The following is a 199,515-nucleotide window of genomic DNA, read 5'->3' as shown; positions in this document are numbered from 1 at the left end:
GCGCGGACAGCGCGGACAGCGCGGACAGCGCGGACAGCGCGGACAGCGCGGACAGCGCGGACAGATGAGAGAGGATCAGCGGGGACTCTGTGGTTCGTCTGCCGCAGGATCTCCCCAGGCGGCGAAGATTGCAGCATCCTCCAGCCAAGCGCGGTCGCCGTACGCGGGTTCACCGTCATCGTGCACCTGCTCCGGCGGGACACCCCAGTACGACGGGACGAAACCGCCTCCACCATCAACCGAAGCACCGTGATCGTCTGCGTGTACATCACGCACGCCGTACCCACGCCCGGTCGCCGGCAACTCACCCCAGATGGCAAGAGTCGCGGCCTCCCGCGCCGACAAGGCCGCATCCTCGCCCTCAGGCGCTGCACGCCCATCACCACCATCGCCCAACAATCCGCCATCACCCGCCAACCCGTCATCACCCGCCAACCCATCACCACCCGGCGGCTCGTCATCGCGCGGCAGCCCGTCACCACCCGGCAACCAGTCATCACTCGCCAATCCGTCACCACCCGGCGCCTCGTCATCACCCAGCAACCCGTTATCACCCGGGGGCTTGTCATCACCCGGCAACCAGTCATCACTCGCCAATCCGTCACCACCCGGCGCCTCGTCATCACCCAGCAACCCGTTATCACCCGGGGGCTTGTCATCACCCGGCAAGTCGCCGTTGCCCGGCGAGCCGTTGTCACTCGACTGTCGGACGTCGCCGGATGCATCGTCATCGTGTGGGAACCCGACGCCCCATGACCCGCTGTCTCTCGGCAGCCCGCCATCGCTTGACGCGACGCGGTCAACCGATGAACGACCGTGGAAGAACGAGTCGCCGTGTGGCGAGCTGCTGTCCGTTAGCAGTGGACCGGCTGACAGAAGCACGCTTCCGGGCACGGTCTCGTCGTCCGGCGCAGCTCCATCAGGCAGAGCTCCGTTGTCAGGCAGAGCTTCGTTGTCGGACAGAGCTCGGCTGTCCCGCAGGACCGCGTTGTCGGGCAGAGCTCCGTTGTCAGGCAGAGCTTCGTTGGCACGCAGGACCTCGTTGACGGGCAGGGCTCTGTTGTCAGGGAGGGCTTCGTTGTCGGGCAGGGCTCTGGTGTCGGGTAGGGATTGGTTGTTCGTGTGGGTGGGCGTTCGGGGTGCGTGGTCGTTTTCGGGCGTGGGGGTGATTGGGGTGGCTGGTTGGAGGGATGGGTGGGGTTGGCGGCGTGGGGTTGGTTTGTGGGTTGGGTCTGCCCAGGGTGGGCGGGATACCTGGGGTTTGCCGTTGGTGATCTTGATGGTCCAGTCGCCGGCGTGGAGGTCGGCGTGGTGGCGGCGGCAGAGGAGTACGAGGTTGGTCACCTTTGTGTCGCCGCCGTCGAGCCAGGACTGCAGGTGGTGGGCGTCGCACATGATGGGTGGGGCTGCGCAGATGACGCAGCCATTGTCGCGGGCGTTCAGAGCTCGACGCATGGCTCTGGTGACCAAGCGTTCGGAACGGCCGACGTCCAAGGGTTCGGAGTTGGTACCGAGTACGAGCGGGATGATCTTTGCGTCGCAGGCAATGCGGCGGATGGTGGCCGCGGAGAGACCGTCGCCGTACACCATGGTGCCGATCGCGTCCGCCGTTGCCGACTTCAGGTCCTGCAGGTCGATCGTCACTGTGATCGTCGCCTTCGCGCCGAACCCGGGAACCCAGTTGGAGGTGGGGGTGGACTCGGCGGGGGCGGCGGCTTTCGTGCTGGGCGCCGCGCCGGGTGACACGCTCAGCGCTTCGGGGTGGTCGGCGTCGGCATCCGATGTGTACGGGCGCGTGCTCGTACCGAATGGGCTGGTCGTCGGGTCGGCGCTTGAAGTGTTCGAGGTTGCCGTGGGGGCGTTTGATGTGGCTGCGGTGGGGGTTGGGGAGTTCTTGGTTGTGGAAGTCGCGTCCAGGGTGGTGGCGGCGATTGTCAGGGCTGTGGTCAGGGCATCGGCTTGGCGCTTTTCGCGGGAGCGGGGGTCTGGTTCGCCGTCGGTGGTTTTGTGGGGGCGGGCGCCGGCATGGATCAGGGCGCGGAGGAGCTCGGCATTTTCGTTGGCCAGGTAGCCGCGGAACTTTACGCCGCGGTCGGCTGAGTTGAGGGTGAGGGATTCGCGGGCGTACGCCTTGTGTTCTTCGGGTTCGGGGCCGTCTGTGTCGAGGATGTCGCGGATGCGCTGGGCGGCTTTGCGGAGCTCGGCGGGTGAGAGGTGGCGGGCCAGGCCGACCAGCTCGCGTTCGGCCACGTCGAGGTTTTCGATGGGTACGGTCGAGGGGACGCGTTCCAGGGCGGAGACGATCGCTTCTGCTTGCGCTGGGCGTAGGTATTGCGGCGTCGCCGCATCCGCGTCTGGCTCGGCTGAGTACGGATCGTGTGGCGGGGTTGGAGTTGTGTCAGGGAGGGCAGTGGAGACGGAGTTGTATTTGGGGAGGGCTTGGGCCAGGCGCACGTCTCGGCGGGCTTCGGCGCGGTCTTGGCGGTAGCGGAACGACAGTAGTTGGACGGTGTCGTGGGCTCCTAGTTCTTGCGCGTACCCGATGGATTCCAGGCCGGCGATCAGGTGGAGGCGGCGGGTATGGATGCGGGCCAGCTCAGCGTCCAGCGTGTCGAGAGCGGACAGCATTTCACTGCCGCTCATCGTGCACACTGGGCGCTCGCTGACCTCTTCCATGCACCAACTCTAGGCAGCGCCACCGACAGTTTCAAGCTGGATTCCCTTGAAAATAAGGGAAAATAGTTATCCACAGATTTCGCAGACTTTATCGTTGCCTTAGGCCCCTTATCGGCTGGAGCTCAGCGTTGATGGACGAAGTGGGTGGTGGCTTGGGATGCAGCGGAGAAGTCAGTTCACGGTCCTTTCGAGTTGCCGGTCTGACCCGCGGTTTCGCTACAGTGCCGCACAGGACAGGCGCTCGGCGGATCGTCGGCGCGTCTCGCGGTCAGGTGAGAGGGATGCTCTTCATGCGGGAAATCAGGTTCAGCCGTGCCGTCGCTGCTGTGGCGGGCGTCGTGGCTGTCGTCTGGGCTAGTTCGTGCTCTGCGGGGGCGCCTGAAGTGAAGCCGATCGAGAAGCCGACGATCAGTCTGCCGAGCACACCGGCGTCGGGCAGTCCCAGCGGCCGGCCGGCCTCGTCGGAGCCGATCCGTCCGAGCCGGACTCCGGGAGCCTGGACCCCGTCGCCGCGCCCGCGGACCGGAAACCTCGATCTCTCGGCGATGCGGGACTGCGCCGCGCTGGACCGGGTCCCTGTTACCAAGTGGCAGGTGAAGCCGGGGAAGCCGGTCGCGGAGTACCTCGAGGGGACCCGCACCTTGACCTGCACCTGGGCGTACAAACAACCGCCGTATTCGCTCTCCGTCATCGTGTACCAGAAGAGCGTGTACGGAAGCTACATCTTCAGCGACACTGAGCCGCGGGAGATCAAGGTCGGCGGATTTCCTGCCTGGTCCGGCGCGCGGATGCAGGTGCGGCCGACCTGCGAGGTCGTGATCGATATCCACGACGGGCAGCGCGCGGTCGTCGACTACAACGTCACCGGTCCGGTCGACGGCAGGACCGTGAACTGCGATTTCATGCCTGGGATCGCGACGGACCTGATCGCGGCGCTGCGCTGAGCCGGACGGATTCCGCCTGACCGGGCCGGAAGTCAGCCCTTCGGTATAAAAGCGCTCGCTTCGTCAGGCGTTCCTCGCCGGGCCCCGGTCCGCGCAGCAGTCGTGCGGGCCGAGTAGTGACGATGCAATCGTCCATCTTGCCCCGACGATTGGCGCAGCTCGGACTACGTTGTGGCGATTACATGGCGCAGGTCGCCCGCCTTGCTCGGCGTCGAGAGCGTCGAGAGCGTCGAGAGCGTCGAGAGCGGACGGTAGTTTGCTGCTGCTCATCGCGCACGCTCAGTTGTCCACGGGTTTCTGATGAACAGTTGTTGCCCTGGGCAGATTTATCGGCGAGGACCGAGCGTCTGGTGGAAGAAGTGGGCGGCGGCTTGGGCTACGGCGTGCCAGACCGGGCTGTCGTACGGCGCGTTCGGGTCGGGGAGGAGGTTGTGGTGGCCGCCGATGATCGGCAGGAGACGGGCATTTGCGCGGGGTGACGCGGCGCGGTGGGGCCCGGCGGCGCGGTGCGGTGAGTCCGGGGAGTCCGGGGAGTCCGGGGAGTGCGGTGAGTCCGGGGAGTCCGGGGAGTCCGGGGAGTCCGGGGAGTCCGGGGAGTCCGGGGAGTGCGGTGAGCCGGCGCCGGGAGATGTGTCGGCGGAGTGGGGTGAGTTTGGGGAGTGCGGGGAGGCGAGGGAGGTGGTGGGTGGGGTCGGTTGGTTGGTGAGTGCGTGGTGGAGGCGTACGGCTTGCTCGTACGGGACTGTTTCGTCGGCGGTGCCGTGGATGATGAGGAAGGGCGGGGCGTTGGGGGTTACGTGAGCTAGGGGGCTGGCGGCGCGTAGGCGTTCGGGGTCGGTGCTGCCGACCAGGGCGGTTACGGGTGAGGGGCGGTCGATTCGCATGGCGCCGCCTGGGCGGGTGAGGTCGGTTGGGGCGCTGATGATGACGACCGCCTGAACGTCGGCTCGAAGCTGAGCTTGAGCGGTGGATGCACGCCTGTCTTCAAGGGCGTTCTGTACGGGCGCCTGGGTGTCGCCCGCCGGTGGGAGATGTTCGGCGAACCTGGCGTCGTACGAGGAGTGGGCCTCGCGCGAACGGTCGAGGTCGTCGGAGGGACGGGCGTCGCACGAGGGGTGGGAATCCCTTGTGGGGTGTGGTTGTGGGGGTGTTGGGATGGGTGGGGACAGGGCGGTCAGGGCTGCTAGGTGGCCGGCGGCGGAGTGGCCCCAGAGGGCGATTTTGGTGGGGTTGATTGGGAGGTTGAGGGGGTTGGTTCGGAGCCAGGTCAGGGCGGATCGGATGTCTTCCAGTTGGGCGGGGAAGATGGCTTGGGTGCTGGTGCGTACGGAGATGGCGACTGTTATGAAGCCGGCGTTCGCCAGGGCGGGGTTCGCGAACGGGAGTTGGGCGGCGTAGCGGTCGCCGGGGCCCCAGGCGGGGCAGCCGTCGATGCGTACGACGGTTGGGGTGGGGGTTTGCGGTAGCGGGGACGGGGCAACCACGTCCAAGTGCAGGTCGATGCCGCCGGGGCTTGCGTAGCGGATGTTCATCAGGCGGGTCAATTGGCGGGGCATGGTCGGCTCCTTGGTTCAGGTTGCTTGAACCGTGGCAGGAGGATGCCGGGGTGGGCCAGAGCAGGTGGCGCGGCAAATCAAGTGGCGCGGAACGGCAAGTGGTGAGGCGGGGCAGGTGCGCGGCAGGTGGCGGTGCAGGCGGGGCGGGTGCGGCAGGTGGTAGTGCAGGGGGCAGGGTGGGGTTTAGGGGGTGATGATGGTTACCCCGGGTGGGGTGGTGGTGGTGGAGAGGGCGCCGAGGGCTGCTGGGGTTTGGGGTAGGGGGATGGTGCGGGTGACCAGCTGGGCTGGGTTCAGGTTGCCGGAGGCTACCAAGGCGAGCATTTCGGGGTAGGCGTGGGCGGGCATGCCGTGGCTGCCCAGCCAGGTGAGTTCTTGGGCGATCAGGCGGCCGGCGTTGAGGGTGATGGCTGATGGGAGCAGGCCGATTTGGATGTGGCGGCCGCGGGGGCGGAGGGACTGGAGGGCTTGCTGGGCTATTTCGTTGGAGCCCAGGGCGTCGATGGTGACGTGTGCGCCGCCGAAGTCGTTGATTGCGGCAACGACCGGATCGGCGGCGGCAGTCGGTGTGGCAGTCGGTGTGGCAGTCGGTGTGGCAGTCGGGGCGGCGCGAACCGGGCTGACAGTGGCTGCGGCGGGCGCGGTGGGCGCGGTGGGCGCGGGAGGTGGGGTGGGGGTTTGGAGGGTGTGGGTGGCGCCGTGGGTTGCGGCCAGGGTCAGGGCGGCTGGGTTGGGGTCGATGGCTATTACTTCGGCGCCCAGGGCGGCGGCGATCATGATGGCGGAGAGGCCTACGCCGCCGCAGCCGAAGATGGCTACGCGTTCGCCTGCCTTGACCTGGGCTACCTGGTGGACCGCGCGGAAGGACGTTGCGAAGCGGCAGCCCAGGCCCGCGGCGGTTGCGAAGGTCATGTCGTCGGGGAGGCGGACCAGGTTGACCGACGCGTACGGGACCGCGACGTACTCGGCGAACGAGCCCCAATAGTTGAAACCAGGTTGTAGCTGGTTCGGGCAGACCTGCTGGTTGCCCTCCAAACACTGCTCACACTGGCCACAGGCACAGATGAATGGCGTGGTGACCCGATCGCCGACGGCCCACCCGGTCACCCCGGCGCCGACAGCGGCGATGGTGCCTGCGAACTCGTGCCCGGGGACATGCGGCAGCACGATGTCCGAGTCGTGCCCCATCCACCCGTGCCAGTCGCTGCGGCACAAGCCGGTCGCCTCGACCCGAAGTACTACCGAGCCAGCGTCCACAGTTGGTTCCGGCATGTCACGGACCTCCGGCAGTACGCCGTACTCCGACACCACCACTGCTCTCATCGCAGCAGCTTAATCAGCCGACACAGAACTCGTTCCCTTCGGGATCGAGCATGACGATGTGGCCGAGTTCCGGGCCGTAGAACTCCTCGCGCACCTGCACGGCGCCGAGCCCAACCAGCTCGGCCGCCTTCGAACGCATTCGCCCGGCGGACAAAGCGTCGCGCGGACCGGGCCCGGCGACGCGGAGATCGAGGTGCAGGCGGTTCTTCGCGGTCTTCGGTTCCGGTACGTGCAGGAAGCCGATCGCGGGGCCGAGGTCGTCGGGGTCCACGATCGACGCGCCGTGCTCGTCGTTCTCGTAGCCCGGTTCGAGGATGTACCCCAGCGCCGCGGCCCAGAACTCAGCCAGCCGCGGCGGATCGGCAGCGTCTGCGCCGATTGTCCACATGGTCGCCATACCGGCGACAGTAGCCCTGGTTCCGGACGAACTGCGACCGGAACCAGGGCCTGAACCCCCTAAAACTAAAGAGATCAGCCGCCGGCGACGGCAGGGATGATCGAGACCTGCCCGCCGTCCTTGATCTCTGTCTGCAGGCCGGAGGCGAATCGGACGTCGTCGTCGTTCACGTACACGTTCACGAAGCGGCGCAGTTCGCCCGACTCGTCCAGTACGCGGCCCTTGATGCCCGGGTACGACGTGTCCAGCGAGTCCAGCACCTCCAGCAGCGTGGCGCCCTCGGCGGACACCTCGGAGACGCCCTGGGTGTACGGACGGAGGATGGTCGGGACGCGCACACTCACACTCACTGCAGGCCTGCCTTCACGAAGGCGTCGTACGACGCGGGGATGGTCACCTTGGGGCCGACCCGGTCGGCCACGGCGTCGAGCGTCTTCAGCCCGTCGCCGGAGTTGATGATCACGGTCTCGGCCTCGGGGTCGAGCTGTCCGGTCGCGATCAGCTTCTTCAGCGTCGCCACCGTCACGCCGCCGGCCGTCTCGGCGAAGATGCCTTCGGTACGGGCCAGCAGCTGGATGCCCTCGACGACCTCTTCGTCGCTGACGTCCTCGATCGCGCCACCGGTCCGCCGGGCGACGTCCAGCACGTACGGACCATCGGCCGGGTTGCCGATCGCCAGCGACTTGGCGATCGTGTCCGGCTTGACCGGCTTCACCACGTCATGCCCGTCACGGAACGCCTGCGCCACCGGAGAGCAGCCGGTCGCCTGCGCGCCGTACACCTTGTAATCGGTGGCGTCGACCAGCCCGAGCTTGCCGAGCTCGGTGAAGCCCTTGTCGATCTTGGTCAGCTGCGAACCCGACGCGACCGGAACGACGATCTGCTGCGGCAGCCGCCAGCCGAGCTGCTCGGCGATCTCGAAGGCCAGCGTCTTGGAGCCTTCGGAGTAGTACGGGCGGACGTTGACGTTGACGAACGCCCAGCCCTCTTCCTCACCGGCGATCTCGGACGCCAGCTTGTTCACGTCGTCGTAGTTGCCCTCGACGGCGACCAGCGTGCCGCCGTACACGGCCGTGGTGATCACCTTCGGGCGCTCGAGGTCGTGCGGGATGAACACGACCGAGCGGATCCCGGCCCGGGCGGCGGCCGCGGCGACGGCGTTGGCCAGGTTGCCGGTGGAGGGGCAGGCGAAGACCTTCATGCCCAGCTCGCGGGTCGCGCTCAGCGCGGAGGCGACAACCCGGTCCTTGAAGGAGTGCGTCGGGTTGCCCGAGTCGTCCTTCACCCACAGCTTGCGCAGGCCCAGCTCACGGGCGAGGTTCTGGGCGTCGACGAGGCGGGTGTACCCCGGCTCGGTGTTCGGGAAGCTGGCCACGTCCACCGGGACGGGCAGCAGCGGCTGGTACCGCCAGATGTTCTTGGGTCCGGCCTCGATCTGCTCGCGGGTGATCGCCGGGTACTCGTACCCGACTTCGAGCGGACCGAAGCACTCCATACAGGCGTAGAACGGGCCGAGCGGCGATTTCGCCCCGCAGGCGCGACAGCTCAGGTGCGTACCGTTGCCGAAGGCACCGTCCCGGATCGGGTGGGCGGTGGTCAGGCTCATGAGTGAGGTTCCCCTCTCATCTTCCCCGGCACCGGATCTCGGTGGCAGGACGGATTTGGCACCGTTCCACCGCGAAACGCCCCGGACGGGGGCTCGACGGGGAGGGTTGCCGGGACTTCAACGGGCCGTTTCCCTCAGTCCCTCTGGATGAGCTGCCCCCGAGATTACCCAATCGGGTCCATATTGTGTCCTGCGTTCCCGCCATGTGAGACAAGCGATCTCAGCTCAGCGGAGCCGGTGGGTGGCTCCCGGGGTGTGCGTCGGCAGCGATTTGCGCGGTCCGAAGCGGGGATGGCCGATCCCCGCGAGCTCGAGCAGCCGCTGCACCCGGAAGCGATGACCGCGGTACGGCTCGATCAGCTCGGCGGTCCCGTCGTCGTCCAGTTCCTCCCCGATCAGCGCGTACGAAACGTTCCGCGAAACGTGATAGTCCGCGAACGAAAACGCATCCGCATCACCGTGCGCGCGCTGCCGTACCTCAGCCCCTGTCCACACGCCGACTCCGGGCAGCGACCTGAGACGCCGCTCGATCTCCTCGGAATCGGTCAGCTCCAGCGTCCGCTCCAGCGCCTTCGCCCGGGTCGCCGCGGTCGTCACGACACGAGACCGCCGCCCCTCGACGCCCGCCCGCAGCCATTGCCAGGACGGAATCAGCCGCCACTCCTCCGGCGCCGGCGGCACCATCAGCTGCCGCCCGTCCGGTGGCTTCGGCCCCGGCGCAGGCTCACCGTACTCACGCAGCAGCAGCCGCCACGCCCGGAACGCCTCCTTGCCCGTGACGACCTGCTCGATCCCCGCCGCCGCCATCGCCTCGAACACCGCCCGCGACCGCGGCACCCGGACATGGGGGAACCGCCGCGCCGCATCCACCAGCGCCCGATGCTCCGGCAGCGGCACGAACCCGTCCCAGCTGTCCCGCTCGCCCAGCAACTCCGGCACGCCGTCCAGCGCCCAGGCCGCGCCCGGCCCCCACGCCTCGGCCTCGACCTCGCCGCCGCGCGCCCGCAACCGCAACGTCACCGGCCCGTCCGGAGTCCGCGTGGCGCGCCACACCGTCCGCAGTCCGGCATCGAACACGTACGCCGGATCGCCAGGCCCCTTCCGCAGCCCACCGATCACCGAATGCGGATCGACCGCCCGCCCAGGCCGCCAGACCCGCACCACCGAACTCACCCCCCAAGTCTTACCGCACCCCACCGACAGAACCCATACTGATCCGCATGACCGCCTGGCAGTGGGTGAAGGTGATCGGCAACTTCGTCAATCTGTCCACCCTGACCGGCCTGCTCGCCGGCCTGCTCGGCCGGGCGACGTTCACCCGGGGACCACGCGGCCTGATCTTCGCGAACGGGTACAAACTCGGCTTCCCGATCGCGGGCGCGTTCACGATCGGGAACGTCGTACTCAGCAAGCACGACCGCGCGTACTTCGACAACCCCGCGCTGGTACGGCACGAAGAAAGGCACTCCTGGCAGTACTTCTGCCTGATCGGCCTGCCGATGCTGCCCTTGTACGTGATCGGTGTCGTCGTCTCGTTCCTGCTCACCGGCGATCCGGCTTCGCGAAACCCGTTCGAGCGCCTGGCGAATCTCAAGGACGGCGGGTACGTCGAACGTCCGGTTCAGCCGATCGGCAAAACCGTCACGCAGGCGTTCAGCGGGCGGCGATCGCGTCCGAAAGAGCAGTGAGTACGGTCACCGCGCCACTCGGGTCGTCCACCACCACGTCGGCGGCGTCGATCAGTTCGGTCGCGTTCGAGGAGCGGGTCGCGAGCAGCACAGCGCGTACGCCGGTCGCGCGCTGCTCCTGGATCGCCCGGAACGCGGCGAGATCGCCCAGATCGTCCCCGGCGTACAGGATCGACCTTGCACCGGTCGACTCGAGCAGGTGCCGGATCGCGACGCCCTTGTCGATCCCGGGCGGCCGCAGCTCCAGTACGAGATTGCCCGGCTCCAGCCGCAGCTCGGTCTCCTCGGCCAGCGCGGTCAGCGGCCCGCGCAGCAGCTCGAGCGCTCCGGTCGGGTCGTCCAGCCGACGGGTGTGTACGGCCAGTGAACTGTTCTTGTCCTCGACGAACGCATCCGGTACCCCGGCGTCGCTCAGCAGCCCCGGCAACCGGTCCCGTGCTGTCGCGACACCAGCCGGCACCGGGTCGCTGGTGACCTTTCCGGTCGCCGCGTCCCAGCGCTCCAGCCCGTAGTGCCCGAGCACGACCAGCCGCCCGAGCCCCGGGTACCCACTCACACCGGACAGCTCGGTTGCGACCAGCGCCGGGCGGCCGGTGACGATCGCCACCTGGTTGACGGACCGTGCCAACCGGGCCAGGGCGTCCAGCGCGCCGTCGACCGGGCGGGAGCGCGCCGGGTCCTCGACGAGCGGCGAGAGCACGCCGTCGAAGTCGGACGAGATGACCGCGGACGCCGGGTCGGCGACGATGGCTTCCCAGCCGTCCCGGCCGGCTTCGGTCTGCAGAACCGGAGTGCTCATCCTGGGTAGTCCGAGGTGAGGATCACGGTCAGGCGGTCCTTCTTCATGTTGTCCAGCGCGCCCTTGGTCCGGCCGACGCCCAGGTCGTGGGCGAGCTGGTTGGCGGCGTCGAGCATGCCCGGCGGGTAGTACACGGTGCTCTCGGCGACCTTGCCGTGCCAGTTGTCCGGCGAACCGGACACCGTCCAGCCGGCCTGCCGCGCGCGGTTCGCGACCGAGTCGGCCAGGCCCTTGCGCGGGGTGTTGTTGTAGACCTCGATCGCCGGCCGCTCCTCGGCCGGGATCGTCACCGGCTGGCTCGGCCGCGGCGGCTGAGTGGTCTGAGCAGGGGGCTCGGACGTCGGCGGCTCACTCGGCGGCGCCGCGGGTGGCACAGTGGACTGCTCGGTCGGCGGCGCAGCCGGTGTGGACGGCTTCCCGGACGGCCGGGGCACACTCGCCCCAACAGTCGACGGCCCAGCGGACGGCTTGGCCGAGGGCTCAGTGGGCTTCCCGGCCGTTTTCGGCGTACTGGCGGCGGCCGGCTTCTCGTCGGCGTTGCTGTTGTTCCCCCTGGTCCCGAACAGCACCAGCAGACCGGCAACGATCGCGACGACGGCGGCCACGGCGACCAGCGACGACAGCACCTGCCCCTGTTCGCCACGGGTGCGGCGCGACAGGCGTACGGACGCCGGCCACGCCCGGAGGCGGGACATGCTCAGACCTCGATACCCAGTCGGCGTGCGGAGCGGGCGCGCTGCCGGGCGGCGCGGAGGCGGCGCAGGCGCTTGACCAGCAATGGGTCGTGCACGAGGGCCTCGGGCCGGTCGATCAGCGCGTTCAGGACCTGGTAGTACCGGGTCGCGGACATCTGGAACTGGTCCCGGATCGCCTGCTCCTTGGCCCCGGCGTACTTCCACCAATGCCGTTCGAAGGCAAGGATCTGGCCGTCCCGCTCACTGAGCCCCTCGACGACCGGCGGCGCAGCTTCGGCGGGGCCGGAAGAGCTGGCGTTGGCGCTGTCCATCTGCTGCTGACTCCTGTGCGGTCGGTGATCGTCCGTCCGCCTGCCACTGTACGTGCTGAACAACAGCAATGTCATTCACCCGTGACACGACACGAAGCGTGTCGGACGCGGGCGGCCGGACCGGACCAACTCTGGCAGGATCTTTGGGGTGAGCTCAACTTCTTCGAGCCGGGGTGATGGGGTGGGGAAGGAATCCGGCGCCACGGCGCTGGTGAACCAGCTGCAGGCGCGGATGCGGACGGTCGACCCGCTCATCAACGCCATCTGCACCCCCAACCCCAACGCCCTCACCGAAGCCGCCCGCCTCGACACGGAGCGTGACGAGGGACGCGTACGTGGACCGCTCCACGGCGTGCCTGTCCTGGTCAAGGACAACATCGACACCGCCGACCTGCCCACCACGGCCGGATCGCTGGCGCTCGCCGATCAGCCTCCGCCGCCCGAAGACGCTCCGCTCGTACGGCGCCTGCGCGACGCCGGCTGCGTGATCCTCGGCAAGACCAATCTGAGCGAGTGGGCCAACTTCCGCGGCTCGGCCTCGTCATCCGGCTGGAGCGCGTACGGCGGGCTGACGCGCAACCCGTACGCCCTGAACCGGTCCGCCGGTGGCTCGTCGAGCGGCTCCGGCGCCGCGGTGGCGGCCGGGCTCGCCGACTACGCGATCGGTACGGAGACCAACGGCTCGATCGTCTGCCCAGCCGCACTGAACGGTGTGGTCGGGATCAAACCCACCGTCGGCCTGATCCCCCAGCAGGGCATCGTCCCGATCTCGCACTCCCAAGACACCGCCGGCCCGATGACCCGTACGGTCGAGCAGGCCGCCGCGCTGTTGACAGTCCTCTCCGGCAGCAGCACGGAGTACGCGGACAACTGCCGCGGCACCGACCTCAGCAACGTACGCATCGGTGTCCCGCGCGGACCGCTCTGGGGCTACTCAACCGGCTTGGACCAGGTCAGCGAGCGCGCGCTCGGGCTGCTCAGCAGCTGCGGAGCAACCATCGTCGACCACCTGTCGTTGCCCACACCCGGCGGCGACGAGGACCAGCTCCAGGTGCTCGCCCACGAGCTCAAGGTGGACCTGGAGGCGTACCTGGCCACCCGCGCGCCGGGCGGACCGCGCACGCTGGACGAGCTGATTGCGTTCAACAACGACCACGCGGACGTCGAGCTGCGATGGTTCGGCCAGGAGCTGTTCGAGCGCGCCGCGGCGACGGAGGGCCTGAGCTCACCCGTGTACGTCGCCGCGCGCCTGACCGCGCTCCGCGCCGGGCGGGACGGGATCGACAACCTGCTCCGCGACAACCAGCTCGACGCGATCGTCAGCCCGGCGTACTCACCGGCCTGGTCGATCGATTTGGTGAACGGCGATCACGTTCTCGGCAGCTCGTCGTCGCACGCCGCGCTGGCCGGGTATCCACTCATCTCGGTGCCGTCCGGAACGGTCTCCGGACTGCCCGTCGGCCTCACCTTCGGCGGCACGGCCCGAAGTGAGGTCACGCTCATTCGCTTGGCTCACGCCTTCGAAACGGCGAGAATCGGTGCGGACGGACCGTTCCCGACCCCGGAGTTCACCCAGTGGGCATAGATCGTGTCAGATGGGGCATCGTTGCTACCGGCAACATCTCGACCCAGTTCACGCACGATCTGGGGTTGCTGCCCGACGACGCCGTCGCCACCGCGGTCGCGTCGCGGAGCCAGGACAGTGCCGATCGGTTCGCCGCCGAGCATGGCATCCCGAACGCGTACGACGACTACCGGAAGCTGATCGACTCCGGCCAGGTGGATGTCATCTACATCGGTACGCCACATCCGCAGCACTACGCGATCGCGCGGACAGCGCTGCAGGCCGGCGTCGCCGTACTGTGCGAAAAGCCCGTGACCCTCACCGCCAAACAGGCCCGCGATCTGATCGCGGTCGCCACCGAGCACCGCACCTTGTTCGCCGAGGCGATGTGGATGCGGACCAACCCGGTGATCCAGGCGCTGTTCGAGGACCTGAACCGCGGCGTGATCGGCGAGCCCCAGCAGGTGGTCGCGGACTTCGCCTTCCACAAGCCTGAGTTGCCCGCTCGCCTGCTCGATCCGGCGCTCGGTGGCGGCTCGCTGATGGACGGCGGCATCTACCCGATGACGTTCGCGTACATGGCGCTCGGCCGCCCGGCGGAAGTGAAGGCAGTCGGCGCGCTGAACGACGACGGTGTCGATCTCAACGTGGCAATGGCCTGGCGGCACGACAGTGGCGCGGTCGCGGCGCTGACCTGCGGCCTGCGTTCGCAGAACCCGTGGGTCGCGTCGATCAGCGGCCCGGAGGGCAGCCTGCAGCTCCCGCACCGCTTCCACCATCCTGACCACTACCTGCGCACGACTGCTTCCGGAACGGAGCGGATCGACGTCAGTACGCATGGGCGTGGGTACCACTATGAGGCAAGCGCGGTGAGTCAGGCGCTGCGTTCGGGGCTGATCGAGGTACCGGCTCTACCCCATCTCGGCACCGTCGAGATTCTCGGCCTGCTCGACGAAACCCGGAGACAGATCGGGGTCCGCTACCCCGGTGACGACGACGACCTGAGTGGATGACGCTGAAAATGCCGAACGGTAGGAGTTCCTTCGTAGTGGTGGCCAACCGGCTGCCGGTCGACCGACTCGAGATGCCCGACGGCAGCACCGCGTGGCGCCGTAGCCCCGGTGGCCTGGTGACCGCGCTGGCGCCGGTGATGCAGTCCCACCAGGGCGCCTGGATCGGCTGGACCGGCAGCGCGGACGAGAAGCTGGACCCGTTCGACAACGACGGGATGCACCTGGTCCCGGTGATGCTCACGGCCGAGGACGTGCAGCTGTACTACGAGGGGTTCTCGAACGCGACGCTGTGGCCGCTGTACCACGACGTGATCGTGGCGCCGGAGTTCCACCGGGAGTGGTGGGAGTCGTACGTCGCGGTGAACCGCCGGTTCGCGGAGGCGGCCGCGGAAGCTGCCGACGACAATGCGGTCGTCTGGGTGCACGACTACCAGTTGCAGCTGGTCCCGGCGATGCTGCGGCGGCTGCGTCCGGATGTACGGATCGGGTTCTTCCTGCACATCCCCTTCCCGCCGACCGAGCTGTTCGCGCAGATGCCGTGGCGCCGGCAGATCCTGGACGGGTTGATGGGTGCGGACCTGGTCGGTTTCCAGCGGCCCGGCGCCGCCTCGAACTTCGCCCGGCTGGCCCGGAACCGGATGGGCCTGCGGACCCGCGGCGACCGGATCCACTTGCCCGACGACCGGATCGTCCGGGCGAAGGCGTTCCCGATCTCGATCGACGTCGGCGAACTCGAACAGCTGGCCCGCCAGCCGGAGACCACCGCCCGCGCGGCCGAGCTGCGGCAGGAAGTCGGCAACCCACAGCACGTCCTGCTCGGCGTGGACCGGCTGGACTACACGAAGGGCATCCGGCAACGGATGCGGGCGTTCGGCGAGCTGCTGGACGAGAAGCGGGTGTCGGTGGACGACGCCGTCTTCATCCAGGTCGCCACACCCTCCCGGGAGCGCGTCGAGCAGTACCGGGTGCTCCGCGACGAGATCGAGCTGCTGGTCGGCCGGATCAACGGCGAGCACGGCAAGATCGGTACGCCGGCCATCAACTACCTGCACACGTCCTACTCGCGGACCGAGATGGCGGCGCTGTTCCGGGCAGCCGATGTGGCAGTGGTGACGCCGTTGCGGGACGGCATGAACCTGGTCGCGAAGGAGTACGTCGCCTGCCGGTACGACGACACGGGCGCGCTCGTACTGAGTGAATTCGCCGGTGCGGCGGATGAGTTCCGGCAAGCTTTCCTTGTGAACCCGCACGACATCAACGGTATGAAGGACACCATCGTCGACGCGATGAACACCGACGACCGCCAGCTCGGCCGCCGGATGAAGGCGATGCGCAAGCACCTCGCCGCGCACGACGTGAACATCTGGGCGCAGACCTTCCTGCGGGCACTGCATGACGAAGACTGACGGCCGGGTCCTCGCCCTGGACCTCGGTACGTCGTCCGCGCGGGCCCTCGTCCTGTCCGAAGCCGACGCGGCCCCGATCCCCGGTGCGCTCGCCCGGCACAAGATCTCCCCTACGTACGGTCACGACGGCTCCGCGACGCTCGATCTGCACCAGTACGTCGAAGGGCTGCTCGGCTGCCTGGACGAACTGCAGCAGAACGGCCATCTGGACGAGATCGGCGCGATCGTGCTGTCCTCGCAATGGCACTCGATCGTTGCCCTGGACAACAAGGGCGGCGCGCTCACGCCGGTGATCACCTGGGCCGACACCCGCACCGTCGACCTTGACCTAGGCACTTCCTTCGACGAGCGAGCCTTCCACGCCCGGACCGGCGCCTGGCTGCACCGGCTCTACTGGACCCGGCGGATTCCCTGGCTGCTCGCCGCCGGCTCGCCCGCCGCCTTCGCCGGGTTGCCCGATCTCGTCCTGGAGCGGCTGACCGGCGAACGCGTCGCCTCGGTCTCGATCGCGTCCGGCACCGGGACCCTCGACCTCGCGACCGGGGCGTACGACGACGAGGCGCTCGAGATCGCCGGGGTGAAACCCGATCGGCTGCCGTCGATCGTCGCGAGCGGCTGGACCGGGACGATCTCGGCCGAGTACGCCCGGCGCTGGCCTGGTCTGGTCGGCGTACCGGTGCATCCGCCGACCGGTGATGGCGCGGCGTCGAACGTCGGCACCGGCGGGTACGACATCGGCACAGCCGCGGTGACAGTAGGGACCTCGGCCGCCGTACGCGTCGTACACCCGATCGACGACGCACCGGAGCTGCCGTGGGAGCTGTGGCGCTACCGGGTCGATGATCAGCGTGCCGTGACCGGCATGGCGTTCTCCGCTGCTGGGAACCTGCACGCGTGGCTGACCGGCCTGCTGCAGCTGGAGTCCGACGAGCCGGCCGGCGTCGAGATCGGCGCGTCGCACGCGATCGCCATCCCGTTCATGGCCGGCACCCGGCCGCCCGCGACCGTCCCCGGCGGCTCGGGCGTATACTTCGGCCTGTCCTTCGACGACACCGCGGCGGACCTGCTCGCCGCGTCACTCCAAGGCGCGTCGCTGGAGATCGACCGCGGTTTGCGGCAGCTGGACGCCTTGTTCGGCCGGAAGCTGGATGTGGTTCTCGGCGGCGGCGGGATCGACGCGTCGGAGTGGTGGCGTCGCTGCCTGACGGCCACGTTCGACCGGCCGACCACAGTCTGCGCCGAGCCTGAGGTCGGCGCCCGCGGCGCAGCGGCAGTCGCGCTCGGCCTGTCGCCGTCGCCCGGCGGCGAGCACCTCACGCCGGTGCCGGCGGAGGCCGAGCGAGTCGCAGCGCTCCGGCAGCGGTACGAGACGCTCCGCGAACTCGCTGTTCAGGCCTCAGCTGTGTAGTACCGCGGCTGCGGTAGGGCCCGGATACGGCCGCAGGACGACGCGCGGCGGCGCAGGGTCACGTACTGTGAATGGCATGGACGCGGTGTCACAGCGGTGGCGGGGCCTGCGAGTGCCGCCACTACTGGTGGACGGCGTACTGGCCCTTGCGATCATGGTCATCACCGGCATCACGCTGGGACACCGGCTGCACGGACAGGTCGCACTGACGCTGTCCGGCACCGTGCTGATTACCGCCGGCGGGGTGTTCATGATGCTGCGCCGCCCGTTCCCCCTGACGTCACTCGCGCTGACCAGTGCGGTCGGGATCACGTACACGATCACGCAGCAGGCCAAGAGCCCGATCGGGCTGTTCATGGCCTGCTCGGCGTACATGGTCGTGATGCGGACCGAGCGGCGTACGCGCGCGGTGGCGATCGTCTCCGTGATGGCGGTCACCGTTGTCGCAGCAGCCGGGTACGCCGGTGGCGAACTGTTCGCGAACCTGATGAACGGGATCGTGGTGCTGTTCGGCGCGGCGATCGGCGAAGCGACGCGGTACCGGCGGGCGTACCTGCGTGAGCTGGAGGAACGTGCGCTACGGGCCGAGCAGTCCCGTGACGAGGAGGCGCACCGCCGGGTCACGGAGGAGCGGCTGCGCATCGCCCACGAACTCCATGACGTGATCGCCCACCACATCGCACTGATCAACGTACAGTCCGGCGTCGCGGCGCATGTGCTTCGTACCCAACCGGCTGAAGCGGAGCACGCGCTCGCACTGGTCCGTACGGGCGGCCGCACTGTCCTACAAGAGCTGACCGTACTGCTGGGCGTACTGCGGCGCTCTGGTTCGCCACTACCGACCGCACCGACTCCATCGCTGCAGGACCTGGATGCACTGATCAAGTCCTTCGCTGCAGCTGGGGTGCAGGTGAAGTGGGATCGGCCGGAAGCACTTGGTGCGCTGCCGGATGTCATCGAGCTCACCGCGTACCGCGTCATCCAGGAGTCACTGACCAACGTGCTGAAACACGCCCCTGGTGCCACGGCTCAGGTCACCATCACCCGTCGGCCCGGCTCTCTCAGTCTGTCCGTCGTTGACACCGGACGCGCTGCTACCGCCACCGTCGCTCATATAGGTGCGGGCCACGGACTGGTTGGCATGCGGGAGCGGGTTGCCGCTGTTGGCGGCCGGTTGACGACCGGACCGGAGCCGGCCGGTGGGTTCGCGGTCCGTGCAGTTTTGCCTTTGGAGACAGGAGTGATGAGTGACGATCAGGGTGTTGCTGGCGGACGACCAGACGCTGATCCGGAGCGGGTTCCGGGTGCTGGTGAGCTCGGCGCCGGACCTGCTGGTCGTCGCTGAGGCGTCGAACGGGCGGGAGGCGGTCGAGCTGGCCCGCAGCGAGCGGGCCGACGTGGTGTTGATGGACATCCGGATGCCGGAGCTGGACGGGCTCGCGGCGACCCGCTTGATCACCGCGGACGAGGCGCTGGCCGGGGTGAAGGTACTGGTCCTGACCACGTTCGAGGTGGACGAGTACGTCTTCGAGGCGATCCGGGCCGGTGCCAGCGGGTTCCTCGGCAAGAGCGTCGAACCGGCCGAGCTGATCGATGCGATCCGGGTGGTTGCCCGCGGCGACGCGCTGCTGTCGCCGAAGGCCGTGCGTGGGCTGATCAACCGCTTCCTGGCCGAACCCACACCCAGCCGGCCGACCGGTCCCACGGTGCTGGACGTACTCACCGAGCGCGAACGCGAGATCGTCGGCCTGGTCGCGCTCGGCCTGTCCAACGACGAGATCGCGGAGCGGCTCGTGCTGTCGCCGTCCACCGCGAAGACGCATGTCAACCGGGCGATGATGAAACTCGACTGCCGCGACCGCGCGCAGCTCGTGGTACTCGCGTACCAGACCGGCCTGGTACGACCGGGCGTACCGCAGTCGCAGTAGCCGGGTACGGCGATCGCGGTACGGACAGGTGTCCGCGATCGGGCGACGCGGAGGACGGTGTCGCGCCGGGAGTATCGAAAGCATGGCTACCTACCTCTACCGGCTCGGCCGCTTCGCCTTCCGCAGGCGCCGGCTGGTCGTCCTGATCTGGCTCGGGCTGCTGGCAGCCGGCGTCACCGGCGCGGTCACCCTCTCCGGGCCGACCGCCGCCGGCTTCTCGATCCCCGGCACCGAATCACAGCGCGCCGCCGACCTGCTGCACGACCGCTTCCCCCAGGCCGGCGCCGACTCCGCGACCGCCCGGATCGTCTTCCAGGCGCCGGCCGGCCAGAAGCTCGCCGACAACCCACAGGTGAAGCAGACGCTGGCCCGGATCGCCGCCACGCCACAGGTCGCCCACGTCGTCGACCCGTTCACCGCGAAGGCGATCTCACCGGACGGCCGCACCGGGTACGCCCAGGTGGCGTACACCGTCCGCGCCGCCGAGGTCGCACCCGAGGCCAACGACGCGGTGGAGGCCGCGATCGCGCCGGCGCGGGCCTCCGGCCTCACCGTCGAGTACGGCGGGGAGGCGCTGCAGCCGAGTGGCGCGCAACACCTGACCGAGGTGATCGGCATCGGCGTCGCCGCGGTCGTGCTGCTGCTCACCTTCGGCTCGCTCGTCGCGGCCGGCCTGCCGTTGCTGTCGGCAATCATCGGGGTGGGGATCGGCGTCACCGCGATCACGGCCCTCAGCGGCTTCGTCGACATCGGCTCCGGGACGTCGATCCTGGCGCTGATGATCGGCCTCGCGGTCTCGATCGACTACTCGCTGTTCATCATGTCGCGGTACCGGCACGAGCTGAGCACCGGTCTCGAACCCGAGGAGGCGACCGGGCGGGCTGTCGGCACGGCCGGGTCCGCGGTGGTGTTCGCGGGGCTGACCGTGGTGATCGCGCTGGGCGGGCTGTTCGTCGTCGGCATCCCGTTCCTCACCCAGATGGGCCTGGCGGCCGCGTTCACGGTGATCATCGCGGTCGGGATCGCCCTGACGCTGCTACCCGCCCTGCTCGGGTTCGCCGGGCCCAAGGTCTTCTCCGGGCGGCTGGCCCGGCTGCGGAGCCGGCGCGGGACGGCCGCGCGGACGGCTGGAGGACTGGCGGCTGTGCCGGACGGGCTGCCTGCTCAGGAAGCTGAGCGGGTCACCGTCGGGCGGCGGTGGGTGCGGTTCGTGACCAAGCGCCCGCTGGTGGTCCTGCTCGTCACCGTGATCGGCCTCGGCATCGTGGCCATCCCGGCGACCGATCTCAAGCTCGGCCTGCCGAATGACAGCACCGCGGCGCCCGACTCCACCCAGCGCAAGGCGTACGACCTGCTGTCCGAAGGCTTCGGCCCCGGCTTCAACGGCCCGCTGATCGTCGTCGTCGACGCCGGCAAGGCCGCCAGCCCGACGAGCGCGGCCGCCAACACCGCGGCCGCGATCCGGGACCTGCCGGACGTCAAGGTGGTCTCACCGCCGCGTTTCAACCCGGCCGGGAACACCGCGATCTTGACGGTCATCCCGGGCAGCGGCCCGAGTAGCACGCAGACGAGCGACCTGGTGAAGTCGATCCGCACTTTGCCGCGGCACGACGGCGCCGAGGTAGCGGTCACTGGCGCGACCGCGATCGGCATCGACATCTCGGACAAGCTCGGCAGCGCGCTCGTACCGTACCTGACCCTGATCGTCGGGCTGGCGTTCCTGCTGCTGACGCTGGTGTTCCGGTCGCTGCTCGTCCCGTTGAAGGCGACTCTCGGGTTCCTGCTCAGCGTGGCGGCGACCTTCGGCGCGCTGGTGGCGGTATTCCAGTGGGGCTGGCTGTCCGGCCTCTTCGGGATCACCGGGCAGACCGGGCCGGTGATCAGCATGCTGCCGATCTTCCTGATCGGAGTGGTGTTCGGGCTGGCGATGGACTACCAGATCTTCCTGGTCACCCGGATGCGCGAGGAACACGTCCACGGCGCGGCACCGAAGGCCGCTGTGGTCGACGGGTTCGCGCACAGTGCCCAGGTGGTGACGGCGGCCGCGATCATCATGATCGCGGTGTTCTCCGGGTTCATCCTGTCCGATCAGACCCTGATCCGGGAGATGGGCTTCGGACTCGCGCTGGCGGTGCTGATCGATGCGTTCGTGGTCCGGATGACGGTCGTCCCGGCGGTGATGGCACTGCTCGGGAAGCGCGCCTGGTCCCTGCCCCGGTGGCTGGACCGGATCCTGCCGCGCGTCGACGTGGAAGGTGACTCGCTGCGTACGCAACCGCCGGCTCCGCCGCGGGAGCCGGAGCTGGTTTCCGGCGGCCGTGATGACGGCCACTGACAAAGGTGCCGTTGCCGCCGGATGATGACCCGCATGTGGCGGCAACTGATGAAGTCGAAGGTGCACCGGGCGACGGTGACGCAGGCCGATCTGAACTACGTCGGCTCGTGCACGCTGGATGCCGAGCTGATGGCGGCGGCCGATCTGTTGCCCGGTGAGAAGGTGGACATCGTCGACATCACCAACGGTCACCGGTTGTCCACGTACCTGATCGAAGGCCCGCGTGGATCGGGCGTCGTCGGCATCAACGGCGCGGCGGCACACCTGATCCACCCGGGCGATCTGGTCATCCTGATCGCGTACGGGCTGTTCGACCCGGCCGAGGCAAAGGTTTTCGAGCCGAGCGTAGTCTTCGTGGACGAGCACAATGCGATCACCCGCATCGGCTCGGACCCCGCCGAGGCACTGCCCGACACGGACACCCTCCGCGGAGACCAACTGCACACCCAGGGTTGAAACGAGGACTGGTCGAGGATGACCGACACCACCGCGGACACCACCGCTTCTGCCACCGACGCTGCCGACGTTGCTGTTCAGGCCGGCGCTGTTGAGACGGGCGCTGTTGAGACGGGCGCTGCTGAGACCGGCGCCGAGAGTTCCGCGCCGAAGACGGCTTCGCATGACAACGAGCCGAGTCCGAAGTTGCGGGCGTTCATGAACGCAGGCTGGGCCGACTCCGAGCGGCACGACCTGGGCCTGGCCGACGTCGGCGGCTGGGCGGCGAAGCGGCGGGACGCGTTGTCGCAGGCGTTCCCGGGCGAGCGGCTCGTCATCCCGGCCGGCACCTACAAGGTCCGGTCCAACGACACCGACTACGTCTTCCGCCCGCACACCGACTACGTGTGGCTGACCGGCAACCAGACCTCCGACGCCGTCCTGGTCCTGGAGCCGAACGGCACCACCGGCCACGACCCGGTGCTGTACTTCCGCCCGCGCGCCGACCGCAGCCAGGGCGAGGAGTTCTGGCGCGACCGGATGTACGGCGAGCTGTGGGCCGGCCGCCGTCCGTCGCTGACCGAGACCGCGAAGGAATTCGGCATCGAGACCCGGCACGTCGACCAGCTGGCCGACGCGTTGAAGGGCGACGTACCCACCCGGGTCCGCCGCGCCGAGGACCAGTCGATCGCGTCGCTGCTGAGCGGCGCCAAGACCGACGATCTGAAGGACAACGAGCTCGCCGCGACGCTGTCCGAGCTGCGGCTGGTCAAGGACGCGTACGAGCTCGAGCAGCTTCGGGACGCGGTCGCGATCACGCACCGCGGATTCTCCGACGTGCTGGCCGAGATGGACCAGGTCCGGAAGTACGGCGAGCGCTGGATCGAAGGTACGTTCTGGCGGCGCGCCCGGGCCGAAGGAAACGACGTCGGGTACACGTCGATCGCCGCGGCCGGACCGCACGCGACCACACTGCACTGGATCGAGAACGACGGCACGGTCGACGACGGCACGCTGATGCTGCTCGACATGGGCGTGGAGAACCGGCAGCTCTACACCGCCGACATCACGCGTACGCTGCCGGTGAACGGTGAGTTCACGCCCCGCCAGCGCGACCTGTACCAGCTGGTCCTGGACGCGCAGAACGCCGGCATCGCGGCGCTCACGCCCGGGGCAGCGTTCCGTGCCGGGCATGAGGCGGCGATGGAAGTCATCGTGCACGGCCTGGACGCGATGGAGCTGCTGCCGGTGCCGGCCGCGGAAGCACTGGACCCGGAGAGCCGCCTGTACCAGCGGTACACCCTGCACGGCGTGAGCCACATGCTCGGCCTGGACGTCCACGACTGCGCCTCGGCCCGCAACGAAACCTACCGCCAGGGCACGGTGCAGCCCGGCTACGTCCTCACAGTCGAGCCCGGCCTCTACTTCCAGTCCGACGACCTCACCGTCCCCGAAGACCTCCGCGGCATCGGCATCCGCATCGAAGACGACATCCTGATCACCGAAACCGGCCCCGAAAGCCTCTCCAAAGCCATGCCCCGCACCATCGAAGAAATCCAAACCTGGATGGCGCCCTAACCCCACCACCCCCACCCCACAACCACGCGCGCGGTGATGCACGGCTCAACCGCCCGCGCCCGGTGCGACCGCCGGCGCCCGGTGCGAGCGGCAGTGCCCGGTGCGAGCGGCAGTGCACGACGACCACCCGCATCCGGTGCAGGCAGCAGTGCACCGCGCAACCACCCGCGCCCCGTGCAGGCGGCAGTCCACGGCACAACCACCCGCGCCCCGTGCGAGCGGCAGTGCACCGCACAACCACCCGCGCCCCGTGCGAGCGGCAGTGCCCGGTGCGACCACCCGCGCCCCGTGCGAGCGGCAGTGCCCGGCGCAACCACCCGCGCCCGGTACGAGCGGCAGTGCGCGGTGCGACCACCCGCGTCCGGTACGAGCGACAGTGCCAGGTGCAACCACCCGCGCCCGGTGCAGGCAGCAGTGCGCGGTGCAACCACCCGCGGCCGGTGCGAGCGGCAGTGCGCGGTGTGACCGCCAGCGTCCGGTGGAGATAGCGGTGGGTGATGCAACCGCCGGTAGTGGGCGGTGTGGCCCGGGCCGGCCGCCCACCACCGGCGGCCCTTCCCGGTGACTGGTCGGGACGGCTGGACTGGTGTGGGCGGTGGGGCTCGATGGGGTGCGTACGTCGGGCTTATGAGTTGAGGCGGATGGCTACCGGGGTGCCGAGGTGGGGGCGGGGGCCGCCGCTGGGGGCGAAGCCGTCGCCGTCCTGCCAGTTCCAATGGATCGTCACCGGTGCGAGTGACGGACAGCAGGCGGGGTCGCCGGCCGCGTAATGCGTGTACCGGATCGTGAAAGCCCCAGCACCACTGCCGGCCAGCCGCTGTACCCCGGTGGTCTCGGTGTCCCCGTCCCACCCGACGAACTTGTTGCCGTGGAAGAAGAACACAACTTGTCCGCCACCATCTGCGGCACCTGAGCGCGTACCGACAACCGCGGTGAGCTTCCCGGCACCACCATCCGAAACAGTCGCCCGCACCCCGCTCGGCACAAAATGCACGGCCGGCTGCTTCACTTCCACCGTCCGAGCCATCGCAGCACGAACCACCGCACCTGACACCCCACCCGCACCCGCCGACGCCGCCGGCGAAGTCGGCCGCGCAGAAGTAGTCGGCCGTGCCGGAGCAGTCGGTCGCGCGGGAACAGTCGCCGGAGCTCCCGTCGGCGTCACCGAATCACTCGGCAACCCGATCGGGTCCGTCCCCTGCCACCCCGCCGAAGCCCCCGAACTCGCCGGCACCGACGCCGGCGGCACAATCTGCCCAGGCGTCAACTGTCCACCCGTCGGCTGCCCCGCCGTGGTCTGCCCCGGCGTGGTGTTCCCGCCCGCCGGGGACTGAGCCACCCCCGAACCACCGGCCGAGCACCCCGCCAGCGCACCGGTCACAGTCATGGTCACCGTCACGGCAACCAACCCCAGCGCCTTCCGAACACCTGCCATCGTCAAACCCCTCGGTCGCTACCTCGCCTTGCCAGCAAAGTAGCGACCGATCAGCTCACCACAGTCACTCTCCGGCACCACACCCGCCGGCGCCACACTCTCCGGCGCCACGCTCTCCGGCACCGCACTCGCCGGCGCCACGCTCTCCGGCACCACACCCACCGGCCTCACACCCACCGGCACCGCGCTCACCGGCACCGCGCCGCCGGCGCTGCGCCCGCCGGCACCGCCACTCATCGGCACCGCACCCGCCGGCGCCACACTCTCCGGCACCGCGCTCACCGGCGCCACGCTCACCGGCACCACGCTCACCGGCACCACGCTCACCGGCACCACGCTCACCGGCACCGCGCCCGCCGGGTGGCGGGCGGCGGCGCGCGACCAGCGGGCCTTAGCTTTTGGAGTTACCAGATGCGGACGCGGTCGTCGGGGGCTAGCCACATGGCGTCTTCGGGGGTGGTGCTGAAGGTGGTGTGGAACTCGTCGATGTTCTTCACCACCGCGTTGCAGCGGAACTCCGGTGGGGAGTGTGGGTCGATGGTCAGGCGGCGGGCGGCTTCCTCCGGGCGGGTCTTGGTGGCCCAGGCGTGCGCCCAGGCGGCGAAGAAGCGTTCGCTGCCGGTGCGTCCGTCGATCGTCTCGTCCTCGGCACCGTCCAGCGACAGCTGATAGGCCACGTACGCGATCGACAACCCACCCAGGTCGCCGATGTTCTCGCCGAGGGTGAGCTTGCCGTTCACCTTCTGGCCAGGGGTTTCGGCCGGCTCCAGCAGGTCGTACTGCGCGACCAGCTTGTCGGTGCGCTGTTCGAACGCGGCCCGGTCCTGGTCGGTCCACCAGTCGTTCAGGTTGCCGTCGCCGTCGTACCGCGAACCCTGGTCGTCGAAGCCATGCCCGATCTCGTGCCCGATCACCGCGCCGATCGCGCCGTAGTTGGTGGCATCGTCGGCGGCCAGATCGAAGAACGGCGGCTGCAGGATGCCGGCCGGGAAGACGATCTCGTTCATCCGGGGGTTGTAGTACGCGTTCACGGTCTGCGGCGTCATCCGCCATTCGTTCCGGTCGACCGGCTTGCCGAGCTTCGCCAGGTCGCGCTCGGTCTCGACCGCGACCGAGCGGCGGACGTTGCCGAACAGGTCACCCGGGTCGACCTCGAGCGCCGAGTAGTCCTTCCACTCGTCCGGGTACCCGATCTTCGGCACGAAGGTGCCGAGCTTCTCCAGCGCCCGCTGCCGGGTGTCCGGACCCATCCAGTCCAGCGCCTCGATCCGCTGCCGGTACGCGGCGACCAGGTTCTGCACCAGGTCGACCATCCGGGCCTTGGCGTCCGGCGGGAAGTGCTCGGCAACGTACAGCTTGCCGAGGGCCTCGCCGAGCGCCTGCTCGACCGAGCCGACCGCGCGCTTCCACCGGTCGCGCAGCTCCGGCGCACCGGTCAGGGTCTTGCCGTAGAAGGCGAAGTTCTCGTCGACGAAGGCCTGGCTCAGCAGCGGGGCGGCGCTGTGCACGACCCGCCAGGTCAGCCACTCCTGCCACCGGCTCGGCTCGATCTCCTGCAGCGCGGCCGCGGCGGCAGTCAGGAAGTCCGGCTCGCGGACGACGACATCCGCGAACGCACTCTCCGGCACGCCCGCGCCGGCCAGCCAGGTCTTCCACTCCAGCCCGGGCGTCAGCTCCTCGAGGCCAGCTCGGTCCAGCTTGTTGTACGTCAGCTGGACGTCACGGTCCTTCACCCGGTCCCAGTGCGCGCCCGCGAGCCGGGTCTCCAGCTCCAGGATGCGCGCCGCGGCACCGGCCGGATCGGCCGCGCCGGCCAGCTCCAGCATCTTCGCCACATGCGCCACGAAGGCCGTCCGCAGCTCGGCGAAGTTGTCCTCGCGGTAGTACGACTCGTCGGGCAGGCTGAGGCCGCCCTGGGTCAGATACACGATGTTCTCGTCGGACTTCTTCGCGTCGGCGTCGACCCAGTAGTGGAAGACGCCCGGCACGCCCTGCAGCTCCAGCTGCCCGAGCACCCCGGCCAGCGCGGACGCGTCGGTGGCGCTCCGGACGAGCGCGAGCTGATCGGCGATCGGGGCCGCGCCCAGCCGCTCGATCGTCTCGGTGTCCATGAAGCTGGTGTAGAGGTCGGCGATCTTCCGCGGCTCGCTGCCGGCCGGATGCCCGGCCGCGACCGTCTTCTCGACGATCGCGCGGACGTCCTGCTCGGCGGTGTCCCAGAGCGCGTGGAACGCGCCGTGGATCGCCTTGTCCGCGGGAATCTCGTGCTCCGCCAGCCACGCCCCGTTCACGAACCGGTACAGGTCGTCCTGCGGCCGCACCGCGCCGGCCGCTCCCGCGCCGTCGATTCCTGCTGTCATCCTGACCCCTTGCTCCGTGTCGAGTTGCTGCCAGCGAACATACCCGGTTCGCCACGGCCAGGCCCGGACTTATCCACAGCCACTCGCACGTCCCCCAGGAGCCCAATCAGCCGGCCTGGCGTACGCCCCCGCGTGCCGCCGCCTTGAGCCGGCTCCCGCAGGACAGCCGCACCGAGTACCCGGCCGGAATCGACAACGGCTCACCGGTCTGCGGATTGCGCCCGGTCCGCGGCGCGCGCAGCACCCGCTCGATGCTGAGCAGCCCGGTCAGCGACACCTTCTCGCCGCGCTGGATCGCGTCGGTGACGACGTCGCCGAGTGCGTCCAGCACCCGCTCGGCCTGGTTCCGCGGGATGCCCGCCTGCTCCGCCACGCCACTGATCAGTTCGTTCCGGTTCACGAATGCTCCTCCGACTCGGTTCACGGTTCCGAGCATCTTAAACGAAATGATTGTCGTTTGCGAGAAGCCGGTCTCAGAGTCCGTCCCGGTCGTGCCAGTGGTACTGCCAGCGGGCATCGATGGCGTCGTCGGAGCGCTGGTACCGGATGTCGGTCGACAACCGCATCTCGGTGGACACGTTGTCCAGTGCGGCGTGGATGGTGTGGGCGGTGTGGATGACGACGTCCCCAGCTGAGTAGTTCGCCACCAGCCAGTTGGCGTCGTACTCGGTCGCCAGCGCGGGCAGGTCGGCGGTCATGGAAGCCGCAGGCCGTTTCAGCCGGCCGGCAGCTTCGTCCGCGAGCACTCGGTGGTGACTGCCCTCCAAGTACGCCAGTCCGCCGCGGCTGACCGGACAGTCGCCCAGTGGAATCCACGCCGACAACACCTGGTCACTCCCCTCCCGCAGGTACACCAGGTCGTAGTGCGCCTGGGTCGCCGTACCGATGCCGTTCTCACCGGGCGCCGTCTGCCGGATGATCTTCCGCCGATGCAGGAACGGTTCACCACCCAGGAACCACCCGAACCAGTCCTTCAAAGCCGGTTGCGCACAGAAGGCGGCGTACTCCGGCCCCGGCACGATCTCCTCGAACAGCACCTTCCGGTACGAGGCCCGATCCGTCGCAGCACCCGTCAACCGGAAGTAGTACTCGCGAAACTGCTCAACCACCGCCGCATCCAGCAGCCCGGTCAAGTACAAGTACCCGTCCCGCATCAGCCGCGCCCGTAGTACGTCGCGATCCGATCGCTCCAGTTCCGGTACGACCTGCAGTACGCCCAACCGTTCTTCGTCGAGCACGTATCCGTTGGAAGTCAGCACAGCACCCATGACACCCGCGTACGCCACTGAACGGAATGGACACCGCGCCACACTTCTTGGACTCTTGTACGGTGCCGAACTGGTCGATCTACCTGACCCCAGGTGCTTTCGAGCGCGAACTTGGACTCTTCTGCCTGGGCGCCGGCGAACAGACACACGGCGCCACACCAGCCCCGGAACGCGCTCTCGGCTGCCATGCACTCGTCTGGCTCAAAGAAGGACGCGGCCACCTACTCCACGGACCAGACCGCCAGTTGTACGAAGTACGCGCACCGGCACTGCTGACACTCTTCCCCGGCGTACTACACGGCTACCGCCCCGCCACCCGCTGGCGCCAGGCGTGGACGCTCTTCAGCGGCCCCGCAACCGATGCACTCACCGCACTTGGCCAACTCGACGTCAACCAACCAGTCCGCCAGTACAGCGACTCCCGCCCGCTCGACCGTGCTTTCGCGAAGCTCCTGCGCCTCAGCGGACAGCACAACCCCGTACAACTCACCGGAGCCCTCTATGACCTCATCGGTGAAGCCGGAACGACACCCGCCGATGGAGTGGCAGTACAGCTCGCCGAACTGGCCTGTACGCCAATGAGCATTCAGGACTACGCCAGAGCGCTCGGACTGACCGTGCGAGAGCTACGCGAGGCAGTACGCCGTACCACAGGTTCAACTCCGCAAGAACTGATCCTGAGTACGAGACTCAGCTATGCAAAGGTTCTGCTCGCCGAGGAGGATCTTTCCGTCGCCACGGTCGCCCGGCGGGTCGGGTACGACGATCCGGCGTACTTCAGCCGCCTGTTCGCCACCAGGGTTGGGATGTCACCGGTCGCGTTCCGGCGATCTGGTTCGCTCTCCGGGCCGATTTCCTCCCTTTGAGGGAGGCGCCGGCTACTTTCGGACGTGTAAAACCATTCAGTGGGGTGACGTGTCCGGTGCCCGGCACCGATACGGTCGTGGCATGAGTGAAACGCAGCCCATCGACCCGCGATACGCGGACCGGTCGCCACGGCCTTCGGCGCGGAAGCCGAAGAAGCGGCGCAACTGGTTCCTCCGGACCGTCGGACTGATCGTCCTGCTGTTCGTCCTCATGCTGATCGCGGTCCCGCTGTACGCGTGGAGCCGGATCGACAAGATCGAGGCGATGCCGACCGGCACCCGGCCGGCCGAGACGCCGGGGACGACGTACCTGATGGTCGGGTCGGACGCCCGGGAGAACCTCAGCCGCGCGGAGCGGGCCCGGCTGCACACCGGCGGCGACGCCGGACCGGCCCGGACCGACTCGATCATGCTCATGCACGTCCCGAAGTCCGGCCCGACCGTGCTGATCAGCATCCCGCGGGACAGCGCGGTGAACATCCCCGGCGTGTCCGGCCGGCAGAAGATCAACGCGGCGTTCAACAAGAGCCCGGCGCTGCTGATCGAGACGATCGAGAACACCACCGGGCTGCGGATCGACCACTACGTCGAGGTCGGCTTCGGCGGCTTCGCGTCCGTGATCGACAGCATCGGCGGGATCAACATGTGCCTGCCGAAGCCGATGAACGACAAGCTGGCGCACATCAATCTGCCGGCCGGCTGCCAGAACCTGGACGGCGTCAACGCACTCGGCTACGTGCGGTCCCGGCACGCGGACGGCCAGAACGACTTCGGCCGGGTCCAGCGGCAGCGGGAGATGGTCGGCGCGATCGCCAAGAAGGCCAGCTCGCCATCCACCTTCCTGAACCCGTTCCGCTACTACAGCGTCGCCACCAAGGGCGTGGACGCGCTGACCGTCGACAAGGACATGAGCCTGTTCGACTTCATCCGGTTCGCCCGGGGCATGCGAGCGATCTCCGGCAGCGGTGGCGTCACCCTGACTGTCCCGATCAGCAACGACAACTACCACCTCGGCGGCGGCCGCGGCGTAGCCGTCAAGTGGGACACCGCCAAGGCGAAGGCCCTCTTCGACGCGATCAAGGCCGACAACACGTCCGGTCTGAAGAGCAGCTAGTCCAGGAGGTACGGGAGAGTCCGATGAAGCTGGAGGACCTGGCGAACCTGCGGTTCACCTACGACGCCGTGGGTTCGACCCGGTACGACAAGACGCCGGAGGGGTACCACCGGCTCGAGCACCGCGAGCTACTCGGTGCCGGGGACGAGGTGTTCCAGCGGGCCAGTGACGGGCTGATGCAGTGGCGCATGCACCGTGGCGCCGGGCTGCCGGTGCGCGCGACCGACACACCACCGCGCATCGGCACCAACGCACTGGCCCGCATGACCGCCGGCCTCCTGCTCAACCGGCTGCGTACGCTGTCGCCATTGAGCCTGCTGGGTCTGCCAGTGCCCTGTCGCGTCGTCTGGACAGTCGACGAACCAGACCGCATCGGCTTCGCGTACGGAACGCTGCAAGGTCATCCAGCTTCCGGTGAGGAGTCATTCGCCGTCACCCGCGACACCGACGGCGTACACATCACCATCCGCGCGTACAGCCGCGCAGGCACTTGGTACACCCGCCTGGGCGGTCCACTCACCCGCCAAGTGCAGCAGTACACCGCACGCCAGTACGCGAATGCACTCCGTCGCCTGGCATGCTGTGGCGGGTGACTGCTAAGGGTTTGGCTGAGTTGGTGGCTCCGGACTGGGCCGAGGCGTTGAGCCCGGTTGAAACGACCGTCGCGCGGATGGGTGACTTCCTCCGCAGCGAGCTTGCAGCCGGACGTTCGTACCTACCTGCCGGTGAGAACGTCTTGCGCGCCTTCCAGCGGCCGCTGGCCCAGGTGAAGGTGCTAGTGGTCGGCCAGGACCCGTACCCGACGCCGGGACACCCAGTAGGACTGAGCTTCTCGGTGGCTCCTGATGTACGGCCGATCCCGCGCAGCCTGGCCAACATCTACCGCGAGCTGATGGCCGACGTCGGCGTACCGGCGCCGTCGAACGGTGACCTGACGCCCTGGTCGGACCAGGGCGTACTGATGCTCAACCGAGTGCTGACCGTGCAGCCGGGCAAGTCCGGCGCGCACCGGGGCAAGGGCTGGGAGTCCGTCACCGAGCAGGCCATCCGCGCGCTGGTGGAGCGGGGCGGGCCGCTGGTCGCCATTCTCTGGGGCCGCGACGCCCAGACCCTCAAGCCGATGCTGGGCAGCACTCCGTACGTCGAGAGCGCCCACCCGAGCCCCATGTCCGCGGACCGCGGCTTCTTCGGCTCCCGCCCGTTCAGCCGGGTGAACGCCCTCCTGGAGCAGCAGGGCGCCACACCGGTCGACTGGCGCCTCCCCTAACCCACCCCCGCCGCACACAGCCGCTCACGGCAGGTCCTGGGTTCTTGTTCGAATGATCTATTGCAGGATCGTTCAACAATTCTTATGGTGAACGGAACATCTCTCCCCGTAGCTACACCGTTCCGTCCCCGGGAGGAACCATGTGGGTTCTGCTCGCCATCGCGGTGGTGGTCGTCGGCTTCGCACTGCGGATCAACTCGATGCTGGTCGTGACCGCGGCCGGCATCGTGGCCGGACTGATCGGCGGGCTGTCGCCGGTCAAGATCCTGAACGCGTTCGGTGACGGCTTCGCCGGCAGCCGGTCCGTCACCGTCTTCATTGTCACGCTGCCCGTGATCGGGCTGATCGAGCGCTACGGCCTGCAGCATCAGGCCCGCAAGCTGATCAGCAAGCTCGCAGTCGTCACCACCGGCCGCCTGCTTGCCGTGTACCTGCTCATCCGGCAGGGCACCGCGGCCCTCGGCCTCACCAGCATCGGCGGTCCCGCGCAGGCGGTCCGCCCACTCATCCACCCGATGGCCGCCGGCGCCGCGGAACGCCGTTACGGCAAGCTCCCAGACAAGGTCCAGGAGAAGATCAAGGCGTTCGCCGCCAGCGCCGACACGGTCGGGTTGTTCTTCGGCGAGGACATCTTCGTCGCGATCGGCTCGATCCTGCTGATCACCGGCTTCGTCGACGCCACCTACGGCCTGCACCTGGAGGCCATCGACATTGCGGTCTGGGCGATCCCGACCGGCATCTGCGCCCTGCTCATCCACGGCACTCGCCTGCTCCTGCTGGACCGGAAGCTCGACAAGCTGGCCGGCGAGCTCAAGGCCGAGAAGGAGACCGCGCGATGATCAAGGTCGAGTGGTTCTACTGGCTGTGCGGGCTCTTCTTCGTCGTGATCGCGCTGCAGGTGCTCAACGATCGCAGCAACCCGAAACGGCTCGGCAGTGCCGCGTACTGGGGCATCCTCGGGGTCTCATTCGGCTACGGCACCTTCGTGGTGAACAAGCAGGCTCCGTCCTGGCTGCTCGGCATCGCGGTCATCGGTCTCGCCGTTCTGGCCGGTTCAGGCTTCCCCGGCAAGGGCGCGGAGCGTACGACCACGCCGGCCGAGCGCGTACACCTCGCCGACCGCTTCGGCAACAAGCTGTTCTTGCCCGCGCTGGTGATCCCGGTCGTCGCGGCGCTGTTCGGCGCGTGGCTGGCCAACGTGAAGCTCGGCGACGGCAGCCTGCTGCTGCAGTCCGGTTCGGCGACCATCATCGGCCTCGGCGTCGCGTCGATCCTCGCGCTGATCGTGGGCATGACGCTGCTCAGGCCCCAGACCGGGGCGGTGGGGTGGGGAAAGAATCCAATGCAGTCACCTGCCATTCCGATGCACGAAGGACGGCGGCTGCTGGAGCACATCGGCTGGACCGCGATCCTGCCGCAAATGCTGGCCACCCTTGGGTTGTTGTTCAACGCGTCCGGCGTCGGCAAGGCGGTCGGCCGAGTCACCGATCACCTCGTACCCAAAGGCTCGCTGATCGCGGCGGTCGCGCTGTACTGCATCGGCATGGCTGTCTTCACCATCATCATGGGCAACGCGTTCGCCGCGTTCCCGGTGATGACAGCCGCAGTAGGTTGGCCGCTGTTGGTGCAGCAGTTCGACGGCACTCCGGCTGTGGTGTTCGCGATCGGCATGCTGGCCGGCTTCTGCGGCACGCTGTGTACGCCGATGGCAGCCAACTTCAATCTGGTACCTGCGGCGCTGTTGCAGATGAAGGACCAGTACGGGCCGATCAAAGCGCAGATCCCGACCGCTGTCCCGCTACTGGGCTGCAACATCGTCCTGATGTACTTCTTCGCGTTCTAAGGAGACCCATGGAGTACGCAGCCTGGGCGAGCATCGCCTGCGAGGTCCTCGACACGCAGTACCCGTACGGCAGCGCGCACGCGTCAAGAGGTCCGGAGGACGTCGATGTGACCCCGGAGCGGCTGCACCCTGCCTTCCACGGCTCGTACGACTGGCACTCCAGTGCACACATGCAGTGGTCGCTGGTCCGGCTGCTCACGCTAGTGCCGGACCAGCGCCCGATCGACCTCCTCAACCAGCGGCTCACCCCGGACGCGATCGCTGTCGAAGCCGCGTACCTACGCGAGCGCCCTGCGTACGAGCGGCCGTACGGCTGGGCGTGGGCCGCCATGCTGGTTGCGGCCGCCCGCGACACCCAATGGGCGCCGGCGCTCCAGCCGTTAGGTGAGGTGATCGCGGATCTGGTGCTGGCATGGCTACCGAAGCAGGCGTACCCGGTGCGGCACGGCGCTCATCTCAACTCGGCGTTCGCGCTCGCACTGCTCCACGAGGCGTACGGCGAGCTCGGCCGGGCTGATGTGGTGCAAGCGGTTCGAGCGCGCTCAATCGAGTGGTACGGCGCCGACACCGCGTACGACACCCGCTTCGAGCCATCCGGCACAGACTTCCTGTCACCGGCTCTGTCTGAAGCGGAATTGATGCGACGCGTGCTACCGGCCACAGAGTTCGCCAGCTGGCTAACGGCGTTTCTCCCAGGCCTGGGCAAGGAACAGCACCTGCACCTGCTAGAGGTGCCAGTGACGGATGACTCGGGTGACGGGCAGTTGGCGCATCTAGGTGGGCTGGCGTTGTCGCGCGCCTGGCAGCTCCGGACGATCGCACCGGCGCTCCCGGACGTGGCCGACGTACTGCGTGCCGGTGCGGACCGTCAGGTCGAGGCAGTACTGCCCACTGTCACCGGCGGGGACTTCATGTCGACGCACTGGCTGGTGTCGTTCGCACTGCTGGCTGACCAGGCTGACCCGACTTAGTACCCGTCCAACTCGTCCACAGCTGCGCGTACCGCCCACCACGCGCCAGCAGCTCCGCATGCGTACCTGACTCGACCACCCGCCCGTGGTCCATGACAACGACCCGGTCCGCCTGCTCCGCTTGGGTCAGTCGGTGCGCGACGATCAGCGTCGTACGCCCTGCTGTAGCAGCCGCACTCGCCCGCTCCAGCTCACGCGCACCCGCACTGCCCGCTTCAGCAGTCGCCTCATCCAGTACGGCAACAGGCGGGTCCGCGAGTACGAGCCGAGCGAACGCCAACTGCTGTGCCTGCGCACCGGTCAGCTGATGCCCGTTCTCACCCACAACTGTTTCCAGACCGTCCGGCAAAGCACGCACCCACGACAGTGCGCCAACTCGCTCCAGCGCGCTCTCGACCTCCGCATCAGTGGCATCGGCGCGCGCGAGGCGTACATCATCGACCAGCGGTCCAGAGAACACATGCACTTCCTGACTGAGCAGTGCTACCTGCCGCTCCCCCAGCTCCACTCCGCCGAGTCGCACCGCACCCGCAGACGGCCGCAGTACGCCGGCCGCGATCGCTGCCAGCGTGGTCTTCCCCGCACCACTCGCACCGACCAGTGCGACCCGCTCTCCCGGCTCCAGCCGCAGTGAAACGTCAGTGAGAACCTCTGGCCCGTCGTAGCGGTGACTGATCTGCTGCAGCTCGAGCGACGAGTCCCGCGGAGTCGCACGGGCAGGAGCCGGTTCCGGTTCGATCTCCAGTACGCCGGCCAACCGCGCCATGCCCGCGGCAGCAGTCTGGATCTGGTCGAACTCCATCAGCACGACGTTGACCGGGTTGAACAACCGGTGGAAGTACAACGCCGCCGCTGTCACCGCACCAATGCTGACCGAGTCCGCCCGGACCAGGAAGAACCCGGTCACCAGGATCGCCGTCAGCCCAGTGAACTCGGCGTGGTTGATCCGCGCCGAGAAGGAGCTGAACAGCCGGAAGACCCGGATCGAGATGTCCCGCGCGACCCCGGAAGCTTCGTCGATCTTGCGCAGCTGCCGATTCTCCAACCGGTACGCGCGGACGGTGGCACTGCCTCGCAAGGACGCGATGATCGCCTCGGAGCGTTCGCCCATCGCGACACGTTCCTGCTTGTAGTACGGGGCCGATCGGCGCAGGTACCAGCGCAGTGCGAGGAAGTACATCGGCACGGCGAGCAACCCGGCCAGACCGAGCCGCCAGTCGAGCGCGAACATGCCGCCCACTGTCAGCAGGATCGTCAACGCCGCTCCCAGCACGGACGGGCCCACCTCGGTCAGTGCAGACGCCACGGACGCCACGTCGTCACCGACCCGAGAGAGCAGGTCACCGGTCCGTACCTTCTCCAGCGTCGGCGCCGGCAACTGCAGCACCCGATCCAGTACGCGCTCCCGGATCCGCGCCAGTACGGTCTCACCAACCCGCGCCACCAGCGTGACACCAAGTGCAGTCAGTACACCGCCCAGCGCGGCAGCGAGTCCGATCATCAGCACGACGCGTACGATCGCGTGCTTGTCGCCACCGCCCGCGATGGCATCCACCAATGCACCGAGCGCCCATGGCGCCACCAGGCCGGCCACACTGGCTCCAGTGATCACCAGGGCCGCCAGCAAGGACAGCCACGGCCGCTTGCGGAGCTCTTGCCACAGTACGGACCACGTCGCGCGCGGACCCGCAACAGGAAGCAGATTCATCGCAGCACCGCCTCCTGGTACACCGGATCGGTCTCGGCCAGTTCGGAGTGGATGCCCTCAGCAACCACTGCACCACCCGCGATCACGACGACCCGATCCATCTTGCCCAGCAGCGCGGGACTGCTCGTCAGTACCAATGTGGTCAGCCCGGCGCGCTCCGCGGCCAGCCCCTCCGCCAACAGCTCCTCGGTCACTGCATCCACGGCCGTACTCGGATCATGCAGCACGAGCAGCGGCGGTTCGGCCAACAGTGCACGGGCCAGACCAAGCCGTTGCCGCTGCCCACCGGACAGCGACTGACCCCGGTCGGCCAGCGGCCGATCCAGCTCATCCAGCAGATCAGCAGCACCCGCGGCGACCATCACCCGTTCCAGAGCTGGTGACTCCACCAGCAGGTTGCTGCGCAGCGTCCCCTCGAACAGGTCCGTCTCATGCCGCTCCAGCAGCACAGTCCGCCTCAGCAGCTCAACATCCAGGTCTTCAAGCACGGTGCCACCAACCAGTACCGACCCGGTGTGCTCAGGTGCCCGCCCACCCACGACAGCCAGCAGCGCATCCGCATCCCGCGGGTCGTAGCAGAGCACCCCAACTGACTCACCCGGCCGGACAGCCAGACTCAGCGACGCCAGCGTCCCGTGCGAAACCTCTTCCAACACAAGCGGCGGCTGTTCCGCGTCGACAGCGGTAGAGGTGCCCGTGACCATCAGCGGCGGCGCAGAGAGCACGCCGGCGAGCCGTTCCGCCGAAGCACGTGACCGCGCGATCACCTGGCTGGCGTACCCAAGCGTCGCCACCGGTTCCGCCACGAATTGCGCCAGCCCGACCACGGTGATCAGTTCGCCGATCGTGATCCGCCCGTTCAACGCAAACCACCCGGACACACCAGCCACCGCAGCCAGCAGGAATCCGCTCAGTGCGGTCGTCACACCGTCCTGCAGACCGTTCGTCGATGCAGCACGCAGGGTGGCCCGCAGCGTGGCCTGACTGGATCGCCGGTACCGCTCAGCCGCATTGTGCTGCGCTCCGATCCCCCGCAGCGTCCGCAGTCCACTGACCAGGTCGGTCGCCAGTGCAGTCGTCTGAGCAACCGCCTCCTGCTGACTGGACGTACGCCGGGTCAGCAGCGGTGACAGCGCCTGAATGCCCAGCACCAGCAGCGGTACGCCGATGAGCACCCCAAGCCCCAGCGGTACGTCGACCAGGAGCAAGGACACCGACGACACGACCAGCGCAGTACACGCGGCCGCGCCCATCGACACGCCCCGCATCACCAGCGCGGCCTTCTCCGCATCGGAGGTCGCGATCGACAACAACTCACCCGACCGGAGCCCGGTCCGATGACCACGGGGGTCCAGTACGCGCTGTGCGATCTCCAGCCGGAGCAGGTGCGTCTCGTACTCGATCGCACGAACCACCTGTCGCGCCCCGGTCTTCCAGGCGTTCGACAGCACGGCGAAGAGCACGACCAGCATCAGTACGCACCACAGCAGCGGCTGGACCTGCCCGGTCGCGACCGCGCGATCCACGAAGAGACCGATCGCCACCGGGACCGCCGCCTCGGTCGCCTGGTGCAGCGACAGCGCCAGTACGCCCGCGATCATGCGGCCCCGATGCCGCCGGACAGCCCGCCTCAACAGCTCCCCAGTCGCCATAGTTAGGCAACCCTAACTTACGCGCGGCGATTGACACCCGGGCCGGTCCACCGTACGGTCTCGCGTTAATAGGAAACTTTCCTAACAGTTCGCGAGATCAGCGCGGCGAGTACCCGCGAGCGGCGAAGGGAGGCAGGGTTGGCTCATGGCAACGACACCCGGAACGCCGCGCCTGCTGCGCGCGATGAACGACCGCGCCGCCCTGGATCTGCTGCTCAGCCAGGGCCCGCTCTCCCGCACCACCCTGGGCAACCTGACCGGGCTGTCCAAGCCGACCGCGTCCCAGCTGCTGGCCCGGCTGGAAGCGGCCGGCCTGGTCCGCCCGAGCGGCACCACCGAGGGGCGGCCCGGCCCGAACGCGCAGCTGTACGAGATCAACGGCGGCATCGCGCATGTCGCCGGGCTGGACGTGACGCCGGCCCGGATCCGGGCCGCCGTCGCGGACCTGACCGGCAACGTGATCGGCCACTACGAGCTGGCCACGCCGGGCCGCAGCGCCAAGGGCACCGTCGACCGGGTCCTGAAGGCGATCGACGGTGCGGCCGGCGAGGCGGGCCTGGACCGCCAACGGCTGCACCGGGTCTCGATCGGTACGCCGGGTGGGTTCGACCCGACCACCGGCCGGCTGCGGTACGCGACCCACCTGCCCGGCTGGCACGCGCCGCATCTGCTCGACGAACTGGCGGCCGCGCTCGCCGTACCGCTCGAGGTCGAGAACGACGTGAACCTGGCCGCGATCGCCGAGCAGCGGATCGGGCACGCCGTCGGCAGCGACAACTTCGTGCTGCTCTGGGGCGAGGAAGGCATCGGCGCCGCGATCGTGATCAACGGCCGGCTGCATCGTGGCGCGACCGGCGGCGCGGGTGAGGTCGCCTTCATGCCGCTGCCCGGTACGCCCCTGGTCCGCGACGTCGGCCGGAACAACGCCGGCGGTTTCCAGGAGCTCGCCGGTGGCGAACCGGTCCTGGAACTGGCCCGCGCACACGGCCTGAAGGCGCGTACGCCCGAGGCCGCGATCGTCGCCGCGCTGCAGACCGAGGGCGCCGGCGACACCGTCCTCGCCGAGTTCGCGCACCGCCTCGCGGTCGGTCTGGCCGCGATCGTCGCGGTCGTCGACCCGGAGCTGATCGTGCTCGCCGGCGGCGTCATCACCGCCGGTGGCGAACGCCTGCGCGGTCTCGTCCAGGACGAGCTCGCCGATCTGTCCGTCCCCCGGCCGCGGTTGCTGATGACCGCGATCAGCACCGACCCGGTGCTCTCCGGAGCACTGCAGTCCGCCCTCAGCACCACCCGAGACGAAGTCTTCGACACCGCAGGTCCACCGATCACCTAGGAGAACGAACGGATGCACTCCCTGACCCGTGCCGTCATCGGCACCGCCGCGGTCGCCCTCTTGGCGACGGCCTGCACCGGTACCTCGAACGCACCGCAGGCCACCGACGATGCCACCAAAGACGTCACCATCACCTTCTGGCACGGGTGGAGTGCCCCAAGCGAAACCGCGGCGATCGCGGCAGGAGTGAAGGCCTTCGAGACCAAGCATCCGAACATCCACGTCAAGGTCGTCGGGAACATCAACGACGACAAGATCAAGCAGGCGCTCCGGGCCGGCGGCGCGAACGCCCCGGACGTGGTGTCCTCGTTCACCACCGACAATGTCGGTACGTTCTGCGCGTCCAATGTCTTCAGTGACCTGAAACCGTTCCTGGACAAATCCGGGATCGAGCTGGACAAGACGTTCCCGAAGCCGTTGCAGGACTACACGCAGTTCCAGGGAAAACGCTGCACTCTGCCCTTGCTGAACGACGCGTACGGCCTGTACTACAACAAGGATGCGTTCAAGGCCGCCGGGATCACCGCGCCGCCGAAGACGTTGTCCGAATTCGACGCGGTCGCGAAGAAGCTGACCAAGCCCAAGGGCGACACGTACGGTCAGCTCGGCTTCATGCCGAACTTCCACGGGTACGAATCGACCACCTCGCACTTCGCGGCGCTCTGGAATCCGACGTACTTCACGCCCGACGGCAAATCCAATCTGGCCAAGGACCCGGCCTTCGGCAGCATGCTGACATGGCAGAAGGGCCTGGTCGATCAGCTCGGCGGATTCGCGAAGCTGGAGAAGTACCGCGCGACTTTCGGCGACGAGTTCGGCGCGAAGAACCCGTTCCACACCGGCCAGGTCGCGATGACGATGGACGGCGAGTGGCGACTGGGCATGGCCCGCGACGCCGGCGTGAAGCTCGATATCGGCGTCGCGCCGTTCCCCGTACCGGATGAGCAGGCGGACAGCTATGGCAAGGGTTACCTGTCCGGCACCGTCATCGGGATTGCCAGCACCAGCCAGAAGCAGAACGCGGCCTGGGAGCTGGTGAAGTTCATGACCACTGACACCGACGCGGTGGTCAGCTTCGCGAATGCCATCCACAACGTGCCGTCGACGCTGGAAGCGCTCAAGTCGCCCAAACTCTCCGCTGACCTGAAGCCGTTCCTCGGAATTGCCCAGCACCCGAAGAGCAGCACCACACCTGCCAGCCCGAACGGTGGCGCGTACCAATTGACGCTGCAGGACTTCGGTTACGCCTACGAGGCGGGCAAGGTCACTGACCTGACCGCCGGGTTGGCGAAGACCGACGCGCAGATCGACAAAGACCTGGCGCAGGCGAAATGACTCTCCGGCAGAAACACCGCCGGGAGACGCTGCGCAACCTCGCCTTTCTGTCACCGTGGCTGATCGGGGTCAGCGTCTTCTTCCTGTACCCGTTGGTGTCGACCGTCTACTTCAGCTTCATGAAGTACGACGGATTCACCCCACCGAAATGGACCGGTCTGAAGAACTGGCAGTACGTCTTCACCGACTACCCGTTCTTTTGGCCCGCACTGCGGAACACGCTCTGGCTGGTTGTCGTGATGGTGACGCTCCGGGTGCTGTTCGGTCTTGGCATCGGCCTGCTGATTACGAAGGTGAAGACCGGCGCGGGGTTCTTCCGTACCGCGTTCTACCTGCCGTACCTGGCTCCGCCGGTCGCCGCGACGATGGCGTTCGCGTTCCTGCTCAACCCGGGCACCGGCCCGGTGAACAACATCCTCGGCAGCATCGGACTGCCACAACCAGGCTGGTTCAACGACCCCAGCTGGTCGAAGCCGGCGCTGACCATGCTGGCGTTGTGGGGCATCGGCGACCTGATGGTGATCTTCATGGCGTCACTGCTCGACGTACCGCAGGAGCAGTACGAGGCGGCGTCGCTGGACGGAGCAGGTGCCTGGCAGCGGTTCCGGTTCGTGACACTGCCGAACATCTCACCGATCGTCCTGTTCGCCGTCGTCACCGGTGTCATCCAGACCATGCAGTACTACACGCAGCCGCTGGTCGCCGGGAAAGTCGCGAGTGGAGTGATCGGCGGCGCGGGACAGCAGTTCGAGCCCGGCTACCCGGAGAAGTCCACGCTGACCCTGCCGCAACTGGTGTACCACCTGGGCTTCCAGCGCTTCGACACCGGCGGCGCGTCCGTGATCGCGCTGGTGCTGTTCGTCCTGGCGATGGTGTTCACCGGGTTTCTGATGCGTTCGATGAGTGAAAGGAGTACGGCATGACCGCGACAGCTATCACCTCCGCTGTCCCGTTGACCTCGGCCGCCCGCACAGCACGCCGTACGCGCTTCCTCCAGTGGGTTGGAGTACATGCACTCGCTATCGCGGCAGCGCTGTTCTTCGTACTCCCCTTTGTGTTCATCTTCCTCACCGCACTGATGAGTGACCAGCAGGCACTCACCCGCAACCTGTGGCCGGACAGCTGGCACTGGGAGAACCTGCGTACGGTCTGGGAGACACCGGGCTTCCTGACGTGGTGGAAGAACACCCTGATGTACGCGGTACTCGGCACCGCGCTCACGTTGATTTCGAGCATCCCGGTGGCGTACGCGCTGGCCCGGTTCTCGTTTCGCGGCCGGAACGTCGTACTGATGCTGGTGATCGCCACGATGATGCTGCCGCCACAAGTGGTGATCGTGCCGATGTACCTGTTCTGGGCGAAGCAACTGCACTTGTCCGGGACACTCTGGCCACTGATCATCCCGATGGCCTTTACCGACGCGTTCTCGGTGTTCCTGCTCCGCCAGTTCCTGCTGACGATTCCCAAGGACTACGTCGACGCCGCGAAGGTGGACGGCTGCGGGGACTTCACTGCACTGCTCCGGATCATCCTGCCGATGGCTAAGCCGGCTATCGCGGCAGTAGCGCTGTTCCAGTTCTTCTACTGCTGGAACGACTACTTCGGGCCGCAGATCTACGCCAGTGAGAACCCGGCGGCCTGGACGCTGAGCTACGGCCTGGAGTCCTTCAAGGGCGCGCACCACACGAACTGGAACCTCACCATGGCAGCCACGCTGCTGGTGATGGCACCGGTGATCATCCTCTTCTTCTTCGCACAAAAGGCCTTCATCGAGGGCGTCACACTTACAGGGGTCAAAGGATGAAACTCACGGTCGTCGGCGGCGGTTCCACGTACACGCCCGAGCTGGTCGACGGGTTCGCCCGGTTGCGGGACACCTTGCCGGTGTCGGAGCTGGTGCTGGTCGACCCGGTGCCTGACCGGTTGGAGCTGGTTGGCGGACTGGCGCGGCGGATCTTCGCCAAGCAAGGCCATGCGGGCCGGGTGATCACCACCTCCGATCTAGACGCTGGGATCGACGGTGCGGACGCCGTACTGCTCCAGTTGCGCGTCGGCGGACAGGCAGCACGCAACGAGGACGAGACGTGGCCGCTGGAGTGCGGCTGTGTCGGCCAGGAGACTACGGGCGCAGGTGGTCTCGCGAAAGCACTGCGGACAGTGCCGGTGGTCCTGGACATTGCGGAGCGAGTACGGCGCACCAACCCGAACGCGTGGATCATCGACTTCACCAACCCGGTTGGCATCGTGACCCGGGCACTGCTGTCACACGGCCACAAGGCAGTGGGGTTGTGCAACGTGGCGATCGGCTTCCAGCGCCGGTTCGCGGCGATGCTGGGCGTACGGCCCGAGGAAGTGTCGCTGGACCACATCGGACTGAACCACCTCACCTGGGAGCGAGCAGTCCGGGTCAATGGCGAGGACCTGCTGCCGAAGCTGCTCACTGAGCATCTGACCGAGGTGTCAGACGACCTGGTACTACCACCGGACCTAGTACGCCAGCTCGGCGTCGTACCGTCCTACTACTTGCGCTACTACTACGCGCACGACGCCGTAGTGCAGGAACTGCTCACCAAGCCGTCACGGGCTGCTGAGGTCGCTGCACTCGAGAAAGAGCTGCTGGCCATGTACGCCGATCCACAGCTCGACGAGAAGCCCGCACTGCTCGAACAACGCGGTGGCGCGTACTACTCGGAAGCAGCTGTCGCACTGGCGTCCTCACTGCTCAACAACACTGGCGACGTACAAGTAGTGAACACATTGAACAACGGCACACTCCCGTTCCTTGCGGACGATGCAGTCATCGAAGTACCGGCGACTGTCAGCGCGGACGGTGCAACACCAGAGCCGGTAGCACCTCTGGAACCGTTGTACGCCGGCCTGGTCGCGCATGTGACCGCGTACGAAGAACTAGCACTGGAGGCGGCGATCAAGGGCGGCTCGGAGCGGGTGTTCAAGGCGCTACTGGCGCATCCACTCGTTGGGCAGATCTCCCTGGCGCAGGAGCTGACGGACAAGCTGCTCGCGCACAACAAGGCGTACCTGTCGTGGACGCGCTAGTACCGGGCGGCGTGCTCGCCTTCGACGCCGGCAACAGCAAGACCGACGTCGCACTGGTCGCCGCGGACGGCACAGTGCTCGGTACGGCACGAGGTGGCGGGTTCGAACCGCAGAAGCTCGGTCCGGAGGCCGCAGTGGATGGACTGGCGCTACTAGTACATGCAGCCGCGGCGCAGGCCGGATTGCGAGTTGGAGAGGCGCCGCTGGTACAGCAGCTCTCCGCTTGTCTGGCGAACGCTGATCTACCGGTCGAGGTGGAAGAGCTGACCAGTGTGTTCGAGCGGCGCGGCTGGGCGGAGTCCGTGTACGTCACCAACGACACGTTCGCGCTACTGCGGTCCGGAGTGGATGAACCGCGCGGTGTTGCAGTGGTCTGCGGCGCGGGCATCAACTGCTCCGGCATGCTGCCCGACGGACGTACGGCTCGGTTCACTGCACTAGGGACGCTGACCGGCGATTGGGGCGGCGGTGCACAGCTGGCTGAGGAGGCGTTCTGGTCAGCGTCCCGCGCGGAGGACGGGCGAGGTCCGGCGACCGCACTGCTCACTGCACTCCCGCTGCACTACGGGAAGCCGTCTCTCAGCGCGGTGATCGAGGCACTCCACTTCGGTGAGCTGTCAGCCGAACAGCAGCTGGAGGCAGCGCCGGTGCTCTTCCAGGTCGCGGCTGCTGGTGACGCCGTTGCCCTTGGCATCATTCAGCACCAGGCCGAAGAGATCGTTGCGATGGCAGTCAGTGCACTCCGCCGACTCGACCTGCTCGGCGAACGCGTCACTGTGGTGCTGGGCGGTGGCGTACTCACCGCGGGCCACTCTGTCCTACTGGACCGCGTCACCCGGCTGCTGTCCGAGTACGCACCAAAAGCAGTGCCTCGGGTAGTAGACGTACCTCCTGTTGTAGGTGCTGCTCTCCTGGGCCTGGACCATACAGCTGCGGGCTCCGCGGCCCAGGAGCGACTGCGAGCCGCCTTCGCACCTCCACCGGCCGCCTGACGCGTCAGCCGGCCCGGCGCACCCGGGCCGGCTTTGTATTGCGACCGTGTTTCAGCCCGAACTCTCGCCGACCAGGTGGCGTCCCACGAGTAGCACCACATTTACTCGGGAGGTCGATGATGATTCGCAAGATTATGGGTCTCGGCGCCACCACCGCACTCGCGGTCACCGGACCGCTGGTACTCACGGGCGCCGCGCCGGCCAACGCCAGCGCTGCTACAGCGACCACGTGCAACCGCATGGCACCGGTGACGAACGTGTCGGCAGTGGCGTACGCCGATCGGCTCGTACGCGCATGGGGTAGCGGCAACACCGCAGCGGCCAACTGCTACGCGTCGACCAGTACGTCACGCGCGCTGTTCGGCCAGGCCTCGCCTGGTGGCATCCACTGGCGTCGCACTGGCGTTGAAGGCGCCGCGGGGACGATCTACGTCACGTACCACGACGATGCACGCGGCGGGAACCTGACAGTCGGCGTGAGGAACGTTGGACTGCGGTCAGCCGGTGGCTGGCACGCCGCGTACACAGCCCGGTTCAGCAACGAGCCGAAGGCGTGGAACGCGGTGCAGTGGTCCGACAACCTGGTCCGCGCCTGGGGCCGTGGCGACGCGAAGTGGACGGCGTACTACGCGACGCCCGCTGCTGTCCGCGAGCTGCAGCGCGTACCCGCGACCGGTGGCGCGCACTGGACGCGGACCGGCTCCGAAGGCGCAGCTGGTACGACGTACGTGACCTACCGGAACGATGTCACCCGGCACACGCTGGTGATCGGGGTATCGAACGTGGGGCTGTCCCAGGGCGATGCGCACGCCGCGTACACCGTCCGGTACCACTGACCGACTTGAGCGGATCCTGTTTCGATGTAATCATGATTACATGAGTACGAAGAACGAGCAGGAGAAGGTGCGGGGCTGGCTGACCGGGCGGTTGCCGGGCGACTGGTTCGAGGGTGAGACCGAGCTGTCGATCGACCGGGACGAGATCCTGATCGTCGGCCGGATTCCCGCACCGAAGCAGGACAAGGATGTCAGCGCCGCCGAGCGCTCCGCGGCCGAAGCCGGCCGGATCAAGCAGTTCCGTGAGGACACCCGCGAGCACCGGATCGAGATCGCCCGCGAGCTCGAGCACGCCGCCCGGCGGAAGGTCGCCTGGGGAGTCACCTGCGGTGAGACCACCACGGTCTTCACCTCACTGTCCGCCCCCGTGATGACCCGCCTGCGCCAGCCCGAGCGCCAGGTCCTGGACACGCTGGTGGACGCCGGGGTGGCCCGGTCCCGCAGCGACGCCCTCGGCTGGTGCGTGAAGCTGGTCGCCCAGCACAGCGAAACCTGGCTGGCCGACCTGCGCGAGGCGATGACCAAGGTCGAGGACGTCCGCCGCGCCGGACCGGACAGCACCCCGGACAAAGCCGCCAAGCCCGAGAAGACGGACAAGGCGGAGAAGCCTGGCAAGTCGAAGTAGAACAGGCGACGGGCGGCAACCCGATCGGGGTGCCGCCCGCCTTGAGGAGAAACGACTACTTGGTTATCGGCTCCTAGCTACTGGCCCTGCTGCCAGTTGCCGTTCTGCTGGCTGCCGTTGGACCAGGTCCCGGAGCTGTGCGCCGGGTGCTGCTCGGGCTGAGTCGGCTGGGTCGGCTGGGTCGGCTGCTGGTAGCCGCTCTCGTAGTTCCCTTGGTAACCGCCCTGCGCCGGGTACTCAGCCGTACCGTTCGAGCCGGTCGCCGTCGAAGCGGTTCCGTTGGAACCAGTTGCCGACTTGTTCATCGTCTCGCGGGAGAACACGTTGTTCAGCGCCCGGCCGGCCATCTCCCGGCCCCCGAGGCCGAAAGCAAGACCGAGTGCAAGCGCGGCGCCCGCCAGGACGATCAGCAGCGTGTTGCCGGTCAGCTGAACCGCGACACCGAGCTGGGTCAGCGCGGCGAAGGCGGCGTACACCAGGATCGCGTACCGGCCGACCTTGGCCAGCGTCTCGTTACCGGTGGCACCGCGGATGATCGCGGCCAGGAAGTTCGCGAACAGCGCGGCCAGGCAGACGATCACGATCGCCGCGAAGATCCGCGGGATGTACGCCAGCATGTCGCTCATGAACGTGGAGATCTCCGGCACGCCGAGCGCGGAGGCGAACATCGTGAAGCTGATCAGGAAGACGAACCAGAACACGACCTTGCCCAGCATCGCCGACGCGGTCAGCCCCGTGCCGGACCGTTGCAGCACGCCGGAGACACCGGCCCGTTCCATCCACTGGTCGAACCCGACCCGGCCGAGCAGTTTGCCGACGAGTTTCCCGAGCACCTTGGCGACGAAGTAGCCGATGACCAGGATGACCAGTCCACCCAGCAGATTCGGGATGAACGACAAAAGCTTGCTGAAGGCATCTTCGAAGGGTTGGGTGAAATTGATAGCTAACGCTGACATCGGAAGACCTTTCCGGACTGGGCCCGCATCCGCTGCCGCGCAGGACTGCACACGACCCCGGCACACGGGCGGATGCAGTGGTGTCCAGTATGACCCGTACCCTCCGATGCCGGAGGCAAACAACCGGTGACGGCGAGGCGCACTCCGAAAGGTGTTTGCATAAGGCAATCACCGTCTCGGGTGTTCACTGATTACCCCACCCACTGAACCGATTCACCCGTTTGCGATGCTGGGCCTCGTGAACGACAACACCGCCACCGGTCCCACCCACCCGCCTGTCAACGATCTGGACATCCACCGCACCATTGCCGACGATCTGGACATCCGCCGCGCCACCGCCGCCGACGTGGCCGGGATCGTCGCGATGATCGCCGACGACCAGCTCGGCGCCACCCGCGAGTCGACCGACGACCTGACCCCGTACCTGGCGGCCTTCAACCGCATCGACACCGACCCGAACCAGCTGCTGGTAGTTGCCGAGCGCAACAACGAACTGGTCGGCACCCTCCAGCTGACGATCATCCCCGGCCTCTCCCGCCGCGGCTCGTCCCGCGGCCTGATCGAAGCCGTCCGGGTAGCCACCACCGCCCGCGGCGAAGGCCTGGGCACCACCCTGATCCGCTGGGCCATCGAAGAATCCCGCACCCGCGGCTGCACCCTGGTCCAACTCACCTCGGACAAATCCCGCACCAAGGCCCACAACTTCTACACCAACCTAGGCTTCGAAAACACCCACGAAGGCTTCAAACTCAAACTCAACTGACGCGTTTCGCGGGGGCTTTGAAGGTGTTGCAGGTGTTGGGGTCGGTGGTGTCGAAGGCTCGGGTGGTCCAGTAGGCGTGGTTCCGGCGGGAGCCGTGGTCCTTCGTCGCCAGCGGGTGCTTCAGGCTGTACGCGACCATGCCCGCCTTGTTCGTCAGGTCCGCCCGCGGCAGCAGGCACCGCACCGCCGGCACCTTCCCAGCCGCGTACAGCTTGTTGTTCAGCACCCCATCACTCAGATCAATGTCCACCGGCTCCGACGAGGTAGTCACACCAGCACGGCGGCACCGACCAGGACCGCCGCAACCCGCCGCCCCATCAACTGACCTTGGCAGCAGGCGCGCTGAACGTGTTGCAGGACCCGGGGTTGGCAGACTTGAAACCGGCTTCGATCCAGAGCCAGTTGTTCTTGTACGAGCCTTGCGTCCGTGCTCCCTTGTCATCGCCCACGAGCTTGACCTGCTCTTCCCAGGCCTCATATTTCGCACCTGTCAGACCGAGTGACTTCCGGTTCGCTCCGACGAACACACCGCCAAGGCAGCCCGCCTGCAACTGCCTCCGCCGGTTCCACTCGAGGCGCTCGGATGGGGACTTCGCCCAGCCCTCACGAGACAGTTCTGCCGTCATGATCTGAGTCAGATGCTGAATGTGGTGACCGTAAATCGTGGATACGGCTTCGAGCATCCACATCCTGGTACCGAGCGCGTCATCGCGATAGTTCTCCACATCCGTCTGCCAGTCGATGCTGATCGCCAGCTCGCTCTCGCAATAGAACACACCAGCGAGATCTCGCGTACAACCGGACTTCGACCCCCGAACCTGCTGCACCAACGACACCGGCTGGAAGTCGTACCCCGCCTTCTTGACGATCGGCGACCAAGCCCGGTCCAAGCAGGACAGGATCGTGCGGTAGTACTGAAGAACCGCAGCTCGCGTGCTGGGCTTGCTCGAGGACTCCTTGCAGTTCACGGAGGCCATGGTGCCCACCTTGTACAGCTCGTTCTTCTGCAGGCGGACCAGGTCGGGGATGCCGGGGACTGTGACGGTGACGGTGGGGTCGGGGAGGGTGGGGATGGGGGCTTGCGATTTGCGTACGGACGGTTGTGCGAGTGGGTTGTCGACGCGGCTGCCGTACGAGTCGATGAGTTTGACGCCGGCGAACGTTGCGCCGGTGAGCATGACCAGTACCAGCGCGGTGAGGGCGCCGACCACCTTGCGGGAGTGCTGGCGCGGGGGTTTCACCGGCGGTGGCGTGGCACTGTACTGAGCGCCGGCGCGGGCCCGGTCCGCGGGCCAGGCGGTGGATCGCGGTGCGTCCGCCTGCCAAGCGGTCGACCGCGACTGGTCGGTCTGCCAGGGGGTGGATCGTGACGGGGTTGACTGCCAGTCGGTGGATCGGGATGGGGTTGACTGCCAGTCGGTGGATCGGGTGCCTGGGCGGGAGGCGGTGGTGGCCCAGCCGGTGGGGCGGGAGCCGCCGACGCGGCGGGTGCCGGTGAGCGGGGCCCGCGGGGCGTCGGTCAGCGGGGCGGCCGGCGGACCGGTGTACTCGCTGGTTGTACCGGGCTCAGTTGGCAGTGGACGCGCTTTGCGCCGGACCGGCGCATCCTCCACCGCCACCGACCGCGCCCGCCCAAGCGCACCCGCCTGCCCACCACTCAACACCAACGGCTGCGACCCAGCCACCGACCCCGCGCCACCGCCAACCGCAGCAGCACCAGCACCAACCGCAGCAGCACCGGCACCAGCGCCACCCGCAGCAGCAGCACCAGCACCAGTACCACCGCCAACCGCAGCACCACCGGCACCGGCACCAGGCCCGGGCACAGCACTAGCACCAGCATCTGCCGGCACCGGCACCAGCGGCTCATCCCCAGCACGATCCTCAGCCACCGACCACTCCCATCACGCTCAGCTCCATCCACCCCAACCCCCGCACACTCCACCCCAACCCCGCCAGGCTCCACATCATCCGGCCCAGTCCCCTGCGGCTCGGCTTCACGTGGCTCAGCTGACCTTTGCGGGTGCGGCGGTGAAAGTGTTGCAGGATGCGGGGTTGGTGGTGGTGAAACCCTGGTTGATCCACGCCGCCAGGCTCTTGCTCGAGCCGTGGTCGCGGACCTTGTCCTTGGCGTGTTCGTCGCCGCCGCGCTCGATCAGACCGTTCCACTGGTTCAGCAGTTCGCCCTGGAGCGGGAAGCTGGCCCGGGCCGCGCCGAAGAACACCCCGCCCAGGCAGTACGCCTGCAGCGCCGCGCGCCGGTCCTGTTCCAGCTTGGCCGCCTTGTTCGCCGCGGTGTCACCGAGGTTGTCCGACGCCGCCGCCATCCCGGCCAGGTTCTGGACATGGACGCCGTACACGAACCCGAACGACTGCGCCATCTGCGCGCGGATCGCGGCCTTGTGCTTCGGGTAGTCCTCGACCACGTTCTGCCAAGGCATCGTCGCGCTGCCACCCTCCTCGTCCTGGCAGTAGAGCGCGAGGTCTTTCTGGACGCCGCACGCCGTCTCCTCGCCCTCGTCGAAGATGATCAGCCGCGGCGACCGGAACTCGAACCCGGCCTTGGTCACGATCGGCTCCCAGGCCTTGTCCATGCACGCGGTCAGCGCCTGGTAGTACGAGCGGACGTTCTCCTTGGACGTCGGCCGGAACGCCGGCTCCTGGCATTTCACCACCGGCATCTTCCCGGCCGCGTACAGCGGGTTCTTGGCCACGATGTCCGCGTCCGGGGTGCCCTTGGCGGCCGGCTCGTTGATCTTCGGCGCGTCGCTGGAGCGGACCGACGGCGTACCGAGCGGGCCGGCGATCGATCCGTCGTAGTTCGCCAGCATCTTGACGCCGAAGGTGACGCCACCGCCGACGAGCAGCAGCGCGGCCACGACCATCATCACGACCAGGCCCTTGGACCGCTTCTTCGGGTCGAACGGGATCGGCTCCGGGTGGAACACCTCGCGGTACGCGGCCGCGGCCCGATCATCGGCCGGCGGAGGGCCGAGCCGGGTACCGGACAGGGTTGTCCGGCGCGGGTCGATCCGCGTGCCGGTCAGCTGCGGCGGCGTCGGCGGGGCGTCCCCACCCAGCCGCGGCGTCGGCGCACTCAAGGGAGCCGAACCAGGCGTGCTCAGCGGAGCCGAGCCACCGGGGCTGCTCGCCTGCTGCGCCCCAGTGGTGCCCTGCTCACCTTCCCCTCCCGGGAGGAAGTGCCCAGGCTTGGGTGCCGGCTTGTCCGCCATGACTTTCCCGTTTCTCCCCAGTACCGGTCGGTCGCCGGTCCCACCCATCCACCAGAAAGGCCGGTACACCCCCAGTGCCGGCCGAGCCAGATATTACGGCCTGGACCAGCATCCGAAAACCGGGTTGCAGCTATTGACACCGTTTCGCGACCGCTCAGCGGCGCCCGACCGCGAGGAAGTGGTAGCTGGCGGCCTGCAACCTGGCGTCGGATTCGGTCTGCCGAGCCAGCAGCACCGCGGCCGGAAGCAGCGAATCAACCGACTCCGGCGCAGCGTTCTGCAGCACATTCCCGGCCGGCCCTTCCACCCCGAACACCTCGACCGCGTCGAGCCCGGCCGCGGTCAGCTCTCCGCCCAGCTCATCCACATGATGGAAGTACGCGACGGTAAATCCATGCAGCCCATCGTTCTTCCCCGACGCGAACGCCTCCAGAAACAGCGGCAAGCTCTCCGCGGTCAAGCTGCCATTACTGCCACACTCGATCAGCCCTCCAAACCGGTTGATCCCGGCAGCAACCACCACTCCACCCGGCCGCGTTACCCGAACCGCCTCAGCCAACGCCTGCGCCCGATCGGCAGCTTCCACCAGGTGATACAGCGGCCCCAGCAGCAGCGTCACATCCACACTCGCATCCGCCTGCCGCAGCGCTCGCGCATCCCCCACCTCCGCGCCGAACGTACCGACCGCAGCCGCCTTCTCCACATGCTCCACCACCGGATCCACCAACGTCACCCGGCACCCATCCGCCGCCAACCACCGCGCATGCACACCGGTAGCCCCACCCACATCCAGTACGTCGGCGCCGGCCGGAATCCACCGGCGCAACAACTCCTGCGTACGCACGAACTCCAGCCGCCCGTGCCCCAGCCGGACGAGCCGGTCGTCCTCGACGTACCGATCCCGATAGAAGCCCCGAATCAACGGATCAAGTTCCACCATCCACCCACCATCCCGCACCAAATTCCTCAGCGCACCGGGTTTCCGGCACCTTAGGCTGGCATGCTGGGGGCATGAGCTGGGCTGTCTATGCGGTGCGTGGGCCAGGGGGCGTTCGGCGCCTCGACGATATGCCGGTTGATTACCAGGCGCCTTCGGTCGGGACGGCGGCCGACGTGGTGGCCACGGTGCGGGAAGTGGTACCGGAAGTGGACACCAGCCGGCCGTCCTGGCTGGCGTTGCGGAGTCCCGAGTACGACGTCGAGATGACGATCGGCAAGGGGGTCGAGGTCCGTGACATCACCTTCTACCTGAACGACGGGCCGCGGTCGATCCCGATTGTGATGGAGATCAGCCGGCGGCTCGGGGTGACGCCGTACGACACCGAGTCGGGCGACTTCCTGACCGAGGAGTCGCGGCCGCCGGTACCGCCGCCGATGACGCCGGACGAGATCAAGATGAACAAGCCCAAGTGGTGGAAGTTCGGCCGCAAGTAACCCGGGCCGGGTTGCTCGGCCGCTGCTGCGCGGCGTACGATCAGGACGATCGTACAGGACGATCGCCCTGGAGGATTTCGAATGGCTCCGACCGCGCAACATGGCCAGGAAGTACGGCAGCGGTTGCTGGCCGCTGCGGCGGAGTTGATCCCGGAGCGCGGATGGACCGCGGTGAGTACGCGCGTCCTGGCCGATCGCGCCGGCGTCACCCCGAGCGTGGTGCACTACCACTTCAGCTCGATCCAGGACGTCCTCGCCGAGGCCGCCGTCACCGCGATGAGCCAGGTGCTCGCGGCAACCGACGAGCTGTTCACGGCCGCGATCACGCCCGAAGCCGGTGTCGATGCGATGCTGGCCTCGGTCGAGCAGTACGACGGTACGGACCCGATGTCCTTGCTGTTCACCGAGACGTACCTGGCCGCGACCCGCGACGAACAGTTGCGGGAGCGGATCGCCACCCTGGTCACGGACTTCCGGACCCGGGTCACCGACTGGCTGACGATCCATCAGGTCGCCGAGCCGGCCGCGACCGCCGCGGTCCTCGCGGCGACCATCGACGGGCTGCTGCTGCACCGGAGCCTGGTGCCGGAGTCGCCTGCCCTGACCACAGTTCTCCGAAGGCTGGTGAGGTGAGATGTACGCGATCATCTGTGGTGCCGGAATCACCGGGCTCGCGCTGGCGAACCGGTTGTCGACGCTCGGCCACGACGTGACCGTTCTTGAGCGCAGTCCCGCGCCGCGCCGGCAGGGGTACATGATCGACTTCTTCGGTCCCGGGTACGACGCGATCCGCGCGATGGGCCTGCTGCCGGCGCTGGAGCAGGTCGCGTATCACGTGGACGAGGCAGTCTTCGTCGACGAACACGGCCGGCGGCGCGGCGCGATCGGCATCAGCGAGTTCGCCTCGGGCGACCTGGCCAGCGTGATGCGGCCGGACCTCGAACAGGTCCTGCGCGAGAACCTCCCCGCCGGCGTGGACCTCCGGTACGGCGCGACGCTCACCGCGGTGACGCCGCAAACGGACGGCGTACGGGTCGGGCTGGCGGATGGTTCGTCCTTGGACGCGGAGGTGCTGATCGGTGCCGACGGCATCCATTCCGCGGTCCGCCGGTTGGTGTTCGGGCCGGAGGATTCGTACCTGCGGTTCCTCGGCTTCCACACTGCTGCGTACAGCTTCGACGCGCCGGGGATTCATGACGAGGTCGGCGGACGGTTCTGCATGACCGACACGATGGGCTGCCAGTTCGGGTTCTATGCGTTGCGGGACGGGCGGGTGGCGTCGTTCTCGGTCCACCGGACGTCCGATCCGGCCGTCCCGAGCGATCTCCGCGCGGGGATCAGGTCGGCGTACGCGGGGCTCGGCTGGGTCGTACCGGAGGCGCTGGCGCACTGCCCGGGCGACGAGGACATCTACTACGACCAGGTCGCGCAGATCGTGATGCCGCGGTGGAGTTCCGGCCGGGTCGTACTGGCGGGTGATGCTTGCGGCGCGGTGTCGCTGCTTGCCGGGCAAGGTGCATCGCTGGGAATCGCGGGCGCGTACGTGCTTGCGGACAAACTCACCCACGCACCGACGATCGACGCCGCTCTACGTGAGTACGAGCAGGTGTGGCGCCCGGTCGTCGAGGAAAAACAAAAGACCGGCCGCTCGGCAGCACGATGGTTCCTCCCTCGCACGCGCACCGAACTGGTCGCCCGCCGGCTACTACTCCGCATCCTCCGAGTACCAGGCCTACGCAGCCTCCTACCAGCCGCCTTGGCCGGCAAACCCACCACCCTCATCCACGACCTCCAGCCGGTCCACTAGCTCGATTCTCGGCAGCTGGACAGTACGTATATGTCCACTGCCGCTCGATCCGGCCGGTGGTACCGCCTGCGGGGTGGGGCAGTGGACGTATACGTACTGTCCAGCTGCAGGTCGAGGTTCAGCCCCAGGTCAGGGGGTCCAGGAGGCGGTGGAAGTGTAGGCGGCGGGGGTCTGGGGTGGGGAGGCCGTATGCCTGCAGGAAGGGGGCTGGGTCGGTGGACCATTCGTCGTGGAGTTGGGTGGTGGTGAGGGCGAGGTCGGCGTAGCGGTCGGCGAGGCCGAGGCGGCCGAGGTCGATCAGGCCGGTGACTTCGAGGGTTTCGGGGTCGAAGAAGATGTTCGGGAGACAGGCGTCGCCGTGACAGACGACCGGTTCCAGGTCCTCCTCGATATAGGGGCGCTCGGCCACCACTTGCGCGAGGAGTTCGCTGGGTTCGAGCAGGCGCCATTCGTCGGTGAGGAAGTCCGGGTTCACCGCACCCCGGCGGACCACGTCGGTCGCGGTAGCAACAACCGACTCCAGCGACCGCTCGAACGGACAGTCGGTCAGGGAATGCAGGTACCGGAACACCCGCCCAAGACTCTCCATCGCCCGCTCGTAGGACTCCGGCGGCAGAGCATCACCAGGCACACCAGGAACTGCAGAAGTAATCAAACACGCCCCGCCGGAGGAGGCGAGGGCGCCGCCCGCAGACGCTCCGCGCCAGGGAGGTGGTGTTGCACCGGTTGACGGCGGGGCCGACTCGCCGTGTGACGAAAGCGCAGAGCCGCCCTCCGAGGGCATCGGCGACTCCAGCCAGTCCACGACTGTTGCTCCGGGCAACCCGGTGCCGGCTAGCCAGGTGATTCGGTCTCGTTCGGCGGACAGGTCGGCTACTCCGGAGGGGGCGCAGCACTTGGCGTACAGGTTGTCTCGGCGGTAGACGGTGGTGTCGGACTCGCCGACGTCGACGACTGTCCAGTTGTCACCCGGTGGCTTGTGCAATTCGGTTCCTGGTGTGTTCGAGGATCGCGGTGACAGGCCGGCCGGTGACCAGCTCGCCGTCCGCGACGAAACCCTCTTCACGCCCGGTCAGGTCCTGGATCAACCGCGACCGCCACAGTGAGCGAAGGTCCGGCCGCGAGGAGACCAGGTTGTGCAGCTCCCCCGGATCCGCCTCGAGGTCGAACAGTTGCTCAACCCCGCGCGCCGACCCCCACACGTACTTGATCTTCCCGTCGGTCACCCACTGTAGAGACTGATCAAAATGCAGATGCTCACCATGCAACCACTCCCGCACCGGCCCACCGCCCGACCCTCGCAGGTACGGCGCCAGCGACCGCCCATCAACCGACGAAGGCACCGGCACCCCGGCCAGATCCAGCAGCGTCGGCATCAAATCCCGCAGCTCCACGACATGATCGACCACCTCACCCCGCGATGCACCACCAGCGGAAGGACGATCCGCGACGATGAAAGGCACCCGCGCCGACCCTTCGTACGGCACCGACTTCCGGAACATCCGGTGGTCGCCCATCATCTCGCCATGGTCGGACGTGAACGCGATGATCGTGTCGTCGTACACCCCGAAATCGACCAGCGCTTCCCTGATCCGGTTGATCTGCAAATCGATCTGCGCCATCAACCCGTAATACCCGGCCCGGGCCCGATGCACGACCCGATCCGGCAGATCCCCGATCGACGCCTGATAATCCCCGTCCTGCCGGAACTCGTCCCAATCGCCTTCCCAGTCCCCCAGCTCCCGGGAGTACGGCGGGAGCGCGTTGTACTGGTCGTACGCCCACGCCGGCGGATCGTACGGCGGGTGCGGCCGGTGAAACGACAAGAATAAAAAGAACGGCCGCGACGGATCCCGCCGGTACAACCATTCGATCGTCTGGGTACCGATCCACGACGTCGGATGCAATTCCTCGGCTTTGTCCCACGGCCGCGCGACCACGGAATTGCAGTTCACCCCATGATCGAAATACTCGGCATCCGGCGAAACCCCCGGCTGCCGCCGCAACCACGGCACATAATCGTCGAAGAACCCGAACTGCTGCCGATGCGTACGCCGCGCATGATGCAAAAACCCGTCATGCAAGACAACATCGTCGAATCCCAGCCGCGCCCGCTCCGGCCAGACATGCATCTTCCCGATCGCCTGCGTGTGATACCCGGCCCGCCGGAACTCACCTTGCACAGTCACCGGATGCGCGGCGTCGAACGGCACCCCATCCGTGTACCCGACCCGCCCGTGCCGCTCCTGCGACTGCCCAGTGAACAACGCGACCCGCGCCGGTACGCACGTAGGCGTTGCCGAGTACCCGCGGCTGAACCGCACCCCGTTCCGCGCCAGCTCGTCCAGATGCGGCGTCTCGACGTACGGGTGCCCGGCGCACGACATCGCGTCGCCCCGCCACTCGTCTACGCAAATCAGGACGACGTTCGGTGCGCTCAAGAAGACTCCCGGACCAGTAGTTGCCAAGGAAAGTCGAAGACTTCGCCCGGCGCGCCCTCCCGGTCGGTCAGCCGGCCGACGATGATCCGGGCCAGCGCGTCGTTGAAGTCCACCGGCCCGACCGTAGACAACGACGGGTCGAGCCGCTCCCCCTCCGGCGTGTTGCCGACGCCGATGATGGCCAGCTCCCGCGGTACGTCGATCCGCAGCCGGTGCGCCGCCCGGACCGCGGCGATCGCGGCGAAGTCCGTTGTGCAGTAGATCGCGGTCGGCCGGTCCGGCCGGGTCAGCAGCGCCATCGCCGCCCGGTACGCGCCCTCCGGATGCTGCTCGAAGATCTCGATGTCCTCGTTCCGCACCGGCCGGCCGGCGGCGCGGAGGGTGTTCACGTACGCGTCGAAGCGGGCGAAACCGTTGGTCCGGGAAGTCAGCGCACCGATGCGCTCATGCCGTTCGAGCAGATGCTCCACGGCGAGATGACAGCGCGGCTCCGCGCCGGACCGGATCACGTCGAAACCCTGTGGCTCGAGGGTTTCGCTGAACGCCACGATCTGCACGCCCTGCGCCGCGAACGCTTCCAGCTCGGCGATCTGGTCCGGCTCCGGTTTGATGCTGTCGATGAAGATCACATCCGGCGTCCGGTTCGCCAGGACCGTACGCCAGTCGCCGTCCGCGACGATCAGCGCGGTCTTGCCGAGCGGCGACACGGCCGTACTGACCGTGGCCGCGACTGCCTGCGACCACGGGTCGGCGAGGTAACTGAGCGACAGCAGCACCAGATCGGACTTCCCGGTCCGGATCGCCCGTGCCGCGTCGTTCCGCCGGTAGCCGAGCCGGGAGGCAGCCTCCCGGACCCGGTCCGCGGTGGAGTCCTTGATGGTGTGACTGCGATGCCGGCCGGACAGCACGTACGACACGGTCGCGACCGAGACGCCGGCCTCCTTCGCCACCATCCGCAACGTCGGCCGCTCGGCCGCCTGTGAGGACATGAACAGATTCTCGCAGATCAGCCCTTGACCGCACCGGTGATGACACCCTTGGTGAAGTGCCGTTGCAGGAACGGGTACACCATCGCGATCGGTACCAGCGCGACGACCACGACGGCCATCTGCAGGGACTGCGGTTGCGGCAGCGGTTCCACCCCGAGCTGGTCCGCCGACAACGACTTGCCCTGCAGGACGTACGTCCGCAGGATCACCTGCACCGGCCACTTGGACGTGTCGTTCAGGTACAGCAGCGCGTTGAAGAACGCGTTCCAGAACCCGACCGCGTAGAACAGCCCGACCACCGCGATCACCGCCTTGGACAGCGGCATGATGATCTGCCGGAGGATGGTGAAGTCACTCGCGCCGTCGATCCGCGCACTCTCCAGCAACTCACCCGGCACGTTCATGAAGAACGTCCGCAGCACGACGAAGTTGAACGCACCCAGCGCCCCGGGCAGGATCAGCGACCACAAGCTGTCCAGCAGGCCGAGCTGCTTCACCACCAGGAACATCGGGATGATGCCCGGCGCGAACAGCAGTGTGAACAGCACCATCAGCAGCACCGGCCGCCCGAACAGCACCGGGCGCGACGTCGCGTACGCCAAGGCGATCGTCACCGCGAGCGCGATCGCCGTACCGACCAGCGTGACGAAAACGCTGACCATGATCGCCCGTCCCATCAGGCCACCACTGAAGAGCGTCTGGTACGCCTTCAAAGTCGGATGCGACGGCCACAGCACGTACCCACCGGCGTCGATGATGTCCTTGTCGCTGGCCAGCGACGTCGAGATCACGACCAGGATCGGTACCACGATCACCAGCGCGAACCCGCCGAGGATCACGCCCTTGATCGCCTGGTACCCCGGCGACGGATTCTCTTTCCATACGGGTCTCATGAGCGCCTCTGGAAGATTCCCGGCTCACCGAGCCGGTGAGCGAGCGAGTTCGCGCCCCACAGCAGCAGCGCGCCGACCACACCCTTGGCCAGTCCGGCCGCGGCACCGCTGCTCCAGTCGCCGCCGACCACACCCGCGTAGTACGTGAATGTGTCGAGCACTTCCGCGGCGCCCGGTCCGACCGAGTCGCGTTGCAGGATGAACTGCTCGAACCCGACGCTGAGGATGTCACCGATCCGCAGGATCAGCAGCAGCACGATGACCGTACGCAGTGACGGCAGGGTGATGTGCCACATCCGCCGCCAGCGCCCCGCGCCGTCCGCCGCGGCCGCCTCGTACAGCGAGACGTCCACGGTGGTCAGCGCGGCCAGAAAGATGATCATCGCCCAGCCCGCGTCCTTCCAGATCAGCTGCGCGACCACGAGCAGCGGGAAGGTGTCCGGGTTGGTCATGAACGGGATCGGGTCCAGCCCGGCGTGCCGGAGCAGGTTGTTGATGAACCCGGCGCCGCCCAGGGACTGCTGGAACAGCGTCACCACCAGCACCCAGGACAGGAAGTGCGGCAGGTACGCGATCGTCTGGAACCATCTGCGCAGCCGGTTGCTGACCAGCGAGTCGACGATCAGCGCCAGCCCGATCGGCACCGGGAAGAACAGCAGCAACTGAACTCCGGCGAGCAGCAACGTGTTCCGGAGCGCGTCCCAGAAGTCCGGGTTGTCGTACAGGCTGAGGAAGTTCTGCAGGCCGTTCCACTCGCTGTGCATGATGCCGAGGTACGGCTGGAAGTCCTGGAACGCGACCACGTTGCCCAGCACCGGCAGGTAGAAGAACAGCAGCAGGAACACCACGCCGGGGATCATCAGCAGCACCATCTGCCAGTCCCGCCGCCATTTGGCGGCGAGCGGCAGACCGCTGCTCACCTGCTTCTTCGAAGCGGATCGTTTCAGCATCACTCAGGACCCGGTGACCGGAACGCTCGACGGCAGCACGGCGGCGAACTCGTCGCGCATCTTGTCACCGCCACCGGACTTCCACCGCTTCAGCGCGGCGTCGTACGCGTCCATCTTCTGCCGGCCGGTGACGATGTCGATGATGGTGTCCCGGAACGCCGAGGTGATCTTCGGGCCGAGCTTGCTGCTGGTGTCGGAGTACGTGCCCGCGGTCGGGTTCCGCATCGCGTACTTCAGCAGTTCCTGCTCGGTCGCGTAGATCTTCTTGGTGTCGTCCGGGAAGGCCGGGTTGAAGATCACGCTCTCCGGCGCGTTCATGATCTGCAGCGCGCTGACCAGACCCGGCGCCTGCTGCGTACCCGCCTTGGTCAGCACCGGGTTCTTGTTCGCGTCCAGCTGGTACTGCTGTCCTTGCACGCCGAAGTTCTTGACCAGGTACTCCTTGGTCCCGAACGGCGCGGACAGGTAGTCCATGAGCGCGAGCAGTTCGCGGATCCGGCCCTCGTCGGTCTTCTTGAACGGGGTGAACCCGACAGTGCCGTAGCCCATGTCGTACACCGGCTTGGCCTTGCCGTCGTGGCCGAACGGGATCATCGTGTCCACGAACAGGGTCGGGTCGAGGTTGCGGAAATCGGCGGTCGCGCGCGGGCCGACCACCACCTGCGCGGCGATCTGGCCGTTCACGGTCTTCGGGGTGGCGTCGGCCAGGTTCAGGTCCGGGTAGAAGACCTTCGCGGCCCAGAGCTTGGCGGCGTACTCGACCGCGGCCCGGTAGTTGTCGGTCTCGTACAGGTGGGTGAGCGACCGGTCCTGGTTGACCCGCCAGGTGTTCGGCGCACCGAACCACTCACCGAACATGTGCAGCATGTTGACGATGGCCGGCTCGAGCGCGTAGTTCGTGCCGTTGCTGAGCTCCTTGCACTTGGCAAAGAACTCGTCGGCGGTCTTGCACTGCAGGCCGCCGACCTTCGCCCAGGTCTTCGGGTTGCCCATCATCACCTGGCCGAACGGCGTGGACGGGATCGGGGCGCCCCAGATCTTGCCGTTCACCACCGCAGTCCGCCAGGAGGCCGGCTTCAGCGCGGCCAGGTTCGGGTACTCCAGCACCGCGTCACCGGACAGGTACTTGGTCAGGTCCTGGAACTTCGCCTCCAGCATCGGCCCGATGTTCGGGATGCCCTGGTTCGGCGGCAGCCACATCAGGTCCGGCAGCGAGTCGCTGGCGAGCAGCGTGGCGAACTTCTCCGGGTAGCCCGGGTCGGTCCCGATGGTGAGCCGCAACTCGGCGCCGAGCGCCTGGTTCAGCGCCTGCCACATCGGGTTGCTGCCCATCGGCGGCGGCGGCGTCGCGAACGTCTCGGTCAGCGCGGTGACCGCGTTCTTCAGCGGCGGCGCCTTCACGCTGGCGACCGCGTCCGCCGGGAACTTCAGGAAGCCGGGCTCCAGGCCGGACTCGGCCCCGGGCAGGTCCGGGCGCAGTCCCTCGAACGGTTTGTACGTCGGCAGCTTGAGGTCGCTCGACGCCTTCGCACCTCCGCTCGACGCACCGCCGTCACCACAGGCCGCGAGGGTCGAACCGGCTACCGCCGCACCGGTTACCTGCAGAAACCGCCGCCGACTGATCATAGCTGCTCCAAGTTTCGAAGAAGTGCTCACTAACACTCACTTAAACGTTAACCCGGACGGTAAACCGAGGCTGGCCCCTGGCGCAAGACGCAACCCGCAAAAGAGCCGGCGACCGCGGGACTCGAGAACCCGCGGCCGCCGGCCGTCTTGTCACCTCAGCGTTCGATCAGCACCGCACGATCAGCCCGGTCAGCGCGGTACACGTCCGGCTCGCCTTGTCGTTCGTTGCCACCGGGTCACTCGGTGAGCTGGCCGTACGCTGCGCCGTACCCGTCAGCGCACCGACCGTGAGCAGTCCGGTGTCGGCAGTGATCGTCCGGGTCGTACTCGCACCACTCGCCAGCGAGGCGATGTCACAGTTCACCGACCTGGACGTACCCACCCGCGTACACGTCGTGCCCGCGTAGGTGAGCCCAGCCGGGTACGCGCCCACCACCCGAATCCCGGTCGCGTCGGCCGGACCGTTGTTCTGCACGGTGATCGTGTACGTGATCCGCGCCGTGACCGCGCTCCGGACAGCGGCCGTCATCGAGACCGCGAGGTCCGCGGCCGGCGGCGTGTTCGGGGTGATCGTGATCGTCGGCCCGGAGAAGATCTCGAACGCGTAGTTGTCGGCCAGGAACTGGTGCCGCAGGATGAACGGCTCGGACTTCGGGTTGTCCTTCACCCGCAGGGTCCACACCACCGTCCGGCTCTCCCCGGCCGGTACGTCACCGAACGAGGCGCGGAAATGCGCTCCCTCGGCAACGAAACAGTTCGCACCCGTACAGCTGACCAGCTCCAGCCAGTCGGTCAGCGTCTGATCCTTCGCGTACAGCGCCGCCTTGGCGCCCTCGAAGGTGAAGTCCGCGACGTTGGTCACGGTCTGCGTGACCGTGAACGTCTCCCCCGGACTCAAGGTCGTCTGACTGACCTGCACCGTGGTGCTCGGCGGATCGTCCGCCGACGCCGCCACCGGTACGGCCAGCGACGCCCCCACGATTCCCGTGATCAGTGCAGCACGAAGCAACTTCCAGGCATGCACGGCAAGCCCCCCATCCCCATGAGAATTCATCCCCATTACAGCTGCCCCCACAGCCCGCCGACGGCGGTGCCAGCAGTATCCAAGCCCGCGCGTGGGTGGTCAACCGCTCGCCCACCGACACGAATTCGTAATCAACCTTTCCCGGCGCCACGGTGTCTCAGGTGTTGTGCCGCTCAGACGGGGCGGGCACCGATCAAGGGGGAAACACAGCATGAAGCGGTTCGGGATGATCACCGGAATGGCAGCACTGGCCGGCGCGGGTGCGCTGATGGTCGGCGGGGCGGTGCCGAGTCAGGCAGCGGTTGCCTCCAGCAACAGTGTGAGCAGCAGCTCCGCGGTGACCTACAAGACCCGGTACTTCAGCCACTCCAGCGAGGGTTACCACGCCAGCGCGGTGCTGCCGTCGACCTGGCGGTCGGTTGTCCTCGGCACCTGGCAGACGCGGTTCGATGACACCAAGCAGAACCGGATGATCCGGTTCAACATCTCGTACAACCCGAACATCAGCACCGTCACCGCGCTGAACCGGAAGATCGCGGCGCTGAAGAAGGGCACCCGCGGCCTGCACATCGTCGGTACGTCCACGGTGACGATGAAATCCACCACCGGACAGGGCCCGATGCGCGTGAGCACGGTCGTCTACACCTACCGCAGCGGCAAGGACACCCGCTGGGTCGCGACCCGGTACGTGGGCGTGGCCGGTACCACGACTGCCGACTCCGAGATCTCCACCGCCGGTTCGACCCGCGACGCGAAGCTGCTCGGCACCGTACTCAACAAGGCCACCGTTTCACTCACGCTGGCCGGCTGAAGTCCCGATACCGGCCGTGCTTTCGCGGACCACAAGGCTGAACGGAGCCTCGAGCCGGACCGGTTCGGTGCCCGGGCGCTGATCGCGCAGGGCTTGCAGTGACAATCGGGCGATCGCGACCCGATCGGGGGCGACCGTGGTCAGGGTGGGGAGCGTGGCCAGGTCGTAGGGGATGTCGTCGAAGCCGACGACGGCGACATCCTCGGGAACGCGCAGCCCGCGGAGGACGAGGGCGCGGATCGCACCCATCGCCAGCCAGTCGGTGGCGGTGAAGATCGCGTCCGGCGCGGGGTGGCCGGCGTCGAGCCAGTCGCCGAGGGTCCGCTCGGCGTCCTGGCCACGCAGGCCACCGGTCGGCAGGACCAGGTCCTCGTCGACCCCGAGGCCGGCGGCGGTCAGCGCGTCGCGGTAGCCGTTGATCCGCTCGTCGTCCATGCCGGGGCCGGGCGCCAGCGCCATCACCTGCCGCCGGCCCAGCGACAGCAGATGGTCCGTAGCTACCCGGCCGGCCTCACGGTTGTCGATGCCGACGTGGTCGGCGTTCAGTTGCGCGGCGGCCTTCTCACCGAGCAGTACGAGCGGCAGCGCCGGGTCCCGTTCCTGAATGTCCTCGGCGGTGAGACCGAGCGGACTCATCACGATCCCGTCCAGCCGGGCCGGATGCCGCTCGGTCAGCAACGCAAGCTCGGCCTCCCTGCGGCCACCGGTCTGGTGGAACTGCACGATCCACCCGAACGCCTCGGCCTCGTCCAGCATCCGCGCGGCCAGCGACGCGAAGTACGGCCGATCCAGCTGCGGTACGGCGAACGCGATCACGCCGCTCCGCCCCTGCGCGAGGTTTCGCGCCGCGATGTTCGGCCGGTACCCGAGCTTGTCGATCGCCGCCAGCACCCGCTGCCGAGTCTCTTCCCGGACATGCTCCGCCCCGTTGACCACATTGGACACGGTCTTCATCGAAACCCCAGCGGCCTCGGCTACATCGGTCAAACGGGGTCTCATGCTCTAGATCTTGTCATTTGAGGCCGGTGTGGGCCATTCCAGCGAGGATGCGGCGTTGGAAGACGATGAACACCACGACCACCGGCACCAGCGTCACCACGCTCATCGCGAACAGGGCGCCCCACTGCGAGCTGCCGGTGGCGTCCAGGAAACCGCGCAGGGCGATCGGAACGGTCAGCTTCGTCCGGGTGGACAGGTAGATCAGCTGTCCGAAGAAGTTGTTCCAGGTCCAGATGAACGAGAAGATCGCCGTCGTCACCAGCGCCGGGGACAGCAGCGGCAGGATGATCCGCCGGTAGATCCCCCACGCCCCACAGCCGTCGATCCGCGCCGCGTCGTCCAGTTCGACCGGGATCGACCGGATGAACTGCACCATCAGGAACACGAAGAACGCGTCCGTGGCCAGGAAACTCGGCACGATCATCGGCCAGAACGTGTCGATCCAGTCCAGGCTCCGGAAGATCGAGTACTGCGCGATCAGCGTCACGTGCGCCGGCAGCATGATCGTCGCCAGCATCAACCCGAAGAGCGCCTTCCGGCCGACGAACACCAGCCGCGCGAACGCGTACGCGGTCAGGGAACACGTCAGCACATTGCCGATCACCACCGCCGCGCAGATGATCAGCGAGTTCATCAGGTACACGCCGAAACTGGTCCCGGTCGACGACCAGCCGAGCGCGTAGTTGCCGAGGGTCGGATGCTCCGGGATCAGACCGGGCCGGGAGAAGATCTCGGTGTTCGGCCGCAGTGAGGCGCTGATCATCCAGAGCAGCGGATAAAGCATGATCAGCGCGCCCGCGATCAGGCCGGCGTGGGCGAGTACGCGTTTCATCGGCGGGCCCCTTCGTCTCCGTAGAACACCCAGCGGCGGCCGAGGACGAAGTTCAGTCCGGTGAAGACCGCGATGATCAGCAGCAGGATCCAGGCCATCGCGGCGGCGTACCCCATCCGGAAGTTGCCGAACGCCTGCTGGTACAGGTAGAGCGTGTAGAATAGCGTCGAGTCGGACGGTCCACCTTTGCCGCCGCTGATCACGAACGCGGGCGTGAACGCCTGGAACGCACCGATGATCTGCAAGACCAGGTTGAAGAACACCACCGGCGACAGCAACGGCAGCGTGACCCGCCAAAATCGTTGCCATCGGCCCGCACCGTCGACCTCGGCGGCCTCCAGTACCTCGTCCGGGATCTGCCGCAGTCCGGCCAGGAAGATCACCATCGGCGCACCGAACTGCCAAACCCGGAGCACGATCAGGGTCCACAACGCCGTACCGGGCTCGGAGATCCAGCCCCGGCCGTGAATCCCGAACACGCCGAGGATGTCGTTGAGCAGACCGTCGCTGCCGAAGATCTGCTGCCAGAGCAGGGCGATCGCGACACTCCCACCGAGCAGGCTGGGTACGTAGTACAGCGCCCGGTACACCGCGAGCCCGCGCAAACCTTTGTTGAGCAGTACGGCGACCGCCAGCGCGAACGCCATCTCCAACGGCACCGACACCGCGACGTAGATGAACGTCACCTTCAACGACTGCAGGTACCTCGAGTCCTGGAAGAGATCTGTGTAGTTCTGCAGGCCCTTCCATTCGGGCGTGTTCAGCAGCGCGTAGTCCGTGAACGAGTAGTACAGCGACAGCAGCATCGGTCCGATGGTCAGCCCGACCACGCCGATGAACCAGGGCAGCAGGAACAAGTACGCCGGCCCGCTGCGCCGCAGTCGCGTACCGAGCGAATCACTCACTGGCCGAGGGTCTTTCCGGCCAGGTCGACGAACTCGGTCGCACCGGACGCGGGCGTCGCCTTGCCGAAGCCGATGTTCTCGGCGATGCGGCCGAAGCCGGTCAGCAGCTCGCCGTACCCTTTCGGCCACGGTTTCGGCGACGGACCGACCTTCCCGGCCAGCTCTTCGACGTACTTGATCGCCCGCGCACCGGCCGACCCGGCGTCGGCCGACACCAGGTCGCGGGCCTTCTTCGACGGCGGTACGCCGAGCAGGATGCCGATCGCCTTGATCGCCTTCTCGTCGTTCAGCAGGAACCCGATCAGCTTCGCCGCGTCCTCCGGATGCTTGCTCGCGGCCGACACGCACCACAGGTCGAGGCCCTTGACGAACTGACCCTTCAGATCACCCGCCGTACCCTGCGGCACCGGCAGCACGCTCAATGGACTCTTCACCAGCGGCTGGTAGAACGTCACCTGCTGGACCCAGCCGAACTGCACCGGAGCCTTGCCCTTGGCAATCAACGACTTCTCGATGGCGGTCGTCTCGGCGCTGACATTCTGCGCCGGCGTCGCCTTCGCGGCCCGGAGATCGGCCCAGTACTGGAACCACTCCTGCACGGTGTCCTTGCTGGTGGCAAGCTTTCCGCCATCGTCGGCGAACAACTCGGTACCGTGCTGACGGGCCCACACCTCGAACAACTGGAAGTTCCCGGCCTGGTCGCTGGAGCCGTACGATCCCTGCACTGCACCCGCGTACCCCTTGGCGAACTCGGCGAACTTGTCCCACGTCCAGCCCTGCGCCGGCACGCTGCCACCGGCCTGCTTGACCGCGGCCTCGTCGACGTACATCGAATAGCTGATCGAGCTTTGACCGATGCCGAAGTTCTTGCCATCGGCAACGCCACTGCTCGCCACGTCCTTGTCCAGACCGGACGTGTCGATCCCCAACGAACCAAGGTCCTTCAGCGCACTCCGCCCGGCGTAGTCACTGAAGTAGCTCATCGACATCCGCAGTACGTCGGGCGCGTTGTTGCCGGAGGTCTGCGTGGCCAGCTTGTCCCAGTAGTCGTCGAACGGCGCGCTCTCCGCGGTGTACTCGGCGCCGCCACTCGCCTTCCAGGCGTTGAGGGCGTTGTTGAGCGCCTTGGTCACCGGGTCGGGCCCGTACCAGGAGACCCGCATCGGCCCGGACTTGCCGCCGGAACAACCGGGGAGCATCGTCGCGGCAGCGGTGGCGGCGCCGAGGCCCAACAGGGTCCGGCGGGTGAACTTGGTCATCAGTGGTTCTCCCTGGTTGTGGCGGCCCAGCGCCAGTTGTGGGCCTGGCGAAGCGGTACGTAGTTGCCCTTCGGGAGGTCGTCGGTGAGCCGCGCCTGCCAGCGGGCCAGCTGGTGCAGCAACCGGGCCCGGACAGCCAGGTGACGCACGTCGTCGAAACGGTTGTCGAGCTCGGCCGGGTCGGCCTCCAGGTCGTAGAGCTCACCCGCGAGATCCGCGTGCACGACGAGCTTCCAGCGGCCACTGCGCAACAGCCGGGCCGCGCCGGATTGGGTGACGGTGTTCAGTTCGTCGAACGTCGGGCCGTCGTAGTCGAAATGCAGCGGCGGGCGATCGGTCACGTCGTACGCGCGGCCGCCGTAGCCCTGCTCGGCGATGATGCTGCCGAACTCCTCCGCCGGAGCGTCCGCGCCGTGGGCGAGCGGGAGCAGGCTGCGACCTTGAACACCGGCCGGGATCGGCTGGCCGACGGCCTCGCAGATGGTCGGGAGTACGTCGACGATCGAGACCGGCTCGTCGCGTTGCTGCACGGCGATACCGTCACCGGTCACGATCAGCGGGATGCGCATCAGGAACTCGGACAGCCCGGCACCCTTGCGCTGCAGGCCGTACTCACCGACGTAATCGCCATGATCGGCCAGCACGATCGTCAACCGCGGCCGGTCGCGCTGGGCGAGACCGTCATGCAGGCGGCGGATCTGATCGTCGAGCAAGCGCAGCATGCCGAGATAGTTGGCGGTGTAGCGACGCCAGTTGTCGTCGTACCCGGGGCGTTTCTCTTCCTGGAGCGTCCGCAGCCACGCGTACGCGCCGCCCTTGGCCTCGGCTGCTTCCGGACCGGTACGGCGATCCGGGACGTCCTCGGGTTTGACGAGGTCGAAGTACGGCCGCGGGACCTGGTACGGGTTGTGCGGCTCCGGATACGAAACCCAGAACAGGCCGGGTTGATCGGGATCGGCCGCCTCGACCGCAAGGATGGCGTCGGAGGTGATCCGGTACGGCAGCTGGCACTTCAGGTCGTACGGCGTCGGCTCATCGGCCACGCCATGATCGAGACGGTCGAGCCAGGCGTCGAACTCCGCCTCGCCGGCGTTGTGCTCGGGGCCTTGGGTGTGGAAGTACGGGCCCGCGTACGTGTCGAAGTCGGCCGCTGCTCTGTGCATATGCGGTTTGCCCGCGAAGTGCAGCTGGTAGCCGGCGGTCCGCAGTACATCGACCAGGTCCTCGGCGTACCGGGCGTACTCCGCGGTGCTGTTCTGCCTGACTTCATGTGCGCTGGGGAACCGGCCGGTCAGCAGACTGGTCCGCGCCGGAACGCACGCCGGAGCGGCCGTGTACGCCTGCCGGAAGTCCGTGCCGGCGGCCGCGAGCCCGTCGACGAACGGCATCGTGTCCACCGGATACCCGCTCCGCCGAGTCAGCCCCACCCGCTGCTGATCGGTCATCACCACCACGATGTCGGGACGCATCGCCCTGCTTTCCACTCGATTTACAGCGCTGTAATGCAGCGCTGTAAACCTTGCAGCAGCCGAGTCCCCCCGTCAAGCCCCGGCTGCCCGTCTCAGGGGTTGACCCCTGAGCTGGTGGGTTTGGCCACGAAATTCTCGGGGGCCAAGCCACCGTCCGAGGGGCTGACCCCTGAGGGGGCGGGCGCGGGTTCCCAGGTGAAGCCGTCCGGGTCGGTGAAGTTTCCGGCGTCCGCGGTCAGGGCGAGCCGGTGCGAGCCGGTTCCGTCGGCGGGTACGCCGGCGTCCTTGGCCAGCGCCTTGCGCCCGTACAGCGCCAGCTTCAGCGGACCGGTGGTGTCGAACTCGACGTACTTGCGCCCGAAGCTCTTCGCCACCGTCAGCCCGTGCTCGACGTAGAACTTCTTGCTCACGGCAACATCCGCGCAGCCGAGCAGCAGCACCACCGAATCGATCGCCCGGGTCGCCGGGCCGGTGTCCTTCTTCTCCGACGTCGCGATCTTCCAGATCGTGCCGTCCGGCGCCTGCAGCGTGCCGCCGTACCCCCAGAACGACTTGGTGACCGGCTTGATCACCGTCGCCCCGGCGGCGATCGCGCTCTCGAACAAGCTGGTCACCGTACTCGGCTGACCCACCGTCAGCGACAAGGTGAATCCCCGGAAACCGGACGTTGCCGCACCGGACTCCCGTACCCGCACCTGCTCGGCCAGCCCGAAGGCCTCTGCCAGGAACCGCTCGGCCGCTGTCTTGTCGGCCACTTCCAGAACCACACCATGAAGAGTTGTCATGCCTTCAAGGTAGGTAGCCGCGGCACCCAGCCGCTTCTCGATTCCTGACCGCTTCAGCAGGCCGGCCGGATCAGTAGGCCGATCAGCAGGACAGGGTGGCGAATCCGTACCCGCGCGCCGCCAGCTTGGTCAGCGCCTGGTCCACCCCCGCGACCGTCTGCGACCGGTTACCGCCGCCGTCATGCATCAGGATGATCGCGCCCGGCCGCGCACCGGCCACGATCCGGTTGGCGATCGTCGCGGCGCCCGGCCGCTTCCAGTCGTTGGTGTCGACGTCCCACAGCACCTGCTGCATCCCGTCCCGCTTGATCTCCGCCTTCACCCGCGGATTGGTCGCGCCGTACGGCGGCCGGAAGCACTTGGTCTGCATCCCGTTCGCCACCTGGTGGTGCAACTGCGCGGGCGACAGCTTGGTCAGCTTCGGGTGCGAGATCGAGTGGTTACCGATCGCGTTACCGGCCGCACGCACCTCGTCGACCAGGTCCGGATGCGCATCGGCGTGCTCCGCGAGCTCGAAGAACGTCGCGTGCGCGTTGTGCTTCGCCAGCACCGCAAGCACCTGCGGCGTCCACACCGGGTCCGGCCCGTCGTCGAAGGTCAGGTAAACGACCTTCCCCTTCGCCTGTTCAACGGACTTGGTAGTCGCCGCCGTACTCGGCGTGTTCGAGCTGGACGGGCTTGCCGAAGGCGTCACCTTCACCGAATGCGGTGCCTGCGCCGCACTGGCCTTCGTACCGCCCCCCGACACCGCCGCATGCAGACTCCAGATCGCCACCGCAGCCCCGATCGCAAGCACAATCGGCAACCTGACCTTCGTCCACATCTCCGAACCCCCAAGCTCGTCCCAGCAGCGCCTCTACAACCACACAAGACGCCCCGACCCCCAGGAAAGTTGACCCTTTCGGGCACTGTCGCCGACCTCACAGCCGCACGCAGCGTGGAAACCCGCTAACTGGCAGCCAGCGCTTCGGTTGGTGGCAGCCTGGCCGCGCGGACCGCCGGATAGAACCCGGCAAGACAACCGATCACCAACGTCGCGCCGACCCCACCCGCCATCGCCCAGACCGGCACCACCGTCGGCCAGTGCTGATAACTCGCGTACCCGGCGGTGACCGCGATCCCCAAGGCAACGCCGCCGGTTCCACCGAGCGCGGACAGTAACAACGACTCGCACAGGAACTGCCCGCGAATCTGACCGCGCGTCGCACCCAGTGCACGCCGGAGACCGATCTCGGCCCGTCGTTCCAGCACCGAGATCACCATGGTGTTGGCAACCCCAACGCCGCCGACCAGCAACGCCACGGCGCCCAGTCCGAGCAGCAGACCGGACAGCGCTTCGTCCGTTGCCTGCTTCGCTTCCAGAGCGTCTGAGGGCCGAGACACCTCGACCTCGTTCGGGTTCTCCGGATTTGCCGTCGCGCCGAGCACCTGCTGGACGTCCTCGACCTTCGCGTCCGCCGCCCGCGTGTAGATGGTGGTCGGATACCCGTCGAACGCCAGTTCGCTCTTCGCGACCGGCCACCCGACCAGGGCCGCCGAGTCCAGTTCGGGCGCCAACTCGTTCGCGGCCATCACACCGGCCACGCTGAACCACCGATCACCGAGCCAGACCAGTACGCCCGCGTTCACGTCGTACACGCCGAACTCCTGCGCCGCCTTCGCACCAAGGACGACCGCCGGGTAGTGCTCCAAGGCTTCGTCGAGCCATCGCCCCTGCACGAGGTCGATACCGATAGTGCCCGGGAGGTCGATCCGGGCCGCGTACACAGAGATGCCACCGGTCTGCACGGCCGGGACGTGATCGTTGCGGTAGACCTTCGCCGCGGTCTTGCCGATCGCCGACACCGATTCGACGCCGTCGATGCCCCGGACCATCGGCACCGACTGCTCCGGGAGATGCGCCGCACTGCCGCTGAACGTCTGACCGGGCGTCAGCGTCAGCAGGTTGGTACCGAGCGCGGCGAGTTTGCGATTGAGCTCCTCCTGGCTGGACGTGGAGATCCCGACGACACCGATCATCGCGGCAATCCCGATCGCGATGCCCAGCGCCGACAAGAACACCCGCAACGGCCGCGTACGCAGCCCGGAACCACCGGTACGAAGCGCGTCCACCGGACTCAACCGGGCCGGCTTGGGACGCGGCAGGGTTTGCGTCGTCATGCGGTCACCCGCAGATCCGAGTCGTACTCGATCCGGCCGTCCTTGAGCCGCACCTGGCGGGGCAGCGACGCCGCGATGTCCCGATCATGGGTGATCACGACCACTGTCGTCCCGGCGTCGTGCAGCTCGCGCAGCAGCTCCATCACGACCGCGCCGGAGCGAGAGTCGAGCGCACCGGTCGGTTCGTCGGCCAGCAAGAGCGGCGGCGCGCCGACCACTGCGCGGGCGATCGCCACCCGCTGCTGTTCGCCACCGGACAGTTGGTGCGGCTCGTTGGACATCCGGTGGCCCAGTCCGACTTGCTGCAAGGCCTCCCGGGCGCGACGGCGGCGTGCGCGCAGCGGCAGCCCGCGATACAAGATCCCGTCCGCGACCGCATCCAGCGCGGGTACGCCCGGAGCCAGATGGAACGACTGGAAGACGAATCCGATCACGGCGGCGCGCAACGCGGACAGTTCCCGGTCGGACAGGTCGTTCACGTCGTGACCGTCGATCCGGACCGTACCGGAGGTTGGGCGCGCCAACGTTCCGATGATGTTCAGCATCGTCGACTTGCCGGAACCGGACGGGCCGACGATCGCCAGCAGCTCGCGCCGCTGGACCACGAGGCGCGCGTCGGCGAGGGCGGCAGTTTCGCCGTAGCGCTTGGACACGCCGGTCAGTTCCACAATCGGTGGCCTCATTCCGGAATCCCCACCTTCAGGCCTTTGGTGATCCCGGCACCGGAGATCTCGACCAGACCGTCCGCGAACATACCGAGCTTCACCGGCTTGTACTCCACGCCGCTTCCGGTCACCGCCTGCACCGCGTACCCACCACCCTCGCGCGCCACCAGGGCGTTGACGGGTACGGCGAGGATGTTCCGGCGACTCTCCGCCGCGACCGTGACGTTCACCGGAGCGGCCTGGTACCGGCCGAGCTTCTTCTGATCGGCGACTGTCAGCGTGACCGGCAGGGTGACCGTGCTGCTGTCGCCCGAAGCGCCAGACTTTGCGGTGGCCGTGGTGCCGATCGAAGCAACGACTGCCTCCACCTCGGTCCCGTCGGGCAGCTCGACGATCGCCTTGGCGCCGACCTTGATCAGGTCCTCGTACTGGGTCTCCAGCTCGACGGTGACGACCCGCCCGGTACCGGTCCAGGTCAGGACCGCGCCGCCGGCAGGCGTACCGAGGATTCCGTTGACGACGGCAACCCTTTTGGGGCCTGAGGCAACTACCACTTCGCCGGGTGCGATGGTTCCGGTTTCCTTGCGGCCGAGGGCTTCCTGCCAGGCGCGTACGGCGGTTGCCGTCCGCGCCGTGTACTCGTGATCCACCGTGAAGCCGGTGTAGCCCAAGGCGCTGAGGTTCTGTTCGAGCATGGTGACGTCCGGACCTTCCGACCCGACGGTCAGCGTGCGATAGAGCGGCGTCGCACCGTACAGGAGTGGCACCTTCTTCGCGTCCACGCTGTAAACGGGCTCACCGCGAGTGAGTACCTGACCCGCCGCGGGGAGCCAGGTGAGGGTGCCCGCAGCCTGGCCGGCCACCTGTACGGGTGTGGTGCCGCCGTACCCGAGCGAACCGTCCACGGTCTCGGTGCGCGTCAGGGTCGTCTGCTTGACCTCCGCCGTACTGGACGGGGTGGACGCGGTTGCCGAGGAAGTGCTTCCGCTGCCGGTGCCGAGTACGCCGGTAGCAGCGACCGCGCCCGCAGCGCCGACCGCGCCGAGGGCCAGCACGATCACCGTGGTGCGGACGAAAGGCCGGCGTCTCACTTGCCGCCTCCGCTTTGCATCGTCAGGTTTCCGGCCGGGCGCTTGTCCTCACAGGCCTCCAGCGCGGAGTCCAGTGGCCCGCCCGGCTCGTTCGGCACGTTGGTCATGTCGATGACCGTGACCTTGCCGTCGATCTCGGGGTCCGGGAACTGCGGAACCCCGTGGTCCCGCACGCATTTCGCCCACACCCGCGACTTCACCAGGTCGGCCGGCTGACCGCCGGCCGACTCGTTGTCGATCTGCGGGATCAAGTCCTTGCAGGCCTCCTGCGCCTTCTTGAACGACGCCGACGACGGATCGACGCCGGAGTCCTTGCCCAGCACCTGACTGCCGTTGTCACTCGGGTCCGGGAAGTTCTTCACGCCGTTCTCACGCATGCACTTGGCGAACTCGAGTCCGCGATCCTTCGTACTGCTCGGGCTCGCACTACTCGATCCCGTCGCCTCGGGTGAACTGTTTCCGCAGCCCACCAGCAGCACACCGCTCAGTACGGCGGCGGCCAGCGCGGCGGTCCGTACGTACGCCCTTGCGGTTGTTCTGCCCATCGTCGTCACTCCCAGGTCAGGCCGGCGCCCTGCACGCCGATCACTCGCGGACCTTGGCCACCGGCGATTGCGAGAGAAATGAACAGCGAGGCAAAACCGCGGCTGCTGGTGGTCGAAGACGAGCCGAATCTCCTCGAAGTCCTGGCCGGCAGTCTCCGTTACGCGGGTTTCGACACCGCGACCGCGACGACCGGGCAAGCGGCGCTGGCCGAGGCCAAGCGGCACCGGCCGGACGCGATCGTCCTGGACGTGATGCTGCCGGACCTGGACGGGTTCGAGGTGTTGCGCCAGCTGCGGACCAGCACCACCGCGCCGGTCCTGTTCCTGACCGCGCGGGACGCCACCGACGACAAGATCCGCGGCCTGACCATCGGCGGCGACGACTACATCACCAAGCCGTTCAGCCTCGACGAGGTGATCGCGCGGATTCATGTCGTGCTGCGCCGGCAGTACGTCGCGGTCGCGAGTCCCCGGCTGGTCTTCGCCGACCTCGAACTCGACCCGGAGACGTACGAGGTGTGGCGGGCCGGCAAGTCGATCGCGCTGTCGCCGACCGAGTTCAAACTGCTCCGCTACTTCATGACGAATCCCGGCCGGGTGCTGTCCAAGGCGCAGATCCTCGATCACGTCTGGAACTACGACTTCCGCGGCGACAGCGGGATCGTGGAGACGTACATCCACGCCCTGCGCCGGAAGATCGGTGAGCCCGGCAGCCGGCTGATCCACAACCTGCGCGGCGTCGGGTACGTGCTGCGGACCGACCGGTGAATCGGCGGCCGCTCGCCCGGCTGCCGTTGCGCGTACGCCTCGTGGCGGCCGTCGTCCTGCTGGTCGCCGTCGCCCTGGTCGCGATCAGTGCGATCGGAGTGGCTGTCCTCCGTGGACAGTTGGTGGATCGGCTGGACGACCAACTGTCGGCGGTCGTCAACTGCTATCCGGATGTGCCGCTGGCCAAGAATCCGGGCGAGCCACCGACCGACGGTGCCTGCGGCGGGCGCGGCCTGTACCGGGTCCAGCAGCGTGACGCCAACGGGACGGTGGTGAACGATCATGGCCAAGCGACCGGGGGCCCGGAGGTGCCGGCGGATGCTGCGTGGCTCAAAGCGCATACCGGTACGCCGGTGACCGTGGCGGCGCTCGATGCCGATGCCAGCTGGAGGGTCCTGGTGAAGCCGCTGCCCGAGAACTCCGGCTGGGTGGTGGTCGCGGCCGCGACGGGTGAGCTGGACTCGACGATTTCCGAACTGATCCGCATTGACCTGATCGTCGGTGCGCTTGGCCTGTTAATGCTGTCGATCGTCAGCGTGGTGCTGATCCGGGCCGGCCTGCGACCACTCGCCGAGGTCGAGCAGACCGCGGCCGCCATCGCTGCCGGTGACCTGTCCCAGCGCGTCCCCGACCATCCACCGCAAACCGAGCTCGGCCGCCTTTGCCGGGCGCTGAACACCATGCTGCACCAGATCGAGGAGGCGTTCGAGGCGCGAGCTCAATCGGTGGCGACCGCCCGGCGATCGGAGGAGCGGATGCGGCGGTTCGTCGCCGATGCCGGACATGACCTGCGGACACCACTGGCCGTGATCCGCGCCTGGGCCGACCACGCGCACACCGGCCCGCCCCGCGACCGCGCCGACCTGGAACGAATCCTCGCCACCGTCGGCACCGAAGCCACTCGCGTCAGCACCTTGGTGGATGACCTGCTCCTGCTCGCCCGCCTGGACCAGCAACGCGCCCTGGCCCGTCAACCGGTAGACGTACTCGCGCTGGCCATCGACGCCGTCCGCGACGCCCAGTTGCTGGCTCCCGACCGCGAGATCACCCTGGCAGCCGACCACAGCACCGCGTACCTGGTCTCCGGCGACGACCTCCGCCTCCGCCAGGCCCTCACCAACCTGACCACCAACGCCCTCACCCACACTCCGGCCGGCACCCCCATCACCCTCACCCTCAGCCCTGGAAGCCTGCACGACGCCCCCGCCCTCATCCTTGACGTCACAGACCAGGGTCCGGGCTTGACCCCCGAGCAAGCCGACCGGGTCTTCGAACGCTTCTACCGCACCGACGCCGCCCGAACCTCCACCGGCGGCTCCGGCCTCGGCCTGTCCATCGCCGACGCCCTGATCACCGCCCACGAAGGCACGCTCACCCTCCACCCCACCCCCGGAACCGGCGCCACCTTCCGCATCACCCTCCCCCTCAGTTCGCCTGGTGGTGGATTGGGCCGGTGAGGGTGGAGAGCGGCTTCCCGGCGCCGCCCCAGGTGGTGGCGATGATCTCGGCAGCAATGCTGATCGCGGTTTCCTCCGGTGTGCGGGCGCCCAGATCCAAGCCGATCGGACTGGACAACCGGCTCAGCTCAAGGTCGGTCAACCCAGCCTCCTGCAAGCGTTTCAGGCGGTCGTCGTGCGTACGCCGAGAACCCATCGCGCCGATGTACGCGACCTCGGGCAGGCGTAGTGCGATCTCCAGCAGTGGTACGTCGAACTTCGGGTCATGGGTGAGTACACAGATCACGGTCCGCCCATCGATCCGCCCGGCAGCCGACTCTGCCGCGAGGTAGCGGTGCGGCCAGTCGACAACCACCTCGTCGGCTGATGGGAATCGGGTGGCCGTGGCGAACACACCACGGGCATCGCAGACCGTCACCCGGTACCCAAGAAACGACCCGACCCGCGCCACCGCGGCAGCGAAGTCGATCGCGCCGAACACCAGCATTCGCGGCACCGGCGCGTACGACGAAACGAACACCCGCATCCCGGCACCCCGCCGCTGCCCGTCCGGCCCGTACTCGAGCGTCTCCGACCGACCGTTCGCCAGCAAGCCGCGTACGTCATCAACGACCGCGTCATCCATCCGGTCCGAACCGAGCGTCCCGGTGATCGCGGCACCTTCCGGCCGTACGACGATCCGCCGCCCGACCCGCGCCGCATCCGGATGCGCCACCACCGTCGCCACCGCGACCGGCCGCCCCGCCTCGATGTCGGCCGCGACTTCACCCAGCTCCGGGTACGACGTGCGATCCACGCGCTCCACGAACACATCCAGGATCCCGCCGCACGTCAGCCCGACCGCGAACGCCGACTCGTCACTCACGCCGTACCGCTGCAGCACGGGTTCACCCGACGCGACGACCTCCTCACCGAGCTGATACACCGCGCCCTCGACGCACCCACCGGACACGCTGCCGACCGCCTCGCTGTCAGGCCCGACGAGCATGGCCGCACCCGGCAGCCGCGGCGCCGACTTGAACGTCGCCACGACGGTTGCCATCGCCACCGGTTGGTCGGCGTTCCACCACTCCAGCAGCCGGTTCAGCACCTCACGCATCGCGGATCACTCCCTCAAACGGCTTCGGTCGCGCATAATGGCTGCTGTTCGGCGTGGTTCCTTCGCCTCTGCGAGGGTGCGCCGCCCTCGGCCGGGGCGCGGGATCGGAAGCGCGGGCCGGGAGGAACTGTTCGAGGTTGCATCCATGACCAACTCCGCGGCCGTCCCGGTTCGCACCAGCCTGTGGCGGCTGCCCGCCGTCCGGCAGCTGGCCGTCCTGACCACGCTCGGTTTCTCGAGCTTCTTCCTGACCCTCGCGTCGCTGCCCTCGTACGCGGTTCGCGGCGGCACCGGTGCCGGATCGGCCGGCGCGGTGACAGCCGTCATGCTCGGCTGCACGGTCGCCGTCCAGGCGGTCGTCCCGTGGCTCGAACGCCGCCTGGGTACGCCGGTCCTGCTCGTGATCGGCCTGATCGCGCTCGGCTCCCCCGCGCCCCTCTACCTGCTCAGCGACAGCCTCGGCTGGCTGGCCGCGATCTCGGCCGTACGCGGCATCGGCTTCGCGATCCTGACCGTGATCGGCGCCCTGCTCAGTACGTCGGTCGCACCGGCCGATCGACGCGGCGAAGCGATCGGCGTGTACGGGCTGTGCATCGCGGTCCCCAACCTGATCGCCATCCCGGCCGGTGCCGCGCTGACCTCGTCCGGCCGGTTCGGGTGGGTCGCCGTACTGGCCGCCGCGCCCTTGCTGGCGATCCCGTTCGTGCTGCGACTCCGGCGCCGCCAAGACGACTCTCCGCACACCAAGACCGCCGCCGGACCGGCCGTACGCTCCGCGAGCGGGCCGGCCATCGTGCTCCTGGTCGTGATGCTCTCCGGCGGCGGCCTGCTGACGTTCCTGCCGATCGCCCGCCCGGACGGCTCGCTCGCCACGATCGCCCTGCTCGTACTCGGAGTGTGCAGCACCGTCAGCCGCTGGCGGATAGGACACATCCATGACCGATTCGGCGGTCGAGGTTTGCAGCCGACGATGATTGCCGCCGGCATCGTTGGCCTGGCCCTCGTTGCCATCGCACTGCAGGGCCACGGACGTACGGCCGCGCTGCTGGCCGGCGTCGCGCTCTTCGGCATCGGGTACGGCGCGACGCAGAGCCTCACCCAGATCGCCGTGTTCGAGCGCACGCCGCCGGAGCAGGCGGTGACCGCGAGCGCGGTGTGGAACACGGCCTTCGATGCCGGCACCGGAATCGGTGCCTACGGCATCGGCTTGCTTGCCGCAACCAGCCTGGAGCTGCCCGGCACCTACCTGCTCTGCGCCGCCCTGCTGGTCCTGACCATCCCGCTTACCAGGCGCCATTAGAACGGTACGTCCGTAGTGGTGACTGTTTGTGCCACCAACTGCCCGCGGTGCCAGACGAGTCGATCGCCTGGCGCCCGGGCGATGGCATCGTCCAGATCCCCGGCGCCCAGCGCAACCACATCAGCCGGCGCACCGGCAACCAAACCGCCCGCGGGCAGACCCATCACGGCGCGTGCCTCGGACCCGACCATGCCGGCCGCGTCCATCGGCTGCTGATGGCCCGCGGTCACCAGCAGCGACGCGATCTCCAACGGATCGCAACGACCCACCAAGTTGAACGGGTCACGGACATTGTCCGACCCGGCCGCGACCCGGACCCCGGCGGCGCGCAGCGCGTCGATCGCAGTCAGCCCACGGGGCTTTGCGCTCAGTACGTCCCGACCTTGCAGGAACAGGTTCGTCATCGGCAGCGTCACCACCGACATCCCGGCCGCGGCAACGGCGGCAGCGATCTCCTTGGCCTGCGGATCAGGCAGCCCACCAAGCGAGACACAGTGCGCCGCCACCACCCGCGTACCGCTCTCGAGGGCCCGTGCCGCGACCCGGTCCAGCGTCACCGAAGCAAGCGATTCGTCGACATGCAGATCCAGCTCGACGCCGCGATCGAGCGCGACCTCGAGACAGGTCTCCAGCGCCAGCTCCGGATCGTCCTCCAAGAACGGATTCCCGCCAAGATGGTCGGCGCCCGCATCGAGCGCCCGGTGCAGCAACGCCCGATGCCCGGCCGCGCCACCGTCCGGTACGCCGGCATGCGCGACGATCTGCAGCTCCACATACGCCGACACCCGCTCACGTACTTTCGCCAGCGCCTCGATCGCGGTCACCCCGGACAACCGCCCAGCACCGATCTGGCAGCGTACGGCCGTGGTGCCGGCGGCAACGAACAAGCGCAGCGCCCGCATCGCGCGGACGGCGATCGCGTCACCCCGCTGGGTCGACGCGACCGCCGAGTACGACGTCATCGCGCCGAGCAGATCACCGGTCCGGTTGGCGGCCAGTTCGGCCGTGAACGCCTTGTCCAGATGGACATGCGGCTCGGCGAAGGCCGGCAGGACCAGCCGGCCTTCCAACTCGACCACCGCTTCACCAGGGCGCGGGGTCAACGTACCGAGCTCGTCGATCAGACCGCCGGCAATCCGGAGGTCCACCGGGAGACCGTCGGCGCCACGGCCGCCGCGCAACAGTTCGGTCATCCCTTCACGCCGCCTCCCGCGATCTGGGTCAGGTACCGCTGCAGGAACGCGAAGATGATCACCACCGGGATCGTCATCACCACCCCGCCCGCGAGCAACTGACCCCAGTCGGTCGTGTACTGCCCGATCAGCGAGTTCAGACCGACCGACAACGTCCGGTTCTCGTCGCTGTCGATGAACGTGTTCGCGTACAGGAACTCGTCCCACACATTCACCACGCAGAACGCCCCGGCCGCCGCCGCACCGGGCAGCGCGGGCGGCAAGGCCACTCGCCACAGCGCGGTGAACATGTTGCACCCGTCGATCAGCGCCGCTTCCTCGACCTCGATCGGTACGGTCAGGAAGTAGTTGCGCATCATCCAGATACAGAACGGCAGCGCCAGCGTCACGTACACGATGGTCAGCCCGGTCCGGCTGTTCAGCATGTCCAGCTCACGGAGGATCTTGTACAGCGGGACCGCCATCAGGACGGCCGGGAACATCTGCATGTTCACCACCGACAACAGCAGCAGCCGGTTGCCCGCGAACTTGAACCTGGCCAGCGCATACCCGGCCAGGATCGCGATCAGCAAGGACAGCGCCGTCGTCACGACCGCGACCACCAGGCTGTTCACCAGGTACACCGGGAAGTTGCTGGTCCGGAACAGGTTCGTGTAGTTCTCGGTGTAGAGCGTCCCGGGCAGGAAGCTCTTCACCACCCCGTTCAGTTCCGACGGCTGTTTCAGGCTGGACAGGACCGCGTACAGGAACGGCCCGACGAAAACCACCAGGGCCACCAGCATCCCGCCGTACAGCCCCAGCCTCCCGAGCCTGCGTTGGGTGGTCACAGTTTGCGCCCCTTCCGTCCCTCGACGCTGAAGAAGTACGCCGTACTGACGATGAACAACCCGGCGAAGAGCACCACGGCGACCGCTGCCGCGCTGCCGAAGTCGAATTCGGTGAACGCCTTGCGATAGGCGAACGTCGTCAGCGTTTCGGTCGCACCGATCGGGCCGCCCTGGGTGAACAGCCAGATTCCGTTGAAGTTGTTCACCGAGTAGCCGACCGTGAGCAGGCTCGCCAGCGTCAGCGAAGTGCGGATGCCCGGGATGACGACGTGCAGCAGCCGTCCCCACAGACCGGCCCCGTCGATCATCGCGGCCTCGTGCAGCTCCTCCGGGATCGCCTGCAGCCCGGCCAGCAGGATCACCGCGACGAACGGCGTCCACTTCCAGACGCTGAGCAGGATCACGACCGGCATCGCCGTCGCCTGGTTCGCCAGCCACAGCACCGGCTCCTGAGTCAGGCCGGTACTCATCAGGAACTGGTTCAGCGGACCGGACGTCGGGTCCAGCAGGTACCGCCAGATGACCGCGACGACCACCGACGGCACCACCCACGGGATGATCACCACGCTGCGGAACAGGGCGCGGCCGGCCAGCTTCTGGTGCATCAGCAACGCGAGCCCGAAGCCGAGCGTCAGCTGCAGCACCAGGTTCGCGAGCGCCCACAGGCCGGTGTGGCCGAGCGCGGTCCAGAACGCGCCGTTGCCGAAGATGGCGCGATAGTTGGCCAGCCCGGTGAACCGGTCGGCGGACGGGTCCGTCGGCACACTGTGCTTGAGACTCGTCCACATCGCGTCGAGCACCGGGTAGCCAAGGATTCCGGCCAGCGCCAGCAGCGCCGGCAGGAGGTAGAGAAACGGTGACAGAGCGGTCAGACGCTGTCGCAAAGGTCGCACCGATGCGGCAGCCGGCGACGGCCCTGCCGGAGTGTGCTTGACCTCGGTCAGAGTCATCGGTCCTCTATTTCTTGGTCAGCTTCGCGGTCGAGTCGGTCGCGGCCGCCTTCAGCGCGTCGGCCGGGGCCTTCTTCTTCTGGATCACCGAGTCCCACGCGTCGGCCATCACCCCCCACTCGATCGCACCCCAGTTCGGCACCGGCGGGCGGGACACAGCGGTAGCGGCCTGCTGGACGAACACTGCGCGGGCCGGGTCCTTGCCGGCGAAGTCCGAGCCGGTGATGTCGGTACGGGCCGGGATCCGCTTGTAGCCCTCCTCCAGCACCTTCTCCTGCTCCGCCGAGGTCAGCCAGGAGGTGAACTTCCAGGCCAGGTCGGCGTTCTTCGCCGCCTTCGTCACCGCGACCGCGTTGCCACCGAGGACAGTGGAGCTCTGCACCTTCTTGGGCATCGGCGCGACGCCGTACTCGAGCTTCGGGTTGCCCTTGGCCAGCGGCGCGATGCCGAAGTCACCCATCGGCATCATCGCGACCGTCTCGGTCATGAACGGCTGCAGGAACTGGTCCCACGAGTCGGTCACCCCGAGGAAGGTCGGCGGGACGACGTTGTCCTTCAGGTACAGGTCGGCGTAGAACTGCCACGCCTCCAGGCCCTCCGGGCTGTCGAACGTCGCCTTGGTGAAGTCGGGGGTGGTGACCTGGCCACCGTTCTGCCACAACCACGGCCAGTACAGGTACGAGCCGTAGCCCTTCGCACCCAGCATGTAGCCGTACTTGCCGCCGCCGGTCAGCTCCTTGGCAGCGGAACGCAGCTCGTCCCAGGTGGTCGGCGGCGCACTGATGCCGGCCTTCTCGAACATCTTCTTGTTGTAGAACAGCGCGACGTTCGAGGTGTCGTACGGGACCGCGTAGATCTTGCCCTCGGAGGTCGCGGCGGCGATGTTGCCGGGGAAGAACTGGCTCTTGATCGGGGTGACCCGGTCGGTCAGGTCGGCCAGCAGCTTGGCCGCGGCCAGCTGCGCGACCTGGGAGACGTCGACGATCACCAGGTCCGGGCCGCCACCGCCGCTGAGCGTGGTGGTGATCTTGTTGATCAGGTCGTTGGCCGCGAAGCCCTGGACCGTGACCTTGACATCGTTCTTGGAACCGAAATCGTCGGCCGCCTTGCTCAGGGCCGATTCGCCACCGGGGACGAACGTCGTCGACGCCCAGATGGTCAGAGTGCCGTTCTTGCCGGAGCCACCGGACCCGCCGGAACCGCAGCCGGCCATGGCCGTGGCCAGGCCGATACTGCCGGCACCGATCAGGAACCCTCGGCGGCTGGCCTTCGCCTGCAGGAGTCCGGGGAGCCTGCCTTCGACGCGTGGACGCATCTTTCAGCCTTCCTCATTCAGGTCGCGAGTCGTGCGACCGGTCGGTCTTTCACTGCTGTGGGTGATGGCCGTAAGGGGGCGCCGCCGGCCGGGGAACGTCAGTTCTGCTGCCAGTTCCAGTCGGACCGCACCTCCTTGCCGGTGCGTTCCGCGATGCCGCGAGTCGCCTTCCAGGCCCGCTCGGTCAACTCGGCCAGGTCGGCCTTGACCAGCTCGCCGTCGCGGACGACGAGTTCGCCGTCCACCAGCACGTCGCGTACCTGCGGGCCCGAACCGCGATGGACCAGCGCATGCACCGGATCGACGAGTGGCGCGAGGCGTACGTCGTCAGCGGCGACTGTGATCAAACCAGGGTCGCCGTCGCCGATCGCCGCGGACCCGTCGGTGGTTCCCATCCGCCAGGCGGATTCGGTGGTCAGCGCGCCCGGACGGGCGGCGGCCGATCCCTGGGCGTACACGGCCTGCCGCATTTCGGTGAACAGGTCGGTCATGCCGTCGATCCCAAGGCACACCCGGACCCCGGCGTCACGCATCGCCAGGACCGGCGCGAAGCCCTTCGCGAGTTTCAGGTGATTCGACGGGCAGTACACGACGGATACCGAGTTCTGCGCGAGCAGCTCGATCTCCGCGTCGTTGACCTGCACGCAGTGGACGAGGACCGTACCGGGTCGCAGGAAGCCGATGCTGTGCAGGAACTCGATCGGCCGCAGGCCAGTCTCGGCCTGGCAACGCTCGACCTCGTCCCGCGTCTCGGCGATGTGGGTGTAGAGCCTGAGCCCAGTACGCTCCGCGGCCGCGACGGACGCCCGGTAGTCGTCCACGGAGGTCTGCCGCAGCGACACCGGCGCCAAGTACAGCCGTTCGGCGGGTACGACGTCGTCCGCGGCGGCCACTGCCCGGTCAAGATCGATCGCGGTACTCACGCCGTACGCGATCTGCCCGCGCAACCCGGCTTCCGCGTGCCCTTCGACGACTGCCCGCAGCATCGCTTCGTCATGCAGCGGGTAGACGTGATCGACAGCGGAGACCACCCCGGAGAGCACCTGCCGGGCGGACGCGAGTGCCGTGAGCGCGCGGTAGTCCTCGGCGGTCGCGGCCGTTCCGGCGAGCCGGCCGGCCTCGATCAGGTCGGCCAGCGCGCTGGTGTCGGAGCGCCGCGTGAACGGCAGCAGCGAGCGCAGGTGGTCGTGCCCGTTCACCAGGCCGGGCAGCACCACCTTTCCCGCCACCGAAAGGTCCGCCGGGAGGTTCAGGTCGTTGGCTTCGGCAACGGTCCCGTCCCGGACCGCGGTTACCACCAGCCGTCCCGTGCTGCTGCCAGCAGGCCGTCCTTGCCCGCGCCGTCCAGTCCGAGGTCGGCCAGGGTCCGGCCGACCTTCCAGAAGTCGGTCTCGGTCGCGATCCCGGCGAGCTGGATCAGGCTGTCGATCGTCGGCGTCGGTACGCCCAGCTCGTCGCCCAGCGAGGACAGCGGCACCAGCGCGTACGGTACGTCCTCGGTGATGTACCGGCTGTTCAGCGCGTCCGGGCCGGTCGCGATCGTGCTGCTCGCGAAGGCCGACGACTGCAAGGTCTCGTGCAGCGTCTCGCCACGCTTGGCCGCGAAGCCCTGCTCGACCAGGTAGTCGGCGTACCCGGCGCGGTCCTTCAGGCCGAGCGCGGCCCGGATCGCGAGCAGTTCCGCGTCCACGTACTCGATCACGCGGGACACCGCCGGGGTCGACCCTTCGCCCCACAGCAGGTACGGAGCCGTTCGGCCTTCGACCGCGCCGAGGTTGCAGATGATCGGCGCGACATGGTCGATCGCGTTGAAGTTCAGGAGCATCGTCTCCCAGACGTTCTCGGCTGGGCTGAGCCACGGCCAGATCGTGGTGACGACCTCGATCAGCCCGTTGCCGGCCGGTAACCCGGCCACCCGAGTACCACCGGCCTTGCGCGAAGCGGTGATCAGACCCGGCGCGCGCACCCGGGCGCCGTACGGGAGGCTGTTCGACTCGGCGATCTGGATATCGAGCTTCCGGTCCGCCCGCCGGAGCGCTGCGGCCAGCGCCAGCGCGCCGCCGCCCTCGCCCATCCAGACCACCGACTGCCCGTCGACCAGGACCTCGGCGAGCAGTTCGGCGAAGGTCTCGTGCCCGAACGCGGGCACCGAAACCAGGATCAGCTCGTTGTCACGGGCCGCCTGCGCCGGGCTGGTCGACGTACCCGCGATCGGCGCCTCGTCGACCCCGTGCCACGGGCACTTCAGCTTGATCACACCGGTGTCGGCGAGTGCCTCGATGCCGCTCGCGAACTGCGGGAAGTCGGCAACGGTCACCTCGATCCCGGCCAGCGACATCTCCATCGCGCAGGACAGGGCACCGGCCCCGGAACCCAGGACGGCGGCGGTTTTCGGCAAGTTCATCGGATCACTGCTTTCGCCAGTTCGGTCAAGCTGTTCGTGGTTTCGTCCAGGCCGCCGGCCGCGGTCGAGAGGATCACCTCGTCGACGCCGAAGCTCGCCAGCTCGGACAGCCGGTCCGCGACGTGTGCCGTCGGCCCGGCGATGGTGAAGGCGTCGACCATTTCGTCGGTGACGAGCGCGGTCGCCGCGTCGCGGTCGCCGGAGCGTACGGCCGCGCGCAACCGCTCGACGTCCGGCCGGTTCAGGCCGTAGATCTCGATCAGTTCGTCGGCGTACGAGCCACCGGCCATGTTCAGGCAGCGTGGCCGCAGCGCATCCAGCGCCCGGCCGCGGTCCTCGTCGACCTGGACGTCGAGCATCACGACGACCCGCGGACGCTGCTCGGTCACGGACACCTGGTCGATCACGTACTCGATGTGGCCGGCGCTCAGTCCGTGCGTGATCACCCCGTCGGAGATCTCACCGGCCAGCCGGAGCATCTTCGGACCACGGGCGGCCAGGTACACCGGTGCCGGCGGCGCGCTGAACTTCAGCGCGGCGTTCTGGGTACGGAACGTGTCGCCGGCCTCGGTTGTTGGGCCTGCCATCAATCCACGGACGATCCGGACGGTTTCTCTGGTCAAGCCGAGGGGCCGTTTGATCGGCGTACCCAGCTCGGTGGCGAACTCGTACCCGCCCGGGCCGACGCCCAGGACGAGACGGCCGCCGCTGATCTCGTTGATCGAACCGGCCAGGCTGGCGAGCAGTGCCGGGTGCCGCAGCAGCGGGCTGGTCACCGCGGTGCCGAGGGTGACGCGGGTGGTCGCGGTAGCCATCAGCGACAGCGCGGCACTGGCGTCGCGATGGAAGTAGTGATCGGCGACCCAGACACCGTCGAACCCCAGGTCCTCGGCGCGCCGGGACAACTCGGCCGCATCGGTGACCGGCTGATCGAGCCGAATCGTGGCGGATGTCTTCACAAAACCTCCAGTAGATGAGCACCCAGCGCCTCAACCAGCACCCCGGCCAACGCCGCCCGCCGGTACGCGGCACTAGCGCGCAAGTCGTCAATAGGCGAAATGTCAGCCTGCAACGCGGCCGTGACCGCAGCCCGCGTCACGCCCGCCGCGGCCAGCGGACGACCGGCCGGCTGCTCGGCGCGAGCTGTTGGGGCGGTTGCCTGCTCGGCGCGAGCCGTCGCCTGTTCGGCACGAGCCGTCGGCTGTTCGGCGCGAGCAGTCGGCTGTTCGGCGTTGAGCAGGGCTTCGGTTTGCTTGCAGCGGATGACGGTTGGTGCGACAGCTCCAGCCGCCAGGCGGACGTCCTTCAGGCCATCCGGCGTTTCTCGCCAGGACCACGCCAGGCTGGCGACCGAGATCGCCAGCGCGCGCCGCCCGGCGATCTTCCGGAAACCCTCGACCCGATCGCTCAAGTCCGGCACCTCGACCGCATGCACCCACTCGCCGGCCCGCAGACAAGTCCGCCGCGGTCCCTGCGCAAACTCTTCAACCGGCACCCGCCGAGCACCGGCCGCCGACCGCAACACCAGCACGGCCTCAGCAGCCACCAACGGCGGCACACAATCAGCGGCAGGCGAAGCATTTGCCAGATTTCCACCCAGCGTCGCCCGGTTCCGGATCTGCTGCGACGCGAAACAAGCAATCGCCATCCGCAACCCCGGCAGCGCCTCCCCCAACTGCCGATCAATCTTCGCGATCGGCGCCAACGCGGACAACACCAGCAACCCGTCCCGCCGCTCCACCACAGCCGGCGCGTCCGCCAGGTTCGTGACATCCACCAGCGTCCCGAAGTCCCGCCCGTCCCGCCGCTGCACCAGCACATCGGTGCCCCCGGCAAGCAAATTCCCCTCGCCCGACACGGTGGCCAGCTCGATCGTGGAGTCCGGCGAAATCATCATCGGCGCACACTCCGGAGCGCCCGCGTGATCGCGCCGTACCCCGTACACCGGCAGAGGTTTCCCTCCAGCGCCGCGTGCATCCGGTCCTCGTCCGGATCAGCCTCCTCGGCCAGCAGCGCGGCCGCCGAAACCACGATCCCCGCCGTACAGAACCCGCACTGCACGGCTTGATTTTTGATCAAGGCCTCCTGCAGCGCCGGCCCCAGCGGATGCTCGGCGATCCCTTCCACCGTGACGATCTCGGCCGCCGCGACCTGCCCGGTGAGCACCAGGCACGAGCACGCCGGACGCCCGTCGATCAGCACCGTGCAGCTGCCGCACTCGCCCATCCCGCAGCCTTCTTTGCTGCCGGTCAGCCCGAGCTCGTCGCGCAGGTAGTCCAGCAGCCGGGTGTCCGGCTCCGGCGACGTCACCAGATGCCCGTTGACTTTCATGACGCCCGCGCCATCAGCAGCATCTCCGGCGTGATCGGCAACCGGTCCGGCCGTACCCCGACCGCGTCCGCCACCGCCGCCGCGACCGCAGCGGCAGTCGGCACAATCACCACTTCGGCCATTCCCTTCGCGCCCATCGGGCCGCTCGGCTCGTCTCCCGCGATCAGCAAGGTGCGGATCTCGGGTACGTCGCGGATCGTCGGGATCAAGTAGTTCTCCAGACTGCGTGTCACCGGTTGCCCATCGGCAAGCCGGTAGTCCTCCATCAGCGCGAAGCCGAGCCCTTGCGCGACGCCGCCCTCGGCCTGGCCGATCACGGCACCGGGGTTGATCGCCGTCCCGCAGTCCACGGCACAGACGACACCCAGCACCCGGATCTCGCCGGTCAGCTCGTTCACTTCCAGCCGGACCACCTGCGCCGACGCGCCGTAGACGAGGTGCGGCGCGTACGTGCCGAGCTCTTCGGGATCGATCAGCCCGGTGTCGCTCACGTCCGGCAAGTGGAAGGTCGCCTCGAACTCGGCGCGCTCGTCCGCGACCAGCTTGGCCGCGAGCGTGGGCAGATCGTCCAGCGAGTGCTCGCCCGCCGCCTCCAGCAACTGCCGGCAGACCGCGCGAACGGCGGCACCACCGGCGTACATGCTGCGCGACGCCGCGGTCGCACCGGACTCGGGAACGAGCTGGGTGTCACCGACAACGACCTCGATCTGGTCAGCGGGCAACCCGAGCGTGTCCGCAGCGACTTGCCGGTACGCGACGTCGATCGCCTGGCCGGTGTGGTTCGGACCGGCCCAGATCCGGATCCGGCCGTCGAGCGAGATGATCAGCCGGGCGCGCGCCGCGTCGCCGCGACCACTGCCCATGCCGACCCCCTTCACCGCCAGGGCGATCCCGGTGCCGCGCCGCCACGGGCCCTGCGCCTTCGCCTGCCAGGCTTTCCGGTCCGCCCACCATTCGTCGCCGGCCGCCGCTTGCAGGGTCTCGGCGGCGCGCAGGCCGGTGGTGATCACGTGTCCGTACAGGCCGTGCCGCTCGCCGCCGCGCAGCAGGTTGCGCATCCGCAGCTCGACCGGGTCCACGCCGAGCCGCTCGGCCGCCTCGTCGATCGCGGTCTCCAGCGGGAAAGCGACCTGAGGTACGCCGTACCCGCGGAACGCGCCGGCATTCGCATTGTTGGTGTGCGCGACCCGCCCGTCATACCGGGCGACGCCCATCCGGTACGGCCCGACCGACATCTCCGCGGACGTCTTCAAAACAAACGGACCGGAAGTCAGGTACGGACCGGTGTCGGCGACCGCGGTCATGTCACTCGCGATGAACTTGCCGTCGGCATCGATCCCGAGCCGCAGCCGGGTACTGAACGGGTGCCGCTTGGCGCCCGAGATCATCGTCTCCTCGCGGGTCATCCGCATCGCCACCGGCTTCCCGGCCGCCTTCGCGAGGACGGCGAGCAGGGTCGGCATCGGGTCGTCGTTCCGGGCGCCGAACGCGCCACCGACCGGGCCGGCGATCATCCGGACGTCCGCTACCTCGACGCCCATCGCGCGCGCCACCTGCCGGGTGTGCAGCCCGGGGTTCTGCGAGCCGCACCAGATCGTCACCCGACCGCTCTCCCAGACCGCGACGCCACCCGGGGTGTCGATCGCGACGTGTTCCTGGGCGGGCGTGAAGACGTCGCGCTCGATCACCGTGTCGGCGGCCTCCAGCGCGGTTTCGACATCGCCGGACGCGAACGAGATCCGGCCTGCCTCGTTCCCGGTCGGGTACAAGGGCGTCGCATCGGGGCTGAGCGCCGCCGCCGCGTCGGCCACCACCGGCAGCGGTTCGAGCTCCACCACGATCGCCTCGGCGGCGCGGCGGGCCGTACCCTCGTCGACCGCGGCCACCAGCGCCAGCGGATCGCCGACCTGCCGGATCGTCGTCGCGGCCAGCACCGGGCCGTTCGCCTCGCTCGGACCGAGCAGGTTGAACGGGACGTCCGCGGCCAGCACGACCGCGCGTACGCCGGCCATCGCCCGGGCGGCGGTGGTGTCGATCCGGAGGATCCGCGCGTGCGGGACCTTCGCCCGCAGCACGGCGCCGTGCAGCATGCCGGGCAGGCGGCGATCGGTCACGTACTCGAGCCGGCCGTCGACGGCCGCCCGCGCCTGGTCACTGGGGACCGAACGCCCGACCATCCGCCCGGCCGCCCCTTCCGGGCGCCGCACGCCACCCGCGGCGACCGCGAGCGTCGGATCTTCAGGCACTTGACGTCACCTCGGGTTCGGGTTGAGCCTCGATGTTGAGAGTGTCAACACTGTAGCCTGATCATCCGGCTTTTTGTACACCTGCTGAACAGATCTATTTTCGAGGTGACAGTGTGAGGATCTCCGGCATCCGCTGCGTCGAGTACGTCGGCGCGCTGCCCGCCGACCGGCCGTTGTGGGACCAGCGCCTGCGCCGCCCGGTCGACCTCTACCCGGAGTACGCCGATCGTGACCCAGAGCAACTGGTCCGCCGCGACGACGGCATGCTCGAGGTTCGGCAGCTGTTCCTGCACGTCGACACCGACGAGGGCCTCACCGGCACCACCGCCGTCCTGTCGAGCGACCAGGCGCACCTGCTGCGGACCACCTTGCGCAACACCGTCGTCGGTCTGGACCCGCTCGCGGGCGCCCGCGTCTGGGACATCGCCTACCGGTCGATGATCCACGGCCGCGCCGGCGCCGGCATGCTCGCACTGTCCGCGCTCGACTGCGCACTGTGGGACATCCGCGGGCAGCACTTCGGCGTACCGGCGCACGTGCTGCTCGGTGGACCGACCCGCGACGCCGCGCCCGCGTACGCCTCGACGCTGGGCGATTCGCTGGAGCCCGAGGCGGTCGCGGCGCGGACCAAGGAACTCCGCGCGCTCGGGTTCCGCGGGTTGAAGTGGTTCCCGCGCTGGGGGCCGAATGACGGGCGCACGGGGGTCCGCAAGGTCGTCGAGCTGGTCGAGACGGTCCGTGCGGCCGGTGGCGACGACCTCGAGATCATGCTGGACGCGTGGAACTCGTGGGACATCCCGTTCACGGTCGCGGTCGCGCGGGAGACCGAGCACCTGCGGCTGCGCTGGATCGAAGAACCGCTGCTCCCTGACGATACCGCCGGGCTGGCCGCGTTGCGCGATCTCGTCGGCGGGCGCACGCAGCTCGCGGGCGGTGAGCACGAGTACACGCACTGGGGCATTGCCCGGTTGCTGCGGCACGCGCCGCTCGACCTGTACCAGGCCGATCCGCATTGGGGCGGCGGGATCAGCGAGATGAACCGGATCGGGGCGCTGATCTCGGCGGCCGGGCGGCAGTTCATCCCACACGGGCAGTCGCTGCAGTGCAACGCGGCGCTCACGTTCTCGGCGTCGCCGGGCTTGATTCCGGAGATGGAGTACTTGCTGCGGCTCGGTCCGCTGTACCAGCACTTCCTCGCTGATCCGATCCGCCCGGTGGAGGGCGTCATCCACGCACCGACCACGCCCGGTCTCGGCATGCGCCTGAAGGAGGAGGCCATTCATGACGTACGCGAACTCTGACGTCGTCGCATGCTTGTCGGCGTACGACGAGGCGCTCGTCCGTGAACTGGCCGGGACCGATCAGCTGCAGATCAGGATCGCCTCCGGCCGCGGCGACCGCGATGAACTGCACGAGCTGGTCCGCGACGCCGACGTGGTGATCGCGGACGCGGCCCGCCGGTACCTGCTCGATCAGGCTGCGATCGCGGCGATGAAGCGGTGCCGCTTCATCCAGCAGCCTGCCGTCGGCTATGACTCCATCGACATCGCCCAGGCCGCGGCGCAGGGCATCCCGGTCGCGAACACGCCCGGCGCCAACGCTCCCGCGGTAGCCGACTGGGTACTGATGGCCATCCTCAACGTGCTCCGCAACCGCACCGGCCTGGCCGATGAGCTTGGCGCGCTGCGGATCGGTCTGGTTGGCATGGGCGCGGTGGCGCGCGAGGTTTCCCAGCGAGTGCAGGGGTTCGGGGCGGAGGTGATGTACGTGGCGCGCCGCCCGCTCGACGTACCCAACGCCCGCCCGGTCACCCTCGACACACTGCTCGCCGAAGCGGATGTGATCAGCCTGCATCTACCGCTCAACGCCGACACCCGCGGGATGTTCGGCGCCGCGGAGTTCAAGCGGATGAAGCCGGGCGCGATCCTGGTGAACTGCGCCCGCGGCGGTCTGATCGACACGGATGCGCTGACCGCCGGCCTCCGGGAGGGGCACCCCGCCGGCGCGGCGCTGGACGTTTTCGATCCCGAGCCGCTGGACCCGGCTTCGCCGCTGCACGATCTGCCCAACGTCTATCTGACGCCGCACATTGCGGCGAACTCACACCAGTCGCGCGTCCGCGTACGCGCCATGGTCGGGGAGAACCTGCGCCGCGTCCTGGGCGGGGAGGCACCGCTCAACGTGGTGAACTCAGTGGGCTAGGACGTGCAGCAGGCCAGGTCGCGGCTGGGCTGGGCTGGGCTACCAGGCTCGACCTAGCCAGTCCAGGGCGACGGCGGCGGTCCAGGACTGGTTGCGGCTGCCCAGCGCGGCTCCGCTCAGCGGGTGGTAGTACTCGGAGAAACTGCCATCGCTGAGCTGCCGCAGTGACTCCTCCCGCAGCAGGCCGGCCAACTCGTCGTCCCCGCGCTCAACAGCCGCGCGCGCGAACAGCCAGTTGATCACCGGCCACTGCGGGCCGCGCCAGTACCGCCGCGGGTCGAACGCCGCATCCGCCGGGGAGGTCGTCGGCGGTACCGCGTGCCGAAGCTCCGGATGCCCGCACCACTCCGGGCCGAGGAACGACTCCCGCTGGGCTGAGACCAGCCCCGGATCACCGCCGCACAACAGCGGCGCGAACCCACCGACGGTTGCTGTCGACAACCACTCACCGGTCCGCACATCGCGATCCTGCGCCAGCCCGGTCGCCGGCGACACCGAGGCCGCGACCCCGTCCCGCGACCGCTTGGCGATCGCCCGCAGCCGATCCGCGGCGTCCTGCCGGCCGACCGTGTCGGCCAGCTCCGCCAGCACATCGCTGGACAGCGCGAGCAGCGCCGAGCTGAACACATCGCTCACCCGGAAGTCGATCACGCGTTGTACCTCGGCGTCGTCGTACCGCACCGAGGCCATTTGGTCGACCAGCCAGATGTACCGGCGGTAATCCAGGTCGGTCGGGCGCTCGGTCGCGTCCTCCACGTGCGCGAGATCGCGGCGTACGAAGGGCTCCATCGCACCGGGCGTGACTCGGGTGTACGGCGCGTCCCAGCGCGGCGAGTTGTCCATCCCGGATTCCCAGCTGTGATGGATCTCGAACAGGCCGGTGCGATCCGGGTCGCGTACGGTCGCGAGCCATTCGTGCCAGGCCAGCCACTGGTCGAGCGTGTCGCGGACGAACTCCGTCGCCATCCTCCGATCCGCCGCACTGCCGTGCCGGGCCGCCTCGACGATCGCGGCCAGCGCCAGGCTGTGCACTGGCGGCTGACAGATCCCCGACGTGGGCGGAGTGGCCGGACGGTTCGGAGACAGCTCGGTGCGCCAGCGCTCCGGGCCGGGGAAGTAGCCGTCGGCGGCGTCGAAGACGATGTGCGGGATCATCCCGGTCTTCCACTGCGCGCCGAGCAGCCAGGACAGCTCGGCCAGCGCGCGCGGCACCGACACCCGGGCCAGCCCGACGGTGATGAAGGCGGCGTCCCAGCTCCACTGGTGCGGGTACAGGCTCGGGGCAGCGACCAGGATCACTCCGTTGTCGTTGTCGCGCAGCACCTGCGCGGCGCCCTCGGCCAGGGTCGCGTCGACGGTCATGGCGGCGACCTCTCTCGTCTCGGGCTTTGGATGATCCCTGGACTTTAGTATGCTGACTGAACGTAACTAGGGTAGCCGTCGTACGTCAAGGCACACCATCGAGGGGACCGATGCGCGCGTGAGCTCCGAACCGCCGGAAGCCGTAGCTGCCGATTCCTCGAGTGCCGGCTCGAGTGCCGGCTCGAGTGCTGGTGGGTCGGCCGCCGGCGCGCCGGCGCCCGGTGGGTCGGCGTCGGCCGGGCACATCTTCGCGCTGATCCGCAGCCGGCCGGGCTGGACCAGGCAGCAGTTGCTGGCCGCGACCGGCGTTTCGCGGACCACCCTCTTCGAGCGGCTCGACCAGTTGTTCCGGGCCAATCTCGTGTACGAGGCGGGCGCGGCCAGCTCCGACGGCGGGCGCCCCGCGCAGTTGCTGCGCTTCGACGACCGCGACCGGGTGGTGCTGATCTTCGACCTCGGTCAGCTCCGCGGCCGGATCGCGGTCGCGGACCTCGCCGGTCGTACGCTCCGGATGGAGACGTTGCGGCTCGACACCTCCCAGCCGCCGGACCAGCTCATCCCCCAGCTGCTCGACCAGGGCGATGCGCTGCTGCGGGCCGACAGCGCGGCCCGGCTCGTCGGCGTCGGGATGGGCATCCCGAGCCCGGTCGACCCGGCCACCGGGCGGCTGCTGGAGGGTACGACGATGCGGCACTGGGAGGACTACGACCTCGCCGGGCACCTCCGCGACCGCTGGGGCGTGCCGGTCCTGATCGAGAACGACGCCCGCGCGCTGGCCCTCGGCGAGGCCGCGGCGACCGCTGACGACGGGATTCTGCTGGCAGTCAAGTACTCGCACGGCATCGGCGCCGGGATAGTTGTCAACGGCAACGTCATCGACGGCGCGAACGGAGCGGCCGGGGACATCGGCCACATCCGGATCACCGACGACGGCCCGCGCTGTACCTGCGGACGGTCCGGCTGCTTGGCCGCGTGGGCGTCCGGCCGGGCGATTCTTCGCGATCTCGGTCTGCACGACCTGGACGACGTGGTTCGTGCCGCGCTCGATGGTGATCCGGTGGTGCTCGATGCGCTGAAGGCGGCGGCGCGGCGAGTCGGTCGTACGGTCGCGTCGATCGTCGCAACGGTGAATCCGGCGCGGCTTGTGCTCGGTGGTTCGCTTGGGCGGCTCGATGTTGTCGCGGGCGTGATCGAGGAGCAGGTACGCGCCGACACCGTCGCCCGGGCCCTGCAGGACCTGCGCGTCACGCCGACCCGGGTCGCCGACGAGAGCAGCACCATCGGGCTCAGCCGGCAGCTGGTCCGCGGCGCATACTCGGCGGAGGCCGTCGATGCGTTGCTGGCGGGTGCCGCTGAGTCCACTGTGCCGGCTGTGTCGGCTGTGCCTAACCCACCCGCTGTGCCCAACCCGCCGGCTGTGCCGGACCAGCCCGGGAAGCGCATCAAGTCCGGCGCGCCGGCCAAGCCGGGGAAGCCCACCCGGCTCGCCGTCACCCGGGCCCCGAGCCCGCCCCGGTGAGATCGTTGGGTGCGCGTGACGACCTCGGGAACGATGCGGCGAGCTGGACGGAGCAGGGCGCGAGATGAATCTGAAGGACGTGGACGTTCAGCTGGGCACCGCGATCAGGCAACTGCGGCACCGCCAAGGCCGGACGCTGGTCGAGGTGGCCGAGGCAACCGGTCTGTCGCACCCGTTCCTCAGCCAGGTCGAGCGCGGCCGGGCCCGCCCGTCGATGCGATCGCTCTTCCTGATCGCCGAAGCACTAGGCACCACCCAGCAAGCCCTGCTGGCCTCGGTCTCGCCGGCCCCTGAAGCCGCCGAGCCGCCGCTCCTCGGCGAAGGCACCCGCCTGTTACTGCACCAGGAAGGCGTCGACGTCACCGAGTTCAGCGAGATCGGCACCGAGTACGAGGAATTCTTCACCCACGCCCGCCCCGAATTCCTGTACGTCGTCACCGGCCACCTGGAACTCGAAACCCGCGAACCCGGCGACACCACCAGCACCTTCACCACCCTCGCCCCCCGCGATTCCGCCACGTACCCCGGCAACACCCAGCACCGCTTCCGCCGCCTCACCCCCGAGCCCTGCACCATCCTGATGATCCACAGCGATCACCACCCCTGACCCACCGGTCACCCCCGCCAACCCCACCGCGACCCTAGCGGGAGGTGTCGGATTCGATTGTTTGGCGGACTTGGTGCAGGGCGGTGCGGAGGGTGGGGAGGGGGACGGAGCCGAGCGCCAGGCGGAGGGCTTGTGGGGGTGGTGGTGCGGGGGCGAACGGTTCGCCCGTGGAGACGGCGATTCGGTCTGCGGCCAGGGTTGCGGCGATTCGGTCCGGTCGGGCGTCCGGCGGTAGCGGGAGCCAGCGGAAGTACGACGAGGCGTGGCGTACTGACGGCAGCCCGGCAAGTACTTCGTCGGCAATCGCCTGTCGGTGCTGGGCGTCCAGACGTTTGTCCTTCTCCAGCCGGTCGACCGTACCGTCGTCCAGCCAGCGGCAGGCGATCGCCGAGTTCAGCGCCGGTGTCTGCCAAGTGGTGACGCGGATGATGCGTTCGAACGTGGGCACCAACTCGACCGGTGCGGCGACGAAGCCGATCCGCAGACCACTCGCGACGCTCTTCGAAAGACTGGAAACGTACACAGTGCGGTCGGGCGCGAAGGCCGCCAAGGGCGGTGGCGGATTGTCGGCGAGGTACGCGTAGGAGGCGTCTTCGACGATCAGTACATCGTGGCGGGCGGCGATGGCTGCCAACCGCGTACGCTGCGGCTCGTCGTACACCAGGCCGAGTGGGTTGTGCATTGTCGGCATCGCGAAGATCGCGCGTACGCGGCGGGATCGGCACAGGCCTTCGAGTGCGTCGAGGTCGGGGCCGTGCTCACTGATCGGTACGGGCGCCAGCTCCAGGCCCAGCGTGCGGGCGAGCACGATGAAGCCGTAGTAGGTGACGGCGTCGACAGCAATCACGTCGCCCGGTTTGAACAGCGCCATCGCTGTCACCGCGAGGCCGTGCTGGGCGCCGTTCACGAGCAGGATGCGCTCGCGGCCGACGTCGAGTCCGCGGCGGCGTAGGTGGCGGGCGACCGCGGCGCGATCCTGGCCGCGGCCGCGATGCGGCTGGTAGCGCAACAACGCGTCGAGATCACCGGCGCCGGCCAGGTCGCGCAACGCCTGTCGCAGCAGGTCCGCCTGGCCCGGCACCGACGGCGAATTGAAACTCAGGTCGACGGCGTCGGCGGCGACCTCCCGTTCGGAGATCCCTTCACCGGGCGTCACTGCAAGGTCGCGTACGAAGGTCCCGCGCCCTTGCTCGGAACTGATCAACCCCATCGCTTCCAGCTCCGCGTACACCCGGGAGGCCGTCACGAGGGCGATGCCTTCGTCCGAAGCGAGCCGCCGGTGCGTCGGCAGCCGATGCCCGGCCGGCAACCGCCCGGCCCGGATCTGCCCGGCCAGGGTGTCGACCAGCGCCTTGTACTTCGGTGTTCTCACACCCGCGATTGTATGCATGACAATTCTTGGACAGTCATGAACTGACCGACCTAGCCTGCCGGTATGCACACCGCGATCCTGACCTTCGACGGCTACAACGAACTCGACTCACTGATCGCCCTCGGCATCCTGAACCGGGTCAGCGCGCCCGGCTGGAAGGTGTCGATCGCTGCCCCGACTCCGCGCGTGACCTCGATGAACGGCGTGACGATCGACGCGACCATCGATCTGGACGAAGCCTGCACCGCCGACGCGGTCATCGTCGGCAGCGGCCGCCGGACCCGCGAGGTGGTCGAGGATACGGCCATCATGCAGACCTTGCGCCAACTCGACGTACGCCGCCAGCTGCTGGCCGCACAGTGCTCCGGCACGCTCGTACTGGCGAAGCTCGGCTTGCTGGCGGACGTCCCGGCGTGCACGGATGTGACCACGAAACCATGGGTCGTCGCGGCCGGCGTGAACGTACTCAACCAGCCGTTCTTTGCCCGAGGCAACCTCGCCACGGCCGGTGGATGCCTTGCCTCGACGTACTTGGCCACGTGGACAATCGCCCGCCTGCACGGGCTGACCGCGGCGGCTGGCGCGATGGACTACGTGGCTCCGGTCGGCGAGAAGCAGGAGTACGTCGATCGTGCGCTGCGGAACGTGACGCCGTACCTGGAGCCGGCGTCAGCGCTCGCATGACAGGCACAACCTGGTCGCCGGGCAGGCCGCCAAGACCTGCACGGAGATCGGGCGCCCGCAGAGTTCACACGTCCCGAACTTCCCCTTGGAGATCCGGAACAGCGCCGCATCGATCTCCGCCAGCGCGTGCCGCGCGCCGACCGTCAGCTTGGTCCTGACATCGGCCCGGGCCGGATCGCTCACTTCGTACGACAGGTGAATGAGCTGCTCGAGCCGGAACTCGCGCTCCCGCTCCAACTCCCGCCGAAACCAGGCCAGGTCCGCCACACTCCGCGTCACCGCAACCACCAGCCAACCTCCCCGTCAGTACACCCGCCCTCCGGTACCCCAACCGGTCCACCTCGAACCTGAGAGCAATCTCAGAGATCCCACGAACTCGCGTTCCACTCCGGCACCGTCACCTTTGTCAGCACTAACAAGCAAAACCAGTTCAGCTCTTCTGTTGTGGGTATGTCGTCCCTATGATGCGGTGCTAACTAAACCGGTATATCTGGGGAGCGTGAGGCGATGACGGATCCACAGCAGGTCTCCCGGCGGACTTTGATCACGGTTGGCGGGGTGGGGCTCGCGGCGGCGCTGGCGGGGATCAGCGGCACGGGGCCGGCGGCCGCGACGACCGGCAGCGGGTTGGGCGCGCAAGCGGATGCTACGGCGCTGGGTACGGCTGCGGTGCCCAAGCCGGGCTCGGGTGGCATTCCACCCGGTCCGTCGACGTACGGGTGGAACCCGGCCGACCTGCTCGCCTTCGACCCGGCTACGCATCCCTGGGGCCCGCATCTGCGCTGTCTGATCCCGCTCGCATCCCGGATCGCGCCGTTCACGCCGACGCAGGCACACCCGGAGCTGGACCCCGGCGTGCAACTGTCGACCCTCAGCTTCGACGATGCCGGCTCGATCTACGAGGGCCGCAACCAGCCGATCGGCCTCGAAGGGCACGTCTACACCCAGCGATTCTGGCCGTACATCGACGTCTGGGGTACGTGGCACGGGCAGGTGCTGCCCTCCGTACCCAGCGATGTGGTCGCCACCCCGGGCGCGCCGGGGCGGAACTACGGCGTCATCGACATCCCCAACCCGGGCTGGACCGAGGCCGCGCACAAGAACGGCGTGAAGACGATCGGCGGCTGGTTCTGGCCGCGTAGCGGGGTCGACTTCGACGAGTTCCTGGTCCAGGCGGCGGACGGCTCGTTCCCGGTCGGCGACAAGCTGATCGAGATCCGCAAGTACTTCGGGTTCGACGGCCTGTTCATCAACCAGGAGGCGACGATCACCGCCGCTCAGGCCGGCAAACTGCGCGATCTGTTCCGCTACCTCAAGGCGCAGGACCCCCACTTCTACCTGCAGTACTACGACGCCGACCTGCCGAACGGCGACCTGGACTACCAGAACATGCTGAACGACCGGAATGTCGGCTGGCTCGGCACGCCCGGCGATCCGACCGTCGACTCGATCTTCATCAACTACGGCTGGCCGTACACCGACAAGGACCTGACCGCGAGCGCGAAGACCGCGACCGCTGCCGGCTTCGACCCGCGCGCGGTCGCGTTCGCCGGCGTCGAGCATCAGCAAGGGGGTTTCAACCCGGCGGAATGCTTCGCCGACTACTCCTACCCAGGACACCCGGGACCGATCTCGGTCGGGTTGTTCGTCGAGGACAACTACTGGCTCGGCGCCGCGAACGACGGCATCGTCATGACACCGGAAGGACGGGCCACCTATCGCGACCTCGAGCAGCGTTTCTGGTCCGGCCCGACCGGAAATCCGGCCAGCTCCGGGCGGCAGATCCCGCGCAAACCGCCGTACCGCCGGGATGTCCTGAACTACCGGAAGTTCGACGGTGTCGCGCATGCGATCGCCGAACGGTCGCCGTACGGCGCGTTCCCGATCGTGACCAGCTTCAACCTCGGCGTCGGCAGCACGTTCTACCTCGACGGCAAGCAGGTCCGGGACAGCGGCTGGGACAACCAGGGCTGCGCGGACCGATCACTGACTTGGCAGTACTGGACCGACGGCCTGACCGTGACACTCGACGAGAGCATCGCGTACGAGGGCGCGCACAGTCTCGCACTGTCCGGCACCGGCGTCATGCACTTGTTCAAAACCGACATCGCCCAGACCGCCCACACGAAGATCCAGGTCATGGCCGCGGGCCTGACCACCGTCGAGATCGGGCTCACCCGGCGATCGGCACCGGACAAGATCACGTGGACCAAGCTCGTACCGGGCAAACCGCGCGCCGGCTGGACCGAGTTCCGCGGCCTGGTCCACAAGAGCAAGGACCCGATCGCCCGGATCTCCTTGCGGACAAGCGGAACCGGCCACCTCGGAAAGGTCCTGCTCGACGACGTCAACGCCATCCACAAGGCCCCCGGCCAAGTCAGCGACTTCAAGGTCGCGGACGCGGGCCCGGGCGCCGCGTCCACCCGGCACCTGACCTTCGCCTGGTCAGTGCGTTCGGATGCGTACGCGTACGACATCCTGCAAACCTCCGGTGACAGTACTCGCTGGCTCGGCCGCGTCCACCGCGACGTCTTCTTCGCCGAGTCGGTCGACCTCACCGCCGGCCGGACCTTCGAACTCGTCCCGATCGGTGCCAACGGCAACCGAGGTGAAGCCACAACGACCACCCTCTGACCAATGCCGGGCCGGCGCGCCCCGGCCCGGCATGCCCGGTCAGGATTTGACGGAACCGGCGGTTAGGCCTTCCAGCAGTTGCTTGCGGAGCAGGAAGAAGACAACCAGGGACGGTACGGCGGCCAGGACCGCGCCGGCCATGACCAGGTCGATCTGCCGGCTCTGTGAACCGTAGAGATTGGCGAGCCCCAGGGAGAGGGTGTACCGGTTGGGGTCGTTCACGATCATCAACGGCCAGAGGAACGAGTTGTAGCTGTTGATGAAATTCCACACCGCCAGCGCGCCGATCGCCGGGCGCAGGATCGGGAGCACGATCCCGAGAAAGATGCGGAACTCCCCGCACCCATCCACCCGGCCCGCTTCGAGCAGCTGGGGTGGAATGGTCTGCTCGATGTACTGCCGCATCATGAAAATGCCGAACGCGGGTGCGATCCACGGCACGATCATCGCGAAGAACGGCTCGGTCAGCCCGACCTGGGTCAGGATCACGAACAGCGGCAGCAGTACGACGATGTACGGCACCGCGAGCGACCCGAACATGAAGTTGAACAAGAAGTTCTTGCCCCGGAATCGGTACATTGCGAAACCGAATCCGGCCAGCGAACAGACGAACACCGCCAGCGCGGTGGAAATGACCGCGACAATCACCGTGGTCAGGAACCAGCTGCTGAACGGCGCCTGCTGAAACAGATGCCGGTAGTTCTCGAAGGTCGGCGGATTCGGCAACGGTGCCGGCGGGTACGCGAACATGTCGCCGCGCTTCTTGAAGGACGTCGACAACGTCCACACCAGTGGAACGACGACGACCGCCGCGATCACGGTCAGCGCTACGTACACCGCGGTACGGCCGGCGCTGATCGGTCGACGGCGGCGCGGTGGAACGACGCGAGGTGATGCGGTGACGGCAGTCATTCGGCATTCCTTCCCACGCCGAGCAGCCGGTTCGCGACTTGCCCGATCACGAACACGACGACGAAGAGCACGACCCCGGCGGCGGCCGCGTACCCGAGCTCCTGGCGCTGGAAGGCGGCGCGGTAGATGAAGATGCCGACCGTCAAGGTGGCGAAGTTCGGGCCGCCGCCGGTCAGCAGGTACGGCTCGTCGAAGATCTGCGCGGTCCCGACCAAACTTGTCACCACGATGAACGCAGTGACCGGTTTCAGTGCGGGCAGTGTGACGTACAGGAAGCGTTTGACCGGGCCGGCGCCGTCGATCTCGGCCGCCTCGTGCAGTTCCCGCGGTACGCCCTGCAGTCCGGCGAGGAAGAAGATCACCAGGTACCCCGTCCATCGCCACACGATCAGGATCGCGACACTGACCCGGGCCCACCACGGGTCGCCGAGCCAGTCGATCCCGCCCGAACCGAGTACGGCCTGCAGGACCGCGTTGAGCAGTCCGAAGTTCTTGTCGAAGAACAGCTGGAACACCAGCACGATGACAATCGGCGACAGCACGATCGGCGTGAAGTACACGACCCGGAACAGGTCGCGGCCGCGCAGACCGCGGGTGTTGAGCGCTTGGGCCACCATCAAGGCCAACGGGACCACGACCACCATCGCGACCAGGACGAAGAACAGCGTGTTCCGCAACGACAGATAGAACTGGTCGTCGCCGAACAGCCGCCGGTAGTTGGCCAGGCCAACCATCTCGGGCGTACCCAGGCCGGCCCATTCGGTGAAGGACAGGTACAGGCCGACGAGGATCGGGACCAGCAGGAAGATCAGGAACAGCAGGTAGAACGGCGAGATGAACACGTACGGGGCGAGGCGTAACCGCAGCGGCTGCCGACGCCGCGGTGCCTCGGCGCGGCTTCGCGGCGGCGCGGTGGTGTCGCGCGTTGCGGTGCTCATTGCGATTGCTTCTGGAAGTCGCTCGCCGCCTTCTTCAGCGCGTCGGCCGGAGTCGCCTTGCCGGCCAGCACCTGCTGGATCTGCCCGCCGACCACATCACGCAGGACCGACACATTGGCGTTTTGGTAGTACGGCGGTGCCGCGTCGGCGACGCCCTGGTACACCTCGAAGACCTTCTGACCGCCCAGGTACTCGGCCTGGAACGACGTGAAATCCGGATCGGTGTACAGCGACTTCATTGTCGGCAGGTAGCCGGCCGTCTTGAACCGCAGCAACTGCCCTTCCTTGGTCAGGTAGGTCTTCCGGACCAGATCGACGCCTGCGGTCGTCCCCGGCTTGTCCTTGAACACCGCGAACCCGGTACCGCCCAGCGTCGCGCCGAAGCTGCCACCGGCGGCGAACTTCGGCAGCTTGCGCGCCCGCCACTTGCCCTTCTGATCGGGTACGTTCGCCACCAGCCCGTACGCGAGGTACCAGCTCGGCATGAAGGTGGCGATCAGCTTCTCGCTCTTCAACGCTGCCGCGTTCGGGGCGCCGTACGGATCCGGGACGGTGAGGAAGAACCCGCTCTTGACGCTGTCCAGCATGAACTGGAGCACCTCGACGGCCTCAGGGGTGTCGATCTGGGCGTTGCCGTCGGCATCGAAGATGTTCTTGCCGCGCTGCTGGTACAGCTGCTGGAAGGTACCCATCGCGTCGCCCGGCGTACCGTTTCCGGCGATCCCGAACGCCTTGCCGGACTTGGCGCCGGCCTGCCGCAGCTCCTCCCAGGTCGCGACGTTGGGATCGATACCGAGCTTCTCGAACAGGTCCTGCCGGTAGTACAGCACCGTCGGGCAGGTGTCGGACTCCAGCCCGTACGTCTGCCCGTCGACGGAGTAGTCGGTCAAACGGAGCAGATCCTTCTTCTCCGTGTCCGACAACAGCTCCGTCCAGTTCACGAAGATCGACTTCGCGATGTTGTTCTTCATCGTCCGCGGGAACTGGCTGACCTCGACACCGACGATGTCCGGCGTACCGGTCTTCGCTTGCGCCTGCGCCAGCATCTTGGTCACCACCGCGTCCGCGGCCAGATTGGTGAACTTCAGCGTGTACTGGAACGGATCGGTGTAGGTCTTCGACATCGCGGTGAACGTCTTCACGTACCCCGGGTCGTGCGTCCAGAAGTCGAGCGTCACCGGGCCGGACTTGGTACCACCGGTGCCGTCCTTGCCGGAACCGCCGCAGGCCGACAACAGCGGGGCGGCCATCAGACCGCCGCCGACCAGGCCGGCGGCGCGTAGCACGGTACGGCGGGACAGTTCGTGGTTCGTCATGGTGTGGCCTTCCTGATCGGGATTCGGGCCTCAGTACGCGGCGGCCGCGGTCGGCGTGCCGGCCAGGAAAGCCGCGTTGCACTGCCGCTGGAGGGTGACGTCGGACCACATGAAGTGCTGTGGCGCGGCGTTGGAGCAGACGATGGTGCCCCAGGCACCGACCTTGGTGGACTCGTCGACGGCCAGCCGGCAGAACTCCGCGCCGACCGGACCTTCCTCGTACCGGGCGTCGCGCGGGGTGTACCCGACCCAGCCTTCGCCGAACACCAGCGGTACGCCGTGCTCGATCGCCCAGTCGCGGGCGACCTGCAACCAGAGCTGGAGTTTCACGGTCATGGCGTGATCCCAGGACTGGTGTCGCCGGTACAGCCAACGATCGAAGGCCTCGGGGTCACACCAGTCGTGGACGTAGATCTCCGGCTTGGCCACGATGGTGGCTTCCCATCGCCATGGTTCATCCGGTGCCCACTCGCTCAGCGGCGGCGCGCCGGGCCGTAGCAGTTCCCGGGATACGCGCGCCTGATCGAAGTCCTCGACCGGTCCGCGCAGGCCATAGGTCGTGTACAGGTCTTGCAGTACGCCGTAGATGTACGGGTGCGTGACCAGTACGTCGATCTGCTCGGGAATCGCGCGCATTTCGCCAACCGGTACGCGGGCGTAGTTCACGGTGACCGGGCGGTCAGGGTGACGGCGGTGGAACGCGTCGAGCGCCCGCTCCAGCCGCGGGCGAAGTGCCGCCAACTGCTCGCCCTCCGCCCTGGTGAGGCCGTCGGTGAGGCGGCCGACCTGCACCTCGTTGTGGATCTCGGTGAACGCGATGCGGTCGTCGAGCTCATGCTCGGCGAGGAAGTCGATCAGGTCCGCCAGCGCGTGCGCCTGAGCCTCGGCGCGGTCCTCCGGTGCGATGGCCAGCAGCGCCTCGCACCAGGCCGGACTTTCCGCGAAGGAGGAGCTCTGCTGGTACTCCCACGACGACAGAATCACGTAGCAGTCGTGCCGCTTGGCCGCCTCGAACAAGGCGCGCAGGTGGGCGCGGCCGTCGATCACGGTGGGTTCGGCGACGTCGTACCAACGGACCCGCTGCGCGTACCCGTTGCCGAGCGGCCCGAGGCGTACGGCCGTGGTGTCCAGTCCGCTGCCGAACAACAGATAGGGCATCGCACAGATCCGGATCGTGTTGTACCCGCGATCCACCGCCTCGGCGAACGCCTTGTCCAGGTCGGCGAACGGCTCGCCGGGCCCGGTGCGGACGTACCAGGAGAAGTCCCACAAGGAGATCGCGAGCCGCTCGGGCAGATGGGCCGGGATCGGGACCGGGACGTAGGTCATGGCCTGCCTCTCGTCAGGACCTCCGGTCGGAGGCGCATGACCGAACGCTAAGAGCCGTCGGCGCGACCGGGAATGGAAGAATCTCTGAGGAGTATGGACAAATCTCTGATCCGAGGAGGCTCTGGCCATGTACCACAGGCGTGAGTATCCCGGCGGGCGGTTGCTGATCCTGCCGCGCCCGCTGGTCCACGAGGCACTGCGGCGGCCGCCGACTTCACACCTGCTGGTGACCGATGCCGGGTACTTCCCGCACGCGACCCGGCACGCACGGTCCCGGCTGCGCGGTTCCCCGCAGGCGATCGTGATCATGTGCACCGAGGGTTCCGGCTGGGTCGAGATGGACAATTCGCGCTGCGACGTCGAGGCCGGGCAGTTCGTGATCATCCCGCCGCGGGTGCCGCACAGCTACTACGCCGACCCGGACAAACCCTGGTCCATCTGGTGGTTGCACCTGGCCGGTTCAGACCTGCCCGCACTGCTGAGCGCCGTCGGGCTCACCCCGGAACGCCCGACCGGCCTGATGGCCGACCCGATCCGGTTGGTCGAGCTGGTCGCCTCCATCTGCGACGACCTGGCCGCCGACGAAACCCAGGCAAGCCTGACCGCCGCCGCCGGCGCCGCCTGGCACCTCCTCGCCCGGCTGGCCGCGGAACGCAGCAACCGCGCCGGCAATCACCAGTCCATCGCCCGCGTACAGACGTACATGCGGGAAAACCTGGCGACTCCACTCTCCGTTCCGGCCCTCGCCGCGATGGCCGGTTTCAGCACATCCCACTTCTCCGCCCGCTTCCGCGACGCCACCGGGTACACCGTCGTCGAGTACACCAAACGCCTCCGCATGGCCCGAGCCCGCCAGCTCCTCATCACCACCCGAGACCCCATCGCCGACATCGCCCACGCCGTCGGCTACACCGACCCCCTCTACTTCTCCCGCCAGTTCACCGCCGTAAACCACCTAAGCCCCACCCACTTCCGAACCCGCTCCCTGGAAGAACAAGTCCACTAGCTCCGGCCGACCCTGATGGAGGAACCGCATGCCAACCGGTGAGAGTACGAACCTGACCGCACTGCTCGCCCCAGCTCAGGTAGGTGTCGCGCGCGATGGCGCGACAGTTTTCCACACCGGCCTGTGGCTCAGCCCGAACAAGACGTTGCTGTTCATCGGAGTAGTAGCTGACGGGGCGGTGCCCCCATGGCCGCAAAGACCGTCGATCCTGATCACCGGCGGCGAAGACCTCAGGATCGAGGGCCTTTCTTTCGTCATTGGCTCTGCAGTCAGCGGCGGCTGCACCTGGCTGCTCCAAACCGAGATCAAGCCGAACCAGGTACCGCTGTTGTCAGGCGGCATGCTGACCCTGCGATATGGCGACGCCGACCTCGAGTACACCGCGGCACTGACCACCCATCCGCAGTGAAGCGCGCTCAGCGGTTGTTGAGCTGACTGCCGGGCCGAAGGGGCAGGTGGCCACGGATTGTGGTTGCCAGGTTTTGGGCTACTTTGTCGTGGGCGGGGATGGTGGGGTGGGTGCCGTCGGTGGTTTCGGTGGTGGGGTTGATCCAGCCGGTGGTGTCGATGAACAGCACGTTGGCGTCGCCGGTGGTGTTTCTGGTGGTGACGCAGTCGGCTATTTCGGTTCGGTGTGCGGTGTTGAGGGGTGACATCGCGAAGATCGTCGCCTCGGGGTAGTACGCCCGGAGGTTTTCGAGAAAGGTCAGGTACGCGGGTTGGAAGTTGATCGCCTTTGGTCCGGTCGACGGGTCATTCGTACCTAGATTGATGACTATGCAGTCGGGTACGTATTGTGCCGTGTCCCAACCAGGTACGTTCACCTCACCGGGGACGTACTCGGACAGCTTGGTGTACCGGCTCACCATTCCGGACGCGTCCGGTGCCCCGGAGCCCGCGGCCGTCGCAATCCCGCCGAACGCGACCGTATTGTGCGCGAACCCGAGCAGCTCCGGCGCCTTGTAACTGAACGAACTGCCCAGCGAATTCACCAACCCCGGCCCGATGTACCCGACCGAGATCGAATCGCCGATCACCTCCATGACCGGCCGCCTCGCCACCGGCTGCGTCCGCGCACCCGGGTCGATCTGCAGGTACTTCAGCTTCGGAAAAGACTGCTGATACTCCGAATAGAACTGCAATGAATGCGGCCCCGCACCGAGCCCCGCCGCAATCACCACCGTTCCACTCGCGGTGATGTTCCGCTGCACGGCGCCACCATCCACCCGATAAAGAATCCGGCACGAATTCTCCAGCACCACCGCTGTCGACGTCCCGGTGAACCGAAGTTCGAGACCGCTTTGGTAGTACCCCTCGACGTACCCAGCCGCCTGCTGCCACCGCCCCAGGTACCGAATGTTCGGATCACTCACCGGAACAACCCCATCGGCGTACGACACGCAACCAGCGACCGCCTTCGTCAGCGGCGATGCCCCGAGGACAACCCCACCCGCCACCACCGAACCCGCCTTGAGCACCGTCCGCCGGCCGACGATCCGCGCGCCCCGGCCACCATCCCGCTCAACCATCCGCCGTCTCCCTCACTCGATGTCGAGTCGACGCTATTGAGCACCCCACCCCCACACCACAGCGGGAATTGACCAAAACCAGGACAAGATTTGCGGCCGGCGTCGCCGGCTCCGGCAGCCCGGCCCGCGCTGGTCAGGAGCTCTTTTCGCGGCCCTCGAGGCCTACCGCGTCCCGGAGTTCACGGGTTGCCTGCTTCAGCTCAGGGCGCCCAGACGACCACCAGCAACACGCAGAGCGCGAAGAACCAGGCCCTGGAAGCAAACGCCGAGGCGACGGTGGCGAACCGGTCGAAGAACCCCAGCCGCCCCGAAACATCCGACCCAGAAACCGAACTGCACTGGACCTCGCCCTCCAAGCAGATTTCCGAACGGAAAGCCGATCGGTCCTTGAGTTATTGGTGCAGTCATGAGACCGCCCTTGGAGCCTTCGTTTGCGCATGGTGGCGTTCGGTCTTGCTGTCGACAATTGGGGCATGACAAGTTCGGACGACGCCCGTCCAGGAAGCGCCGCACGGACCGTGGAGCGAATGCCGCCGCACGTGTACTTCGTGGTCAGCGCGGTGTTCCACTACCTCGGCCCCGCACTGGCGGTGCTGTTGTTCGCCCGCGTCGAGGTGCTCGGGGTGGCGTGGTTGCGGATCGCGACCGCCGCGGTCCTGTTCGCGGCGTGGCGGCGGCCGTGGCGGGTGTGGAGTCGCCTCGACCGGCCCACTCGCCTGCTGCTGCTCGGCTGGGGCGCCGTCCTCGCGGTGATGAACAGCGTCTTCTACCTCGCGATCGACCGGTTGCCGTTGGGTACGGTCGCCGCGATCGAGTTTCTGCCGGTCATCGTGCTGGCCGCGGTCGCCGCCCGGACCGGCCGGAACATCGCCGCACTGATCGCGGCAGTCGGCGGGGTGTACCTGCTCACCGACGTCCGGCTGGTTTCCGAACCACTCGGGATGACGTTCGCTGTCGCCAATGCCGTGCTGTTCGCCCTTTACATCGTGCTGGGGCACCGCGTGGCCCGCAGCCGGCAGGTGTCCGGCATCGACGGCCTGGCGCTGTCGATGCTGATCGCCGTGGTGATCGCCCTGCCGATCGGCCTCCGCCAAGCCGTACCGGCCTTCCTGGATCCGGTCGCGCTTGCCGCCGCGGCCGGGGTGGGTATCTGCTCCTCGGTCATCCCTTATGTCACCGACCAACTCGCCATGGCTCGGTTGCCCCGCGCCACGTACGCCCTGATGGTTTCGTTGCTACCGGCAACAGCCACCGTCATCGGGATCATCGTGCTCATCCAGTTCCCCACCGCCGCGGAGGCATTCGGTGTGGCGCTGGTTGTCGCGGGCGTCGCCCTCCACCAGCAACGCCCCGCGGCTTCCCAACAACCGAAACCCGCTTCGTCTCACCAGGGCCCCTGAGCTACGGTTTCCCAATGGATCTGGACATTCCCGGCCCGTTCGCCGCGTCGTACGCCAGGATGTATGGCGCCGAAGGCAAGCAATGGATTGCCGAGCTCCCCGCGCTGGTTCAGGGATTGCTGGATCGTTGGGAGTTGAAGCGCGATGGTGATGCCGGCGCCGGTGAAGCGTCGCTGGTGTTTCCAGTGCTGCGTACGGACGGCTCACGCGCTGCCCTCAAACTCCAACTGCCCCGGGAGGAAACGACCGCCGCACTGATCGGGCTGCGGGCGTGGAACGGCGACGGCATCGTACGGATGCTCGACCATGATCCGCAGAGCAGCGCCATGCTGCTGGAGCACCTGGACAGCTCACGGACGCTGGCGTCCCTCGAAGACGATGACGTGGCCATCACCACCTTGGCCGGAATCATGGCCCGGCTGCACTCCGTACCCGCGCCCGAAGGTCTGCGTGGTCTCGGCGACATCGCGTACGAGATGCTGGCGTCGGTTCCGGCGGCGGTAGCGGCCCTACCGGACCCCGATGACCAGCGGCGGGTGCAGGACTGGGCGGCGGCCGTCACCGAACTGGTCAGCGAGCCGGGCGACCGGATGCTGCACTGGGACCTGCACTACGACAACGTGCTCGCCGCCGATCGCGAACCCTGGCTGGCCATCGACCCCGAACCTCTCGTCGGCGACCCCGGCTTCGACTTGTGGCCGGCCCTCGACACCGGTTTGGAGGGCCACCCAGCCGGCGACGCTCCCCGACTGGTCCGGCGCCGCTTCGATGTGCTGACCGAGGCCCTCGGTCTGGACCGCCAGCGCGCCACCGGCTGGACCTTGGCCCGGCTGCTGCAGAACACCCTGTGGGACATAGAGGACGGCGAGACCACCATCGCCCCCTCCCAAACCACGATCGCCAACGCCCTTCCTCCGTTCGGGAAACGCTGACACGAGATGTCAGCGAACTGACTTAGCGTTGAGGTCATGACAGATCCTTCGACGCCGGCCGACCGCTCTGTGGCCGCCTGCAACGACGCTGCCCGACGGCGCGAGGCGGTCGCGGCCACCGTCACCGAGTTTCTCAACCGCTTGACCCAAGGCGATCCCGACCGGATTGCCGAACTGTTTGCCGACAGCATCGACTGGCAACTCGACTGGCCGGACGAGGGCGACCCCTCGGTCCCCTGGATCCGCCCCCGCTCGACCCGCGCCGACGTCGCCCAGCACTTCCACGAACTGAACGCCGCCCACGTCCCGGAGAAGCGGGGCGGGATGCCACCTCGAGTCCTGATCGACGGCCAGGACGCCGTCATCCTCGGCGACATCCGGCAAACCGCCCGAGCCACGGGACGCGCGTACCGCGCCCTGATCGCACTGCATCTCACCATCGTCAACGGCAAAATCACCCGCTACCACGTGTACGAGGACAGCCTCACCGTCGCCCAAGCTCTCACTCCGGGCTGATCGAGCGTCGGTAGGCTGCCGGGCATGGAGACGTCAGCGGCACGTACCGAGACTGCGACCCGGCTTGCGCGCGGAGCGGCTGACTGGTTGGTCGATCGCAACCCCGAGGATTCATCGCTGTACCACGGTCAGGCCGGCATTGTGCTTGCTCTGCAGGAAGCCGCGCGGCATTTCGACGATGATCGCTACGACCGCGCGGTCAAAGCCCGCGTGGCAGCTCTGGTCGCGAGCATCGACAGTGTCGAGGGCTCGTCGCTGTACTTCGGCTTGGCCGGCGTCGCCGCAAGCCTGGCCGCGCTGGGCGAGCACGAGGCAGCAAACGATGCACTGGCCCAGGTTCGGGATCGCTTCGACGGGCATCGCTGGAACTCCATGTTCGAGCTGCTGGCAGGCAACGCCGGCATCGGGCTCGGCGCATTGTGCGCGGGCGATCTGGACTTGGCCGTGACCGCGGTGACGCCGTACCTGACGACCGCGGATCAGACACCAGGCGGCGTGAACTGGCAGGTCCGGCCGACTCCGCCCCGGTCCCATCACATCGCGCACGGCACCCTGGGCATCGTGTACGCGCTGGCCGCCGTCGGTCACGCCGCCGGCCGGCAGGACCTGATCGACCTTGCGCTCGCCGGTGCGGCGGATGTCGTGAGTCGCAATGAAGCCGGTGCCTCCGGGTTCCTCGTACCGCACTCCGACCCGCCGCACCGCCCGGAGCTGATCGAGCGGTACAGCCTCGGGTGGTGCAACGGGCCGGCCGGTGACGCACAGGTGTTCCGTCTGCTCGCGCGAGTCACCGGCGATCCGGCCTGGGTACGCCTCGGTGACCGCTGCTGGCAAACGGTCACCGAGTCCGGGTTGCCGCGCCGCATCCGCCCGGGCTTCTGGGACAACCACGGCCGCTGCTGCGGAACCGCGGGCGTACTCGCCCTGGCCTGCGATCGCATCGTCGAACGCGGCGACGACTCCACCTTCGCCGACGTCCTCGTCGACGACCTCGCCACCCATGCCCTCGTCGACGAATCCGGCGTCCGCTGGTCGAACTACGAACACCGGGCAACCCCACCAGACCTCGAACCGAGCCCCGGCTGGGCGATGGGCAACGCAGGCATCCTTCGCGAACTACTGCGGTACGCCCGCCTGACCGAGGGCGGCTCCGGCGAGTACGCGATCCCTTGGCCGGACCACCTCGCCACGAACCACTAGGGTCACCTCCTTCGACGGCGTGGTGGGGCATGGTCGAAAAGCGCGACCCATTGCTCAACGGTCAGGTCCTTCGGAAGAGCATCCGGCCGTACGCCCGCACGCGCGACCAAGGACCGAGCGAGGTCCATGCCTCCGATGAGGTTGGCGAGGATTCCTGCTACTCCATGCCCTTTACGGGTGAACACGTCGTGTACGAACTGCCGGTAGCGCTCGCGATCTGTTGGCGCAACCAACGGTTCGGGGCGGCGGGTCAAGACCAGCAAACCGCCGTCCACGTTCGGAGCAGGCCGCAGCGCCCTTCGCGGCACGCGCCCGCCGAGAGTGAATTCGAACCACGGCCACCATTGCGCGGTCATCATCGTCGCGCCACCGACGCCCGCGCGGCGCCGCGCCACTTCCCACTGCACCAGCAGGACGCTCCTGCTCCACGACGGCGCGTGCAGCAACTTGCGCAGGATCGCTGTGGTCAGGTGGAACGGCACATTCCCGACCACTACATGTTCGGTGCGCGGCATTCGCCAGGTCAGGAATCCGCAGTCACGACCTCGACCTCAAGCGATTCCCGAAGGAACGCGGCTGATCGCGGATCGATCTCGACCGCGGTGACCGGGCGGCGAAGTGCCTGCAGTCTCGTCGTCAACGCACCCCGCCCGGGCCCGATCTCGACAATCGGCCCGGAGGATTCGGCGACAAGCTGGATGAATCGATCGATGGTGGTGTGGTCGGTGAGGTAGTTCTGGCCGTGCTCGTGCCGGCCACCCCGATACGTACGCATGGGAACAAACGCTCCGGAAGAAGAGTGACGTCCGGGCACGCGAAAGCGCCGCCCGCTGGACCGCGGAGCGGCGGAAACGTCCTCAGAACAGATCCGCCGCTAGAAGCAGCGAATCCGAGTAATTGCATGCGCAGCACAGCTCATGTCCCCCAGCATATCTGCCCCACCCCCGACCCCGTACGCGGCCGCCCCGTCGTCACCCCAGATCGCGCTTTGAGAAGCCACCGCGCGTTTTCGCGGCCGGAAGTGCGTGGTGGGTTCTCAAGGCGTGGGGTGCTACAGCTGGATGGTGAAGAAGGTCAGGGGGCTCTTTGGCGGCAGGATCTGGCCGTAGATCATGACGGTTCCGGCGGGGATCGGCTTGGCGCAGGCGGCGATGTCGAGGCGGTACACGACGGTCGAACCGCCTGCTTCCGGGGGCGTGACCCGCGTCAGCGTGGCGAAACCGACCAGCTCACGTTGCCGGGTGACCCCGAGCCGAACCACCTGCTCGAGCCGGTCGCTCCGCGTCGGTGCACTCACCGTGAACGTCAGACTGCCGGTCCAGCCCGCAGTGGTGCGCCTCAGTCCGGCGGGCTGCACGCTGAGCCCGTCCATGCCGCTGGGCAGCCGGGGCGGGAATCGCTTGTCGAGAACCGTCCCGCAGACCGGACCGCTGCCGGGTGGCACCGGCTTCTTGGTCGGCAGGGCGTTCTTGGTCGGCAGTGGCTTCGTGACCGGGGCGGGCGTTGGCGTGGTCGCCGGAGCCGCGAGCGGCGGTTCGGCTCCCGGCAGCGCGGCGTACGCACCGAGCGCGATCGCCGACACGGCGACCGCCCCGGCAAGACCGGTGAGTACGACCCGCCGGCGGCGCTGGCGACGGATCCGCGGTACGAGCACTGCTCGGTCGACCGGCGCCGTGCTCTCGTCGGCCATCGTCCGGAGCAACTGCCGGAGGTCGTTGTCGGGGCTCATAGCGCGCTCTCCTCGGTCAGTGTGAGCTGAGTCGCCAGCTTCGCCCTCGCGTCCGCGAGGTGCCGTTTCGCCGTCCCCTCCGCGCATCCGAGCTCCTCCGCAATCTGCAGTACCGACAGGTCTTCGTAGTACCGAAGCACCACGCAGGCGCGTTGCTTCGGGGACAACGTGCCGAGCGCGCGGCGTACTTCGTCCGCCAGCGCCGGATCGTGGTCATGGTGTATCTCGGGCGCCGCGAACAGGTGCCGGTTCGCCCGCCACCAGCCGGCCCGGCGCCGCCCGTCGACGAACTGGTTCAGCATCGCCCGGCGTACGTACCACTCCAGCTGAGCGATGTCGTCGCCGCGCCGGAGCCGCCGGAAGACCCGGAGCAGCGCGTCCTGGACCAGATCGGCCGCGGCGGCGGACTCGCCGGTGAGTAGGTACGCGTAGGCAAGCAGGGCTTGCTCGCGCGTCGCGAGCAGCTCCGTGAAGTCCCGTTCCCAGTCAGCCATCACCCCTAAAGACGAGCTGATGCGACCGGGCGTTGGGGCTAACGCAGACATTTTCTGACCGAACGCCAAAGCTGCGTCCGGGCGAGGCGGCGCACCGCGGGATTCCGCCGGACCCGTTGCTTCAGCGGACTCGCCCGGACCGGCGCCGAGGCCGGGCCTGGTGTTGTCGGGGCCGGGCGTGGTGTCGTCGAGGCCGGGCGGGCCGGTGCCGAGGTCGCCGCGGGCGGCCGGGTGATGTGCTGGTTGACCTCGCCCAGGTGGTCATCGAAGACGGACCGCCACAGCAGCTGCCGCAGCGCCACCTCGTCGGCCGCGGTGCTCTTCCCCGCCGCCGACGTCGCCCACAGCGTACGAATCGCGGCCTCGTCAAAGTCGTCCGACCCACGAAGCCGTACCCGCACCTCCTCCTGATCCGGCGCGGCACCCAGCCGCTTCACCTGCGCCGGTACGGACGCGGCCGGCTTGTAGAACGGGATGTCGGCCCACTGCGGCATCAGCTCCCGCAGCAACGCCAGATGCAGCTCGTTGCCCAACCGTTGCCGCGTCGTCAACCCGAACGCGCCGCGCATGAACGCAGGCAACAGCAACGGCGACACCACTCCACTGCGCTCAGCCGTCGTACCCCACCGGCGCAGCCGTTCGACGATGTAGAAGTGGTCGAGCATGCGCGCGTCGTCGAGTCCGCCAGCCGAGGCCTCGCGCAGTACACGCTGGACCTGCACCCGCACAGCCTCGCGCGCCGCCTCGGCCGGGCCGCGGGCAGGGACCAGCCGCGCCGTCAGTTGCTGAGTGAATACGTCGATGTTGGCGTCCAGCTTCAGTACGTCGCGTGGGTAGAAATGCCCGTGCGCCACCTCGCCGCCCGCGCCGCCGATCGCCAGGTGATCCACTCCGGCCAGATCGGCCGGTGGACCGTGGAAGAGGTACGAGGCCGGCCGCAGCCCTTCGCCGTACCGATGCCACCGCCGCGCTCGATCGACCACCTCGGGAAGAACCGGCGACGCTGATGATGCCGGTAGTACTGGCTGGGGTCGTTTGACCACGTGCTCCACCTCGTACGGCAGCGCGGCGACCAGCTGCTCCGCGACGGGTACCTCTGGGCCGTAGCTGTTCAGCCGTACGTCGACACCGGCGGACAGGAACGCCGCAGCCACCACCCGGGAGTCCCGCCCACCGCTGAGGTCCACAGTCGGTGTGCCCGGCCACAGCCGGCCGATGGATCGCACCACCGTACGCAGGCCCTCCGCGGTCTCCTCCGCCGGCGTCGTACCCGACCAGACACTGGCCGGATCGATCCGGGTCACGATCCGCTGTCGGCCGTCAGCCGCGACATGGGTAGCCCCCGGCACCACCTGCACCCCGGCGTACGGGGTGGTGTCGCCCATGAACCATCCGCAGCCGGCCGCGTACTGCCAGCCCTCGGTACTCGCCCGCAGCGGCAGGTCCGCGAACAGGCAGGCGGCGACCGGCCGGTTGCTCCACACCCAGCCGTCGGCCATCCGTACCTGAAACAGCCGTCCCAGCCCCACCGAGTCGGTGAACAGGTCGAGCCGCTCAGCCGCACGGTCCACGACGCCGAGCACGAACGGCGCAGCCAGCTCCAGCATGCGACCAGGAGCCGCAAGCACAGCCCGCGCCAGCGGTACGGCGGCCTGCTCCGGGACTAGGTCACCAACAAGAGACTCGTACCCGAGCGGCGCGTACAGGCTCGCCACGCACAGCTCCCCCGCGGCCCGCCACGCAGGCCAACTGGACAACGGTTTCGCCCGGCTCCAGCTGATCAGCCCGACAGCACCGGCCCTACATCGGTCCCGGACGATGTCGTCACCCCAAAGCGCCCGGTAGTACGCCTCGACCCGCTCCACTCCAGCATCCGCCGCCCCAGCACCCCGGTCGAACGCGTACCCGACAATCGTCTCCATACCCACCAAGACGAGCACCCCCGCCCCTCCGTTGGGTGCGCCTTACTTGCTTGGGGCACGGAATGACCGGCCTGTCACCGGACGGCCTGCTCGATCGCAGGTCTGAGGAAGGTGACGGTCAGCTCTGCCCGCCGGGTGAGCCACTGTTCTGTCGCTGGGTCCGGCACGCCGTAGCGACGCTGTCTGATGTCATCCACGACGTCGATGGGGGCGCCAAGCTCGGTGAGTACGTCGAGAGCCTCCGCCTTGGTGATCAGCTTTCCGTCATGCAGCGTCGCCGTTGCTCTGGCGAAAGTCAGCAGGCCGAGATCGACCCAGATGTCGCGCAACCACCGCTCCGGGTGGTCCAGAGCCGGCAGCCAGAAGCTCTTCAGATCCGCGACGACAAAGTCAGCCAGTTGCTCGTCAGTCACCGGTGGAAGGACGTCCGCGGGCGGCTGACCGTACAAAACAAGCCCGAACTCGTGCAGCTCCCGCCTGGTCACCGGCGTGATCGGCCTATGCATCAGCTCTTCATGCGCCCAGGTCAAGTGCGGGCGTGCCGGGTCATCCAACTCAGTCACCACGGCATAACTGCAATGCAGCTTCGACGCCAGCGGGACACCGCCCAGCTTCTGGTGCAGCTCCCCGAGTCGCTCCTCCTCCGCCGCCGTACAGGGCCGGTCGAGTACCGCGATCAGGTCGAGATCGCTACGCCCCGGCTGATAGTCACCACCCGCCAGCGACCCGTGCGCCCACACCGAACCCACCGGCACAGCCGCCCGAAGCGCCACCACAAAGCCCTCGACAAGTTGCTCAGTGTCCCGATCCACCATGGGCAAAGTCTGACCACCCGCCTCGTCCTGCCGAACACGGGGCTCGGCCGTCGAGCCGGAAAACCTGTAGCAGCTGTTGCAGGAGCAAACTTGCTCGATCCATTGACACGGGTTCAGGGCGGTCCTACCTTCGAGCGATATACAGCATTCGCATATCAGAGGTCGCTGCAGTCTCCTCCCCTGTTCTAAGGAGCACCTATGAATGCAAGAGTTTTGTCTCGCCGTCTGCTGGCCGCCACGAGTGCGGTGCTGCTGACGGCCGTGGCGGCCGCCTGTGGTGGCAGCGGTTCGGGGACCGGTGCGGCGGCCGGCAGTGGAAGCCAGGACGGTCAATCAGTGACGGTGCAGGCCGCGACGGGTGAGGTGAAATTGCCCAAGCCCGCCGTCCGGGTCGCGGTCATGCAGTGGCAGTTCCTCGAAGACCTGCTGGCGCTGGGTGTGCAGCCGGTGATGATCGCCGATGAGCAGCAGCCGGGCAGCGGGAACCCGTTGCCCTCGCAGTTCAAGGACAAGCTCGGCAAGTACACCTCGCTCGGCAGCCGCATCTCGCCGAACCTCGAAGTACTGTCCGCCGAACCCGTCGACCTGATCGTCGCCGACAAGAGCGAGCATCTGAAGGACTACCAGCAGTTCTCGCAGATCGCTCCGACGCTGATCCTCGACACCACCAGCTGGGCCGACTTCTACCCGAACCTGGAGAAGCTCGGGCAGGCGGTCGGCAAGGCGGACAAGGCGGCCGAGGTGGAGAAGAGCGTCAAGAGCGCCATCGCCGACGCCCACGCCAAGCTCGCCGCCGACGCCGGCAAGCGCGCGCTGATCGGCGTACCGACGCCCGACAAGTTCTTCGCGTTCACCGCGAACTCGATGCCGGCCGGCGTACTCACCGAACTCGGCCTGACCTACGCCTACAAAGAGGTTCCGGGCAAGCTGAGCGAGCAGGCGCCGCTCGAAGCGCTCGCGCAGACGAAGCCGGACGTGATGTTCCTGACCGTCGATCCCGGTTCGCAGGTGGTCACCGACACCTGGAAGGGCAACTCGTTGTGGGACTCGATCCCAGCGGTGCTGGGAAATCATGTGCATACCGTCGATCGCGCGATCTGGTCGGTGGGTCGCGGCGTACTCTCGGTGCCGCTGATGGCCCAGCAGACGGTCGACGCCTTCGCCAAGGGCTGATCCGATGGCGCAAACACTGACCGCACCAGCCGCCGATCGCCTCCGTTCCGTACGGATCCCCCTCGGCGCCGGCGTGCTCGTGCTGGTCGTCGCTTGTGCGCTCAGCCTGATGGTCGGCTCGACCGGGAACGCGTCGCCCGGTCAGGTCCTGCGGGCCCTGACCGGGCACGCCGACCCGCAACTGACGGCGGCGGTGCTGAGCCTGCGCCTGCCCAGGACCGTCGTCGCGCTGCTGATCGGCGCCGGGCTAGCGGTGGCCGGCGCGCTGGTCCAGGGCGTCACCAGGAACCCGATCGTGGAGCCGTCGATCATCGGGGTGAACGCCGGCGCGGCACTGGCGGTCGCGCTGGTCACGTACACGGCCGGCCCGCTGCGCCTGGGCGGGATCGGCCTGATGCCGTTCGTCGCGTTCGCCGGCGCGGCGGCCGCGGCGGCGCTGGTGTTCGTGATGGTGGCCGGGGCCGACATGACACCTGGCCGGATCGCGCTGGCCGGCGTCACCGTCGCCTTGCTCGCGAACGCGCTGGTGATGAGCGTCGTCGTACTGAACGACAACGCGATCCAGTTCCTGCTCCGCTACCTGGTCGGCGGGGTCGACGGCGCCAACTGGTCCGGAGTCGAGACCCTGCTGCCGTACACGGTCATCGGTCTGGGCGGTGCGTTCCTGCTCGCCAAGTCGGTCACGGTGCTCTCGCTCGGCGACGACGTGGCCCGCGGCCTGGGCCTGCCGGTCGAGCGGATCCGGCTGCAGGCGGTCGCGCTCGTGGTGATCCTGGCCGGCGCCGCCGTCGCGGTCGCCGGCCCCATCGCGATGGTCGGGCTGCTCGTACCGCACATGGTCCGGTGGTCGGTCGGTACGTCGTACCTGCGGGTGTTCGGCGTCGGCACCTTGTACGGCGGCGCGCTGCTCGTCGGCGCCGACGTGATCAGCCGGATCGCGATCCCGAGCACCGAGGTACCCGTCGGCGTACTGACCGCGGTACTCGGTACGCCGTACTTCATCTACCTGGCCCGCCGTGGAAGGGGTGTCATATGACGGCCCTCACCGAAATGTTGCCCTCAGCAATGATCCTGCGGCGGGTCGCGCACCGCCGGCTGCTGGTCGTCGCCGGGCTGTTCGGCCTGCTCGTCGCGGTCTCGGTGGTCAGCATCGGCATCGGGGCCGTACAGATCGACCTCGGCCGGATCCTCCGCGCCCTCACCGGCACCGGGACGCTCGCCGATCACCGGATCGTGATCGGGTTCCGGCTGCCCCGGATTCTGGTCGGACTCTGCGTCGGGGCGAGCCTCGCGGTGTCCGGCGTGATCCTGCAGGCCGTCACCCGCAATCCGTTGGCCTCCCCCGCGGTTGTCGGCGTGAACGGCGGTGCGGGGCTGGCCGCGCTGCTGGTACTGACCTTCTCCAGCAGCGCGGCCGCGATCTGGCAGGTGCCCGCCGCGGCGTTCGCGGGCGCGGCCGTCGCGGGCGGTACGACGTACCTGCTCTCGCGGCGGGACGGCATCGTCAACCCCGGCCGGCTCGCGCTGATCGGGGTGGCGTTCGGTGGGTTCTCGCTGGCGCTGATCCAGCTGATCATCGTCACGACGTCCTTCACCGGCGACGTACAGGCCGCGCTGCGGTGGCTGACCGGCAGTCTTTGGGGCCGCACCTGGATTCATGTCGAGCAGGTCGCGCCGTGGACGCTGGTCCTGCTGCCGCTGGCCTGGCTGCTGTCCGACCAGCTCAACCTGCTCGGCCTCGGCGACGACGTACCGCGGGCGCTCGGCTCCCGGCTCGAGCGGGTCAAGCTCGGGCTGCTTGCGATCGCGATCGCACTGGCCGGATCGGCCGTCGCGGTCGGCGGGACGATCGCGTTCGTCGGACTGCTCGCACCACATCTGTGCCGTCGCCTGGTCGGCCCACGGCATCGGCTGCTGATCCCCGCCTCCGCGTGTGTCGGCGCTGTCCTCGTCGTAGTCGCCGACGCTCTCGGCCGCGCGATCCTGCCGCCCGCCGAGATCCCGGTGGGCCTGTTCACCGCGGTGCTCGGCGCACCGTACTTCCTGCTCCAGCTCCGGAAGGGAATGCGCGCATGACGCTCCTCAGTCCAGGCCGGGAGGCCTCATGACCAGCCGCCTCAGCACCGAGAACCTGCGGCTCAGCTACGGCCCGCTGGTCGTGATCCCGGACCTGTCCCTCGAGATCGCGGACGGGGCGGTCACGAGCCTGGTCGGGCGGAACGGCTGCGGGAAGAGCACGCTGCTTCGCTGCATCGGCCGGTTGCTCGACCAGCGCTCCGGCCGCGTGCTGCTGGACGGCAAGGAGATCGCCACCATCCCGTCCCGCACGCTGGCGCAGCAACTCGCGATCCTGCCCCAGGGGCCGACGGCGCCGGAAGGCATGACCGTCACGGACCTCGTCGAGCACGGCCGCTACCCGCACCGGCAGTTCCTCGGCATCAAGTCCGACGAGGACCGCCGGACCGTGGCCTGGGCACTCGAACAGACCGGCATGACCGACCTCGCGCACCGGCCGCTGGAACGCTTGTCCGGCGGACAGCGGCAGCGGGCCTGGATCGCGATGGCGCTCGCGCAGGACACCAAGATCATCCTGCTCGACGAGCCCACGACGTTCCTGGACGTCGCGTACCAGCTCGAGCTGATGGAGTTGCTGCGGCGCCTGAACCACGAGCACGGTACGACCATCCTGATGGTGCTGCACGACCTGAATCAGGCGGCGGCGTACTCGGACCGGATGGTCGCGATCCGCGGCGGCAGCGTGTACGCGAACGGCCGCCCGGCCGAGGTACTGACGCAGACCATGGTCCGGGACGTGTTCGGCATCGAATCCGACGTGATCGCCGATCCCCGGACCGGCAGCCCGTTGTGCATCCCGTACGCCCTGGCGCCGCGGCCCGAGGCGGTGCCGTCATGACCCGCGTCAGCGTGGTGCAACTGGGCTCTTCCGCGGATCGCAACGCCAATCTGGCGACGATCGAGAAGTCCTTGCGTACGGCGGCCGAGAACGGCAGCGCCTTCGCTTTCTTGCCCGAGGCAAGCATCTACCGAGGACCGTATGATCCGGTGCACGTCGAAGCCGAGGATGGGCCCGTGCTGGGCCGGATGTCCGAGCTGGCGCGGGAGCTGGAGCTGAACGTCGTCCTCGGCGGCGTGTGGACGCCGGGCGTCGACCCCGAGCACGCGGACAACAGTTGTCTGGTCTTCGACCGGACCGGGCAGATCGCGGCCCGGTACCGGAAGGTGCATCTGTTCCGGCTCGACCGCTCGGGTGAACCCGCGGACGACGAGGCCGCGTTCACCAGACCTGGCGACCGGACGGTGGCGCTCCGGGCTGGTGAGCTCACCATCGGGCTGAGCGTGTGCTACGACCTGCGCTTTCCCGAGCTCTACCGGAACCTGGCGGACGCCGGTGCGACCGTGCTGAGTGTGCCGGCCAACTTCTCTGCGTACACGGGGCCCGCGCACTGGGAGGTTCTGTTGCGCGCGCGGGCGATCGAGAATCTCTGCTACGTGGTGGCTCCGGCGCAGATCGGCACCGATCCGACCGGGTTCGCGGCGTACGGGCACAGCCTGGTCGTCGATCCGTGGGGCAATGTGGTCGCGCGCGCCGGCGACGAGCCCGCCGTACTGACCGTCGACGTCGATCCGGCGCTGGTCCAGGCGCGGCGGCTAGAACTCCGCTCGCCCCAGCACGCCCGGCCCGACGTGTACGCCCACCCCGCCCGGATCGAGGAGCTCGATGGCTGACATCTTGTTGCGTGAGGCAAGAATCCCCGCAGGTCCGTGGGCTCCCGAAGGGACCGGCGAGCCGACCTGGATGGCCGTGTCCGGCGGATCGATCGCCGCCGTCGGCCGTCCCGGCGAACCGGAGCCCGCGGCCGATCGCATCATCGAGCTGGACGGCGCGGTCCTGTTGCCGGGGTTCGTCGACAGTCATACGCATCTCGGCTGGAGCGCCGAGGATCGGTGGACGGTCAACTGGTCTGAGACGACGACACACGACGAGGCACTCGACAGCCTCCGTACGGTCGCCGCCCGGGTGACGCCGGGCGATTGGGTCACCGGCGGCGACTGGCTCTCCGGCACGCTGCCGGAACGCGAGCTGCCGGGCCTGGCCGAGCTCGATCGGGCGACTTCCGGCCGGCCGCTGTTCCTGCGCAGCCTCGACCACAGCATCGCGATCCTCAACAGCCTCGCGCTGGAACGGGCGCGGATCGACGCCGACACCCCCGATCCCGCCGGCGGCCGGATCGAGCGGTACGACGACGGTACGCCGACCGGCGTACTGCGCGGAACGGCGATCTGGAGCCGGCTTGCCGCGGGCGTCGTGCCGCCACCGAACCGGGCCCGGCGCCTCGCGGAACTGCGCGATCTGCTCGCCGATCTGTCCGCGCGGGGCATCACCGAGGTGCACGACATCGCGACGTACCCGGTGGAGGACCACCGGACGCCGATCCATCTGGAACGCTCGTTCACCGATGCCGGGCTGATCGACTCACTCGCCGGCGACTTGCCGTTGCGGTACAGCTTCCGGCCGTCGATCTGGCGGGTCGACGAGTTCGCCGAGGTGCAGGTTTCGTCTCCGCTCATCACGTTCGCGGGCTTCAAGATGTCGCTCGACAACGGGTGGTACTCCGAGCCGGGCGGCCCGCGGATCGACTCGTTCAGGTACCCGGGGGCTGAGGTGGCCGGCCGGCTCGGGAAGCGTGCGGACGCGTGCGGTGCCGCGCTGTCGATCCATGCAATGGGCGATCTGGGCGTCGCGGAGGCACTCGACATCCTGTCCGGGCTGCCGTCCCGGGCCGGTGCCGCAGTGCCGCCGCACCGGGTGATTCACGCCCGCCGGGTCCGCCGCGAGGACGTCGTACGGCTGGCTGCGCTTGGAGTTGCCGTCGAGGTGCAGCCGTGGGAGATCGTTGCCCAGGGCCCACGTCTGGCGGCTCGTGGCGGCGCCGAGTTTCAGCGCATGCTCAGTCCTTATCGTTCGCTGCTGGATGCGGGTGTGGTCGTGACGATCGGCTCGGACCGGCGGCTGGGCCTTCGGGTCGACCAGCGCGACACCGACCCGCTGGTCGCCGTACAACTCGCGGTGACCAGGGAGGGCTTGCAGCCAGAGCAGTGCATCACGGTCACGGAGGCGTTGGCGTGTGCGACCACGGCCGGCGCGATCGCTGCCGGGGCGGGTGGCCGGCGGGGGAAGGTCGCCGCCGGGTACGAGGCGGATCTGGTTGCTCTGGGCGACGATCCGGGGCGGCTTCCACCGGACCGGATCGCCGAAGCCCGACCGGTGCTGACGATGTCGGCGGGCCGGGTCGTGTTCGAGGAGGGTGCCCGATGACAACCGTCGGGGCGGCTAGTGGCATCGGGGCGGATCGTGGCGCTGGGGCGGTTGGGGGCGTTGGCGGGCCGGCCGTTGTCCGGGTGCCGCGGGGCGCGCACGGATTCGCCTTCGATCGAGCGGCGACGCCGGTGGTTCGGGTGCCGCCCGGTAGCTCGCTCGTGGTGGAGACGTACGACTGTTTCTCCAACAAGGTGTCCTCGAGCGAGCAGGTCTTCGGCCATGAGTCCGAGCTGCTCGACCTCATCGGGCAGTACAACCCGGTCACGGGCCCGATTTACGTCGAGAGCGCCGAGCCCGGCGACCGGCTCGTCGTACACATCGATCACATCGACCTCGGCACGTTCGCGCCGTACGCCACCACGCTGGTGACGGGCGACTCGAAGGGCGTCTGCGGTGGGCACTGGAACCCGCTCGACGACGGCCTGCCGGACACCCGGATCTGCGCGCTCGACGGCGACACGGTGACCTTTCCGGCCGGAGCGGGTGACCTGCGGCTCCCGGTACGCCCGATGATCGGCTCCATCGGGACCGCGTCCGCGACCGGCGGCGCGAGTTCGCTGGAGTTCGGGCCATTGCACGGCGGCAACGTCGACTGCCCCAGCATCACGACCGGCGCGACAGTTCTCCTGCCGGTCAACGTGCCCGGGGCGCTGCTGTTCCTCGGCGACGTCCACGCCGCGATGGGCGACGCCGAAGTCACCGGTACGGCGCTGGAGACGAACGGCGACGTACACATCACCGTCGATGTCGTGAAGGGCGGCGACGAACCTGTCACCCCGCGACTCGACACCGCGACCACGCTCGGCTCGATCGGGTGCGAGTTCGGCGCACCACTCGAACGCAACCTGCGGCACGCGTTCACGGACCTGATCGAGCGGCTGCACCGGGGCCATAGACTGACCAGGGTCGAGGCGTACGAACTGCTCGGCGCCACCGCACGGGTACAGGTCAACCAATGCGTCGCCGGTGGCTGGACCGCCGTGCATGTGAACATCGCGCGCTCCGTCGTACCTGATCCGGAGAAGACTGACGAAGGGGCGGGCTGAGATGCCGTTGCCAGGCGGCGACAAGCTGCCCATCCGGGTGAACGCCCAGGACATCGCGTACGAGCGGCTGAAGAGCTGGATCGTCGACGGCCCGCTCGAACCGGGCGAGAACGTCCGGGACACCGACGTCGCGGAGATGCTCGGCGTGAGCCGTACGCCGGTCCGCGAGGCGCTGATCCGGCTGTCCCAGGAGGGTCTGGTGGAGATCGCCCGCGGCCGCAGTACGCGGGTCGCCGACCTCCAGTTCGACCGCGCCGTACACCTCTATGATCTCGGCGGCGTGCTGGACGCGCACGCTGCCGAGATCGCGGCGACCACGCTCGGCGAGCCGGAGCTGGCCGCCCTGCGCGCGATGGTCGACGAGATGGCCGGCCAGCGGGATGTCGCCCGCGCGCAGGAACTCGACGAGCAGTTCCACGACGTGTACTACCTGGCCGCCGGCAACCCCGTGCTGACCGGCTACCTCGAACAACTCAAACTCGAACTGCGCCGCATCGAGCGGGCCGCGTTCCGTGACGAGCAGATCCGCAAGGAAGCGTACGAGGAACACGTCTGTATCCTCGCCGCCCTCGAAAACCGCCAACCCGAAGCCGCCCGCGAGGCGGCCCTCACGAACTGGCGCAACTCCTGGGCCCGAATCAAAGCCTGGATCGAACCCCGCACCGGAGCCGTCCACCCACACTAGACGGCAGGCGCGGCCCGACGGTGCGAACCTCGCCACCTGCCTCCTTCATGCCGCGTGCGCTCCCAGCTCGCTTCGCTCGGAGCGTTCGGCGTGCCGTGCCTGCAGGTGTAACGCTTTCCCAGGCGGGCACCGGCGGGGCGATGGCGATGGTGCTCAGCCAGCAAAGAGGCGGTAGGCGGTGGATCGCGCGGCGGTCTTGAGGCGACTCGGGAAGCTCGTCGCCGCGGAGCTGGAAAGCCTGCAGGACGTGCTCGGCGAGGGGCCCGGCCAGGAGGCATACCGTAGCGGCGCGCCCGTGATCGCTGACCTGAGCGACACCACTTCCCAGCTCTGGCCAGAATTTCCCGGTCCGCCATCGCGACGCACGACGGTTCGAACCGCCCATTCGCCGATCACTCCGCGGTGTACCAAGCGACCGGCATGCTGGCCATCCAGCTGGGCGCTTCGATGGAGGACGCACTCGCGATGCTGCGCGCCCACGCGTTCGCCCAGGACCCGACCTTGAGCGAGATCGCGGAGCAGGTGGTCGACCGTCCCATCGACTTCCGGGATTCCTGAGTCCCTGAACTGCGGCCATGGCCGAGGTCATCGCGATCGCGGTCCCGGCGACCGCGTTCTGCTGCCGGAGACAGTCAATTATCGAGCCCACGTGAGCCCGGCAGCCTGCGGGTGTCGATCAGCTCCTGGGCGACGTCTCGCAGCTTCCGGTTGTTGTTCTGGGAATACCGCTTGAGCACCTCGAACGCGCGATCGCCGTCGAGACCGTACCGCTCCATCAGAATGCCCATCGCCTGCCCGACGAGCTTGCGCGCGTCGACCGCCCGGGACAGATTTTCATCCCTCAGAGCGGTACCGATTGCTACCGTGGCGTGGCGGGCGAGGATGTGCGCTACAGCGACGTCAGCCTCGTCGAATCCGCCCGGTTCCTCGCGGTAAAGGCTCAGCACCGCGCCGTGCCGCCCGCTGACGAGCAACGGCAAATGCAATGCGCTCTGAATTCCAAGGGCCGCGATCTGCTTCCTCCAGACCGGAGACCAGCGCGTCTCGGCTTCCACCTGCGGAATCGACACCACCGCGCCGGTCCGGACCGCGGTCAGCACCGGACCTTCCCCGCTCTCGAGCTGCAGCCGGAACAGGTCGGAAAGCTTCGGATCGGTCATCGCGAGTACTTCGGCATCGCCGTCGGCACCGATCAGGGCAGCCGCGGCTGCGTCACACTCCACCGCCTGGCAGGCGAACTCCACGACCGCTTCGACGGTCTCCTCCAAACCATCGACATCGTGCAGTTCGACAGCCAGCCGAGCGAAGGCCTCCGCGATGGACTCCCCGGACACACGCACCCCTCCCGCTCGGCACCGAACGAGTCCATCATCCACCCGGCCGCGCCCTACGCACACCTCGACGAACCGGGCCGGCACCTCGACCGTGGCACTGGTGGCTAACTCTTGAAGGCGTCCTTGCTCCCGACCGGTCGCCTCCACACGCTTCACAGCCGGAGTAGACGCGGCCAAAACCTCACGTGCAACCCAGTCGCACCTACACACCCTCCGGCAAAGCCCGAGAACCCACCCAGAACCGGCCGTTGCCGGGGTCCGCGTCTCCTCGGTGTCAGTCCTTGTTTCGCAGTTGCTCGTTGATACGCAGGGCTTCGTCGAGCTGGTCTTCCAAGATGATGATCCGGCAGGCGGCCTCGAGCGCGGTGCCCTGATCGACGAGTTCGCGGGCGCGGGCAGCCAGGCGCAGTTGGTACCGGGAATAGCGGCGATGGCCGCCCTCGGACCGTTGCGGAGTGATCAGCTTGGCCTCGTCCAGACTCCGCAGGAAACCCGGAGTGGTCCCCAGCATCTCGGCGGCCCGTCCCATCGTGAAGGCCGGGTAGTCGTCATCGTCGAAATTCGCTGGGCCAGGTACAGGTTTTGAACTCATCGGTGTCTCCGTGTGCAGGTCTGGGGTCATCGGGCCTCCATGCCGATGGGCCCCGGTGCCGTAGCACCGGGGCCCTGTAGGGATTTGGGATTGTTCACCATCTACCGGCTGTTGGGCCGGCCTTTTCTGTCCGCAGCACGCCACTTGGAAGCTGACACTGCGGGGATCGCTGAATGCGTAACCGAAGACCACCTTCTCTCTGATGGAACCACGGCACCCGCCCGGCGACGTACTGGCACTGGCGGGCGATCCGACGGCGTAAATCCTCACCCTTCTCTCTCGAACAACACTTACCAACTACACCTACAGATACTACGAACTGCTACTACCTACTTGCTGACTACAACTACCTACTACGAACTACAACTACCTCGAACTGCTGACTACAACTTCGAACTGCCAACCACTACTTCATCCGCTCTGCCGGAACCCTTCTCAACCACCGGCTCCGGCCGACGCGGATCCTGGCGTGAAACCCGGGCCCGTCCACTGATCGGCCCGGCGGAGTCCGCCGTTCTGACACTTCACAACTTGGGACAGATCAGTAGCTGTCCACCTCAGCTTCGCTTCTCTACTCTGTCAACACGAAGGACACTACACAACCCATCATCGAATGTCTAATCCCGCCACCATAGATATTGAGCAAGCCCCGAGACAGCTTCAGGCCGGGCCGCACCAACCGGCCAAGGGGTGGTTCGTGTCAGCGATTCGCTGACATCTCCTGCTTGTCATCATTTCGATGACATGTTATAAGGGAAGTGCGTGTTGACACCACAGCTGGACAGCAGGAGGTGGAGGACGATGTTGATGCGCACTGACCCGTTCCGGGAGCTGGACCGATTCGCCCAGCAGTTCTTCGGAAGCCAGGCGCCGGGCACCTGGTCGCGCCCGACCCCGATGCCGATGGACGCCTACCGCGACGGCGACCGGTACGTCGTCTCGTTCGATCTGCCCGGGATCTCGCCGGAGGCGATCGATCTGGACATCGAGCGCAACGTGCTGACGGTCAAGGCCGAGCGCCGACCGGTGGAGCTCGGCGAGGGTGCCGAGATGCAGGTCTCGGAGCGCCCGCTCGGGGTGTTCTCCCGGCAGTTGTTCCTGGGCGACACCCTGGACGCCGACCGGATCGAGGCCGGGTACGAGGCCGGCGTGCTGACCCTGAAGATCCCGATCGCCGAGAAGGCCAAGCCGCGCAAGATCGCCATCAGCGCGGACAGTACCGATCGAAAGCAGATCGACGCCTGACCCTGGACGAACCACGCCCAGTCCCGGGTGACGTACGCCGCGCAACCGTCCCGGTGAAGTAAGACAAGTTGTCGAGGACACAGACGGAGAAGGTGAGCGATATGAACCTCGGCACCGGCCGGCAGTCACCGGCCGTGCGATGGCTGCCGGCCGAGCCGTTCGCGCACCTCGACGACATCCACCACCGAACCAGCCGCGGCCTGCACCACCTCACCGCCGCGCCCTCGACCGGCGGCGAACCGGCCCCACCCGTCGACGTCGAGGAAACTGCCGGCGAATTCGTCATCGAGCTCGACCTGCCCGGCGCGGCCACGCACCAGGTCACAGTGCAGTGCAACGGCCAGCAGCTCGTCGTACACGCCCAGATCCCGACCCGAGTACACGCCGGGACGCTGCGACAGTGCGGCCGGCGTACCGGGCCGGTCCACTACGCCATCAACCTCCCCGGACCGGTGCGCGGCGACAAGATCACAGCAACCCTGACCGACGGCGTACTCACCATCCACGCCCGCAAGCCTCGCCCGTGCCCCACCGTCTACATCGTCGACGCCGACACCACCGACGGGTACCTGCCATGACCGCACCGCCACTCGACCCGTACGCAATCCTCGGCGTCAGCATCGAGGCCTCCGACGACGACCTCGACCACGCCTTCCGCGGACTCGTCCGCGGGCTCCACCCCGACACCCGCACACCGAATTCGGACAACGCGGATGGCGCCGACCAGCGCCTGCAGGAACTCCTCAACGCCTACGCCACCCTGCGCGACCCGGTCCGCCGCGCCGCCTACAACCAGACCCAGACAGCCGCCCCCAGCGCGCCCTCAGCCGGCACGCCCTCAGCCGGCGTGCCTGCTGCGCGCCCTCGGAGCTCCGCGGCTGTCGCGTCCGATGCCGCACCGGTCCGGCTCGGTCCGGCGATCCGGGTCGGCCCCGTGCACTGGGAACCGCCACGACCAGGAGGAAAACACGATGCCCCCCGTTGACGACATCGAGACCTACTGCGACAACGGCATCTGGAAGACCCGCTGGCGCAACAGCCCGGAACCCTTCGCCGCCGGCGGCGGCCGGGACCGCCAAGTCACCCAGGGCGCCACCGTCGCACAGTGGTACGGCGTCGACCACATCATCACCAACCCCGACGGCACCACCGCCGAACACAACTCCTACCGCTACCGCAAGGAAGCCCACGCCACCGACCCCCTGGAGGCCTCCCCGACGGCGGCGCGCAACTCAACCCGCACCCCCGCACTGGCCGCCGGATAGGCACCCAAACCAGCGATCGGACTGTGGAACCGCGGCCTCCGGGAGCCAGGGGGCTGGCTCAACCGGAGACCACGACTGAGGATCCTGTACCCAGGCTCCCGGTTTCCAACTCCAGGTCTCGTCTCCCGTGGGCGCCGAGGACGTTACTGGCCCCAGTTGGGCAGTTCGCGAGTGGCAACCAGCTTCCGCGCGATTTCGCCGAGTCTGGTGTTGGTCTGCTGTGAGTACCGCCGCAGGACCGCGAAGGCTTGATCGGGGTGCAGATCGAAGCGTTCCATCAGGATGCCCTGGGCTTGGCCGATGACGGTGCGACCATCGACGGCTTCATGCAGGTTGTCGAGCTTCCGGGCGGAGTCCAGCGCGATCGACGCGTGTTGTGCCAGGATCTGTCCCACGACGATGTCGTCGGGGTCACCGAAACGGTCGACGGTGTCGGCGTAGAGGTTCAGCGCGCCGACTTTGGACTCGTCGGTGGCCAGTCTGATGCTCAGCACGCTTCCGATCCCGAGCTGGTTGACTTCGTGGCACCAGCGGGGCCAGCGCGGCTCTGACCGGGTGTCGGTGATCACGAAGGTCGCCCCGGCCTCGATCGCGGACAAGCACGGTCCCTCGTCGAGTTCCAGCTGCAACTGGTCGGCGCGGTCGACAACCGGTCCGGTGGTGGCAGCGATCTCGACCCGCTTCCGGCCATGCACCAGCATGACCCCGGCGTGGTCAGCGCCCACCAGCGCCGTCGCAAACTCCGCCACCGCCTGGACGGTGCGATCGGTGTCCGGCTGTTTGTGCAGCTCGAGCGCGATCTCTGTGATCGCCGTAGCGGCAGACTCAACCATCGGCCCCCTCCTCCGTGAATGCCGGCGGGAGCCGGTGTCCTTCCATCATGCACCGGGAATTGCCCGAAGCCGTGACTGGCGGTCGATCCGAGGAGAACAATCAGTCTTTTCGGCCAGTGAGCGTACGCACTGTAACGGTGGGCTGCCCCGCGCAAGCGAGTCGCGTTCAAGCGGGGTCAGCTGCCGATTGCCGAGCGGTCGCCGACGGTACGTGGCGCGTGACGATGACTTGCTGGGCGACCTGGCTCATCGTGGTGCCAGTTCCCTTCGAGTGGCGCCGCAGGATCGCGAAGGCCGCATCCGCATCGATGGCGAAGCGTTCCATCAGGATACCCATCGCCTGCCCGATCAGCTTCCGGGCGTCGACCACTCGGTCCAGTTCCTCCAACCGGCGGCTGCTGGCAATGGCAACCGCGGCGTACCGGGCCAGGATGTGGGCGCTCTGCTGGGCCTCGGTATCGCTCAACCCTGCGGGCTCGAGGTGGTACAGCGACAGCACACCCTGAACCTGTGCACGCGCGACCATTGGAACGTGCAACACACTGCCGAGGTCGAAGGAGACAGCCTCGGTGCGCCACTTCGGCCAGTCCGTCGCCGCACCGACATCAGGCACGTACACGGTGTGGCCACCGGCCAATGCGTCCAGCAGCGGGCCGGCGTCCGCGTCGAGTTCCCATTCGCACAGTTTTTGTACGACAGCATCGGTGACCGCGCCGACCACGGGCCCGGCCAGAACGGCTCCCGCATAAGTGCAGCCCGCCACCTGCCGGGCGAACCGCACGACCTTCTCGATTTTCTTTTCCATCCCCGGTACGTCATGCAACTGCACCGCGAACTCGGCAAAAAGTTGAGCCGAGCCGACTGAAGGGGTCTGTGGCACCGTCAGCTCCACGCAAACAACGGAGTGCGGGTCACCCACGCTTTCGGAGCGATGCACCGGGCAGCACTATACAACGGCCGGCGGCCCGGGCCGCGGATCGGCTTTCCAGTACGCGGCCGGGCGCCGACCTTCGACGCGCCAATTCCGGCATCCCCTGGAGGTCGGAGGATGCGATTAGGAATTGACGATCTGGATACCGGATGAATATGCAACGTTCGGTGTTCAGCAGGGCAGCACCGAACAGGCGGAACAGGAGCAGCCCCGGCCATGCGTACCCCTCCTGGCCGGGGCCGCCCCCTTGTCTGTTGTACCTACGCCTCGTCCTCGAGGGCTGCTTTGAAGCGATAGAGGTCCGCGACGACCAGGCGGTGCAGGATTCCGGTCTTTTCGGCGATGTTCTCGACCACGCCTTGCGGATCGAGGTTCAGTTCCACGGCGATCGTGGTGCTGCTCTCCCCCCGCGGCTCGAAGCTGACGGAACCGCCCAGCATCAACCCGGGGCTGCAGCTCCACGCGATGCGCTGCCCCGGTCGCTGCTCGGTGATCGTCGCATCGAACTCCCGGACGAACCCGCCGATCGAGGTCACCCAGTGCGAGTGCACGCCGTCGAAGTCCCGTACGTCGTCAACGCCGTCCATGTACTGCGGAAACGAGCTGACGTCCTGCCACTTCGCATAAGCCAGCTCGAACGGCGCCTGGACGTCGACCGACTCGGTGATGCTCTCCATACCTGATGCCTCCTGCCTGCCGCGCCAGAACCTGACGCGATAACGGTTGGCGCACAACAAGTAACACTCTGCGCAGACAGAAGCCTCGCACGCCCCCACCAAACCTCTCCACAGGATCGCGGACTGCGACACCGGCCGACGGCTAGAAGCTCGTTGTGCCATCGCCTGGAGTGCACCGCCACAGACAGGTCGTACGCGAAAACCGGAAGTCCCGGCTGATCCACGGCCGGAGGTCTTCGAGAACCTCTTTACCGGCGGCGGACCGAGAGTTCGCTGGTCGCCTGGGAGGGGCTCGACACCGGGCAGGTGGCGGAAGCGGCCGGCCGACACGTGCTCACACCGTCAGCTCGCCGAATGCTTCATCCGGCAGGACCAAGCCGCTCGGGCGGCCCAGTGGTTCAAGCGGACCGGCGATCAGGCCGACGCCGCGCTGGCCGCTCCGTACGCGGGCCTCCGAGCGCCGTACCGAGTAAGCGGACCACCGCGGACCCGCGTACCGATGTTCTGCGTCGACCCCGCTGCCCGGCGTGCAGGGCGCGATGAACGGCAAAGCGCCGCAGAACTTCCTGATCGACACCGGTGGCGGCATGCTCTCGTTGACCACTGAGACCGCGCAACGTCTCGGTCTCCGCGCGGTCGCGACGAGTGTCACGTACCCGGCTGGTCAGACACTGGTGACGTTGCCGGACGGTACGCGGCCGGCCGGTGCGATCGGTACCGAGCTCGTCCAACGCTTCCTGACCACGATGGACTACGCGGGCAAGGTACTGGTGCTGCGGCAGAAGACCGCGAGTCAGCAGCGCGCGTTCCATCGGGAGCCTGCCGGGAGCCACCGTCTTCCGTTGTGGCTGGGCGGGGATCACATCCCCTGCACTCTCGGCAGTTTGAACGACGACGGGTCAGGTATCGTGACTCTGGACACAGGTGCTAGCTCCTCGGCTTCGACGCCATCGCTGGAGTAAGTCAGTCCGTGCGGATCGAGGGCCTTCGCGCAGCACGAATGCAGATAGTCAGGCGCTGCCCCACGACCAAGGCCAACCCGCGGGGCGCATGCTCCCGGCGGACATCGAGGTACGCGTCCCTGCGCTGCACAACTCCATCGATCGTGGCCAAGCGGACGTCGTAGCGGCAATCACCAGATGCATCAACGCAGCCGGAGCCTATTCAGGTGGATTCTCCGCGTGGTCGATCCAGCCCGACCTGATGTCGTCCGCGGTCATTCCAGGGGTCAGCTCGACATGCCCGTTGTAGGCCTCGTCGACTGCCCAGATGCGCCCGGCCGGTTCCTCAGGAAGGACTGATCGGAGCCACAGCATGACCTCGATCGCCTGCTCGGCGCTGCCATCGGTGGAGATGCTGTCACGAGTACGGAAGTGGCAGATCTGGAACACCGGCTCACCGGACCGATCGATGCGCGCAGCGACATCCACCGGCGATTCATGGCCCGCCCGCTGGACTAGCGACGTCACCTCCGCACCGAAGCCCACAACGACCGCTTCCTCAAAACGCTCCTTGGCCAGGTCCAAACCATCCACGTCGGGCGACAAGATGACGATGTTCGGCATCAGCGTTCCTCCTCCGACCAGACCTGGACATCCAGACCGACTTCCTCACCAACGATTCTCCGCCCACGCTCTGCAAGGAGACGGCACGAAGAAGCTCTCCAGACCGCACTGGCGAATACCGGCAGATCGGAATTGCAATCGGCATCATCGCCGAGCGCGACACCCAGCCGGCCGGCGCGAGTGGGTCAATAGGAATTCCATTGAGTGGGGGGTGTCCGGTCCGCTGCGGTGTTGCGTGTTGCGCGTGGCCGGAGCCGAACGCTCCGATACCGGATCATCTGCTGTACGACGGGCTGTCACTTCCCGGCGCCTAAATCACTGGGGGTGCGGCCTGGTCGGCTGCTAGCCTTGTGGGGACCGTGCAGGTGATCGAGGAGGTGGTACCCCATGAACAAGTCGACATGGGTGCTTCTTCCTGGAGTCACGGTCGGGCGATAGGTCGTCCGGGAGCGCCGTTCAAGAGCTCTTCCGAAAGGCACGACCATGCAGTTTTTGTCCGAACGACGCCTGGATGACACCGTCCTCGAGCGCGAGTTCGCCCTGTCCGATGTATCGGGATACCTGTGGACGCCTGCGTCAGTCTCGTCCCCCGAGCACGCGCCGCTGATCTTGCTGGGTCACCCAGGGAGACTGGGACCGATGTACCCCCGGCTGGTGGCCCGCGCTCGCGCGGCCATTGGCCTTGGCTTCGGCGCAGCCACGATCGAGCTCCCCGGTACTGGTGCCCGTTCAGGCTCTGGTCCTATCGAGCAGGGCCGTGCTGCGCTGCAGCAGACGATCAAGGCCGGCGCCCGGCCGACTGAGGAAATCATCGATTCCTTCATTCTCCCGTTGGCCGACCAGGCCGTCCCTGAGTGGCGGGCCGTCGTGGACGCCCTGTTCGAGCTACCGGAGTTCGGTGGGCCGGTTGGCTACTCCGGAGGTGTCATCGCGATCGGCACCCGACTTGCCATCGTCGAGCCACGCGTCACAGCCGCTGGCCTCTTTGCCGGCAGTTACATTCCCCGCACCATTCTCGAGGAAGCACGCCAGGTCACCATCCCTCTGCACGTGCTGCTGCAGTGGGACGACGAAGGCAACGACCGGCAGCGCGCCTTGGAGCTGTTCGACGCTTTCGGTTCGAAGGAGAAGACCTTGCAGGCCAACCTGGGCGGCCACACCGGCGTCCCGCAGTTCGCCGGCGACGACGCGGCCCGGTTCTTTGCTCGGCACTTGCAGACAGCGGACCGACGATTGCGGTCCCCCAGTTCCACAGCTGCCGAGGGCCACCAAACGCCTCGATGAGGAAGAGCTCACTCTGTATGGACCTTCCAACAAGGCCGCGGTCCTCATCGATAGCTCGCGTGGCATCGGGCGCACCATCTCGGCCCGCCTTGCTCGCGAAGGGGGCCGTCGTCGTCTGCATCGCACCCGTCCCCCGACACCTGACGACGTACGCATGATGCGCTGGACGGTCCGCCGCAAACGGCTGGAAGGACTGGCCGAGGCCTGCGCTCACCGCAGCAGCTGTCACCAGTCACGTCCGACCTGGACGACGCGCTGGAGTGGATGGAGGTGTCCCGCCCCGCTGGTGTCGAAGGCCTGGTGACCAAGGGCACGTCGAGCCGGTATTCGGCTTCCCGTAGCTGGATGAAGTACAAGTCGAGAGAAACGGTCGAGCTCATCGCCGGTGGCGCAATCGGCCCAATTCCTCGGGACAGACGGCGGTGTAGCCGCGTGGTGTCGAGGTTCAGATGCCCGAGAAGAGTCGTGGCGATGTGCAGCGGCAGCCCAGTCGAGACCGTCTCGGTGTCGGGCAGGCAGCGGACGTCGTGCGGTGTGAAGGTGATCGGCATGTCGGTCTTGCTCGGGGTGATGATGCAACAGCGGCACCGGCGTGCCGGTCGTGGCCGAGGTGAAGTGGCGCAGCAGCTGGGTGAGCTTGAGCGGTTCCTCGATCCGGACACCGGTATGGCACATTGTCTCGATGACTGCTCAGGCTCAGAACCGGCCTGCTTCGGCTGCGGTCAGACCGACCGGCTTGCTTGGTTGGCTGCCGGCAAGATGCGGTGCCGCATTGATGAGCCGCAGGCCCGCAGCAGGCTCGGTTGGTCACGCTCCAAATGATGCGGGGCGGCTGGTGCAGCTCGAACACCACATCGACAGCGAACCGCTCACCGTGGCTGACCTGTCCGGCCGCGATCAGAGCCACCGGTGAACGGTGTCCATGCCGCCCCGTCAGGGAATCGCGCCCCGTCGGCGACGCGAGCACCTATCAGGACCGTGCGCCCACGCCATCGCTGCCATGGCCCGCACTTCAAATCAGCACTCAGTTGCGGAGCTGAGCCCCTCTCAGCAGTTCCGCAGAACCTTGTTGGCCCCGGTGAAGCCGCCGCCGAAGTTATGAGTGGTGTGTGCCTTCACGCAGGCTCTCGCCGTGCCGTGGAGCGGACCCGACTTGAGCGCTTCCACGTACTGGCCGTGATTGACGCAGTTCGTGAACAGGAAGTCGCCCCCGTACCAGTGCTTGAAGTGTCCACCGCACTTCTTTGCGCGTACGGCGCCGACCGAAGTGGGCTCGGAACTCGCCGGGGCCACAGCCACCGCCGGCGAGCTACCCAGGAAAGTTGTTACCAGCACGAACGCACAACCCAGTGCGATCTTGTGCATGTCGCCCTCCTCTACTCGGCATCACTGAACCGAACTGTAAGGTTCAAGATGCCGCGTAACAAGGCAAAGATTGTTGCGATCCTGGATCACCACCGCACCGAAGGCCGGCACCCGGCGGGCGTTCGCCGACAGACTTCCATCTCGGCGGAGTCAAACGGTTCGCCATCCACGGCCCCCATTCCCGCACAAGGCGGGACACAGCTGGTGGACTAGAATTCACTACCACCGAAGAGGCCGGGGTGGGACGAAGCGGCATCGCCCCTGGCAATCGAAGCCCGGTGGCACTCGATGGTGGCACAGGCTCTAGCCGGAGTAAGAAATGTCAGACGATACGCGGCCATTTCCACCATTCCTGCTGGTGGACGACGACGGCTGGCTCGATATATACGACAATTTCGAGGATCTCATTGGGGATCTGGAGGCCCCGTTCTTGGATGAAATCGCCTGGCTCGTCGACGGCAAGGCGCGGGCAGTCAGGTTGACTGCCCGCGGGGACCGTATTGAGCTCGCAGGCATGGAACCGGCAGTTGACCAGGCCGGACTCTACGAAGCAATCGACCGCTTCTTCGATCGTTGGACCATGACAAGCCCACCCCCGCATTGCGATAGCGAATCTGAGTACATCGCTAGCGTTGCAGCTCAATATCGGACCGCGGAGTTCCGTCCGCGGAAGCGCAAAGACCGCTAGGCCAATACCGTGGAAACGCGAGCACATCAGTTGGGTTTGCGATTGAAGGGGTGCGTGTGCACGGCTGCGGATCTGTGCCGACCAAGAATTAATGATTTCGAGATTGGCCATACGCGCGAGAGCTCCCAATGGAGGGCGATGGCCGTGGCTTACGTCGCTGCCTTTCCCTGCATGGTAATCGGTCTCGGATCAATCACACCCTCAGCCGGAGCATCGGTCCTGCCTTTCGAGCGGCACTGCGCGGAAGGGAGCGATGATGTGTGCGCGAAGGGTGATCACCGAACTTCTGGAGGAGTCAACCGAAGCCCGGAGGATCGTGGACATCGAGTCCGATCAGCTGAACGCTCTGCCGGCACACCGGGAAGCCGGCCCAGCGTTCCTCAAAGACCTGTTCAACCTCTGATCGACGAGGTCAGGTATGAGGCGCGTACCCGCACTGAGTGACAGCGCGGCCATTCACGCCCGGTATCCATGCCCCGGGTGCCCATCTCACCCAAGCAGCAGCACTACTCGGGCTCGGACCCGCCCACTTCGACGACGGTCGACGACTACTTCGGCAGGCGCCGCCGAAACCCCAGAGCAGCCAAGCATCTAGAGGAGGCGCTCAGACACGGCCCCAGAAGTTTATAGCTTCTGGGGCATATTGCCAGGTCAGAGAGCCGGTGAGGGGATTTGAACCCCTAACCCCCGCTTTACAAGAGCGGTGCGCTGCCAGTTGCGCCACACCGGCGGGTGTGCGGGAAACATACTAGGGGATGGGGGTGGGGGTGAGGCCAATTTTAATCGGGGGTGGGGGTGGCGGCTGGGTTGGGGGTGGGGGGTTTGGTGGGGAGGTGGTGGCGGAGGGTGTGGGCGCCGGGGATGGCTAGAAGGGGGATGGCGGCCATGGTTAGGAAGGCGGTTGTGGGGTGGTGGACGAGGAGGCCTACGGCGGTGGCTACCAGGAGGCCGCCTAGGTTGCCGGACATCCAGATCAGGCCGGCGGCGGTGCCTTCGGCTTCGCCGGTTTGGCGTTCTACGAGTTCCAGGACTATGGGGAGGGCTGGGAGGAGTAGGAGGCCGATCAGGGTGATGGAGAGGTAGCCGGTTGCGGCGCTGGGGGCGATGGCGAGGAGGGCGCAGGCGGCTGCGGTGGTGGCGAGGCTGGTGATCAGGAGGCGGGATTCGGCTTGGTGGCGGGCCACGAAGATGGGGATGGTGGCGCTGCCGAGTACGCCGGCGATCACGTTGACCAGCAGGATGGTGCTGGCGGTCGTGCCGGAGACGCCGGCTGGTTCCAGCAGGGCCTGGGCGAAGGTGCTGATGGCAACGAAGACGCCGAACGGGAAGATCGCCAGTACGCAGAGGCGGCGGATCAGCGGGTCGCCCCAGGCGGCGGCCAGATTTCCACGGGTGGTCGCGGCAATGGGCGCGGTTCCCGGAGCGGCGGATGCAGGCGACGGGCGTGGAGCGGCGGATGCGGGCGACGGGCCTGGAGCGGCGGCCGGCGCTGGGGCGGAGGGGGCGGGGCTGAAGGGGCCGGGGGTGCGGAGGGCGAAGGTTAGGACCGCGGCGGCTGCGATGGTGAAGATGGCGGTGACGAGCAGCATGGTGGGGAGGGCGGTCGCGGTGGGGAAGATTGCGGAGAGCAGGAAGGCGATCACCATGCCGGCGAAGATGCTGGCGGTGCCGGTGGCGATGCCGGTGGGGCGGTGTTTTTCGGTCAGGTACCGGCCGGTGATGCCGGTCACGGCGTTCAGTACCAAGGGCTGGGCGATCGACGCGATGATCTGACCGGCCAGCAGCCAGGTGTACGAGTCGCCGGCCAGGCGAATGGTGGCGCCTAAAGCTGTAAGGACCGCGCCCGCGATGAGAGCGGGGCGGAACCATCGGTCCAGCGCCAGGCCGCAGGGGATGGCCAGTACGACGTACAGCAGCGGGAAGACCTGGGCGAGCCAGCCGATCGCGCTTTCGGAGACGTGGTACCGGGTGGCGGCGACTGTCGTGACGCCGGCGAAGTTGAGCCAGACCAGCTGGGTCGCCGCGCCGACCAGGGAGTAGCCGACGATGGCCGACCACCGGCTCCGCGTTTGCATGGGCGCACTGTACTCCTGAGTAGCATCCGAAACAGCTCGTCGCGCCATCCCCGTCCGCACGGTGTCGATTTCCGCCTGCCCCGATCGACGCTGGGGTGTAAGACCACAACTCAGGAGGAAAACCAAGATGTCGTTTCAGGCTTACCTGGACAAGATCGAAGCGAAGACGGGCAAGACCCCGCGGGAGCTGGTCGACGAGGCGAAGGGGCGCGGGTACGACGCGAAGGACGTGAAGGCCGCGGTCATCACCGACTGGCTGAAGGAGGACTACGACCTCGGCCGCGGGCACGCGATGGCGCTGGTGCACGTGATCAAGAACGGGCCGCGGATCAGCGACAAGCACGTCGGCAGTACGGGTACGCACGCCGACGCGAGCAACATGCTGTGGCTCGATGGGAAGGCAACGAACCCGGCGCTACGGTAGGCGGGTGGATTCGAAGAAGTCGCCGCGGGACAAGTGGATCACCGTGTACGGGCGGAAGCCGGTACTGGAAGCGCTGCAGGATCCCGGCCTGTCGGTGGCGAAAGTAGTGGTCGCGGACAACGCGACCGGGCATTCGCTGCAGGAGATCCTGCGGGCGGCGGACAAGGACGGTACGCCGGTCGAGCGGGCGACGGCCAGCCGCGTGAAGTGGCTGGCCGGGAACGGGAAGCACGACCAGGGTGTAGTCGCGGACGTGAACGCGCCGCGGATGACGCCGCTGGAGGAGTTCGTCCGGGAGCGCGGGAAGCGGCCGACGAACGTGTTCCTGCTCGACGGCGTCACCAACCCGGGCAACGTCGGGATGATCCTGCGGACCGCGACCGGTGCCGGGTTCGACGGCGTGATCCTGCCCCGGGCGGGGACGCCGCATGTCGGGCCGCTGGTGATCAAGGCGTCGGCCGGGGTCGCGTTCCAGGCGCCGATCGTGAACACGCCGACCGCGAAGGCGGCCGTCGATCTGCTCCGGACCGCCGGGTACCACGTGTACGGGCTGTCCGCGCGAACCAGCGACTCGCTCTTCCGGACCGAGCTCGCACCGCGCGCCGTGTACGTACTCGGTGGCGAGACGAACGGCATCACCGTACGCACCGACTCCGACCTGCGGATCCCGCTCAACCCGGGCGTCGAGTCCTTGAACGTCGCGGTCGCGGCGGCCGTGGTCGCCTTCGAGGTCACCAACCGCTGACTGTGTACGGGATGCTCAGCCGATGATCTTGCCGGCGACCTTCTCGGCGTCGTCGCGGGTGTACGTGCCGGTGATCTCGACCTTGCCGCCGGGGATTTCGGACATCACCGTCGGCGCGGTGACGACCTGGCCGCGAACGAGGATCGCGAGCTGATTCGCGGGCGGGTCCTGCTTGGCCAGGCCCGCGGTCAGCCGGCCGAAGAGCTTGGCGCCTTCCGCGTCGAGGGTGAGGGAGATGGCCCAGGCGCCGGTCGTGGAGCCTTCCTGGAGGCCGACCTTCACGCCGTCGACGTTGCTGCCGTTGAGCTCGACCTTGCCGAGGGTGTAGCGGTTGCCCTTCTCGTCGCAGGCGGTTCCGTCCGGCGCCGGGGTCGGGCAGGTGCCGGGTTTGACGGCGATCACGCGGCGGAACTCGACGGCCGTCGGGTCGGACGGTTTGCTCGCGGCCGCCGAGGGCGGGGCGCTGCTGGTCGACGGCTTCTTGTCGCGGGTGAGCGCGATGATCACGCCGGTCGCGACCAGGGCGAGCATCACGACGCCGAGCGTGATGACGAGAACGAGAGAACCACGGGAGACCTTGCGGGGAACCGGCGCGTACGGCTGCTGCCCTTGAAAACCGGGCTGAAACGGCGCATTACCCGGCTGATACGGCGGCTGGCCGGGCTGGTAGGGCGGTTGACCAGATGGGTGAGGCGGTTGGCCGGGCTGGTACGGCGGCTGGCCGGCTGGGTAAGGCGGTTGGCCCTGGGGCGGTGGCGGCTGGTTCGGGAACCGCGGCTGGTCCTGCGGATTGTTGGAGTCGTTCGGCGGGACCGGCGGCTGCGTCATGGGTCGAGTTTAGGTAAGCAAGATGTCACCCGCTGCGCAGGCGTGCCGCCAGTTCGGCGTTGCGCTGGGCGAACGCGCGCCACAGTTCCGGCGTCGACGCCACCCGCTCCCGTGCGGTCCGCTCACTCACCGCACGCTGCGTCCACGTACACATCCGCCCGCCGCGTACCTCGAACCGCACCAGCACCCCGTCGGCCCACCCGTACACCTCCGCGTCCACCGCATCGAGCCACGCCACCTTCTGCTCGGCGACGATCCACTCCAGCGCCTCCAGCTCGCCCTGTACCTTCGCCGCGAACTCGTACCGCAACTCCCCCGCCGCCCGGTCGCGCCGGCGGATCAGTTCGTCGCGCAGCGTACGCACCGCATCCGCATCGCGTTGCAGGACAGCGATCGCCGTACGAGCCAACGCCGCCCGATCGCCCGGCCCAATCCCAAAGAGCCGGCCGAACTCTTCAGCCGACGCATCACCGGCAACCGTGTACTGCAACGGCAACACCCGATGCAGCCCCGAAATCGCCTGCCGGATCCGCAACCCACCCAGGTACGGCCCGAAGTGCTGCGCCGATCCAGTCACGGCGTGCTCGAACCGAAGCCCTGGCCCGGAACCGTCGGCAAGCCGGATGTACCCAACGACTTCCGCGCCACCCTCGATCCGGTTCCACCGTGGCTTCGAATGCTCCAGCAGATTGCGCTCCAGCCACGCCGCCTCATGCTCGGAGTCGCACCAAACCCCTTCCACCCGGGCGATCTGGCGGACCATCCGGCGCAAGTGCGAACGATCGCCGACGTTCACCCAGTACGAGCGCACCCGCCGCCGCAGGTTCCGCGCGCGTCCGATGTACAGCACCTTCCCGGCGTCGTCGCGGAACCGATAGACGCCAGGCCCCATCGGCAACTCGCGAACGCTGCTGATCATCAGCCCAGTGTGCCTGCTCTGACCCGCCGCGTGATCAACCCACGGCGGGTTGGAGACGAATGCCCGTGAGGTCTTGCGCGCCAACCTGCCGAAGGTCGATCCTGACGGGCGATCCGAGTACCCGTAGGGGGCTGTGCGGGCGGGTGCCGGGGATCATGCCGTGGGGGCTTCGTGAGGTTTTCCGCCAAGTGGCTTCGTCCTGTCCTGTCCATTGTGCTGTCCACACTCTGCGTACTCGCGCTGCTGCCCGTTGCGGCGATGCCGGCCCGCGCCGCGGTCGCACCGAGCGGATTCAGTGAGCAAGTCGTGTTCAGCGGGCTGACCGATCCGACGAACGTGGCGTTCTCGCCGGACGGCCGCGTGTTCGTCGCGGAGAAGAGCGGCCTGATCAAGGTCTTCGACTCGTTCGACGACCCGACGCCGAGTGTGTACGCGGACCTGCGCACCGAGGTGTACAACTACTGGGATCGCGGTCTGCTCGGGCTCGCCTTGAACCCGAACTTCCCCAAGGACCCGCGGATCTACGTGCTGTACACGCACGACGGCCTGATCGGCGGACCGACCCCGAAGTGGGGTACGCCCAACACCGACGCCGACCCATGCCCGACTCCGCCTGGTCCGACCGGTGACGGTTGTCAGGCCAGCGCGCGGCTCTCGGTACTGAACGCGAACGGCGCCGAGCAAGTACTTGTCGAGGACTGGTGCCAGGTGTACCCGAGTCATTCGATCGGCTCGATCGAGTTCGGGCCGGACGGATTCCTGTACGCCGGCGGTGGCGAGGGCGCGAGCTTCACCTACGTCGACTACGGCCAGGACAGCTACGCGGGGTCCGATCTCACGCCCGACAATCCCTGCGGTGACGGGCCGGCTCCGGTCGGCGCGACCCTCAAACCACCGACAGCCGAAGGCGGAGCGCTGCGCGCGCAGGACGTCCGTACGCCCGGTGATCCGACCGGTCTGGACGGCTCCATCATCCGGATCGATCCGAACACCGGACAGGCCGCGCCGGGCAATCCGATGGCTTCCAGTACGGACGCCAACGCCCGCCGGATCGTCGCGTACGGCCTCCGCAATCCGATGCGCTTCACGTTCCGGCCGGGTACGAAGGAACTGTGGATCGGCGATGTCGGGTACTCGACCTGGGAGGAGATCGACCGCGTCATCGACCCGACCGCGAAGGTGACGAACTTCGGCTGGCCTTGTTACGAAGGCGCCGCGCGGCAACCCGGGTACGACGCGATCAACGTGAACCTCTGCGAGAACCTGTACGCGGCCGGCCCATCAGCGGTCGCGTCGCCGTACTACGCGTACAAGCACACCGACCACATCATACCGGGTGAATCGTGTACGGTCGGAAGCTCTTCGATCGCCGGAATGTCCTTCTACAGCAACGGAAACTACCCCTCCGCGTACGACGGCGCGCTGTTCTTCGCGGACTACAGCCGGCGCTGCGTGTGGGCGATGATGCCTGGCGCGAACGGTCTGCCCGATCCGGCGAAGACGCAGGTGTTCGCATCCGGGTACGGTGCGACGCGGCTGCAAACGGGTCCGGGTGGCGACTTGTTCGCGGTCGACTACGACAACGGGCGGATCTTGCGGTACGTGTACGACGCGACGAACAACCCGCCGACCGCGGTGATCCAGGCCACCCCGTCGAGCGGCCCGACGCCGTTGACCGTGACGTTCGACGGCACCGCCTCCAATGATGCCGACGGCGATCCGCTCACGTACGCGTGGGATCTCGACGGTGATGGTGTGTACGACGACTCGATCGCGGCCGTTGTACAACACACGTACACGACGTCCGGGGAGGTGACCGCGCGGTTGAAAGTATCGGACGGTCACACCACCAGTACGACGACGACTCGAATCAGTGTCGCGAACACGGCGCCGACGGCAACGATCACCGCACCGGGCCCGGCGACGACCTGGAAGGTTGGCGACGCCATCAACTTCTCGGGTACGGCGACCGATCCCGAGCAGGGGACCTTGCAGGCGTCGGCGCTGACCTGGTCGTTGATCATGCACCACTGCCCAAGTGATTGCCATACGCACACAATCACCTCGATGACCGGTGCGAAAGGTTCATTCAGCGCGCCCGATCACGAATACCCGTCGTACCTGGAACTGCGGTTGACGGCGACCGACGCGCAAGGGCTGACCGACACCAAGAGCGTCCGGCTCGACCCGAAGACGGCCGGGCTGAGGTTCGGTACGTCGCCCAGCGGATTGCCCGTGACCTTCAACGACACGAGCGGGAAGAGCCCTCTGACCGGCACGACAATCGTCGGATCGAGTGTCTCTGTGTCGGCGGATCCGATGCAAACGTGGGCGAACCAGCCGTACCGCTTCGGTCTGTGGTCGGACGGTGGGACGCGCAATCACAACCTGGTCGCACCTGCGTCGACCGCTACGTACACGGCGATGTACGGCGCGAAACGCAACCTCGCTCGCGGGCGGCCAGCGGTTGCCTCCAGCACCTATCTGGTTGGGCGTGAAGCGTCGAAGGCAGTCGACGGCGCGATGACGACCGCCTGGTCGAGCGCGCGTACCGATCCGCAGTGGTTGCGCGTCGACCTCGGGTCGGTACAGCTCGTCAACCGCGTACTGCTGAACTGGCTGTCGACGTCCTACGCGAAGGCGTACCAGATCCAGGTTTCCGGAAGCGGCCGAACCTGGAAGACGGTCGCGTCGACGATCAGCGGTGACGGCGGTACGGACAACGTGACGTTCCTGCCGAACTACGCGCGCTACGTACGGATCAACGCGACGAAACGGGCCGTTGCCGGAAGCTACTATTCGCTCTGGGAGTTCGGTGTCTTCCAGGACACCGGCTCGGCGACCGGGATCGCCGGGAAGTGCATCGACGTGTACCAGGCCGCGACCGCTGACGGTACGCCGACGACGCTCTACACCTGCAAGGGCGCGGTGAACCAGCAGTGGACGCCTTCGCTCGACGACGGGACAGTGCGCACGATGGGCAAATGCTTGTCCGCTCGTGGCACTGCCCTCAAGACGCCAGCCGTACTGTGGACGTGCGACGGATCAGCCGGTCAGCGGTGGATTCCGCAGCCGAACGGTTCGCTCGTCAACGCCGCCGCACCCCTCTGCCTCGACGCCAGCGGCGCATCGTCCGCGAACGGCACCCGCCTGATCTTGTACACCTGCAACGGCGGCATCAATCAGAGGTGGGCGCTGCCATAAGCAAGTCGCCGAGGCGGCGAAGGACGTGGCTGCGCCAACCACCGTTCATGAACCGGCGGGCCAGCTGCTGGGTCGGGTCATCCGGGTCGAACCCCGAATGCTCCAGGAACAGCCGCGTCCCCTTACCTTCGGGCTGAAGCGTCCAGGCAACTTCGGTCGCCATGCCGTCGGGGTCGGCCGCGTCACACCAGCTGATCCGCAGTCGCTTCGGTGGCGTCAGCTCCAGCACCTCGCAGGCGATCGCGCCAGAGAAGCCGGTCTGCCCGACCGCCTTCGCCTGAAAGGTGAACCTGTGGCCCACGGCCGGCCGGAAGTCGTTCGGCATCAGCCACTCCGCCATCAGCTCCGGCGTGGTCAAAGCACGCCAGAGTTTGGCCGGCGGATGCGGGAAGTACTGATCGACTTCGATCACCGTCAGGTCGTCACTCGTTGCCATCAGCATCCATCCGGTCGAGTACGCCGCCGAGAGCGGTCATCCGGTCACGCCAGAAGCGCTCGTACGGAGCGAGCCAATCGATCAACTCCGCCATCGGCTCTCCCGTCACCCGATAGAAGCGATGGCGCCCTTCCAGCCGCTCCTCCACGAGCCCGCTCTCGCGCAACGCGCGGAGGTGCTCGGAGACGCTGGGCCGGGCCATGTCGAACTTCCCGGCCAGCTCGCCGGCGGTGTGCTCGCCGGACAGCAACGCGTCCAGAATGTCGCGGCGCGTCGGGTTGGCGAGCGCGCCGAACACGTCGTCCAGCGGCCCGCTCTTGACCCGTCGAGGCACGGTTCCTCAGCCCTGCAAGACGTAGCCGTTGCCGTCCGGGTCAGCGAACGTTGCCTGCTTCCCCCAAGGCATTTCATTGGGTCCCTCAACAATCACACCGGCTGCCTGCAACCGCGCGATGTCCGCGTCGAGATCATCGGTGGCGACGATGGTGCCTTGCCCACCCCCTGCGCTCGCGCCCGGGAACGGCTTGTGCAGTACGAGAGTGGTGCCGGTCGGGGCGCCGACCTCGAGCCAGCGGTTGTCGCCGAAGGTCTGATCGACCTTCACCTCCAGGCCGAGCGCGCCGACATAGAACTCCCGGGCCCGGTCCTGGTCGGAAACGAACACGGTCACGGTCTTCACTGTGTTGATCGCCATGACTTCACTATAGGTAGGAATATTCCTACACGTCAAGGTTGGTCAGCGCGGTGGTGGTGGCGGCGTCGTTGGGGGTGTAGATCTCCAGGCGGTGGTCGGGGCTGTCGGGTTGCAGCCAGACCTGGTACGCGACGTTGGCGGGGCCAATCGTCGGGTGCTGGAGGTACATGTCTCCGGTGGTGCAGTCGGCGACCTCGCCGGTGGCCCAGAGCTGGGCGAACCGGTCGCTGCGCATGGTGAGTTCGCCGATCAGGTTCGCCAGCCGGGCATCGGTCGGGTACCGGCCGGCGGTCAGCCGCAAGTACGCGACATGGATGCGAGCCAGCTCGTCCCAGTTGCGGTGCAGCTCCTTGGTGAGCGGATCGAGGAAGAACATCCGCGGAATCGAAGGACGGGTGCCGGTGGCGTACGGCGCCTCGTACTCGAGGTGTTCCGCGAGCAGTGCGTGTCCGGCGCGGTTCCAGGCGAGTACATCGCCGCGTCGTCCGAGCAGGATCGCAGGCGTTGTCTCGGCCAAGGACTTGAGCAGGGACAGGACCCTCGGATGCGGTTCCTCAACGGGCGGCTCGGCCAGGCCCGAGTGGATCGGCTGGCGGGCGAGGTTGTGCAAGTGCGCGGTTTCTACGTCATCCAGTTCCAGTACGCGTGCCAGTGCGCCGAGTACTTGCTCGGATGCCGTCTCGGCCTGTCCTTGTTCGAGTCGCGTGTAGTACCCGGCGCTCATGCCGGCCAGGTGGGCGAGCTCCTCGCGGCGCAGTCCTGGTACGCGGCGGGCCGATCCGTACGTACGCAGGCCGATCTGATCAGGGGTGACCCGATCCCGGCGGCTCTTCAAGAACGCTCCGAGGCTTTCCACATCATCGAGCGTACGCAACCACGGACGCCGGCTGGGTGTACTTGTCAGGTGTACCCACGGCAGATGGCTGGTTGCGGGCGCCGCCGGCTCTGAAAGTTGCGGTATGTCGCAAACCACCGCATCCACGACGAATCTGCGAGCCTGGCTCGGTCTGCTGGTCGTCCTCGGTCCCGTCCTGCTGGTCTCGATGGACGGCTCGATCCTGTTCCTCGCGCTGCCGCGCATCAGCCAAGCGCTCGATCCGACCGCCGATCAGGCGCTCTGGATTCTGGACGTGTACGGGTTCGCCGTCGGTTCGTTGCTGATTGCTTTCGGCAACCTCGGCGACCGGTACGGGCGGTTCAGACTGCTGCGGATCGGGGCGCTGTTCTTCGGGCTCGGGTCCGCCGCTGCCGCTCTTGCTCCATCGCCGGAGCTGCTGATCGCTGCCCGCGCGGTGATGGGGATCGCGGGCGCGACGTTGCTGCCGTCGGCGTTGGCGTTGCTGAGTGAGCTGTTCGCCGATCCGCGGCGGCGGGCGCAGGCGATCGGGATCTTCGCGGCGACGTTCGCGGCCGGGTTCGCGATCGGTCCGGTGATCGGTGGGGTGCTGCTGGAGCGCTTCTGGTGGGGGTCGGTGTTCCTGGTCAATCTGCCGGTGATCGTGCTGTTCCTGGCGGCCAGTCCGTTCCTGCTTCGTGAGGTACGCGCTGGTCGGCGCGGGCGGGTCGATTTGCTGAGCGTGGTCGCGTCAGCGGTCGGTCTATTGTTGACAATCCTCAGTCTGAAACATGCCGCGGCCGATGGTTTGTCCGGTACGTCGGTGGTTGCGATGGTTGTGGGGCTCGCCGTGCTGGCATGGTTCGGGGCGCGGCAGCGGCGGCTGGAGCATCCGTTGATCGACTTCACGTTGTTGCGGGACCGGGTGTTCGGGATCGCGGTGATCACCGGGTTGCTTCCGCTCGCTGCATGGTCGGCTACCGCGTACCTGGCGGGGATTTATCTGCAGTCGGTGCTCGGGATTCCGGTGCTGCGGGCGGCGCTGCTCGCGCTCCCGGGCGCGGCGGTGCTCACCATCACGTGCGTGGTCGTGCCGAGCGTGGTCGATCGGATCGGAAAGCGGAACGCGCTCCTGATCTGCCATTTCACCATCGCCGGTGGGTTGCTGCTGCTGTTGCCGATCACGGTCAGCGGTGGAGCGGGCTGGTACGTGGCGTCCACTGCTGTCGCCGGTATTGGGTATGGGATCTCGTTCGCTGTTGTTGCTGACACGGCGGTCGGCGCTGTGCCGCCGGAGCGGGCTGGGGCGGCGGGGGCGATCGCCGAGACCAGCAACGAGCTTGGCAACGCGCTGGGGATCGCGCTGCTCGGGTCGTTGGCGGCGCTGCTGTTCCGGCTGCACGGGCCAGACCTTGCGCCGACACTGGATGCGACGCTGGAAGTCCCAGGTCTGACAGCTGACCTGGTCGCGAACGCGAAGTCAGCCTTCGTCACCGGCCTGCAGGTGGTCGCCGCAACCGCAAGCGCCCTGCACCTGCTCCTCGGCGCCGCCACCCTCCGCCGACTGCCACGAACCAGCTGAGGCAAGAGGCTCGCCGCCTCGCACCGCCAGGGGCTGGAAGTGCGCACTCCGGGAACGCGGAGTGCCTGCATTTTCAATCTATAACCTACTGGGGGACTTGCCGCAAGCCCCCGATCGTGGTGGATGATTGCCGACCGCAACCACGATTCCGGACTGTTTTGGGGGAAGTTTGATGCGGGTTTTGTTGTCGACGTGGGGTTCGCGCGGGGATGTCGAACCGCTGGCGGGCCTTGCGGTGAAGCTGCGGGAGCTGGGCGTGGACGCGCAGGTGTGTGCGCCGCCGGACGACGAGTTCGTCGCGTTGCTCGCGCGGGCCGGCGTACCGATGGTGCCGCTCGGGCCGAGTGTGCAGTCGGTCGTGTCACGGCCGAAACCACCGACCGCGCAGGACGCGTTCAAGCTCGCGCCCGAGCTGGTCGCGGCGCGGTTCGAGACGCTGACGAGGGCGGCGGCGGACGGGTGTGACGCGATGCTGGCGACCGGTCTGATGCCGGCCGGAGTGCGTGATGTCGCGGAGAAGCTGGGCATTCCGTACGTTCTCGCGTGCTTCCACATCCTCGGTCTGCCGTCACAGCACAGCAGCCCGGGCAAGCGCCCGGGTACGCCGCCGGCCACCGGACCGATCGATCGGCGCGCGGAGTGGGCGCAGGATGCCGAACGGGTGAACGCGCTGTACGGCGAGGCGCTCAACACGCACCGCGCCGCGATCGGCCTGCCGCCGGTCGAGAACGTCCGCGACCACGTCTTCACCGAGCATCCGTGGGTGGCGGCCGATCCGGTCCTGCTGCCCGCGGTGGGGAAGACGGATCTCGACATCGTCCAGACCGGTGCGTGGATCTTGCCGGACGATCGCCCGCTGCCGGCGGATCTCGAGCGGTTCCTCGAGGCCGAGGAGCCGCCGGTGTACGTCGGTTTCGGCAGCATGGCGTCGTACGCACCGCAGGACATCGCCCGCGCCGCGATTGAAGCGAGCCGGGCGCATGGCCGGCGGGTACTGCTCGCGCGCGGCTGGGCCGGATTGTCAACAATCGACGACGATGCTGACTGTTTCGTCGTCGGGGAGGTGAACCAGCAGGCGCTGTTCCCGCGCGTCGCAACCGTCATCCACCACGGCGGCGCCGGCACCACCGGAACCGCGGCCCGCGCCGGTGCCGCTCAGCTGATCGTCCCCCTGATCGCCGACCAGCCGTTCTGGGCGAGCCGAGTCACCGAACTCGCCATCGGCACCTCCGCCCCCAACCCCACCACCGAATCCCTCACCGAAGCCCTGGCCATCACCCTCTCCCCCACCACGCAATCCCACGCCAAGTCCCTAGCCCCCACCCTCCAAACCAACGGCACCGAGATTGCGGCCAACCTCCTGATCCAAACCATCAACAGCTGACCCACCCGGGCGCCTCCCAAACCGGTTTGGGGTGCCCAACCGCCCGTTCCAGGGGTACAACCCTCCCCGCTCCACGTAGACAACCACCCCAAACCGGTTTGGGGCGCCCCGCACCCCGCTTGATGAGCTGATCGGGGTATCCCCTTCAGCTAACCGGTTCCCAGGTGAAGGTTGAGCCGTGGCGGGTGACTCGGCCCAGGCCTGGGAACGGGAGGTGGTAGGCGTGGAGGAGGACGCGTTCGTCGGCGGCCCAAGCAAGGATGCGGTGGCGAGTGGCGACCGACGCCGGGTGGTCGAGGTCCCACGGGGTCGCCCAGCTTGGGTTCGTCACCTGCAGCGGGTCGTAGAACGTGTCCCCCACGCACAACAACCGCTCCCCACCCGACTCCAGCAGGATCGCCGAGTGACCCGGCGTATGCCCACCCGCCGCCACCGCCCGTATCCCCGGCAGAATCTCATCCTGGTACTCGAAGGACCGGAGCCGCTCGCCGTACAACCGGATCGTCTCCCGCGCCGCCTCGGTGTGCGGCAACGCAGAACCATCAGAAATCGGCCCCGACCAGTACGCCACCTCGTCCACATGTGCGTACGCATCCGCGACCGGAAATGTCGGCTCCCCCGACCAAACCGCCCCGCGCGAATGATCCTGATGCAAATGAGTGAAGATCACCGCCGCCAACTCGGACCGCGACAACCCCGCACCCACCATCCCCTCACCAAGCTGCCCCACCAGCGGCTCGATGTACTCCCCGTACCCAAGGAAACTGGCCCCCAGCCCGGTGTCGACAACCGCCATCCCATCCACCGTGCTGACGAACAGACAGTTGTACCCGCACGCAAGCGCCGACCGCCCTTCCCGCGCCACCGCCGCCTGCAGCTCCGCCTCCGCAACCCCGGATGACGGCGTGAAGAAGTCCGCGAGCGCCGGCTCGAGCGGTCCGGCAGGCTGCCCGTCGCTGACGACCACACACTCCAGCGACCCGACCGAGAACTGATAGCGCATCGGCCCATCATGACCGCCACTGCCTAAGAGACGAAACAGCACCCAACTTTGTGATGTGCGTTTGTTCACGTCACATCCACGCGCCGGCCGGCGTCAGGTGTTTGTTCGCGATTGGGCAGACACGGAGGAATGTCATGAAGGTTGAAGGTTTTGCCGGCGACATCGTTGGCGCGGACGACGATGCGTACGAGGCCGCGCGGCGGACCGTACTTGTCGATGGACAACCGGCGGCAGTGCTCCGGCCACTCACCGTGGCGGATGTGCAGAAGGCCGTCCAGTACGCCGCATCGAGTGGTTTGCAGCTCGCGGTTCGGGGCGGTGGCCATGCGTTCGCGGGCTTCGGCACCAACGACGGCGGGCTGGTCATCGATCTCAGCCTGCTCCGCACGGTCGAGGTCATCGACAAAGAACGCCATCTCGTCAAGATCGGCGGCGGCGCGAACTGGGGTCAGGTCGCGGACGCGCTCGCACCGCACGGCCTGGCGATCTCCTCCGGCGACACCAGGAGTGTCGGCGTCGGCGGTCTGACCTTGTCCGGCGGGATCGGCTGGAAGGTCCGGAAGTACGGCCTCGCCCTGGACAATCTGGTAGCGGTAGAACTCGTCACCGCCGCGGGCGACGTCGTCCGCGCATCCGCCGACGAAAACATCGAGCTGTTCTGGGCCGTACGCGGTGGCGGCGGCAACTTCGGCATCGTGACCGCCTTCGAGTTCGCGGCGCACCCGACCGGCGACGTTCACTTCGGCAAGATCGTGTTCGCGGCGAGCGAGATCGCGGACGTACTCCCGCGCTGGGCCGAGTACCTGAGCACTGCGCCGGAAGAACTCACCTCGATCGCGTCGTTCGCGAACCCGTTCCTAGGTGGACCGGAAGCACCATTGGAAATCCAGGTCGCGTACGACGGGAACAACGCCGCGGAGGCCCTCGACCCGATCCGGAAGCTCGGTACGGTGATCGCCGACGACGTCGCGTTGACCCCGTACGCCGAGGTGCTCGTCAACGGTGCCGTACCGCCGCCGGGCATCCAGCTCGTGACCCGAAGTGCCTTTGTCGACAAGGATTCCGTACCGGACGTGCTCCGCATCCTCGCCGAGGCAGGCACCACGCAGGGCGCCCCGGTGATCGCGGTACGCACCGTCGGCGGGGCGGTCGCCCGGGTCGCCGACGACGCGACCGCGTACGCGCACCGCCAGGCCGAGCTGATGATCATCCTGACGACCATCGGCCCGCCGCCGGTGATCGAAGCGACCCGCCCGGCCCGGCAGCAGCTGTGGGATCGGCTGTCCCCCCACGTGCACGGCGCGTACGCGAACTTCTTGTCCGAGGCGGACGATGTCGATGTCGCCGCGGTGTACCCGGCCGCAACGTACGAACGCCTCGCCGCGGTGAAGCACGACTACGACCCAACCAACCTGTTCACCGGCAACCACAACATCCGCCCCGCCTGAGCAAGATCAACCTTTCAGCTGAAGTTCATAGACGTCCGGCGACCAGCTGGCCGCGGTTTTCGTGACCAGCTTGGCGCCGAGACGTTCGTAGAAGCGGTACCCGGCCGTGTTCTCCAAGCGCAGACCCCAACTGATCGGAAGCCGCTCCGGCAACGCGTGCCGGGCGAGAGCCAGCATCAGCTGCCGGCCGACTCCGGCGTCGCGGTACCGCTCGCTGACGTACAGATCATCGAGCGCGAGCAGATCACCGCCGACCCAGAGGTACGGCCGGCGCAGCGCGGACACGTACCCCGCTACGTCGCCGTCCACCTCCGCGATCAGCACGACCACCTCGGCCCGCGCCAAGAACCCTTGCCAGTCCGCGACGCTCGCGGTGACGTACTGGCCCTGGTCTTGGTAGTCGGCCAGCTCACCCATCAACTTCAGTACGGTCTCGGCGTCCGCGACCTGCGCACGCCTGATTTCAGTGGACATGTACTCCTCCGGTCGAAGGCTTCAACGCCGGCACCGTCACCAGCGCCAGCACCGCGGCGAGCGCGGCGGTCACCGCGGCGAAGGTGAAACCACGGGTGAACCCGGTCGTCACCGTCCCGGCCAGGCTCGCGGCCGCGACGCTCGACACCACCGCAACCCCGATCGACGCACCGAACTCGTGGAACGTACTCAGGAGTCCGGACGCCAGCCCCGCCTCGTGCGGCGCGACCTGCGCGAACGTCGTGGTCGACGCGCCGACGAACGCCGCACCGAGCCCGATCGTGCCGACAGTCATCCCGAGCACGATCATGGCAGCACCCTCCCAGACCGCGGGGACAGTCACCCCGGCCGCGGTGATCAGGAACGCCGCCAGCACCACCGGCCGAGCGCCCACCTTGCCGACGAGCTGACCCGCGAGGTGCGCGCCGGCGATCGCGGCCAGCGCCACCGGAAGGAAGAGCAGTCCGGTACGCAGCGCGCCGTACTGCTTGAAGTGCTGCAAGTAGAACGAACCGAGGAAGAACATCGAGATCATCAGCGCGGTCGCGACCAGCAACATAAAGAGGCCTGCGGCAACAGATCGGCGAGCCAGGATGCGCAGGTCCATCAACGGTGACCGGACCGAGCGCTGGACCTGGGCGAAGATGCCGTACAGCACCAGGGCGCCGGCCAACGTACCGAGGGTTGCCACCGACAACCAGCCGCGATCAGCTGCGTTGATCAGTGCGTAGATCGCCGCACCAGTACCGGCCGTGACCAGGAGTGCGCCAGGTACGTCGAGGCGGCCCTGTTCTTCGCGCGGCCCATCAACCGGCAGCATCCGCAGCAACTGGACGAACACGACGACACCGATCGGCAGGTTGATGTAGAACACCCACTGCCAGCCGGGGCCCGCAGTCAGCAGACCACCGAGCAGTACGCCGATCGCCGACCCGCCACCACCCATCGCGGACCAGATGCCGAGCGCCTTGTTCCGCTCTTCCCCGTCGAACGTCTTGGTGACGATCGACAGCGCGGCCGGGGACAGCATCGCGGCACCGATGCCTTGTGCGACCCGGCCGCCGAGCAGCAGCTCCGGGCCGTTCGCGAGACCGGTGGCGAGCGAAGCGAGGGTGAAGACGGCGAGGCCGGTCAGGACGACGCGGCGGGAGCCGAGCAAGTCGGCGGCGCGACCGCCGAGCAGCATCAGGCCGCCGAACATCAGCGTGTACGCACTGACCACCCAGGTCAGGGTCTCGCGCTGGAGCCCGAGGTCTGTTTCGATGTTCGGCAGCGCGATCGCGACCACCGTCACGTCCAGGATCAGCATGAACTGTGCGATGGCGAGCAGCCCCAGCAGCCGCCACCGCCGGGGGTCCGGTTGGGTCATGGTTCCATCCTCAAGTCGAACAAGCGTGTACGGTTTACGCTGAGACGATAACTCGTACACTGGTGTTCGACAAGAGGAACTCGTACAGTGGTGTTCAGAATCAGGGAGGGCGGATGGCCGACGGTGCACGGCGGGCCGACGCGCAGCGGAACATCGCGGCGATCCTGGCCGCGGCGGCCGAATGCCTGGCCCGCGACCCGGGCGCGAGTACGTCCGAGATCGCGAAGGCGGCCGGGGTCGGGCGGGTCACGCTGTACGGGCACTTCCCGTCCCGTGGCGAACTCGTCGACGCGGTCTTCGTGCAGGCGATCGCTACCGGCGAGGAAGAGCTCGGCAAGGTCGATCTCAGCGGCGATCCACGGGCGGCACTGTCCCGGCTGATCGAGTCGAGCTGGCAGTTGGTTGATCACTTCCGCGCGTTGCTGCTCGCGGCACAGGAAGCACTGCCACCCGGACGCGTACGCGAACTGCACGCCGATCCGATGACCCGCGTCGAGCGGCTGCTCGAGCGGGGGCGTACGCAAGGCGTCTTCCGGAGCGACCTGCCCTCCGCGTGGCTGGTCAGCGTGATGCACAACGTCATGCACGGGGCGGCCGCGGAGATTCAGGCCGGCCGGATCACGTCCGAGCAGGCCGGGCCGTACATCAACGCGACGTTACTGGCGGCGTTCACTCCGCCGGGTGCGGAGGTTCCCGAATAGGTCGTGTCTGGTAGTCCAGCGCCGTAGCGAGGAGGTGCTCGGCGCGGTAGCTCGGCGCGCGGGAGGGGAGGCCTCGATGTGGTTTCATCGTGGCCTTTCCTCCCGCGCGGCGAGATGCCGTGCCGAGTGCCCCGCAGTAGGTGCTGGACTACCAGACACGACCTAATCACTCCAGCCAGATCGTTTCGAAGGTCGGGTTGGCGTGGATGTGCAGCGCCTCGTACCCACCCGGGCCGGTCCTGAACTTGTGCGGGGTGTCGGCCGGTACGACCAGGATCTGCCCTGCTTTGCCGATCAGCTCCTCGCCGTCGACCGTGAAGGTCGCGGAACCGCGGCGGATGATGAACGTTTCGGCGTACGGATGCTTGTGCAGCCGCGGACCGGAATCCTCCTTCGTCGTCGACTCCAGAATCAGCGAGACCCCGGCGCTGCCGGGAAGCTCGGTGTAGTTCTCGGTCCACTCCTCCCCGTCGTCCCGGCCGTCCGCCCGGTTGATCACCACAGCACCGGATTTCGCGATCTCGGTCATCCAAACCCCTCCTGGCTTACGGGACACTACGGTCCTGCCACCGTAACCACGCCCAGGGACAATCCGGAAGGTCAGCGCGTCGGCGGGGCGTCCCGATCGGTTCCTCGTCACGCGCCTGCTGCGGTGGGTATTAAGTGCCCCAAACCGGTTTGGGGAGGGTGGGTGCGTGGAGCGGGGCGCGCTGTACGCCTGGAATGGGCTGCTCAGTGCCCCAAACCGGTTTGGGGAGGGTGGGTGCGTGGAGCGGGGCGCGTTGTACGCCTGGAATGGGCTGCTGGGTGACCCAAACCGGTTTGGGGGGTAATGGGTGCTGGGTCAGTGTGTCGGGACCTTGGTGGCGCGGGGGCCGGCGATGTGGGCGGCTACGGGGGCGAGGGCGGCGACTACTACCGCGAGTACGGCGACTGCGCTCAGGGCGGTTGGGAGGGTCCAGAGTGAGGCGGCCGCGCCGACCGCCGCCGGGCCGAGCAGGAAGCCGAGGTAGGCGATGGTGGTGACGACGGAGATCGCGCCGGCGCGACGCTCGGGTCCGGCCCAGGCGCCGGCCATCCCGATGATCGTCGGGGCGCACACCGACGTCCCGAGCCCGGCGACACCGATGCCGACGAGCGCCGACCACGGCTGATCCGCCAGCGAGGCGATCAGCGAGCCAACCGCCGCGATGCACCCACCCGCAACCAGCAGCTGAACCGGCCGGACTCGTTTCAGCAGTGCGTTCCCAGCAAACCGCCCGGTCGCAGCCGCCGCGGCAAACACCGCCGGCGCACTGGACGCAAGACCAGGCGCAGCATGCAGAGAGGTATCAAGATGCACAGCACTCCAACTCTGCCAAGCGTTCTCCACCAAGTACGCCAACGCACACAACACCCCAAACATCAGCAACGCCCCCTCAACCCGCCCCAACTTCCGTCCGGCGGGGGTGACGGAATCGGCAACACCACCCGCACTTCCGGAGGAGGTGGTGGAGTCGGCCGCAGCACCTACACCTCCGGCGGGGACGACGGCGTCAGCCGCAGCACCAGCACCCCCGGCGGGGGTGACGGGATCGGCAGCACCACCCGCACTTCCGGAGGAGGTGGTGAGGTCGTCCGCAGCACCTACACCTCGGGCGGGGGCGACGCCGTCAGCCGCAGCACACGCACCTCCGGCGGAGCTGGCGGAGTCCGCCCCAGCAGCCACACCCCCGGCCGAACTGACGGAGTCCGCCGCAGCACCAGCACCCGCGGCCGAGCCGGCGGAGCCCGCTGCAGCAGCACCTCCGGTGGGGGTGGTGGGGGCGGGGGTGGTGCCCGGGGTTGTCTTGGTGGTGCTTGTGTTCGCAGCTGCTGGTTCGTGGGGGCCGGCAGGTGTTTCGGCTGTGTTCGCGCGGCGTGGGGATAGGACGGTGGCGGCCGCGATGACGATCAGGGCTGCGGTTCCGGTGAGGAGTGGGAGGGCGGTGGTGCCGGTGGTGCGGAGGGCGGCGGTGGTTAGGCTGGCGATCACTACGGCGACTGAGAACAGGCCGTGGGCGAGGTTCATGACCGGGCGGCCGGCGACGGCTTCCGCGTGTGAGCCGGTGGCGTTGATCGCGACGTCCATCGCGCCGGAAGTTGCCCCGAGCAACAACAGGGCGATGCTCAGGGTCACGACCGAGCCGGCAAGGGCGGGCAGGACGCCGCACAACGCGAACAGGATCGTGACGACCGGGAGCACGACTGCGCCGTACCGGTCGATCAGGTACCCGGTGAACCGCATCGACACCAGCGCGCCGAGCCCGATCATCAACAGCGCAACGCCCAGCCCCGCGTCGCTCACACCCGCCTCGGCACGCACCGCGGGCAAGATCGCACCCCACGCGCCCCAGAAGAGACCGAACGCCGCGAACCCCACCACCGTCCTGAGCATCCGCGCACCCTAATACACGGCAGGCCGTCTTTCGCAGCGTTGTTTCCGCGTCACTTAGCCCACTGTCATAGCGGCCCGGAGCGTCTCGAAATCCTCCGGAGACAGTGGTATCAAACCTCGCCGCAGCTGGTATCCCCAGTTCGGCTGAGAAGTGAGTTGAAGCTCAACTTCACGCACCCCCGCACGTCGCACCGGCAGGAACTCGATCCGTCGCCGCCATGGGGTAACGATGCCCCGCTCGCCCATCGACATCGGTTCGGCCTGGTACGGCTCACTGTCCGCAACGACCCCAAGCGCGGTGAACGCCCGCAGCGGTTCCTTCCCGCCGCGCTGTTCGGTCGGCGAGTAGATCGCGAACCCGTCGCCAAGCCGCAACCGAGCCACACCGAACCGCTTGCCATGGTTGAGTTGAACAAATCCGCCGGATACCGCCCGCTGAGTGTGCTCCGCGGAGATCACACCCAGCCAGGCACGCTGTAAGTCAGTCACCCACCTACTGTCCAGCGGTATATACGACATCCTTTGTCATGATTTTCCGCCGCAACCACGCGATCAACGGCCAGCCGATCATCAGCAGGATCACCGCATAGATCACGTACGCGACCGGCCCGCCGACCAACCCGGACGCATCGCCGTTGGACAACTGCAGCGCCATCCGCGCCTGACGTTCCGCGATCGGGCCGAGAATCACACCGATGATCAACGGCAGCACCGGCAGACCGAACCGCCGCATCCCGAAACCGAGCAGTCCGAGCAGCAGAAGCAGCAACAGGTCGAGCGGCTGGGCGTTCACCGCGTACGCGCCCATCGAAGCGAAGAAGATGATGCCCGCGTACAGGTACGGCCGTGGGATCTGCAGCAGCTTCGCCCATGCCGGCGCCAACGGAAGGTTGAGCAACAGCAGGAACAAGTTGCCGATGAACAAGCTGGCGATCAACGCCCACACCAGCTTCGGCTCGCGCTGGAAGAGCAGCGGCCCGGGCTGGATACCGTACGAAGTGAACGCGGCCAGCATCACCGCGGCAGTCGCGTTCGTCGGCAGACCGAGCGCCAGCATCGGGACCAGCGTGCCGGCCGCGGACGCGTTGTTCGCCGCCTCCGGGCCAGCGACACCCTCGATCGCGCCGTGCCCGAATTCCTCCGGGTGCTTGGACAGCTTCTTCTCGGTCGCGTACGAAAGGAACGTCGGAATCTCCGCGCCTCCCGCCGGAAGCGCACCGATCGGGAACCCGAACGCCGTACCGCGCAGCCAAGGCTTCCACGAGCGGCGCCAATCCGACTTACCCATCCACGGCCGCCCGACCGGGATCACCGTACCCGGGTTCCGTCGCAAATGCGCCGCCACCCAAAGCGCTTCGCCGACCGCAAAGATGCCAACAGCAACGACTACGACATCGATGCCGTCGGCAAGCTGTGGTACGCCGAACGTCAACCGCTGCTGCCCGGTCACCTTGTCGATGCCGACCAGCCCGATCACCAGACCGAGCAACAAGGCCGCGAACCCACGGATCCGCGACGACCCAAGCACCGAGGTGGCTCCCGCGAACGCGAGCAGCATGATCGCCAAGTAGTCCGGCGCACCCAAGCTGATCGCGAACTTCACCACCTGCGGCGCCACCAGTACGAGCAGCAGCGTGCCGATCGTCCCGGCAACGAACGAACCGATCGCCGCGGTCGCCAAAGCCTGCGCGGCCCGTCCGGCGCGGGCCATCTTGTTGCCTTCGATCGCCGTCACCACCGAGGACGATTCGCCCGGTGTGTTCAGCAGGATGGACGTGGTCGATCCGCCGTACATGCCGCCGTAGAAGATGCCGGCGAACAGGATGAACGCCTGCACCGGCTCGAGTCCGTACGTGATCGGCAGCAGCAGCGCCACCGTCATCGCCGGCCCGATCCCGGGCAGTACGCCGACCGCCGTACCCACCGTCACGCCGAGCAGCGCGAGCAACAAGTTCAGCGGGCTGAGTACGTCACCGAACCCGTTCATCAGGTTCATCAGGTTGTCCATCAGAGAATCCCTTGCAGTACGCCGGCCGGCAGGTTGATGCCGAGCCCGATCGCGAACGCGTAGAACGTGATCAGCGACAGCGCGACGGCGATCAGCAGGTTGCGTACGTAGTGCCGGTTGCCGAGCGCGTACGCCGAACCCCAGAACAGCAACGTCCCGCTGATCACCCAGCCGAGCGGCTCGATCGTTGCCAGGTTGACGACGAACGCGCCGATCAGCAGCAGGACCGTCTTCCAGTCGACGGCCGACGTCACGTCGACGTCCTCGCCTTCCTCGGCCGCACCGGTGCCGCCACGCGCGACGTCGACCGCGTACAGGACGGCGATCAGCAGCAGCAGTACGCCGAGCACGATCGGTACCGGCTTGGGGCCGATCGGATCGTTGCTGGTGGCCATGTGCGGCAGCCGGGCGGCGTCGGCGATCACCAGACCGCCGACCACCGCCAGTACTCCACAGACCCCGTACTGCGCCCTGTCTCGCCGAGCCCCTTGCGAAGGAGTCTCGGCCGCGGTCACGAGGTCAGACCCAGCTGGGTGAGAACGTTCGCGACCCGCTTGTCCTGCTCGGTCAGGAACGCGCCGAACTCGTCGCCGGTCAGGAAGGCGTCGGTCCAGCCGCGCTTCTCCAGCTCGGCTTTCCATTCCTTCGACTCGCGCATCTTGGTCAGCGCGTCGATCCAGACCTTCTTGTCCGCGTCGCTGATCTCCGGCGGCGCCACGATGCCGCGCCAGTTCGTGAACACCAGGTCGATGCCGGCCGACTTCAGCGTCGGTACGTCCTTGAGCGCGTCGATCGGCTGCTCACTGGTGACCGCGAGGACCCGTACCTGACCGCTCTCGACCTGGTCCAGGAACTCGCCGAAACCGCTGGCACCGAAGGCGATCTTGCTGCCCAGCAGCGCCGGCAGCAGCTCGCCGCCACCGTCGTACGAGACGAAGTTGACGTCCTTCGGGTCGATGCCGACGGCCTGCGCGAGCTGCATCGGCAGCAGGTGGTCCGGCCCGCCCGGCGACGAGCCGCCGCCGACCGCGAGCTTCTTCGGGTTCGCCTTCCAGGCCGCGACCAGGTCCTGGATCGTCTTGTACGGCGAGTTCTTCGGCACGACGATCGCGCCGGCCTCCTCGATCAGCTTGGCCAGCGGGGTGGTCTGGGTCAGCGTCGCCTTCGACTTCGACGTGTACGTCGCGCCGACCACGCCGAGGCCCATCTGCATCGCGAGCTTGCCGTTGCCCTTCTCGTTCACGGTCCGCTGCAGGCCGACCGTGCCGCCGGCGCCGGGCAGGTTGAAGACCTGGACGCCGGTGGCGATCTTCGCGTCGTCCATGACCTTCGCGGCGACCCGGGCGGTGGTGTCGTACCCGCCGCCGGCCGTGTTCGGGACCATCAGCCGCAGGCCGGTGACCGGCTTCCCGTCCGTCCCCGCGTCGGTGGCGTCCTTCTTGTCAGCGGTCGCCCCGCAGGCGGTGGCGCTGACCAGCGCGAGTAGCGCCGTGGTGACCCAGAGCATCGGCCGTGACCTCATCGGCGGAATCCTTCCGTGTTGCAAGCGGATCAAGTGGCGACGATGCTGGCGTCCCGGTGGGTGTGGCGTCTGCGTTCTGGCCGCAGCGGTGGTTGAGTTCATTGTGGTCACAGGCAGAATCCGGGTGAAGTGTGGCACTCGGGCGCCCGACCGGTGATCATGCGGCAGGACCAACAGCGTGGGCGAGTACGCGAGGAGGTGAGAGATGGCAATCGGATTGCCCCAGAAGTTCGGGCGGATCGGGCGTCCGACGCTGGCCGGGCAGTTGCTCGTACTGCAGCTGGCGATCGTGGTTGTCGTCCTCGTTGCCGTCGCCGCTGTCTCGCTCGCCCAGTCGAACGCCACGTTCAACCGGGTGGAGGGCCGCCGGGTGACCGCGCTGGCCGAGCAACTCGCCGGTAACCAGACGCTCCGGTTCGGCATCCGGAACCCGGCGCCCGCCGAGATGCTCGCTCCGCTGCTGCAGAGCACCCTGATCCAGTCCGGCGTCACGTCGATCACCATTTCCGACGCCCGCGGCCGGATCGTCGCGGCCACCAACCCGACCACAGTCGGCACCAACCTCACCCTGGGTGACCCGGGTGTGGCGGACGGTCGTGGCTGGTCCGGCGAGCTGCGCGTCGACAACGACAAGGAACTCGTGTCTCAAGTGCCCGTGCTCAGCCAAGGCACCGACGCGGAAGGACAGCTGGACGGTACGCTCGGCGACCGCATCGGCACTGTCATGGTCGGTGAGAGTTCGCCTTCGGTACTACAGCGGCTGCGCGGCGCATCGTCGTACTTGGCGATCTATCTCGGGATCGCCTGCGTGCTCGGGCTGCTCGGGTCGTGGTTGCTGGCGCGCCGGATCAAACGGCAGACGCTCGGCCTGGAACCGCGGGAGATCGCCGGCCTGGCCGAGCACCGGGAGGCCATGCTGTACGGGCTCGCCGAAGGCGTCGTTGCCTTGGACCCGCAACTGCGCGTGACGCTGGTGAACGACGTCGGCCGGCGGCTGCTGGATCTGCCCGAGAACGCGATCGGCCGCAGCCTGGGCGATCTCGGCATCGAAGGCCGGCTGCGCGAGGTTCTGTCCGGTGAGGACGAAGCGCGGGACGCGGTCGTCGTACGGCGTGGACGTGTCTTGGTGATGAACCGGATGAGCGTCACCAAGGACGGGCGGTCGCTCGGCTCCGTCACCACGCTGCGCGACCGGACCGAGCTGGCGCAGCTGGAGCGTGAGCTCGGGTCCTTCCGCAGCTCGGCGGAGCTGCTCCGGGCGCAGACGCATGAGTTCGCCAACCAGTTGCACACGATCTCCGGGCTGATCCAGATCGGGGAGTACGAGGAAGTGGTCACGTACGTCGGGGCGCTGAACCGCTATCGTGAGTCGCTCGACCTGACCGTGACCCGGCGGGTCCACGATGTCGCCGTCGCCGCCCTGCTGATGGCGAAGTCCTCGGTCGCGGCCGAACGCCGCGTCGAACTCCGGGTGTCCGAACGGACCACCTTGCTCCGGCTGGACCCGGCGCTGTCCGCGGACATCGCGACCGTCCTCGGGAATCTCGTCGACAACGCGGTCGACGCGGCCGCACAGTCCGGTACGCCGCTGTCGCCCGCCTGGGTGGAGGTCGAGTTGCGGCAGGACGCGACCAGCGTCGAGATCGTGGTCCGCGACTCCGGTCCCGGGGTGACGCCCGAGCTGGCGCAGGAGGTGTTCGCGCACGGATTTACCACCAAGGCCGCGGCCGAGGGCGAACGCGGGATCGGGCTGGCGATGACGCGGCTGATCTGCCGACGGCGCGGCGGCGAGGTGGCGGTCACCAACAACGCCGACGGCGGCGCCGCGTTCGTCGCCCGGATGACCACGAACGAGATCCAGCGCACGCCCGAAGGAGCCCGATGATCACCGTCCTGGTGGTGGACGACGACTTCATGGTCGCGCGCATCCACCGCGGCTTCGTCGAGCGCATCGACGGGTTCGAGGTCGTTGGCACCGCCAACTCCGGCGACCAGGCGGTCGCGGCGCTCGCCGACCTGCGGCCCGATCTGGTGCTGCTCGACCTGTACCTGCCGGATGTGTTCGGGCTCGACCTGATTGCTCGGCTGCGGGCGGTCCGGCCCGAGGTGGACATCCTGGTGATCACGGCCGCCCGCGAGGCCGAGGCGGTACGCGGTGCGGTGCGGCAAGGGGTGGTCAACTACCTGCTCAAACCGTTCGGTTTCGAGGATCTGCGGACACGGTTGCAGGAGTACGCCCGGCGGCGCGCGAGCGTACCCGAGCAGGTCACGTCGCAGGCCGATGTGGATCGGGTACTGGCGCCCGCGCGGCCGCACGTCAACCGCCTTCCTAAAGGACTCAGCCAGGAGACCGCCGACCTGGTCGCCGCGGCGCTGCGTACCACGTCCGACAACCTGTCGGCCGCCGAATGCGCCGAGAAGGTCGGCATCTCCCGGGTCAGCGCTCGCCGTTACCTCGAGTACTTCTGCACTCGCCACCAGGCCGAGGTCGCCCTTCGGTACGGGACGACCGGCCGGCCCGAACGCCGGTACCGCTGGACCACCTGAGCGGGCGTACGCGGCATAAGGTGCGGGTATGCCTCTGTACTCGTTCGAAGGTAAGCGGCCGGTCGTGCATCCGGAGGCGTGGATCGCGCCGACTGCCACGCTGGTCGGTGATGTGGTGATCGAGGCCGGTGTCTCGGTGTGGTACGGCGCGGTGATTCGTGCCGATCTGGGCACGATCACGATCCGGGCCGGTGCGAACATTCAGGACAACACCGTGATCCACGTCGGCCACAACGGCTGCGAGATCGGGCCGAACGCGACGATCGGGCATCAGTGCCTGATCCACGACTGCACGATCGGCGAGCAGGCGCTGGTGGGGAACGGCGCGATCGTGCTGGACGGGGCGGTCGTCGGGAAGCGCTCGCTGGTCGCGGCCGGTTCGACCGTCACGCCGGGTGTGACGATCCCGCCCGAGTCGGTCGCGATGGGCAGTCCGGCGAAGAAGATCGTGCCGCTGGACGGGACGGCCAAGCTCTTCGTGGACCACAACGCCGCCGTCTACCACGCCCTCGCCGAACGCCACGCCACCACCGTCGAGCTGGTCCAGGAGTAGCCCCCTTCCGGCGCCCCCGCACCCTTCACCGCCCGGACACTGCAGCTCGACAGTACGTATACGCCCACCGCAGGCAATCTCACGCCGACCGACCGACCGGACAACGACGCAGTGGACGTATACGTACTGTCCCGCCGCCGACAACCGCCTACACCACAGACCAAAGACGGACAGCCCTCACCACCCACCAGCCCCCGCTGGCGTCCACCACCCGCATTCACCCGGCGACCCACACCCACCACCGCGTCCACCACCTCGCCCCCAAACCGGTTTGGGGCACCCAGCAGCTCGTTCCGGGAGACAACACGCCCCGCTCCCCGTCGCCCGGTAGGTTCGGTTCATGGTGACCGTTGGCGATGAGGTCTCGGTGACGAGTGCGCGGCGGATGGCCCTGCACGCGCAGGGCTTTGGCGAGCTGCGCAGATCCGGTGACGCGCGCAGTGCCGGCGGGCGTCGTGGAGTGGCGCGGGTACGGGCGGCGGCTGACTGGGCCGGCGTGCTGCAGCTGGATTCGGTGAATGTCCTGTGCCGCTCCCACTACCTGCCCGTGTTCGCCCGCGTCGGCGACTACTCCCGGGACACCCTGGATCAGCTCAGCTGGGGCCCGAAACGGGAGCTGTTCGAGTACTTCTGGGGCCACAAAGCCGCCCTGCTCCCCTTGAGCGTCTGGCCACTGATGCGCTGGCGGATGCGAGCAGCTCAACAGCAAGTCTGGGCTGACGACCTGAGCCCGGACGTCACCGCCCCCTGGTCCGTGGTGGCGGGTATGCGACGCCTGACCGCCGAGCGACCCGGCTACGTCGACCAGGTCCTCGAACGAGTCACCGAGCACGGTCCGCTGACAGCAAGCGAGGCCAGCCCGGATGGCGTACGCCGCAAGCGCACCGACCCAGACCCCGACCCGACCACCGGCTCCATGTGGAACTGGCAAGACGCGAAGATCGCCATCGAGTACTTGTTCTGCACCGGCCAAGTGACGATCGCCGGCCGCCGCCATTTCGAGCGCGTGTACGACCTGACCGAGCGCGTACTCCCCGCCGACGTACTCAACGCACCCGAACCGACCCCCGCCGAAGCACGCCGCGAGCTGCTCCGCACAGCCGCCCGTGGCTTGGGCGTCACCACGGCAAAGGAATTGTGCGGCGCCACGGGCAAATCGCACTTTCCCTTGCCTGCAGCAACTGCCCGTGAGGCCGTCGGCGAGCTGATCGACTCCGGCGAACTGATTCCGATCCGGGTCGAAGGCGTCAAACAACAGGCCTACCGCTGGCATGAAGCGAAAGACAAGCCGGTCGACGTACGAGCACTCCTCTCGCCCTTCGATCCATTGATCTGGAACCGCGACCGCACCCAGCACTTGTTCGACTTCTTCTACCGGATCAGCATCTACACGCCCGCTCCACAACGCATCCACGGGTACTACGTGCTGCCGTTCCTCCTCGGCGATCGACTGGTAGCGCGAGTCGATCTCAAAGCCGATCGCGCGACGTCAACGTTGGTCGTACCCACACTGACCGCCGAGCCCGGCGCACCCGACTTCATCGAACCATTGGCGGAGGAGCTGCGGTTGATGGCCGGCTGGCTCGGCCTGGAGCGGATCGCGATCCCGGCCGCCGGCAAACCGGCCGCTCAGCTGACCGATCGGATTCGCGTCACCAGCACACCCGCCAGCACGGTCACGAAGGACGCCAAGAAGTAGAGCACCGGGTACCCGCCGAGGTACTTGACGATCGGCGCGGCGATCGCGGGCGCCAGTACTTGCGGCAGCGAGTTGGCGATGTTGATCACGCCGAGGTCCTTCGCGCGATCGCGGGCATTCGGCAGGACCTGCGTGAGCAGCGCGAAGTCGACCGACAGGTACACGCCGAACCCCGACCCGAGGATGACCGCGCCGAGGATCGCGCCCGGCCAGGTCGGCCACAGCGCAAGGACGATGCCGGCGACCGCCATCACCCAGCCCGACGCGGTCACGAACACCTTCCGCCGCGCGACCCGGTCCGACCAGCCGCCGACGCTGATCGCGGTGACCAGCACGCAGAGGCTGTAGATCGCGGTCAGGATGAGTACGCCGGTGTCCGGGTCCGCGATGCCGACCTTGTCCTGCAGGTAGTAGAAGAGGTACAGCGTGCCCAATGCGTTGCCGACGTTGAACAGGAAGCGCGTCAGCCACGCCCAGCCGAAGTCCGGGTACTGGCGCGGGCTGATCCAGAAACCGCGCAGGAATTGGCCGAGTACGAACGGCGGCCGCGTCGCCAAGCGCGTGTCGTGACTACGCAGCAAGTACGGCACGACTGACAACAACAAGAACCCGGCGCACGCCACGTACCCGAGGGTGTAGTTGTTGAAAGCCGCGGCGAGGGCTGTGCCGACCAATGCACCGAGCACCTGCGAGATCGCGACCCACCCGCCGACCGATCCGCGTTGCGCGACCGGGACACGGTCCGGTACGACGGCGGTGGCCGCGGCCAGCAGTGCGTTGCCGAACAGTTGCATCAGGCACCAACCGAGCAGCATCAGCCCGATCGCCCGTGCGCCGGACAGGATGAACAGCCCTACTGCACCGCCGACCGCTCCGGCCAGCACCCACGGCACCCGGCGCCCGTACCGCGACGCGGTCCGGTCGGAGATCGCGCCGAACGCCGGGTTCGCGACCACGGACACCGCCGCACCGATCCCGGTCACCAGCCCGAACACAAACTCCTTGTTGCCCGGTGCAACCGCCTCCGACTGCTTCGCAAGCAGCACCTGGATCGGGCCAAGCCAGGCGGCGAACACGCCGACATTTGCCAGTACGACGGCCGCCGTCCAACCCGGCCGCACCCGAACCGTCGGCTCGGTCAAAGCCTCCGGCCGGATCGACGTCATCGCCGGCTCTGGGCGGCGATCACATCACGCAACCAGTGGTACGAGGCCTTGGGCGTACGGACCTGGGTTTCGAAGTCGACATGAACGAGGCCGAACCGCTGCGAGTACCCGGCCGCCCATTCGAAGTTGTCGAGCAACGACCATTGGAAGTACCCACGGACGTCGATTCCATCGTCGATTGCCGAGCGCAACGACCGCAGATACCCGTCCAGGTACGCGATCCGCCGCTGATCGTCCACCACACCGTTGACCGGGCCATCGTTGATCGCACAGCCGTTCTCGGTGATGTAGATCGGCGGCAGGCGGTCCCCGTACCGGTCCTTGAAGGTCCGCAGGATCTCACCGAACGCGTCCGGCACGACCGGCCAGCCGAAGTCGGTGGTCGGGTAGCCGGTCAGCGTCCGCGGCTCGAAGGGCAGTCCCGGCGGCAGCAGTACCCCGTCGGTGGCGGCCGTGTCCGGATTGCCGGTGGCAACGCCGACCGAGACCGGTGCGTAGTGGTTGATACCGAAGAAGTCGAGCGGGGTCGAGATGACGGCCAGGTCGTCGGCGACCGGGCCGGGCATGGCGGCTTCCAGGCCGGTCGGGTACGAGCCGAGGATGATCGGGTCGGCGAACATCCAGTTGATCAGGTTGCCGTACAGCCCGGCCGCTTCCTTGTCCTCGGCGCTGTCGCTGGCCGGCCAGGTCGGCGCGTGGTTGGACGCGATGCCGATCTGCTGAGCGCCCGCCGCGCGCAATGCCTGGACGGCGCGGCCGTGCGCGAGCAACTGGTGGTGCGCTACGGGGAGCGCGTCGAAGAGCAGTTGTTTGCCCGGCGCGTGGGCGCCGAGCGAGTAGCCCATCAGCGTCAGCACCACCGGCTCGTTGATCGTGATCCAGAGCGGTACCCGGTCCGCGAACCGCGCGCCGAGGATCGCGGCGTACTCGGCGAAGCGGTCGGTGATGTCGCGGGACAGCCAGCCGCCGGCGTCTTCGAGCGGCTGGGGCGTGTCCCAGTGGTACAGGGTCGGCGCCGGCTGAATCCCGGCGCCGAGCAAGGTGTCGATCAACCGGTCGTAGAAGTCCAGGCCGGCCGCGTTGCCCGGCCCGGTGCCGTCCGGCTGGATGCGCGGCCAGGCAAGGGAGAACCGGTACGTGTCGACGCCGAGGTCACGCATCAGCGCGACATCGTCGGCGTACCGGTGGTAGTGATCGCAGGCGACCGCGCCCGTGTCGCCGTTCAGTACGCGACCGGGCTCGGCGCAGAACGTGTCCCAGGTGGAGGTGCCGCGGCCGTCCGCGGCCACGGCACCTTCGATCTGGTACGCCGAGGTGGACACGCCCCACCGGAAACCGGGTGGCATCACTACCGGCGTACTCGGGTCAGCTGTCATTCGCATCATCCTCGTCGTCAGGTTTGCTGTCCTGGACGCGCGCCGGCTCGACCTTCTGAACCACGACGGCAGTCCCGTACGCGGCCACTTCGCTCATCGTGTTCGCGATCTCGTTGCAGTCGAACCGCATCGCCAGCACCGCGTTCGCGCCCATCTGCTGCGCCATCTGGCACATCCGCATCACCGCGACGTGCCGCGACTCGGCCAGCATCTGGGTGTACTCCGGCACCTCGCCGCCGCCGAGCGACCGGAAGCTCGCGGTGAAGTTCGAACCGAAGTCGCGGCTCCGTACGGTCAGCCCGAAGACCTCGCCGAACACCTTCTCGGCGGTGTAGCCGGGCAGATCGTTCATCGTCGAGACCAGCACCGGGTACGGCGAACCCTGCGGCGCCACGTGCGGCGCGTTCTGGTGCGTCGGCTGGTAGTTCCCGGGCGCCTGGCCGTACCCCGGCCCGGGCTGCCCGTACCCCTGCGGCGGCGGACCCTGCTGGTATCCCTGCTGCTGCGGCGGCGGGCCCTGGTACCCGGGCGGCGGGCCCTGCTGGTAACCCTGCTGCGGCGGGTACGGCTGGTTCGGAGGAAAGTTCTGATTCATACCCCACATCCTGACAGGCAGTAGGGGGTCATGATCCGCGGCGGGCTGGGAACTCGACCACCTGTTGGTACGTCGGCCGGTTGACCCAGGCGATCCGGTTCTGGGTGATGCCGCCCATCGGGTTGTGCGCGATCTGGTCGGCGCAGAACTGGTCACCGGCCTTGCAGTCCGCGGTCGCCGGGTACGTCGTCGCCGCCGGTACTTTGGTTGCCGCCAGCAAGGTGTCGGTGAGTACCGCGCGGCAGGTGGCAAGTGATCCACCGCCGCAGTACGTCACCGGCTGCGACGCCTTCACCGGATCGCCGAGGACCTTCCGGAGGTCGCGCTGAACGAAGCCCCACCAGCCGCTCTGGAACGCGGAACCCTGTGAACTCGGCCGCTCGTCGATCTTAAGGTTCGCAGTCAGCGCCTGGTAGAGGTCCGGCCCGAGGTCCTTGAACTCGGCCGGTACCAGCAGCGGCCACCACGCATCCAGCAGCCGGATCGCCTCGGCGTTGTCGTAGGTCCGGGATGAGGCGTTGGGCGTCTTGCGATGGGCCCCCGATTGTTGCCAGGCGGTCAGCTTGGCGACCGCGTCGGCGACCGCCGGATCGGTGATCGGCGCGCTCTTCAGCACCCGGAGCAGGTACGGCAGGACCTGATCACCGCGCAGATCGACCGTCGCCGCGTCCTCCATCGCCTCGACCAGCTTGCCGCGGGTGAACTTCTGCCCGCTCCCGATCACCGCTTTGATCCGGTCGTCCAGCGGCTGGCTGCGGTACACCGAGTTGTAACCCCATTGACCGTCGGACGCGGAGTACCCGGGGGCCTGCTTGTTGTTCCAGCTGGTCAGGTAGTCCTGGTTGACCACCTGCGGGTGCTGCGCGGGCGGCGTGTACGTCGCGCGGTTGTTGTCCGGGTTCCAGCCCTTCCACTCGTAGCTGCTCCAGGTCGGCAGGTTCGGGTCGGCGCCGCCCGCGCGGACCGGGTTGTCACCGGAGTTGAAGTACGCGATCGAGTCCTTGTCGGTGTAGAACCAGTTGAAGGTGTACCCGATGTTCGCTGCCGCCTTCTGGAAGTCGGCGGCCGAATGAATCCGATCCGGGTCGTTGAACTGCATGAACCCGAGCGCTGACCCCGCCTCGTTGCCGTACGTCGACCTGTTCTTGGTGAAGAGCACCGGCTTGCCGCCGACCGTACCGCGATGCGTCACGATGCCGTACTTGGTGCGCAGGGCAACCAATGTGTACGACCCGGCCGGCTCCGACGAACCGAGACTGGAGTACCAGGAGTTGTGCCTTTCGAGGCGCTCGATCGGTATGCATTGGCCGCGGAAGACGTAGTACTGCGAGGTCTTCGTCGGCGTCCCACCGTTCGGCTCGCAGAGCGGTACGGCGAAGGTGTCGGTGATGTCTTGGCCGGCCGACGTGGCGCTCCACGAGTAGTCGGGGCCGCGGCCGATCAGCGTGTAGAAGTTGAGGCCGGCGAAGGCGATGCCGCGCGAACTCACGCCGGGCCCTTGCAGTTCTTGGCGGAGCAGTAGTTGCGGCGCGAAGTACCCGGTTTGTGGTCCGTACACGGCGATCGGGTTGCCGCTCTGGGTGTGCGCGCCGGACACCAGCAGCGCGTTCGACATCGCCTTCTTGCCAAATCCTTCCGGGAACAGGCCGCCGTTGAAGATGCCTTTGAGCTTCTCGGCGCCCTTCGGCGCGGGCTTGGCGGCGGCGCTCTTGTTCGCGGTCTGGTTGATCACCTCCGGCTCGGCAGTCACCGAGCCGCGGTCCGGCAGCGCGCGGCCGGCCGGGTTCGGGCCGGTGGTTCCGTACGGGAAGGTGGCGCCGTTGTGGACGGTTGTGCTGGCTTCCGGATCATTCTGTGAGCGGAACGATTCCCACACTTTGGTGCCTTGGGCAACGCCGTACTTCGCCTGTGCTTCGAGCAGTGCGAGCGCGGACGTGACCTCGGCGCCACCGCCGGTACCGAAGATGCCCGCGACCACGGCCGCCGTAGCGACGACGTCAGTCACCTTCCAGTGCGGGGTCGGCCAGGTCAGGCCGAGCGCGACGTACTCACCGGGGTACGCGATGCCCACAGTGTCGATGTAGTGGTTCACTCCGTCGACCCAGGCCTGGATGTCCTGTTGCATCTTCACGCCGTCCGCGCCGTACAGCTCGTCCGCGTCGTCGAACTGGCGTTGCAGATCCGCCTCGGTGTACGGCGCCGTACGCCAGAACTCCTGCTCGAACTCCCGGTTCGCCGCCGCGCCGCCCGCGAACGGCGTGAGCTGACCGCGGCCGAGGTGCCGGAAGACGTCCATCACGAACAGCCGGTCCTGCGCGCCCGCGTACCCGGCGCCGAACATCGTGCCGAGCCGCGTCGTGCCGGTGATGTGCGGGATGCCGCGCGACTTGTCCCGGACGATCGTCACGTCGCCGCGCGGGTGGATCGTACTGGCGATGTCGTTCGGCTTGACCCCGAACGAGGCGTCGTCGAAGTACGGCGCGAGGCCGTCGTCGGTGATGCCTTGCGAGTTCCAGACCAGATCCTGGTACGGCTTGACGGTGTCGCTGAAATGCGCGGGGCGTACGCCCAAGGTCTTGAAAACAAGGAGGTCCGTGAAGGTCGCGTTGCCGTTCTGACCCGGCGGAAGGATGTCGCGACATTGCTGCAAGCAATAGTCTTGCGGGCCGGCGGCAACGGTCTTCGCCACCGCCTGCGGTGCGCTCTGAGGTGCGGCTTGGGTCGGTGCGGGCAGGGTCGCGAGGACCGCGGTGGCGGCGACGGCGACGACCGTCGTCCGAAGCCGGGTACGAAGTGCGGGGCGGGGCACGGTTCCCTCCTCGGGTCGATGAAAGTGAGAATGACTCACTAGTAGCTTCGGGTCAAGAACTCACCCCCAGACTCTCGCCAATTGCTGTCCGTGACCACTACGCTCGGCAACACCATGAGCATCCATGATCGTTACCGCTTGAGTGTGGTGATCAATGCCAAGGGGACGTACACGCCGCTCGGGGTGTACCGGAGTCCCGACGGAGTGGCTGCCGCCGTCGCCCAGGCGCTGCCCGAGTTCTTCGTGATGGACGAGCTGGGCGACCGGGCCAGCGAAGCCATCGCGCAGGTCACCGGCGCCCAGGCCGGCGCGGTCGTGCACTGCACCGCGGCCGGCATCACCCTCGCCGTCGCGGCCACCATGACCGGCGGCGACCCGCAGCGGATCAGTGCGCTGCCGGACACCACCGACCTGCACAACCGGGTCGTACTGCCCGCGTCTCACGTGGTCGACTACGGCCACACCAACGTGCAGGGCATCCGGCTGTCCGGCGCGCGGGTCGATCTCGCGGGCACCGAGGACAAGTGCACGATCACGGATCTGGAGGCCGAGCTCGACGGGCCGGACATCGCCTGCCTGATGCTGGTCTCGTCCCGGTTGACCAAGGGCGAACCGATCGACCTGGTGGCGGCGGTCCGGGCGGCGCATCGCCGAGGCGTACCGGCCATCATCGACGCGGCGGCGCAGTTCCCGCGGATCGCGGACCTGCTGGCGACCGGTGCTGACCTGGTGCTGGTCAGCGGGCAGAAGTACCTCGGCTCACCGACCGCGGGCATCGTGGCCGGAAGCTGGCCGCTCGTACAGTCCGTACGCGCCCAGGAGAAGGGCATCGGGCGGGTGATGAAGCCGACGAAGGAGGCGATCGTCGGCGTACTCGCGGCGCTGGAGGAATGGCAGGCGTTCGACCGGGTGAAATGGGAGGCGGACGAGCTCGCCAAGGTGGACGCCTTCGTCACCGCGGCCGGGCGGATCCCGGATGTCACGGCCGAGGTGGTCCCGGACCCGGCCGGGCTGCAGGTCTCCCGCGTACTGCTCAAGGTCCCCGACGCGAAACGCCTCGCCACCGAACTCGAAGCCGGCACCCCACCCATCTACGTGATGACCGACCGCGTCGACGACAACGAGCTGATGCTAGAACTAGTCCCCCTCTCCCCCGACGAAACCGCCACCATCCTCGCCCACCTCTGGACCGCCCTCACCTAACCCACCCCGCCCCTCCACCCCCTGTATGCGGGGAGTGAAGGTTATCCACCCGCCTGGTGGGTTCTCCACTCGTGTACCGGTGGAGAACCCACAACAGCGGTGGATATCCACTCTTGTGTGGAGGGCCGGCCGGTGCGGGTGGTTCCGCAGGGCGGGGTGGGTCAGTGCTGGTAGGACTTGCCGTCGGTGCGGCGGGGGGTGTTGCCGCCGCGGCGGGGGCCGTTGCTGCCGCGGGAGTCGTGGCCGCGGCCCGGGCGGGTGCCGCCGAAGCGGCGGCCGCCCTTGTTGGCGCGCGGCTTCGGGGCCGGCAGCTTCACCGGGTACCCGGACGGGCGGCTGCCGCCGGTGAGCCCGGTGACGACCTCGTCGCCCGGACGCGCCCGGACCGGCTCGACCGCCACACCCGCGGACTCGGCCAGCCGGATCATTCCGCGCCGCTGGTGCGGCAGGACGAGCGTGACGACCGCGCCCTCACCGCCGGCGCGAGCCGTCCGGCCGGCGCGGTGCAGGTAGTCCTTGTGGTCCGCCGCCGGGTCCGCCTGAACCACCAGGCCGACGTCGTCGACGTGGATTCCGCGCGCCGCGACATCGGTCGCCACCAGCACCGGAACCGAACCGTCCTTGAACTGCTCGAGCGTCCGGTTCCGCGCGCCCTGGGTCAGGCCGCCGTGCAGCGCCGCGGCCATCACGCCACGATCACGCAGCTGGGTGGCGACCCGGTCCGCGCCGAGCTTGGTCCGGACGAAGATGATCGTCCGCCCGTCCCGGCTGGCCAGCTCGGCCGTCAGCGACTGCTTGTGCGCCGGCTCGATCACCAGCAGGTGGTGCTCCATCGTCGTGACGGCCGCCTGCGCGGCGTCGGTCGAGTGGATCACCGGGTCCTTCAGGTACGTCTTCACGATCGTGTCGACGTCGTTGTCCAGCGTCGCGGAGAACAGCAGCCGCTGACCCGCGGGCGGCGTCATGTCGAGCAGCGTGGTGACGGCCGGCATGAAGCCCATGTCGCACATGTGGTCGGCCTCGTCCAGGACCGCGACCTCGACCGCGCCGAGGTCGGCGGCGCCCTGCTCACACAGGTCGATCAGCCGGCCGGGGGTGGCGATCAGCAGGTCGACCCCACGCCGGAGCGCGTCGATCTGCTTCGGGTACGGGAGTCCGCCGGCGATCAGCTTGAGCGACACGTTCATCACGTGCGCGAGCGGCTCGAGGGCGTCGTGGACCTGCATCGCGAGCTCACGGGTCGGCACCAGGATCATGCCGCGCGGACGGCGCGACTCGGTCCGGCCGCCGGACAGGCGCATCAGCGTCGGCAGGCCGAACCCGAGGGTCTTGCCGGAGCCGGTCTGACCGCGACCGAGCACGTCCTTGCCGGCCAGCGCGTCCGGGATGGTCGCCGCCTGGATCGGGAACGGCGCGGTGATCCCGTCCCGGGCCAGCCGCTGCACCAGTCGCGGCGCCAGCCCGAGCGCGGCAAACTGGTTGTCGTCGGCAACGGTTCCCAGGTCGGCCGGTGCCGCCTGCTCCCGGCGGTCGTCCCGCTGTCCCCGCCGGTTGTCCTGCTCCACTCGTCGATCGTCCTTCCGGAAGTTCTTCTCACTCCGCTCGAAGCGCGGCCGGTCATCCCGGGCGTACGCCGAACGCTCGTCATTGGTCGACCGCCGGTCGTCCCGGTTGAACCGGGGACGCTCGTCACGGTTGTACTGCTGCCGGTCATCGCGGTTGTAACGCGGCCGCTCATCCCGGTTGAACTGCGGACGGTCATCCCGGCTGAACCGAGGACGCTCGTCACGGTTGCCCTGCGGACGGTCATCACGGTTGAAGCGCGGCCGCTCGTCGCGGTTGTACTGCGGACGGTCGTCGCGGTTGAAGCGCGGGCGCTCGTCACGGTTGTACTGGGGGCGATCCGACCGGTTGTACTGCTGGCGGTCGTCGCGGTTGCTCTGCGGGCGGTCGTCACGGTTGAACCGGGGACGCTCGTCGCGGTTGCTCTGCGGGCGGTCGTCGCGGTTGAAGCGCGGCCGCTCGTCACGGTTGAACTGCTGGCGATCCCCGCCGTTGTACTGCGGGCGGTCGTCGCGGTTGAACCGGGGACGCTCGTCGCGGTTGTACTGCGAGCGGTCGTCGCGGTTGTACTGGGGGCGGTCCGACCGGTTGTACTGCTGGCGGTCGTCGCGGTTGGGGCGGGTCTGGCCGCGGTCGGGGCGGGGTTGTTCGGCGCGGTAGCCCTTCACCGCGGGGCGCTCCTCGCGTGCTGCCTGGGACGTGGCGTCGGCCGCCATCCGCTCGCCGTACGACTGGTTCTGGTGTTTCTTGTGCCGGGGCTTCTTCGCCCGCCCGTCGGCGGACTCGGGGTATTGCTGGGTCACGCAAACTCTCTCTCGGATTCACGGACGATTTGCCGGTTCGCAGCAGCACGCGTGAGCGCCGGTCACGAAAAAACATGACCGGGCCATGGCGTACTCAGCAGGAGACGGGCATCGACCTGCGGGTGCTATCGCGTTGCACCCATGTCGCCGGAGTTTTCAGCCGGATGCTGAAACCGACGGGTCGGAGCGCCTGGAACATCTCTGGTGACGCGACTCGCGCACCGACACGAGAAAAGTATAACCGATCGTGACGGCCCCTCCGACCACCCAGACCACCCCGGCCACTGGTCTCCCCCGCTGAAAGTCACCCTCCGGAGCTGGCCCACTACCTGCCCTACCATCCTGCGATGGTCACGATCTGCATCGCCTTCAAGCTACCTCCGCAGTACGACCAGGAAGCTCGCGAGATCAGCAAACACGTCGCGCGCCAGAGCCCGTCCCAGTTCGTGCTCGGCGAGCGGTTCGCCCGCGCGGATGGCGAGATCCCAGTGGCCCATTCGACGGTCCTCCAGGTCGAGATCGATCCCGACGACGTACCTGCCATGTGGGACGCCGTCCAGCGGAAGGTCAGCTCGCACTCCTCGCTACGGATCGAGAATGCCGTCTACCAACACAACCCGTACGGCGCGGTCGAGGCGCACTGGGAGGCCTCGCCGGAGTGGAAAGCTCTCCAGCAGGATGTGGTGGACGCCGCGCGCCCGTTCTGCCGAATGGCCGGCAAGGACCCGTCCGGAGTCTCGAACGAAGAGATCCTGAGCTTTTGGCAGCAGGACCCGGACAAGCGGGATCGGATCGAGAAGTTCACGCAGGATCATTTCGCCGAGACGGGCCCCTGGTACAGCCCACATGCGACGTTCACGTGGCTGGACAGTGAGTTCGAGGCGCACCCCGACGGACTGCACGACTCCGACGGGGAGATCACGAAGGAAGGTTTCCCCGACCTCGAGCCGCTCCAGGCCGAGCACCCGGCCGAAGCGTTCAACGGCGCCGAACTCGGCGAGCTCTGCTGCTTCCGGCGGGGCGACCTCGGGACCTGTCTGGACGAGCTCGCAGCCCCCATCACCCTCACCTCCCGCCAAGAGGCACAGGCGGTTCGGGCAGCGACCGTTGGGCTCACCCCAGCCGGGGCAGTGGCCGACAAGCTTCGTACCGAGGCCAACAGCGCACACCGCTCTGCGATCGACGCGGACCGCGGGCGCTCAGGCGGTCGCTGACCTGTCAGACCGGTGCCGACGGCCGTCCTGCCCTCACCTCAAGCGTGGTTGAGTTTTTGGAGTGGGGATTTAGGGTGACGGTATGGGAGAGGAGAACGTCCCGAGCAAGGAGCACTGGCTCTCGATCGGCGAAATCGCGCAGCGGTCCGGGGTGGCGGCGTCGGCGTTGCGCTTCTACGAGGACCAGGGGTTGATCGGGTCGCGGCGTACGGCCGGCAACCAGCGCCAGTACCAGCGCAGCACTTTGCGGCGGATCGCGTTCGTGCAGGCGGCGCAGCGCGTCGGTCTCGCACTTGCCGAGATCAAGTCGGCGCTGGATTCGTTGCCCGAGGACCGTACGCCGACTCGTGCTGACTGGAGCAAGCTTTCCAAGTCCTGGCGTAGTCGCCTGGACGATCGGATCGCTGAACTGGAGCGCCTGCGCGACGATCTCGACACCTGTATCGGGTGCGGCTGCCTGAGTCTGCAGCGGTGCAACCTCTACAACAAGGAGGACCGGCTCTCCACCCGCGGACCTGGTGCGCGGCTGCTCAACGTCGGCATCCCCGGCGAAGCCTGAACCGGCTGGAGCCAGCCGTGGCACCCCGGCCGCTCAGGACAGTAGGCCGGTTTCCACCAGGTTGATCAGTAGTTCGGCGGCGGTGGATGGGTCGTACGTGGGGTCGCGGAGTGATTCGGCCACGATCGAGTCGATCCCACCACCCAGTACCAAAGCTGCCGATCGCAGATCCAGCTCCCCGGCAATCCCCCGGGCATCCCGGGCCGCCTCCAACAACCCAGCCACCACCCGCCAACGCTCCTCAGCATCACCCACCGCCTGAGCGGAGGTGGATGGTGAGGCCGACCGCTCTTCCCGAGAGTTCACCTGGGTGGAGGTGGCTGCTTCTATCAGGGTGCGGACGTGGTGGGGGTGGTTGTGGAGGTGGGTGATCATCGTGCGGATGTAGGCGGCGGGTGCGTCCGCTGGGCCGGCGGTTTCTACGGCGGCGCCGACCTCGGCGACCAGCGCTGACAGGACGTGCGCATGTGCGGCCTCGACCAGCGCCTGTTTGGACGCGAAGTGATACAGCACGCCCGCCTTCGTGATGCCGGCGCTTTCCGCGATCCGGCCGAGGGACGTCGCGGCGTACCCGTGGGTGGCGACCAGCTGGATCGTGACGTGGATCAACTGCGCCCGGCGGGCTTCCTCGGTGAAGGTGAGATTCCGGCCCCGCGCTGACGGCATGGCCTCAACTTACCGTATGGTCGGATCACTTACCGATCGGTTAGGAGAGGTCATGCCGAAGAAGCGCCTCGGGAACTGGAACAGTCCGGCCGGCTACCACGACTACCGCGCCAAGTACGACGCCGCGATGCAAGACGTGCCCGCCCCGGACGCGACCTACGACATCCAGACCGCCTACGGAACGGTCCGCACCTACCGGTTCAAAAGCAGCGCGACCGGCCTGGACCCACTCGTCCTGCTCCCCGGCACCTCATCCGGTACGCCAGTGTGGGCCGACAACCTGGAGTCACTGCTCACGATCACCGATGTGTACGCCCTCGATCTCCTCGGCGAACCAGGCATGAGCGTCCAAACCGAACCGATCACCAGCGACGAAGACAAAGCCGCCTGGCTGGACCAAACCCTCGCGGGCCTGCCCGAGCAGCGGTTCAACCTGCTCGGCCTGTCCATCGGCGGCTGGACCGCGATGAACCTCGCCGTTCGCCGCCCGGACCGGATCGCGACGGTCACCACCGTGGACGCGGTCAACGTGTACGACGGCATCCCGTTCGCCGCCATCGTGCGGTCGCTGCCGGCCGCGATCAAATGGCTGCCGCGTTCGTGGCGGGACAGCTTCAACTCGTACACAGCCGGCGGCAAACCGGTGGAGCGGGTCCCGATCGCGGACATGATCGAGTCCGGCATGAAGAACTACACGATCCGCCAGCCACCACCGCGCCGCATCACCGAGCAGCAACTGGCCGAGCTGCCGATGCCCGTACTCGCGATCATCGCCGGCCGTTCGGTGATGCATGATCCGGCGACGGCGCGGCGTACCGCCGAAACCGCGCTGCGTACGAAGACCGTGGCGTTCTACCCGGACGCGTCGCACGCGATCAACGGCGAGTACCCGGACCGGATCGCGGCAGACCTGCGGACCTTCCTGAACCCATAACCAGACGGTTATGTCCGGCATAGAACCGGCAGCCTGCCGCGCGGGTTATCCCCAGGTTTTCGGGTGATGGGGTGCGGAAATCGGGCCCGCTTGCGACGATCCGATGGTGGCGATCGGTAATCCGCCCGTCGCTTTCCGCCACCGATTTCGGAGTGAGGCCTCCATGTCGCATCGTCGTATCCTGTCCAGCTTCGCAGCGCTCGCCGCTGCCGCGCTGGCCGTGCCCGCGTTCGCAGCGTCCCCCTCGACTGCCGCGCCGGCCACCAGCCCGAATGTCTCCACCACCGCCACCCGCGCCGCGTACGTCGGCTCGCCCCAGGACGAAGCCGCCACCAAGGCGTTCTACGACGCGGTGATGAAGTCCGCCCGCGCCAAGTTCGCGCAGCAGGCGAAGAGCGGCCGCAAGGTCACCGCGGTCACCGTCACGTACGCCGTCGACGCACCGACCTTCCGGTCCCAGATCGCTTCCAGCACGTCGATCTGGAACTCGTCGGTGAGCAACGTGAAGCTCGCCGAGGGCAGCAACTACGACTTCTACTACACCGAGGGCAACGATTCGCGCGGTTCGTACGCGTCCACCGATGGCCACGGCAGCGGGTACATCTTCATCGACTACGCGCAGTCCCAGCAGTACGACAAGACCCGCATCGTCGCGCACGAGACCGGCCATGTCCTCGGTCTCCCCGACCACTACTCCGGCCCGTGCTCCGAGCTGATGTCCGGCGGCGGCCCCGGCCCGTCCTGCACCAACGCCTACCCGAACTCCACCGAACGCTCAAAGGTCAACCAACTCTGGGCCAACGGCAAGACCTCGCTCCCCGCAGCCGCCTTCCACACCGCCAAGTAAGCCGGCTTTGGGTACCCACCACGCAGAAATCCGCTCTGAAAATGCGTGGTGGGTACCCAAAGCGTGGGTCAGACGGCCGGGCCGGTGGAGCCGCGGACGACCAGTTCGGGGCGGAAGAGGAACTCGGTGTGGGGCGTGGCGTGGCCGCGGACCTCTTCGAGCAGGGCTTGGACGGCGGCCAGGCCCATGGCTTGTACGGGCTGCCGGATCGTGGTCATCGGCGGATCGGTGAACTCCATCATCGGCGCATCGTCGTAGCCGACCACCGAAACCTCGCCGGGTACGGCCAGACCGCGCTGGCGGGCCGCACGAATGACGCCGAGCGCCATCATGTCGGAGCCGCACACGACACCCGTGACGCCGGCGTCCAGCAACTGCCGGCCGGCTGCTTCGCCACCCTCGACGCCGAACATGCTCAACGCCACCAGCGGTTCGAGGTCGTCGTCGGTCAGCCCGAGCTGCGCCTTCATCGACGTCCGGTACCCGGCCAGCTTCCGCTGCACCACCAGGAACCGCTCCGGCCCGGACGCGAACCCGATCCGGCGGTGGCCAAGGGCAACCAAATGCGAAACGGCGAGTTCCATCGCGGCGTACTCGTCCGATGAGACGAACGGTGCCTCCACTTCCGGCAACCAGCCGTTCACGAACACCACCGGCAGCCGCCGCTCGACCAGCGCCTGGTACCGCCCGTGATCCGCGCCGGTGTCGGCGTGCAGCCCGGAGACGAAGATGATCCCGGAGACGCCGCGCTCGAGCAGCATCTCGACGTACTCCTCCTCGGTCGCACCGGACGGTGACTGCGTACACAGCACCGGGGTGAAACCGCGCTGCGACAACGCCGACTCGATCACCTGGGCGAACGCCGGGAAGATCGGGTTGATCAGCTCCGGCATCACCAGCCCGATCAGGCCCGCGGACCGGCGCCGCAACCGCGACGGCCGCTCGAAGCCGAGCACGTCGAGCGCCGTCAGCACCGACTGCTTGGTGTCGTCGGCGACACCCGGCTTCCCGTTCAGTACCCGGGACACCGTCGCCTCGCTGACCCCCGCCTTGGCCGCGATGTCCGCCAGCCGTGCCCGCCCGCCCGCGCCGCTACTCACGCCCGGCACTGTACCGAGCTGCCGCTGACATTTCAGCAAGATCCTGCAAGAACTTGCAGAACGCCCAGATGAGGCGATTTCTGCACAGAGGTGTCCAGTCCGTGAACAGAATGGACACATCACACCCCGGATGCCTTGTCAGGAGCTGCCGGCCAGGCGAGGATGGGCGCACTCCCCCGCCTGGGGGTGCCTTTACTCGGATCGTCCGGCACGTTCCTGCCGGTGAAGGGAAGTACAGTCATGGCCACTGTGTCATTCAAGGCGGCAACCCGGATCTACCCGGGCGGCGACAAGCCCGCCGTCGACAAGCTCAACCTCGAGATCGAGGACGGCGAGTTCATGGTGCTCGTCGGCCCCTCGGGTTGCGGCAAGTCCACCTCGCTCCGGATGCTCGCCGGCCTCGAAGAGGTCAACGAGGGTTCGATCTACATCGGCGACCGCGACGTCACGCACCGTCCGCCGAAAGAGCGGGACATCGCGATGGTGTTCCAGAACTACGCGCTGTACCCGCACATGTCGGTCGCCGACAACATGGGCTTCGCGCTGAAGATGCAGGGTGTCTCCAAGGAGGACCGGGCCAAGCGCGTCCTCGAGGCCGCCAAGCTGCTCGGCCTGGAGGAGTACCTGGACCGCAAGCCGAAGGCGCTGTCCGGTGGTCAGCGTCAGCGGGTCGCGATGGGCCGCGCGATCGTGCGTAACCCGCAGGTCTTCCTGATGGACGAGCCGCTGTCGAACCTCGACGCCAAGCTGCGGGTCCAGACCCGTACCCAGATCGCCGAGCTGCAGCAGCGCCTCGGGGTCACCACCGTCTACGTGACCCACGACCAGATCGAGGCCATGACGATGGGCGACCGGGTCGCGGTGCTCAAGGACGGTCTGCTGCAGCAGGTCGACACCCCGCTGAACCTGTACGACAACCCGAAGAACAAGTTCGTCGCGGGCTTCATCGGTTCGCCGGCGATGAACCTGATCGAGGCCGACATCACCGACGGTGGCGCCAAGGTCGGCGACTACACCATCCCGATCGCGCGCGACGTGCTGGCCAAGGCCGGCAGCGACAAGACCCTGACCGTCGGCGTTCGCCCGGAGGCCTTCAAGGTCGCCGACGAGGGCCTGCCGGTGAAGGTCGCCGTGGTCGAGGAGCTCGGCGCGGACGCGTACCTGTACGGCACCGCCGAGCACGGTGAGAACCAGCAGATCGTCGCCCGGATCGACGCCCGCCAGGTCGTCGAGAAGGGCTCCACGGTCCGGCTCGCGGCGCTGCCGGACAAGCTGCACCTGTTCTCGACCTCGACCGAGGAGCGGTTGACGGTCTGATCAGGCCAGTAGTTCGTTACCGGCCCCTGGTGGTTCTGCCACCGGGGGCCGGTGGCTTTTCCAAGCGGTGCGCCGGGTCCATGTTGGTCTGCTTGAGCAGGTAGTGCGGGCGCTTCTTGGCCTCGTAGTAGATCCGGCCGATGTACTCGCCGATCACCCCGAGCATCACCATCTGCAGGCCGCCGAGCCCGGTGATGGCCGCGATCAGGGTCACGTACCCGGGCATCTCGACGCCGTGCAGGATCGCCGCCACGATCACCCAGATCGCGTACCCGGCGGCGACCGCGGTAAGCAGCAGCCCGACGTAGATCGCCAGCCGCAGCGGCTTGTTGTTGAAGGACAGCAGCCCGTCCAGCCCGTACTCGAGCAGCCGGCGGAAGGTCCAGCGGCTCTTCCGGTCCGGCGGTGGCTTCACGTTCTCGTACTCGAACAGGATCGACTCGAAACCGATCCAGGCGAACAGGCCCTTCGAGAACCGGTTGTACTCGTTCAGCTCGAGCAGGCCGTCGACCGCGCGCCGGGACAGCAGCCGGAAGTCGCCGACGCCGTCCATCAGTTCCACATCGGCCCACTTGTTGATCAGCCAGTAGTACGCCCGCGCGAACAAGGTCCGGGTGGCCGGGTCGCCGGTGCGGGTACGCCGGGCGATGACCTGGTCGAAGCCGCGCTCGTACTCGGCGAGCATCCGGCCGATCAGCTCCGGCGGGTGCTGCAGGTCGGCGTCCATGATCACCACGGCGTCACCGGACGCGTACCGGAGGCCCGCGAGCATCGCCGCCTCCTTGCCGAAGTTGCGGCTGAAGGACAGGTACCGGACCGATTCGTCGCCGGCTGCCAACCCAACCAGGGCCTCGAGCGTCCCATCAACGCTGCCGTCGTCGACGTACACGATCTCGTACGGACGGCCGGTGGCGGCCAGGTCGCGGCTCACTGCCTGATGGAACCGGGTGATGACCTCGATCTCGTTGTAACACGGCACCACCAGACTCAACCGCATCGCTGTCCCCATCCGCCCTGTGTACCGACTGTGATGCGATTCTTGTCTATACCAAAATCATTCGCTAGCTTGAGCGAGCCAAGCAGCGGAACGAAGGGGCGGCCAATGGGTTCCGAGGACGGTACTGTCCGCCGGCGATCGGCGCTGTTGCCTGCCGTCGTCGCGTTCGTCGTGGTGGCGGCGGTGTTCACCGCCTCCGGCATCATCCGCGGTACCTATCCCTTCGGCTCGCTGTCCCGCAGTACCAACGATCTTGGCACGCAGTACATCCCCTTCTTCGCCCACCTCTGGGACGTCCTGCACGGACGGGCCCAAGGTGACTTTCTTTTCAACTGGCAGAGCGCGTTCGGCGTCGGCTTCCTGGCCGATGCCGGCGTCGATCTCGGCAGCCCGCTGTCACTGCTGGTCGGACTGTTCCCCCGCGATCAGGTCGACCTCGCCGTCTACGTCATCACCACTCTCAAACTCGGCCTCGCCGCCGCCGCGATGGCAGTCACACTTCTCACGATGCGTCCGGGCCCCCGGTGGGTTGCGGCCAGTTTGGGCATCTCGTACGGCGTCTGCGGCTGGGCTCTCGACGACGGATCGTACGTCCCGATGTGGCTGGACGGGCTCATCGCCCTGCCGATGTTCTTCCTGGTGGCGGAGTGGTCGCTGCGGCGTACGAACCGGCTGCTCAGCGTGCTCGTGGTCGCCGTCTTCTGGCTGTCCAACTTCTACACCGCCTACATGGCAACGTTCGCGGGTGGGATCTACCTGCTGGCCCGGCTGCTCACCAGTGACCTGAGCTGGTCGCTGCGCCTCCGGTCGGTCATCCGGCACGGCATCTCGTTCGCGCTCGGCATGGCCCTGGTCGCGCCCATCCTGCTACCGATCATCACCGCGAACCGGGCCGCAACGCCGTCGCCGTCCGGGATCTTCCACCCGTCCGCGCTGGACATCTTCCTGTCCCGGTTGCTGCCGCTGTCGGAGGGCGTCGGGAAGACCGCGAGCCTGTACGTCGGCACTGTCGCGCTGCTGCTCGCGCTGACGTTGCCGTTCAACCGGTTCGTGCCGTGGCGGAGCAGGGTGATCTGGGTGATCACCCTCGTCGGCGTGGCGATGTCGTTCCGGTGGGCGCCGACGCAGGAGTTCTGGCACGCGTTCGACACCCCGAACGGCAGCCAGTACCGCGAGGCGTTCGTGCTGTGCGGCCTGCTGGTCGCGGCCGCGTGGGTGGCGGTCGCGCATCGCCTGCCGGACCCGATCGCGTTGCTCGGCGGCGGTGCGCTGCTGGCCGTGATCGCCTTTCTGTCCGACGGCAGCCGGCTGCTGACCCGCCATTCGATGTTCGTGCTGATCGTGTCCGGAGTCGTCACTTTGGTTGCGTTCGGCACCATTTGGCTGCTGCGCCGGAAGCCTGGGTCGCTCAAGCTGCCCGTGGCGGCCGCGTTCGCGGTCGTACTTGCGGTGGTGGCGGTGGAGACGACTTGGACCGCGATGATCACCGACGAGTACCGGGCCAAGTCACTCACCCCGTCCGCGCCGGCCTGGACCGGCAAGGAGACCGAGCAGCTGAACGCGATCCGCGCGGCGGGCGACTGGCCGAAGTACCGGACCGAGCCGGGTACGACCCTCACGCCCAACGACCCGATGCTGCTCGGTGGGCAGGGCGCCGGTCTGTACAGCAGTCTGTTGCCGTCCACCACCAATCAGATGCTGACCGGCCTCGGCTTCGGCTGGTCCGGGTACGGGCGGGCGTCGCGCACCCTGGACAACCCGGTGACCGATGCGATCTTCGCGGTCGGTGCGCGGATGCGGCCCGCGGGCGACGGCACGCCGCACATCAGCCGGTCCGTGGCGCCACCTCTCGTGACGGTCCATCACCGGCTCGCGGCGCCACCGGCCGATACCGACAGCAGTGCGCCCAACCCGTACGCCGCTCAGGAGCAACTGCTCGGTTCCAAGGTGTACGAGGTGCCGGAGTACAAGGGCACGCGGCTCGCGACGGGTGATGTGAAGCTGGCCGCGGAATGCACGCCGGGGACGAGCGCGTACTTGTTCATGCCCCGCGTCGGCGGCCGGGCGCGGCAGCCGGGCGGTACGTGGCAGGAGCTGAGCTCGACGCGGCGGCCGGGTATCAACACCAGCAGCGCGATGATCGGGCTCGGCGCGGTACCGGCCTCGGGTGCGCTGGTGATCGAGGTCAACTTCGGCGAGGCCCCGCAGGGCATCCCGCCGAAGAACGCGATCGGCTGCCTGGACGTGAAGGCGCTCGCCGCCGCGGTCAAGGACCTGCGGGCGACCGGTGCGACCGACGTACAGGCCGGTGGCCACTCGATCCACGCGACGCTGCGGCCCGGCAGCAGGGGCTGGGCGGTGCTCTCGGTCCCGAAGCTCGACGGGTGGGCTTGTTCGGTGGATGGCGCGAAAGGGCAGGTCCCGCGGAACTTCGGCGGGTTGATGGCGGTGCAGCTCACCAGCACGGCAAAGAGCGTCGACTGTACGTTCGTACCCGCCGGCCTGCGCCGAGGACTGGCAATCGGCGCGGCCGCCGCCGCACTCACCCTCGGAATCGTATTGCTCGGCGCACTACGACGGCGGCGTACTACGGGTTGATTTCGACGAGATGTGCTACGCAGGTGCTTGCCTCGTCGCTGCGCTCCTCACCGCCCCCGCTCCACCTGCTCCCACCCACCCCGGCTGGCGCCGGAACAAACCGGCTGTCACCGAGTGGCAAGTTGCCGCTCGCGTGCCTGCTAAGCGGGCGCTCCATCAACCGATCGTGGTGACGAGTGGATGCGCCCAGCGCGCTACGCCCACACACATGATCGCAAGCAACCCGTGCCCATCGGTTGCAGATGCTGCTCACTTCCGGCTCTTGTGCTTGGTGTGTGGGTCGGGTTCGGGCGGGACGGGTGGTCTGCGGCCGCCGTCGGTGAGTGTGGAGAGAACCTCAACCATGACTTGGGTATCCGGCAACCCTTCAAGAGGTTGTCGAGGCTTCCGGTGGAGCGTGAACGTTCCGTGGAGGGTGTGGACACCTGCTCAGCTGTTCAAGGCCCCGCCGACTGTTCGCGCTCCGGCAGTTGCCCGCACTCCGGCAGTCTGAGGCACCGACCCTGCACCGCGGCCGCACCCGGCCGGCCCACATCGGACAATCGGCAGCTCGACAGGTAGTGCACCCCCGAGACGCCGTACACCCCGGCCCCTTCACGCTCAAGTGCACTACCCACCCAACGCACACGTCCTGTCCACCCGCCCCACAAACCCAGCCACCCACTCCGCCCCCATAGCAGACACTGCATCGTCAAAGGAGCCTTTTCAGCGCCGGGCAGGAGCCTTTCTGGCGCTATTCCAGCAAAAGGCTCCCCCAACACCCCGACGAGCGAGTGACCCACATCAGGCACAAGAGCCTCATTTCCTCTCACCGCTGAACGACACCGCCGTACTCACGCTGGGGTTCTTACTGGTCGGCGCGGTACGACGGCGGCGGGCTGCTAGTTGAGGTCGCGATAGTGCTTCAGGAGTTGATGTCGCGGTGGTGGAAGACCCAGGCGCCGAGTAGCACTGCTAGTACGGTCAGGATCGCCAGGTACCAGGCGCCGTGCTCGAACGTGAGCGTTTTCTGGATCGCGTCGCAGATGTAGCCGCCGTCGGAGGCTGTCTTGCACTCGGTCACGTAGTAGTGCGCGTCATGGCGAACGAAGGCGTCGAAGTTGAGCCGCACCAGCCAGGGCTGTGCCTTCTCCAGGAACGATCCGAACACGCCCTCGGCCAGGACGAGGTACCCCATCACCACCCCGATCGCGGCCGCGGTGTGCCGGAGCAGCAGCCCGGTGACACTGCCGATCGCCGCAGCCAGCGCGGTTGTCAGTACTGCCCGGCCGGCCGTCGCACTGAGATCGCCCCACGCCTTGGCGGTCGCCGACGACGTGTCACCGAGCTGGTCGATGATCAGGAACGTACCGAGCAGGATGATGCCCAGGACAACAGTCGCGATCGGTACGAACCCCGTCGCCGCCGCGGCCAGCTTGCTGCCGTACACCCGGAGCCGGCGTGGCTCGAACGTCATCCAGTTGCCGATGGCACCGGAACCGAACTCGGCACCGATGAAGCTGGCCCCGATCAGGAACGCCGCGAAGGCGAGGAAGTACGCCGAACCCTGCAGCAGCCCCGGCATCACCTCGGTGAACACCGTCGCCGGTTTGCCGAAGTCACCGGGCTTGGGCTCCGGGTTGGCGCACATCTCCTCGAGCTTGGGTTTCGGGTCCGGCTGGGTTTTCCAATCCGCCGCGCACTGCTTCAGGTTGTCGGCGGCGTGCTCGACCCAGTCCTTGTGCGCCATCTGGTACTGCTGCTGGGCTTCCTGTTGCGCGCTCGCGGACAGCGGGCGGGCGTTGAGCCACGTACCGACGAGCAGCATGACGGTGATCACGAACAGGCCGGCGATGCCGATCACGGTCAGCCGGCGCGCGGTGAGGCGGCGGAGCTCGACCTTGGTGAGGCGGATCAATTCAATCCCTCCCCGGCGGTCAGCTCGAGGAAGACCGACTCCAGGTCAGCGCGGACCGGGATCAGCTCGGACACGTACAGCTCCTGATGGGCGAGCCTCCGGGTCACATCGGCCGGATCGTTGGCGCCGTCAACGAACAGGTAGTGGCCGTCTTTGCGTACGTTCAGGCCGGCCGCGGTCAGGATTCTGGTCGCTGCTTCGTGGTTGTCCACGGCAACCTTACCGTTGCCGCCGTGCCGGTGCCGATCACCTCGGCCACCGTTCCACTGGCGAGGAGGCGGCCGTGACCGATGATCGACACGGTGTCGGCCACCTGCTCGACCTCGGCCAGGATGTGGCTGCTGACCAGTACCGTCCGGCCTTGGTCGCCGAGACCGCGCATGGTTTCGCGGATCTCCCGGATACCCGCCGGGTCGAGGCCGTTGGTCGGCTCGTCGAAGATCAGCAGGTCCGGTTCCTTGAGCAAGGTCGCGGCGATCGCCAGGCGCTGCTTCATGCCCAGCGAGTACGCCCGGAACTTGTCGTCACCCCGGTCGCCCAGGGACGTTTGCTCGAGTACCTCGTCGACTTTCGTACGCGGCACGTCGATCGCCTCGGCCAGAAGCTGAAGGTTCTTCCGGCCGGTGAACGCCGGGAAGAACTTCGGCGACTCCACAATCGCGCCCACCCTGCCAACCACCTCCGGAAGCCGCGCCGGAACCGGTTTGCCGAACACCGTCATCGTGCCGGCGTCGGCGCGGACGAGTCCGAGCAGCATCCGGATCGAGGTTGTCTTTCCTGAACCGTTAGGGCCGAGGAATCCGTGCACACCGCCGGTCGGGACATCCAGGTCGAGGCCCTGCACCGCAACCACCTTGCGGCCGCGGCGGGTCCGGTAGGTCTTACGCAGCCCACGCGTACTGATGGCCGCTTCTGTCATCACCACCCCTTTCATCAGACAGCAGACGCACAGCGTGCCAGGTTTGTTCACCTGCAGTGAAACCCCACGCACGCTACGCGGCCGTCGCCGGAAGCGTGGGGTGGAGCACAGTCGGTGAAATACCCCCACCAGGTATGGGTGGGGGCTTGCGTGGGATACCCATAGGGGGTAACTTATTGGACGTGGAGATACCCCCTAGGGGTAGTTAGAGGGAAAGAGGAGCGCCAGATGACCACCGATGAAGCGGCCGAGGTGCACGGTTACACCGCTGAGAAGACCAGTCACTTGAAGCGGTTGCGGCGGATCGAGGGGCAGATTCGTGGGCTGCAGCGGATGGTCGAGGAGGACAAGTACTGCATCGACGTCCTGACTCAGGTGTCCGCGGCTACCAAGGCGTTGCAGTCGTTCTCGCTGGAGCTGCTGGAGGAGCACCTCGCGCACTGCGTGGTCGAGGCCGCACAGCGTGGTGGTCCGGAGGCGCAGGAGAAGGTCCGCGAAGCCTCGGACGCCATCGCCCGCCTCGTCCGCAGCTGATCCCCACCACCAGAAACACAGCACCACCCCGCAGTACTCGCACCCGCTGCACCCCGAAACACCGAACCACCTGCAGCACCCGTAGTAGCGCAGCACTCACAACACCACAGCACTCGCAACATCGCAGTACCCGTAGCACCGCAGTACTCGTAGCACCGCAGTACATCTACAACTCAGTCCCGTAGCGCCGCTTCGTGCGGTTGTTTGTTTCGAGCTAGGAGCATTGATATGGCTACCACTACCTACTCCGTTGTCGGTATGACCTGTGGTCACTGCACTGCCGCTGTCACCGAGGAGCTGACCAAGCTCAGTGGTGTGCAGGACGTGAAGATCGACCTCGTCGCCGGTGGCACCTCCGCCGTTCACGTGACGAGTGAATCCCCGCTCGACGAGGGCGCCGTTCGGGCTGCCGTCGACGAGGCGGGTTACGAACTGGCGGCGTCGTGAGCCGGGCCGTCGCGCTCCGGATCGGCGCGTTCGCCGGTGCGCTCGTGCTCGCCTTCGGGGCGGCGTACGGCATCGGTTCCGCGGTCGATCCGATCGCGGCGGCCGACGAGACCTCCGCGGCCGCAGGGCACGGAGAGGAGATGGGTGGAATGGAGCAGAACTCACACGGAGGACACGCATCGGGCGGCGGGCAGCTGCCTGGACTGGCGGTGTCCGACGCCGGCTACACGTTCGCACCGGCGGCGACGTTCTTCACCAACGGTACGAAGAACGAGTTGCGCTTCACGATCCAGGGACCGGACGGCAAGCCGGTCACGAAGTACACGAAGACGCATGAGAAGGACCTGCACCTGATCGTGGTGCGGCGGGACCTGTCCGGGTTCCGGCACGTGCACCCGGAGATGGCGGCGGACGGTACGTGGAAGATCCCGTTCACGTTCACCGCGGGCGGCACCTGGCGGATGTACGCCGATTTCCAGCCGGCCGGGTTCGAGAGCACGATCACCTTGGGTACGGACGTGAACGTGTCCGGACTGTACATCCCGGTGCCACTGAACGACCCCGCCCCGGTGAGCAAGGTGCACGGGTACGACGTGACGCTCGCCGGTACGCCGATCGCCGGCAAGGAATCCGAACTGACCTTCACGGTCTCCAAGAACGGCAAGCCGGTCACGGACCTGCAGCCGTACCTGGGCGCTTTCGGGCACCTGGTTTCGTTGCGCAGCGGCGATCTCGCGTACCTGCACAACCACCCGTCCGAGCATGCGGAGCCGGGGATGAAGGGCGGGCCGTCGATCAAGTTCGGGACCACCTTCCCGACCGCCGGTACGTACAGCCTGTTCCTGGACTTCCAGCACGCGGGCGCCGTACACACCGCCGAGTTCACCGTGAAGGTCGACTCGACGGGTACGGCGATCGTTCCACCGAGCACACCACCAAGTCACGCGGAGGAGGCACACGAGCATGAGCCAGTCGGTTGAGCTCATCATCGGGGGGATGACGTGCGCCTCCTGCGCGGCCCGGGTGGAGAAGAAGCTGAACCGGATGGACGGGGTGACGGCGACCGTCAACTACTCCACCGAGAAGGCGAAGGTGACGTTCCCGGAGGGCGTTTCGACCGATGAACTGGTCGCGACGGTGGAGCAGACCGGGTACACGGCGGCGCTGCCCTCGCAGGCCGTCGAGCCGTCCGCGGACGAGCCGGACGAGCTGAAACCCCTGCGGGAGCGGCTGTTCGCGAGTATCGCACTCGCGGCTCCAGTGATCGCGCTGGGGATGATCCCGGCGCTGCAGTTCGAGTCGTGGCAGTGGGCGTCACTGACGCTGGCGTTCCCGGTGGTGACGTGGGCGGCATGGCCGTTCCACAAGGCCGCCTGGACGAACCTGCGGCACGGCGCCGCCACGATGGACACGCTGATTTCGCTGGGCGTGGTCAGCGCATTCCTGTGGTCCTTGTACGCGCTGTTCTTCGGCTCGGCCGGTGCGCCGGGGATGAAGATGCCGTTCACGCTGATCCCGTCCCGGGGCGGCGGCGCCGAGGAGATCTACCTCGAGGTCGCGGCCGGCGTGACCACGTTCATCCTGGCCGGGCGGTACTTCGAGGCCCGCGCCAAGCGTCGGTCGGGGGCCGCGCTGCGGGCCCTGCTGGAGCTGGGCGCGAAGGAAGTCGCGATCCTGCGGGACGGGACCGAGACCCGGATCCCGGCCGACCAGCTGGTGGTGGGTGACCAGTTCGTGGTCCGGCCGGGTGAGAAGATCGCCACCGACGGAATCGTTGTCACCGGCAACAGTGCGGTCGACGCGTCGATGCTGACCGGTGAATCCGTACCGGTCGAGGTCGGCCCGGACGACGCGGTCGTTGGTGCGACCGTCAATGCGGGCGGCCGGCTGGTGGTCCGGGCGACCCGGGTCGGCGCGGACACCCAGCTTGCGCAGATGGCGCGGCTGGTGGAGGACGCGCAGAACGGGAAGGCCGCCGTCCAGCGGCTGGCCGACCGGGTGTCGGGCATCTTCGTGCCGATCGTGATCGGGCTTTCGCTGATCACACTCGGCTTCTGGCTGGGCAACGGTTCGCCGCTGACGGTCGCGTTCACGGCCGCGGTCGCCGTACTGATCATCGCCTGCCCGTGTGCGTTGGGGCTGGCGACGCCGACCGCGCTGATGGTCGGTACCGGGCGGGGTGCTCAACTGGGCATCCTGATCAAAGGGCCTGAGGTACTGGAGTCCACGCGGCGGGTCGACACCGTCGTACTGGACAAGACCGGCACTGTGACCACAGGCCGGATGGACCTGGTCGACGTACTACTGGCACCGGGCCAGGACCGGGCCGAGGTACTGCGGTTGGCGGGCGCTCTTGAGAATTCGAGCGAGCACCCGATCGCGCAGGCCGTCGCCCGGGCCGCGCTGGAAGCCGGGAAGCTGCCGGAAGTCGAGGACTTCGGGAACGTCGAAGGCCTTGGTGTACAGGGAATCGTCGACGGGCACGCCGTACTTGTCGGACGGACCCGGTTGCTGGAGGAGTGGAGCCAGTACTTGCCTGAGGAGCTCGCGCATGCCAAGGAGCACGCCGAGGCCGAAGGCAGTACCGCGGTCGCGGTCGGCTGGGACGGTCAGGCGCGAGCGGTGCTTGTCGTCGCGGACACGGTCAAGCCGACGTCCGTGGAGGCGATCGCTCAGCTGAAGTCGCTGGGGCTGCGGCCGGTGCTGCTGACCGGGGACAACGAAGCAGTGGCGACGAAGGTGGCTGCCGAGGTCGGGATCGAGGAGGTGATTGCGGAGGTCCTGCCGGCCGGCAAGGTCGACGCGGTGAAGAAACTCCAGGACGAGGGCCGCGTGGTCGCGATGGTCGGCGACGGCGTCAACGACGCGGCCGCTCTCGCCCAGGCCGACCTGGGCCTGAGCATGGGCACCGGCACCGACGTGGCGATCGAAGCCAGCGACCTCACCCTCGTCCGCGGCGACCTCCGCGCCGCCGCCGACGCCATCCGCCTCTCCCGCAGCACCCTCCGCACCATCAAGGGCAACCTGTTCTGGGCCTTCGCCTACAACGTAGCCGCCCTCCCCCTGGCCGCCGCCGGCCTCCTCAACCCCATGCTCGCCGGCGCCGCCATGGCCTTCAGCTCAGTCTTCGTAGTAACCAACAGCCTCCGCCTCCGCCGCTTCAAACCCCTGAGCTGAAGCCGAGGTGCCTGCCTGCCTCACGAAGCCCGCAGGCAGGCACCAACCAGCAGTTCGGCGACGAGGTCCAGGTCATCACCTGAGACGGACGCGCTCGTCACTTCGCCAAGACGATCCAGCGACCAGTCGCGCTTCTTCCTGAACCATTGGTCGACATGCTGAACGACGTCGGCAGCGAACCGGGCCTCAAGGGTCTCCAACTGCCGCAAGGCCGCGCGGCCGGCGACGGGATCAAGAGTGAGCCGGATGATATCCCACAGGTCTGTCCCCGCCTTGGCGCCGCCACGATCCATGATGGCCTGCAGCTTCATCGCGACGAGCGGACCGGGCTCGGCGATCCTGGTCGAGGCACGCGCAAGCTCCTCGCGGGCCGATCCCAGTACGGAGATCGTGACTGGTGTCGCGGTATCGGCAGCCCACGCATGCGAGCCGGCGTGCAAGCGATCACCGGCATCGTCGCTGGGATGGTCCAGCTCGCTTTGGTTGACCTCCAGAACGTCGACGCGGACTTCTCCGAATCTGGTCGGCACCATCACCGCCGCCGGCTCGGCGGCCGTGGTCTCGGGACTGCCCCGAAGGATCTCCAGCTGCCGAGGTCTGCCGTCGGATCGCCGATCGACGATGTCGAGGTCAAGGGTTGCCCGATGCGCGCTGCTGAGTCGAGTCAGAACGGCAAGACCGCCGACCACGATCGGCGCGGCACCCGCGAGCTGTCCTACCGACGTGACGGCGTCAACCACCGCGGCCATCCCTTGGCCGACCAGCACTACCTGACTACCAGACACGTGGCCAGTTCTCCGGGGTCCAGTCGGCCAGGATCTCTTGCCCACGTCCCGCGTCCTGCGCCAGGTCGAGCGCGACAAACAGCGGATGGGTAGTCGGCCACTCGAAGTAGCTGTCCGCCGGCTCCGATCGCGCCATACACACTGCCGCAACGGGAGCTGCCGCGACCGTACATCGCGCCAACTCCCCCGACGGCGCGACTCCGAGCAGCCGGCGCGCTCGGTGGACCACCGACTTGTCCGGGACGAAGAAGTCCAGTGGTTGATCCGCACGGACAGCGACAGGAGCGCCCAGGACGGCCGCCGCCGCGGTCCCGCGCAGTGCCCATCCGGGCTCAGAGCCGACTTGATCGAGCTCGAGCCGCAGCGGAGCGACGAGACTGTCTTGACCGAGAGGCGGAAGCTCGAGAAGGTACTCAGTCTCCTGATGCCATCGGTCCGCAAGCGCCCAGAAAAGCCGCGTCGCGGACACCGTATTTCCTTCGATGTAGCGACTCTCCCTCAGTGCCGCCAGAATCACCGAGACCGTACTGACCGACCTGCGCAGCTCTCGCGACAACGACCTGACCGACGGCTTCTGCTGTGGATTCAGCAGAAGTGCCGACGCGACTTCGAGTCCTGCCTTTCCGGCCAACGGGTCACGTCGTCCCACTGCACGCTCCTGAGGTTCGACATCAGCTTCGACGACCAGTCCAGGTGCACGCAGGCTGAGCCGCCCACGGAGGTCAAAGTAGCCGACTCCAGCCCGAGCCAGAGTGGCTCGGGCCGTCCTCGTCACCTGGTCCGCCACCACGAACAGCACAGCGGTCGTCCCTCTGTCCGCGATCGTGTTGTTGTATCGCTTGCCCTCGACCGCCAGTCGCTCCGCGAGCTGATCGTTGACGAAGGCAACACGCTTCACCGAGAGCACAAGGGCGCCGCCCTCCGGGTCGACGATCAGGTCACCCCGCGCGGCTCCGGAGCTGTCCGCCGGCGCGACGACTTCGACGTCGAGCTGCGCGAAGGCTTCCTGAACGGCGGACTCGAACTCCTGCACGCTTCCACCGTACAAGGGTGTTCGGTGTTCGGCAATCGACGAACACCGAACAACATCTGAGCCACCACCCTCTCCCCCTCGTCACGTGCCGACACCGTGGGCGGGAGCTATCAGCGCAATAACTCGATGCCGGATTGCAAAAGTACGCCGACGGCTGAAGGTGCTGTGCGGGTGGGATCAGGTGTGGGGGCGGGTGGTGGAGGAGCGGAGGATTAGTTCGGGGGTGAAGAGGAGTTCGTCGGTGGGGACGGTGGCGCGTTCGATCAGGGCGATGAGGAGGTCCACGGCGGCTCGGCCCATGGCGTCGATGGGTTGGCGGACGGTGGTCAGGGGTGGGTCGGTGCAGTTCATCATGGCGGAGTCGTCGTGGCCGATCACCGAGACGTGGTCGGGTACGGACAGGCCGGCGCGGCGTACCGCTCGGATCGCACCAAGGGCGAGGGTGTCGCTGGCGCAGACGAGGCCGGTGGCGCCACGGTGGACCAGCTTGGTCGCGGCCGCGTGACCGCCCTCGAGGGAGAACATCGCGTGCTCGACCAGCTCCGGATCGGCGTCGTCGGCGGCCAGGAAGGCGGACAGTTTGCGGCGCGACGGGATGTGGTCGCGTGGGCCGAGCACCATCCCGATCCGCTGGTGGCCAAGGGCTCGCAGGTGACCGATCGCGATCTCCGCGGCCACGTGATCGTCGGACGAGACCTGCGGAAAACCGAGATTGTCGACCGCCGCGTTCACCAGCACGGCCGGCAACTTGCGCTCCTGGATCAGCTCGTAGTGCCGATGCGGCGCATTTGCCTGCGCGTAGAGCCCACCGGCGAACACGACCCCGGACACCTGCTGCTGGAGGAGCAGATCGACGTAATCCGCTTCGGACACCCCGCCGAGCGTCCGCGTACACAGCAGTGAGCTGAACCCCTGTTGCGCCAGCGCTCCCCCGACGACCTCGGCGAACGCGGGGAAGATCGGGGTCTGCAACTCGGGCAGCACCAGGCCGACCAGCCGGGCGCGGTCGCCGCGAAGCTGGGTCGGGCGCTCGTACCCGAGCACGTCGAGCGCGGTCAGCACCGCCTCGCGGGTCGCCTCGGACACGCCCGGCTTGCCGTTCAGGACTCGGCTCACGGTGGCTTCGCTGACGCCGACCTGCTGGGCCACCTCGGCAAGTCGACGGGTCATGCCGCAAATTTTAGGCACAACCACGCAACTTCTTGCAAGAGCCGCTGAGCGCCACGAGAGCCGGAACAAGCAGCCACCAGGTGGCGTACCCGACGTTTCGCGACCCGGATGCGCTCCCTGAGAGATCAGGTTGCTGACAGACTGGTACCCGTGCCCCGATTCGTCGCCACCCGCCCCGACACCGGACTGCTGTCGCTCCCCTGGGACGTCCCGCTGGAGGACTGGCCCGAGGACCAGCTGGTCGCACTGCCGCGCGGTATCTCCCGGCACGTGGTCCGGTTCGTCCGGGTCAACGGCAGTGTGTACGCGATCAAGGAGGTACTCGAGCATCTGGCCATGCACGAGTACCGGCTGCTCCGCGACCTCGAACGGCTGGAGGCCCCGGCCGTCGAACCGGTCGGGGTGATCACCGACCGGGTGGACCGCAACGGTGAGCCGATCGACTCGATCCTGATCACCCGGCACCTGCAGTTCTCGCTGCCGTACCGCGCGCTGTTCTCCAGCACGCTCCGGCCGGACACGGTGAACCGGCTGATCGACGCGCTGGTCGCCCTGATCGTCCGGCTGCACCTCCTCGGCTTCTTCTGGGGCGACTGCTCGCTGTCGAACACACTGTTCCGCCGGGACGCCGGTGCGTTCGCCGCGTACCTGGTGGATGCCGAGACCGGTGAACTGCACCAGGACATCTCCGACGGACAGCGCGCGCACGACCTGTACACGGCGGAGATCAACCTGTTCGGCGAACTGCTCGACCTGCAGGAGGGCGGGCTGCTGGACGAGGCGATCGACCCGCAGGAAACGGTCGAGTCGATCCAGAAGCGGTACGAGCTGCTCTGGGCCGAGCTGACCGCGCCGGAGGAGTTCGCCGGCGACGAGATGCACCGGCTGGACTCCCGGATCCGGCGGCTGAACGAGCTCGGCTTCGACGTCGCCGAGATCGACATCATCACCGACTGGGACGGCAGCCAGGTCCGCATCCAGCCGAAGGTCGTGGACGCCGGCCACCACTCCCGCCGCCTGCTCCGGCTGACCGGGCTGGACGTCGAGGAGAACCAGGCCCGCCGGCTGCTGAACGACCTGGACTCGTTCGCCGCCGCCACCGACCAGCAGAACGAGGACGAGGAGATCGTCGCGCACCAGTGGCTGACCGACGTCTTCGAGCCGGTGGTCCGCTCGGTCCCGCGCGACCTGAACCGCAAGCTCGAGCCGGCCGAGATCTTCCACGAAGTACTCGAGCACCGCTGGTTCCTGTCCGAAGAGGCCGGGCACGAGGTCGACACGATGCAGGCGGCCCGCTCGTACGTGCAGGACGTGCTGGCTGCCAAACCCGACGAGAAGCTGGCGCTGCCGACGCCGGGTGCCCCAGAAGTGGACTGAGCGGTGGACTGGCCCGCGCGCCGCGGCGCCGGATGTGCTTAGGGTTGAAACGTGAAAATCGTCGGATACGAAACGTTCCTGGTGGCGCCGCGCTGGCAGTTCCTGCGGATCGACACCGATGAAGGCATCAGCGGCTGGGGCGAGCCGATCGTCGAGGGCCGGGCGGAGGCGGTCCAGGGCGCGGTCGCGGCGATGATGGAGAACCTCGTCGGCGCCGATCCGCTGCGGACCGAAGAGCACTGGCAGGTGATGGCCAAGGGCGGCTTCTACCGCGGCGGCGCGGTGCTGTCGAGTGCGCTGGCGGGGATCGATCAAGCGCTCTGGGACATCAAAGGCCGGTTCCACGACGTACCCGTACACGAGCTGCTCGGCGGCCCGGTGCGCGATCGGGTACGCATGTACACCTGGGTGCACGGCGCGGACAACGCCGAACTGGTCGACCAGGCGCAGGCCAAGGTCGCCGCCGGATTCACCGCGATGAAGCTCAACCTGTCCGAGGCGCTGCCGCCGATCCCGTCGGCCGCGCAACTCCGCGCGTCGGTCAGCCGGGTCGAGGCGCTGCGCTCGGCGCTCGGTGACGACATCGACATCGCGCTCGACTTCCACGGCCGGTTCACGACGGCGGCGACCCGGCAGATCCTGCCCTTGCTCGAACCGCTGCTGCCGATGTTCGTCGAGGAGCCGGTCACCCCGGAGTACTCGCGGGACCTGCGCCGGATCACCGAATCGACCAGCATCCCGATCGCGGTCGGCGAGCGGCTGTTCTCCCGCTGGGACTTCCGGGACGTGCTGCCGACCGGGATCGCGGTCGCCCAGCCGGACATCTCGCACGCCGGCGGCATCTCCGAGCTGCGCCGGATCGCCGCGATGGCCGAGGCGTACGACGTGAACGTCGCGCCGCACTGCCCGCTCGGCCCGATCACGCTGGCCGCGAGCCTGCAGATCGACTTCGCCATCCCGAACTTCCTGATCCAGGAGCAGAGCCTCGGCATCGAGTACGGCGGCGGCAACGCGCTGCTCGACTACTTGGTCGACCCAACGGTCTTCAGTTTTGTCGATGGCCACGTACAGCGACCGACCGGCCCTGGGTTGGGCATCGAGGTCAACGAGGAGGCCGTTCGCGCGGCGGCCGCCGAGCCGCATCGCTGGCGATCCCCGGTGCTCCGCCACGACGACGGCTCCTTCGCCGAATGGTGAAGCCGCCGATGAAGCCGCCGATGGGCTGGAACAGCTGGGACTGTTTCGGTACGACCGTCACCGAAGCCGAGGTACTCGCCAATGCGCAGGTGATGAAAGAACAGCTGCTCGCGTACGGCTGGGACACGGTCGTCGTCGACATCGCCTGGTACGACCCGACGGCGCGATCGCACGGGTACAACGACAACGCGCCGGTGGTGCTGGACGAGTACGGGCGTCAATTGCCGGCAACCAATCGGTTTCCGTCCGCCGCGGACGGGGCCGGGTTCGGGCCGTTGGCGGCGAAGGTGCATGCGCTCGGGCTGAAGTTCGGGCTGCACATCATGCGCGGCATCCCGCGGCGGGCGGTCGAGCTCGACCTGCCGATCCACGGTACGCAGTGGACAGCGCGGGACGTCGTGGACCGGGAGCACGTGTGCCCGTGGAACCCGGACAACTTCGGGCTGAACCACGATCACCCCGGAGCGCAGGCGTACTACGACGCGCAGGTGGCGCAGTTCGCCGAATGGGGCGTGGATTTCGTCAAAGCCGATGACATGCTGGCGCCGTACCACGACCGGGAGATCGCCGCGTACGCGACCGCGATCGAGCGCAGTGGCCGGGAGATCGTGCTTTCGCTGTCGCCCGGTACGTGGTTGTCGACGGATCACGTGGAGCATTTGCGGGCGAATGCGCGGATGTGGCGGGTCTCCGATGATCTGTGGGATCGGTGGGAGGACGTGTACGCGCAGTTCGCCCGGCTGGCGCGGTGGGCGCCGTTCCAGCGCGACAACGGGTGGGCGGACGCGGACATGCTGCCGTTGGGGCACATCGGTATCCGGGCCGAGCGTGGCGATGACCGGGGCAGCCGGTTGTCCACCGATGAGCAGAAGACGTTGCTGACGTTGTGGACGATGGCTCGATCGCCGCTGATGATGGGTGGCGATCTGCCCACAACGTCGCCGGAAGCCCTTGCCCTGCTGGCGAATCCGGCCCTGGCCGAGGTCCTCAGCACGGCCACCAACGCCCGCGAGCTCGTCCGTGAGCCCTTGGACGACGGAGAACTCATCGTCTGGGCGGCCGACGGAGCGGACTGCTCGTACGTGGCGATCTTCTGGACCGGATCGTCAGCCCGGGAGCTACCGGTACCGCTGGAAGCTGTGCCCGCCGACCGTTCTGTGCAGGAGTTGTGGGGTGGGCCAGCAGCTGGCGCGGTCCCGTCGCACGGCGTGCGCTGGCTACGACTGACTTGAGCATCTCGACAGGAGGTGTCGCCGAATCCGGGACGTACGCACGAGGGAGTGAGCGTGCGCGCCCGATGAATCCAGGGACACCTCCTGTCGAGCTGCCGATCAGAAGGTTGTGCTGTGCAGGTCTACCGGGTTGGTGGTGTTTCCGGTAGCTACGCCGTAGACAGCTACGAAGGACCTGCCGGTGGAGACCAGGCCGGTGTAGTCGCCGAGCATCCGGCCGGAGCTGGTGGCTGGTACCTTGCGGGCGTCGAAGGGTCCTTCGAGGTGCTTCTCGCTCCACGAGCCGGCCTTGGTGCAGTCCGACTTGCAGGTGATGGCCCAGAAGTCCGTGGGCAGGCTCGGGTCGGCGGTGTTGTTGCGGAAGTCGTAGTACGTGATCGCGGCTGTTCCGTCGGAGGACACGGCGATCGCGGGTACGGCCGCGGAGCCCTTCGGCGTCTTGTCCACTCGCGCCGGAGCGGACCAGGTCTTACCGCTGTCGGCGGACCGTGCGTACGACACGTGGAAGGTGCCGTCGGCGGACTGACTCTGCCAGGTGGCGTGTACGACCTTCGTCCCGGGCTGAGCGGTCAGGAGCGGCAGACTGGCGTTGCGAATCGGGTCTGTACCGCCGTCCGGGTCTGGAATGCGGGTGGTGACGGCGAGCGGGGCCGGTACGTTAAGGGTCGGCTTCGACCAGGTCGCACCTCCGTCCGTGGAGCGGATCACCTGTGTGGCGCCTGCTGTTGCGGTGAGGTAGTGCATGCCGATCAGCAAGGTGCCGTCCGCGAGCGGCGTCAGGACCGTACCGATGGTGCCGGTGTTGTCTGGTACGTCGTAGATCTTCTTCGGCTTGGACCAG

Annotated in this window: 190 protein-coding genes, 1 tRNA gene, 2 pseudogenes and 1 riboswitch (1 of these 194 cut by a window edge); of the genes and pseudogenes, 90 read left to right on the top strand and 103 right to left on the bottom strand. The window is 67.8% G+C overall.

Annotation, left to right across the window (positions count from 1 at the left end; translation table 11 throughout):
* Positions 1 to 75 precede the first annotated feature (75 nt).
* Positions 76 to 2,676, bottom strand: a complete 2,601-nt coding sequence (locus ABD260_RS15445) for a DUF222 domain-containing protein (protein WP_344234198.1) — start codon at positions 2,674 to 2,676, stop codon at positions 76 to 78.
* A 290-nt stretch (positions 2,677 to 2,966) separates the two neighbouring features.
* On the opposite strand from ABD260_RS15445, the gene ABD260_RS15440 reads away from it, so the two are divergent.
* Positions 2,967 to 3,620, top strand: a complete 654-nt coding sequence (locus ABD260_RS15440) for a DUF3558 family protein (RefSeq protein WP_344234197.1) — start codon at positions 2,967 to 2,969, stop codon at positions 3,618 to 3,620.
* A gap of 326 nt (positions 3,621 to 3,946) precedes the next feature.
* Here the strand turns inward: ABD260_RS15440 and ABD260_RS15435 are convergent, their stop codons facing one another.
* The 6 genes from ABD260_RS15435 to ABD260_RS15410 all read right to left on the bottom strand — a co-directional run bounded on the left by ABD260_RS15435 (position 3,947) and on the right by ABD260_RS15410 (position 9,675).
* On the bottom strand, positions 3,947 to 5,176 hold the full coding sequence (locus ABD260_RS15435; RefSeq protein ID WP_344234196.1) for an alpha/beta hydrolase fold domain-containing protein: 1,230 nt from the start codon (positions 5,174 to 5,176) through the stop codon (positions 3,947 to 3,949).
* A 183-nt stretch (positions 5,177 to 5,359) separates the two neighbouring features.
* The gene (locus ABD260_RS15430; protein ID WP_344234195.1) at positions 5,360 to 6,499 is read right to left on the bottom strand and encodes a zinc-dependent alcohol dehydrogenase family protein; all 1,140 of its coding nucleotides are present in this window, start codon (positions 6,497 to 6,499) and stop codon (positions 5,360 to 5,362) included.
* Positions 6,500 to 6,512: 13 nt separating this feature from the next.
* The gene (locus tag ABD260_RS15425; RefSeq protein ID WP_344234194.1) at positions 6,513 to 6,896 is read right to left on the bottom strand and encodes a VOC family protein; all 384 of its coding nucleotides are present in this window, start codon (positions 6,894 to 6,896) and stop codon (positions 6,513 to 6,515) included.
* Between the two features lie 74 nt (positions 6,897 to 6,970).
* The gene (locus ABD260_RS15420; RefSeq protein ID WP_344234193.1) at positions 6,971 to 7,246 is read right to left on the bottom strand and encodes a ubiquitin-like small modifier protein 1; all 276 of its coding nucleotides are present in this window, start codon (positions 7,244 to 7,246) and stop codon (positions 6,971 to 6,973) included.
* Complete coding sequence (gene thrC / locus ABD260_RS15415) at positions 7,243 to 8,502, bottom strand: threonine synthase (RefSeq protein ID WP_344234192.1); 1,260 nt, start codon at positions 8,500 to 8,502, stop codon at positions 7,243 to 7,245. The genes ABD260_RS15420 and thrC overlap by 4 nt, the downstream gene beginning before the upstream one ends.
* Before the next feature lie 13 nt (positions 8,503 to 8,515).
* A riboswitch (SAM riboswitch) is annotated at positions 8,516 to 8,656 on the bottom strand.
* Between the two features lie 71 nt (positions 8,657 to 8,727).
* Positions 8,728 to 9,675: a DNA-3-methyladenine glycosylase family protein gene (locus ABD260_RS15410; RefSeq protein ID WP_344234191.1), complete on the bottom strand. Its 948-nt coding sequence runs from the start codon at positions 9,673 to 9,675 to the stop codon at positions 8,728 to 8,730.
* A gap of 47 nt (positions 9,676 to 9,722) precedes the next feature.
* Here ABD260_RS15410 and ABD260_RS15405 point away from each other — a divergent pair, with 47 nt between their 5' ends.
* Positions 9,723 to 10,190 (top strand): hypothetical protein, encoded by a 468-nt coding sequence (locus ABD260_RS15405; protein WP_344234190.1) that lies wholly within the window; start codon positions 9,723 to 9,725, stop codon positions 10,188 to 10,190.
* Here ABD260_RS15405 and otsB read toward each other — a convergent pair.
* The 3 genes from otsB to ABD260_RS15390 are packed head-to-tail and all read right to left on the bottom strand — an operon-like array spanning position 10,156 to position 11,995.
* Positions 10,156 to 10,989 (bottom strand): trehalose-phosphatase, encoded by an 834-nt coding sequence (gene otsB / locus ABD260_RS15400; RefSeq protein WP_344234189.1) that lies wholly within the window; start codon positions 10,987 to 10,989, stop codon positions 10,156 to 10,158. The genes ABD260_RS15405 and otsB overlap by 35 nt on opposite strands.
* Positions 10,986 to 11,684, bottom strand: a complete 699-nt coding sequence (locus ABD260_RS15395; protein WP_344234188.1) for a LytR C-terminal domain-containing protein — start codon at positions 11,682 to 11,684, stop codon at positions 10,986 to 10,988. Before ABD260_RS15395 ends, otsB begins: the two co-directional genes overlap by 4 nt.
* A 2-nt stretch (positions 11,685 to 11,686) precedes the next feature.
* Positions 11,687 to 11,995 (bottom strand): DUF3263 domain-containing protein, encoded by a 309-nt coding sequence (locus tag ABD260_RS15390; protein ID WP_344234187.1) that lies wholly within the window; start codon positions 11,993 to 11,995, stop codon positions 11,687 to 11,689.
* A 181-nt stretch (positions 11,996 to 12,176) separates the two neighbouring features.
* Here ABD260_RS15390 and ABD260_RS15385 point away from each other — a divergent pair, with 181 nt between their 5' ends.
* The 9 genes from ABD260_RS15385 (at position 12,177) to ABD260_RS15345 (ending at position 23,662) form a co-directional block, all read left to right on the top strand.
* A complete protein-coding gene (locus ABD260_RS15385) occupies positions 12,177 to 13,580 on the top strand; it encodes an amidase (protein WP_344234186.1) in 1,404 nt (467 codons plus the stop codon).
* Complete coding sequence (locus tag ABD260_RS15380; protein ID WP_344234185.1) at positions 13,571 to 14,572, top strand: Gfo/Idh/MocA family protein; 1,002 nt, start codon at positions 13,571 to 13,573, stop codon at positions 14,570 to 14,572. The genes ABD260_RS15385 and ABD260_RS15380 overlap by 10 nt, the downstream gene beginning before the upstream one ends.
* An 8-nt stretch (positions 14,573 to 14,580) precedes the next feature.
* Positions 14,581 to 15,978 (top strand): alpha,alpha-trehalose-phosphate synthase (UDP-forming), encoded by a 1,398-nt coding sequence (locus ABD260_RS15375; protein WP_344234203.1) that lies wholly within the window; start codon positions 14,581 to 14,583, stop codon positions 15,976 to 15,978.
* Positions 15,965 to 17,386 (top strand): FGGY family carbohydrate kinase, encoded by a 1,422-nt coding sequence (locus ABD260_RS15370; RefSeq protein WP_344234184.1) that lies wholly within the window; start codon positions 15,965 to 15,967, stop codon positions 17,384 to 17,386. Before ABD260_RS15375 ends, ABD260_RS15370 begins: the two co-directional genes overlap by 14 nt.
* Before the next feature lie 76 nt (positions 17,387 to 17,462).
* A complete protein-coding gene (locus ABD260_RS15365) occupies positions 17,463 to 18,731 on the top strand; it encodes a sensor histidine kinase (RefSeq protein ID WP_344234183.1) in 1,269 nt (422 codons plus the stop codon).
* Entirely contained in the window at positions 18,634 to 19,314 is a 681-nt protein-coding gene (locus ABD260_RS15360; protein WP_344234182.1) for a response regulator transcription factor, read from the top strand. The genes ABD260_RS15365 and ABD260_RS15360 overlap by 98 nt, the downstream gene beginning before the upstream one ends.
* Before the next feature lie 82 nt (positions 19,315 to 19,396).
* Positions 19,397 to 21,649: an MMPL family transporter gene (locus ABD260_RS15355; RefSeq protein WP_344234181.1), complete on the top strand. Its 2,253-nt coding sequence runs from the start codon at positions 19,397 to 19,399 to the stop codon at positions 21,647 to 21,649.
* Positions 21,650 to 21,682: 33 nt separating this feature from the next.
* The gene (gene panD, locus ABD260_RS15350) at positions 21,683 to 22,105 is read left to right on the top strand and encodes an aspartate 1-decarboxylase (protein WP_344234180.1); all 423 of its coding nucleotides are present in this window, start codon (positions 21,683 to 21,685) and stop codon (positions 22,103 to 22,105) included.
* Positions 22,106 to 22,123: 18 nt separating this feature from the next.
* Positions 22,124 to 23,662, top strand: a complete 1,539-nt coding sequence (locus tag ABD260_RS15345) for an aminopeptidase P family protein (protein WP_344234179.1) — start codon at positions 22,124 to 22,126, stop codon at positions 23,660 to 23,662.
* Positions 23,663 to 24,287: 625 nt separating this feature from the next.
* Here the strand turns inward: ABD260_RS15345 and ABD260_RS15340 are convergent.
* Positions 24,288 to 24,689, bottom strand: a complete 402-nt coding sequence (locus tag ABD260_RS15340) for an LppP/LprE family lipoprotein (protein ID WP_344234178.1) — start codon at positions 24,687 to 24,689, stop codon at positions 24,288 to 24,290.
* Between the two features lie 457 nt (positions 24,690 to 25,146).
* Between ABD260_RS15340 and ABD260_RS37580 the strand changes: the two genes are divergently transcribed.
* Complete coding sequence (locus ABD260_RS37580; RefSeq protein ID WP_425553343.1) at positions 25,147 to 25,563, top strand: pentapeptide repeat-containing protein; 417 nt, start codon at positions 25,147 to 25,149, stop codon at positions 25,561 to 25,563.
* On the opposite strand, the gene ABD260_RS15330 is transcribed toward ABD260_RS37580, so the two are convergent.
* From ABD260_RS15330 to ABD260_RS15320, 3 genes are all read right to left on the bottom strand, one after another.
* Positions 25,502 to 27,457 carry a M13 family metallopeptidase gene (locus ABD260_RS15330; protein WP_344234175.1) on the bottom strand — a complete coding sequence of 652 codons (1,956 nt, stop codon included), beginning with the start codon at positions 27,455 to 27,457 and terminating at the stop codon, positions 25,502 to 25,504. The genes ABD260_RS37580 and ABD260_RS15330 overlap by 62 nt on opposite strands.
* A 106-nt stretch (positions 27,458 to 27,563) precedes the next feature.
* Positions 27,564 to 27,857, bottom strand: coding sequence for an HU family DNA-binding protein (locus ABD260_RS15325; protein ID WP_344234174.1), 294 nt, complete (start codon positions 27,855 to 27,857; stop codon positions 27,564 to 27,566).
* 73 nt (positions 27,858 to 27,930) lie between these two features.
* Positions 27,931 to 28,725, bottom strand: a complete 795-nt coding sequence (locus ABD260_RS15320; protein ID WP_344234173.1) for a phytanoyl-CoA dioxygenase family protein — start codon at positions 28,723 to 28,725, stop codon at positions 27,931 to 27,933.
* Positions 28,726 to 28,787: 62 nt separating this feature from the next.
* On the opposite strand from ABD260_RS15320, the gene ABD260_RS15315 reads away from it, so the two are divergent.
* The 7 genes and pseudogenes from ABD260_RS15315 to ABD260_RS15285 all read left to right on the top strand — a co-directional run bounded on the left by ABD260_RS15315 (position 28,788) and on the right by ABD260_RS15285 (position 34,786).
* The gene (locus ABD260_RS15315) at positions 28,788 to 29,591 is read left to right on the top strand and encodes a helix-turn-helix domain-containing protein (protein ID WP_344234172.1); all 804 of its coding nucleotides are present in this window, start codon (positions 28,788 to 28,790) and stop codon (positions 29,589 to 29,591) included.
* Between the two features lie 82 nt (positions 29,592 to 29,673).
* Positions 29,674 to 30,705, top strand: a complete 1,032-nt coding sequence (locus ABD260_RS15310) for an LCP family protein (RefSeq protein ID WP_344234171.1) — start codon at positions 29,674 to 29,676, stop codon at positions 30,703 to 30,705.
* Between the two features lie 23 nt (positions 30,706 to 30,728).
* Positions 30,729 to 31,298, top strand: a complete 570-nt coding sequence (locus ABD260_RS15305; protein ID WP_344234170.1) for a DUF1990 domain-containing protein — start codon at positions 30,729 to 30,731, stop codon at positions 31,296 to 31,298.
* Positions 31,283 to 31,972, top strand: a complete 690-nt coding sequence (locus ABD260_RS15300) for a uracil-DNA glycosylase (RefSeq protein ID WP_344234169.1) — start codon at positions 31,283 to 31,285, stop codon at positions 31,970 to 31,972. The genes ABD260_RS15305 and ABD260_RS15300 overlap by 16 nt, the downstream gene beginning before the upstream one ends.
* Before the next feature lie 140 nt (positions 31,973 to 32,112).
* Positions 32,113 to 32,781, top strand: a pseudogene (locus ABD260_RS15295) (DUF969 domain-containing protein); the annotation flags it as partial.
* Between the two features lie 26 nt (positions 32,782 to 32,807).
* Positions 32,808 to 33,815 carry a DUF979 domain-containing protein gene (locus tag ABD260_RS15290; RefSeq protein ID WP_344234168.1) on the top strand — a complete coding sequence of 336 codons (1,008 nt, stop codon included), beginning with the start codon at positions 32,808 to 32,810 and terminating at the stop codon, positions 33,813 to 33,815.
* A gap of 8 nt (positions 33,816 to 33,823) precedes the next feature.
* A complete protein-coding gene (locus ABD260_RS15285; protein WP_344234166.1) occupies positions 33,824 to 34,786 on the top strand; it encodes a DUF2891 family protein in 963 nt (320 codons plus the stop codon).
* Here the strand turns inward: ABD260_RS15285 and ABD260_RS15280 are convergent.
* Both ABD260_RS15280 and ABD260_RS15275 read right to left on the bottom strand, forming a co-directional pair.
* Positions 34,725 to 36,494 carry an ABC transporter ATP-binding protein gene (locus tag ABD260_RS15280; RefSeq protein WP_344234165.1) on the bottom strand — a complete coding sequence of 590 codons (1,770 nt, stop codon included), beginning with the start codon at positions 36,492 to 36,494 and terminating at the stop codon, positions 34,725 to 34,727. The two genes, ABD260_RS15285 and ABD260_RS15280, sit on opposite strands and share 62 nt — an antisense overlap.
* Positions 36,491 to 38,146 carry an ABC transporter transmembrane domain-containing protein gene (locus ABD260_RS15275; RefSeq protein WP_344234164.1) on the bottom strand — a complete coding sequence of 552 codons (1,656 nt, stop codon included), beginning with the start codon at positions 38,144 to 38,146 and terminating at the stop codon, positions 36,491 to 36,493. The genes ABD260_RS15280 and ABD260_RS15275 overlap by 4 nt, the downstream gene beginning before the upstream one ends.
* Positions 38,147 to 38,291: 145 nt before the next feature.
* Here ABD260_RS15275 and ABD260_RS15270 point away from each other — a divergent pair, with 145 nt between their 5' ends.
* From ABD260_RS15270 to ABD260_RS15235, 8 genes are all read left to right on the top strand, one after another.
* Complete coding sequence (locus ABD260_RS15270) at positions 38,292 to 39,479, top strand: ROK family transcriptional regulator (RefSeq protein ID WP_344234163.1); 1,188 nt, start codon at positions 38,292 to 38,294, stop codon at positions 39,477 to 39,479.
* A 12-nt stretch (positions 39,480 to 39,491) separates the two neighbouring features.
* Positions 39,492 to 40,814 (top strand): ABC transporter substrate-binding protein, encoded by a 1,323-nt coding sequence (locus tag ABD260_RS15265; protein ID WP_344234162.1) that lies wholly within the window; start codon positions 39,492 to 39,494, stop codon positions 40,812 to 40,814.
* Entirely contained in the window at positions 40,811 to 41,737 is a 927-nt protein-coding gene (locus ABD260_RS15260; protein WP_344234161.1) for a carbohydrate ABC transporter permease, read from the top strand. Before ABD260_RS15265 ends, ABD260_RS15260 begins: the two co-directional genes overlap by 4 nt.
* Entirely contained in the window at positions 41,734 to 42,618 is an 885-nt protein-coding gene (locus ABD260_RS15255; protein ID WP_344234160.1) for a carbohydrate ABC transporter permease, read from the top strand. Before ABD260_RS15260 ends, ABD260_RS15255 begins: the two co-directional genes overlap by 4 nt.
* Positions 42,615 to 43,871 (top strand): 6-phospho-beta-glucosidase, encoded by a 1,257-nt coding sequence (locus ABD260_RS15250; protein ID WP_344234159.1) that lies wholly within the window; start codon positions 42,615 to 42,617, stop codon positions 43,869 to 43,871. Before ABD260_RS15255 ends, ABD260_RS15250 begins: the two co-directional genes overlap by 4 nt.
* Positions 43,859 to 44,863, top strand: a complete 1,005-nt coding sequence (locus ABD260_RS15245; RefSeq protein ID WP_344234158.1) for an N-acetylglucosamine kinase — start codon at positions 43,859 to 43,861, stop codon at positions 44,861 to 44,863. Before ABD260_RS15250 ends, ABD260_RS15245 begins: the two co-directional genes overlap by 13 nt.
* 119 nt (positions 44,864 to 44,982) lie before the next feature.
* Positions 44,983 to 45,699, top strand: coding sequence for a hypothetical protein (locus ABD260_RS15240; protein WP_344234157.1), 717 nt, complete (start codon positions 44,983 to 44,985; stop codon positions 45,697 to 45,699).
* A gap of 40 nt (positions 45,700 to 45,739) precedes the next feature.
* Positions 45,740 to 46,324 carry a hypothetical protein gene (locus ABD260_RS15235; protein ID WP_344234156.1) on the top strand — a complete coding sequence of 195 codons (585 nt, stop codon included), beginning with the start codon at positions 45,740 to 45,742 and terminating at the stop codon, positions 46,322 to 46,324.
* 77 nt (positions 46,325 to 46,401) lie between these two features.
* Here ABD260_RS15235 and ABD260_RS15230 read toward each other — a convergent pair whose 3' ends face one another.
* Complete coding sequence (locus ABD260_RS15230) at positions 46,402 to 47,280, bottom strand: mechanosensitive ion channel family protein (RefSeq protein WP_344234155.1); 879 nt, start codon at positions 47,278 to 47,280, stop codon at positions 46,402 to 46,404.
* A gap of 238 nt (positions 47,281 to 47,518) precedes the next feature.
* Between ABD260_RS15230 and ABD260_RS15225 the strand changes: the two genes are divergently transcribed.
* Complete coding sequence (locus ABD260_RS15225) at positions 47,519 to 48,043, top strand: GNAT family N-acetyltransferase (protein ID WP_344234154.1); 525 nt, start codon at positions 47,519 to 47,521, stop codon at positions 48,041 to 48,043.
* Here the strand turns inward: ABD260_RS15225 and ABD260_RS15220 are convergent.
* The 5 genes from ABD260_RS15220 to ABD260_RS15200 form a co-directional block, all read right to left on the bottom strand.
* Positions 48,036 to 48,314 carry a hypothetical protein gene (locus ABD260_RS15220; RefSeq protein WP_344234153.1) on the bottom strand — a complete coding sequence of 93 codons (279 nt, stop codon included), beginning with the start codon at positions 48,312 to 48,314 and terminating at the stop codon, positions 48,036 to 48,038. The genes ABD260_RS15225 and ABD260_RS15220 overlap by 8 nt on opposite strands.
* Before the next feature lie 46 nt (positions 48,315 to 48,360).
* Positions 48,361 to 49,284: a neutral zinc metallopeptidase gene (locus ABD260_RS15215; protein WP_344234152.1), complete on the bottom strand. Its 924-nt coding sequence runs from the start codon at positions 49,282 to 49,284 to the stop codon at positions 48,361 to 48,363.
* Positions 49,285 to 49,700: 416 nt separating this feature from the next.
* On the bottom strand, positions 49,701 to 49,886 hold the full coding sequence (locus tag ABD260_RS15210; protein WP_344234151.1) for a hypothetical protein: 186 nt from the start codon (positions 49,884 to 49,886) through the stop codon (positions 49,701 to 49,703).
* 163 nt (positions 49,887 to 50,049) lie between these two features.
* Entirely contained in the window at positions 50,050 to 51,276 is a 1,227-nt protein-coding gene (locus ABD260_RS15205; RefSeq protein WP_344234150.1) for a neutral zinc metallopeptidase, read from the bottom strand.
* Positions 51,277 to 51,430: 154 nt separating this feature from the next.
* Positions 51,431 to 52,216 carry a class I SAM-dependent methyltransferase gene (locus tag ABD260_RS15200; protein WP_344234149.1) on the bottom strand — a complete coding sequence of 262 codons (786 nt, stop codon included), beginning with the start codon at positions 52,214 to 52,216 and terminating at the stop codon, positions 51,431 to 51,433.
* Positions 52,217 to 52,287: 71 nt separating this feature from the next.
* On the opposite strand from ABD260_RS15200, the gene ABD260_RS15195 reads away from it, so the two are divergent.
* From ABD260_RS15195 to ABD260_RS15185, 3 genes are all read left to right on the top strand, one after another.
* On the top strand, positions 52,288 to 52,710 hold the full coding sequence (locus ABD260_RS15195) for a hypothetical protein (protein WP_344234148.1): 423 nt from the start codon (positions 52,288 to 52,290) through the stop codon (positions 52,708 to 52,710).
* Positions 52,711 to 52,791: 81 nt separating this feature from the next.
* Positions 52,792 to 53,343, top strand: coding sequence for a TetR/AcrR family transcriptional regulator (locus ABD260_RS15190; RefSeq protein ID WP_344234147.1), 552 nt, complete (start codon positions 52,792 to 52,794; stop codon positions 53,341 to 53,343).
* Position 53,344: 1 nt separating this feature from the next.
* The gene (locus tag ABD260_RS15185) at positions 53,345 to 54,517 is read left to right on the top strand and encodes an FAD-dependent monooxygenase (protein WP_344234146.1); all 1,173 of its coding nucleotides are present in this window, start codon (positions 53,345 to 53,347) and stop codon (positions 54,515 to 54,517) included.
* 118 nt (positions 54,518 to 54,635) lie between these two features.
* Here ABD260_RS15185 and ABD260_RS15180 read toward each other — a convergent pair whose 3' ends face one another.
* The 7 genes from ABD260_RS15180 to ABD260_RS15150 form a co-directional block, all read right to left on the bottom strand.
* Entirely contained in the window at positions 54,636 to 55,583 is a 948-nt protein-coding gene (locus ABD260_RS15180; RefSeq protein ID WP_344234145.1) for a phosphotransferase, read from the bottom strand.
* On the bottom strand, positions 55,483 to 56,958 hold the full coding sequence (locus tag ABD260_RS15175; protein WP_344234144.1) for an arylsulfatase: 1,476 nt from the start codon (positions 56,956 to 56,958) through the stop codon (positions 55,483 to 55,485). The genes ABD260_RS15180 and ABD260_RS15175 overlap by 101 nt, the downstream gene beginning before the upstream one ends.
* A complete protein-coding gene (locus ABD260_RS15170; RefSeq protein WP_344234143.1) occupies positions 56,955 to 57,947 on the bottom strand; it encodes a LacI family DNA-binding transcriptional regulator in 993 nt (330 codons plus the stop codon). The genes ABD260_RS15175 and ABD260_RS15170 overlap by 4 nt, the downstream gene beginning before the upstream one ends.
* A gap of 17 nt (positions 57,948 to 57,964) precedes the next feature.
* Positions 57,965 to 58,840, bottom strand: a complete 876-nt coding sequence (locus ABD260_RS15165; RefSeq protein ID WP_344234142.1) for a carbohydrate ABC transporter permease — start codon at positions 58,838 to 58,840, stop codon at positions 57,965 to 57,967.
* Positions 58,837 to 59,790 (bottom strand): ABC transporter permease, encoded by a 954-nt coding sequence (locus tag ABD260_RS15160; protein WP_344234141.1) that lies wholly within the window; start codon positions 59,788 to 59,790, stop codon positions 58,837 to 58,839. Before ABD260_RS15160 ends, ABD260_RS15165 begins: the two co-directional genes overlap by 4 nt.
* Positions 59,791 to 59,793: 3 nt before the next feature.
* Positions 59,794 to 61,416 carry a substrate-binding domain-containing protein gene (locus tag ABD260_RS15155; RefSeq protein WP_344234140.1) on the bottom strand — a complete coding sequence of 541 codons (1,623 nt, stop codon included), beginning with the start codon at positions 61,414 to 61,416 and terminating at the stop codon, positions 59,794 to 59,796.
* Positions 61,417 to 61,582: 166 nt separating this feature from the next.
* Positions 61,583 to 62,470, bottom strand: coding sequence for a hypothetical protein (locus tag ABD260_RS15150; protein ID WP_344234139.1), 888 nt, complete (start codon positions 62,468 to 62,470; stop codon positions 61,583 to 61,585).
* A gap of 181 nt (positions 62,471 to 62,651) precedes the next feature.
* On the opposite strand from ABD260_RS15150, the gene ABD260_RS15145 reads away from it, so the two are divergent.
* Entirely contained in the window at positions 62,652 to 63,251 is a 600-nt protein-coding gene (locus ABD260_RS15145; RefSeq protein ID WP_344234138.1) for a hypothetical protein, read from the top strand.
* Here the strand turns inward: ABD260_RS15145 and ABD260_RS15140 are convergent.
* From ABD260_RS15140 to ABD260_RS15090, 11 genes are all read right to left on the bottom strand, one after another.
* A complete protein-coding gene (locus ABD260_RS15140; protein WP_344234137.1) occupies positions 63,231 to 64,250 on the bottom strand; it encodes a LacI family DNA-binding transcriptional regulator in 1,020 nt (339 codons plus the stop codon). The two genes, ABD260_RS15145 and ABD260_RS15140, sit on opposite strands and share 21 nt — an antisense overlap.
* A gap of 13 nt (positions 64,251 to 64,263) precedes the next feature.
* Positions 64,264 to 65,082: a carbohydrate ABC transporter permease gene (locus ABD260_RS15135; RefSeq protein ID WP_344234136.1), complete on the bottom strand. Its 819-nt coding sequence runs from the start codon at positions 65,080 to 65,082 to the stop codon at positions 64,264 to 64,266.
* Entirely contained in the window at positions 65,079 to 65,987 is a 909-nt protein-coding gene (locus ABD260_RS15130; RefSeq protein WP_344234135.1) for a carbohydrate ABC transporter permease, read from the bottom strand. The genes ABD260_RS15135 and ABD260_RS15130 overlap by 4 nt, the downstream gene beginning before the upstream one ends.
* The gene (locus ABD260_RS15125; RefSeq protein WP_344234134.1) at positions 65,984 to 67,246 is read right to left on the bottom strand and encodes an ABC transporter substrate-binding protein; all 1,263 of its coding nucleotides are present in this window, start codon (positions 67,244 to 67,246) and stop codon (positions 65,984 to 65,986) included. The genes ABD260_RS15130 and ABD260_RS15125 overlap by 4 nt, the downstream gene beginning before the upstream one ends.
* The gene (locus ABD260_RS15120; protein WP_344234133.1) at positions 67,246 to 68,715 is read right to left on the bottom strand and encodes a sulfatase-like hydrolase/transferase; all 1,470 of its coding nucleotides are present in this window, start codon (positions 68,713 to 68,715) and stop codon (positions 67,246 to 67,248) included. The genes ABD260_RS15125 and ABD260_RS15120 overlap by 1 nt, the downstream gene beginning before the upstream one ends.
* 92 nt (positions 68,716 to 68,807) lie before the next feature.
* Positions 68,808 to 69,500, bottom strand: a complete 693-nt coding sequence (locus ABD260_RS15115; RefSeq protein ID WP_344234132.1) for a glyoxalase — start codon at positions 69,498 to 69,500, stop codon at positions 68,808 to 68,810.
* A gap of 82 nt (positions 69,501 to 69,582) precedes the next feature.
* Positions 69,583 to 70,323 carry a polysaccharide deacetylase family protein gene (locus ABD260_RS15110; RefSeq protein WP_344234131.1) on the bottom strand — a complete coding sequence of 247 codons (741 nt, stop codon included), beginning with the start codon at positions 70,321 to 70,323 and terminating at the stop codon, positions 69,583 to 69,585.
* A gap of 125 nt (positions 70,324 to 70,448) precedes the next feature.
* On the bottom strand, positions 70,449 to 71,660 hold the full coding sequence (locus tag ABD260_RS15105; RefSeq protein ID WP_344234130.1) for an ABC transporter permease: 1,212 nt from the start codon (positions 71,658 to 71,660) through the stop codon (positions 70,449 to 70,451).
* Positions 71,657 to 72,343: an ABC transporter ATP-binding protein gene (locus tag ABD260_RS15100; RefSeq protein WP_344234129.1), complete on the bottom strand. Its 687-nt coding sequence runs from the start codon at positions 72,341 to 72,343 to the stop codon at positions 71,657 to 71,659. Before ABD260_RS15100 ends, ABD260_RS15105 begins: the two co-directional genes overlap by 4 nt.
* Entirely contained in the window at positions 72,340 to 73,416 is a 1,077-nt protein-coding gene (locus ABD260_RS15095) for a peptidoglycan-binding protein (protein ID WP_344234128.1), read from the bottom strand. Before ABD260_RS15095 ends, ABD260_RS15100 begins: the two co-directional genes overlap by 4 nt.
* A complete protein-coding gene (locus ABD260_RS15090) occupies positions 73,413 to 73,961 on the bottom strand; it encodes a hypothetical protein (RefSeq protein WP_344234127.1) in 549 nt (182 codons plus the stop codon). The genes ABD260_RS15095 and ABD260_RS15090 overlap by 4 nt, the downstream gene beginning before the upstream one ends.
* A 78-nt stretch (positions 73,962 to 74,039) precedes the next feature.
* Between ABD260_RS15090 and ABD260_RS15085 the strand changes: the two genes are divergently transcribed.
* Together ABD260_RS15085 and ABD260_RS15080 are read left to right on the top strand one after the other, a co-directional pair.
* Positions 74,040 to 74,729 (top strand): response regulator transcription factor, encoded by a 690-nt coding sequence (locus tag ABD260_RS15085; protein ID WP_344234126.1) that lies wholly within the window; start codon positions 74,040 to 74,042, stop codon positions 74,727 to 74,729.
* Positions 74,726 to 76,186, top strand: a complete 1,461-nt coding sequence (locus ABD260_RS15080) for a sensor histidine kinase (protein ID WP_344234125.1) — start codon at positions 74,726 to 74,728, stop codon at positions 76,184 to 76,186. Before ABD260_RS15085 ends, ABD260_RS15080 begins: the two co-directional genes overlap by 4 nt.
* Here the strand turns inward: ABD260_RS15080 and ABD260_RS15075 are convergent.
* Positions 76,155 to 77,285: an XdhC family protein gene (locus ABD260_RS15075; protein WP_344234124.1), complete on the bottom strand. Its 1,131-nt coding sequence runs from the start codon at positions 77,283 to 77,285 to the stop codon at positions 76,155 to 76,157. The genes ABD260_RS15080 and ABD260_RS15075 overlap by 32 nt on opposite strands.
* A 145-nt stretch (positions 77,286 to 77,430) precedes the next feature.
* Here ABD260_RS15075 and ABD260_RS15070 point away from each other — a divergent pair, with 145 nt between their 5' ends.
* Positions 77,431 to 78,585 (top strand): MFS transporter, encoded by a 1,155-nt coding sequence (locus ABD260_RS15070; protein ID WP_344234123.1) that lies wholly within the window; start codon positions 77,431 to 77,433, stop codon positions 78,583 to 78,585.
* Here ABD260_RS15070 and ABD260_RS15065 read toward each other — a convergent pair.
* The 10 genes from ABD260_RS15065 to ABD260_RS15020 all read right to left on the bottom strand — a co-directional run bounded on the left by ABD260_RS15065 (position 78,582) and on the right by ABD260_RS15020 (position 89,851).
* Positions 78,582 to 79,778: an amidohydrolase family protein gene (locus ABD260_RS15065; RefSeq protein ID WP_344234122.1), complete on the bottom strand. Its 1,197-nt coding sequence runs from the start codon at positions 79,776 to 79,778 to the stop codon at positions 78,582 to 78,584. The genes ABD260_RS15070 and ABD260_RS15065 overlap by 4 nt on opposite strands.
* Positions 79,775 to 80,605 (bottom strand): carbohydrate ABC transporter permease, encoded by an 831-nt coding sequence (locus tag ABD260_RS15060; RefSeq protein WP_344234121.1) that lies wholly within the window; start codon positions 80,603 to 80,605, stop codon positions 79,775 to 79,777. Before ABD260_RS15060 ends, ABD260_RS15065 begins: the two co-directional genes overlap by 4 nt.
* Positions 80,602 to 81,555, bottom strand: a complete 954-nt coding sequence (locus tag ABD260_RS15055; protein WP_344234120.1) for a carbohydrate ABC transporter permease — start codon at positions 81,553 to 81,555, stop codon at positions 80,602 to 80,604. The genes ABD260_RS15060 and ABD260_RS15055 overlap by 4 nt, the downstream gene beginning before the upstream one ends.
* Positions 81,556 to 81,562: 7 nt before the next feature.
* Positions 81,563 to 82,870: an ABC transporter substrate-binding protein gene (locus tag ABD260_RS15050; protein ID WP_344234119.1), complete on the bottom strand. Its 1,308-nt coding sequence runs from the start codon at positions 82,868 to 82,870 to the stop codon at positions 81,563 to 81,565.
* A 98-nt stretch (positions 82,871 to 82,968) separates the two neighbouring features.
* A complete protein-coding gene (locus ABD260_RS15045; RefSeq protein WP_344234118.1) occupies positions 82,969 to 84,168 on the bottom strand; it encodes an amidohydrolase family protein in 1,200 nt (399 codons plus the stop codon).
* Positions 84,162 to 85,274 (bottom strand): NAD/NADP octopine/nopaline dehydrogenase family protein, encoded by a 1,113-nt coding sequence (locus tag ABD260_RS15040; protein ID WP_344234117.1) that lies wholly within the window; start codon positions 85,272 to 85,274, stop codon positions 84,162 to 84,164. The genes ABD260_RS15045 and ABD260_RS15040 overlap by 7 nt, the downstream gene beginning before the upstream one ends.
* Positions 85,271 to 86,233, bottom strand: a complete 963-nt coding sequence (locus ABD260_RS15035) for an LLM class flavin-dependent oxidoreductase (protein ID WP_344234116.1) — start codon at positions 86,231 to 86,233, stop codon at positions 85,271 to 85,273. The genes ABD260_RS15040 and ABD260_RS15035 overlap by 4 nt, the downstream gene beginning before the upstream one ends.
* A complete protein-coding gene (locus ABD260_RS15030; RefSeq protein ID WP_344234115.1) occupies positions 86,230 to 87,171 on the bottom strand; it encodes an FAD binding domain-containing protein in 942 nt (313 codons plus the stop codon). Before ABD260_RS15030 ends, ABD260_RS15035 begins: the two co-directional genes overlap by 4 nt.
* Positions 87,168 to 87,605: a (2Fe-2S)-binding protein gene (locus ABD260_RS15025; protein ID WP_344234114.1), complete on the bottom strand. Its 438-nt coding sequence runs from the start codon at positions 87,603 to 87,605 to the stop codon at positions 87,168 to 87,170. The genes ABD260_RS15030 and ABD260_RS15025 overlap by 4 nt, the downstream gene beginning before the upstream one ends.
* Positions 87,602 to 89,851: a xanthine dehydrogenase family protein molybdopterin-binding subunit gene (locus ABD260_RS15020; protein ID WP_344234113.1), complete on the bottom strand. Its 2,250-nt coding sequence runs from the start codon at positions 89,849 to 89,851 to the stop codon at positions 87,602 to 87,604. The genes ABD260_RS15025 and ABD260_RS15020 overlap by 4 nt, the downstream gene beginning before the upstream one ends.
* Positions 89,852 to 89,964: 113 nt before the next feature.
* Between ABD260_RS15020 and ABD260_RS15015 the strand changes: the two genes are divergently transcribed.
* Complete coding sequence (locus ABD260_RS15015) at positions 89,965 to 91,152, top strand: enolase C-terminal domain-like protein (RefSeq protein ID WP_344234112.1); 1,188 nt, start codon at positions 89,965 to 89,967, stop codon at positions 91,150 to 91,152.
* Positions 91,133 to 92,053 (top strand): 2-hydroxyacid dehydrogenase, encoded by a 921-nt coding sequence (locus ABD260_RS15010; RefSeq protein WP_344234111.1) that lies wholly within the window; start codon positions 91,133 to 91,135, stop codon positions 92,051 to 92,053. Before ABD260_RS15015 ends, ABD260_RS15010 begins: the two co-directional genes overlap by 20 nt.
* Before the next feature lie 39 nt (positions 92,054 to 92,092).
* Here ABD260_RS15010 and ggh read toward each other — a convergent pair whose 3' ends face one another.
* A complete protein-coding gene (ggh, locus tag ABD260_RS15005) occupies positions 92,093 to 93,415 on the bottom strand; it encodes a glucosylglycerate hydrolase (protein WP_344234110.1) in 1,323 nt (440 codons plus the stop codon).
* Between the two features lie 118 nt (positions 93,416 to 93,533).
* On the opposite strand from ggh, the gene ABD260_RS15000 reads away from it, so the two are divergent.
* Positions 93,534 to 94,934, top strand: a complete 1,401-nt coding sequence (locus ABD260_RS15000; protein WP_344234109.1) for an ROK family protein — start codon at positions 93,534 to 93,536, stop codon at positions 94,932 to 94,934.
* A 64-nt stretch (positions 94,935 to 94,998) separates the two neighbouring features.
* Positions 94,999 to 95,541, top strand: coding sequence for a helix-turn-helix domain-containing protein (locus ABD260_RS14995; protein ID WP_344234108.1), 543 nt, complete (start codon positions 94,999 to 95,001; stop codon positions 95,539 to 95,541).
* Between the two features lie 34 nt (positions 95,542 to 95,575).
* Here ABD260_RS14995 and ABD260_RS14990 read toward each other — a convergent pair whose 3' ends face one another.
* Complete coding sequence (locus ABD260_RS14990) at positions 95,576 to 96,913, bottom strand: aminotransferase-like domain-containing protein (protein ID WP_344234107.1); 1,338 nt, start codon at positions 96,911 to 96,913, stop codon at positions 95,576 to 95,578.
* Positions 96,914 to 96,976: 63 nt separating this feature from the next.
* On the opposite strand from ABD260_RS14990, the gene ABD260_RS14985 reads away from it, so the two are divergent.
* Positions 96,977 to 97,597, top strand: coding sequence for a DJ-1/PfpI family protein (locus ABD260_RS14985; RefSeq protein WP_344234106.1), 621 nt, complete (start codon positions 96,977 to 96,979; stop codon positions 97,595 to 97,597).
* On the opposite strand, the gene ABD260_RS14980 is transcribed toward ABD260_RS14985, so the two are convergent.
* Positions 97,583 to 97,876 (bottom strand): TraR/DksA family transcriptional regulator, encoded by a 294-nt coding sequence (locus ABD260_RS14980; RefSeq protein ID WP_344234105.1) that lies wholly within the window; start codon positions 97,874 to 97,876, stop codon positions 97,583 to 97,585. The genes ABD260_RS14985 and ABD260_RS14980 overlap by 15 nt on opposite strands.
* A gap of 228 nt (positions 97,877 to 98,104) precedes the next feature.
* On the opposite strand from ABD260_RS14980, the gene ABD260_RS14975 reads away from it, so the two are divergent.
* A complete protein-coding gene (locus ABD260_RS14975) occupies positions 98,105 to 100,231 on the top strand; it encodes an endo-beta-N-acetylglucosaminidase (protein ID WP_344234104.1) in 2,127 nt (708 codons plus the stop codon).
* A 39-nt stretch (positions 100,232 to 100,270) separates the two neighbouring features.
* Here the strand turns inward: ABD260_RS14975 and ABD260_RS14970 are convergent, their stop codons facing one another.
* The 4 genes from ABD260_RS14970 to ABD260_RS14955 are packed head-to-tail and all read right to left on the bottom strand — an operon-like array spanning position 100,271 to position 104,726.
* Positions 100,271 to 101,143, bottom strand: a complete 873-nt coding sequence (locus ABD260_RS14970; protein WP_344234103.1) for a carbohydrate ABC transporter permease — start codon at positions 101,141 to 101,143, stop codon at positions 100,271 to 100,273.
* Positions 101,140 to 102,081, bottom strand: coding sequence for a carbohydrate ABC transporter permease (locus ABD260_RS14965; protein WP_344234102.1), 942 nt, complete (start codon positions 102,079 to 102,081; stop codon positions 101,140 to 101,142). The genes ABD260_RS14970 and ABD260_RS14965 overlap by 4 nt, the downstream gene beginning before the upstream one ends.
* Entirely contained in the window at positions 102,078 to 103,397 is a 1,320-nt protein-coding gene (locus ABD260_RS14960) for an ABC transporter substrate-binding protein (protein ID WP_344234101.1), read from the bottom strand. Before ABD260_RS14960 ends, ABD260_RS14965 begins: the two co-directional genes overlap by 4 nt.
* Positions 103,398 to 103,427: 30 nt before the next feature.
* Positions 103,428 to 104,726, bottom strand: coding sequence for a cellulase-like family protein (locus ABD260_RS14955; RefSeq protein WP_344234100.1), 1,299 nt, complete (start codon positions 104,724 to 104,726; stop codon positions 103,428 to 103,430).
* Positions 104,727 to 104,853: 127 nt separating this feature from the next.
* Between ABD260_RS14955 and ABD260_RS14950 the strand changes: the two genes are divergently transcribed.
* Positions 104,854 to 105,732 carry an AraC family transcriptional regulator gene (locus tag ABD260_RS14950; RefSeq protein ID WP_344234099.1) on the top strand — a complete coding sequence of 293 codons (879 nt, stop codon included), beginning with the start codon at positions 104,854 to 104,856 and terminating at the stop codon, positions 105,730 to 105,732.
* Between the two features lie 28 nt (positions 105,733 to 105,760).
* Positions 105,761 to 106,141, top strand: a complete 381-nt coding sequence (locus tag ABD260_RS14945) for a hypothetical protein (protein ID WP_344234097.1) — start codon at positions 105,761 to 105,763, stop codon at positions 106,139 to 106,141.
* Between the two features lie 7 nt (positions 106,142 to 106,148).
* Here the strand turns inward: ABD260_RS14945 and ABD260_RS14940 are convergent, their stop codons facing one another.
* Positions 106,149 to 107,261, bottom strand: a complete 1,113-nt coding sequence (locus ABD260_RS14940) for an SGNH/GDSL hydrolase family protein (RefSeq protein WP_344234096.1) — start codon at positions 107,259 to 107,261, stop codon at positions 106,149 to 106,151.
* A gap of 473 nt (positions 107,262 to 107,734) precedes the next feature.
* On the opposite strand from ABD260_RS14940, the gene ABD260_RS14935 reads away from it, so the two are divergent.
* The 4 genes from ABD260_RS14935 to ABD260_RS14920 are packed head-to-tail and all read left to right on the top strand — an operon-like array spanning position 107,735 to position 111,309.
* Complete coding sequence (locus tag ABD260_RS14935; protein ID WP_344234095.1) at positions 107,735 to 108,661, top strand: EamA family transporter; 927 nt, start codon at positions 107,735 to 107,737, stop codon at positions 108,659 to 108,661.
* Between the two features lie 14 nt (positions 108,662 to 108,675).
* Positions 108,676 to 109,593: an aminoglycoside phosphotransferase family protein gene (locus ABD260_RS14930; RefSeq protein ID WP_344234094.1), complete on the top strand. Its 918-nt coding sequence runs from the start codon at positions 108,676 to 108,678 to the stop codon at positions 109,591 to 109,593.
* 36 nt (positions 109,594 to 109,629) lie between these two features.
* Positions 109,630 to 110,109, top strand: a complete 480-nt coding sequence (locus ABD260_RS14925; RefSeq protein ID WP_344234093.1) for a nuclear transport factor 2 family protein — start codon at positions 109,630 to 109,632, stop codon at positions 110,107 to 110,109.
* A 24-nt stretch (positions 110,110 to 110,133) separates the two neighbouring features.
* Complete coding sequence (locus ABD260_RS14920; protein WP_344234092.1) at positions 110,134 to 111,309, top strand: lanthionine synthetase LanC family protein; 1,176 nt, start codon at positions 110,134 to 110,136, stop codon at positions 111,307 to 111,309.
* A gap of 26 nt (positions 111,310 to 111,335) precedes the next feature.
* On the opposite strand, the pseudogene erm reads toward ABD260_RS14920, so the two are convergent.
* From erm to ABD260_RS14895, 5 genes and pseudogenes are all read right to left on the bottom strand, one after another.
* Positions 111,336 to 112,084, bottom strand: a pseudogene (gene erm, locus ABD260_RS14915) (23S ribosomal RNA methyltransferase Erm); the annotation flags it as partial.
* A 276-nt stretch (positions 112,085 to 112,360) separates the two neighbouring features.
* Positions 112,361 to 113,038, bottom strand: a complete 678-nt coding sequence (locus ABD260_RS14910; protein ID WP_344234091.1) for a hypothetical protein — start codon at positions 113,036 to 113,038, stop codon at positions 112,361 to 112,363.
* Positions 113,035 to 113,532, bottom strand: a complete 498-nt coding sequence (locus tag ABD260_RS14905) for a sigma-70 family RNA polymerase sigma factor (protein ID WP_344234090.1) — start codon at positions 113,530 to 113,532, stop codon at positions 113,035 to 113,037. Before ABD260_RS14905 ends, ABD260_RS14910 begins: the two co-directional genes overlap by 4 nt.
* A gap of 38 nt (positions 113,533 to 113,570) precedes the next feature.
* Complete coding sequence (locus ABD260_RS14900) at positions 113,571 to 115,247, bottom strand: hypothetical protein (RefSeq protein WP_344234089.1); 1,677 nt, start codon at positions 115,245 to 115,247, stop codon at positions 113,571 to 113,573.
* Between the two features lie 281 nt (positions 115,248 to 115,528).
* Positions 115,529 to 116,269 carry a nucleotidyltransferase domain-containing protein gene (locus ABD260_RS14895; RefSeq protein ID WP_344234088.1) on the bottom strand — a complete coding sequence of 247 codons (741 nt, stop codon included), beginning with the start codon at positions 116,267 to 116,269 and terminating at the stop codon, positions 115,529 to 115,531.
* A gap of 198 nt (positions 116,270 to 116,467) precedes the next feature.
* Here ABD260_RS14895 and ABD260_RS14890 point away from each other — a divergent pair, with 198 nt between their 5' ends.
* The 9 genes from ABD260_RS14890 (at position 116,468) to ABD260_RS14850 (ending at position 125,072) form a co-directional block, all read left to right on the top strand.
* Positions 116,468 to 117,442, top strand: coding sequence for an ABC transporter substrate-binding protein (locus tag ABD260_RS14890; RefSeq protein ID WP_344234086.1), 975 nt, complete (start codon positions 116,468 to 116,470; stop codon positions 117,440 to 117,442).
* 4 nt (positions 117,443 to 117,446) lie between these two features.
* On the top strand, positions 117,447 to 118,478 hold the full coding sequence (locus ABD260_RS14885) for a FecCD family ABC transporter permease (RefSeq protein ID WP_344234085.1): 1,032 nt from the start codon (positions 117,447 to 117,449) through the stop codon (positions 118,476 to 118,478).
* A complete protein-coding gene (locus ABD260_RS14880) occupies positions 118,475 to 119,518 on the top strand; it encodes a FecCD family ABC transporter permease (protein WP_344234084.1) in 1,044 nt (347 codons plus the stop codon). Before ABD260_RS14885 ends, ABD260_RS14880 begins: the two co-directional genes overlap by 4 nt.
* Positions 119,519 to 119,546: 28 nt before the next feature.
* Positions 119,547 to 120,356, top strand: coding sequence for an ABC transporter ATP-binding protein (locus tag ABD260_RS14875; protein WP_344234083.1), 810 nt, complete (start codon positions 119,547 to 119,549; stop codon positions 120,354 to 120,356).
* The gene (locus tag ABD260_RS14870; RefSeq protein ID WP_344234082.1) at positions 120,353 to 121,189 is read left to right on the top strand and encodes a carbon-nitrogen hydrolase family protein; all 837 of its coding nucleotides are present in this window, start codon (positions 120,353 to 120,355) and stop codon (positions 121,187 to 121,189) included. The genes ABD260_RS14875 and ABD260_RS14870 overlap by 4 nt, the downstream gene beginning before the upstream one ends.
* Positions 121,182 to 122,780, top strand: a complete 1,599-nt coding sequence (locus tag ABD260_RS14865) for an amidohydrolase (protein WP_344234081.1) — start codon at positions 121,182 to 121,184, stop codon at positions 122,778 to 122,780. Before ABD260_RS14870 ends, ABD260_RS14865 begins: the two co-directional genes overlap by 8 nt.
* Positions 122,777 to 123,829 carry an acetamidase/formamidase family protein gene (locus ABD260_RS14860; protein ID WP_344234080.1) on the top strand — a complete coding sequence of 351 codons (1,053 nt, stop codon included), beginning with the start codon at positions 122,777 to 122,779 and terminating at the stop codon, positions 123,827 to 123,829. The genes ABD260_RS14865 and ABD260_RS14860 overlap by 4 nt, the downstream gene beginning before the upstream one ends.
* Position 123,830: 1 nt before the next feature.
* Entirely contained in the window at positions 123,831 to 124,514 is a 684-nt protein-coding gene (locus ABD260_RS14855) for a GntR family transcriptional regulator (RefSeq protein WP_344234079.1), read from the top strand.
* A gap of 330 nt (positions 124,515 to 124,844) precedes the next feature.
* A complete protein-coding gene (locus ABD260_RS14850; RefSeq protein ID WP_344234202.1) occupies positions 124,845 to 125,072 on the top strand; it encodes an ANTAR domain-containing protein in 228 nt (75 codons plus the stop codon).
* Between the two features lie 74 nt (positions 125,073 to 125,146).
* Here the strand turns inward: ABD260_RS14850 and ABD260_RS14845 are convergent, their stop codons facing one another.
* Both ABD260_RS14845 and ABD260_RS14840 read right to left on the bottom strand, forming a co-directional pair.
* Entirely contained in the window at positions 125,147 to 126,004 is an 858-nt protein-coding gene (locus ABD260_RS14845; RefSeq protein WP_344234078.1) for a GAF and ANTAR domain-containing protein, read from the bottom strand.
* Between the two features lie 118 nt (positions 126,005 to 126,122).
* A complete protein-coding gene (locus ABD260_RS14840) occupies positions 126,123 to 126,470 on the bottom strand; it encodes a MerR family transcriptional regulator (protein WP_344234077.1) in 348 nt (115 codons plus the stop codon).
* Positions 126,471 to 127,241: 771 nt separating this feature from the next.
* On the opposite strand from ABD260_RS14840, the gene ABD260_RS14835 reads away from it, so the two are divergent.
* From ABD260_RS14835 to ABD260_RS14820, 4 genes are all read left to right on the top strand, one after another.
* Positions 127,242 to 127,685 carry an Hsp20/alpha crystallin family protein gene (locus ABD260_RS14835; RefSeq protein WP_344234076.1) on the top strand — a complete coding sequence of 148 codons (444 nt, stop codon included), beginning with the start codon at positions 127,242 to 127,244 and terminating at the stop codon, positions 127,683 to 127,685.
* Between the two features lie 101 nt (positions 127,686 to 127,786).
* Positions 127,787 to 128,263, top strand: a complete 477-nt coding sequence (locus ABD260_RS14830; protein ID WP_344234075.1) for an Hsp20/alpha crystallin family protein — start codon at positions 127,787 to 127,789, stop codon at positions 128,261 to 128,263.
* Positions 128,260 to 128,670, top strand: coding sequence for a J domain-containing protein (locus tag ABD260_RS14825; protein ID WP_344234074.1), 411 nt, complete (start codon positions 128,260 to 128,262; stop codon positions 128,668 to 128,670). The genes ABD260_RS14830 and ABD260_RS14825 overlap by 4 nt, the downstream gene beginning before the upstream one ends.
* Complete coding sequence (locus tag ABD260_RS14820; protein WP_344234073.1) at positions 128,657 to 128,950, top strand: hypothetical protein; 294 nt, start codon at positions 128,657 to 128,659, stop codon at positions 128,948 to 128,950. Before ABD260_RS14825 ends, ABD260_RS14820 begins: the two co-directional genes overlap by 14 nt.
* Before the next feature lie 143 nt (positions 128,951 to 129,093).
* On the opposite strand, the gene ABD260_RS14815 is transcribed toward ABD260_RS14820, so the two are convergent.
* From ABD260_RS14815 to ABD260_RS14805, 3 genes are all read right to left on the bottom strand, one after another.
* Positions 129,094 to 129,783 (bottom strand): GAF and ANTAR domain-containing protein, encoded by a 690-nt coding sequence (locus ABD260_RS14815; protein WP_344234072.1) that lies wholly within the window; start codon positions 129,781 to 129,783, stop codon positions 129,094 to 129,096.
* Between the two features lie 166 nt (positions 129,784 to 129,949).
* Positions 129,950 to 130,675: a GAF and ANTAR domain-containing protein gene (locus ABD260_RS14810; protein WP_344234071.1), complete on the bottom strand. Its 726-nt coding sequence runs from the start codon at positions 130,673 to 130,675 to the stop codon at positions 129,950 to 129,952.
* A gap of 299 nt (positions 130,676 to 130,974) precedes the next feature.
* Positions 130,975 to 131,391: an SRPBCC family protein gene (locus ABD260_RS14805; protein ID WP_344234070.1), complete on the bottom strand. Its 417-nt coding sequence runs from the start codon at positions 131,389 to 131,391 to the stop codon at positions 130,975 to 130,977.
* A gap of 539 nt (positions 131,392 to 131,930) precedes the next feature.
* On the opposite strand from ABD260_RS14805, the gene ABD260_RS14800 reads away from it, so the two are divergent.
* A complete protein-coding gene (locus ABD260_RS14800; RefSeq protein WP_344234069.1) occupies positions 131,931 to 132,353 on the top strand; it encodes an aspartyl protease family protein in 423 nt (140 codons plus the stop codon).
* Between the two features lie 198 nt (positions 132,354 to 132,551).
* On the opposite strand, the gene ABD260_RS14795 is transcribed toward ABD260_RS14800, so the two are convergent.
* Positions 132,552 to 132,956, bottom strand: coding sequence for a hypothetical protein (locus ABD260_RS14795; protein ID WP_344234068.1), 405 nt, complete (start codon positions 132,954 to 132,956; stop codon positions 132,552 to 132,554).
* A gap of 483 nt (positions 132,957 to 133,439) precedes the next feature.
* On the opposite strand from ABD260_RS14795, the gene ABD260_RS14790 reads away from it, so the two are divergent.
* Together ABD260_RS14790 and ABD260_RS14785 are read left to right on the top strand one after the other, a co-directional pair.
* Entirely contained in the window at positions 133,440 to 134,240 is an 801-nt protein-coding gene (locus ABD260_RS14790; protein ID WP_344234067.1) for an alpha/beta hydrolase, read from the top strand.
* 549 nt (positions 134,241 to 134,789) lie between these two features.
* Positions 134,790 to 135,062 carry a hypothetical protein gene (locus ABD260_RS14785; RefSeq protein ID WP_344234065.1) on the top strand — a complete coding sequence of 91 codons (273 nt, stop codon included), beginning with the start codon at positions 134,790 to 134,792 and terminating at the stop codon, positions 135,060 to 135,062.
* Positions 135,063 to 135,287: 225 nt separating this feature from the next.
* Here the strand turns inward: ABD260_RS14785 and ABD260_RS14780 are convergent, their stop codons facing one another.
* The gene (locus ABD260_RS14780; RefSeq protein WP_344234064.1) at positions 135,288 to 135,605 is read right to left on the bottom strand and encodes a hypothetical protein; all 318 of its coding nucleotides are present in this window, start codon (positions 135,603 to 135,605) and stop codon (positions 135,288 to 135,290) included.
* A 358-nt stretch (positions 135,606 to 135,963) separates the two neighbouring features.
* On the opposite strand from ABD260_RS14780, the gene ABD260_RS14775 reads away from it, so the two are divergent.
* The gene (locus ABD260_RS14775; protein WP_344234063.1) at positions 135,964 to 136,293 is read left to right on the top strand and encodes a hypothetical protein; all 330 of its coding nucleotides are present in this window, start codon (positions 135,964 to 135,966) and stop codon (positions 136,291 to 136,293) included.
* Between the two features lie 271 nt (positions 136,294 to 136,564).
* Complete coding sequence (locus tag ABD260_RS14770) at positions 136,565 to 136,696, top strand: hypothetical protein (protein WP_344234062.1); 132 nt, start codon at positions 136,565 to 136,567, stop codon at positions 136,694 to 136,696.
* Positions 136,697 to 136,950: 254 nt separating this feature from the next.
* On the opposite strand, the gene ABD260_RS14765 is transcribed toward ABD260_RS14770, so the two are convergent.
* Positions 136,951 to 137,023 (bottom strand) — tRNA-Thr (locus ABD260_RS14765).
* A 49-nt stretch (positions 137,024 to 137,072) separates the two neighbouring features.
* On the bottom strand, positions 137,073 to 138,368 hold the full coding sequence (locus ABD260_RS14760; protein ID WP_344234061.1) for an MFS transporter: 1,296 nt from the start codon (positions 138,366 to 138,368) through the stop codon (positions 137,073 to 137,075).
* Positions 138,369 to 138,495: 127 nt separating this feature from the next.
* Here ABD260_RS14760 and ABD260_RS14755 point away from each other — a divergent pair, with 127 nt between their 5' ends.
* Together ABD260_RS14755 and ABD260_RS14750 are read left to right on the top strand one after the other, a co-directional pair.
* Positions 138,496 to 138,792 carry a DUF4287 domain-containing protein gene (locus ABD260_RS14755; RefSeq protein ID WP_344234060.1) on the top strand — a complete coding sequence of 99 codons (297 nt, stop codon included), beginning with the start codon at positions 138,496 to 138,498 and terminating at the stop codon, positions 138,790 to 138,792.
* A gap of 4 nt (positions 138,793 to 138,796) precedes the next feature.
* Positions 138,797 to 139,537 (top strand): TrmH family RNA methyltransferase, encoded by a 741-nt coding sequence (locus ABD260_RS14750; protein ID WP_344234059.1) that lies wholly within the window; start codon positions 138,797 to 138,799, stop codon positions 139,535 to 139,537.
* 15 nt (positions 139,538 to 139,552) lie between these two features.
* Here ABD260_RS14750 and ABD260_RS14745 read toward each other — a convergent pair whose 3' ends face one another.
* On the bottom strand, positions 139,553 to 140,365 hold the full coding sequence (locus tag ABD260_RS14745) for a SecDF P1 head subdomain-containing protein (protein ID WP_344234058.1): 813 nt from the start codon (positions 140,363 to 140,365) through the stop codon (positions 139,553 to 139,555).
* 25 nt (positions 140,366 to 140,390) lie between these two features.
* Positions 140,391 to 141,284, bottom strand: coding sequence for a GIY-YIG nuclease family protein (locus ABD260_RS14740; protein ID WP_344234057.1), 894 nt, complete (start codon positions 141,282 to 141,284; stop codon positions 140,391 to 140,393).
* Between the two features lie 171 nt (positions 141,285 to 141,455).
* On the opposite strand from ABD260_RS14740, the gene ABD260_RS14735 reads away from it, so the two are divergent.
* Entirely contained in the window at positions 141,456 to 144,488 is a 3,033-nt protein-coding gene (locus ABD260_RS14735; protein ID WP_344234056.1) for a PQQ-dependent sugar dehydrogenase, read from the top strand.
* Here ABD260_RS14735 and ABD260_RS14730 read toward each other — a convergent pair.
* Genes ABD260_RS14730 through ABD260_RS14715 form a run of 4 tightly spaced genes read right to left on the bottom strand, consistent with a single transcriptional unit; the run spans position 144,463 to position 146,474 of the window.
* The gene (locus ABD260_RS14730; protein ID WP_344234055.1) at positions 144,463 to 144,924 is read right to left on the bottom strand and encodes an SRPBCC family protein; all 462 of its coding nucleotides are present in this window, start codon (positions 144,922 to 144,924) and stop codon (positions 144,463 to 144,465) included. The genes ABD260_RS14735 and ABD260_RS14730 overlap by 26 nt on opposite strands.
* Entirely contained in the window at positions 144,911 to 145,258 is a 348-nt protein-coding gene (locus ABD260_RS14725) for an ArsR/SmtB family transcription factor (protein WP_344234054.1), read from the bottom strand. The genes ABD260_RS14730 and ABD260_RS14725 overlap by 14 nt, the downstream gene beginning before the upstream one ends.
* 6 nt (positions 145,259 to 145,264) lie before the next feature.
* Positions 145,265 to 145,654 (bottom strand): glyoxalase superfamily protein, encoded by a 390-nt coding sequence (locus ABD260_RS14720; RefSeq protein WP_344234053.1) that lies wholly within the window; start codon positions 145,652 to 145,654, stop codon positions 145,265 to 145,267.
* Positions 145,644 to 146,474, bottom strand: a complete 831-nt coding sequence (locus tag ABD260_RS14715; RefSeq protein ID WP_344234052.1) for a helix-turn-helix transcriptional regulator — start codon at positions 146,472 to 146,474, stop codon at positions 145,644 to 145,646. Before ABD260_RS14715 ends, ABD260_RS14720 begins: the two co-directional genes overlap by 11 nt.
* A gap of 103 nt (positions 146,475 to 146,577) precedes the next feature.
* Between ABD260_RS14715 and ABD260_RS14710 the strand changes: the two genes are divergently transcribed.
* On the top strand, positions 146,578 to 148,035 hold the full coding sequence (locus ABD260_RS14710; RefSeq protein ID WP_344234051.1) for an MFS transporter: 1,458 nt from the start codon (positions 146,578 to 146,580) through the stop codon (positions 148,033 to 148,035).
* A gap of 172 nt (positions 148,036 to 148,207) precedes the next feature.
* On the top strand, positions 148,208 to 149,419 hold the full coding sequence (locus tag ABD260_RS14705; RefSeq protein WP_344234049.1) for a glycosyltransferase: 1,212 nt from the start codon (positions 148,208 to 148,210) through the stop codon (positions 149,417 to 149,419).
* A gap of 145 nt (positions 149,420 to 149,564) precedes the next feature.
* On the opposite strand, the gene ABD260_RS14700 is transcribed toward ABD260_RS14705, so the two are convergent.
* Positions 149,565 to 150,422: an MBL fold metallo-hydrolase gene (locus ABD260_RS14700; protein ID WP_344234048.1), complete on the bottom strand. Its 858-nt coding sequence runs from the start codon at positions 150,420 to 150,422 to the stop codon at positions 149,565 to 149,567.
* A gap of 134 nt (positions 150,423 to 150,556) precedes the next feature.
* Here ABD260_RS14700 and ABD260_RS14695 point away from each other — a divergent pair, with 134 nt between their 5' ends.
* Complete coding sequence (locus tag ABD260_RS14695; protein WP_344234047.1) at positions 150,557 to 151,870, top strand: FAD-binding oxidoreductase; 1,314 nt, start codon at positions 150,557 to 150,559, stop codon at positions 151,868 to 151,870.
* Between the two features lie 6 nt (positions 151,871 to 151,876).
* Here ABD260_RS14695 and ABD260_RS14690 read toward each other — a convergent pair whose 3' ends face one another.
* Positions 151,877 to 152,344, bottom strand: a complete 468-nt coding sequence (locus ABD260_RS14690; protein WP_344234046.1) for a GNAT family N-acetyltransferase — start codon at positions 152,342 to 152,344, stop codon at positions 151,877 to 151,879.
* On the bottom strand, positions 152,334 to 153,713 hold the full coding sequence (locus ABD260_RS14685) for an MFS transporter (RefSeq protein ID WP_344234045.1): 1,380 nt from the start codon (positions 153,711 to 153,713) through the stop codon (positions 152,334 to 152,336). Before ABD260_RS14685 ends, ABD260_RS14690 begins: the two co-directional genes overlap by 11 nt.
* A gap of 113 nt (positions 153,714 to 153,826) precedes the next feature.
* Between ABD260_RS14685 and ABD260_RS14680 the strand changes: the two genes are divergently transcribed.
* Positions 153,827 to 154,414: a TetR/AcrR family transcriptional regulator gene (locus tag ABD260_RS14680; RefSeq protein ID WP_344234044.1), complete on the top strand. Its 588-nt coding sequence runs from the start codon at positions 153,827 to 153,829 to the stop codon at positions 154,412 to 154,414.
* Positions 154,415 to 154,580: 166 nt separating this feature from the next.
* Here the strand turns inward: ABD260_RS14680 and ABD260_RS14675 are convergent, their stop codons facing one another.
* The 6 genes from ABD260_RS14675 to ABD260_RS14650 all read right to left on the bottom strand — a co-directional run bounded on the left by ABD260_RS14675 (position 154,581) and on the right by ABD260_RS14650 (position 160,360).
* Entirely contained in the window at positions 154,581 to 154,943 is a 363-nt protein-coding gene (locus ABD260_RS14675; RefSeq protein WP_344234043.1) for a cupin domain-containing protein, read from the bottom strand.
* A 315-nt stretch (positions 154,944 to 155,258) separates the two neighbouring features.
* Positions 155,259 to 156,830, bottom strand: coding sequence for an MFS transporter (locus ABD260_RS14670; protein WP_344234042.1), 1,572 nt, complete (start codon positions 156,828 to 156,830; stop codon positions 155,259 to 155,261).
* Between the two features lie 54 nt (positions 156,831 to 156,884).
* Entirely contained in the window at positions 156,885 to 157,319 is a 435-nt protein-coding gene (locus ABD260_RS14665; RefSeq protein WP_344234041.1) for an EVE domain-containing protein, read from the bottom strand.
* Between the two features lie 4 nt (positions 157,320 to 157,323).
* Positions 157,324 to 158,838, bottom strand: a complete 1,515-nt coding sequence (locus tag ABD260_RS14660) for a tripartite tricarboxylate transporter permease (protein WP_344234039.1) — start codon at positions 158,836 to 158,838, stop codon at positions 157,324 to 157,326.
* Positions 158,838 to 159,353, bottom strand: coding sequence for a tripartite tricarboxylate transporter TctB family protein (locus ABD260_RS14655; protein ID WP_344234038.1), 516 nt, complete (start codon positions 159,351 to 159,353; stop codon positions 158,838 to 158,840). Before ABD260_RS14655 ends, ABD260_RS14660 begins: the two co-directional genes overlap by 1 nt.
* Positions 159,350 to 160,360 (bottom strand): Bug family tripartite tricarboxylate transporter substrate binding protein, encoded by a 1,011-nt coding sequence (locus ABD260_RS14650; protein ID WP_344234037.1) that lies wholly within the window; start codon positions 160,358 to 160,360, stop codon positions 159,350 to 159,352. The genes ABD260_RS14655 and ABD260_RS14650 overlap by 4 nt, the downstream gene beginning before the upstream one ends.
* A gap of 205 nt (positions 160,361 to 160,565) precedes the next feature.
* Between ABD260_RS14650 and ABD260_RS14645 the strand changes: the two genes are divergently transcribed.
* From ABD260_RS14645 to ABD260_RS14630, 4 genes are all read left to right on the top strand, one after another.
* Positions 160,566 to 162,245, top strand: coding sequence for a sensor histidine kinase (locus tag ABD260_RS14645; protein WP_344234036.1), 1,680 nt, complete (start codon positions 160,566 to 160,568; stop codon positions 162,243 to 162,245).
* On the top strand, positions 162,242 to 162,907 hold the full coding sequence (locus ABD260_RS14640; protein ID WP_344234035.1) for a response regulator: 666 nt from the start codon (positions 162,242 to 162,244) through the stop codon (positions 162,905 to 162,907). Before ABD260_RS14645 ends, ABD260_RS14640 begins: the two co-directional genes overlap by 4 nt.
* Positions 162,908 to 162,935: 28 nt before the next feature.
* Positions 162,936 to 163,460: a gamma carbonic anhydrase family protein gene (locus ABD260_RS14635; RefSeq protein WP_344234034.1), complete on the top strand. Its 525-nt coding sequence runs from the start codon at positions 162,936 to 162,938 to the stop codon at positions 163,458 to 163,460.
* Positions 163,461 to 163,800: 340 nt separating this feature from the next.
* On the top strand, positions 163,801 to 165,159 hold the full coding sequence (locus tag ABD260_RS14630) for a winged helix-turn-helix domain-containing protein (RefSeq protein WP_344234033.1): 1,359 nt from the start codon (positions 163,801 to 163,803) through the stop codon (positions 165,157 to 165,159).
* Here ABD260_RS14630 and ABD260_RS14625 read toward each other — a convergent pair.
* From ABD260_RS14625 to ABD260_RS14610, 4 genes are read right to left on the bottom strand one after another with little or no spacing between them, the layout of a single operon-like run.
* Positions 165,090 to 166,325 carry an MFS transporter gene (locus ABD260_RS14625; protein ID WP_344234032.1) on the bottom strand — a complete coding sequence of 412 codons (1,236 nt, stop codon included), beginning with the start codon at positions 166,323 to 166,325 and terminating at the stop codon, positions 165,090 to 165,092. The genes ABD260_RS14630 and ABD260_RS14625 overlap by 70 nt on opposite strands.
* Positions 166,322 to 167,701 (bottom strand): GH1 family beta-glucosidase, encoded by a 1,380-nt coding sequence (locus ABD260_RS14620; protein WP_344234031.1) that lies wholly within the window; start codon positions 167,699 to 167,701, stop codon positions 166,322 to 166,324. The genes ABD260_RS14625 and ABD260_RS14620 overlap by 4 nt, the downstream gene beginning before the upstream one ends.
* Positions 167,691 to 168,296, bottom strand: a complete 606-nt coding sequence (locus ABD260_RS14615; protein WP_344234030.1) for a YbjQ family protein — start codon at positions 168,294 to 168,296, stop codon at positions 167,691 to 167,693. The genes ABD260_RS14620 and ABD260_RS14615 overlap by 11 nt, the downstream gene beginning before the upstream one ends.
* Before the next feature lie 28 nt (positions 168,297 to 168,324).
* On the bottom strand, positions 168,325 to 171,105 hold the full coding sequence (locus ABD260_RS14610; protein WP_344234029.1) for a penicillin acylase family protein: 2,781 nt from the start codon (positions 171,103 to 171,105) through the stop codon (positions 168,325 to 168,327).
* A gap of 114 nt (positions 171,106 to 171,219) precedes the next feature.
* Here ABD260_RS14610 and ABD260_RS14605 point away from each other — a divergent pair, with 114 nt between their 5' ends.
* Entirely contained in the window at positions 171,220 to 172,308 is a 1,089-nt protein-coding gene (locus ABD260_RS14605) for an aminotransferase class V-fold PLP-dependent enzyme (RefSeq protein ID WP_344234028.1), read from the top strand.
* Positions 172,309 to 172,469: 161 nt separating this feature from the next.
* Here the strand turns inward: ABD260_RS14605 and ABD260_RS14600 are convergent, their stop codons facing one another.
* Positions 172,470 to 174,674, bottom strand: a complete 2,205-nt coding sequence (locus ABD260_RS14600) for a DEAD/DEAH box helicase (protein WP_344234027.1) — start codon at positions 174,672 to 174,674, stop codon at positions 172,470 to 172,472.
* 347 nt (positions 174,675 to 175,021) lie between these two features.
* On the opposite strand from ABD260_RS14600, the gene ABD260_RS14595 reads away from it, so the two are divergent.
* Positions 175,022 to 175,888, top strand: coding sequence for a hypothetical protein (locus ABD260_RS14595; protein ID WP_344234026.1), 867 nt, complete (start codon positions 175,022 to 175,024; stop codon positions 175,886 to 175,888).
* Between the two features lie 82 nt (positions 175,889 to 175,970).
* On the top strand, positions 175,971 to 176,447 hold the full coding sequence (soxR, locus tag ABD260_RS14590) for a redox-sensitive transcriptional activator SoxR (protein ID WP_344234025.1): 477 nt from the start codon (positions 175,971 to 175,973) through the stop codon (positions 176,445 to 176,447).
* Between the two features lie 33 nt (positions 176,448 to 176,480).
* Here the strand turns inward: soxR and ABD260_RS14585 are convergent, their stop codons facing one another.
* Entirely contained in the window at positions 176,481 to 177,113 is a 633-nt protein-coding gene (locus tag ABD260_RS14585; RefSeq protein ID WP_344234024.1) for a TetR/AcrR family transcriptional regulator, read from the bottom strand.
* Positions 177,114 to 177,165: 52 nt separating this feature from the next.
* Here ABD260_RS14585 and ABD260_RS14580 point away from each other — a divergent pair, with 52 nt between their 5' ends.
* Complete coding sequence (locus ABD260_RS14580; RefSeq protein ID WP_344234023.1) at positions 177,166 to 178,047, top strand: alpha/beta fold hydrolase; 882 nt, start codon at positions 177,166 to 177,168, stop codon at positions 178,045 to 178,047.
* 163 nt (positions 178,048 to 178,210) lie between these two features.
* Positions 178,211 to 178,894, top strand: coding sequence for a snapalysin (snpA, locus tag ABD260_RS14575; RefSeq protein ID WP_344234022.1), 684 nt, complete (start codon positions 178,211 to 178,213; stop codon positions 178,892 to 178,894).
* Positions 178,895 to 178,962: 68 nt separating this feature from the next.
* Here the strand turns inward: snpA and ABD260_RS14570 are convergent, their stop codons facing one another.
* A complete protein-coding gene (locus ABD260_RS14570; protein ID WP_344234021.1) occupies positions 178,963 to 179,994 on the bottom strand; it encodes a LacI family DNA-binding transcriptional regulator in 1,032 nt (343 codons plus the stop codon).
* Between the two features lie 240 nt (positions 179,995 to 180,234).
* On the opposite strand from ABD260_RS14570, the gene ABD260_RS14565 reads away from it, so the two are divergent.
* On the top strand, positions 180,235 to 181,311 hold the full coding sequence (locus tag ABD260_RS14565; RefSeq protein ID WP_344234020.1) for an ABC transporter ATP-binding protein: 1,077 nt from the start codon (positions 180,235 to 180,237) through the stop codon (positions 181,309 to 181,311).
* A gap of 16 nt (positions 181,312 to 181,327) precedes the next feature.
* Here the strand turns inward: ABD260_RS14565 and ABD260_RS14560 are convergent, their stop codons facing one another.
* Entirely contained in the window at positions 181,328 to 182,320 is a 993-nt protein-coding gene (locus tag ABD260_RS14560; RefSeq protein ID WP_344234019.1) for a glycosyltransferase family 2 protein, read from the bottom strand.
* 93 nt (positions 182,321 to 182,413) lie between these two features.
* Here ABD260_RS14560 and ABD260_RS14555 point away from each other — a divergent pair, with 93 nt between their 5' ends.
* Positions 182,414 to 184,906 carry a YfhO family protein gene (locus ABD260_RS14555; RefSeq protein ID WP_344234018.1) on the top strand — a complete coding sequence of 831 codons (2,493 nt, stop codon included), beginning with the start codon at positions 182,414 to 182,416 and terminating at the stop codon, positions 184,904 to 184,906.
* Positions 184,907 to 185,810: 904 nt separating this feature from the next.
* Here ABD260_RS14555 and ABD260_RS14550 read toward each other — a convergent pair.
* From ABD260_RS14550 to ABD260_RS14540, 3 genes are read right to left on the bottom strand one after another with little or no spacing between them, the layout of a single operon-like run.
* A complete protein-coding gene (locus ABD260_RS14550) occupies positions 185,811 to 186,803 on the bottom strand; it encodes an ABC transporter permease (protein WP_344234017.1) in 993 nt (330 codons plus the stop codon).
* Positions 186,800 to 187,015 (bottom strand): hypothetical protein, encoded by a 216-nt coding sequence (locus tag ABD260_RS14545; protein ID WP_344234016.1) that lies wholly within the window; start codon positions 187,013 to 187,015, stop codon positions 186,800 to 186,802. Before ABD260_RS14545 ends, ABD260_RS14550 begins: the two co-directional genes overlap by 4 nt.
* The gene (locus ABD260_RS14540; protein ID WP_344234015.1) at positions 186,982 to 187,722 is read right to left on the bottom strand and encodes an ABC transporter ATP-binding protein; all 741 of its coding nucleotides are present in this window, start codon (positions 187,720 to 187,722) and stop codon (positions 186,982 to 186,984) included. The genes ABD260_RS14545 and ABD260_RS14540 overlap by 34 nt, the downstream gene beginning before the upstream one ends.
* Before the next feature lie 228 nt (positions 187,723 to 187,950).
* On the opposite strand from ABD260_RS14540, the gene ABD260_RS14535 reads away from it, so the two are divergent.
* The 4 genes from ABD260_RS14535 to ABD260_RS14520 all read left to right on the top strand — a co-directional run bounded on the left by ABD260_RS14535 (position 187,951) and on the right by ABD260_RS14520 (position 191,880).
* Entirely contained in the window at positions 187,951 to 188,256 is a 306-nt protein-coding gene (locus tag ABD260_RS14535; protein ID WP_425553340.1) for a metal-sensitive transcriptional regulator, read from the top strand.
* Positions 188,257 to 188,484: 228 nt separating this feature from the next.
* On the top strand, positions 188,485 to 188,703 hold the full coding sequence (locus ABD260_RS14530) for a heavy-metal-associated domain-containing protein (RefSeq protein WP_344234014.1): 219 nt from the start codon (positions 188,485 to 188,487) through the stop codon (positions 188,701 to 188,703).
* Positions 188,700 to 189,683 carry a hypothetical protein gene (locus ABD260_RS14525; protein WP_344234013.1) on the top strand — a complete coding sequence of 328 codons (984 nt, stop codon included), beginning with the start codon at positions 188,700 to 188,702 and terminating at the stop codon, positions 189,681 to 189,683. Before ABD260_RS14530 ends, ABD260_RS14525 begins: the two co-directional genes overlap by 4 nt.
* Entirely contained in the window at positions 189,667 to 191,880 is a 2,214-nt protein-coding gene (locus tag ABD260_RS14520; protein WP_344234012.1) for a heavy metal translocating P-type ATPase, read from the top strand. The genes ABD260_RS14525 and ABD260_RS14520 overlap by 17 nt, the downstream gene beginning before the upstream one ends.
* Positions 191,881 to 191,900: 20 nt before the next feature.
* Here ABD260_RS14520 and ABD260_RS14515 read toward each other — a convergent pair whose 3' ends face one another.
* From ABD260_RS14515 to ABD260_RS14505, 3 genes are all read right to left on the bottom strand, one after another.
* Entirely contained in the window at positions 191,901 to 192,629 is a 729-nt protein-coding gene (locus ABD260_RS14515) for a prevent-host-death protein (protein ID WP_344234011.1), read from the bottom strand.
* 25 nt (positions 192,630 to 192,654) lie between these two features.
* The gene (locus ABD260_RS14510) at positions 192,655 to 193,698 is read right to left on the bottom strand and encodes a transcriptional regulator (protein WP_344234010.1); all 1,044 of its coding nucleotides are present in this window, start codon (positions 193,696 to 193,698) and stop codon (positions 192,655 to 192,657) included.
* A 177-nt stretch (positions 193,699 to 193,875) separates the two neighbouring features.
* On the bottom strand, positions 193,876 to 194,868 hold the full coding sequence (locus ABD260_RS14505; RefSeq protein WP_344234009.1) for a LacI family DNA-binding transcriptional regulator: 993 nt from the start codon (positions 194,866 to 194,868) through the stop codon (positions 193,876 to 193,878).
* A gap of 108 nt (positions 194,869 to 194,976) precedes the next feature.
* Between ABD260_RS14505 and ABD260_RS14500 the strand changes: the two genes are divergently transcribed.
* The 3 genes from ABD260_RS14500 to ABD260_RS14490 are packed head-to-tail and all read left to right on the top strand — an operon-like array spanning position 194,977 to position 198,674.
* Positions 194,977 to 196,245 carry a DUF4032 domain-containing protein gene (locus ABD260_RS14500; RefSeq protein WP_344234008.1) on the top strand — a complete coding sequence of 423 codons (1,269 nt, stop codon included), beginning with the start codon at positions 194,977 to 194,979 and terminating at the stop codon, positions 196,243 to 196,245.
* Between the two features lie 51 nt (positions 196,246 to 196,296).
* Entirely contained in the window at positions 196,297 to 197,442 is a 1,146-nt protein-coding gene (gene dgoD, locus ABD260_RS14495; protein WP_344234007.1) for a galactonate dehydratase, read from the top strand.
* 8 nt (positions 197,443 to 197,450) lie between these two features.
* Positions 197,451 to 198,674, top strand: a complete 1,224-nt coding sequence (locus ABD260_RS14490) for an alpha-galactosidase (protein WP_344234006.1) — start codon at positions 197,451 to 197,453, stop codon at positions 198,672 to 198,674.
* A gap of 99 nt (positions 198,675 to 198,773) precedes the next feature.
* Here the strand turns inward: ABD260_RS14490 and ABD260_RS14485 are convergent, their stop codons facing one another.
* Positions 198,774 to 199,515: the 3' portion of a sialidase family protein gene (locus ABD260_RS14485; protein WP_344234005.1), read on the bottom strand. Its footprint extends 641 nt past the window's final position; 742 of the gene's 1,383 nt are visible here — the last part of the coding sequence; its start codon lies beyond the right edge, outside the window; it ends in the stop codon at positions 198,774 to 198,776.

Source organism: Kribbella hippodromi (assembly GCF_039531045.1).
In the GTDB taxonomy this organism is placed as follows: domain Bacteria; phylum Actinomycetota; class Actinomycetes; order Propionibacteriales; family Kribbellaceae; genus Kribbella; species Kribbella hippodromi.
Note: the sequence above shows the minus strand (reverse complement) of the source record. Positions and strands in the feature narration are given on the sequence as shown.

Coding starts and splice junctions, on each gene's coding strand:
- ABD260_RS15445 (WP_344234198.1), bottom strand. CDS start 2,676: ATGGAAGAGGTCAGCGAGCGCCCAGTGTGCACGATGAGCGGCAGTGAA.
- ABD260_RS15440 (WP_344234197.1), top strand. CDS start 2,967: ATGCGGGAAATCAGGTTCAGCCGTGCCGTCGCTGCTGTGGCGGGCGTC.
- ABD260_RS15435 (WP_344234196.1), bottom strand. CDS start 5,176: ATGCCCCGCCAATTGACCCGCCTGATGAACATCCGCTACGCAAGCCCC.
- ABD260_RS15430 (WP_344234195.1), bottom strand. CDS start 6,499: ATGAGAGCAGTGGTGGTGTCGGAGTACGGCGTACTGCCGGAGGTCCGT.
- ABD260_RS15425 (WP_344234194.1), bottom strand. CDS start 6,896: ATGGCGACCATGTGGACAATCGGCGCAGACGCTGCCGATCCGCCGCGG.
- thrC (WP_344234192.1), bottom strand. CDS start 8,502: ATGAGCCTGACCACCGCCCACCCGATCCGGGACGGTGCCTTCGGCAAC.
- ABD260_RS15405 (WP_344234190.1), top strand. CDS start 9,723: ATGACCGCCTGGCAGTGGGTGAAGGTGATCGGCAACTTCGTCAATCTG.
- otsB (WP_344234189.1), bottom strand. CDS start 10,989: ATGAGCACTCCGGTTCTGCAGACCGAAGCCGGCCGGGACGGCTGGGAA.
- ABD260_RS15395 (WP_344234188.1), bottom strand. CDS start 11,684: ATGTCCCGCCTCCGGGCGTGGCCGGCGTCCGTACGCCTGTCGCGCCGC.
- ABD260_RS15390 (WP_344234187.1), bottom strand. CDS start 11,995: ATGGACAGCGCCAACGCCAGCTCTTCCGGCCCCGCCGAAGCTGCGCCG.
- ABD260_RS15375 (WP_344234203.1), top strand. CDS start 14,581: ATGCCGAACGGTAGGAGTTCCTTCGTAGTGGTGGCCAACCGGCTGCCG.
- ABD260_RS15370 (WP_344234184.1), top strand. CDS start 15,965: ATGACGAAGACTGACGGCCGGGTCCTCGCCCTGGACCTCGGTACGTCG.
- ABD260_RS15365 (WP_344234183.1), top strand. CDS start 17,463: ATGGACGCGGTGTCACAGCGGTGGCGGGGCCTGCGAGTGCCGCCACTA.
- ABD260_RS15355 (WP_344234181.1), top strand. CDS start 19,397: ATGGCTACCTACCTCTACCGGCTCGGCCGCTTCGCCTTCCGCAGGCGC.
- panD (WP_344234180.1), top strand. CDS start 21,683: ATGTGGCGGCAACTGATGAAGTCGAAGGTGCACCGGGCGACGGTGACG.
- ABD260_RS15345 (WP_344234179.1), top strand. CDS start 22,124: ATGACCGACACCACCGCGGACACCACCGCTTCTGCCACCGACGCTGCC.
- ABD260_RS15340 (WP_344234178.1), bottom strand. CDS start 24,689: ATGGCTCGGACGGTGGAAGTGAAGCAGCCGGCCGTGCATTTTGTGCCG.
- ABD260_RS15330 (WP_344234175.1), bottom strand. CDS start 27,457: ATGACAGCAGGAATCGACGGCGCGGGAGCGGCCGGCGCGGTGCGGCCG.
- ABD260_RS15320 (WP_344234173.1), bottom strand. CDS start 28,725: ATGGGTGCTGTGCTGACTTCCAACGGATACGTGCTCGACGAAGAACGG.
- ABD260_RS15310 (WP_344234171.1), top strand. CDS start 29,674: ATGAGTGAAACGCAGCCCATCGACCCGCGATACGCGGACCGGTCGCCA.
- ABD260_RS15305 (WP_344234170.1), top strand. CDS start 30,729: ATGAAGCTGGAGGACCTGGCGAACCTGCGGTTCACCTACGACGCCGTG.
- ABD260_RS15300 (WP_344234169.1), top strand. CDS start 31,283: ATGCTGTGGCGGGTGACTGCTAAGGGTTTGGCTGAGTTGGTGGCTCCG.
- ABD260_RS15290 (WP_344234168.1), top strand. CDS start 32,808: ATGATCAAGGTCGAGTGGTTCTACTGGCTGTGCGGGCTCTTCTTCGTC.
- ABD260_RS15285 (WP_344234166.1), top strand. CDS start 33,824: ATGGAGTACGCAGCCTGGGCGAGCATCGCCTGCGAGGTCCTCGACACG.
- ABD260_RS15280 (WP_344234165.1), bottom strand. CDS start 36,494: ATGAATCTGCTTCCTGTTGCGGGTCCGCGCGCGACGTGGTCCGTACTG.
- ABD260_RS15275 (WP_344234164.1), bottom strand. CDS start 38,146: ATGGCGACTGGGGAGCTGTTGAGGCGGGCTGTCCGGCGGCATCGGGGC.
- ABD260_RS15270 (WP_344234163.1), top strand. CDS start 38,292: ATGGCAACGACACCCGGAACGCCGCGCCTGCTGCGCGCGATGAACGAC.
- ABD260_RS15265 (WP_344234162.1), top strand. CDS start 39,492: ATGCACTCCCTGACCCGTGCCGTCATCGGCACCGCCGCGGTCGCCCTC.
- ABD260_RS15260 (WP_344234161.1), top strand. CDS start 40,811: ATGACTCTCCGGCAGAAACACCGCCGGGAGACGCTGCGCAACCTCGCC.
- ABD260_RS15255 (WP_344234160.1), top strand. CDS start 41,734: ATGACCGCGACAGCTATCACCTCCGCTGTCCCGTTGACCTCGGCCGCC.
- ABD260_RS15250 (WP_344234159.1), top strand. CDS start 42,615: ATGAAACTCACGGTCGTCGGCGGCGGTTCCACGTACACGCCCGAGCTG.
- ABD260_RS15240 (WP_344234157.1), top strand. CDS start 44,983: ATGATTCGCAAGATTATGGGTCTCGGCGCCACCACCGCACTCGCGGTC.
- ABD260_RS15235 (WP_344234156.1), top strand. CDS start 45,740: ATGAGTACGAAGAACGAGCAGGAGAAGGTGCGGGGCTGGCTGACCGGG.
- ABD260_RS15230 (WP_344234155.1), bottom strand. CDS start 47,280: ATGTCAGCGTTAGCTATCAATTTCACCCAACCCTTCGAAGATGCCTTC.
- ABD260_RS15210 (WP_344234151.1), bottom strand. CDS start 49,886: ATGCTGGTGCTAGTGCTGTGCCCGGGCCTGGTGCCGGTGCCGGTGGTG.
- ABD260_RS15205 (WP_344234150.1), bottom strand. CDS start 51,276: ATGGCGGACAAGCCGGCACCCAAGCCTGGGCACTTCCTCCCGGGAGGG.
- ABD260_RS15200 (WP_344234149.1), bottom strand. CDS start 52,216: ATGGTGGAACTTGATCCGTTGATTCGGGGCTTCTATCGGGATCGGTAC.
- ABD260_RS15195 (WP_344234148.1), top strand. CDS start 52,288: ATGAGCTGGGCTGTCTATGCGGTGCGTGGGCCAGGGGGCGTTCGGCGC.
- ABD260_RS15190 (WP_344234147.1), top strand. CDS start 52,792: ATGGCTCCGACCGCGCAACATGGCCAGGAAGTACGGCAGCGGTTGCTG.
- ABD260_RS15185 (WP_344234146.1), top strand. CDS start 53,345: ATGTACGCGATCATCTGTGGTGCCGGAATCACCGGGCTCGCGCTGGCG.
- ABD260_RS15170 (WP_344234143.1), bottom strand. CDS start 57,947: ATGTCCTCACAGGCGGCCGAGCGGCCGACGTTGCGGATGGTGGCGAAG.
- ABD260_RS15165 (WP_344234142.1), bottom strand. CDS start 58,840: ATGAGACCCGTATGGAAAGAGAATCCGTCGCCGGGGTACCAGGCGATC.
- ABD260_RS15160 (WP_344234141.1), bottom strand. CDS start 59,790: ATGCTGAAACGATCCGCTTCGAAGAAGCAGGTGAGCAGCGGTCTGCCG.
- ABD260_RS15155 (WP_344234140.1), bottom strand. CDS start 61,416: ATGATCAGTCGGCGGCGGTTTCTGCAGGTAACCGGTGCGGCGGTAGCC.
- ABD260_RS15150 (WP_344234139.1), bottom strand. CDS start 62,470: ATGAATTCTCATGGGGATGGGGGGCTTGCCGTGCATGCCTGGAAGTTG.
- ABD260_RS15145 (WP_344234138.1), top strand. CDS start 62,652: ATGAAGCGGTTCGGGATGATCACCGGAATGGCAGCACTGGCCGGCGCG.
- ABD260_RS15140 (WP_344234137.1), bottom strand. CDS start 64,250: ATGAGACCCCGTTTGACCGATGTAGCCGAGGCCGCTGGGGTTTCGATG.
- ABD260_RS15135 (WP_344234136.1), bottom strand. CDS start 65,082: ATGAAACGCGTACTCGCCCACGCCGGCCTGATCGCGGGCGCGCTGATC.
- ABD260_RS15125 (WP_344234134.1), bottom strand. CDS start 67,246: ATGACCAAGTTCACCCGCCGGACCCTGTTGGGCCTCGGCGCCGCCACC.
- ABD260_RS15120 (WP_344234133.1), bottom strand. CDS start 68,715: ATGCGTCCCGACATCGTGGTGGTGATGACCGATCAGCAGCGGGTGGGG.
- ABD260_RS15115 (WP_344234132.1), bottom strand. CDS start 69,500: ATGACAACTCTTCATGGTGTGGTTCTGGAAGTGGCCGACAAGACAGCG.
- ABD260_RS15110 (WP_344234131.1), bottom strand. CDS start 70,323: ATGTGGACGAAGGTCAGGTTGCCGATTGTGCTTGCGATCGGGGCTGCG.
- ABD260_RS15105 (WP_344234130.1), bottom strand. CDS start 71,660: ATGACGACGCAAACCCTGCCGCGTCCCAAGCCGGCCCGGTTGAGTCCG.
- ABD260_RS15100 (WP_344234129.1), bottom strand. CDS start 72,343: ATGAGGCCACCGATTGTGGAACTGACCGGCGTGTCCAAGCGCTACGGC.
- ABD260_RS15090 (WP_344234127.1), bottom strand. CDS start 73,961: ATGGGCAGAACAACCGCAAGGGCGTACGTACGGACCGCCGCGCTGGCC.
- ABD260_RS15085 (WP_344234126.1), top strand. CDS start 74,040: ATGAACAGCGAGGCAAAACCGCGGCTGCTGGTGGTCGAAGACGAGCCG.
- ABD260_RS15075 (WP_344234124.1), bottom strand. CDS start 77,285: ATGCGTGAGGTGCTGAACCGGCTGCTGGAGTGGTGGAACGCCGACCAA.
- ABD260_RS15070 (WP_344234123.1), top strand. CDS start 77,431: ATGACCAACTCCGCGGCCGTCCCGGTTCGCACCAGCCTGTGGCGGCTG.
- ABD260_RS15065 (WP_344234122.1), bottom strand. CDS start 79,778: ATGACCGAACTGTTGCGCGGCGGCCGTGGCGCCGACGGTCTCCCGGTG.
- ABD260_RS15055 (WP_344234120.1), bottom strand. CDS start 81,555: ATGACTCTGACCGAGGTCAAGCACACTCCGGCAGGGCCGTCGCCGGCT.
- ABD260_RS15050 (WP_344234119.1), bottom strand. CDS start 82,870: ATGCGTCCACGCGTCGAAGGCAGGCTCCCCGGACTCCTGCAGGCGAAG.
- ABD260_RS15040 (WP_344234117.1), bottom strand. CDS start 85,274: ATGAACTTGCCGAAAACCGCCGCCGTCCTGGGTTCCGGGGCCGGTGCC.
- ABD260_RS15030 (WP_344234115.1), bottom strand. CDS start 87,171: ATGATGATTTCGCCGGACTCCACGATCGAGCTGGCCACCGTGTCGGGC.
- ABD260_RS15025 (WP_344234114.1), bottom strand. CDS start 87,605: ATGAAAGTCAACGGGCATCTGGTGACGTCGCCGGAGCCGGACACCCGG.
- ABD260_RS15010 (WP_344234111.1), top strand. CDS start 91,133: ATGACGTACGCGAACTCTGACGTCGTCGCATGCTTGTCGGCGTACGAC.
- ggh (WP_344234110.1), bottom strand. CDS start 93,415: ATGACCGTCGACGCGACCCTGGCCGAGGGCGCCGCGCAGGTGCTGCGC.
- ABD260_RS14995 (WP_344234108.1), top strand. CDS start 94,999: ATGAATCTGAAGGACGTGGACGTTCAGCTGGGCACCGCGATCAGGCAA.
- ABD260_RS14985 (WP_344234106.1), top strand. CDS start 96,977: ATGCACACCGCGATCCTGACCTTCGACGGCTACAACGAACTCGACTCA.
- ABD260_RS14975 (WP_344234104.1), top strand. CDS start 98,105: ATGACGGATCCACAGCAGGTCTCCCGGCGGACTTTGATCACGGTTGGC.
- ABD260_RS14970 (WP_344234103.1), bottom strand. CDS start 101,143: ATGACTGCCGTCACCGCATCACCTCGCGTCGTTCCACCGCGCCGCCGT.
- ABD260_RS14965 (WP_344234102.1), bottom strand. CDS start 102,081: ATGAGCACCGCAACGCGCGACACCACCGCGCCGCCGCGAAGCCGCGCC.
- ABD260_RS14960 (WP_344234101.1), bottom strand. CDS start 103,397: ATGACGAACCACGAACTGTCCCGCCGTACCGTGCTACGCGCCGCCGGC.
- ABD260_RS14955 (WP_344234100.1), bottom strand. CDS start 104,726: ATGACCTACGTCCCGGTCCCGATCCCGGCCCATCTGCCCGAGCGGCTC.
- ABD260_RS14950 (WP_344234099.1), top strand. CDS start 104,854: ATGTACCACAGGCGTGAGTATCCCGGCGGGCGGTTGCTGATCCTGCCG.
- ABD260_RS14945 (WP_344234097.1), top strand. CDS start 105,761: ATGCCAACCGGTGAGAGTACGAACCTGACCGCACTGCTCGCCCCAGCT.
- ABD260_RS14940 (WP_344234096.1), bottom strand. CDS start 107,261: ATGGTTGAGCGGGATGGTGGCCGGGGCGCGCGGATCGTCGGCCGGCGG.
- ABD260_RS14935 (WP_344234095.1), top strand. CDS start 107,735: ATGACAAGTTCGGACGACGCCCGTCCAGGAAGCGCCGCACGGACCGTG.
- ABD260_RS14930 (WP_344234094.1), top strand. CDS start 108,676: ATGGATCTGGACATTCCCGGCCCGTTCGCCGCGTCGTACGCCAGGATG.
- ABD260_RS14925 (WP_344234093.1), top strand. CDS start 109,630: ATGACAGATCCTTCGACGCCGGCCGACCGCTCTGTGGCCGCCTGCAAC.
- ABD260_RS14920 (WP_344234092.1), top strand. CDS start 110,134: ATGGAGACGTCAGCGGCACGTACCGAGACTGCGACCCGGCTTGCGCGC.
- ABD260_RS14910 (WP_344234091.1), bottom strand. CDS start 113,038: ATGAGCCCCGACAACGACCTCCGGCAGTTGCTCCGGACGATGGCCGAC.
- ABD260_RS14905 (WP_344234090.1), bottom strand. CDS start 113,532: ATGGCTGACTGGGAACGGGACTTCACGGAGCTGCTCGCGACGCGCGAG.
- ABD260_RS14895 (WP_344234088.1), bottom strand. CDS start 116,269: ATGGTGGATCGGGACACTGAGCAACTTGTCGAGGGCTTTGTGGTGGCG.
- ABD260_RS14890 (WP_344234086.1), top strand. CDS start 116,468: ATGAATGCAAGAGTTTTGTCTCGCCGTCTGCTGGCCGCCACGAGTGCG.
- ABD260_RS14885 (WP_344234085.1), top strand. CDS start 117,447: ATGGCGCAAACACTGACCGCACCAGCCGCCGATCGCCTCCGTTCCGTA.
- ABD260_RS14880 (WP_344234084.1), top strand. CDS start 118,475: ATGACGGCCCTCACCGAAATGTTGCCCTCAGCAATGATCCTGCGGCGG.
- ABD260_RS14875 (WP_344234083.1), top strand. CDS start 119,547: ATGACCAGCCGCCTCAGCACCGAGAACCTGCGGCTCAGCTACGGCCCG.
- ABD260_RS14870 (WP_344234082.1), top strand. CDS start 120,353: ATGACCCGCGTCAGCGTGGTGCAACTGGGCTCTTCCGCGGATCGCAAC.
- ABD260_RS14865 (WP_344234081.1), top strand. CDS start 121,182: ATGGCTGACATCTTGTTGCGTGAGGCAAGAATCCCCGCAGGTCCGTGG.
- ABD260_RS14860 (WP_344234080.1), top strand. CDS start 122,777: ATGACAACCGTCGGGGCGGCTAGTGGCATCGGGGCGGATCGTGGCGCT.
- ABD260_RS14855 (WP_344234079.1), top strand. CDS start 123,831: ATGCCGTTGCCAGGCGGCGACAAGCTGCCCATCCGGGTGAACGCCCAG.
- ABD260_RS14840 (WP_344234077.1), bottom strand. CDS start 126,470: ATGACCCCAGACCTGCACACGGAGACACCGATGAGTTCAAAACCTGTA.
- ABD260_RS14835 (WP_344234076.1), top strand. CDS start 127,242: ATGTTGATGCGCACTGACCCGTTCCGGGAGCTGGACCGATTCGCCCAG.
- ABD260_RS14830 (WP_344234075.1), top strand. CDS start 127,787: ATGAACCTCGGCACCGGCCGGCAGTCACCGGCCGTGCGATGGCTGCCG.
- ABD260_RS14825 (WP_344234074.1), top strand. CDS start 128,260: ATGACCGCACCGCCACTCGACCCGTACGCAATCCTCGGCGTCAGCATC.
- ABD260_RS14820 (WP_344234073.1), top strand. CDS start 128,657: ATGCCCCCCGTTGACGACATCGAGACCTACTGCGACAACGGCATCTGG.
- ABD260_RS14815 (WP_344234072.1), bottom strand. CDS start 129,783: ATGGTTGAGTCTGCCGCTACGGCGATCACAGAGATCGCGCTCGAGCTG.
- ABD260_RS14805 (WP_344234070.1), bottom strand. CDS start 131,391: ATGGAGAGCATCACCGAGTCGGTCGACGTCCAGGCGCCGTTCGAGCTG.
- ABD260_RS14800 (WP_344234069.1), top strand. CDS start 131,931: ATGAACGGCAAAGCGCCGCAGAACTTCCTGATCGACACCGGTGGCGGC.
- ABD260_RS14795 (WP_344234068.1), bottom strand. CDS start 132,956: ATGCCGAACATCGTCATCTTGTCGCCCGACGTGGATGGTTTGGACCTG.
- ABD260_RS14790 (WP_344234067.1), top strand. CDS start 133,440: ATGCAGTTTTTGTCCGAACGACGCCTGGATGACACCGTCCTCGAGCGC.
- ABD260_RS14785 (WP_344234065.1), top strand. CDS start 134,790: ATGTCGGTCTTGCTCGGGGTGATGATGCAACAGCGGCACCGGCGTGCC.
- ABD260_RS14780 (WP_344234064.1), bottom strand. CDS start 135,605: ATGCACAAGATCGCACTGGGTTGTGCGTTCGTGCTGGTAACAACTTTC.
- ABD260_RS14760 (WP_344234061.1), bottom strand. CDS start 138,368: ATGCAAACGCGGAGCCGGTGGTCGGCCATCGTCGGCTACTCCCTGGTC.
- ABD260_RS14755 (WP_344234060.1), top strand. CDS start 138,496: ATGTCGTTTCAGGCTTACCTGGACAAGATCGAAGCGAAGACGGGCAAG.
- ABD260_RS14745 (WP_344234058.1), bottom strand. CDS start 140,365: ATGACGCAGCCGCCGGTCCCGCCGAACGACTCCAACAATCCGCAGGAC.
- ABD260_RS14740 (WP_344234057.1), bottom strand. CDS start 141,284: ATGATCAGCAGCGTTCGCGAGTTGCCGATGGGGCCTGGCGTCTATCGG.
- ABD260_RS14730 (WP_344234055.1), bottom strand. CDS start 144,924: ATGGCAACGAGTGACGACCTGACGGTGATCGAAGTCGATCAGTACTTC.
- ABD260_RS14710 (WP_344234051.1), top strand. CDS start 146,578: ATGTCGCAAACCACCGCATCCACGACGAATCTGCGAGCCTGGCTCGGT.
- ABD260_RS14705 (WP_344234049.1), top strand. CDS start 148,208: ATGCGGGTTTTGTTGTCGACGTGGGGTTCGCGCGGGGATGTCGAACCG.
- ABD260_RS14700 (WP_344234048.1), bottom strand. CDS start 150,422: ATGCGCTATCAGTTCTCGGTCGGGTCGCTGGAGTGTGTGGTCGTCAGC.
- ABD260_RS14695 (WP_344234047.1), top strand. CDS start 150,557: ATGAAGGTTGAAGGTTTTGCCGGCGACATCGTTGGCGCGGACGACGAT.
- ABD260_RS14690 (WP_344234046.1), bottom strand. CDS start 152,344: ATGTCCACTGAAATCAGGCGTGCGCAGGTCGCGGACGCCGAGACCGTA.
- ABD260_RS14685 (WP_344234045.1), bottom strand. CDS start 153,713: ATGACCCAACCGGACCCCCGGCGGTGGCGGCTGCTGGGGCTGCTCGCC.
- ABD260_RS14680 (WP_344234044.1), top strand. CDS start 153,827: ATGGCCGACGGTGCACGGCGGGCCGACGCGCAGCGGAACATCGCGGCG.
- ABD260_RS14675 (WP_344234043.1), bottom strand. CDS start 154,943: ATGACCGAGATCGCGAAATCCGGTGCTGTGGTGATCAACCGGGCGGAC.
- ABD260_RS14670 (WP_344234042.1), bottom strand. CDS start 156,830: ATGCTCAGGACGGTGGTGGGGTTCGCGGCGTTCGGTCTCTTCTGGGGC.
- ABD260_RS14660 (WP_344234039.1), bottom strand. CDS start 158,838: ATGGACAACCTGATGAACCTGATGAACGGGTTCGGTGACGTACTCAGC.
- ABD260_RS14650 (WP_344234037.1), bottom strand. CDS start 160,360: ATGAGGTCACGGCCGATGCTCTGGGTCACCACGGCGCTACTCGCGCTG.
- ABD260_RS14645 (WP_344234036.1), top strand. CDS start 160,566: ATGGCAATCGGATTGCCCCAGAAGTTCGGGCGGATCGGGCGTCCGACG.
- ABD260_RS14640 (WP_344234035.1), top strand. CDS start 162,242: ATGATCACCGTCCTGGTGGTGGACGACGACTTCATGGTCGCGCGCATC.
- ABD260_RS14635 (WP_344234034.1), top strand. CDS start 162,936: ATGCCTCTGTACTCGTTCGAAGGTAAGCGGCCGGTCGTGCATCCGGAG.
- ABD260_RS14630 (WP_344234033.1), top strand. CDS start 163,801: ATGGTGACCGTTGGCGATGAGGTCTCGGTGACGAGTGCGCGGCGGATG.
- ABD260_RS14625 (WP_344234032.1), bottom strand. CDS start 166,325: ATGACGTCGATCCGGCCGGAGGCTTTGACCGAGCCGACGGTTCGGGTG.
- ABD260_RS14620 (WP_344234031.1), bottom strand. CDS start 167,701: ATGACAGCTGACCCGAGTACGCCGGTAGTGATGCCACCCGGTTTCCGG.
- ABD260_RS14615 (WP_344234030.1), bottom strand. CDS start 168,296: ATGAATCAGAACTTTCCTCCGAACCAGCCGTACCCGCCGCAGCAGGGT.
- ABD260_RS14605 (WP_344234028.1), top strand. CDS start 171,220: ATGAGCATCCATGATCGTTACCGCTTGAGTGTGGTGATCAATGCCAAG.
- ABD260_RS14595 (WP_344234026.1), top strand. CDS start 175,022: ATGGTCACGATCTGCATCGCCTTCAAGCTACCTCCGCAGTACGACCAG.
- soxR (WP_344234025.1), top strand. CDS start 175,971: ATGGGAGAGGAGAACGTCCCGAGCAAGGAGCACTGGCTCTCGATCGGC.
- ABD260_RS14585 (WP_344234024.1), bottom strand. CDS start 177,113: ATGCCGTCAGCGCGGGGCCGGAATCTCACCTTCACCGAGGAAGCCCGC.
- ABD260_RS14580 (WP_344234023.1), top strand. CDS start 177,166: ATGCCGAAGAAGCGCCTCGGGAACTGGAACAGTCCGGCCGGCTACCAC.
- snpA (WP_344234022.1), top strand. CDS start 178,211: ATGTCGCATCGTCGTATCCTGTCCAGCTTCGCAGCGCTCGCCGCTGCC.
- ABD260_RS14565 (WP_344234020.1), top strand. CDS start 180,235: ATGGCCACTGTGTCATTCAAGGCGGCAACCCGGATCTACCCGGGCGGC.
- ABD260_RS14560 (WP_344234019.1), bottom strand. CDS start 182,320: ATGGGGACAGCGATGCGGTTGAGTCTGGTGGTGCCGTGTTACAACGAG.
- ABD260_RS14555 (WP_344234018.1), top strand. CDS start 182,414: ATGGGTTCCGAGGACGGTACTGTCCGCCGGCGATCGGCGCTGTTGCCT.
- ABD260_RS14540 (WP_344234015.1), bottom strand. CDS start 187,722: ATGACAGAAGCGGCCATCAGTACGCGTGGGCTGCGTAAGACCTACCGG.
- ABD260_RS14535 (WP_425553340.1), top strand. CDS start 187,951: ATGACCACCGATGAAGCGGCCGAGGTGCACGGTTACACCGCTGAGAAG.
- ABD260_RS14530 (WP_344234014.1), top strand. CDS start 188,485: ATGGCTACCACTACCTACTCCGTTGTCGGTATGACCTGTGGTCACTGC.
- ABD260_RS14520 (WP_344234012.1), top strand. CDS start 189,667: ATGAGCCAGTCGGTTGAGCTCATCATCGGGGGGATGACGTGCGCCTCC.
- ABD260_RS14515 (WP_344234011.1), bottom strand. CDS start 192,629: ATGGCCGCGGTGGTTGACGCCGTCACGTCGGTAGGACAGCTCGCGGGT.
- ABD260_RS14505 (WP_344234009.1), bottom strand. CDS start 194,868: ATGACCCGTCGACTTGCCGAGGTGGCCCAGCAGGTCGGCGTCAGCGAA.
- ABD260_RS14500 (WP_344234008.1), top strand. CDS start 194,977: ATGCGCTCCCTGAGAGATCAGGTTGCTGACAGACTGGTACCCGTGCCC.
- ABD260_RS14490 (WP_344234006.1), top strand. CDS start 197,451: ATGAAGCCGCCGATGGGCTGGAACAGCTGGGACTGTTTCGGTACGACC.